The sequence below is a fragment of the Pseudomonas akapageensis genome (assembly GCF_011355085.1).
GTDB classification, from domain to species: domain Bacteria; phylum Pseudomonadota; class Gammaproteobacteria; order Pseudomonadales; family Pseudomonadaceae; genus Aquipseudomonas; species Aquipseudomonas akapageensis.
Genome location: NZ_VXCP01000001.1, coordinates 76,285 through 306,970 on the forward strand (window position 1 = coordinate 76,285; position 230,686 = coordinate 306,970).

Genomic DNA, 230,686 nt, shown 5'->3' on the forward strand with positions numbered 1-230,686 from the left:
TTCTTCTGGGCACCAATTCAAGATCCACAGCCTGCAATGGTTATGGAGCTCTCAGAAACCCGCGAAAGCGGGTTTTTGCGTATTGGACTGATGGCTTTCCTAAGCCGGCTCATTCAAGAGGAGGTTGACCTCGACAAGGTCCGCTTCACTCAGCGCACCAACTGCTGACTTCAGACGCAATTTGGCCAACAATGTGTCATACCGCGCATTGGACAAGCGCTGGAGCGTATCGCTGTATTGGCTTTGCATCTCCAGAACATCCCTTCCTGTCCGCATACCAATCATGTAGCCGAGCCGGTTGGCGGCAAGCGCCGACTCAGCGGACATTTTCGCAGCCTCCAATGCCCTCACCTGCCCGATTCCGTCGATAACCCCCGCCCAAGCCTCACGCGCCAGTAATGCCGCAGCCCTCCTCGCATCATCAAGCTCGTATTCGGCCTTGGCTGCCAGCGCCTTGGCTTTGCGGACAGCAGCGCTTGTCCCACCGCCCGCATAGAGCGGCATGCTCATGCGCAAACCGATGGTTGCAGAGGTGCCTCGTTCGTTACCTGCACTGGGGTTTTCCTGCAAGCTTTTGCTTGCAACAAGATCAAGGGAGGGCAGATGCTCGGCTTTGCTACCTTGAACTTCATTTCTAGCTATATCCAACAGTACTTCCTGTGCCTGTACCACAAGGCTGTTACGTTCTGCTGACGCTACCCACGCATTGGAATCAGCAGGCAACGGCAGGACCATACCCACCCCGCCAGTCAATCCGCGCAGCTCACCAACCGGAGACCCGGTGATGCGGCTCAATTCATGGCGAGCCAGGTCAAGCTTGCTTCGAGCGCCGATAATGCGCGCAGACACAAGATCGAAACTGGCCTGAGCCTCATACACATCAGTAATGCTGACGTTGCCCAACTCAAAATGTTTTTTCGCTCCAGCCAACTGCTCGGCATCAACTTCACGCAGACGACTGAGCACATCAAGCACCTCTTTCGCGATCAGGACATCGAAATAAGCCTTCGCCACGCGCAATATCAGCGCCTGAGCAGCAATGCCCAGCTGTAACCTTGAAAACGCCTTTTGTTGTTGCCCCTGTTGATACCGGACCCAGCTCTGCCAACGAAAAATGGGTTGTCTGAGCTGGACGCTATAGCTGCGACTCTGTCGTCGATGCTCAAGACTACCGGCTACTGTCTCGTACTGGGCTTGGCTCCAATTGCTTTGGGCATCCAGGGAAAGATTCGGCAACAGCCCTGCGAGCCCCAATCTCGACTCCTCTTCTCCCGCCTGGCTTAGCGCCTGAGCAGCTAAAAATTGAGCATCGTGCTCCAGCGCATCACGATAATGGCTCAAGAGACCATCTGCTTGCGCAGGCTCCAGCAGACCAATGATGGCCACAGCCACAACTGAAGACTTGAACCACTTCATAGCGGCGGATTCAGGCGAACATCTTCAACAATCGCTCCCTTCTCCAAGCAGATCAGTCGCTTGGCCAGTGCCACCGTTTCTCGGCGATGGGCAATTGCGATACGAGTGACCGCCATCTGGTGCAAGGCTTGCACAACATGTTGCTCACTATGGATATCAAGGTGACTGGTGGCTTCATCCAGTGCCAGAATTTTCGGCTGTCGGTACAACGCTCGCGCCAATAGCACACGCTGTTTCTGTCCCCCTGAAAGACCACTGCCCATTTCAGCTACAAGCGTCTGATAGCCCATGGGCATGCGAACAATGGCCTTGTGGATATTGGCCTGCCGCGCTGCCTCCTCTACACGATCCTGGTTCGCCTCAGGATCGAAGCACGCAATGTTTTCTGACAAAGAGCCTGCCAGCAGTTGATCCTCCTGCATGACCGCCCCCACCAGGCTGCGTAACGCTTGCAGCCCTAATTGGCGAAGGGGTATGCCGCCAATGAGAATGTCCCCCTCTGTTGGACTAAGCAGCCCAAGCATGAGCTTGAACAGAGTCGTTTTCCCACAACCCGAACGCCCCACGATAGCAACGGAGTCTCCCGCCTCGATGACAAACGACAGGTTGCGTAGAACCCAATGTTCACCCTCGGCATAGCGGAACGACACCCCCCTGAATTCGACTCGCGACTCGATACGGCTCAGATCTGTTTCAACAAGGCTTTGCGGCTCAACCTGCTCCAGAGCAATGTCCGCCAGGCGCTCGGCATGCAATGAGAGCATGCGGATCTCGACTCCAAGATCGATCAGCTTGCTCGCACGGCCAGTGAACTGACTCTTATAGGCAATGAAAGCCAGCAACATGCCAAGCGACATTGCACTTTCCAGAACAGCCTTCCCTCCGGCGTAAAGTAAAAGCATCCCCTCCAGACCGAAGATCAAGGTGTTGAAGCTAGCGAAGAGCAACAACATTTTCTGAGTGGTCACATCCCGGTTCTGCACATCCACAACCAGGTTTTGCCATGTCGCCAGACGCAATGGAGTGACATTGAAAAGCTTGAGCGGTAGAACGGCGCGGATCGTCTCCAGAAAGTAAGAATTTTCCCTGGCGGCCAGGACAATCCGCTCCTCCGAAGCACTGCGCAACGGTTGGTAAAAGGCCGCCCGCAACGTGGCATACAACGCCAAAGCAACGAGAACGATCCCCGCCAATGTAGCGCTGTAGAGCAGCATCATGGCCAAGGTAATCAGCACGACCGGCCCATCCAGTACCGCTGTGATCGCGCCATTGGTCAACACATTACGAATGGCACCCAGCGATTGAAAGCGAGCAGTAATATCCCCTAGCTGACGCTTCTCGAAAAAGGGCCAGGGCAGGCGCAACAAATGATTGAACAGATTCCCCGACCACTGCAGCATAAATTGCTGATTCAAGCGCAGTGCCATCCAGCCTTGCGCCATGCGCAGGATGAAGTCGATCACCATCAACAGGCAGCCACCCAGCACCGCTAACAAAAGCAAATCGTAATCAGCCGATAGCAAGGCGACATCGACAACCCATTGGGTGACCTGGGGCACCAGCAGAGCGACAAGCTCAAGCGCAAGAGCCAGCACGAATATATTGCCCAATGCCCGCTTGAAGCCAGTCATCCGCCCGGTAAGTTCACTTAATCGCAATCGAGCTTTTTGCTGTGCCGGTCGGAAAGCAGCATTGGGGCTCAACTCTAGCGCTACACCAGTGAAATGTCCGGAAGCCTCTGTAAGTGGCAACTTCCGACGCCCCACGGCGGGGTCGAGGATATAAACGAAAAGACCTCGCACCCGTTCCAAAACAACAAAATGATTCATGTCCCAATGCAAGATGCACGGCATACGGAGCTTGGACATCTCGTCCAATTCAACACGCAATGGCCGACAGGAAAACTCCAGACTTTGTGCATATCGCATCAACTGTGACAGATTGCTGCCCTTGATTGAAACCGAGAAGCGCCTGCGTATGCTCATCAAATCAAGGTGCAGACCGTGGAATCCCGCTACCATGACCAAACAAGCGAGGCCACACTCCGAGCTTTCCGCTTGTAGTGTTACTCTCATGAATTGATACATCCTGAGACTGCGTGCACAGTCAGTAGTGTGTCAGCTCCAGGACGTCCTGCCGGCACAGCTGAGTAATTAGCTGACGCAGCTTAGCGACATCCATTTCGGGAAACTTTGTAAACAAGGTCGCTAGACTGACGCCGGGTTGGTGCGCAATGCAATTCATCAACCGAAGCCCTTGCTCATCCAGATTCAGCTTGGTGCCGTTAGCAATAATGTAGCTGTCGGCAAGACCATGCGGTTTGTTGGCGCACAAACGGATCCCAGCGTTATCAGGGACAGTACTGCAATTCGGATCACCCAATATTTCCATTGCAAGCGTTGACTCCACACGAGTCGCGCCGACAAATTCATCCATGAAACGGTGGTAGTTTTCAGGTGCCGTAACAAAGTCACTAATGTACTGCGCCACGCTGGCCAAGTTATTCCGGTCGCCTTCCCACTCAACAAGCGATTGTCGCGCACCGATGAACTCCGGAATTTGTTTGAGCATCCAACTCAAATAATCCATCGTGTAGGCCGGAAAAGTCCCCAGCGCCAAGTGAAATGTTGGCTCTCCCAACGGCAGCGGGTTATGCCACCAACCACGCGGCAAATAGAACACATCCCCAGCCTCCAGAATGAAATCCATGTACGGTGTTGAAGGGCAAGGATACTGTTGCTCATAGTCCTTGCTCTGTTGAGTATAAAGTGGAGATGCAAGCGATGGCTCGTAAACAACCCAACGCTTCCGCCCGATCAACTGAATGGCGAATACATCGCGGGTATCCCAATGGCAACGAAACGAGTCTTTGCTTCCAAAAGCCGCGTAAGCGCTGCTGACCACTTGCCGGCCGGTGAAATCCGCTATCTGCCTCGCGTATCGATCGACTAAAGGCTCATTTTTTATCTTGTTGGCAATCAGTGTAGCTCCCTTTCTCAAGTACTCGTAGACAACAGGCTTGATGAGTTTGTGGCGAAGGGTGCCTATATCAATATAGCTTTCGACATATTCGTGCTTGGGCACAACTCGACCAAAGGACAATTTGAAATCATTGGATTTCACATCACTACGAAACATAATTTCATTTGCGTCCCGCCAACAGAAATCACCCACCGAAGCCGTTCTCTTCATCAGCAGTGGTTTTTTCTCTTGGTAACAGTCGACGAATTCATTTGCCGTAATATTAAACAACGGACCCATTAGCGACCCCACACGATATGGCACCTTATCGAAAACGCCTTCAACCAACCAGGAAGCTCTATTTTTGATTTTCAGAAAATTAATTGTAATTGGTGCCTCCTGCACCATAATTTGTTCCTGCCGCGTTGACTCCGTTTTCTACGAATCCTCCTACCATCCCGGAATAGAAGCCAACTTCAGCACCAACCATTGCCGAAGCAGCGGTTTGCGCCGCTCCCATACCAGCCGGCCCCAACAAGAAACCTGAAACCGCACCAATTGCGACTCCACTGGCAAAGCCTCCAGGCGTACCTGACCCTGTGGCAATTGCACTGCCAACGTAAGCCGCCCCTCCTGAAATACCGCCTATCACTGCACCCGCAGGGCCAACAGCACCACAGACCAACTCACCTTCTTCAATTGATAGCTCACGCATAACTTTCTCCATCCTAATAAAACTAAAAAAATCCAGCCAACCAAATTTTTTTCAAAACCCTACCAAAAACCACAGAAAATATTGATATCAGTATAACCAGTCCATATCCATAACCTCCTCTTCGCCCGACATAGAGACGCCACAGCATCAAGACCCCGTACAAAACCGAAAACGCAAGCACATTACAAACCAACGTGAGAGAAAAATCTGACATACTTTCTATCACCTACATTGTTAGATCTACCCCACTGCATTTAGCATGCCTAACTTTTAGCCACGCAAAAAACATAAGCAAAACCACCTCGCAAGAAAACCTGCCTTGGGCCATCACCTCCGAGAACCAACTAAAAATCGCAAAACGGTAACCCACGCATTTCTAACCCACATAAAATACAAAAGAACCACTCAAGAATTACAAATCGCACCTTTCAACATACTCCCTAAAGCAGCTGACATTGCCATCAGTGGAATAAACACTGCAGCATTCCTCATGCCAAACTCCCAATTAAAAATAAAACGCAACACCCGCAAAACACTATACATACACAAAAACACAGCCCAATGACACAAGACTGTAAGAAAAAAATCTGCACCCCGCACATTAGACTCATCCCAAAACATCCGCACCTGCACCTCCGACATTACTCACAGCACCAAATGAATTAACTCACGACAAAACTCACAAATAATCACCAGAAAGAAATTACTAAAAAATTGCCTTCAAACACCCAAAGCCACTGCCTCCTAAAAGCCACGCCAACATCCAACTCCACACTCACACCTCAAAAATCATTACATTCTCGCCAGAGCAATCCAATTTTCTACATTTCGAATACTCACACCAAACCAAAAAAAAAAGGCAAAAACAATTAAACTTCCGAGCATTTCAAACGCTTCCAAGCACTCCCTTCGCAGACTCATACAACTAATTCAGCATCAGCTGTCGTTGCCAAAATCTCATTGCAAGACCTCAATCGCACCAAAAATAAAACCGGATCAAAATATCAATGCACTGCGCCTTGCTATTGCTTTGTATGACGCTCTTGCATTTCTGGCAGAGCGAGAGAAAAACACCTTCTACCTCAGCGCTTTCCGACGACCGAATAAATCGGCTCAAGTGCCCATTCATAAAGACGTCTTGTGTCCTGCTCGACATCAGCCTCAAGTAACACACCTGCCTGCAAAGGTTGGTACTGTCCGTAAACCTTCACATCCTGAGTATCAAGTGCGACCGTAACTCGATAATAGAGCTCAGCTGGGGACCCGGTAACCCCGATAGCACTGACAACATGGTGAGGCAGTTCTGAAGCAGCGTAAGGACTTTTCGTAAGACCGATTACTCTGCCGCGCCCCATACCAAATTTCTGGTACGGATACGCTGCATAGCGCATCAGCACGGGTTGACCGACTTCAATGAACCCAGCCCGGCGTGACTCGACATACAGATGAGCGGACAAGATCGTTCCCTTGGGAATCAGGCTTGCCAGTAAATTGCCCGCGACAATGTGCTGGCCAGCCTGGGCGCTCAATCCAGTCACGGTACCGTCAAAGGGCGCGACGACGATCTGCTCGCTGCGTACATCGCTTTCGACCTGTTCCTGTCTGACAAGCGCAATGCCTCTGTCGACATCAGATATTTCCGATTGATGTCTTATCAGCATGTCCTGTCGTTGCGCCTGCAACTCGGTACGTTCACGATCGAGGCCATTTCGGGCACGTTGAATACTTTGTTGCTGCCCCTTGATCGTAAGCTGCTCCGCTTCGGCCTGCTGGAGTTGGGCAATGGAGATGAAACCCGACTTCACCAACTCCTGTTGCCGCACCAGGTGAGCTTGCGCCAATGCTGTACGGCGCTGTAGAAGGCGAATTTCTTCCTGGAACTGGCGCAACTCTTCGCCAATTACTGCCAGGCGACTGTCGGCCATGCGCAACTGACCGGCGAGCCGGTCATCTGCAAGAACACGATTACGTTCCAGCAGCAGCAAACGCTCGTTGAGCTGTTTGGAAATGAGCTTCTGTGCCTCACCTGAATTGGAAAGGCGTTCACCGGAAATAAGGAAAAGTACTTCTCCGGCTTTCACCTGCTGCCCTTCGACAACTTTTACGTCTGTGAGCAACCCAGTGCTGTTCGCTGTTAGGCGCAGAAGGCCGTTCTCGGGCATCAGCAAGCCATTGACGGTAGCCTTGCGCGTGTAAGTGCCAAAATAACCAAACGCTAAAATCAGCAGAATCAATATTCCCGCCAGAGCAGCAGCCGTTCGGTACCCCCAGGGCTGATGAATCAAGACCCGACCCATATTTTGCTGGCGACTGGAGGAGACTGCTTCCGAGCGAAACAGCGGAGCGCTTTTGTCTGAAAGATCAACCAACGCTCAAGCCCTCTCTGGGAAGGCAAAAAGATGGCCTGTACATAATTCCCCCTCACAAACGCATTTGAGAAACAATATCGTTTATTATTGTTTCCAGATTTATTGCGCGTCTGTAAGGGAAATAGCGGATGGCTATCCGAAAAGTCCTGGTTTTGACCACTCGGCTTTGCGCCTGGCCATTGCCATCCTGGAGCCTGCACTTGCGGCGCCATCGAATAGGGGGAAAGCTCCCCAGCTAAAGTAATCTACACCGAGAGTCGCCAGCAATGAACGATCCTGGCAGGTCGGTCAGGGATTTCCCCCAGCCGAATGGCAAGGCAACGTCGGCTCAATGCCCCCTGGCAACGGAAGCCTAGGCGCACCGCCAACATCATGCTTGCCGCGGCAGCGCCTTATGCGGCGCTGCTGATTCTGGTCTCTGGCCTGCCGGTATACCTGCTGACCACGCGGATGTACCTGAACCGCGCCTGATCAGGCGCGGAACTGGCCCAGACTGGCCTTGAGCTGGGCCGCCAGACCATCGAGCACCTTGCTGCTGGCAGTGGTCTCCAGCACCGCCTGGGCCGCCTGCTCAGCCTGGGCGTGAATCGTCTCGACGCGCCCCCTGACCGCCTGGGCACCCCGGGCCTGCTGCTCGGCGGCACGCGTGGCCAGGCCAATGGCTGCATGCACTTGCTCGACCGATGACTGCACTGTCTGCTGCAAGCGTGCGCTGTCGCGCAACACCAGCAAGCCTTCATTGGCCTGGCGCCCGGCCTGGCTGATCGCCGCTACCGCCTCGCGCGCACCCTGCTGCAACGCGCCGATATGGGCCTGGATATCGCCTGTGGAGCTCTGGGTCTTGCTGGCCAGGGCACGCACCTCGTCGGCCACGACGGCGAAACCGCGCCCGGTCTCCCCGGCTCGTGCCGCTTCGATGGCGGCGTTGAGCGCCAACAGATTGGTCTGTTCGGCGATGCCGTGAATCACGGTCAGCACCACTTCGATCTGCTCGCTCTGGTCAGCCAGGCGCTCGATCACTTTTGAACCGGTCTGCACCTGCTCGGCCAACGCTTCGATGAGATTGCCGACCTGGGCCGAGGTCCGAGAGTTCTCGTCCGTGGCCTGGCGGATATCCACCACCTGCTTGAGGGCGGCTTGCATGGCCTGGCTTTCGGCCTGGGCTTCATCGGCCATGGTCGACAGCGCCTTGAGGCTGGCCGCGACTTCATCGCGCTGCATTTCGGCCGCTGCATCGGCGCCGGCATTGCGTTGTGCCATCGCCCCGATCTCGACCCCTGTACGCTGCGCCACATCGCCCGCCTCGCGAACGATCGGCTGCAACTTGTCGACGAAGCGATTGACGGCCGAAGCCATCTCGCCGATCTCATCCTTACTGTTGAGCGCAACACGCTTGGTCAGATCACCTTCGCCGGCAGCCAGGTCATTCAGCGCTGCGATCAGCAGGTGCAGTCTGTTGACCACACGCCGGCCCAGTACCACGGCCAGCACCAGCAGTACCCCCATGCCAACCAGAACCAGGCCCATGCCAATTTTCCAACGCAGGGTTGCCGCCGCTTCCTGGACGGTATGAGTAGTATTGGCCTGCATGGCCTGAGCACTGTCCCTGGCCGTACCCAGGCGGGCCTGCAGCGCCTTGGAGCTATCGGCCGCCGCAGCACCAAGGCTATCGGCCACCAGTTGGTCGCCGCTGGCAATCAGCGCAGTGAAGCGCTGGTCGAGCGCTTTGAGCTCCTGCTCGACAGAGGCAGTCGACACCCCCATCAGAACCTTGCCGATTTCGACACCGTTGGGGTTGATCGAGGCTTCGACGTAATACACCGATGCATCGTTACGGGCGGCGTTGAGGACCTTGTCCAGCGCGCGCTCACCTTCACCTTTGGCCAAAAGGGCCCGATTGATCGGGTTTTCCCGGTTCAGGTAACGGGTCAGGTGCTGGCCCTGGGCGTCGTCATAGATCACGAACAGCACATTGGGATTGCGCTGGGCCCGGCGGGCGAACTCCGACAGAGTCGGCACGTCATTGTCCCACATGGCGCGCGGTGCGACCGAGGCGAGCAACTGCGCCATATCATTGGCGGATTCCTTCAGGTCCTTTTCCAGGGTCGCGCGCAATTGCGCCTGCTCGCCCTGCAGCCGAGTGGAGAGACCGCTGGTCAAGCGTTGCCGGGTACTGCTCGACAGGTTGTCGAGACTCGAGGTTACCTCGCGCCCCGCCTGCTCGAGCTCAGCGGACAGCTTCTGGCTATCGGCACCCAAACGCTTGCCCAGGTCGGCCTCCAGCGCAGTGACCGTGCTGCGGGTCAGGGCGACCGCTACCAGCACTTGCACCAAAAGAGCGATACCAAGGGCAACAAACACAGGCCGCAACAGGCGGCTTCGTAACAATGAGAGAACGGCAGACACTAGAGAATCCTCTACTTCTGGCGCCATTATTTTGATGGCTCACCGGGAGCGAGTTTTGCAGCAAAGGTCGTGCCGCACAGCAGACAAATATGACAAACAATCCCTCGGGAACACTTCGCCACGTCGAAATCATTCCATCGCCACAGCAAAGACCCAGCAGCTTAGGCTTCAGGCGCAGGGCGGACTCGCCCTGATCAACCCTCAACTGCAAGGACCGCAGCATGACTACTCACAGACAAAACTCATTTATCGCCCAGATCGGTACCACCTCCACTCCCGTCAATTTCCTTGATGCCCTGTTGGGCCGTCCCGCCAAGTACACCTATAAAATCGGCGGAGGTGGCGTGAGTACTCTGCTATCGCGACAAGTGGACGACTCTCATTTGCTTGGGAGTCAACCGATTACCGCCAGCCCCGCACCACCCGCCCTGACTCTCTACTTCCGATTGACCAATGCTGGATACGTGCTTTACGTCAGAACGCCAGGTCCTCACTTCGGCAAGGGCATTTTTCTGGACAACAGCGGGGCAGCGGGCGCATTTGCGGTGGACCGGCAAGACCCTACGCCCTTCAACCTGGTCACGTCCGACGGACAACGCGTGACGCTGGAAAATCTGACGTCGAACACGGTTGGCATCCAGCTCGAACATAAAGGAACGCAGATCAAGCTGCATCGCTTTCGAAAAGGCAACTCCCCTTACCATTACCTGGCCGCCTCGAGCAGCAGTAGCGTGCCATTCACATTTCCGCTGGAGATCCTGGAGCGTAATGCGCCCTACCTGAGCCACCCGGACGAAGTGTGAAAACAGCCAAAAACGACAAAGGGCCCCATAAGGGGCCCTTTGTTTGTACACCAATCGCTTATCAGGCGAACGGATGACGCAGCACGATGGTTTCGTTACGGTCCGGACCGGTGGAAATGATGTCGATCGGCGCGCCGACCAACTCTTCCACGCGCTTGATGTAGTTGCGTGCGGCAACCGGCAGCTCGTCCAGGGTCTTGGCACCCAGGGTCGACTCGGTCCAGCCCGGCATTTCTTCGTACACCGGCTCCAGGCCGATGTAGCTGTCGGCGTCGGTCGGCGCGTCGATGACAGCGCCGTTCTCGTTCTTGTAACCCACACAGATGCGGATGGTTTCCAGGCCGTCGAGCACGTCCAGCTTGGTCAGGCACAGGCCCGAGATGCTGTTGACGTCGATGGCACGGCGCAGGATGACGGCATCGAACCAGCCGCAACGACGGGCACGGCCGGTGGTAGCACCAAACTCGTGGCCACGCTTGGCCAGGAAGGCACCGACGTCATCGAACAGTTCAGTCGGGAACGGGCCCGAGCCTACGCGAGTGGTGTAAGCCTTGGTGATACCCAGGATGTAATCCAGGTACATCGGGCCGACACCGGAACCGGTTGCGATACCGCCAGCGGTAGTGTTGGAGCTGGTGACGTACGGGTAGGTACCGTGGTCGATGTCCAGCAGCGAACCCTGGGCACCTTCGAACATGATGTCCTTGCCGGCACGACGCAGGTTGTGCAACTCGGCAGTGACGTCGAGCATCATCGGCTTGAGCAGCTCGGCGTATTCCATGCACTCGTCGAGCGTCTTCTGGAAATCGATGGCCGGCTCTTTGTAGTAATTGACCAGCACGAAGTTGTGGTAGTCGAGCAGCTCGCCCAGCTTGGCGGCAAAGCGTTCACGGTGGAACAGGTCACCGATGCGCAGGCCACGACGTGCAACCTTGTCTTCGTAAGCTGGGCCGATGCCACGACCGGTGGTGCCGATCTTGTGTTCGCCACGGGCCTTTTCACGGGCCTGGTCCAGCGCTACGTGGTAGGACAGGATCAGCGGGCAGGACGGGCTGATACGCAGGCGCTCGCGCACCGGTACGCCTTTCTCTTCCAGCTTGTTGATTTCACGCAGCAGGGCGTCGGGTGCAACCACCACGCCGTTGCCGATCAGGCACTGCACGCCTTCGCGCAGCACGCCCGATGGAATCAGGTGCAAGACGGTTTTTTCGCCGTCGATCACCAGGGTGTGGCCAGCGTTGTGGCCACCTTGGTAGCGCACTACGGCGGCAGCATGTTCGGTCAGCAGATCAACGATCTTGCCTTTGCCCTCATCACCCCATTGGGTGCCCAGGACTACGACATTCTTACCCATAACACTTGTCCTCATTCGCGCAAACTTGGCGCCGGCCGCAAGCCGGCGGGAAAACTCAGGAAGCCAGCGGCAGTACCTGCCAAAGCCCGTTCTGCTGAATCAATTGCCGGTCGCAATCCGCCTCGACGGCGGCAGTCAATGGCTGCCCAGGCAGAGCCTGAACCACCCGCTGACCTTCACTGCGCAACTGGCAGACCAACTGCCAAAGAGCCGTATCCGTGCTGTCGGGCATCCAGATCCCGCCAGTCGGCAATACAATCTCGGCACGCCCCAGTGTGACCAGGGTCTTCAAATCCGTAGAGAAGCCTGTGGCCGGCCGCGCACGACCGAAATCGGCGCCGATGTCGTCATAGCGACCGCCCTGGGCGATCGACTGGCCGACACCCGGCACGAATACCGCAAAGACTACGCCGGTGTGGTAGTGATAACCACGCAACTCGCCCAGGTCGAAATACAGCGGCAGCTCCGGGAACCGCGCGGACAGCCGTTCGGCGATAGCCAGCAGGTCGTCCAGGGCCGCCAGGACCGGTGCCGGTGCATTGGCCAGGGTCACGCGCGCGACCTCCAGCACTTCGCGACCACCACAGAGCTCGACCAATGCCCGCAACATGCGCGCCAGATCATCCGGCAGGCCTGTGGTCAGTTCGATGACTTCATCGATTGCCTTGCGTTGCAGGGCATCGAACAACTGTTGCTCGACCTCGCCGGACAGGCCGGCAGCGCGGGCCAGGCCGCGATAGATGCCGACATGCCCCAGGTCCATGTGCACATCCGGCACATCGGCCAATTGCAGCATAGCCAACATCAGGCTGATGACCTCGACATCGCTGACCGGGCTGGCGTCGCCGTACAACTCGGCGCCCAACTGGATCGGGCTGCGCGAGGACGACAATGCCCGCGGCTGCGCATGCAGCACGCTTCCGGCATAGCACAACCGGCTCGGGCCTTCACGGCGCAGGGTATGCGCATCGATACGGGCAACTTGCGGCGTGATGTCGGCACGGAACCCCATTTGCCGACCCGACTGCGGATCGATCACCTTGAAGGTGCGCAGATCCAGGTCCTGGCCGGCTCCGGTCAACAGCGACTCGAGGTATTCGATATGTGGGGTGACGACGAACTCATAGCCCCAGCTCTGGAACAGATCCAACACCTGACGGCGCGCTACTTCGATGCGCGCCGCTTCCGGTGGCAGTACTTCTTCGATGCCATCTGGCAGCAGCCAGCGGTCTACCGTTGCCATTACGCCATTCCCCTATGATCCGGGCGGCCAGCCTTCGGGCGAGCCTTGAGTGAAGCAGATGTCGGCAGCCAATGGCTGGCAGTCGCTGTTCGACTGACGCGCCCGTGCGGCCCACATCCTCGCAATTCTGATGAGATCTCTACACACGCATGGTCGCTAATCGACCAATCGATCTTGCAGACGCAAAAAAGCCGGGAATTTCCCGGCTGCCGCATCATACACTCGTTTTCTGCAAGGATCACCCCGCCAGGCGGTTAAACCGCCCGGCGGAATGCATCTTCAAGGCTTGAATTTGTCCATGAAACGGAAAAATTCGCTGCTTGGGTCCAGCACCAACACATCACTCTTGTTGGCAAAGCTTTCACGGTAGGCGCGCAGGCTGCGGTAGAACGCGTAGAACTCCTGGTCCTGACCATAGGCCTTGGCATAGATGGCGGCCGCTTGTGCATCGCCATCACCGCGGGCCTCTTCAGACTCACGATAGGCTTCAGCCAGCAGTACGCGGCGCTGACGGTCGGCATCGGCACGGATACCTTCAGCCAGCTCGTTACCCTTGGCCCGATGCTCGCGTGCTTCACGCTCACGCTCGGTGCTCATGCGCTCGAACACGCTGCGGTTCACTTCCTTGGGCAGGTCGATGGCCTTGACCCGGACATCGACAACTTCGATACCCAGTTCATTGTTGGCCATACGATTGAGCGAAGCGGTGATGTCAGCCATCAACGCGTCACGCTCGCCCGACACCACTTCGTGCAGGGTGCGTTTACCGAACTGGTCACGCAGGCCCGATTCCAGACGGCGCGACAAACGCTCGTCGGCGATCTGCTTGAGACCCGAGGTCGCGGTGTAGAAACGCTCGGCGTCCTTGACCCGCCACTTGGCGTAGGCATCGACCATCACGGCTTTCTTTTCCAGGGTCAGGAAACGCTGGGTCGGTGCATCCAGGGTCATCAGGCGTGCATCGAACTTGCGCACCTGGTTCACGTAGGGCACTTTCACATGCAGGCCTGGCTGGACATCGGCCTGGACCACACGACCGAACTGCAGCAATACCGCGCGCTCGGTCTGAGCAACGATGTAGAAGCTGTTCCAGGCCACGACCGCCAGCACCACGCCGACGATCAAGGCGATCAGCGATTTATTGCTCATCAGCGACTCTCCCTTGAACGCAACTCACGCTGCTGCTGTTGCAGATCCGCGGCTGCACGAGCCCCCGAATCACTGGCCGGCACGGATGCCGAAGTTACCGGCGCACTGCTGCTGCGAGCGCTGTCGACCATCTTGTCCAGCGGGAGGTACAGCAGGTTGTTCTGCCCGTCCTTGCCCGAGACCAGCACCTTGCTGGTATTGCTGAAGACTTCCTGCATGGTGTCCAGGTACAGACGCTGACGCGTCACTTCAGGAGCCTTGCGGTACTCGGCGACCAGCTTGGTAAAGCGGTCGGCTTCACCCTTGGCGCGCGAGATCGTTTCGTCGCGATAACCGTTGGCGTCTTCGAGAATACGCTGGGCCTGACCACGGGCTTCGGGCACGACGCCGTTGGCATAGGTTTCGGCCTGGTTGCGGGCGCGCTGCTCATCTTCACGCGCACGAATCACATCGTCGAAGGCTTCCTGGACTTCACGCGGGGCGGCCGCGCTCTGTACGTTCACCTGGGTGACCGTGATACCGGTGCGATAGGTATCGAGGAAGCGTTGCAGCCGCTCCTTGATTTCGCTGGCCATCAATTCACGGCCTTCGGTCAGCACCTGATCCATGGCGGTGGAACCCACCACATGGCGCAAGGCGCTGTCGGTCGCGTGTTGCAGGCTCACTTCCGGCTGGTCGACGTTGAGCACGAAGTCCTGCAGGTTGGAAATCTTGTACTGCACGGTCAGCGGCACTTCGACGATGTTCTCGTCTTCGGTCAGCATCTGGCCCTGCTTGGAGTAGGCACGCTCACGCGTGACGTTTTCCATGTATTTGCGATCGATCGGCGGGAAGTAGATGTTCAGGCCCGGCCCCACGGTTTCGTAGTACTTGCCGAAACGCAGCACGACGGCCTGTTCCTGCTCGTCCACGACATACACGGCGCTGTACAGCCAGATAGCCGCAAGCACGGCCAGCCCGATTCCGAGCAAGCCTAGACCGCCGCCCTTGCCAGGGCTTGCGTCACCACGTTTCTTGCCACTACCGAACAACCCGTTCAGGCTCTCCTGCAGCTTACGGAAGGCCTCGTCGAGATCCGGTGGTCCCTTCTTGTCGCCGCCTCGGCGGTTTCCACCCCAAGGGTCCTGATTGTTCGAGTTGCCACCCGGCTCATTCCAAGCCATAGCGCTCTCCATCTGATAAAGCAAAGACGCACCCACGGCGCGCCAACCAATGCTACAGAATGCCTGCCGCGGCAGCACAACCGCTTTGTCAGGCTTTTATTGCAAAGTGTGTTGCTCGATGAATTCCAGCGGCTTCATCCCTTCGCGACTCACCAGGCGATTCAATTCCACGCGCGGCAAGCGCACTGCCAACAGGCTGTGGCCGTCGTCGTCATGCTCTTCGCTCTGAACAGCCCCCAATGCAAAGAACTGCGCTCGTAGCCTGGACAAGCGTTGCGGCAAGCGCAGGGTGCCTACGAACAGATCATCCCCAAGAAGCTCGGCCACGGCCTGAGACAGCAAGTTCAGGCCCCGACCATCCTGCGCCGACACCCAGACCCGCTGCGGCTTGCCGTCGGCATTACGCTGAATCTGCGGCTCGACGCCTTCAAGCAGATCGAGTTTGTTATACACCTCAAGTATCGGCAAGTCCTGCGCCCCGATTTCGCCAAGCACTGCCATGACTTGCTCGATCTGGGCCATGCGCTCGGGTTCGTGGGCATCGATGACATGCAACAGCAGGTCGGAATTGCTCGACTCTTCGAGCGTAGCTCGAAACGCCTCAACCAGCTTGTGCGGCAGATGCCGGATAAAACCTACGGTGTCGGCCAGGACGATGGGCCCCAGGTCATCGAGCTCGAGCCGACGCAATGTCGGGTCGAGGGTCGCGAACAGCTGGTTGGCCGCATAAACATCGGACTGGGTCAGGTTATTGAACAGGGTCGACTTGCCGGCGTTGGTGTAGCCCACGAGCGAAACCGAAGGAATATCGGCGCGTTTGCGCCCACGCCTGGCGTTCTCACGCTGGCTGCGCACCTTCTCCAACCGGCCCTTGATCTGGCGCAGGCGAACCCGCAGCAGGCGCCGGTCGGTTTCGAGCTGGGTTTCACCCGGGCCGCGCAGACCGATACCGCCCTTCTGCCGCTCAAGGTGAGTCCAGCCGCGAACCAGTCGCGTACTCATGTACTCGAGCTGGGCCAGTTCGACCTGCAGCTTACCTTCATGGGTACGAGCGCGTTGGGCGAAGATGTCCAGGATCAGACCGGTGCGATCGATCACGCGACACTCGAATGCACGTTCGAGGTTACGCTCCTGGCTGGGGGTGAGGGTGTAGTTGAAAATCACCAGGTCTACCTGCTCGGCTTTGACCAGGTCGCGCAATTCCTCGACCTTGCCGCTGCCAATCAGGTATTTGGCGGTAGGCTGCTGCCGCGCGATGCTCACGAACGCGACAGTATCGGCGCCGGCCGATTCTGCCAGCTCCTGAAACTCCTGCGGGTCTTCGCGCGCCTCAGGGTCCTGACCATCCAAGTGAACGAGAACGGTTCGTTCACCACCACCGTGGCGCTCAAAGAACAAAGCAGACTCCTATCAGGCGTTACCTGGCTCAGCGTCGCCCTGCTCGGACTCGGTTGCACTCGGCAGACGGATCGGACGCACAGGAACAACAGTCGAGATGGCGTGTTTGTAAACCATCTGGCTGACGGTGTTTTTCAGCAGGATCACGAACTGGTCGAAAGATTCGATCGTGCCTTGCAGCTTGATGCCGTTGACCAGATAGATCGATACCCCAACTTTCTCTTTCCGCAATGTATTCAAGTAAGGGTCTTGTAGCGAATGCCCTTTTGACATATGCCGCACTCCTGTAAGGATCAATAAAAAATAAAATGTGAAAAACTGATGGCTGAAAGCCGCCCCACCCCAAGGATAGACGGCAATTACAAGGACTCAGCTCAATATGGAGACCGATCCGAGGTATTTCAAGGTGCGCGGCAGATTGTCGCAAGCCAGGCTGTCCAGCCATTGCAGATCAGCCCAACTACGCAACCAGGTAAATTGCCGCTTCGCCAACTGGCGAGTGGCAATGATGCCGCGTTCCTGCATTTCAGATGACGTCAACTTGCCATCAAGATAATCCCAGACCTGGCGATATCCTACTGCTCGTATAGACGGCAACCCCGCATGCAAGTCACTTCTGGCACGCAGCGATCGGACCTCGTCAACGAAGCCCTGTTCCAACATTTGTTCAAATCGCAGAGCAATTCGATCATGTAACACCCGGCGATCCGTTGGTGCAATCGCGAGGTTTGCCACAGTATAGGGCAATTGACCGTGTCCCGATGCGCCTGCGACAGCACTTTGCGCAGATTGTCGCTCACGATGTGAGGTCATGCTCATTCCGCTGACCCGATAAACCTCAAGTGCACGAATCAGGCGCTGCGGATCATTGGGGTGGATTCGGGCGGCGGAAACCGGATCCACGGCGGCCAATTGCTCATGCAGCGCCAACCAACCGAGGCGCTGGGCCTCGGCTTCCAGTTCGGCGCGCACCTGCGGATCGGCAGGCGGCATATCGGCCAGGCCTTCGAGTAACGCCTTGAAATACAACATCGTGCCACCGACCAGCAGGGGAATATTCCCCCGGGCAGTGATTTCAGCCATGGCCGCCAGGGCATCGGTGCGAAAATCAGCCGCCGAATAGCTCTGGGCCGGATCGAGGATGTCGATCAGATAGTGCGGATGCCTGGCCAGAATGTCCTTCGACGGCTTGGCAGTGCCGATGTCCATGCCGCGATAGACCAGGGCCGAATCGACGCTGATCAATTCGCAGGGCAGGACCTTGCTCAGTTCGATGGCGAGGTCGGTCTTGCCGGAGGCCGTCGGCCCCATCAGGAATATTGCCGGGGGAAGTGCACTCATGTTCAACGACCGCGCAAAAAGAGTTTGTCGAGGTCGTCCAGGCCCATTTGGGTCCAGGTCGGGCGGCCATGGTTGCACTGGCCGCTGCGCTCGGTATTTTCCATGTCACGCAGCAGGGCATTCATTTCCGGCACGGCCAGGCGTCGGTTGGCACGGATCGCACCGTGGCAGGCCATGGTGCCGAGCAGCTCGTTCAAATGCGCCTGGATGCGATCGCTGGTGCCATATTCCATCAGATCCGCCAGCACGTCATGCACCAGACGGTTGGCCTCGGCCTGCTTGAGCAATGCAGGGATCTGCCGGATCGCGAGGCTTTCCGGACCCAGCCGCTGCAGCTCGAAGCCCAGGCGCTGGAACCACCCGGCATGCTCTTCGGCGCAATCGGCCTCGCGCTGGCTCACTGCAATCGATTCGGGCACCAGCAGCGGCTGGCCGCTCAGGCCTTCACTGGCCATGGCGACCTTCAGGCGCTCGTACATGATCCGTTCGTGGGCCGCGTGCATATCCACCAACACCAGGCCCTGGGCGTTTTCGGCAAGGATGTAGATACCCTTGAGCTGGGCCAGGGCATAGCCCAGCGGCGGAATATCACCCTGGCTATCGGGCAAGGCACTGGCGCTGGCGGCCGCACCGGGCAGCGGCGCGAAGAACTCGCGGTAGACGCTTTGCGCTTCTGCTGTCGGCAACGGCTGGGCCGGGCGCGGTGAATACTGGTACTGATAGCCGGCCCCGGCACCACCGCCCGCAGCACGCGCTGCCGGCTCGGACTGGGGCTGTTCGAGCAGGTTTGCAGCCAGACGCATTTCCCCCTGGGGGCCGAACTCGCCAGCCTGCAGACCCGTCGGGCGAACCATCTCGGGCGTCTCCGCAGCCGCAGGCAGTTGGTCTTCGGGGCGCACATCGGCCAGTGCCCGATGCAGGGTGCCATAAAGGAAGTCGTGAACCATGCGCCCGTCGCGAAAGCGCACTTCATGCTTGGTCGGGTGCACGTTGACGTCGACGCCGGTCGGGTCGACCTCGAAAAACAGCACGAATGTCGGATGTCGGCCGTTGAACAGCACGTCGCGGTAGGCCTGGCGTACGGCGTGGGCCACCAGCTTGTCTCGCACCGCACGGCCGTTGACGAAGAAATACTGAAGGTCGGCCTGGCTGCGCGAAAAGGTCGGCAAACCAACCCAGCCCCACAGGTGCAGACCATTGCGCTCCACTTCGATCGGCAAGGCCTGCTCGAGGAAACCCGGACCGCAGATCGACGCCACGCGCCGTGCCCGGGCAGTATCGTCATGGGCTTCATGCAGGCTGAGGACGCTCTTGCCATTGTGCCGCAGATGGAAGCCTACATCGAAACGCGCCAGCGCCAGGCGCCGGATCACCTCCTGGAGGTGGTCGAATTCGGTTTTCTCGGTCTTGAGAAACTTGCGCCGGGCCGGAGTATTGAAGAACAGGTCGCGTACTTCGACCGAGGTGCCGACCGGATGCGCCGCCGGCTGCACGCGTGGGGCCATGTCGCGCCCTTCGGTCTCGACCTGCCAGGCCTGGTCGGCATCGCGGGTACGCGAAGTCAGGGTCAGGCGGGCCACGGAGCTGATGGAGGCCAGTGCCTCGCCGCGAAAACCCAGGCTCATGACCCGCTCGAGGTCTTCGAGATCGCGAATCTTGCTGGTTGCGTGACGGGCCAGCGCCAGTGGCAGGTCGTCAGCGGAAATACCGCCGCCGTCGTCGCGCACGCGCAGCAGCTTCACGCCACCCTGTTCGACTTCGACATCGATGCGTTTGGCGCCGGAGTCCAGACTGTTCTCCAGCAGCTCCTTGATCACCGAAGCCGGGCGCTCGACCACTTCGCCAGCGGCAATCTGGTTGGCCAGCCGCGGGCTGAGCAGCTCGATACGTGCAGGACCGGTCATTGTTGTGCCGCCAGCGCCGTGGTCGGTATGGTCAAGGTCTGGCCAACTTTCAGTTCGTCAGTCTTCAGGTTATTGACTGTGCGCAGTGTCGTGATGCCCACCTGGTAGCGCACGGCGATCATTGCCAGGGTCTCGCCCGAGCGCACCACATGGTCGCGGGGGCCCTGGGCGATCTTGCCGCTGTCGCGCAGGAAGGCAATATAAGTGCCCGGCGGCGGATTCTGCTGGAAGAACTGGCGCACACCGCTGTGGATCGAGCGGGCCAGAGCCTGCTGATGGCTGGTGGCGGCGAGCTTGGAAGCCTCGTCGGAATTGGAAATGAACCCGGTTTCCACGAGAATCGACGGAATATCCGGCGATTTCAATACCATGAACCCTGCCTGTTCCACACGGCGCTTGTGCAACGGCGTGACCCTGCCGATATTGCTCAGCACCTTTTGACCGACGTTCAGGCTTGAAGTCAGCGACGCTGTCATCGACAAGTCCAACAGGACGCCCGCAAGCATCTTGTCCTTGTCATCAAGGCTGACGTTGCCGGCACCGCCGATCAAGTCGGAGCGGTTCTCGCTATCGGCCAGCCAACGGGCGGTTTCGGACGTTGCCCCACGATCGGAGAGGGCGAATACAGAAGCACCGAAGGCGGCTGTGGACGGTGCGGCGTCGGCGTGGATCGAAATGAACAGGTCGGCGCCTTTCTTGCGAGCGATTTCGGTGCGCTTGCGCAACGGAATGAAGTAGTCGCCGGTACGGGTCAGCTCGGCACGGAAGCCTTTTTCCGTGTTGATCTGGCGCTGCAATTCCTTGGCGATCGCCAGTACCACGTCTTTTTCATGCTGCCCACGCGAGCCGGATGCGCCCGGGTCTTCGCCGCCGTGGCCGGCGTCGATGGCGATCACGATATCTCGCTTGCCGTTGGGCACAGGAGTCAGCTTGATCGCCGGTTGCGCCGGCGTTACTGGCACTTCAGGGGCGCTCGCCACATTCGAGGGCGGTGTCGGGGGCGTCGGCGTGGCGTCGGCTTCCTGGTCATAGAGGTCGACGACCAGGCGGTTGCCGTACTGCTGGTTTGGCGCCAGGGTGAAACTCTTGGGCGTGACCGATTTGCTCAGGTCGACCACCACACGCAGATCGGTTGGCGTGCGCTGGGCTGAGCGCACGCTGGTGATCGGGGTATTGGAGGTGGAAACCTGCAGTGGGGCTGCCAGGGTCGCGCCATTGATGTCGATGACCAGTCGATCCGGCGAGGTCAGGGTAAACACACTGTGCTGCACGGGGCCGGACAGGTCGAACACCAGGCGAGTGTTATCCGGTGCTCGCCACAAACGCACACTCTTGACTTGCGTGACGGCCAAAGCGTCAACAGCCACTGCCGTAAGCAGCAATCCTACGACAGCAACCAGTGCGCGAACGCGCATACCTATCCCCATAATTTATTTGAATTCCAACGCCAGAGCGGTGCACCAGGATTCGCCACGCGAGCCTCGCGGCGCCAAGTGCAGAGAACGGCCGCCCCCATGGGGGCTTATGGTAATGGTCAGGTCAGGCTTTGGCAAAAAGCCCTTGCCCCGCCCAGGCCACTCGACAAGGCATAAAGCGTCGCCTTCGAAGTAATCGCGGATGCCCAGATATTCCAGTTCTTCAGGGTCTACAAGGCGATATAGATCAAAGTGATAGGCCCGAAAGCTCGCATTCTCGTAAGGTTCCACCAAGGTAAAGGTCGGACTCTTGACCGCCCCCACATGCCCCAAACCCCTGATGAGACCGCGTGACAGCGTGGTTTTGCCCGCCCCCAGGTCCCCTTCAAGAAAGATCACACCCACTCCCTGAGTGATCTGGGCCAGTCGCCCACCGAAGCCGATCATGGCCGCTTCATCGGCCAGGTACAGGGTTACTTCAGACACGGTGTTTGCTCCTCAAGCAACTGACGAATGGCTGGAATCAAATCACTGGCCGCCAGCCCACGACCCTTTTGACCTTCGATTTGCCCGGCACTGGCGTGCAACCAGACGCCGAGGCAGGCAGCCTCGAATGGCGGCAGCCCCTGGGCCAGCAATGCGCCGATCAAGCCCGCCAGCACGTCTCCCAGCCCTGCGGTCGCCATGGCCGGATGACCGCGATCGCAGAGGGCCAGACTGCCAGTGGGGTCGGCAACCAGGCTGCCAGCCCCCTTCAAGACACAAACTGCATCATATTTTTGCGCCAGGGATTGCACCGCCGCGGCCCGATCGACCTGAACCTGCTGTGGAGTTATCCCCAGAAGCCGCGCGGCCTCGCCTGGATGGGGGGTGATCACGCTGCCGCCAGGCAACCTGGCGGCGCCATCGGCCAGGAGATTCAACGCATCGGCATCCCAGACTTGAGGCCTTCCGGTATTGGCGGCCACCGACAACAGGCTGCGCCCCCAGGACGCCTGCCCCAAACCTGGCCCGACCACCAGCACCGAGGCCTGCTCGACCAGCCCCATCAACTGGTTGGCCGAAGAAATACCCATTGCCATGACTTCGGGCAGGCGGGAAAGCGCGGCAGCCACATGCTCACTGCGCGTGGCCAGCGACACCATGCCGGCACCGCTGCGCAAGGCGCTTTCGGCACTCAGCACTGCCGCGCCACCCATGCCGCGCTCACCGCCGATGACCAGCACCCGACCGAATTGCCCCTTGTGCGATGCCGGAGGGCGCGCGACCAAACGTGGCAGGCTATCGACACTCAGACGCCGGGCAATGCCGGGGACTTGCGCGACGATTGCAGGATCGGCCTGCAAATCATCAAAAACCAGCTCTCCGACCCAATCCGGAGCCTGGCCGGTGAACAATCCGAACTTCAGGCCGATAAAAGTGACCGTCAACTGCGCCCGCACCGCGCAGCCAAGGACTTGCCCGCTATCGGCACACAATCCCGAGGGAATATCGACCGCCACGACCGGCAAACCGCTGGCATTGATGGCTTCGATCGCTTCGGTGTAAGGCGAGCGCACCGCCCCTGTCAGCCCAGTGCCGAGCAAGGCGTCGAGAACGATGCCCTCCATGACAGTCCCGGCAACCCACGGCCAGATCGAAACCCCACAGCCACGCGCCTCGGCACAGGCCAATGCGGCATCGCCGGTGAGTGCATCGGGATCGCCCAGGGTCAGCACGTCCACCTGCCAGCCAGCACGCTCGGCCAATGCCGCCACCAGATAGCCATCGCCGGCATTGTTGCCACGTCCGGTCAGTACGGTCAGCACGCGAGCGTCCGGCCAGCGACGACGCAAGGCCCGCCAGGTGGCGTGGGCGGCACGCTGCATCAGCTCGAACCCCGGCGTACCGGCGGCGATCAGCCGCGTATCAAGGTCGCGAACCTGTGCGGCGCTGTACAGCGCGTCGGGTAATTCAGTGGATATCGGTAGCATACTGGGGCTATCCATGGCGATGTCTGGCAGAATTATACGCACCTCAGCCCCGGTTTCGTTCTTCCCATGTCCGCTCTTACCGCCGATCTTCCCGCCCTGGCCCAGTCGATCAAGGACTGGGGCCGCGAACTGGGCTTTCAGCAAGTCGGCATTGCCGGCCTGGATCTGGGCGAGCACGAAAAACACCTGGAACGCTGGCTCGAGGCCGGGTACCACGGCGAAATGGAATACATGGGCGCCCATGGCAGCAAACGCTCCCACCCCGACGAACTGGTGCCTGGCACTCTGCGGGTGGTGTCGCTGCGCATGGACTACCTGCCGGGCGACACCTACATGGCCCAGCGCCTGGCTCAACCTGAAAAGGCCTACGTCTCGCGCTATGCCCTGGGGCGGGACTATCACAAGCTGATTCGCAAGCGCGTGCAACAGCTGGCCGAGCGCATCCAGCAGGCGATCGGTCCCTTTGGCTATCGCGCCTTCGTCGACAGCGCCCCGGTGCTGGAAAAGGCCATTGCCGAACAAGCGGGCCTGGGCTGGATCGGCAAGAACACCCTCGTGCTCAACCGCAAGGCAGGGAGCTATTTCTTTCTCGCCGAATTATTCGTCGACCTGCCCCTGCCGGTTGATCCACCGCACACCACCGAGCATTGCGGTCGTTGCAGTGCCTGCATGGACATCTGCCCCACAGCGGCCTTCGTCGGGCCTTACGTACTGGATGCACGCCGCTGCATTTCCTACCTGACCATCGAGTTGAAAAGCGCCATACCCGAAGAGTTACGCCCGCTGATCGGCAACCGGGTGTTCGGTTGCGACGATTGCCAGATCGTCTGTCCATGGAATCGCTTCGCCCGGCCGTCGGGTGAAACAGACTTCAAGCCGCGGCACAATCTGGACAATGCCGAGCTGGCCGAGCTGTTTTTGTGGGATGAAGATAAATTTCTCAGCAGCACCGAAGGCTCACCGCTGCGCCGTGCCGGTTATGAGCGCTGGCTACGCAACCTGGCAGTGGGACTGGGCAATGCCCCATCGACCATCCCGGTGCTCGAGGCCTTGCGAGCGCGCCGCGATCACCCTTCGGAGCTGGTTCGTGAACATGTCGAGTGGGCCCTCAAACAGCACGACAAACACTGACTCCTCGCTCCCACGCTCTGCGTGGGAATGCAGTGGCAGACGCTAAGCGTCGAGACGCAGAGCGTCAGGAAAGGCATTCCCACGCGGAGCGTGGGAACGAGAAAACAACATCAATGTTCGTCGTTATAGACGAACTTGGGCATTTCCCAGTGAAAGCGGATCGCCAACAGCCGCACCAGGAAGCCACCGAACAAGGTGAGCAGAATGGCTTGATCGCCGGGCAATTCCAGATGCAGGCAGAGCAGATAAAACCAGGCAGTCGCGAATGACACGCTGGCATACAACTCACGGCGAAACACCAACGGAATGTCGTTGCAGAGAATGTCGCGCAGGATGCCGCCAAATACTCCGGTGATCACACCGCTGATGGATGCCACCAGCAGGTCATGCCCCAATTCCAGGGCCGTCATGCATCCGATCAGCGTGAACGCCACCAGGCCTACGGCATCGAGCACCAGGAACAACGAACGCAGGTGCCGCATCAATGGCGCAATGAAGATCGTCACCAGCGCCGCGATGCTGGTCAGTACCAGGTATTCCGGGTGCTTGACCCAGGTCAGCGGGTAATGCCCGAGCAACACGTCACGCACCGAACCGCCGCCCAGCGCGGTAACGCATGCAATCAACACCACGCCAAACCAGTCCATGCCACGGCGCCCCGCCGAAAGGGCGCCGGTCATGGCTTCGGCGGTGATTGCAATCAGGTAGAGCATCAACAACATGGCAGCGGTCCGTGCGAAAAGGGCGCGCAGTCTAACCAATTGCAAGCACCAAAAAAGGGCACGATCAGAACTTTATGAAGTGCTCACGATAGTGGCGCAGCTCGGCGATGGACTCACGGATGTCGTCCAGCGCCAGATGGGTACTGCCCTTTTTGAAACTGTCGCGAACCGTCGGCGCCCAGCGCGCGGCCAGCTCCTTGAGCGTCGAGACATCGAGGTTGCGGTAATGGAAGTAGTTTTCCAGTTCGCGCATGTGTCGATAGAGGAAACGGCGATCCTGGCAGATGCTGTTGCCACAGATCGGCGACTTGCCCTTGGGCACCCATTGTTCCAGGAAGGCAATGGTCTGTGCTTCGGCTTCGGCCATGCTGATGCGGCTCTCGCGCACGCGCTGGGTCAGTCCGGAACCGCCGTGCTGACGGGTATTCCACTCGTCCATGCCGGCCAGAATCTCGTCACTCTGGTGGATCGCGATGACCGGGCCTTCGGCGAGCGTATTGAGGTCGCTGTCGGTGACGATCGTGGCCATTTCGATGATGACGTCATGGTCAGGATCCAGACCGGTCATTTCCAGGTCGATCCAAATAAGGTTCTGTGGGTTTTGCATGGTTCTGCTCCTCGACGTAGCTGCGCAGTTTAGCCTAGTGGGCCGTGCTAAACTCGTTGCCGTTTTATCCATACCCTTGCTTTATCGACACGGAACATTCATGGCCAAACGCCAGCTCAACCGTCGCCAGAACTGGCGCATCGAAAAAATCCAGGGCGAGCGCGCTGCCCGCGCCGCCAAACGCGAGTCCCATGCCCTGGAAGTGCTCGAAGGCGGTGACCTCGGCCCCGAACAGACGGGCCTGGTGATCGCGCACTTCGGTGTGCAAGTGGAAGTCGAAGCGCAGCAAGGCGAGCAAGCCGGCCAGGTGTTCCGCTGCCACCTGCGCGCCAACCTCCCCGCGCTGGTCACCGGCGACCGGGTGGTCTGGCGTGCCGGCAACCAGGGTATCGGCGTGATCGTCGCGCAATTGCCGCGCGACACCGAGTTGTGCCGGCCCGATAGTCGTGGCCAGCTCAAGCCGGTGGCCGCCAACGTCGATTTGATCGTCATTGTCTTCGCGCCCATGCCCGAGCCCCACGCCAACCTGATCGATCGTTATCTGGTCGCCGCCGAGCACGCGGGCATTCACCCGCTGTTGTTGCTCAACAAGGCCGACCTGATCGATGAGCAGAACGCCCCGGCGCTCAATGCATTGCTCGCCGTCTACCGTCAGCTGGGCTATCCCCTGCTGGAGGTTTCGGCCCACCATGGCGATGGCATGCAGCAGCTGCAGGCTCGCCTGGACGGGCACATCAGCGTATTCGTCGGCCAGTCCGGCGTCGGCAAGTCGTCCCTGGTCAACAGCTTGCTGCCGGACGTCGAGACACGCGTCGGGCCACTGTCCGAGTGGTCCGGGCAAGGCACCCATACCACTACCACCGCGCGGCTGTTTCACTTCCCTGGCGGCGGCGAGCTGATCGACTCCCCGGGCATCCGCGAATTCGGCCTGGGCCACGTCAGCCGCGCCGATGTCGAGGCCGGGTTCATCGAGTTCAACGATTTGCTCGGCACTTGCCGCTTTCGCGACTGCAAGCATGACCGCGAACCGGGCTGCGCCTTGCTCAAGGCCCTTGAAGAGGGGCGCGTGCAGCAACAGCGCATGAACAGTTACCGCTCGATCATTGCCAGCCTGCCCCAAGACTCCTACTAAGAGCCCGGCGCTTTTCCTACAGCGGATAAGCGCCGCCCCTTATTGATGGCAACCTTTCCGTAGGAAGTTTTAACCCATAGCTGTAGGACAGCTCTCGTTTTTCAGCAGTACCTTGTTGCTCCCGTTTATTTGCACAAAGGTCATCTCTTCATGACGCTGTCTATCCACTGGATAGCGACGTCAACTCGCACTCTGTGAATGAAGAGAACAAATATGCGCAAAGCACTCTTTGTCGGCATCAACAACTACCGCCATATCCTGCCGCTCGACGGTTGCCACAATGACGCCATGGCCCTGGCCTCGGTACTGAGCCGTCATGCCACGGGCAGCCCGAACTTCGACAGCCGGGTACTGACCACCGCAAACAGCGAACTCTCTCACCACGCACTGGAGGGCCACATCAAGGAGCTGTTTTGCAGACCTTGCGATACCGCGCTGCTCTACTTTGCCGGGCACGGTCAGTTCGACACCAGTATCGATGACGGCATGCTGCTGCCCCAGGATGCTCGCAATGCGACCGACGGTATTCGCCTGAGCGATATCCTGGCCTGGGCCTCGAAGTCTGGTGAGATCAAGAACAAGATCATCATCCTTGATTGCTTCCAGACCGGAGCCGTGGGCGGTAACCGCACGCTGAGGGTCGGCACCAGCATAATCGGCGAAGGGGTCACCCTCCTGGCCGCCTGCAAGAAAACCGAACAGGCGGGCGGGCGCCCTGGCCACGGGGTATTCACGCGCTTGCTGCTGCAAGCCCTGCAAGGTGCGGCGGCCAATGTTCTAGGCGCGATAACGCCGGGCAGTCTCTATGCGTTCATCGATAACGCACTGGGCGCCCGTGAACAGCGACCGGTATTCAAGACCAACGTCGCACACTTCAATTCATTGCGCGACGTGCCACCGCTGATTCCCGAAGCAACGCTACGCAAGTTGCCCGAATGGTTTCCCGAAGCCGACTCTGTGTTCGAACTCGACCCCAGCTTCGAACCGACCGAGACGGCTTATTTCGTCCCCGAGCACGGTGAAATTTTCGCGCAATTGCAGCGCTGCCATCGCCACAGCCTGGTGGAGCCAGTAGACGCAGAGCAACTGTATTTTGCAGCCATCAACCATACTGGCTGCCGTCTCACGGCACTGGGTGCCCACTACCGTGAGCTCGCCATGATCGGGCACCTCTGAAGCAAACCGCCCGCTTCGATCACTCGAGGCGGGCGGGAGGCGTCATTGCTTGCCGGTCTCGTCCATCTTCAGGACGCCGTCCTCGAAGATGTTGAGTTTCTGTCGCAGCTCACGGGGCTGCATTGGCTCGCCCGGATCGATTGGAGCCGGCGTCACCGCCGGATCAATCGCCGCCCCGGGCTGCGCGGCAGGTTCCGCCGTGTCGGGCTTGGCAGCTTCAGGAGTACCCTGCTCGCCTTCGATTGCGCGCTGGGCCTTCTTGGTCAGCACGATGATGTCGATGCGTCGATTGACCGGATTGAATGGGTTGGCCCGGTCGAACAGGGACGAGGATGCATAGCCCACCACCCGCGCAACCTGAGTGTCGGGGTAACCACCGGCAACCAGGGCGCGGCGTGCGGCGTTGGCGCGATTGGCCGACAGTTCCCAGTTACCGTACTCGCCGGCACCGGCGTAGGCCTTGGCATCGGTATGACCGCTCACGCTGATCTTGTTCGGCACCGCCTTGATGGTGTCGGCCATGGCCAGCAGGATATCTTCGAAATAGGGCTTGAGCCGAGCACTGCCCAGATCGAACATCGGCCGGTTTTCGGCGTCCATGATCTGAATGCGTAAGCCATCCGGGGTAATCTCGAACAGGATCTGATCCTTGAACTTCTGCAGCTGCGGATTCTCGTTGACCTTGGTCTGCAGCTCTTGCAGCAACAGTTCCAGACGATCGCGCTCGACCTGCTCGGCCACGGTCTCGGCCTGCTCCGTGTTGACCGGTGCCTCGGATTGCGGCTGGGGTTCGGCTCGCATCTCCGGGTTGATGGTCTTGTCCGGGGCCATCTGGGGCGAGCCGCCCAGATCGATAACGTAGGGCGTGCCCGCCTCGGTGAAACCGATCGGGTCCTTGAAGTAGCCGGCGATGGCGCGTTTCTGCTCGGGAGTTGTCGAGGACAGCAACCACAGGACCAGGAAGAACGCCATCATTGCCGTCGCAAAGTCGGCGAACGCGATTTTCCAGGCGCCACCGTGATGACCGGCCTCGTAGCGCTTGACGCGCTTGATAATGATCGGCTGATTATTCTCCATGACTCAGCGACCGCGAACCGCTTGTTCCAGCTCCATGAAGCTAGGGCGGTGCGCCGGGTACAGAACCTTGCGTCCGAACTCTACGGCCAGTGATGGCGGCATGCCCGATGCCGACGCTACCAGTGCCGCCTTGATGGCTTCGTACACATTCAGTTCTTCCTTGGCGTCATGACGCAAGGCAGTCGACAACGGCCCGAAGAAACCATAGGCAGCCAGAATACCGAAAAAGGTACCGACCAACGCCGCACCGACGTGGACGCCAATGGTTTTCTGGTCGCCTTCACCGAGCGAAGCCATGGTCACCACGATACCCAATACCGCCGCAACGATACCGAAACCCGGCATGCCGTCGGCAATGCCGTTGACGGCGTGGGAAGGATGCTCGAGCTCTTCCTTCAGGCTCACCAGCTCCATGTCGAACAGACCTTCAAGCTCGTGGGGAGCCATGTTGCCTGAGGACATGATGCGCAGGTAATCGCAAATATAGGCCGTCATGCGCTCATCTTTGAGCACGGCAGGGTATTTGGCGAAAATCGGGCTGGCCGCGGCATCTTCGATGTCGCCTTCGATGGCCATCATGCCTTCGCGGCGGCTCTTGTTGAGGATCTCATAGACCAGGCCCAATACTTCTACATAGAAAGTATGGGAGAAGCGTGAGCTGAACATGCTCAGCGACTTCTTGATGACGTGCTTGGTCATGCGGCCGGGGTTGGCTTGCAGGAACGCACCAAGGGCCGCACCACCGATGATCATGACCTCGAAAGGCTGAATCAGTGCCGCAATCTTGCCGTGAGAGAGGACATATCCGCCGAGCACACTCGCGAATACGACGATGATGCCGATAATTTTAGCCATGGGTTAGAAGCACTTACAAAGTCGTGGTAAGGGTCGGGCCGGGAGTTTCTAAAACTCTTCTTCTATTTATCGGCAGTTCTGCGCCAGACTATAGCCAGTTAAGGCGAAAAGCCAGTTTGGCCCCTTCCAGAGCAACTATTGAAACTATCGTGCCAACAAAAAATCCAAGAAGCCTAGACGCCTGGCTCAAGCTCCTCGATAGCGTCCGACTCCCCGTGCCTTTGGCCAGCCTTGAGCGTGTTCGCGCGGCAATTGCCGACAATCGCCGCTCGATGCGCGATATTGCCGTGCTGATGCAAGACAGCCCCGCGCTGGTGCTCAGCGTGCTCCGCGAAGCCAACCATCACACCAACAGCAGCATGGCCGAGCCTGCCGAAAGCCTGGAAATCGCCCTGAACCGCCTGGGCCTCAAGCGTACCGAAGAACTGCTTGAGCGCTTGCCAGCCGTGGAACTGCAAGAGATACCCGCCGCCTTGCGCCAGCTGCAGCTGATCAGCCAGCATGCCTCGCAACAAGCCAATGGCCTGTTTGCCAGCCGTCTGGCTCGACTCTGGCAGGAAATTCACTGGGGCAGTCTGCTGTTCCTTTCGCCGTTGTGGCCACTGGCGCTGACCTGCCCGCAGCTTCTGGAAGAATGGGAGCTGCGGGTAATTCACAAAGGCGAACCGGCGCGCGAGGTCGAAACGGAGCTCTTTGGGGTTCGCCTGCTGGTACTGTGTCAGGCATTGGCTGAAAACTGGCGTTTGCCGGCCTGGATCGTCCACGGTTATCGCGTCTTGCTGGAAGATCGCCGAGTATTGGTGCAAGCACTGCACATCGCCCGTGACACCGCCCACCCGCTCCGCCAACAGCAACAGCTGGATGATGATCCGGCACTACGGCGCTGGTTGAACCAGCCTGCCAATACCGTGCTGCTGGCCAACGGCCTGGCATTGTCGGCGCAGCAAGCCTGGGATAGTCCGCACAATACCCGCTGGCAGCATCTGACCGGTCTTTTCCTGCAGATGCCTTTGGCCGATCTGCAGCAACAGATCCACCAGCAAGCGGTACAAAGTGCGCGCATCCATGCAGCCCCCGGGATCTGGCATCCCGCCGAGGCGCTGATCTGGCCCTGGACAACCCGGCGCATTCACCGCGCCTTGCTGCCCGCGCCACCACCGTCGGCACAGTCACTGGAGGTATGGCGGAAACATTGCACTGAACTGCTGGTGGAGCCGAGCCGTTTCACCACGGCCCTGCACCTGACCACCTACGCTCGCGATGCCCTGCTAGCCTGCGGGATGCAGCGCGTGCTGATGCTGATGACCGACAAGACCCTCAGCAACCTGCGCGTACACCAGGTCGCGGGCTTGCCCGGCGAGGCCGCCGGCCTGAACCTGCCCATCAACCAAAGCACTGTCTTGCAACGCCTGTTGGCTCAAGCGGCGCAAATTCGCCTGACGCCGGCCAATAACGCGCAGTTTTCAGCGCTGCTGCCGGCCAGCCTGCGGGGGTTGTTCAAGGGTGATCATCTGCTGTTGCGTTCTTTGAGCAGCAACGGTCGGGTGATCATGCTGCTGGTTGCCGACCAGGGCGGCGGCCCGCTTTCTGAAGTCAGCGTGCAAGCCTTTGGCAAGACAGCTCAATGCATCGAGCGCGCCTTGACCAGCTTTAGCAACCGCAGTAACTGACGCTTGCGCTACAATCCGGCCCCTCTCTCTTGATCTGGAGACCCTCTATGCCCGAATTCTCTGGTTTGCCATTGGTGATCGAACCCGGTGACCTGCAGGCACGCCTCGCTGCTCCAGAACTGATTCTGGTCGATCTCACCAGCACGGACCGCTATAAGGTCGGCCACATCCCAGGCGCCCGTTTCGTTGACCCCAAGCGCACCCAGCTGGGCCAGTTGCCAGCGCCAGGCCTGCTGCCTGCGCAAGCCGATCTGGAAAAACTGTTCGGTGAACTGGGGCACAACCCCGATGCTGTCTATGTAGTTTATGACGACGAAGGGGGTGGCTGGGCCGGGCGCTTTATCTGGATCCTCGATGTCATCGGACACAAGCGCTATCACTATCTGAACGGTGGCTTGCAGGCTTGGTACGGTGAAAATCTAGCCGTATCGACCGAAGTACCACCGGTTGCTGGCGGGCCTGTTCCACTGACACTGTGTGATGAACCAACCGCCACTCGCGAATACCTGCAAAGCCGACTCGGTGCTACCGACCTGGCGATTTGGGACGCGCGCGGCCCCTTGGAGTTCTCCGGCGAAAAAATTCTCGCAGCCAAGGGCGGACATATCCCCGGCGCGGTCAACTTCGAGTGGACCAAAGGCATGGATGCAGGTCGCTACCTGCGCATTCGCACAGACATGCAGCAAATCCTTGAAAACCTGGGCATCACCAAGGACAAGGAACTGATCACCCATTGCCAGACCCACCACCGTTCTGGCTTTACCTATCTGGTGGCCAAGGCGCTCGGTTACCCGCGCGTCAAAGGCTATGCCGGATCCTGGGGCGAGTGGGGCAACCACCCGGACACGCCTGTAGAAGTTTAAGGAAAATCGATGAAATCCCGTTTGTTCATCTTCAGCCAGTACCTGCTGCCTCACAACCTGCTGTCGCGCATGGCCGGCTGCATTGCCGAATGCCGCGTGCGCTGGTTCAAGAACGCCTTCACCGCCTGGTTTGCCAAGCGCTATGAAGTCAACATGTCCGAGGCCCTGGTCGAAGACCTGACCGCCTACGAACACTTCAACGCCTTCTTCACCCGTGCCCTGAAACCCGGCGCCCGCCCACTGGACGAGACGCCCGGCGCGATCCTGTGCCCGGCCGACGGTGCCGTCAGCCAGCTCGGCCCTATCGAACACGGCCGGATTTTCCAGGCCAAGGGTCATAGCTTCAGCGTGCTTGAACTGCTCGGTGGCGATGCCGCCCTTGCCGCGCCGTTCATGGGTGGCGACTTTGCGACCATCTACCTCTCGCCCAAGGACTACCACCGTGTGCACATGCCACTGGCCGGCACCCTGCGCGAAATGGTCTATGTGCCTGGCAAACTGTTTTCGGTGAATCAGACCACCGCTGAAAACGTGCCTGAGCTGTTCGCCCGTAACGAGCGCGTTGTCTGCCTGTTCGACACCGAACGCGGCCCGATGGCCGTGGTATTGGTGGGAGCGATGATTGTCGCTTCGATCGAAACCGTCTGGGCCGGCCTGGTGACGCCACCCAAGCGCGAGCTGAAAACCGTTCGATACGACGAGGCTGCACGCGCAGCGATTCATCTGGAAAAAGGCGCAGAAATGGGCCGATTCAAGCTGGGTTCGACTGCTGTCGTGCTGTTCGGCCCTGATCAGATCAAATGGGCGCAGGAATTGGGTGCAGGTTCCCCTGTGCGCATGGGGCAAGGCATGGGCTCGCCTGCCCAGGCCTGACAAGCGTCGGGACAGGCGCATGGCACCTGTCCCCTGTTCGAACTTCTAGAGTTCAGGCATCACGCCTGACTGTCGCGATCGCGAAAACCCAGCAAGTACAGAATCCCATCCAGCCCCAGGGTCGAAATAGCCTGCTTGGCAGACTGCTTGACCAGTGGCTTGGCCCGGAACGCCACCCCCAGACCGGCAATAGCCAGCATTGGCAGGTCATTGGCGCCATCGCCCACGGCGATGGTCTGCTCCAGACGCAACCCTTCCTTGGCCGCCAGCTCGGTCAGCAGGTCCGCCTTGCGCTGCGCGTCGACGATAGGCTCGATCGCAACGCCCGTGACTTTGCCATCAACCACTTCCAGCTCATTGGCGAAGACGTAGTCAATGCCCAGCTTGGCCTGCAATTGCTTGGCAAAGTAGGTAAAGCCGCCCGACAGGATCGCGGTCTTGTAGCCCAGGCGCTTGAGTTCGGCGAACAACGTCTCGGCACCTTCGGTCAGGCGCAGCGATGCCCCGATTTCGTCCAGCACGTTGACGTCCAGACCCTTGAGCAACGCCAGTCGCTCCTTGAAGCTGGCACGGAAGTCCAGTTCACCGCGCATGGCACGCTCGGTGATCTCGGAAACCTGCTCGCCAACACCCGCAGCCTTGGCCAGCTCGTCGATGACCTCGGCCTCGATCAGGGTCGAGTCCATGTCAAACACCGCCAGACGGCGGTTGCGGCGATACAGGGAATCCTGCTGGAAGGCGATATCGACGTTCAGCTCCTGCGCGACACTGAGAAACTCGGCGCGCAACGCTTGCGGATCAGCGGGCTCACCCCGTACCGAAAACTCGATGCAACCCTTGCCCTGGTCGACCGGCGTATCCAGCGCGATGCGCCCGGACAATCGATCGATATGGTCGATATTCAGGTCATATTTGGCGGTGATCGAGCTGACTCGCTGTAATTGCTCGGCTGTCACCTTGCGCGTCAACAGGGTCACTATATGCCGCGCCTTGCCCTGGCCATCGACCCATTGCTGGTAATCGGCTTCGGATACCGGGGTGAAGCGAACCTGCTGGTCCAGCTTGTAAGCAGTGAACAGAATGTCCTTGAGCACCGAGGAGGCCTGATCGGTGCTGGGGATTTCAACCAGGATGCCGAACGACAGGGTGTCGTGGATAACCGCCTGACCGATGTCGAGAATGTTCACGCCACCCTGGGCCAGGACCCCGGTGATGGCTGCGGTGAGACCCGGACGATCTTCACCTGTGATGTTAATCAGGACGATTTCGCGCAAGGCGCACCCCACTCGTGGAAAAAAACCGCATTCTACCCACATTCAGTGACCATCGGGCACAGCCAACGCTTTGCCGGTCCGGGGTCGCTCGCTATACTGCGCAGCAACTTCACCGACAAAAGAGCCGTGCTCTGTGAACCGGCCCACGCCTGTTAAAAACGATAACTTCTTCCTGCTGATCTTTCGGGCATTGCGCCATCGCCGTGTACCGCTTGCTTTGCGAATAGCCAGCCATAACGTGATTCTTGTCGCGTTGGCGCTGGTGATCTACGCCTGCGTGATGGGCCTGCAGTTCAAGCAGGCCATGCACGAGCAGGCCGACGCACTGGGCCAGAGCCTGACCACGCAGACCGCCACCTCGGCGACCGAGTTGCTGGTGTCCAATGACATCCTCAGCCTCAATGTACTGCTGGGCAATCTGGTCAAGAACCCGTTGGTCGCCCATGCGGCAATCTACAGCGTCGACAATCGCATTCTCGCCGAAGCCGGTCAGCGCCCGAAAAACGGCCTGCTGGGCGAGGCCGAAGGCCTGTATCAGACCAGGATCACCTTCCAGGATGTCACCGCAGGGCATCTGCGCATCAGCCTGGACATGAGCCAATTCCTGCAACCGATGACCATCAGCCTGCAAAGCATGGGCATCCTCAGCGCCATTCTGCTGGCCCTGGCCCTGGCCTTGAGCCTGCGCCTGGGGCGGCACATCTCGACGCCACTGATGCAATTGCGCGTCTGGCTGCGCGATCTCGATGAACACACTCCGGCCGTCCAGCGCCAGGATGAAATCGGTGACCTCGCGCGACAACTGCACGCCCGCCTGGCGCCCGAGATCCCCCAGCCCGAGCCTGAGCCGGAACCCGAAGAAGTACTCGAAGAAGAGGACGAACCGGCATTCCAGGTCCGCAACCTGCGCGATCCACGCTTCGACGAGGCCCCTGCAGCCCCGGCAAAAGCGACGCCGCGGCGCGTGGTTGCCGAATCGGACCAGGACGAAGATGGCGAAGATCCATTCGCCGATCTGCGCGACGAAGCAGACACCGTGCCGGCCATGCGCCCTGCCCCGGCGTCCGCAGTTGCCCGCCAGCCCCGCAACAGCGCGGTGTTGGCCGTCCAACTGGGCGCCCAGGAACATCTGCGCCGCCTGCCCCGCGCCCGCCTGACCGAACTGTTGCAACGCTACCGCGATTGCCTCGACCAGGCCGCGTCCCTTTACGAGAGTGAACTGCACACCCTCAACGATGGCAGCACGCTGATGCTGTTCCACAGCGAGGACAGCGGTGACGATTACCTGACCAACGCCATTTGCTGCGGCGAACTGCTCAGGGCATTGGGTCATGCCTTGCAGATCGAAGTCGCCGACAGCGGCATTACCCTGCAATTGCAGCTGGGCCTGACCCTGGGTGACGACGTCTTCGGCCTGAGCCAGATCGACCTGCTGCTGACCGAGAGCGCCCAAAGCGCCCTGGCCCTGTCGCAGCACAGCCGCAACCTGCTGCTGGTCGAGCGGCAGATCAGCGATGACAGCGTGATTCGTCAGCGCGCGCGCATCCGGCCGATTGCCAGTCCAGAGGGGGCTTGCTGTGTGGAGCGGTTGCTGGAGCCGTATCCGTCGTTGCTGGAACGGCAGCTGGCGCGGATGCACGAGACTCGGGTCAAGGGTTAAGGCCTGTACCGTCGGCGAGCGCTGCCGCGCTCGAACGCTGGCAAGCCCGCTCCCACAGTAGATTTTCGTGTGACACAACTGACCCTGTTTCTCGTTCCCACGCTCTGCGTGGGAATGCATCCGGCGACGCTCTGCGTCGCGCTCTGATGCGTCGTCACTGGAGCGTCTTACGCGGCGTCCCCACGCAGAGCGTGGGAACGAGATAGCCAAGAATCCAAACAAAAAAAAGCCCGCATCTCGATGCGGGCTTTTCTATTTAGAAGCGAAACACTTCCATATCCGTCCGGATCGGCGCAGCCAGAGGAATCTTGGGCTTTTCCTGCTCCTTACGCACCTGGACCGGGGCAGCCTTGCGAGGCTCCTCTACGTTCGCCGGCTGATTGGCCAGCGGCTTGACCGCTGCGCTGAGCTGCTCGGCCAGGCGCTGCAACAGCACGCCCTGGGCCTGAACCTGGGCCGAAGAGCTGCCCTGGTGTGGTTCTTCGAGGTGCACGATACGGTTGTCGCGTACCTGACCACGACGGTCGACCAGGCGCCACTGGGCATCCAGGATTGCCGGCTGGTTGACGCCCGAGTCCAGGCGAGTGATCGACAGCAGGACTTGAACATCCGGGGTGAAGCCCGTAGTAGCCGGGGCGAGCACTACGCGCTGGCTGTCCAGACGCCAGGCCAACTGGCGTACCAGCAGCTGGTCAATGTCCGCCGACAGGCTGCCAGCCCAGCGCCCATCGGTCGCTGCGGTCAGGCTGCCATCAGGCTGGCGTTGCAGCAAGGTTTCACGCTGCAGGTAATCGGCAACCGAAACGGGCCCCAGCAATACGGCCATGCCGGCGCTCTGTTTTGGCTGCTCTGGCTTGCCACTGTCGAGCTGATACAGTGCAACAGGTTCGTGCACGCTGCAGCCGGCCAGACCCAGCAGGCCAGTCAGCAGAAAAACAAAAGGAAGGCGTGAAACAGTCATCATCCCATCCAGGCGGCATCCAAAAGGCGAGCCGCAGTGATACTCAATGAATTCGTCCGGGTACTCGGCCACGCCGGTACCGCAAGATGGCATATCATCCGTGAATATGCGTCGTGACTCCAGCGCTTAACGACCGATCGACGCTTAAAAACACCGATCGGAGGCTCTAAATCGAATTAGTTAGCGTTTTCGACGAGTAATGCGTCTACTCTCTGGAAGCCACGTGGCAGTTTATTGCCCCGACGGCCACGCTCTCCCTTGTAGTGTTCGAGGTCATCGGCCTTAAGCGATAGCGTACGCTTGCCGGCCTGCAATACAAGGGTTGCACCCTCGGGAATGACCGCCAAATCCGTGACGTATTCCTCACGGCTGGCAACTCGCTCACCCGGAATGCCAATGATTTTGTTGCCCTTCCCTTTACCCAGCTGGGGCAGATCGGCGACTTTGAAAATCAACAGGCGACCTTCGGTCGTCACTGCTGCCAGCCAGTTCTGCTCGCGATCGGCCACTGGGCGCGGGCTGATCACCTTGGCGCCATTGGGCAAGCTGAGCAATGCCTTGCCCGCCTTGTTCTTGGCCTGCAGGTCTTCGCCCTTGACCACGAAGCCGTAACCCGCGTCGGAAGCAATGACATACAAGGCATCATCGTCCGGCAGCAGGACGCACTCGAAACCTGCTCCCGGTGGCGGCGTCAGACGGCCGGTCAACGGCTCGCCCTGACCGCGGGCAGACGGCAGGGTGTGTGCGGCAACCGAGTAACTGCGTCCGGTCGAGTCGATGAATACGGCAAACTGGTTGGAACGCCCTGCGGCGGCTGTCTTGAAGCCGTCCCCCGCCTTGTAGGACAAGCCCGTGGCATCGATATCATGGCCCTTGGCGCAACGCACCCAGCCTTTCTCGGAAAGTACCACGGTGACCGGCTCGGTCGGCATCAGCTCGTTTTCGGACAGCGCCTTGGCTTCGGCACGCTCGACGATCGGCGAGCGACGGTCGTCACCGTAGGTTTCGGCGTCCTTGATCAGCTCGGTGCGCACCAGCTTGCGCAACTTGGTTTCGCTGCCGAGCAAGGCGATCAACTTCGCCTGCTCCTTGGCCAGCTCTTCCTGCTCATTGCGGATTTTCATCTCTTCGAGGCGCGCCAGCTGACGCAGGCGGGTGTCGAGGATGTAATCGGCCTGGATCTCGGTGAGGGCAAAGCGCTCGATCAGTACGGCCTTGGGTTGGTCCTCGGTACGAATGATGTGGATCACTTCATCCAGGTTGAGGAAGGCCACCAGCAAGCCGTCCAACAGGTGCAGGCGACGCTCGACCTTGTCCAGGCGGAACTGCAGGCGACGACGCACGGTGTTGACGCGAAACTCCAGCCATTCGACCAGCAGCGCACGCAGGTTCTTGAGCTGCGGACGACCGTCCAGGCCAATGATATTGATGTTGACCCGATAGCTGGACTCAAGATCGGTAGTGGCGAACAAATGCTGCATCAATTCGTCGAGATCGACCCGGTTGGAGCGCGCAATGATCACGATCCGGCACGGGTTCTCATGGTCCGACTCATCGCGCAGGTCGGCGACCATCGGCAGCTTCTTGGCTTGCATCTGGGCAGCGATCTGCTCCAGCACCTTGGCCCCGGAGACCTGGTGCGGCAAGGCGGTAACCACGATATCGCCGTCTTCGATGCGATACACCGCACGCATGCGCACGGAACCACGACCGCTCTCGTAGATTTTCAGCAGTTCGGCGCGCGGCGTGATGATTTCCGCTTCGGTCGGATAGTCCGGGCCCTGTATATGTTCACAAAGCTGCTCGACGGTCGCCTTGGGCTCATCGAGCAGGCGCACGCAGGCCGAGGCGACTTCGCGCAGGTTGTGCGGCGGCACGTCGGTGGCCATGCCCACGGCAATACCTGTGGTGCCGTTGAGCAGGATGTTGGGCAGGCGTGCCGGCAGAACCGACGGTTCGTTGAGCGTGCCGTCGAAATTCGGCACCCAATCGGCCGTGCCCTGCCCGAGCTCACTGAGCAGTACTTCCGAATAGCGCGACAGCCGCGCCTCGGTATAACGCATGGCAGCGAAGGACTTCGGATCATCCGGCGCCCCCCAGTTGCCCTGACCGTCGACTAGCGTGTAGCGATAGCTGAACGGCTGCGCCATCAGCACCATGGCTTCGTAACAGGCAGAATCGCCGTGCGGGTGGAATTTACCGAGCACATCGCCCACGGTACGTGCGGACTTCTTGTGCTTGGAGTCGGCATCGAGCCCCAACTCGCTCATGGCGTAGACGATACGCCGCTGTACCGGTTTCAGGCCGTCGCCGATATGCGGCAGGGCACGGTCCATGATCACGTACATGGAGTAGTTGAGGTAGGCCTGTTCGGTGAAGTCAGCCAGTGACCGGCGTTCTACGCCTTCGAGGCTGAGATCAAGGGAGTCGCTCATGCGGGCCTCATCATTTCGTGGTCAGGTGCGATAGCAAGGCGCCACCACACTGGGTAAACTCAAGTAGTTTCAATGCGTTCACAACTTGGCACTCCAGCCACCCTTGGGTGCAGCGAAGCGCCAGACAATGGGGCGTTTATCGCCATCTTCGCGTGGACGCTCATTGTTATCCAGACCGATCCAGGCGCCTTGCGCATCGATCACCAATGCCTCGGCCAGCCCAAATGGCTGGGTGTAGCGACGCCCGTCGGCCAGCCCTTCGGCGGCGAACGACCAGCAGCGCTCGACCCGGGCGCTGGCCAGATCTCGACGACAGATCCGGAAGGCATTGCGCTCAAGGGTAAACAGCTTGTTATTGAAAATGGACAGGTCGGCAAAGTCTCGCGCTACCGGCTTCGGATTGGGCATTTGCTCGGATTGCTGTTCCAGCCCGGCTTCGCTCAACAGCACACAGCCACCATTGCAATCCCAGATCGTTTGCCGGCGCTGGATCATCAGCAGCCCACGGCGCTCGCGCTCGGCTGCCAGCCAGATGCGGTCACCCGCCGGGTTCACTGCAATCCCTTCGAACAAGCCATTGAAGTGCAGCAGCATACCGCTGCCACGTGCCTGACGGACCATGGTTGGCGATATGCTCAGCCAATTGGGTGCGCCTTGGACCGGCACCTGCAGGACCGCCGCATGCGCCTCGCTGACAATGTAGCGATTGCCCGCCGCGTCGCAGCTTATCCCTTCGAAGTCCAGATCGCCGCCACGGATAAAGGACGCCGCCCAGGTACGCGAACGCAACCCCCAGGGCAGACCACTATCAGGCACAGGTGGCACCTCGATCCGGATCGGCTCGGCCTTCCAGGTGCTCTCGGAGGTATCGAGACGATAGAGCAACTCATCGTCACGGTCCGAGATGGTCCACAAGGCATTGCTGCACCAGGCCAGGCCCGAGAGATTGCCGCCGCGCATGCCTTCAACGGGATGCTCGGAAACCAGCTTCAACTCAGGCCAGGGCTCGGCCAGCACCGGCAATGCAATCAGCAGCAACATTGCTGCCAATGCATGCCGCATCAGGTCAGGACCTCGGCCAGGTTGCCTTTGGACTCTAGCCAGTTCTTGCGATCGCCTGCACGTTTCTTGGCCAGCAGCATATCCATGATTTCCGAGGCCTGGGCGAAATCGTCCAGGGTCAACTGGACCAGGCGCCGGGTATTGGGATCCATGGTGGTTTCGCGCAACTGCGGCGGGTTCATTTCACCCAGGCCCTTGAATCGGGTGACCTGCGGCTTGCCACGTTTTTTCTCGGCCACCAAGCGATCGAGAATACCGTCGCGCTCGGCTTCATCCAGGGCGTAGTAAATCTCCTTGCCCAGGTCGATCCGGTACAACGGCGGCATTGCCACGTAGACATGCCCGGCATCCACCAGCGGGCGGAAATGCTGGACGAACAGCGCGCAGAGCAGCGTGGCAATGTGCAAGCCGTCCGAGTCGGCGTCGGCGAGAATGCAGATCTTGCCGTAGCGCAACTGGCTCAAATCGTTGGAACCCGGATCGATACCCACCGCCACGGCGATGTTATGCACTTCCTGGCTGGCGAGCACTTCGCTGCCGTCGACTTCCCAGGTGTTGAGGATCTTGCCACGCAGCGGCAGGATGGCCTGGAACTCCTTGTCCCGCGCCTGTTTGGCCGAACCACCGGCCGAATCACCCTCGACCAGGAACAGCTCGGCGCGCATCGGATCCTGCCCGGCGCAATCGGCCAGCTTGCCCGGCAAGGCCGGCCCTTGGGTAATGCGCTTGCGCTCGACCTTCTTGCTGGCCTTGAGTCGACGACCGGCGTTGCTGATGGCCAGCTCTGCCAGCTGCATGCCCAGCTCGGGGTGCGCGTTGAGCCAGAGGCTGAAGGCGTCCTTGACGACACCGGAGACAAACGCCGCGGCTTCACGCGATGACAGTCGCTCCTTGGTCTGACCGGAGAACTGCGGCTCCTGCATTTTCATCGACAATACGAAAGCGATGCGCTCCCAGACATCCTCCGGCGCGAGCTTGACCCCGCGCGGCAGCAAGTTGCGGAACTCGCAGAATTCGCGCATGGCGTCGAGCAAGCCCTGGCGCAGGCCATTGACGTGGGTACCACCCTGGGCCGTGGGGATCAGGTTGACGTAGCTTTCCTGGACGCTGTCGCCACCTTCGGGCAACCACAGCAAGGCCCAGTCGGCCGCTTCCTTGTTTCCGGCCAGGCTGCCGCAGAACGGCTCATCCGGCAGGCGGGCAAAATCGCTGACGGCATCGACCAGATAAGAGCGCAGGCCATCTTCGTAGTGCCATTCGACACGCTCACCGGTGGACTTGTCCTCGAAGCTGACCAGCAGCCCCGGACACAGCACGGCCTTGGCCTTGAGCACGTGCTTGAGGCGGCTGATGGAGAATTTCGGTGAATCGAAATACTTGGGATCCGGAGCAAAATACACGCTGGTCCCGGTGTTGCGCTTGCCGACCGTGCCGATCACTTCGAGCTCGGAAGCCTTGTAGCCATCGGCGAAGGTCATCTGATATTCATTGCCGTCGCGCTTGACGCGGACCCGAACCTGGGTCGACAGCGCGTTGACCACGGAAATACCCACCCCGTGCAGACCACCGGAAAACTGGTAGTTCTTGTTCGAGAACTTGCCGCCGGCATGCAACTTGGTCAGGATCAGCTCAACGCCGGACACCCCTTCTTCGGGGTGAATATCGACCGGCATGCCCCGGCCATCGTCGGATACCTCAAGAGAATGATCGGCGTGCAGGATGACCTGCACCGACTTCGCATGCCCGGCCAGCGCTTCGTCGACACTGTTGTCGATGACTTCCTGGGCGAGGTGGTTCGGCCGGCTGGTGTCGGTGTACATGCCCGGTCGCTTGCGCACCGGGTCGAGGCCCGAGAGGACTTCGATGGCGTCTGCGTTATAAGAGCTAGCGCTGGGATTGGCCATGGGTTCTCGTCGTCAGTCGTTCGTGAAAATAGAAAAAATCAAAATACAGAAAAATCGAGATCCTGGTACTGCTGTGCAGAAATACCGGCAAAGCTCAACAACGCCGGCAGCCGCTCGGCAAAACCGATGAAACCATGATCGCCTCCGGCCTGGATACGTAAGGCGCACGCCCGGTAGAACTGCTCGGCGCGGCGATAATCCAGGGTTTCATCGGCCGTTTGCAACCACACCTGGAACCGCTGGGCGTCTTGCGGCGCCGCCACCTCGAGTTCAGCCAGGGCCCGGACATGATCGTGGGTCAATTCCCAGGTTTCCCCGGTGTAGAGATTCTGTTGAGGGCCAAGGTAGCCATCGAACAACTGATGCGGATTGACCGCCGGGTTGATCAGTAGGGCCTTGAGGCCATGGCGCTCGGCCAAGTGAGTCGCATAGTAGCCGCCAAGCGAGCTGCCGACCAGCAGCGGACGGCCGAGCGCTTCGATAGCGCTTTCCAGTTGTGCTATCGCCTGCCGCGGGTGGTGGTGCAACGCCGGCACCTGCAGCCGATCGGCCAGGCCCAGGCGTTGCATTACGGCGATCAGCTGACAGGCTTTGTGCGAGGCTGGCGCACTGTTGAAACCATGAATATAGAGAATCGAAGCCGACATACCGCCCCCGCCCACAAAAAAAGAAAACGCCACTAATGCGCCCGGCACCTGTGAAGTGCACGCAAAGACGCGCAGTTTAGCCTGCCGGGAACCGGATAAGTCACCTTCAGACGTTTCGCAATGATAAAAGCGAAAGCCCCCTCAATAGCCGCTGCTTTCATAGTCCGGGACAAAGGTGAAATCGGTCAGGCGAGAAACCCCGGTTTCCAGGCGACCGTCGGCATGCAGCCGCAGCCAGCGGTAACCTGGCGCCTTGTCATCCAGCTTGAACTCTTCACTGCGCGGCTCGAACTGAATGCAGGTGGAAGGCGAAGCGAGCAACCGGACGCCATTGCGCTCGCGATCCAGCTCTTGATGAATATGCCCCCACAGCAATGCCCGGACCTGAGGGAAGCGATCCAGCACGTCGAACAGCGCATGTGGATTGCGTAAACCAATAGGGTCCATCCAGGCACAATCGATGGGGACCGGCTGATGATGGAAGCAAATCAGGTGATGGCGTTCTGGCGTTTCACTCAAGGACTGAGCCAGCAGCTGCAATTGATCGTCGTCCAGGTATCCCGGGACCGAACCCGGTACCGCTGAATCGAGCAGGGTAATACGCCAGTTGCCGATGTCCACGACCGGTTGGAGCAGATCGCTGCCCGCGGCCACTTCTGCCATCTGCGCGCGCTCATCGTGGTTGCCGCAAAGCCAGCGGGCGGGCGCCGGGATCTGCGCCGTCAGTTGACGAAATCGCCGATAGGATTCCTGGGTTCCGTCCTGCGACAGGTCGCCGGTCGCCAACAGCAGATCGACCTGCGGTTGTTCTTGCAAAACGCGCTCTACCACACGCTGCAGGCTTACAGCAGTTTTCATGCCCAGCAGCGAACCATCCGCCTCGGCGAACAAATGGCTATCGGACAGTTGCACCAGCAGCACCGGTGAGTCGGCAGTTAAAGACAAGGCTGTCTCCCTGAACGGATTCAGCGCGATTATGGTGGGGATGACTCGTCAGGGCAAACCCGAGAAACCGACCGCCCTAGGATTTGTACGAAAAGTAGCCGAGCGGCGATCAGGCAAGGCAAAAACAGGCGAGGAAGCGGAGTTTACTGGTTGTAAATGAGCATTCCGAGCCTGTTTTTAACGCAGCATGATCGACGCGCAGGCACTTTTCGTACAAAGCCTAGCGGACGTACTCGTATTCGTGCCCGCATGCCAGGCAATGGCTCAACCACTCACCCAGGAACAGATTCAGCTGAGCTTTCTCATCAGGCTGATGCATGGCGGCATTGGGATAGGGATAGATGCTGCGAAAGCGCCGGGCATGTTCGGCACTGATCACCTCGGCCATGCGTGCATCGTGGTACACCTGGACCTCCAGTTGCGGGACCGGCAACCAGGGCAGGCTATGCTCCTGGCGGATCCGCAGGGTGGTGGTATAAGGGCAGGCCTGCACCACTTCGAGTGCCAGCACCCCTAGCATCTGGTCCCCCTGGGTCATGGCGATCCGGCGCGAGCGTTGCTGGTTGCGCATATCCGGCAACAAGCGCATCAGACGCGCATAGTTAGCCTCGCAGGCAGCCTGCAACCCAACCAGATCGACCCGGTAGCGATCGCGCAAAAGATTCACGACCATAGCCCCCTGACTTCATCGCGGTTCAAGGCCAGCCATTGCAAGGCAATGATGCTTGCCGCATTGATGATTAGCCCATCGCGTACGGCCTGCAAGGCATCCTCGAATGCCCAGACCTTCACGCGAATATCTTCGCCCTCTTCCTCCAGACCGTGCAGACCGCCCGCCCCAGCACTGTCGCAACGCCCCAGATACAGATGCACGTATTCGTCGCTGCCGCCCGGTGACGGGAAATATTTGGTCATCGGCCACAGCGCACTGAACACAAGCCCAGCTTCCTCCTGCGCTTCGCGGTGCGCAACTTCTTCCGGTTGTTCATCCTTGTCGATCAGACCAGCGACCAGTTCCACCAGCCAGGGGTTCTCGGTTTTACCCATCGCGCCGACCCTGAACTGCTCGATCAGCACCACTTCATCGCGCTGCGGGTCGTACGGCAGGACGCAGACCGCATCATGGCGCACGAACAGCTCGCGGCTGATTTCCCTGCCCATGCCGCCGGTAAAGAGTTCGTGACGCAAATGCACCCGATCAAGCCGGTAAAATCCCTGGAAACAATGTTCGCGCCGGGTAATCTCGACGGCTGTCGGAACAGCGTTATTGGTGTCAGTCATGAAATCCCTCGTTACCCGACCTTACAACTTCGGGTCATCCTAACGCGCACATCGCTGTGGCGCAGCCCCCATAGATGAAATCCCCCCGGGCGGCAACGATAGGCGGCCAGCGGTGGAATCGATAGTATTTAGCTTAGTGGCGAACTGAAGGCGTCGCCGACAGTCGAAGCACGATAACTTTCGTCTTACCCTCAAGGATCTCCATGTCGCTACTGAAACTTGCCTCCGTGGCTTTCCTCGCTCTGACGATGGGCGCCTGTCAAAGCCTGTTCCAGCCCAGCATGCAAGCGCCGCTCGAGGTCAAGCGCGATGCCTGGGAACATACCAAGCCCGGTTGTTCGACGGCTGACTGCCCCTTGGTGAACATCGACACCGTGCACTTTCCCGACGAGCCCGCGCTGGATGCAATCGTCGAACGCCGCCTGCTGCAGCTGACCGTCAATTCGCCAGGCGACCAGCCGCCCGCCTCACTCAAGGCCTACGAAGATCAATTCATGGCGCAAGCCGACAGCCGTCACAGCAGCTACCTGCAAGCCAAGGTACGCGAGCAGCATGACGGGCTGGTGATCATCGAATTGTCCAGCTACCTGGACACCGGTGGTGCCCATGGCAATCCGGGGCGCGGCTTCATCAACTATTCGCGTCAGCAGCACAAGGTGTTGACCCTGAACGACATGCTGGTGCCTGGCCAGGAAGCGGCGTTCTGGCAGACCGCGCAACTGGCTCACAAAGCCTGGCTGGCCAGCGTCAAGATGGACCAGGACGCAGAGTTCGTTAAAACCTGGCCCTTCCAGCAAACCCCGAATATCGCCCTGACCTATGGCGCGGTGATCCTCAAGTACAACGTTTACACCATCGCGCCCTACTCCATGGGCCACGTTGAACTGAAGATTCCTTACCCGCGCCTGAACGGCATTCTCAAGCCGGAACTCTTTCCTGGCCGCGGTTGAAGGCCCGCCCTAACAGGTATTGCAGCAACCCTGCCAGAATCAGCGATGGCAGGGTTGCCCCCACATCAGGATAGAGGTTGGCCAGCAAATGGTAGGTGCTGACGCCGCCCAGCCAGGCCAATAGCGCCGTCCCGTGCAAGGCCCGGACCACACCCTCGGCGCTGCGGCGACGCAGGATGAAGTGATCGACCAGCACGACGCCGAACAGCGGCGCGAACACCGAACCAATCAGCAGCAGGAAGTTCTGGTATTGCGCCAGCGGTGCCAGGCAGGCGATCAGCGTGCAGATGACGCCAATGGCCAGGGCCAGGTGTTCGACCTTCAAGCGCGAAAGCAGACTGCTGGAGACCGCCGCCGAGTGAATATCGGCGAAAGCGTTTTCCGACTCATCGAGCAGAATCAGCAGCAGCGGGAGTCCCAGGCCGGCACCGGCCAGCGCCAGCAGCAGGGCATTGACTTCACCACTCGGCGCGAAGGCCAGGGTGTAGGCCACGCCCAGGCTCATCAACCAGAAGTTACCGATGAAAAAGCCCACGGCCGTCCCACCGAAGACACTTTTGGCGCGGCGGCCGAAGCGCGAATAGTCGGCGATCAGCGGCAACCAGGACAATGGCATGGCGATAGCGATGTCGAAACCGACGGCGAACGACATCGAGCCATCGCCCGCTTGCGCCCACAATGCAGCCAGGTCGGCCTTGGCGAACAGGTTCCAGGTCAGCCACAGGCAGGCCGCGAGCAACAGCCAGATACCCCATTTGCGCAGGATCCGGCGCACGAAGGTCAGTGGCCCGCTGACCGCCAGCAGGGTCGCCAGGGCGCCGAAAAACAGCGTCCAGAGCAATGGATTGGCCCACAGGCTACCCTCGGTGAACGCACGGGCACCCAACAGGCTGGCGGCGTCGCGCATCACGATTATTTCGAACGAACCCCAGCCGATCAGCTGCAGCAGGTTCAGCACGGCCGGCAATGCCGCACCATGCTTGCCCAGGCTGAGCTTGAGCGCGGCCATGGACGACAGGCCGGTATCGCTGCCGATCACGCCGACCGAGGCCAGTAATAGCACGCCTACCGCCGTGCCAAGAAAAATGGCCAGCAAGGACCCCGACAGGCCCAGGCCGGGCGCCAGCAAGGCACCGGTCTGCAGCACCATCAGGCCGATGCCGAGGGAGAACCACAGGGAAAACAGATCGCGCGCGCCGAAGACACGTTGGGTCAAAGGCACGGCGAGGTCGGGGGAGTAAGTGCCGGGTGTGCTCACGGGGTGTATCTCTAGAGAGTGGCATTTTTGTTGCCTTTCGGACGTCATCGCGGGCAAGCCCGCTCCCACAGAGGAAATATTCACCCCTGTGGGAGCGGGCTTGCCCGCGATAGCGTCCGTACAGACAACCCAGGTATCAGCTCAAAACATCAAACCTTCTTGTACAACTGGCTGCCTTCCTGGCGGAACCGCTCGGCCTGCTCGCGCATGCCATCCTCGACGTCCACATCCACTGCGTCGATACGCTGGTTGGCCGCGTACTCACGCACTTCCTGGGTGATTTTCATCGAGCAGAACTTCGGCCCGCACATGGAGCAGAAGTGCGCGACCTTGGCCGAGTCCTTCGGCAGGGTTTCATCGTGGTAAGAGCGCGCGGTATCCGGATCCAGGCCGAGGTTGAACTGGTCTTCCCAGCGGAACTCGAAGCGCGCCTTGCTCAAGGCATTGTCGCGAATCTGCGCGCCGGGGTGGCCTTTGGCCAGGTCGGCGGCATGGGCAGCGATCTTGTAGGTGATGATACCCGTCTTGACGTCATCCTTGCTCGGCAAGCCCAAGTGTTCCTTGGGCGTCACATAGCAGAGCATGGCGCAACCGAACCAGCCGATCATCGCCGCACCGATGCCCGAGGTGATGTGGTCATAGCCTGGCGCGATGTCGGTGGTCAGTGGGCCGAGGGTGTAGAACGGCGCCTCGTCGCAGCACTCGAGCTGCTTGTCCATGTTCTCCTTGATCAGCTGCATCGGCACATGGCCCGGGCCTTCGATCATGCACTGCACGTCGTGTTTCCAGGCGATCTTGGTCAGCTCGCCAAGGGTTTCCAGCTCACCGAACTGCGCTTCGTCGTTGGCATCGGCAATCGAGCCCGGACGCAGGCCGTCGCCGAGCGAGAAGCTGACGTCGTAGGCCTTCATGATTTCGCAGATATCTTCGAAATGGGTGTAGAGGAAGTTTTCCTTGTGGTGTGCCAGGCACCACTTGGCCATGATCGAACCGCCACGACTGACGATCCCGGTCACGCGTTTGGCGGTCATCGGCACGTAGCGCAGCAACACGCCGGCATGAATGGTGAAGTAGTCCACGCCCTGCTCGGCCTGCTCGATCAGGGTGTCGCGGAACAGCTCCCAGGTCAGGTCTTCGGCCACGCCATTGACCTTTTCCAGCGCCTGGTAGATCGGCACGGTACCGATCGGCACCGGCGAGTTGCGGATGATCCACTCGCGGGTTTCGTGAATGTGCTTGCCGGTGGACAGGTCCATGACCGTGTCCGAACCCCAGCGAATGCCCCAGGTCAGCTTGGCCACTTCTTCTTCGATCGAAGAGCCCAGCGCGCTGTTGCCGATGTTGCCGTTGATCTTCACCAGGAAGTTACGGCCGATGATCATCGGCTCGAGTTCGGTGTGGTTGATGTTGGCTGGAATGATCGCGCGGCCGCGGGCGATTTCCTCGCGAACGAACTCGGCAGTGATCTCCTTGGGGATGCTCGCACCGAAGCTGTGACCGGCGTGCTGCTGCTTGAGCAGGCCCGCCGCACGCGCTTCCTGCAGCTTCATGTTTTCACGGATGGCAACGTATTCCATCTCGGCGGTGATGATGCCCTTGCGCGCATAGTGCATCTGGCTGACGTTGGCGCCGGCCTTGGCCCGCCGCGGGTTGTTCACATGAGCGAAGCGCAGTGCGGTGAGCTCGGCATCGTTCAGGCGCTGCTGGCCGAAGTTGGAGCTCAGGCCGCTCAGGCGCTCGGTGTCGCCACGGTCATCGATCCAGGCCGAGCGCACATCGCCCAGGCCCTTGCGGACGTCGATCTGCACGTTAGGATCGGTGTAGGGGCCCGAGGTGTCATAGACCAGTACCGGTGCGTTGATTTCGCCGCCGAAGTCGGTGGGGGTCACGTCCAGGCTGATTTCGCGCATGGGTACGCGAATGTCGGGGCGCGAGCCCTGCACGTAGATTTTTTGCGAACGGGTAAAAGGCTGCACAGACTGTTGGTCGACTTTGGCCGACTCACTCAGGTTGGCAATATTTTTTTCTTGTTTACTCATCACAGGCTCTCCAGACGGCATCCAGGCGGTGGAATGTCGGAGCGAACCTGAAAGGCACGGACGCACCATATATGGTGCTGTGCTGAGTCTCGGCGATGCCTGTTCAACCTGTGTGAATGGCTGAAACGACAATCCCGGACCAAGCACAAGAGGACTCGCCGGGAGGACGAGAAATCTTGTTCCCTACGCAGGCGCTAACCTGATCAGGTTCAACGGGATCCGGAATTATCCGATCTCAGCCTCAACGCAAGGCACCCCGACAAGAACGCGCCCAGTCTAGACAGAACTTGCGCATAACGCCAACCCCCTGTCATCAGGTTCGATAAATGGCGTAAATGGTGGATTGTTGCCGGATGCCGCGACAACTACACTCGCAGGGCTGGCGGAGCCAAGTGGCTCTGAAAATGGCAGACGAATTTTCGCCATTGGTATTTTCCACACTCCAAGGATCGCCTTATGCTGCGCAAACTTTCACTGGCCCTCGCCGTGTCTTGTGCTTCCAACGGATTGGTCTGGGCAGTAGAAGCGCCCTTATCCAATAAGACCGACCTGGTCAGCGTCTACCAGGAGGCCGTCAACAATAACTCCGACCTGGCCGCAGCCCAATCCGGCTATGCCGCCCAGAAAGAAATCGTGCCCCAGGCCCGTGCTGGCCTGCTGCCGAACCTGTCGGGTGGTGCCAATGCACTCAATACCCGCACTGAATTCGACGATCCCTCGATAACCGCCAAACGCAGTGGCATGTCCTGGCAGGCGACGTTGGCCCAGCCAGTTTTCCATGCCGAACGCTGGTTCCAGTTGCAGGCTGCAGAAGCGGTCAATGAACAGGCGGCCCTGCAACTTTCGGCGACCGAGCAGAACGTGATTCTGCAGAGCGCGGAAAACTACTTTTCCGTATTGCGCGCCCAGGATGGCCTGGCTGCGAGCAAGGCCGAAGAAGCCGCGTTCAAGCGCCAACTGGATCAATCCAACGAACGTTTCGACGTAGGCCTGTCGGACAAGACCGACGTGCTGCAATCACAGGCCAGCTATGACACCGCCCGGGCCAACCGGATCACGTCCCAGCGTCAGGTCGACGATGCCTTCGAGGCCCTGATCACCTTCACCAACCGTCAGTACATCTCGATCCAGGGCATGTCCCATACATTGCCCGTAGTGACCCCGACTCCGAATGACGCCAAGGCCTGGGTCGACACCGCCACCCAGCAGAACCTGAACCTGTTGGCGACCAATTACGCGGTCAGCGCTGCCGAAGAGACCCTGCGTCAACGCAAGGCTGGCCATGCGCCTACTGTCGATGCAGTGGCCCAGTACCAGAAAGGTGACAATGACAATCTCGGGTTCAGCAACCCGGCCGCGAATGTGCATGGTGACATCGCGCAAACCAGTATCGGCCTGCAGTTGAACATTCCGATCTACAGCGGCGGATTGACCAGCTCACAGGTGCGCCAGGCGTACCAGCAACTCAACCAGACCGAGCAACAGCGCGAAAGCCTGCGTCGCCAGGTGGTGGAAAACACCCGCGATCTGCACCGCGCGGTCAACACCGACGTCGAACAGGTGAAAGCGCGCAAACAGTCGATCATTTCCAACCAGAGCGCTCTGGAAGCCACCGAGATCGGCTACCAGGTGGGTACCCGCAACATCGTCGACGTACTCGATGCCCAGCGCTCGCTCTATACCTCGGTACGCGACTACAACAACGCTCGCTACGACTACATCCTCGACAACCTGCGACTCAAGCAAGCGGCCGGGACCCTGAACCCTTCGGACCTGCAGGCCCTGCTCCCCTACCTGAAGCCGGACTACAACCCGGACAAGGACTTCCTGCCGCCGGACCTGGCCAAGGCGGCAGCGGCGCAGTTGAATTCCAGACCCAACAATGCCAAGCCTGACAATGCCAGACCCAATGGCTCCAATCCCGATACCTATCCCGACTATTGAGCCCGGCCGAGCAATCGCCCCAGGCCATCCAGCAGGCGCCGCAAGGCGCCTTGATTGGCACGCATCACCGCCACCCCCGCCGCGCCCATCTTGCGGGCATCTTGCGGCAACTCGAACAGCCGCTGTACCGCCACGGCCAGACCGGCCGCATCCTCGACTTCCTGCAGCGCCCCCGCCTCACGCAACATCGCGGCGATTTCAAGGAAGTTGAACAGGTGTGGTCCGCTCAGGACAGGCTTCGACAAGGCAGCGGGCTCCAGAAGGTTATGCCCGCCATTGGCGACCAGGCTGCCGCCGACGAAGGCGCTATCTGCCAGCGCATATAGAAACAGCAACTCGCCCATGGTGTCGCCAAGCAGGACTTGAGTCTGTGCAGCGACCGCCTGGCCGCTGGAGCGGCGCACGGTCGCGAAACCTTGTTGCTGGCACAGATCGAAAACCCCATTGAAGCGCTCGGGATGACGCGGCACCAGGATCAACAGGGTATCCGGGTGGCTGGCCAATAATTGCCGATGCGCCGCCAATATCACCTCATCCTCGCCTTCGTGGGTACTGGCAGCGATCCATACCGGACGCTTGCTGGCCTGCCACTGCTCGCGCAGGTCCGCGGCGCGCTCGAGCAACTGTGTATCGATGGTCAGGTCGAACTTGATCGAACCGGTCACTTCAACACATTCAGGACGCGCCCCGAGCTGGCGAAACCGCTCGGCTTCGGCTTCGGTCTGGACGGCGATGAAACTCATTTCCTCAAGCATCGGCCGGGTCAGACCGGCAAAACGCGCATAGCCGCGCGCCGAGCGCTCGGACAGGCGCGCATTGGCCAGGGCCACCGGTATGCCGCGCAGGGCGCATTGATGGATATGGTTGGGCCACAATTCGGTTTCCATGATCACCGCCAGTTTCGGCTGGATCCGCTCAAGAAAACGCGAAGCCGCCCACGGCAAGTCATAGGGCAGATAGCAGTGTTGAATGCGGCTTTCACCGGCGAACAACGCCTTGATGCGCTCTGAACCGGTCGGTGTCATGCAGGTGACGGTAATCGGCAAATCAGGGTAGCGCTCGAGCAAGGCCCGGATCATCGGTGCGGCTGCGATGCTTTCGCCGACCGATACGGCATGCACCCAGATGCCGCCGGTACGCAGGGCTGGCAAGCCAAAGGCGAAGCGTTCGCCAATGCGCCGGGCATAGGCCGGTGCCTTGCGTGAGCGCAGGTACAGACGTAGCGCCACCAGAGGCAAGCCGAGATGAAACAAGAAGGTATAAAGGGATCTATTCATGGCGCCGAAGTGTACTAGCCAATGGCTCGCAAGTGCAGTGCAAAGCGCTCGGCAAGCCAGAGCGCGGCGGGGCCCAGCGGTTCGTCTCGGCGACAGACCAGCTCCACTACCAGCGCCGGGGGCGTCCATTCACTGGCAAGCTCCACCATTTGGCCCTGGTAGGCGGGGTATTGCACCACATGCCGAGGCAGCCAGGCCCAGCCAAGGCCTCGCATCAACAGCTCAGCCATGACGTAGAAGCTGTCGGCGCGCCAGATTTGCGGACTGATCGGTTCACCACCGGGGTAACCACTCTGCTGTGGAGCAATCAGCAACTGGCGGTGGCGCGCCAATTGCTGGCGGCTGACATAGGCTTGCGTCGCCAGGGGGTGGTTGACCGCACATACAGTGACCATCTCGACACTGCCCAGGGCCTGGCGCTCCAGCGCCGACGGCATCTGCTCGTGGTGAAACAGCAGGCCAAGGTCTGCACGGCGTTCGACCAACTTGCGCGCCACATCACCCTGTGCACCGCTGGACAGCTGGACTTCGACCAACGGGTAACGCTCGGCCAGCTCATCCAGGCTGTCGAGCACCGGCTGATAGGGCATGGCTTCATCCTGGGCGACCCGCAACTGCGCCTCCTGCCCGCGCATCAGCGCCAAGGCACGGCCGTCCAGGCGCTCGCATTGACGCATCAGCTCCCTCGCCTCTTCGAGCAACACGCTGCCCGCTTCGGTCAGGCGCGGCTGACGCCCGCTGCTGCGCTCGAACAGTGTCACGCCCAGATCAGCCTCCAGCATAGCGATTGCGTTGCTGATAGCCGACTGCGCCTTGTGCTGCTTGCGCGCCACAGCCGAAAACGAGCGCTGTTCCGCCACGTCGACGAATAAACGGATCTGCTCGAGATTCCATTGTTCGCTCATCTCAACCTATCTCCATATCAGATAGGTAATGACTTTACCCCATCTGAGCAACCTCTAGAATGCCAGTCACATCAGAGGAGATTACGACATGACTGCCTACTACTACCTGGCCATTGCCATCTGCGCGGAAGTGATCGCCACCGTTTCCATGAAAGCCGTCAAAGGCGTCAGTACGCCGCTGCCGCTGATTCTGGTGATCGCGGGCTATGCCCTGGCATTCTGGATGCTGACACTGGTGGTGCGCAGCATTCCGGTTGGGGTGGCGTATGCGGTCTGGGCCGGCATGGGCATTGTCATGGTCAGCGTGGCCGCCTTGTTCATCTACGGGCAGAAGCTCGATGTACCAGCCATGGCAGGCATGGCCCTGATCGTCCTCGGCGTGGTGGTCATCCAGTTGTTCTCGAAAACCGCCGGACATTGATCTGACGCATCAGGCTGTATACTGCGCTCCTGTCCCAGCCTGTGAGGTCGATTCATGCCATCCGTTATTTCCACCGACATATTGATTGTCGGCGCAGGGGTTGCCGGCCTCTGGCTCAATGCCCGTCTGCGCCGGCTGGGTTATTCGACGGTCCTGGTGGAAAGCGCAAGCCTTGGCGGGGGGCAGAGCCTCAAGTCTCAGGGCATCATTCACGGCGGCGCCAAGTATGCGCTGCATGGCGCCCTCACCGGCGCCTCCGAGGCGATTGCCGACATGCCCCGTCGCTGGCGTGAAGCGCTGGCGGGCAATGGAGAGCTGGACTTGTCGGGGGTACGCTTGCTTTCCGAAGCCCATTACTTGTGGTCACCGGGCACGTTGGCCGGCAACCTGACCAGCTTTTTCGCCAGCAAAGCCGTGCGCGGCCGTGTCGATCAGGTCAAGGGGCAGGACCTGCCACCGGCGCTGCAGGACCGGGCATTCAAGGGCAAGGTCTACCGCTTGGCCGAACTGGTGATCGATGTCCCCAGCCTGGTCGAACGCCTGGCGGAACTCGCCGGCGACAGCCTGCTGGCAGGCCAACGAATCCAACCCCTGAAAGAAGGCGAAACGCTGGTCGGGCTGCGCGTGGACGATCGCGAAATCCGCGCCCAGCGCATTGTGCTGAGTGCCGGCGCTGGCAACGCCGAACTGCTGGAAGCCTTGGGCCTGAACCAGCCGGCCATGCAAAGACGCCCTCTGCACATGGTGCTGGCCAAGGGGCCGAGCCTCAAACCCCTCTATGCTCACTGCCTGGGCGGCGGGCCGAAGCCGCGCGTAACCGTTACCACTCACCCGGCCGCCGATGGCCAGTGGGTCTGGTACCTGGGTGGGGACCTGGCCGAGGCCGAAGGGGTCGCGCGCGAACCTGAAGCGCAAATCGCGGCGGCGCGGAAAGAAATCTCCAATCTGTTGCCCTGGATCGATCTCAGTCAGGTGCGCTGGGCGACCCTGCGCGTCGATCGCGCCGAACCTGCACAATCCGGGCTCGTGCGGCCTGACAACGCCTTCCTGGCCGAACAACAGTCATTGATGGTCGGCTGGCCAACCAAACTGGCCCTGGCCCCGGACTTCGCCGACCGCGTGCTGGGCGCCCTGGAACGTGACGGGATCAAGCCCGGCAACCTGCCGGCCCTGCCAGAGCTGCCTAAACCACCGCTCGCCCAACCTGTCTGGGAGCAACTGCTGCCATGACCCTGCCGACCCTGCACGATCTGCACCGCCCCTTGGGCAGCACCGGCCTGAGCGTTTCTCCGCTCGGGCTGGGCACGGTCAAACTGGGCCGCGACCAAGGCGTCAAATACCCCAATGGTTTCACCATCCCCGATGACCAGCAGGCACGCCTGCTGCTCGATCAGGCGCGCGGACTGGGCATCAACCTGATCGATACCGCCCCGGCCTACGGACGCAGCGAAGAGCGTCTCGGCCCGCTGCTGCGCGGCCAACGCACAGACTGGGTGATTGTCAGCAAGGTGGGCGAGGAGTTCGAGAATGGCCTTTCGCATTTCGATTTCAGCACGCAGCACACCCGTCTCTCCGTGGAACGCAGCCTGAAGCGACTGGAAACCGACTTCATCGACCTGGTGCTCGTCCACTCCGACGGCAATGACCTGAGTATTCTGAACGACTGCGGTGTCTACGAAACGCTTGCCGAACTCAAGCGCGAAGGCAAGATCCGCGGCTACGGCTTTTCCGGAAAAACCGTCGAAGGTGGTCTCAAGGCACTTGAGCAAGGCGATTGCGCCATGGTCACCTACAATCTGAACGAGCAAAGCGAAAAACCCGTCATCGATTACGCCGCCACCCATGGCAAAGCCATTCTGGTCAAGAAAGCCCTGGCCAGTGGGCATGTGTGCCTGAGTCCCGGCGTCGATCCTGTGCGGGCAAGCTTTGAATTGCTGTTTGGCCATCCGGGCATTGCCAGTGCGATCATCGGGACCATCAATCCCGTGCACCTGGCCCATAACGTGGCCACTGCCGCTGCCGTACTACGCCAGCGTTAGTGCCGCTTCACGCGGCCGACCCCAACACAAAGGAGCCGACATGCCGCGAACCCTGATCAGAAAGAATCCCGGCAATTTCAAGACCCTGCCGTTGCATGTCGAAGCGACTCCCGATGGATTGAGCTACCACAGTATCGGGATGCCGCTGAACTTCGCCCAGACCCTGCAACGGCGCAAACAGATTCAGATCGGCGACAGCGAGCGCTTCAGCGTGGAGCTGGCCAACCTCGGCGTGTCCGTGCGCCTGACCCTGAACTGGCAGAACCGGGACTACTGGGTATTGGTCCGCCAGCGCCGCCAGGACCGGGGCGATGTGGTGCTCAAGCTGATATCGGGGTATGTGCCGGCCCATGAACTGACACTGCCTCTGCATACAGCCATTCAGGAAGTCGCCGAAGAATGCCTGCTGGAAACTCCCGAAGGCTGGCTGGGTGGGCGCTTCAACGAAACCTGGCTACCGGCGCCCTATGCCGGCGCCCTGCACTACCGCGATGCCATGCCGTTCAGCCTTACGCCGCTTTCCGGCGCCGCGAGACCCGTACGCTGCGGCAGCATGCACTTGATCGAGCGGCCACGGGCTTATGTTCATTTGCCAACCGCCTCCTTGCAGTTGATCTACGACTTGCGCCTGCATGTCCCCAGGGAAGCCAAGTCCCTGAGCCTGTTCCATGTCGATGAACGCCTGGAAAAAGACCAGTTGGTCGCGCGCCTGAACCGCAACAGCCCTGACTTGTACCTGATGCCGCTCAATGAAGGCCATCCCCGTCCCGAGCTGTACACCTTGACCCGTGATCAACTGCAGCCGGCCAGCACCCGCGGCCTCTACCTCGCCGAGAGTTTCGCAAGGCAGGAAGGCTGGCTGGTGAAGGAAGAAAGAATTCGCTGGAAGGATTGGCTCAGGCAACAAGGCCTGAGCGAACCGCAAAGGCCGCGCTCAGGCTTGCAACACTTGACTGGAAAGGCTCGACAGCTGATGCAGATAGCGCGCGGCAGCCTGAACAAATAACCCGCACTTCAGTTCTTGCGGATCTTCTCGACAATGGCGGTGGTGGAGCTGTTTTCCACCAGCCCCAGCACCTTCACCACCCCGCCATAAGCCTTGACGATATCGGCGCCGACCACCTGCTCGACGCCATAGTCGCCGCCCTTGACCAACACATCGGGCTTGACCTGGCTGAGCAGATTCGAAGGGGTGTCCTCAGGGAAGCTGATGACCCAATCCACCGCGCCCAGTCCGGCCAGGACCGCCATGCGCCGATCAACGCTGTTGATCGGCCGCCCCGGACCTTTCAAGCGGCTGACCGAGGCATCGTCATTGACGGCAACGATCAATCGATCCCCCTGGGCACGGGCCTGCTCCAGGTAAGTCACATGACCGGCATGCAAAATATCGAAGCAGCCATTGGTGAAGACGATTTTTTCTTTGTGCGCACGCGCATCGTCGATGGCCAGTAACAGTTGATCCAGGCTCAGCACACCACGCTCGGAGCCCTCTGCGCGCTGAATGGCGCGACGCAGCTCCGGTGCGCTGATGGCTGCGGTACCGAGCTTGCCGACCACGATACCGGCGGCCAGGTTGGCCAGCCCCACGGCATGGGGCAATTCCTCGCCTGCCGCGATTGCCGCCGCCAGGGTAGAAATAACCGTATCGCCCGCACCGGTCACATCGAAAACTTCACGGGCCCGGGCCGGCAGGTGCAATGCCGGATGATCCGGCCGCAGCAGGGTCATGCCGTGCTCACCCCGCGTCACCAGCAAGGCGCCAAGCTCCAGCTCGTGCATCAGCTGTGCGCCCTTGGCAACCAGATCCGCCTCATCGGCACAGCGGCCCACGATGGTTTCGAACTCACTGAGGTTTGGCGTAATCAGGCTGGCGCCACGGTAAATCGAGAAATCCTTACCCTTGGGATCCGCCAACACCGGGATGCCCCTGGCCCGCGCAGCCTGGATCAGGCTTTGGTGGTTTCTCAATGCACCTTTGCCATAGTCCGACAACACCAGGACCTTGACGCCGTCGAGCAAGGTGTCAACCTCAGCCCCCAGCGACAATGCATCCGTGGCGAAGGGCTCTTCAAAATCGATACGCAGCAATTGCTGGTGACGGCTCATCACCCGCAGTTTGACGATGGTCGGTTGATGGGCGATACGCTGGAAAACAGCACGCACGCCGGCAGCCTTCAGGCTGTTGGCCAGACTTTCGGCAGCCTCGTCCTGGCCTGTGACACCCACCAGGGAAGCGGGCGCACCTAGCGCGGCAATGTTCAAGGCAACGTTAGCCGCACCGCCCGGACGGTCCTCGATCTGCTCGACCCTGACCACCGGCACCGGGGCTTCAGGCGAGATTCGTGAGGTACCGCCATGCCAATAGCGGTCGAGCATGACATCGCCGACCACCAACACTGGGGCTTGATCGAATCGCGGCATGGACAACTTCATGGAGCAACCCACATACAAAATGAAAAGGGGGCGATATTAGCACAGGCTTGGTGCTGCCTTGAGCGATTGCCGTGCCATCATCGCAGGCGATTGGATTAAAGCAGCGATTTGGCATCGAGGCGAGCCAGTCGCCCCGATGCCCTGTTTCAGGTGATGTCCGCTTTGGCAGGCTCGTCCAGCCCCATGGCGTGCAACCTGGCGTAAAAACCATTTTGCGCCAGCAGTTGGGCATGGGTGCCACGCTCGACGATACGGCCCTGATCCATTACCAGAATCAGGTCGGCTTTTTCGATGGTCGACAGGCGGTGAGCAATAACCAGGGTGGTCCGGCCTTTCATGACCTGGTCGAGTGCTGCCTGGATATGCCGCTCGGACTCGGTATCAAGTGCCGAAGTGGCTTCGTCGAGAATCAGCAGCGGTGCGTTTTTTAGCAGGGCTCGCGCGATTGCCAGGCGCTGGCGCTGGCCGCCGGAAAGCAGCACGCCGTTTTCTCCGACCTGGGTATCGAACCCCTCGGGCAGCTGATCGACGAAGTCCTTGGCATAGGCATCTGCCGCGGCGGCTTCGATCTGCTCACGAGGAGCACCTGCCAGGTCACCATAGGCGATGTTGTTGGCCACGGTGTCGTTGAACAGCGTGACATGCTGAGTCACCTGGGCGATATGCCGACGCAGGTTACGCAGGCGATATTCTTCGGTATCGACGCCATCGAGCAGGATCTGCCCCTGCTCATGGTGGTAGAAGCGCGGTATGAGGCTGGCCAGGGTTGACTTGCCACTGCCCGAACGCCCAACCAGGGCAATCATCTGGCCAGGCATCGCGGTAAAGCTGATATCGCTGAGCACCTCACGGTCCGTGCCCGGGTAGGTAAAGCTGAGATTACGTACATCCAGCTGCCCGCTGACGCGATCACGCTCGACCGTGCCCAGATCCACTTCAGGCTCGACGTCCAGTTGTTCGAAAATGCTTTCAGCACCGGCAACGCCTTTCTGGATGGTCGAGCTGACTTCCGATAGCTGACGAATCGGCTTGGGCAAAAGACCGGCGGCGGTAATGTACGCAACCAGGTCACCGGCGCTCGCATCGCCGCGCAGAAAGAGCACCAGGAACATCAATGCAGCCATGGCGGTGTAGATCACCAGCTGCAGCATGGGTGTATAAATCGCACCGGTCTTGGTCATGCGCAATTGCTTGTCGGTGTTGCTCTGGCTGGCGTTGGCGAAACGCTCCTGCTCGTAACGTTCACCGCCGAAGCTGCGCACCACTCGGTAACCCTGAATGGTTTCCGACGCCACGTGGGTCACATCACCCATCGCGACCTGAATCTTCTTGCTCTGTTTGCGAAACTTCTTGCTGGATTTACCGACCATCATGGCAATCAACGGCAGAATCGCCAGCATGACCAGCGTCAGCTTCCAGTTCATCCAGATGAGATAGCCGAACAGGAACACCACGGTCAGCCCTTCTCGGATCACCACTTTGATCGCATCCGTGGCAGCACCGGTGACCATGGTCACATTGAAGGTGATACGTGATATCAAGTGGCCAGAATTGTGGGTATCGAAGTAGCGATTGGGCAAGACCAGGAGTTTGTTGAATAACTCGAGGCGCAAGTCATGCACCAGCCCCAGCGATACTTTGGCCAGAAAATAGTTACCCAAGTATGAACCCAGCCCCTGCCATGCAGCGATCAGCACGATCAACATCGGCACGGCTTGCAGCAATTGCAGATCACGCAGATAGGGCACATTGGGGAACAGAGCCGCCTCGGGGTTGCTCAAGCCGTCAACGAAGTACTTGAGGATGCCAGCCAGCATTGGCTGTGTAGATGCGAAGATCACGAAACCAACGATACTGAGCAGGAAGATGCCCACATAAGGCTTCACGTAGTTCAGCAGTCGGAAATAGATTTTCAGGCTGGAGGATTCGCGGTTCGCTGGCGTGTTCATGGGCATCGATACGATAAAAAGAGCCGAAATACTAGCACAACCCAGGAGCATTGGGCCTTAGGTCACCAGCTGAGGTATCATGGCCGCCATTTTCGAAGGAGGCCGCATGCGCGCACTCGCTTACTCTGACTACCAAGCCTTACGCAGAGATGCCGAGGTCATAGAAGCTGACTTCTTCGGAGACAAGGTTTTACGCCTTGCAGACGGCAATTTCATGAAGCTGTTTCGGCGCAAGAGACTGATTTCGTCGGCAGCGTTTTTTCCCTATGCCAAACGCTTCGCCCGCAATGCACTGGCGCTCAAGAAGAGCGGAATTCCTTGTCCTGAGGTTCTGGCAACCTATCGAATTGCCGATATTGCTCGCGACGTTGTGCACTACCAACCGCTGCCCGGCCAGACACTCCGCCAGCTCATTGCCGACCCCGCACAATTCAATGATGCAGCCTTGACCGGGAAGTTCGGACGGTTTGTCGCGCAGCTGCACAATCTGGGCATTTATTTCCGTTCATTGCACTTAGGCAACGTGATCATGACCCCAGACAATGAGCTGGGGCTGATCGATATCGCGGACATGCGTATCCTCCGCCGGCCATTGCGCAAGAACCTGTGCCTGCGTAACTTTCAACACATGCGTCGTTACAAAAATGACCAGGCGTGGTTATTTCAAGACCAAGGAAAGCTGTTCTTCGATAGCTACATTGAATACAGCAACCGCGACTGGAAACTCCAGGCCCTCACAGAAGGCCTGATGCTGGTCAGCTAACTACTTGGAGTAATACCGGGCGTTTGCGACTTGTCCGTGCACAGTGCCAACACGAATGGAATCCAGACTACCATCCACATCGCGCGTGCACCTCCAAACAGGATAAACACGTCGAATTGAATCGAGACTGTAGCAAATACCCAGACCATCAAGATGGACATGCCCAGAGTTTCCACCCGACACCGCCAGAGGTGGAAGCCGAGCCAGAACCACAAGAACAGCCAGACTGCAGTGAATACCACGCCATACTGTACCGCTGTATCCAGAACGAAGTTGTGACAATGGCCAAACGCCTGCTCCCCTGCAGTAACTTCGTAGTCACTACCGAACCCGATACCCCGCCATGGATGTTGCTGCACAAGATCCCATGCGCCACGAATCAACGACAGTCGCTCGGAATCGCCACGCTGTAACAATGATGGATTGATCATCAATAGCGCCACAACAGACATGAGGATGCTCAGGGCGATCGCCCTGTAAAACCGCCCACCCCCCACAAGAACGATCGACCCGGCCACGACAGCCAAGGCCAACATCGCACCACGACTACCGGTCAGCACAACAAAGGCAATGGAGCAAGCCTGGAGCAAAGCCCAAACGACACGCGCACCGTTATGCCTTGGCCACCAGGAACAACTCAGCACGACAAGAAAGGCAATGGTGTATCCAGAAGGGTTCGGGTTATCCATGAACCCGCCGAATCCATACATTCGATCAATTTCGCGGAATGGATAAGCAATCAATGCAGCCAGTGAATAGAGGCCCGCGAGCGCACCAAACATAATCAACATGGTCTGGAGTTGACGCCTGAACACTCGTCCCCAGACGATCCATCCCAGCAGCACCAGCAAGAAGAACAACTCGCGCTTGATGAGCGTCAGATATCGATCAACGCCAATACTCCATGCAAGCGACCCTAGCGACCATGCAAAAATAAGAAAAAACAGCCACAACTCCTTACGCGCCAGCACGGCTTCGCGGAAGCTCTGAAATTGCCGAATCACAAGGTAAAGGCAAGGCAGGTAAACAAACACGATCAACAGACGATCGTAAAATTTCAACGTCGGGGTAAGCATCACTCCAGCGACGCTCCAGAACAAGCCAAACCCCAACAACAATCCAGCAATACCAAAACGATCACGGATTGATCGCAATTGCGCTTGCCCTTCGGCAATGCCCCACATCCAAAAGCGATGCTGCTGGAACAACTGATTCACTTGACACCTTTGGGCTTGCTAAATTTTAAAATGAAACGCCTGAACCGCTTCCACATCAATCGATTCCAGCGATGGACTGGAACACTTGCAAATAGAGTGCAAGCGAACTTTTTGTCCATGACAACCGATTCTTTCAGCGCTTTATTGATAATCGCCAGTCTTGCAGCCTCATAGGCTGGATTTCTTCTATATTCTTCGATGACCTGCATATCGTAAGTCAGCTGACTTTTATATGCTGTTTTGGAAATATTGGTATCGTGGCGACGATAGAGGGTCACCCAGTCCGGCAGGATGTCCACCTTGTAATCGAGTTCAGCGATTTTCAGCGTCATCTGAAAATCCTGGACCTTGATCGACGGGTCGTACCCCCCCACCCTGTCGATGGCCTCACGCCGGTACATGGCTACCGGCGCACCCACGGCGTAAGCTTCTGCAAGCAACCGATCGAAGCTCCAACGCTTGACCACTCCGCCATCCGGATCCTCGTGTTTGATCGGCTTGCCATTGGAATCGATGTAGATAACCCTGGCCCCGAGCAACCCGACCTCCGGATGCTCTTGCATATAGCTGACCTGACGACGCAACCGACCAGCGAGCATCACATCGTCTGAGTCGTGAGTGATCACGAACTCGCCGGATGCATGGCTGAGGGCGTTGTTAAGAGCAGCGCTGACGCCCTGATTTTCCTGCTGATAGAACTGGAAATTGTAAATCTGACGCAGCGCCTCGATTTTTTCAGCGCTGGAGTCGCTTGACCCATCATTCACTACAATCAGTTCAAAATTGTCATAGTCCTGCTGAAGGATGCTCAGCAGGCACTCCTCGATGTAGAGTTCATGATTGAAGCAAGGCACCAGAATCGAGACTAGCGGCCATTTTATGTTATTCACACTTGATCCTTAGCGACTCGCTGCGATACCCACCACCCTCCCCTCTGACCAATTTTCCAGAACAGGTATCAAGCCAACCCGACAATGGACACAGGGGAACACGGATGTTACGAAATATCAAATTGACATCATCATTTGCGGTGAATATCTGTTTCAAATCAAATCCCCAGCGTAACGCGCAACCTCTCCAACCAACTGAGTGGTGCTTGTACTCGCAAATCAGGCTCAAGCTCACGTACGATCCGCGCGCCTATCTGTTCGAATCTGAATTGCGACTCTGCCAGATCACGACCATTGACGGCAATACGCGCAGCCAGCTCCGGGACTTCGCGTAACAACGCCAGTTTTTTCTGCAGTTGCGGGACATCGCTGTAGAGCACCACGTTATGCATGTCTTGCAGCCCCAGCGCACGACTCTCCGCTTCACCCTGATCGAATGCCAGCAGGACGCAGCCACAGGCCATGGCCTCGAAATTCTTGATCATGTACTCGCCCATGCCGACATCCGCGCTTACGAAATACCGGATCCGGTTCAAGGTAGCGCAGTAGTCTTCACCGGAATTGGTCCGGGTGACGACCAGGTTCTCGACCCGCCCCAATTCATCGAGCAGGGCCTTGCGGCCACTGTAGGCAACACTGCCGGTACTGCCAACGAAAGCCAGTTCGATATCCCGCTCGCGCCCCTGATCGTTCAGCAATGTCTGATCGTACCCCTTGGGTACGAAGACCGCGTCGAAGCCCTCCTGGCGCAGGCGTTCGCTGACCATGAAGCCGGAACTGATTACCCGCGCCCACGGCAGCTTGCGGTAATGCGCACTGAACTTGCCCGTGTATTTGCACGGGATGTAGTTCTGGTAGGCATCATGCTCGAGGATGACGAGGTTGGGGACAGTCCTGATAAAGCCGACCTGGCGTATTTCCTGCTTGAAGCGAAGGAAGAAGATGATCCGATCATATTTCGTGACATCGATTTCACGGCGAAAATAGCCACGAAGATTTCTCTGCTCCGCACTGCTCAGCCACCGCAAGTCACACTCGCAATGCGCCGCGATGCCCTCATACAGGCGATCGAGAATGGCACGCTGCTCTTTCTGCACCAGAAACAAAACTCTCATCATCTTCCTTGCCGCAATTCTCGGCCACGCACGTTCCGGTTATACATCGATGCGCCAGAACATTTCATGTCTACGCACGGCCTTGCGAAAAAACTCGTTCTCGCCATAAACCGAACCCTGTCGACCGGCCAGCACACGCTGCAACACTCGCCGCACCCGCCGTTTCAAAGGTGGTCGCGGTTGCAGGTCATGCATCATACCGAGCGCCATCGCCTTGTCGCGCTGTTGCGCAAGATCAAGCGATAAGCAATAAGGCAGCCAAGTCTGTTCGGTCTCAAGCACCGGTGGCAGGGCGACACCTGCTCCTGAGTCTCCCATGGGCCAACGGTCATTATCATGAAGATGATTGGCATAGCTCAGCAACGTCTCGGGCTGACATGGCAAACCCTGCAAGGCTTGCAGCACTGCTTGCTGTGCACAGATATGGTCTGGATGCGGGTCCAGCGACGGCTGCGGCATGACCACGACTTGTGGCCTGGCCAATGACAGCAAGGCTCGCAGGTCGGCCAGCAGATTGTTCCAGGTCGGCGCACCATCGGCGTCACCGGGCAAGGTCAAGGTGTTGAACTGCCTGAATAGCCGGGTATCGCCCAAGTCCGCCTCACGCGATGGGATCGGCTGATCGGGCATCGCCTGCATGGCTGGCAGTTGCAAACAGAAATATCCCAGTTGAACACAATGCGCCTCTGGCACCCCGGCCCAACGCGGCACTGTCTGGCTGTCCCAGGCTCGCAACCGCCCCTTCATGCGCGCGGCTTCGGCCGGGGGCAGCCCCATTTGCTGGTAATGCTCGGCTTCGATCTCGCCTGCCGTCAGGGTCACGATCCAGGTTTCGGCGGCCTGGCTGTACAGCCCGTAGGCTGCAAGCTCGGCATCGTCGGCGTGGGGAGCAATGACCATGACCCGTTGTTGACGATAGTCCGGGTGACGAAATACCCACAAGGTGGGCTCCCCGAACAGACGACAGAAGCGCCCGCGAAGGCGCAAACTACCTTCCAGCAGCGGACCAGCCAGCCCCGTCAGGTTCAGGTAACGCTTGCCCTTGACCCCGCGCTCGAAAGCTTGCCGGTCGGATTGCCCGCCCCCCGACAGCTCCACTGCCGGATCCAGGAAACGCCCCAGCCAACTGCTCCTGAGCTGCACACTCAGCACCAGGGTTTCATCTCCCTGCAGGCTCAACGGCTGCTCGAGTACCAGGCGATCGTCATCAAGACGAACTTTCACTTGCTCGCTGTCTTCGGGAAAGCGGTACTGATAGTCCTCGCTCGGCGAATAGAACAGGTGATCGGCAAACCAGGCTTCGTGAGCCATCCAGCCCAATACCGCCAACAGCAAAGGCAACCACCAGGCCACCAGCATGCCAATGGCAAGCAGCAGCACCAGCCCCAGCAACAGGCCCAGACGCTTGTTGCGTCGATGACGCTTGAGGAGCTGCTGCTTGCGGCTCAAACCTGGAATACCGGCACGGGGTTGCACCAACGATCCTTGTAGTCGCGATCAGCGCGCCCAAAGGAAAATCGCAGCGGCTTTTCCCTGGCGCGGGCATCTTCCCAGGCACTTTGAGTATTGAGGAAACTCAATACGCTGCCCGGACTGAACGCCCGCGTCTGCGGGTCGACACCACCATTGATGTACTCGACACTGATCCACTCGGGCGCTTCGACTCGATAGACCAACTGAATGGCGATCGGCGCGTCGTCCAGGAACACGACCGAACCGATCAACAGCGGACGCAAGCGTTCGATCACTTCGGCCATGCGTTCGGCACCGGTCGCCGGAAACCCCCAGCGGCGCTGGAACAGATCGCAGTAGATGCTGGCAAGTTCGGCACTGCTGAAATCAGTGACCGGCCGTATCACCCCTCCAGCCTCTTCGAGCAAGCGCAGTTCGCGGCGCTGGTTGTAACGGAATTTTTTCGAAAGGTCTTCCGGCTCGCGGGCCATGGCGAGACTTTCAGGCTGCGGCTTCAAATCACTGAAGCGGCCCTCGTTGAGCGCCGAGAGATATCGTCCGGCGTGACGCAACGGCGCCTTGGCATCGGCGGCGGCCGGCAGGATCAATTCGGCGTTGCCCAAGTCGAACAAGCCCTTCTTGCCGCGGCGCTTGAGCACTTCCTTGGACAAGGCCAAATGCCGACCCCAGGTCGGGATCGCCGCCCTGATGTCGCCGTGCTGCTCCCAGGCCAGGTAGCGCACCGGGATTTGCGCCAGATCGGCAAGTTGCTCGATGACCAGCGGGTGGGTTGCCACGCTGCCGCCGAAACGCTGCCAGGTTTGTGCATAAGTCGTGGCATCCACCACCGTCCATCCGCGCTCGCGCCAGCCTTGAATTCGGTTGAGCATCAAGCCTCCGCGATCAGATCGGTGACTTGCGGCAGTCGCCAGAAAGCCTCACGCACTGCGTGATCGGAAAAGCGTTCATGCAGACGTTGCTGCATGAGTTCGGCGCAAGCCCCACGCTGCTCGGCATCAAGGGATGCCAGATGGATAAGGCCCTGCGCCAGATGCGTGGCATCGCCAAGCGGAAACAGGATGCCGACACCCTCGACCACTTCCTTGGCACCGCCACAGGCAGTGGCCAGCAGAGGTACGCCGGCAGCCATCGCTTCAAGCAGGACCATGCCGAAAGGCTCGTGATCCGAGCTCAAGGCAAAGACATCGAAAGCACGGAAGTAAAGCCGCGCGTCAGGGACCTGGCCGGCAAAGATCACCTGGGCACTGATACCCAGTTCATGCGCCAGTTCCTTCAGGTCCTGCTCAAGCCGGCCCTTGCCCATGATTACCAACTGAGCCGGCTTGGGCAGGCTCGGCAATGCCTGGGCGAAACCGCGCAACAGGGTAGCCTGATCCTTGTCTGGATGCAGGCGACCAACATTACCGACAATCCACGCATCACTGGCCAGGCCCAGCGACTCTCGCGCCTGGCTGGCCGGCAATTGCGAAGCCTGCAGGGCCTCGGTATCGATGCGGTTGTAGAGGGTGCGGATCCGCCCGGTCGGCCAATTGGGCAGACACTTACGCATATCATCGCGCACTGCGTCGGATACGCCAAGCAGGCTCAGGCGTTTGCGAAACAGGTGAGCAAAAAGCTTGCGCGTACGCCGTTGGTAATCGCCAAAGGCGTGGTGCACACCGATGACCGGCAGGTTGGTGCCGAGCAAGGCAATGTAAATCGGCTTGAACCGATGAGCGATGCAGAAGCTGAAATTGCGCGAGGCGGCGATCTTGCGCAGATCCCGGATGGCGCCCAGCTTCAGGCCGCGCACGGCACTGGAGCTGTATTCGAGAAACAGGACTTCGTCGGATGCGCAGCCCGCGGTGACTTCCGGGTCGGCGACCCCGGTGAGAAACACCGTGGTCACCCGATAGCCGCTGCCGGCGAACAGGCTGGCGTATTGCCGCGCGCAGTCCAGGAACGGCCCGTCATAGCCGTGACAGAACTGCAGGACGCGCCGTTCAGCCGAGCGTGTCATAGGCATCCGCGCCGTCTTTGACCACCAGGATGTCTTCCATGATCAGGTATTGCAGGTCGGAGCCGAAGAACATGTTCAACGCGTCGGTCGGCGAGCAGATCATCGGCTCACCCCGGCGGTTCAGCGAAGTGTTCAAGGACACACCGTTGCCGGTCAGGTCTTCGAGTGCCTTCATCATGTCGTAGTAGCGCGGGTTGTATTCGCGCTTGAGCACCTGGGCACGGGAAGTACCGTCTTCGTGCACCACTTCGGGCACACGGGTCTTCCACTCTTCAGCCACTTCGAAGGTGAAGGTCATGAAAGGCGCAGGGTGATCGACCTTGATCATCTGCGGGCCGACGGTGTCGAGCATCGACGGGCAGAAGGGCCTCCAGCGCTCACGGAACTTGATCTGTTCGTTGATGCGGTTGGCTACGCCAGGCACGCTTGGGCAACCGATGATCGAGCGCCCCCCGAGCGCGCGCGGACCGAACTCCATGCGGCCCTGGAACCAGGCCACCGGGTTGCCGTCGACCATGATCTTGGCAATGCGCTGCGGCATGTTGTCGATCTTGCGCCAGACCGGCTTGCTGGCATGACGGGCACAGGCTGCGATCACATCTTCATTGGAGTAAGCCGGGCCGAGATAGACGTGTTCCATCTTCTCTACCGGTACGCCACGGGCATGGGACACGTAAGCCGCCGCACCGACTGCAGTACCGGCATCGCCGGATGCCGGCTGTACGAACAGCTCCTTCAAGTCGGGACGGGCGATGATCTTCTGGTTCAGCTTGACGTTCAGCGCACAGCCGCCAGCGAATGCCAGCTTGCCGGTTTCCTTGAGGATGTCGCCCAGGTAGTGGTCGATCATCTGCAGCGCGAGCTTCTCGAACAGCGCCTGCATGCTGGCCGCGTAGTGAATGTACGGCTCGTCGGCGATGTCGCCTTCGCGCTTCGGCCCCAGCCACTCGATCAGTTTCGGCGAGAAGTAGAAGCCCTTGCCCTTCTCTTTGTAGCGACGCAGGCCGATGACGTTGGCGTATTCGGTGTTGATCACCAGCTCGCCGTTTTCAAAGCTGGCCAGGCGCGAGAAATCGTATTTGCTGGCGTCGCCGTACGGGGCCATGCCCATGACCTTGAACTCGCCGTCGAGCATCTCGAAACCGAGGAATTCGGTGATCGCGCCGTACAGGCCACCCAGGGAGTCCGGATCGAAGAACTCCTTGATCTTGTGAATCTTGCCGTTTTCACCGTAGCCGAAGAACGTCGTGGCGTATTCGCCCTTGCCGTCGATGCCGAGGATCGCAGTCTTTTCCTTGAAGCCGGAGCAATGGTAGGCACTGGAAGCGTGCGCCAGGTGGTGCTCGACCGGCTCGATCTTGATCTTCTTCGGATCGAAGCCCAGCTGCTGCAGGCAGAAAACGATGTGTTTGCGGTAGCGCTTGTAGCGGCGGTTGCCCATCAGCAGCGCGTCGAGGGCGCGATCCGGTGCATACCAGTAACGCTTGGCGTAGTGCCAGCGCGCCTTGCCGAACAGGCTGATGGGGGCGAACGGAATCGCCACCACATCGACATCCGAAGGCTTGATACCGGCTTGCTCCAGGCAGAACTTCGCCGACTCATAGGGCATGCGGTTCTTTGCATGTTTATCGCGCACGAAGCGCTCTTCTTCAGCGGCGGCGATCAGCTTGCCGTCGATGTACAGGGCCGCGGAAGGATCATGGCTAAGGGCGCCGGACAGGCCAAGAATCGTCAATGCCAAGGGTCGAGCCTCTTTAAACTTGAAATATGTGCCCCGCCAAATGGGCGAGCGGCAGCTAAAGGGCGGGATTATAGCGTAAATGGGGCGTCAGGAGAGGGCGTTCCCACGCGGAGCATGGGAACGAGGATAACCAGCGTATCAGTCCAGTTTGGGCAAGCGACTATCCAGCATCTGGTACAGGGCACTGTCCACCGGCCAGTTGCGCAACAAGCGCGCCCGGTCCCGGGCGAACGCCTGGGCGAAGCTGTGCAGGCTGTGGTGCTGGCACATGGCGTCGAGGTCGATCAAAGCCCAGCGCTGCCCATCCCAGAACAGGTTGTGGCCCTTGAAGTCGCCATGGCTGATCCGTGCCCCGATCAAGTCGGCAAACAACTGGTCCAGCGCCAGCAACTCGTTCTCCGGCACGTCCCCGGTTGCCACGTACGGCGCGAAATGCTCCAGCATGTCCGGGCCTGACAAGTATTCAGTCACCAGGTAGGCCTGGCGACGCAACCAGAAAAAACGCCGCTCCAGCAGGGCCAGCGGCTTTGGCGTGGCGATGCCGAGGAAATCCAGGCGGTTGCCTTCGACCCAGGAATGCCAGGCGCGGCTCGGGCGCCAGAAGCGCTTGAACCAATGCAGCATGTTCTTGATGTTGTAGCGTTTGACCACCAGCGTCCTGCCACCCACCTGGACACGACCGACACTGGCCGCGCCACCGGTCTTGTACAAGTGCCCCTTGTCGAGCAGTGCATCGGCCTGAGCCAGTACCGGCAACATGGCGGGTTCTTCTTCGCGGCGAATGGCGCGCAAGGCGAAGGCACCACGGCTGACACTGAACAGCGTGCAGTCACGGCCGACCTTGTCGAGAATGTCCTTGAGACGCCAGCTGCGCACTTTATCGACCTGCTTTTGCAGGGCCTCGAGCGGCAAGGCATGTTCACCGTTGGTCAGCAGGTAGTGCACCAGCAACTCTTCGATGTGAGGCTCGAAGTGCTTGGGTAGTTGCGCGAACAACACGCCAAGGTTCTGCAGTACGCGCTGACGTGACAACGGCTTGCCAGCCTCCTCGGCACACACTCCGGCGCCGTCGATCAGGTACAAACGCCCTTGATGACGCAGCAGGTTATCCAGATGCAAGTCTTCCTGCCACAAGCCTTTGGCATGCATCGCGGCCACGGCAGCCAGGGCCTCACCGAGGACCGTTTGCTGCTCATCGGCCAGGGCCGGCAGATGCTCGACCGCGGCCCAGGCATCGCCCAGGCTCTGGGCACCTTCGAGGAACTCAAAGAGCAACCACCCCCCCTCACCTTCCTTCAGCCCGTCGGCCAGCAGCGCAGGTGTGGTCAAGCCTTGTCCGGCGAGCAGCCGAACTCCGGCCAATTCACGCTGAAAGTGCCGTGCCGCCTTCGGCCCGACGAGCAGCTTGGCCAGCACCGCACGCCCGCGCCAGACGGCCGCACCGACATAACGCTGCCCCGGCAATACCCGCAACAGGCTCAACAATTGCAATTGAGCCGGGCCCGCGGCATCGGCCAATTCCAGGCTCAAGGGCAACGCCGGACTGCGCCCGGCGCTTTTCAGTTCGGACAAACGCATCAACTTACCCCTCCATGATCGCGGCGCGCACCCAGGCGCTGCATCCAGCTATCAACCAGCGAACTGTCCCGGGCCTGATCCAGATAGACCGACAACAGCAACCGCACCTCGTCTTCACTCCAGACCGGCGCCCTGCGCAGCAATGGCTCGAGGTCCTTGATCCGGTCGCGCCAGCCAAACAGCAATGGCCGGGTTTTCTCCAGATCGTTCAGTTGCGCTTGATAACCCTCGGCACGTGCGCGCAGGAAAATGTGCCTGGGATAAAAACAGCCATGCACTTGCCCCGCACCGTGCAGCACCCGCGCAAGCGCGCCGCAGGCCTTGAGAATCGCTTCGCGTCGCCCGAGCTCGAACGTCGGCCAGTCAGCCAGCAGCGTATCCAGGTCGGACCATCCATCCGGAGCACGGGTTATCAGGATTGCACGGCGCTCGCCCTTGACCCGGCGCTCGCCAAAGAAGATCGCTTGCAAGGCCGGGATTGCAACTTCCTGATAATGGCTGATGTTGCGAAACTCGCGAGCGAAGGTCGGCTCGCCAAAGGGGTGACGCCAGGAACGCACCAGGAAGTTGCTCTGGCGCTTGAGGTGGAAACCCTTGCCCTCCAGCTCAAGGCGATGGACGCTGCTCCAGCCGCCACGGCCGATATCGGGCGGGTCCACGGCATCGAGTTCCAGCTCCCAGAGCTGCTCGAACTCATTCAAACCATGGCGCTGAAGCAGCCCCTGATCGGCGGCGGCAATGAAATCACTCATTCACGCCCCTCGAAGAACGTCACGATGTGGCGGATGCGTCGCTTGTCCGACGCATTGAGCCGCGCACGCTTGCGGTACTGCAGATAAAAGCGCAGCCGCTGGGTCGCCGACAGGTGATATTTGGCAACCTTGTCCAGGCAGGCAAGGTCCTTGGTGATCCGGTAACGCAGCATGAACCCCCACCAGAAGTCGCCATTGGGGCAGTCGATGAAATACAGCTTGCCTTCGTCATCAACCAGCAGGTTGCGCCACTTCAGGTCGTTATGGGTGAAGTGGTGGTCATGCATGATGCGCGTGTGGCGCGCCAGCTGACGGCTGATGCCATCGACCCAGCCGGCGTCGGACAACAGCGGATCCGAGCGCTGTGCCAACACCGCAAGATCCACGGTGCGCGGCAGTTCGCGCGTAATCATCGCGCCGCGGTCGTAGGTCGCTCCGCGCCGCTCCAATCCCCAGGCCACCACCTCGGCGGTAGGGATTCCCCACTTTGCGAAACGCTTGAGATTCTGCCACTCGGATTTGACCCGCGGCTTGCCCAGATAACGACGCAAGCCCTTGCCCGCACCGCGATAACGCTTGACGTAATAGCTGACCCCCTCACGCTCGACGCGGATGACCTCGGACAACAGGTCGTGGGTCAACTGCTCGCCCTGCAAGGCGAACACGGCATCGAGGGTTCCGAAGTCTGCCGCCAGGTGCGCGTAGGGAGGCTCCAGTCTCCAACCCGCCATCAGAGCGCATCCCCATAACGTTGTTTGCGCTCATAGAGCTTGTTGGCCTTGGCCTGGAGCCAGGCGAGCAACGACGCCTCGTCACGCAATATCTGGCGCAACGGCTGCTGGAAATAACCACGCAGGAAGCGCAGTTTGTCTCGCTGGGTCAAGCCGATATCCAGCGCCGAGAAATACAGGGCTGCCAGGTCCTTGTTGCGCCAGCGCCGAGTGATCTGCGAACGGGTCTGGGCCCGATGCAGGTCGATGACCGAGAGCTTGAAGTCATCGGCAGTCACTGGCTTGTCGATGTGCAGCAAGAAGTGGCAGATGTAGCAGTCACGATGGTTGACACCTGCCCGGTGCATCATGCCGGTCATGCGCGCCACTTCAGCGATCAGCGCATGCTTGAGGCGCGGCTGTGGCGGTTGCTGACGCCAGTTGATGCTGAAGTCTTCGAGGCTGACAGTCGGCGCCAGCTCTTCGGTCACGATGAACGAATGCTGGGCAGCCGGATTGTTGCCGCGCTCGCCATAGGCCACTGCGGTCATGGTCGGTACACCGACCTCATGCAGGCGCTCGATGGCCCGCCATTCCTGGCCCGCTCCCAGCACCGGCAATTTTGCCGTCAGCAGATTCTTTGCCACCTCGCCCCAACCGATGCCCCGGTGGATCTTGACGAAATAACCGCGCCCTTCGACTTCGGTACGCAAGGTTCGACGGCCTTCCAGCTCGCGGTATACCTGCCCTTGCAAGCCCTCGACTTCGGCGAACGCGTCGCGCTCGGCCCAAAGCCGCTTGAAGGGTTCAGCCAGTATCAGTTTCATTCGTGCCCCTGCGCCAGAATCACATCAGCCGCGTGTTGCGGCATGCTGTAAAGGTCGGCCGTCTCGGCAAAGGCCAGGCCATTGCGCGCCCACTGTGCGCGGGCGGTGTCGTCTTCGAGCATTTGTTCAAGATATCGATTGAGCTGGTCCTGCTCGAACGGCTCATCCAGTACCTTGCCGCTGTCGGCCTCGGCAATGTAATGGGCATAACCGCATACTGCCGATACCAGCACCGGCAAACCGGCCACCAACGCCTCGAGCAACACCGTACCGGTGTTTTCGTTGTAGGCCGGATGGATCAGCAGGTCGGCTCCCAGCAGAAAACGCGGAATATCACTGCGCCCCTTGAGGAATTGCACCTGCTCACCCAGCCCCAACGCAGCACTCTGCAACTGGAAGACCTTGGGATCGTCCTGGCCAATGACCTTCAGCCGGGTACGTTTGCGCAAGGCCGACGGCAGTGCCGCCAATGCCTTCAGGCTGCGGTCCACACCCTTGGTCTTGAAGCCTGAACCGATTTGCACCAGCAGCAATTCATCATCCTTGAGCGCGAATTCGCGACGGAAAGCCTCACGAATCTGCGCTGCATTGGCCGGAGCCCGACGATCCTGGGCGATACCCGGCGGTAGCAGGTGAAAACGCTCTACCGGTGTGTCGTAGTGCTTGATGAACAGCGGCTGCTGCACTTCGGAAATCATCAGGATTTCGGTTTTCGCGTCCCGCGCGAACACTGCCCGCTCGTACTCGGCAAAGTGACGGTAGCGCCCCCAGCGCCGATACAGCGAGTTGCGCAAGGTCTGGGCCTTGTCCTCGAAACAGCCATCGGCTGCGTAGTAGACGTCCAGACCCGGCATCTTGTTGAAACCGATCAAACGGTCTACCGGGCGCCTGGCAAGGTCGGCTTCCATCCAGGCACTGAGCTTTTCATTGCGCCGATGGTTGAACAGCGCCTTGACCGGCGCTACCAGCACTTCGAAGCCGGGCGGCACGTCGCCTTCCCAGATCAGGGTATAAACCCTGATCTGATGACCGCGCTGCTGGCATTCCAGCGCAATGCGCATGAAGTCGCGCTGCAGGCCACCGAACGGGAAATACTTGTAAAGCACAAAAGCCAGTTGCATCAACGAAGATCCTCGGCAAGCAGCATCGCAGCCAGTCGGCTTGCCACGCGCTCGGGGTTCAGACGAGTAAAGCACAGGGGCCACTCGCGTTTCAGATCGAACCGACGCTGATCTTCAGCCGTCGGTTGATAGGTACATTTCTTCTGCAGGCACGGGGCACAGGGGAAATCGCTGCCCAGATGCACCTGGCCCTTGCCGTAGGCACCGGTCAGGCCCGGATTGGTCGGCCCGAACAACGACAGTGTCGGCACGTCCAGTGCGGCGGCCAGGTGACCGAGGCCGGTGTCTACCGCGACACAGGCCTTGGCACCCGCCAGTACACGGGCGACACCGGCCAGGTTCAATTTGGGCAGCACCACGGCATTCTTCAAGCCCGAAGCAATACGGTCGGCACGCTGATGTTCGGCCAGGTTGCCCCAGGGCAGGCGCACTTCGATGCCCGCCTGGCCCAGGCGTTCGGCCAGTTCACGCCAATAGGCTTCGGGCCAATGCTTGGTGTCCCAGGTAGTGCCGTGCAAAAACAGTACATAGGGTACAGACGCCGGCTTTTCCAGCAGGCGCGAGCGATTCAATCCGTAGTCGCCAATACCTGAAGGCAGGTCGTAGCCCAGGGCCAGGGCAAAGAGCTGGCGCACGCGCTCAACAGCATGTTGGCCACGTGCCACGGCCAGGCGCCGCTGATAAAAACGGCTGGCCAGGGGTTCACGCGCCGAATTGCGATCAAGGCCAGCGACCGGCGCCTTTACATAGCGGGTCAGCCAGGCACTCTTGAACAGCCCCTGGGCATCGATGACCAGGTCATAACGGGTTTCCCGCACGCGCTGCTTGAAACGTCGCCATTCGCCACTCTTGATGGTCTGCCAGAGATTCTTGCGCCAACGGCGGATGGCCACCGGAATCACCTTGTCGACCGCCGGGTGCCAGGCCGGGATTTCGGCAAAGCCCTCTTCCACGACCCAGTCGAAACGGATGCCCGGAATGGCCCGAGCCGCGTCGGTCAGGGCCGGCAGCGTATGGATGACATCGCCCAGGGAAGAAGTCTTGATCAGCAATACCCGCAACTTACTGGACCTCTACCGTGACATCGATCAGCGTCGGACCATCCAGGCGCTGCAAGGCAGCAGCCACGGCCTGGGGTTCGAGTTGACGCAGGCAGTTATAGTGGCCGAAACGGCAAGTTCGATCGAAGCACGGACTGCACTCCAGGCCAAGGCGCACGATCTCGACCTGTTCGGCCAGCGGCGGCGTGAATCCAGGCGAAGTGGAACCGTATACGGCCACCAGCGGACGATTCAACGCAGCGGCCACATGCATCAGGCCGGAGTCATTGGACACCACGGCGTCGGCGCACGACATCAGGTCAATGGCTTCGGCCAGCGAAGTCTCGCCGCTGAGGTTGACCGACTCTTCACGCAGGCCCGGAATCAGCCGCCCACGGATCGACTCGCCGACCGCATGGTCGTTCTTCGAGCCAAACAGCCAGACCTGCCAGCCTTCGCGGATCTTGATTTCGGCAACCTTGGCGTAGTGCTCGGAAGGCCAGCGCTTGGCCTCACCGAATTCGGCACCAGGGCACAGCGCCAGCACCGGCCGATCCAGGCTCAAACCGAACTTGGCCAGGGCGGCATCGCGACTGGCCGCGCCGATCTGCAGGCGCGGTCGCGGGTAAGGCTTGGGCAGATCGGCGCCCGCTTCATAGGCCAGGGCCATGAAACGCTCGATCATCAGTGGATAGCGCTCTTTATCCAGCGTACGCACATCGTTGAGCAGGCCATAGCGCAACTCGCCACGCCAGCCGGTGCGCTTGGGAATGCCGGCGAAGAACGGTACCAGCGCCGACTTCATCGAGTTCGGCAGCAGAATCGCCTGGTCGTATTGGCCCCGCAGGGACTTGCCGATCCTGCGCCGGGTCGCCAGTTCCAGCACGCCATGGCCGAGCGGAAAGCTCAAGGCCTGGCGCACTTCGGGCATGCGCTCCAGGATCGGCCGGCTCCACTCGGGTGCCAGCACATCGATCACACTGTCAGGATGACGCTGTTTCAGGCACTGGAACAGGGTTTGCGCCATCACCATGTCGCCGACCCAGCTGGGCCCAATGATCAGAATTCTCATGCTCTATCCAGAAACGATCAGGGAGGCTTCAGCCTGTATGAGAACAGCCTGGCCTCCCCGTCTTTTTTAAATCAGGCGTTATTCGACCAGTGTACGCCACTCAGCGTGCACAGTGCGCTTGCCACCTGACCACCCCATTGCCGACAGCTTGAATGCGCCGCTCGATCCCGATTCGCCCCTAACTCAAGCCCAACTGCGCCCAAATACGCAGCACTTCGCGCCGTTCAGCGACGAACTGGTCACCACCGATCACCCCGGCCTGCTTCTGCAGGGCCTGGCGGTGGGCGGCCGAACGATAGGCCTTGTAGACCTCGCGCAACAAGCTGGCATCGTCAGCGGGGATCAATCCGGCCTGCTCCAGCCCCTCGAGAATACGGATATTGTCGGTGTAGCGCGTCAATGCCGGATGCTCGTGGGACCACGCCAAGGCCGCGTATTGCACCATAAATTCAATATCGACGATACCACCGGCGTCCTGCTTGATATCGAAGGGCGCCGTGGCCTCGAAGGCATTGGCACCCATACCGGCGGCTGTGGCCTTGCTGCCCAGGTTGTCACGCATCTTGGCACGCATTTCACTGACTTCTGCCCGCAGTTTCGGCAGGTCGCGCTCGCGCCCCAGGATCCTGGCGCGGACTTTCTCGAACGCGGCCCCCACGTCCTTGCACCCGACCAGCACCCGTGCACGCACCAGCGCCTGATGTTCCCAGGTCCAGGCCTCGCTCTCCTGATAACGCTCGAACGCGCCGAGGGAACTGACCAGCAATCCCGAAGCACCAGACGGACGCAGGCGCATGTCGACCTCGTAGAGCTGACCGGAGTTGGTCTGGGTCGCCAGCAAGTGGATGATCCGCTGCCCGAGGCGGGTGAAGAACTGTGCACCATCGATCGGCTTGGGCCCGTCGGTTTCACCCTGGGGGTCGCCATCGTGGACAAACACCAGGTCGAGGTCCGAGCCATGGCCCAATTCGATACCACCGACCTTGCCATAACCGACGATCACAAAGCCCGGATCGCACAGGCTGCCATCGACGCGTCGCGGCTGGCCGTACTTGGCCACGGTCTGGCGCCAGGCCAGGGCCAGCACCTGTTCCAGGATCGCCTCGGCCAGCCAGGTCAAATAGTCACTGACCTTCATCAACGGCAAGCTCCCGGCAATTTCCGAAGCGGCTACACGCAGGCTGTGGGCCAGCTTGAAGTGGCGCAAGGCCTCCATCTGCTGTTCGAGATCGTCTTCGGGGATCCGGGTCAGGCGCTCGCGCAACTCGGCGGCCAATTCGGGCGCCAGTGGCGGGCTGAACAGGCGCCCTTCGTTGAGCAGTTCGTCGAGCAGCAACGGGAACCGGGTGATCTGTTCGGCGATCCATGGGCTGGCGGCGCACAGCGTCAGCAAGCGGCGCAAGGCCCCCGGGTTTTCCGTCAACAGCACCAGATACGCCGAGCGCCGGGCCACCGCCTCGACCAGTGGCAACACGCGCTCCAGCACCAGGTCAGGGTGGGCATGCTCCACTGCCTGCGCCAGCAAGCGAGGAATAAAGGCATCCAGACGTTCGCGCCCCAGACGCTGCATGGCGCGCAATTGCGGGCTGACCCGCAGCCCCGCCAGCTGCTTCAGAGCCTTGGGCGCATCGACGAAACCGGCCCCCTCCAGCTGTCGGCAGGCGGCGTCGTCATCCTGTTCTTCTTCCCAGAGTGGCAACCATTCGCCACCCACCACGACTTCGCCTTCGTCGCCCTCTTCTTCATCCGGGTCGGCGATGACCTGACGGAAATGCCAGTCGACACGCCCGCGCCAGTGCATCAGCTGGGCATGGAACGCCGCCCAGTCATCAAACCCGAGCATCAGGGCGATACGCGCGCGATCCAGCTCACCGTCCGGAAGCATCTGGGTCTGGCGGTCGGCGATGGCCTGAATCGCGTGCTCGGTGTAACGCAGGAATTCATACCCCTCGCGCAGCTCCGTAACCACGGCCGGCGGCAGGTACCCCTGCCCCTCCAGCGTGGCGAGCACCTTCAGCAGCGGTCGCTGTTGCAGGCTCAAGTCGCGCCCACCGTGGATCAGCTGGAATGCCTGGGCGATAAACTCCACTTCGCGTATGCCGCCCGAGCCCAGCTTGATGTTCTCGGACATGCCCTTGCGCCGGACTTCCTGCTGAATCAACTGCTTCATGGTGCGCAGCGCTTCGATGGCCGAGAAATCCAGGTAACGGCGATAGACGAAGGGCCGCAGCATATCCAGCAATTGCCCACCGGCCACCTGGTCACCGGCCACCACCCGCGCCTTGATCATGGCGTAGCGCTCCCAGTCGCGGCCCTGGTCCTGGTAGTACTGCTCCAACGCATTGAAGCTGAGCACCAGGGCACCGGACGAGCCGTACGGGCGCAAGCGCATGTCGACCCGGAAGACGAAACCATCGACCGTGATCGGGTCCAGCGCCTTGATCAAACGCTGGCCCAGGCGAATAAAGAACTCCTGATTGTCCAGCGGGCGCTTGACCCCCTGAGTTTCGCCACCTTCGGGGTAAGCGAAGATCAGGTCGATATCCGAAGACAGGTTCAGCTCCACCGCGCCGAGTTTGCCCATCCCGAGGATGACCATCTGCTGCGGCTCGCCGCTGCGCCTGCCGATCGGCGTGCCGAACTGCTGGCAATGGCGCAGATACAGCCATTGATACGCCTGGTCGATCGAGGCATCGGCCATGTCCGACAGATCGCGGCAGGTCTGGACCAGGTCGGCCTGGCGCGTCAGGTCTCGCCAGATGATGCGCACTTGATGCCGCGCGCGCTGGCGGCGCAATTGACGGCCAAGCTGGTCGTCGGTCTCGGCAGTCAGGACGGCTTCGGCAATCTGCCCGCAGAGCTCGCCCGGCTTGTAGTTGCGGTCCAGCTCACCGCTGGCGACCAGCGCCAGAAACATCGCCGGATCGCGTACCGCCTGCTCCAGCACATACTCGCTGGCCGCACAGACCCGTGCAAAGTCCGTCCAGCGCTGGGCCGTCCAATCGTCCACTTGCGCATCGGGCGTGGCGGCGACCGCAGCCCGGAAAGATTGCTCATTACGACTTGTTAAAGGCAGAAGTACGGCCGGCAGATCGGCCAGTGCTGGCAGGCTCATGGTCTATCCTTGATCGGCGAGTGAAAGGATGTGATGGGTTTCGCGAGAAAAAACGCGTTCCGCCGGACTGTCGTACAAAAGTTAGAAATAGCTGAAAATCTGAATTTCTTGGAAAAAAACATCACACCCAACCTTTTCAAGACTTATTTTTAACCAACAGTATCGTTTTTTCTCACAACCCAGCAGGAGGCCACAAGCCATTCATCTGTAGTTTTACTACTGCGCACCCACTTCAAAAGCATGAAATGGCTGGTGATTTGTAGTAAAACTACACAGCGCCGGGACAACCTCCGGTAATCCAAGAATTTTATGTCGTCTGCCCACAAGGCCGTCGCAAAACTCAGGCAACCGATTCTGGAAGCCTTTCCGCCCTGGAGCAAGCCATGCAAGACCTCGATCCCGTCGAAACCCAGGAATGGCTGGACGCCCTGGAGTCGGTTCTCGACAAAGAAGGCGAAGACCGCGCTCACTATCTGATGACCCGCATGGGTGAGTTGGCCACCCGCAGTGGCTCCCAACTGCCATACGCCATCACCACGCCATACCGCAATACGATTCCCGTTACCCACGAAGCACGCATGCCTGGCGACCTGTTCATGGAACGCCGCATTCGCTCGCTGGTTCGCTGGAACGCGCTGGCCATGGTAATGCGCACCAACCTGAAAGACTCGGATCTGGGCGGCCACATCTCCAGCTTCGCCTCCAGCGCCACCTTGTATGACATCGGTTTCAACTACTTCTTCCAGGCCCCGACCGACGAACACGGCGGCGACCTGATCTACTTCCAGGGCCACGCTTCGCCAGGCGTCTACGCCCGTGCGTTCATGGAAGGCCGCATCACCGAAGACCAGATGAACAACTTCCGTCAGGAAGTCGATGGCAATGGCCTGTCGTCCTACCCGCACCCATGGCTGATGCCTGATTTCTGGCAGTTCCCGACTGTGTCGATGGGCCTTGGCCCGATCCAGGCGATCTACCAGGCACGTTTCATGAAGTACCTGGAAAGCCGCGGCTACATTCCTGCCGGCAAGCAGAAGATCTGGTGCTTCATGGGCGACGGCGAGTGCGACGAGCCGGAATCCCTGGGTGCGATCTCCCTGGCTGGCCGCGAGAAGCTGGACAACCTGATCTTCGTCATCAACTGCAACCTGCAGCGCCTCGACGGCCCGGTTCGCGGCAACGGCAAGATCATCCAGGAACTCGAAGGCGTGTTCCGCGGTGCCCAGTGGAACGTCAACAAGGTCGTCTGGGGTCGCTTCTGGGACCCACTGTTTGCCAAGGACACCGACGGTATCCTGCAGCGTCGCATGGACGAAGTCATCGACGGCGAATACCAGAACTACAAGGCCAAAGACGGCGCCTTCGTGCGTGAGCACTTCTTCAACACGCCGGAACTCAAGGCGATGGTCGAAGACCTCTCCGACGACGAGATCTGGAAGCTCAACCGTGGCGGCCACGACCCGTACAAGGTCTATGCAGCCTACCACCAGGCGGTCAACCACAAAGAGCAGCCTACCGTCATCCTGGCCAAGACCATCAAGGGTTATGGTACCGGCGCCGGCGAAGCGAAGAACACCGCGCACAACACCAAGAAGGTCGATGTCGACAGCCTGAAGTCGTTCCGCGACCGCTTCGACATTCCGGTCAAAGACGACGAAATCGAAAACCTGCCGTTCTTCAAGCCTGAAGAAGGCAGCGCCGAAGCCCGCTACCTGAGCGAGCGCCGTACTGCACTGGGCGGCTTCGTGCCTCAGCGTCGCGCCAAGAGCTTCAGCATCCCGACCCCGCCACTGGAAACCCTCAAGGCGATCCTGGACGGTTCGGGCGACCGCGAAATCTCCACCACCATGGCTTTCGTGCGGATCCTCGCGCAACTGGTCAAGGACAAGGAAATCGGCCAGCGCATCGTGCCGATCATCCCGGACGAAGCCCGTACCTTCGGTATGGAAGGCATGTTCCGCCAGCTGGGCATCTACTCCTCGGTCGGCCAGCTCTACGAGCCAGTCGATAAAGACCAGGTGATGTTCTACCGCGAAGACAAGAAGGGCCAGATCCTCGAAGAAGGCATCAACGAAGCGGGCGCCATGAGCTCCTTCATTGCCGCCGGTACTTCGTACTCCAACCACAACCAGCCAATGCTGCCGTTCTACATCTTCTACTCGATGTTCGGCTTCCAGCGTATCGGCGACCTGGCCTGGGCCGCTGGCGACAGCCGCACCCGTGGTTTCCTGATCGGCGGTACCGCCGGCCGTACCACGCTCAACGGCGAAGGCTTGCAGCACGAAGATGGTCACAGCCACATGCTGGCCGGCACCATCCCGAACTGCCGCACCTATGATCCGACCTACGGCTATGAGCTGGCGGTGATCATCCAGGACGGCATGAAGAAGATGACCGAAGAGCAACAGGACATCTTCTACTACATCACCGTGATGAACGAAGCCTACACCCAGCCAGCCATGCCGGCCGGCGTCGAGGAAGGCATCGTCAAGGGTATGTACCTGCTCGAGGAAGACAACCGTGAAGCTGCACACCACGTGCAACTGATGGGTTCGGGCACCATCCTGCGTGAAGTGCGCGAAGCGGCGAAGATCCTGCGCGAGCAGTACAACGTCGGCGCCGATGTCTGGAGCGTTACCAGCTTCAACGAACTGCGTCGCAATGGCCTGGCCGTGGAACGCAGCAACCGCCTGCACCCGGAGCAGAAGCCTGCACTGAGCTACATCGAAGAGTGCCTGAACGGCCGCAAAGGTCCGGTGATCGCCTCTACCGACTACATGAAGCTGTTCGCCGAACAGATCCGTCAGTGGGTTCCAAGCAAGGAATTCAAAGTCCTGGGTACCGATGGCTTCGGTCGCAGCGACAGCCGCAAGAAGCTGCGTCACTTCTTCGAAGTCGACCGCCACTTCGTTGTGCTGGCCGCTCTGGAAGCCTTGGCCGATCGTGGTGACATCGAACCTAAAGTGGTGGCCGAAGCCATCGTCAAGTTCGGTATCGACCCCGAAAAACGCAACCCACTGGACTGCTGAGGAGAATTTCTGTGAGCGAGCTCATTCGCGTACCTGACATCGGCAGCGGTGAAGGTGAAGTCATTGAATTGCTGGTCAAGGTCGGTGATCGCATCGAAGCCGACCAGAGCCTGCTGACACTGGAGTCGGACAAGGCCAGCATGGAAATCCCGGCTCCAAAGGCCGGGGTCATCAAGAGCCTGAAGGTCAAGCTGGGTGATCGCCTGAAAGAAGGCGACGAGCTGATGGAGCTGGAAGTCGAGGGCGCCACTGCGGCGCCAGCGGCACCCGCGCCTGCCGCTGCCCCGGCCCAGGAGAAACCTGCCGCCGCACCCGCCGCGCCAGCGCCAGCCGCTGCGCCGGCTGCTGCCACCGTCCAGGACATTCATGTTCCGGACATCGGCTCTGCCGGCAAGGCCAAGATCATCGAAGTACTGGTCAAGGCTGGCGACACCGTCGAAGCCGACCAGTCGCTGATCACCCTTGAATCGGACAAGGCCAGCATGGAGATCCCGTCTCCTGCCGCAGGCGTGGTCGAAAGCGTCAGCATCAAACTGGACGACGAAGTCGGTACCGGCGACCTGATCCTGAAGCTGAAAGTCGCGGGCGCCGCCCCGGCTGCTGCCCCTGCTCCGGCCGCTCCAGCAGCCGCTGCGGCTCCAGCTCCAGCTCCTGCCGCTGCTCCCGCTCCGGCCGCCAAGGTCGAAGCCGCTCCAGCGCCAGCCGCTGCACCTGCCCCAAGCGGCGCCAAGGTTCACGCAGGCCCGGCAGTGCGTCAGCTGGCCCGTGAATTCGGCGTCGAGCTGAGCGCCGTCGGCCCAAGCGGCCCGCACGGTCGCGTACTCAAGGAAGACGTACAGGCTTACGTCAAGGCCATGATGCAGAAGGCCAAGGAAGCACCGGCTGCCGGCGCTACCGGTGGTGCTGGCATTCCTCCGATCCCGGAAGTCGATTTCAGCCGTTTCGGCGAAATCGAAGAAGTGGCCATGACTCGCCTGATGCAAGTCGGCGCCGCCAACCTGCACCGCAGCTGGCTGAACGTGCCGCACGTGACCCAGTTCGATTCGGCCGACATCACCGAGCTGGAAGCTTTCCGTGTTGCGCAAAAGGCCGTGGCCGAGAAGGCCGGCGTCAAGCTGACCGTCCTGCCGCTGCTGCTCAAGGCCTGCGCACACCTGCTCAAGGAGCTGCCGGACTTCAACAGTTCGCTGGCCCCAAGCGGCAAGGCGATCATCCGCAAGAAATACGTCAACATCGGCTTTGCCGTGGACACTCCGGATGGCCTGCTGGTGCCGGTCATCAAGGACGTCGACAAGAAGAGCCTGCTGCAGTTGGCTGGCGAAGCCGCGGCCCTGGCTGAAAAAGCCCGGACCAAGAAGCTCTCGGCCGACGACATGCAAGGCGCCTGCTTCACCATTTCCAGCCTCGGGCACATTGGCGGCACCGGCTTCACGCCGATCGTCAACGCACCGGAAGTGGCGATCCTGGGTGTTTCCAAGGCAACCATCCAGCCGGTCTGGGACGGCAAGGCCTTCCAGCCCAAGCTGATGCTGCCGCTGTCGTTGTCCTACGATCACCGTGTGATCAACGGCGCCGCTGCTGCACGCTTCACCAAGCGTCTGAGCGATCTGCTGGCGGATATCCGCACGATGCTGCTGTAACGTTGCAACTGGCTCCCTGCCCTGCCGGGAGCCAGGCCACACCTTTTTTCGAGCAGCCACGCTCGTACCTCAACCCCGCCACTTGGCGGGGCTTTTTTTGCCTGCCTGCCAGTAAAAGTCCTTAAAAAGAAGTTCTCTTTTCCCACATTCAAACCGGCACGGTCATGACTACTTTTGGGGGCAACGAAAAGTAGAATCGGTGCAGTCACTTTCCAGACCAAACCTTTCGAAAGGACTCGAAGCATGATTATCAAGATGCCTACTGTCGGCCCCATCGTCGGTCATACAACCCCCGAGCAATCTCGAATAATGATTCGCGGGCAACATTCGGAGAACTCAAACCCACTGGCCAGTTTTTCGATTGCCCGATACCGAGAGAGAGGAACAGCAAACTGGTCCGCTCCGGTATTCAATCAAATGATGGAATACAACGACATGACGGCCGTCATGATCTTCAATAACCTTGAAGAAGACACCGTCTATGAGTACCAATGCGGATGGTTCAACGCCCTCGCAGCGCTCGACGACATTGCCCGGCAGAGCAAGGACAAGTTGGTCTGGCCAACATCCACCTACGTACTCAAGACGGCTACAGCCAATAAACATATCAGCCGCAGCTTTATTGTCGGCTCATGCCGATACATCCACACCGACCGCCTGACCGGCCACCCCTTGTTTCATGACCTGGGCGACCAGGTATTCAAGGTCATGAACGACAAGATCACCCGAAGGCAATTCCCGATTGACGGGATGTTCCTGGTCGGCGACCAGATCTACGCCGACGACCTCAACCTGGTGAACCCGGCCGCCACCCTGGAAAGTTTCCTCTCTCGCTACAGGACAGCCTTCACCCAGGAAGGTATTGCCAAGGTATTGGCGCATGTGCCGACCTACATGATCCTCGACGACCATGAGATCGAGAACAACTGGCCGGCCGAGGCAACCGCCAGGGACTTCGAGTCCATTTACCCCAGTGCGATCAAGGCCTATGGCATCTACCAGTGCAGCCACAGCCCGCTGCATGAAACGTCCATCAGCAGCCAGGTATCGGCTGCCAGCCCGCCCAATAAATTCTGGTACACCGTCAGCAATGGTCGTACCGACTGGTTTGTCCTGGATACACGCACGAAACGAAATATGAACGCCGCGCCCCGAAAAATACTGGACGACGAACAAATGAACGCATTGCTGAAGTGGCTGATAGAAAGCAAGGCGCCTTCAAAGTTTGTCGTAACTTCCGTCATGTTTTTTCCAGACCTGAAAAATGACGAAGGCGACAGCTGGAAGTCCTTCCCGGAACAACGCAATCAAATCCTGGAACATATCAGAATCAACAAAATAAAGAACATCACCTTTATTTCAGGCGACGTTCACTGCTCACTGGCCAGCCGCATGACTCACTCCGCGGACCCGGACTTCTGCGTCCATACTATTGTTTCCTCCCCACTATTCAAAATAGTGCCATTGGCAACTTATGCATACACCTACAAGGAAGACTTCATACTGGACAAACCCGAAGCCAGCATTAACGGTGAACACTACCAAAGCACCCTGATCAGCAGAGTCCATAGCGAGGACAACTTCGCCTATTTCCAGGTTGACGAAAATGGTGTCGAGCTCAATTACTATGGAAAAAATGGCCAGGCACTTGAGAAAAACGCGCTGGTCATCCCGCTGCGCTGACGAGCGGGAAGCTTCACGCCCTTCAGGAAATCGCCCTGCAGCCGATACCATGACATCACAGAGCCACCGTACTGCTTGTCAGCCCGAGCCGCATGATGCATCTTTGCCGCACGCGCCGAAAAACCCGTATACACCAGTGCGTGACCAGTTCTCTTGAAGCGAGCCCTCAATGAAAACCCAACCCGATGCCGCCAGCCGTATGGTGGCCGAGGTAGTGACGCAGTTGCCCGTGCCCTCGCGGCTCGGCATGCTGCGTTTCGAGCGGCTGAATGAAGCCAGCTGGGCATTGCTGTTTCTCGATCCGAATTGCGAGCGGCAGTTCGGCCTGCCGGCTGCCGATCTCTGCGCGCTGGTCGGCTCGCCCTATGCCAGCCTCATGGAACCCCAGGCGCGCTATCAGCTGCACGACGCCATTCAGCTGCAGCTGGCGAGCAAACCTTATTACCTGATCCGCTATACCCTGCATACCACGCAAGGCCCGTTGAACCTGCTGGAGCTGGGAGAACCGTTCAAACAGCATAACCGCCAGTTGCTGCGCGGCTACCTGCTGGTCATGGAAGTGCCCGGCGATGCACAAGGCGTGTCGGACGACCTGGAAAGCCAGAACAACCGCCTGCAGATCGCCCTGCAACTCAATCAGCAAGCCCAGCAGGAGCAGTTGCAGCATCTGGACCGGGTTCGCGCCCAGCAGGATTTGATCCTGCGCCTGGCCAGGCATCGATACAACGCGAACAACTCCCTGCTCGAAGCCGCGCAATTGATCACCCGTAGCGCCTGCGAAATCTACGAAATCGACTGTGCGAGCATCTGGTACCTGGAAGGCCAGCGCCTGGAGCCGATCTCGGCGTTCTACCGCGCCAGCCAGGAATACCACCTGCCCGAACCGATCGACGCAAGCCTCTATCCAAACTACCTGGACGCCTTGCACACCAGCCGGGCGATTGACGCAAACAATGCCATGCGCGACCCGCGCACCCGGGAAATGGCCGAGAGCCTGAGACCGCGTGACATCAATGCCGTACTCGATGCCAGCATCCGCATCGATGGGCAGGTGGTCGGTGTCTTGTGCCTGGAGCAGACTGGCAGCACCCGCACCTGGCAAACGGATGAAATCGCCTTCGCCGGTGAGCTGGCCGATCAATTCGCCCAGGTCATCAACAACCATAATCGGCGCACGGCCACTAGTGCACTGCACCTGTTCCAGCGCGCTGTCGAACAGAGCGCCAACGCCTTTTTGCTGGTCAATTGCGATGGCGTGGTCGAATACGTCAACCCCAGTTTCACCGCCATCACCCAATACAGCCCCGAAGAAGTCCATGGCCAGCGCCTGTCCGAGCTACCTGCCCTGGAAAACCTCAGCGAGCTGCTGTTCGATGCGCCCTCGGCCCTGGCCAAGAGCAACAGCTGGCAAGGCGAATTCAAGAGCCGGCGCAAGAACCTGGAACCCTACTGGGGCCAGCTTTCGATTTCCAAGGTGTACGGTGACAATCGCGAACTGACGCACTACATCGGCATCTACGAGGACATCACCCAGACCAAGCTCGCACAGCAACGCATCGAGCGCCTGGCCTACACCGATAACCTCACGACCCTGGGCAACCGTCCGTCATTCATTCGCAACCTCGACGAACGCTTCGCCCGCGACAGCGACACCCCGATCAGCCTGCTGCTGGTCGACATCGACAATTTCAAGCGCATCAACGACAGTCTCGGCCATCAGACTGGCGACAAGCTGCTGATCAGCCTTGCCCGCCGCCTGCGCAACAGCCTGAGCCCGAGCGGCAGCCTGGCGCGCTTTGCCAGTAACGAGTTCGCCGTGCTGCTCGATAACACCGACCTAAACACCGGGCAACAGATCGCCATTCAGGTACTCAAGACCCTCGACAAGCCGATGTTCGTCGACAACCAGCTGATCAACGTCACCGGCTCCGTCGGCCTGGCCTGTGCGCCGCTGCACGGCCGCGACCCGCAAACCCTGATGAAGAACGCAGGCCTGGCCCTGCACAAGGCCAAGGCCAATGGCAAACACCAGGTCCAGGTCTTCACCGAAGCCCTGAACGCCGAGGCCAGCTACAAGCTGTTCGTCGAAAACAACCTGCGTCGCGCACTGACTCAGAACGAACTGGAAGTCTTCTACCAGCCCAAGCTGTGCCTGCGCAGCGGGCGCCTGCTGGGCATGGAAGCGCTGCTGCGCTGGAACCACCCGGAGAAGGGCATGATCCGCCCGGACCAATTCATCAGCGTGGCCGAGGAAACCGGCCTGATCATCCCCATCGGCAAATGGATCGCACGCCAGGCCTGCCACATGAGCAAACAGCTGACCGCCGCGGGGCTGGGCAACCTGCAAGTGGCGATCAACCTGTCGCCCAAGCAGTTCTCCGACCCGGATCTGGTTGCCTCGATCGCCAATATCCTCAAGGAAGAAGCCCTGCCACCGTTCTTGCTGGAGCTGGAACTGACCGAAGGCCTGCTGCTAGAGGCCACCGAGGACACCCGCCAGCAACTCGACCAACTCAAGGGCCTGGGCCTGACGCTGGCCATGGACGACTTCGGCACCGGCTACTCATCGCTGAGCTACCTGAAGAAATTTCCGATCGACATCATCAAGATCGATCGCAGTTTCATCCACGAGATCCCGGACAACCAGGACGACATGGAAATCACCTCGGCCGTGATTGCCATGGCCCACAACCTCAAGCTCAAGGTGGTCGCCGAAGGCGTCGAAACCGCCGCCCAGCTGGCCTTCCTACGCCGTCATCGTTGCGATGTCGGGCAAGGCTACCTGTTCGACCGGCCCATCCCCGGCAAGGAACTGATCGACAAGCTCAAACGCTATCCGCGCGGACCAACGGCCTGACAGCTGCGTAACACTCGTGCACACTGTAGGTCTATCACATAACGACAACGCTCAGCGGTTGTCCCTACCTGAAGAGAGGAATGGGTTGATGGTCCTGCGCTCGGAAATCCTGGTGAACAAAAACGAAATGCCTACCCAGCAACAGGCGCTGCCTGGACGCGAAACGCCGATGCCGGTGCCGGACAAGCACTTCGTCAACGGCAATCCCCTGCTCGGACCGTTCCCGGGCAGTGTCGATTTCGCGATTTTCGGCCTGGGTTGCTTCTGGGGCGCGGAACGTCGTTTCTGGCAACGCGAAGGCGTGTACAGCACATCGGTGGGATACGCCGGTGGCTTCACGCCAAACCCGACCTACGAAGAAGTCTGCTCGGGCCTGACCGGTCACAGTGAAGTCGTGCTGGTCGTCTACGAGCCGGAACAAGTCAGCTACCAGGAACTGCTGGCGTTGTTCTGGGAACTGCACGACCCGACCCAGGGCATGCGTCAGGGCAACGATATCGGCACCCAATACCGCTCGGTCATTTATGCCACCAACCCAACTCAACTGGAAGCGGCCAAGGCCAGCGCAGAAGTGTTCCAGGCGGAACTGAGCAAGGCTGGCCTGGGGACCATCACCACTGAAATCGAAGAAGCCCCGACCTTCTACTACGCCGAGGCCTATCACCAGCAATACCTGGCGAAGAACCCTGAAGGGTATTGCGGGATCAGGGGGACCGGGGTGACCTGCCCGATTTAACATACCCCTGTAGCCGCTGCCGCAGGCTGCGCTGGAGTCCCGCAGGGGCTCCCTGGCAATCTTGAGATCCTGCGCCCGCTTCGCGCGCGAGCGCAGCCTGCGGCAGCGGCTACACCAACCGTGGCGTTCCCGGGATTATTCGCTAATCAACCAATCCATCCGCCACCCACCCTGGGTCTGCCCCAACTTCTGGGCCAGCCACGGCAGCAGCTCACGCAACTCCTCCTCCAGCCCCCAAGGCGGATTGGCAATCGCCAGCCCCGAGCCGTTCAGGCTTTGTGGCGTTTCCAGCGGATGCACCAACAGCTCCACGCGCAGCAGCTTCGGCGCCCCGGTGCTGGTCAGATCCTGGTAGAAACGGGTCATGCGCTGGTCCTTGATCGGATACCAGATAGCCGCCACCGTCTGACGCATGCGCCCGATCGCCTCCTTGAGCGCCAGGGAGCAACGCTTGAGCTCATCGAGCTGCTCGAAGGGCGGGTCGATCAACATCACGGCGCGTTTTTCCGGTACGGGCAGCAAGGCACGAGGCACATGCCAGCCTTCGCCCAGGTGCACGGCAACGCGACGATCCCCCTTCATATTGTCCTTGAGCAGGCGCCCATCCTCAGGGTGTTTCTCATTGAGCAACACGCGGTCCTGAGCGCGGGTCAAGCGCCGTGCCAGCTCCGGCGAGCCCGGGTAGTAGCGCAATTCGCCATCAGGGTTCATCTCATGCAGCGCCTGCATGTAATCGGCCGTCAGCAACGGCAGATCCGGCGCGTTCCACAGCCGCGCGATGCCTTCCAGGTATTCACCGGTGCGGCTGGCCTGATCCCCCTTGAGGTCATACAGGCCGATCCCGGCATGGGTATCGAGGTAGGCGAACGGCTGCTCCTTGCGCGACATCAAGGCAATCAGACGAGTCAGGACAAGGTGTTTGAACACATCGGCGTGGTTGCCGGCGTGGAAGGCGTGACGATAATTCATGGCAACTCCTGCAAGGACGCAGAGTTTACCTTGTGTCGCGGCGCGAGTCAGGTGCGCCCGAAACGACACCGGCCCGACTCCCAAAGGAGGCCGGGCCGGCATAAGCACTAACTGACGACTGGTATCAGTGCGCTTGCTTGAAGGCAGCGTCTGCCGCTTCGAAACGGGCAACCATCGAGGCCGATGGCGAGCTCATTTTCGAGACCAACAGGATGGCCAGGCTGGCGAAGATGAAACCAGGAATGATTTCATACAGGCCGAACAGGGCCAGCTGCTTCCAGACGATAACGGTGATCGCACCGACCAGGATACCGGCCAGGGCGCCGTTGCGCGTCATGCCCTTCCACAGTACCGAGATCAGAACCACAGGGCCGAAGGCCGCACCGAAACCAGCCCAGGCGTAACTCACCAGACCCAGTACGCGGTTTTCCGGGTTGGATGCCAGGAGGATGGCAACCAGCGCGACCAACAGCACCATCGCACGGCCGACCCATACCAGCTCAACCTGGGAAGCGCTCTTGCGCAGGAACGTCTTGTAGAAGTCTTCGGTCAGGGCGCTCGAGCACACCAGCAGCTGGCAGCTCAGGGTACTCATTACAGCAGCCAGAATGGCCGACAGCAGCACACCGGCGATCCATGGGTTGAACAGGATCTTGGCCAGTTCGATGAACACGCGCTCGTGGTTCTCGGTCACGGGGCCGGCAACATCGGCATGCGCAGAGAAATAGGCAATACCGAAGAAACCAACAGCCACGGTGCCGGCCAGGCACAGGATCATCCAGGTCATGGAGATGCGACGAGCCTTGGCGATCGACTTGACCGAGTCAGCCGCCATGAAGCGCGCCAGGATGTGCGGTTGACCGAAATAGCCCAGACCCCAGCCCATCAGCGAGATGATGCCGATGAAGGTAGTGCCCTTGAGCATGTCGAAGTTGCCAGCATCTTGCGCTTCGATGGCCAGGAAGGTGGTATCGATGCCACCGGTGGCCAGCATGACCACGATCGGGGTCAGGATCAGCGCGAAGATCATCAGCGTAGCCTGCACGGTATCGGTCCAGCTCACCGCCAGGAAACCACCGACGAAGGTGTAGGCGATGGTCGCGGCAGCACCGGCCCACAGAGCCGTTTCATAGGACATGCCGAAAGTGCTTTCGAACAGACGAGCACCGGCAACGATGCCGGAGGCACAGTAGATGGTGAAGAACACCAGGATCACGATGGCCGAGATGATCCGCAGCAGGCCGCTCTTGTCGTCGAAACGACTGGAGAAGTAGTCCGGCAGGGTCAGGGCATCGCCGTTGTGTTCGGTCTGGATGCGCAGGCGACCGGCAACGAACAGCCAGTTCAGGTAGGCACCGACGATCAGGCCAATGGCAATCCAGCTTTCCGACAGGCCCGACATATAGATGGCACCTGGAAGGCCCATCAACAGCCAGCCGCTCATGTCCGAGGCACCTGCCGACAATGCGGTCACGACGCTACCCAGGCTACGACCGCCCAGTATGTAATCGGAAAGGTTGTTGGTGGAGCGATAGGCCATGAAGCCGATCAGCACCATTGCCGCGATGTAGATCACGAATGTGATCAGGGTTGGGTTACTTGCACTCATAGAAGTTGCGCCCTGGCATTTGTTTTTATGGTGTCCGCGGTAATCCGCACCGACAGCAGCCGCTCGTTCCTTGAACGCCTATCTGGGACGGCTCTTTGAAAGAGCCCGCGCATGATTTTGGTACAAGGTTGCACCTAGGCCGCGAATGCTATGCAACAACGCAAAGGAGGTGCAACCAATTTCTCCCCTCAAGTTGCACCTTGTTGAGATTTTTCCGTAAAAACGGGTTTTTGCTCCCTTTCGAAGTAAAAACGGCTGTACTCAGAACTGAAACCATCGAAAACAGCCGAAACTGTCGTCACGTTTCCAAGCACCGGACGAGCAGCACATTTTTCCTACAAAAACTGGGTTGCACTAGGTTGCACCTAAACTGTTGCAAGGATAATCTTGGCAGCAGCTTAAGCCACATTAAGGTGGCGATAATGAGGATAAAAAATGGCGACGACCACCCTTGGGGTCAAACTTGACGACCCAACCCGTGAGCGACTGAAGTCGGCAGCGCAGTCCATCGACCGCACTCCGCACTGGTTGATCAAACAGGCAATCTTCAATTACCTGGAAAAACTCGAGGGTGGTGCAACCCTGACCGAGCTCAACGGTCTGGTTGGCAAAGACGCCGAAGAAGCCGGCGAAGTCCAGGCTGATCACAGCCACCAGTGCTTCCTCGAGTTCGCCGAAAGCATCCTGCCGCAATCGGTCCTGCGTTCGGCCATTACCGCCGCCTACCGCCGTCCCGAGCAGGAAGTGGTTCCCATGCTGCTCGAACAGGCGCGTCTGCCTGTCGCCATGGCCGAAGCCACCAACAAGCTGGCGGCCTCGATTGCCGAGAAGCTGCGCAACCAGAAGAGCGCTGGCGGCCGTGCCGGCATCGTTCAGGGATTGCTGCAGGAATTCTCCCTGTCGTCCCAGGAAGGCGTAGCCCTGATGTGCCTGGCAGAAGCGCTGCTGCGCATCCCCGACAAAGGCACCCGCGACGCCCTGATCCGCGACAAGATCAGCACCGGTAACTGGCAGCCGCACCTGGGCAACAGCCCGTCGCTGTTCGTCAACGCCGCCACCTGGGGCCTGCTGCTGACCGGCAAGCTGGTCTCGACCCACAACGAATCCGGCCTGACCTCCTCGCTCAGCCGCATCATCGGCAAAAGCGGCGAGCCGATGATCCGCAAGGGCGTCGACATGGCCATGCGCCTGATGGGCGAGCAGTTCGTTACCGGCGAAACCATCGCCGAAGCCCTGGCCAACGCCAGCAAGTTCGAAGCCAAGGGTTTCCGCTACTCCTACGACATGCTCGGTGAAGCGGCGCTGACCGAACACGATGCTCAGAAGTACCTGGCCTCCTACGAGCAAGCCATTCACTCGATCGGCAAGGCTTCCCACGGCCGCGGCATTTACGAAGGCCCGGGCATTTCGATCAAGCTGTCGGCCCTGCACCCACGCTACAGCCGTGCCCAGTACGAGCGCGTCATGGACGAGTTGTACCCGCGTCTGCTGTCGCTGACCCTGCTGGCCAAGAAATACGACATCGGCCTGAACATCGACGCCGAAGAAGCCGACCGCCTCGAGCTGTCGCTGGACCTGCTCGAGCGCCTGTGCTTCGAGCCTCAGCTGACCGGCTGGAACGGCATCGGCTTCGTCATCCAGGCTTATCAGAAGCGCTGCCCGTACGTGATCGACTACGTCATCGACCTGGCTCGCCGCAGCCGTCATCGCCTGATGATCCGTCTGGTAAAAGGCGCCTACTGGGACAGCGAAATCAAGCGCGCCCAGGTCGAAGGCCTGGAAGGCTACCCGGTCTACACCCGCAAGGTGTACACCGACGTTTCCTACATTGCCTGCGCACGCAAACTGTTGTCGGTGCCGGAAGTCATCTATCCGCAGTTCGCCACCCACAACGCCCACACTCTGTCGGCCATCTACCATATCGCCGGTCAGAACTATTACCCGGGCCAGTACGAGTTCCAGTGCCTGCACGGCATGGGCGAGCCGCTGTACGAACAAGTGGTCGGCAAGGTTGCCGATGGCAAGCTGAACCGTCCGTGCCGCGTCTACGCGCCGGTCGGCACCCACGAAACCCTGCTGGCTTACCTGGTGCGTCGCCTGCTGGAAAACGGCGCGAACACCTCGTTCGTCAACCGCATCGCCGACCAGTCGATTTCTATCCAGGAACTGGTGGCGGACCCGGTCAGCAGCATCGAGCGCATGGCCACTCAGGAAGGCGGTTTCGGCCTGCCGCACCCGCGCATTCCGCTGCCGCGTGACCTCTATGGTTCCGAGCGCGCCAACTCCAGCGGCATCGACATGGCCAACGAACATCGCCTGGCCTCGCTGTCCTGCGCCTTGCTCAGCAGTGCCCACAACAACTGGAGCGCCGCACCGGTACTCGGCTGCCCGACCAGCAACGGCACGGCCCAGCCCGTGTTGAACCCGGCTGACCTGCGTGACGTCGTCGGTCATGTGCAGGAAGCCAATGTCGAAGACGTCGACAATGCTATCCAGTGCGCCCTGAAAGCCGCTCCGATCTGGCAGGCCACGCCGCCGGCAGAACGCGCCGCGATCCTCGAACGCGCTGCCGACCTCATGGAAGCCGAGATCCAGCCGCTGATGGGCCTGCTGGCCCGCGAAGCCGGCAAGACCTTTGCTAACGCCATCGCCGAAGTTCGTGAAGCAGTGGACTTCCTGCGCTACTACGCTGTGCAGGCCCGCAACGATTTCAGCAACGACGCGCACCGCCCACTGGGCCCGGTGGTCTGCATCAGCCCCTGGAACTTCCCGCTGGCCATCTTCAGCGGTCAGGTTGCCGCTGCCCTGGCTGCCGGCAACCCGGTCCTGGCCAAACCCGCCGAGCAAACTCCGCTGGTCGCCGCGCAAGCCGTGCGCCTGCTGCTCGAAGCCGGCATCCCGCAAGGCGTGTTGCAACTGCTGCCGGGCCGCGGCGAAACCGTCGGTGCTCGTCTGGTCGGCGACGATCGCGTCAAGGGCGTGATGTTCACCGGCTCCACCGAAGTGGCTCGCCTGCTGCAACGCAACATCGCTGGTCGCCTTGACTCCCAGGGCCGCCCGATCCCGCTGATCGCCGAAACCGGTGGCCAGAACGCGATGATCGTCGACTCGTCGGCATTGACCGAACAAGTGGTCATCGATGTGGTTTCCTCGGCCTTCGACAGTGCCGGTCAGCGTTGTTCTGCCCTGCGCGTCCTGTGCCTGCAGGAAGACTCGGCCGACCGCGTCATCGAAATGCTCAAGGGCGCCATGGCCGAAAGCCGCCTGGGCAACCCCGAGCGCCTGTCGGTAGACATCGGCCCGGTCATCGACGCCGAAGCCAAGGCCGGCATCGAGAAGCATATCCAGGGTATGCGCGAGAAAGGTCGCTCGGTCTATCAGGTGGCGATTGCCAACACCGAAGAATGCCAGCGCGGCACCTTCGTCATGCCGACCCTGATCGAACTGGAAAGCTTCGACGAACTGCAACGCGAAATCTTCGGCCCGGTCCTGCACGTGGTGCGCTACAAGCGCAAGGAGCTGGACCAGCTGATCGAGCAAATCAACGCGTCGGGCTATGGCCTGACCCTGGGCGTGCATACCCGTATCGACGAGACCATCTCCAAGGTCATCGACAGCGTCAATGCCGGTAACGTCTACGTCAACCGCAACATCGTCGGTGCCGTGGTCGGCGTACAGCCATTCGGCGGCGAAGGCCTGTCGGGCACCGGCCCGAAAGCCGGTGGCCCGCTGTACCTGTACCGCTTGCTGTCGACTCGCCCGGCCGATGCCATCGTGCGCTCCTTCGAACGCACCGATGGCGCCACCGCCCCGGACGTTCGCCTGCGCGACGCCATGAGTGCACCTCTGCAAGCACTGCAGGCCTGGGCCGACAGCAACAAGCTGGCCGACCTGAACGCCCTGTGCACGCAGTACGCCCAGCAGTCGCAGAGTGGCATCACCCGCCTGCTCGACGGCCCGACCGGCGAGCGCAACAGCTACGCCATCCTGCCGCGCGAGCATGTACTGTGCCTGGCCGACACCGAAGCCGACCTGCTCACCCAACTGGCTGCCGTACTGGCCGTTGGCAGCTCTGCGGTCTGGCCGGACAACGCGCTGAGCAAAACCCTGCGCGCCCGCCTGCCGAAAGAAGTGCAAGCGCGCATTCAGCTGGTGGCCGAGTGGAACAAGGACGAAGTCGTGTTCGACGCCGTCCTGCACCACGGCCATTCCGACCAGCTGCGCGATGTCTGCCAGCAGGTCGCCAAGCGCGCCGGTGCCATCGTTGGGGTTCAGGGCCTGTCGCAAGGCGAGACCAACATTGCGCTGGAGCGCCTGGTGATCGAGCGGGCGTTGAGTGTTAACACGGCGGCTGCCGGTGGTAATGCGAGCTTGATGACTATTGGTTGATGGTTAGTGGGTGACGCGGTCTTTCATTGAGACCGCGTCGCTGCAATCGCTGGCAAGCCAGCTCCCACAGGGATCTCATGCACTCCGCGATCCCTGTGGGAGCTGGCTTGCCAGCGATGAAGCTGAACACAACTTCACTGAACAGCCTCGATTCTGCCCCTTCATCACCCTCATCTATGGTGCTAGGCACCCACTTCTCCGCAAGCCTAGACTCGGCGCATTCCAAAAAAGGTATGCCACCATGTCCGAGACCCTGCTCAGCTCCCGCAACCTTGCCTTCGAACTCTACGAAGTCCTCGACGCCGAAAGCCTGACCCGGCGCGAACGCTTCGCCGAGCACACTCGCGAGACCTTCGATGCGGCCATTGGCACGGCCCGGACCATTGCTGAGAAATACTTCGCCCCGCACAACCGCAAGGGCGATGAGAACGAGCCGCGCTATGAGGACGGCCAGGCCATTCTGATTCCGGAAGTGAAACCGGCAGTCGATGCCTTTCTCGAGGCCGGCTTTCTCAATGCCGCACGCAGCTTCGAGGACGGTGGCATGCAGTTGCCAACCCTGCTCGCGCAAGCCTGCTTCGCTCATTTCCAATCGGCCAACGCGGCATCGACTTCGTACCCCTTCCTGACCATGGGCGCGGCCAACCTGATCGAAAGCTTTGGCAGCGATGAGCAGAAGCAGCGCTTCCTGCAGCCGATGATCGATGGGCGCTTCTTCGGCACCATGGCATTGACCGAACCCCATGCCGGCTCGTCACTGTCGGATATCCGCACCCGCGCCGAACCCGCAGCCGATGGCACTTATCGCCTGCGCGGCAACAAGATCTTCATCTCCGGTGGCGACCACCCGCTATCGGAAAACATCGTGCACATGGTCCTGGCCAAGCTGCCGGACGCCCCACCCGGCGTGAAGGGCATTTCCCTGTTTATCGTGCCCAAGTTCCTGGTCAACGACGATGGCAGCCTGGGTAAACGCAACGATGTCTTGCTGGCGGGCCTGTTCCACAAGATGGGCTGGCGCGGCACCACCTCGACTGCGCTGAATTTCGGCGATAACGGCGAGTGCATCGGCTATCTGGTGGGCAAGCCTCACCATGGCCTGAGCTATATGTTCCAGATGATGAACGAAGCGCGGATCGGCGTCGGCATGGGTGCGGTCATGCTGGGTTACGCAGGCTACCTGTATTCACTGGAGTACGCCCGCGAACGTCCGCAAGGGCGCCTGCCCGACAGCAAGGACCCGACCAGCATGCCGGTATCGATCATCCAGCACGCCGACGTCAAGCGCATGCTGCTGACCCAGAAAGCCTACGTGGAAGGCGCGTTCGATCTCGGTCTGTATGCCGCCCGCCTGGTCGACGAAACCCAGACCGGCGATACCGAAGACGCGCGCAAGCAGGCTCACGAACTGCTCGACCTGCTGACTCCCATCGTCAAATCCTGGCCTTCCGAGTTCTGCCTCAAAGCCAACGAACTGGCGATCCAGATTCTCGGCGGTCATGGTTATACCCGTGAATACCCGGTAGAACAGTACTACCGCGATAACCGCCTGAACCCGATCCATGAAGGCACGCACGGCATCCAGTCGCTCGACCTGCTGGGCCGCAAGCTGGCGCAAAACGGGGGTGCCGGACTCAAGCAACTGATCCGGCTGATCGCCGACACCTGCAAGCGTGCCCATGCGCATGCCGGCCTCGATGCGCTGCGCGAGCCGTTGGAGCAGTTGCTTGATCGCCTGCAAGGGGTCACGCTCGGGCTGCTGTCCGATCTCGCCCACGGCCAGGTCAATACAGCGCTGGCCAACTCGGCGCTGTACCTCAAGGCGTTCGGGCATACCGTGATTGGTTGGCGCTGGCTGGAGCAGGCGGTGCGTGCAGAAGAGGGACTGGCGAAAGGCAATCCAGCGGATGAGGGCTTCTATAAAGGCAAGCTTCAGGCGGCGCGTTATTTCCTGACATGGGAAGTGCCAGGTTGTCATCATGAACTGGCATTACTGGAAACGCGGGATGACACCTGCCTGGCCATGAACGAAGACTGGTTCTAACATCACCCTTCTCGTTCCCACGCTCTGCGTGGGAATGCAGGGTCAGACGCTCCAGCGTCGCCGTACCCGAGCGCGACGCAGAGCGTCACAGGAGGCATTCCCACGCAGAGCGTGGGAACGAGGGTGCGCTGCAAAGCTTTTTGACAGCAGGACATTTCCGCAGGTTAGAATCCCTTGGCACGCAGACTGCATATTCCCTCGCAATCTGCGCCCGCCTGACCAACCTCCCGGAGTACTGCCATTGAATGCGACAACCATCAACAGCCTGTTCTTGATCGGCGCGTTGCTGGTGGGTGCGAGCATTCTTGTGAGTTCGTTGTCCTCACGGCTCGGCATCCCGATTCTGGTCATCATCCTCGCGGTGGGCATGGCTGCGGGCGTCGATGGCGGCGGTATCATTTTCGACAATTACCCCACGGCCTATCTGGTCGGTAACCTGGCGTTGGCGGTCATCCTGCTCGACGGCGGTCTGCGAACGCGGGTGGCGAGTTTCCGTGTGGCACTGTGGCCGGCGTTATCGCTGGCGACTCTCGGCGTACTGATCACTACCGGCCTGACCGGCATGATGGCGGCCTGGCTGTTCAACCTGAACATGATCCAGGGATTGTTGATCGGCGCCATCGTCGGCTCGACCGACGCCGCGGCGGTGTTCTCCCTGCTCGGTGGCAAGGGCCTGAACGAACGAGTGACCGCGACCCTGGAGATCGAATCGGGCAGTAACGACCCGATGGCGGTGTTCCTCACCGTTACCCTGATCGACATGCTCGCCAGCCACGAGACGGGCCTGCACTGGGGCCTGCTGACCCACCTGATTCGCGAGTTTGGTATCGGCAGCATTCTCGGCCTGGGTGGTGGCTGGCTGATGCTGCAACTGGTCAACCGCATCAACCTGGCCAACGGCCTTTACCCCATCCTGGTCATCAGCGGCGGCCTGCTGGTGTTCGCCCTGACCAACGCCCTGCATGGCAGCGGTTTTCTGGCTGTGTACCTGTGCGGTCTGGTTATCGGCAACCGTCCAGTGCGCAGCCGTCACGGCATCCTGCACATGCTCGATGGCATGGCCTGGCTGGCACAGATCGGCATGTTCCTGGTGCTGGGCCTGCTGGTCACGCCCCATGACCTGCTGCCCATCGCCCTGCCGGCGCTGGGCCTGGCGCTGTGGATGATTCTGATTGCCCGGCCCCTGTCGGTCGTCGCCGGCCTGCTGCCGTTCAAGGCCTTCCATGGTCGCGAAAAAGCTTTCATCTCCTGGGTCGGCCTACGCGGCGCGGTACCGATCATTCTGGCGGTGTTCCCGCTCATGGCCGGGCTGCCCAACGCGCAGCTGTACTTCAACCTGGCGTTCTTCATCGTGCTGGTTTCGCTGCTGGTGCAGGGCACCAGCCTGCCATGGGTCGCCAAACTGCTGAAGGTCACCGTACCACCGGACCCGGCACCGATTTCCCGTTCCGCACTCGAGGTGCACGTCACCAGCGAATGGGAGTTGTTCGTCTATCGCCTCGGTGCTGAAAAATGGTGCATCGGTGCCGCCCTGCGCGAGCTGAAAATGCCTGAAGGGACCCGCATCGCTGCCCTGTTTCGTGGCCAGCAACTGCTCCATCCGTCGGGAAGTACCACACTTGAAGTGGATGATTTACTCTGTGTGATCGGCCACGAACACAATCTGCCGGCGCTCGGAAAGCTGTTCAGCCAGGCGCCACAGCGTGGCCTCGATTTGCGTTTCTTCGGCGACTTCGTCCTCGAAGGGGACGCAGAACTGGGGGCTGTGTCGGCGTTGTACGGTTTGAAACTCGACGGCCTGGACGCGAACATGCCCCTCAGCCGGTTCATTACCCAGAAGGTTGGTGGCGCACCGATCGTCGGCGACCAGATCGAATGGAACAACACAATTTGGACCGTCGCCGTCATGGAAGGGAACAAGATCCTCAAAGTGGGCGTCAAATTCCCCGAAGGAAGTCGCCCCGGCCCCGGGCTGTTCCTCTAAATTTCCATTTTTTGCGAGTTTTTCTACCTCTGCCTATGTCCAATTTGCGCACTTTTCTAACAGCAGCCCTGCTGGGGTTGTGTTTGTCTGTCACCACCGTGCAGGCAGCCGAACCACCCACCACCGCCGCCGTTCAGCAAAGTCTGGACAAGATCGCCGAACGCAAACTCCCGGAGGCCGACCAAAAGGCCTTGCAGCAGGTACTGGAACAGACCCTGACATTCCTGGCGAGCAGGGACGACAGCGTCAAGCGCCTGGCCGCCGTCAAGCAGCAACTCAATGATGCACCACGCCAGACCAGCGAAAACCAGCGTGAACTGGCCAAGCTCAAGCTGACCAAAGTCATCCCCGCCGAGCAACGTTATGCCAACCTGCAGGTGCCCCAGCTCGAACAGCTGCTCACCGAACGCGGAACACAGCAAAGCGAACTGCAAAAGGCCCTGAACGACGCGACCACCCTGAGCATCACCGCCCAGACCCGCCCCGAGCGCGCCCAGGCCGAGATCAGCAGCAACCAGACCCGCATCCAGCAGATTAACAATGCCATCAAGCTGGGCAAGGACGGCGGCAAAGTGCTGACGCCTGACCTGCGCAACCAGCTCAATGCCGAGCTTGCCGCACTCAATGCCCTGACCACCCTGCGTCGCCAGGAACTGGCCGGCAACGGCGTGCTGCAAGACCTGGGCAACAGCCAGAAAGACCTGCTGGGCGAACGCAGCGCTCGCCTGGACCAGGAAATCCAGGACCTGCAGACGCTGATCAACCAGAAGCGCCTGGCCCAGTCGCAACAGACCGTCACCGAGCAGTCGATCGAGGCGCAAAAGGCCGGCGGCAGTAGCGTGCTGGCCACCGAGAGCGCGGCCAACGTCAAGCTCTCCGACTACCTGCTGCGCAGCACCGACCGCCTCAACGAACTGACCCAGCAGAACCTCCAGACCAAGCAACAGCTCGACAACCTGACCCAGAGCGATCAGGCCCTGGACGAACAGATCAGCGTGCTCAAGGGCAGCCTGCTGCTTTCCAAGATCCTCTACCAACAGAAGCAATCCCTGCCGCATCTCAAACTTGACCGTAACCTGGCCGACCAGATCGCCGACACTCGCCTTTACCAATTCGAGGTCAACCAGCAACGCGAACAGCTCGGCAACCCTGCCGCTTATGTCGACAAACTGCTGGCCAGCCAGCCGCCCGAGCAGGTCACACCGCAACTGCGCAAGACCCTGCTGGACATCGCCGTCACTCGAAGCGATCTGCTCGAACGCCTGAACCGCGAATTGAGTGCCCTGCTCAATGAGTCGATCACTCTGCAACTCAACCAGAAGCAGCTGTCGAGCACAGCGCAGAGCCTGCGTGCGACCCTCGACGAGCAGATGTTCTGGATCCCCAGCAACAAGCCGCTGGACCTGGAATGGCTGACAACCGTGCCCAAGCGTCTGCAGCAGCAAGTCACGACCCTCCCCTGGATCTCCAGCCTGAAAGAGCTGGCCGACGGACTGACCCAACGGCCACTGCTGTTCCTGCCGCTGGCGCTGCTCATTGGCGCCCTGGTGTGGTACCGCAGCGATCTGTACACGCGCCTGAACAAAGTCCACAAGGATGTCGGCCACTTCAAGCGCGACAGCCAATGGCACACGCCCCAGGCGATCCTGATCAATATCCTGCTGGCGTTGCCCGGCACCCTGGCGTTAGCCCTGTGTGGCCTGGCGTTGCAAATCGACGCCCGTGGTCAGAACGCCAACCTCGGTGCCGCCCTGTTGCAGATTTCCCAGGCCTGGCTGGTGTTCTATACCGCTTACCGGATCCTCGCGCCGGGTGGCGTGGCCGAACTGCACTTCCGTTGGGAGAAGCCACAGGTCGAGTTCCTGCGTGGCTGGATCCGGCGCCTGGGCACCGTTGTCCTGGCACTGGTCGGCGTTGTGTCCATTGCCGAGCACCAACCCTCGGCGCTAGCTGATGACGTACTGGGTATAGGCGTCGTCCTGACCTGCTACGCCCTGATGACCTGGCTCTTGAGCCGCCTGTTGATGCGCAGCCCGACGCATCGCAATGCCCCGCTGTTTCGCAAGGCTGTGGGCGTGGCCTTCACCATCCTGCCGGTCGCCCTGTTCCTCGCGGTGTGCTTCGGTTACTACTACACCGCACTGAAACTCAGCGACCGTCTGATCGACACCCTGTACCTGCTGATGTTCTGGATCATCATCGAGGCAGGCTTCGTCCGCGGCCTGGCCGTGGCGGCCCGCCGCCTGGCTTACCAGCGCGCACTGAGCAAACGCCAGGCCGCGAAGGAAACCGGCGACCCGGAAACCGTCATCGAAGAACCGACCCTGGACATCGAACAGGTCAACCAGCAGTCCCTGCGCCTGATCCGCCTGGCGCTGCTCGGTGGCTTCATCGCTGCTCTGTACTGGGTCTGGGCCGACCTGATCAGCGTGTTCTCCTACCTCGACAACGTCACCCTGTACGAGTACACCAGCGGTACCGGCGCGAGCATGAGCATGGTACCGATCAGCCTGGGCGACATGATCGCGGCACTGGTCATCATCGGTATCACCTTCGCGCTGGCGAGCAACTTGCCCGGCCTGCTCGAAGTACTGGTGCTATCGCGCCTGAACCTGGCCCAGGGCAGCGCCTACGCCACCACCACGCTGCTGTCCTATGCCATTGCCGGCATCGGTTTCGTCTCGACCCTGTCGACCCTCGGCGTGAGCTGGGACAAGTTGCAATGGCTGGTCGCCGCGCTCTCGGTAGGCCTGGGCTTCGGCATGCAGGAGATCTTCGCGAACTTCATCTCCGGCATCATGATCCTGTTCGAACGCCCGGTGCGGATCGGCGACACCATCACCATCGGCAACCTGTCGGGCACGGTGAGCAAGATCCGCATCCGCGCCACGACCATCACCGATTTCGACCGCAAGGACATCATCGTCCCGAACAAGACGTTCATTACCGGGCAACTGATCAACTGGTCGCTGACCGACACCGTCACCCGCGTCACCCTGAAACTGGGCGTGGACTACGGCTCGGACCTGGACATGGTGCGCACCCTGCTGCTCAAGGCCGCCAAGGAGAACCCACGGGTGCTCAAGGAGCCGGAGCCGATCGTGTACTTCCTCAACTTCGGCGAAAGCACCCTGGACCATGAACTGCGCATGCATGTGCGTGATCTTGGCGACCGCAACCCGGCGGTCGACGAGATCAACCGCTACATCAACCGCGAGTTCAAGAAGAACCACATCAACATCTCCTTCCGGCAGATGGAGGTGTACCTCAAGAACATGCAGGGCCAGGAGTACAAGATGGTGCCGGTCGAAAGCCTGGACAAGTCCCTGGTGCCACTGCAGCCGGTGCCCAACAGCGGCAAGCCGGCCAACGAGCCGCCGATGCAGAAACTCGACTGAGAGTGATCCTAGGCCGTATCCTACGCGGTCTGTCGATCTGCGCTTCTGTTCCCCGGGAAGTGCTGCCACTAAGCTGTGCCGGTCGCTGAGGGTTCAGCGATCGGGTGTGGAAACCCGGGTTAACGAGTAAACAGACGCCTTTATGGCGGCTGTGCGCGGGAGACCTTCGGGTCTGCCGGGATAACTCGCCCCGGTTTTCCACCCCGCGTACGGCTGCCACCCCATTCGTGTGGAAACGAATGGAAGCAGCATCACTCTGATGCGAGTTATGCCCATGAAAAAACTAGTCCCCGATCCACCCCTCGGATCCATATCCCAAACCGCTACTACCGCCTTCGGCACCTGCGATGCAGGCCACGCGCCCTTGTTCTCGGTACGCGCCGGCATCAATGCCGAGGATGCGCTGGTGCATGCCTCGCTGTACCTGCAATGCACCTGCGACGCGGCGCATCGCCTCAGCGAAAAAGTCGATCAGGAAACCCGCAGCCTCGTCTGGACCCTCCTCCATTCGGCAGAATCGGCCAAAGCCCTGATCGATGCCTTGCTTGATGGCATTGAGGACAGCGCCGGGCGCTGAGGGATCACCCTCGTTCCCACGCTCCCGCGTGGGAACGAGGAACAACATCAAACCCTGCCCCCCATTTCCATTTCCCCCATCCAACCGCCACAATGCCCCTATCCCTGCCCGGAGATAGCCCTTGAAACACCTGGATGAACTCACCTTCGACAACCGCTACGCCCGCTTGGGCGATGCATTCTCCACCTCGGTCCTGCCAGAGCCCATCCTCAACCCGCGACTGGTAGTGGCCAGCGAGGCGGCGATGCAGTTGCTCGATCTCGACCCGGGCGAAGCGCAGTCCGAGGTGTTCGCCGAACTGTTCAGCGGCCACAAACTCTGGGCCGAGGCCGAACCGCGGGCGATGGTGTATTCCGGGCACCAGTTCGGCTCCTACAACCCGCGCCTGGGTGATGGCCGCGGACTGCTGCTGGGTGAGGTCTGCAACGACGCCGGCGAGTACTGGGACCTGCACCTCAAGGGCGCCGGGCAAACGCCCTATTCGCGCATGGGCGATGGCCGCGCCGTGCTGCGCTCCTCGATCCGCGAATTCCTCGCCTCCGAAGCCCTGCAGGCACTGGGTATCCCCAGCAGCCGGGCCTTGTGCGTGATCGGTTCGGACACGCCCGTCTGGCGTGAAAAACAGGAACGCGGCGCCATGCTCCTGCGCCTGGCCCAGAGCCACGTGCGCTTCGGTCACTTCGAGTACTTCTATTACACCAAGCAGCCGGAACAGCAGCAGATCCTCGCCGAGCACGTGCTGGCCACGCATTTCCCGCAATGCCAGGAACAACCCGAGCCCTACCTTGCGATGTACCGCGAAATCGTCGAGCGCAATGCCGAACTGATCGCCCTGTGGCAGGCCTACGGCTTCTGCCATGGCGTGATGAACACCGACAACATGTCGATCCTGGGCATCACCTTCGACTTCGGCCCCTTCGCCTTCCTCGACGACTTCGACGCCAACTTCATCTGCAACCACTCTGACGACCAGGGTCGCTATTCCTTCAGCAACCAGGTGCCCATCGCCCACTGGAACCTCGCCGCCCTGGCCCAGGCGCTGACACCCTTCATCAGCGTCGAAGCCCTGCGCGAAGTCCTCGGCATGTTCCTGCCCCTGTACCAGGCCCACTACCTGGACCTGATGCGCCGCCGCCTCGGCCTGACCACTGCCGAAGACGACGACATCAAGCTCGTCGAGCGCTTGCTGCAACTGATGCAGAACAGCGGCGTGGATTACAGCCTGTTCTTCCGCCGCTTGGGCGATGAACCCGCTGAATCGGCACTCAAGCGCCTGCGTGATGACTTCATCGACCTGAACGGCTTCGATGCCTGGGCAACTGACTACCTGGCGCGCCTCCAGCGCGAAGGCACGGCAGACGACCCGCAGCGCACCGCGCGTATGCACGCGGTGAACCCGCTGTATGTGCTGCGCAATTACCTGGCACAAAAGGCCATCGACGCAGCGGAAAAAGGCGATTATGAAGAAGTGCGCCGGTTGCACGCCGTGCTGACGAAGCCCTTCGAAACGCAATCGGGCATGGAGGCCTACGCCGAGCGACCTCCGGAGTGGGGCAAGCATCTGGAAATCAGTTGTTCGTCGTGAAGCCGCTCTGCGGCCATGACGTAGTTGCTGGCACACTAAAAACCTATCTGATCTGATAGTAGACAGAGGCACTAATTCGGCAAACTATTGCTCCGGTGGTATTTGAAAATACTTAACGTATCGATAAACCCAGCATGTTTGCCGGAGAAGAAAAATGCCCACCTATCACATACAAGTTAGTTTCATGGGTACAGACAAGAGCAGAAAAATCCTCGCAATAGCGGACAATGAAAGCCGTGCAATAGAAAAAGCACGGGACATGTACCCCGGCGCATGCAGCATCACAGCCATGACGTTCAACCAGATACAACCAGTAGAGGATGACGAAGACGATCGTTGCATTCAAAAATCTGTCAATTGAAAACGCGTCCTATTGAGCAGTTCATTCGCAACTCATGGGGACACACATCTGCAGTATAAATTGCGATAGTCAGTTTATTCGCCTCGCCTCAAGGGGCCACGCTCAACACCCTGAGACGATCGAGCGCACGATCCAGATAGCCATCCCGGATGATGGAGCTCAGATGCCCTGGGCAAAATCGGTCCGCTCGCACGTGTGCAATGAGCAGCCTGCGCACCTGTTCGATGTCTGCGGTGTCGAGCAGTGACGCATCTTCCATCTCTGCACGCTTGCTGCCTGAAAACGCTTTCATCCAATCGAAGGGTGCCATGAATCGGGTGGCGTACAGCACTCGCTGAAACACCATCATCGCTTCCTCCCATTGAGGACTGTCTTCACCCAATTGTTTCAAGAGGGCTGCCGAGGGAGCGAACTGCAGCACATAACCCAGGGCCTGATCGGACAGCGGTGGTAATTTTTCCACAATGACGGCCCTCAAAGATGGGAGAAAGTAATGTTGGCAGTATTGGCCAACGTTTCATCAGAATGACACAGCCGCACGGGGTGATTGTTTTCGATGATGTCCTCTATCCGTGTCACCAAATGCAGCATATCGCTATCGAACAGAACTTCCGCCTCTTCGGGATAACTGGAAAAAGCAGAAACACCCTTGCCAATTCCACTCTTTATTTGCAATTTGCAATCCGTGCGCCAACTAAAATCGGGATTACTCGAAGTGCTGGTAAAAGCCAGTTCCCGAGCGACTTTCCCTTCTTGATACAAGTCTTCTATACCCTCGAAGGCATTGAGGTAACGATTGACGGGTATTGGGTTCGTGTAGTTTCTCAGCTGCGATAGTGCCGTGCCGATTGCCTCGATAAGGGCATGGGCTTCGGCATAGTCGGGCGAGGCAACATCTCCGCGTCGCAGCGGACCGTTCACGAAGTTGTGCGCATAGTCGGTGTATACATTGAGCGCCATGCGCTGGCGTTTGGTCAATGCGCAGGCATGTGGTGTAACCGGACACCGCGGGGCAAGCGGTGGAAATGCTTTGTTGAACGATACGAGCCTGCTTTCGACGCGCAGATACGAAAAAGGCGGGTTGGCATAACGGTGTTTCAATATGGCGAATTCAGTCGCCGCCTCTTCCCGTCGGTCATCATCGACAACAATGTTGATAGCACTCCAGGGAGCACGCGCACACAAACTGGCCGCCGAGAAAAACAGCATTCTGAGCATCACTCGGAAATTCGCCTCTCCGTCAGCACTGCTCAATACCGGTAGAGCTGCGCTTGCCGTCGAGGCCGCGCCGTTGAACAAGCGCAAGGCTTGAAAGGCTTTCCATGCCTGTACCGGTGCATTGATGTCTGGCGCGTTCGGCTCAAATACAGCGAGCCTGTTAAAACCGAGGCTTTGCGAGCCGGCAACCGGTTGTGAGACCCAGCACGGCAACATCGGGCGAAAATCCAGCGCCGGATAACGCTCCAATTCCTCGACAGAAACACCCCTGGCAGCCAATGCTTTAACCAGCCCCCCCTGGACGGGGTCATAGTTGCCCGCTCGGGTAGATATCAACAGATAGTCCACCGACTCACTCGCGAGGACCTCAAATATATCCCCGCTAATTAAATTGATTTTTCTATCATCTGACTCAATATGATCCACATCCAAACTATCTATATAAGCCATGCACTGTCCTCCGTGACATTTCAATTGCAAAGCGCATTTGAAACTTACACACAGAGAAACCGGCTGAGTACTCACAAAAATGTCAGGCAGCCAATGGCCAGCACCCGATCCGAGCCCTTGATAACTGCCCACGCGGACTCCAGATAAGCGTTATTCGCCCCCTGATCTGGAGCCCCCTATGAGCGATCGACTCGTCATCCCCTGCCCTCAATGCAACGGGCTCAACCGCATACCTGCCGAACGCCTGGGCGATCAGCCCAAGTGCGGTCGTTGCAAAAGCCCGGTGTTGCTCGATCAGCCGTTCGAATTGAAGCAGGGTGATTACGCCAGCCAGATCAAGGGAGACCTGCCGTTATTGATCGATGTCTGGGCCGACTGGTGCGGCCCGTGCAAATCCTTCGCACCGATTTTCGAACAGGCCGCCCGCCAATTGAAGGGACGCTGCCGCTTGGCGAAGCTGGACAGCGAGGCCAATCAACAGTTGGCCGGGCAATTGGGGATTCGCTCGATTCCCAGCCTGATTCTGTTCAAGAACGGCCGGGAGGTTTCTCGCCAGAGCGGTGCTTTCCCCCTGCCGCAGTTGCTTGAATGGTTACGCAGCCAAGGGGTTTGATGGGGCTTAGCGGTTGCCTTCCAGCAGGCCGTGCAACTCGACGAACTGCTGGGTCAACTTGTGCCGGGCGTCGAGATGGATCAACGGCATGCTGGCCTGGTGCGATTCACGCATCTTCACCGAGCTGTTGAGGTACACCGGCAGCACCGGCATCCCTTCGGCAATCAGTTCGTCGAGCATCTGCTGTGGCAGGCTGGCACGCGCCTGGAACTGGTTCACCACAATGCCTTCGACCTGCAGGTCTTCATTGTGGTCCTCTTTCAACTCTTCGATTTCGGCCAGTAGCCCATATAGCGCCTGGCGCGAAAAGCTGTCGCAATCGAAGGGTATCAGCACACGATCGGCCGCGATCAACGCCGAAACAGCGTAAAAATTCAGAGCTGGCGGTGTATCCAGATAGATTCGATCATAGTCCTCGGCCAGATCATCGAGCAGTTTGCGCAGCTTGTTGATCTTGTGCTTGGCCTCGAGCTTGGGTTGCAGGTCGGCCAGCTCAGCAGTGGCAGTGACCACATGCAGGTTGTCGAAAGGCGTCTCGTAGATGTCGACCTTGTTCTTTTTCGCAAAAGGCCCGGACGAGAGTGTTTGCTTGAAGAAATCGGCGATGCCCATGGGGATATCGTCGCCCGTCAGCCCTGTCAGGTACTGGGTCGAGTTGGCCTGAGCGTCCAGATCGATCAACAGCGTGCGATAGCCTTCGCTGGCGCTGACCGCCGCCAGGTTACAGGCAATGCTCGACTTGCCCACGCCACCTTTCTGATTGAATACCACGCGCCGCATGCAGACCTCCGTGCTTCAGTGAATGCCCGAGTGTAGTGGGCCCGGGGCTGACATGACCAGCACCATTGATGCGATGCGCCGCAGCGATCGGATGTATGGAGAATGCAGCTTCCCACAATAAAAAAGTGCGCACGGAGACAACAGCCGATGAAATTGGCTGTCTTATTGGCAGATTTAACCATTTGCTCCGCACAAGGTGCACCGCGATAATGCACACCATGCTGCCATTACGCCACGCCATTGCGAGTCATCGCCCCGATTCGACTCCCAGAGCATGCAAGTCCTCAAGGGCAGGAATTCAGTCGTGATCAGATTCAACATCGCACAATGGCGCGCCTGGGCACCCGGGCTTGTGTCGGCTGACGACTGGCTGCGCTGGAGCCGGGAGCCGCGGCCGCTCACCGATGACGATGCCGCCCCTGATGTGTCGTTCCTGCCCGCCATGCAACGTCGTCGGCTGGGCCGCCTGGCCCGGATGGCGTTCAGCGTCGGCTGGCCGCTTGCCGAAGGCCACGACTCGTTACCACTGGTTTTTGTCTGCCGCCATGGCGAAACTCCACGCACCTTCGACATCCTCAGTGAGTTGGCGGCCGGACAACCCTTGTCACCGACGCAATTCAGCCTGTCGGTGCATAACTCGGTCATCGGCCTGTGGTCGATCCTGCGAGGCTCCACCGCTGAAATGACCGCATTGGCCGCCGCCGGCGATGGCCTGGAACAAGGCATGCTCGAGGCCGCTGCACTGCTCGCAGAGGGTGCGCCGGCGGTGCTGTTGATCGTCTGCGAAGAACAGCCTGCCCCGGCGTATGCCGACTGGATCGACGATGTGCCCTTTCCCTATGCTGTCGGCCTGCTGTTGACGCCGGGAGACGATTGGCAATTGTCACCGGGCCAGACGAAAGCCGAGGCCGAGCCATGCCACTGGCCCCATGCCGTGGATCTGCTGCGCTGCCTGCTGACCCGACAACCCCACTGCCACCATGCCTGGAAAAACCGTGTATGGACCTGGCAACGCATACACTGATGAAAGGTCGTGACGCCTACTATTGGCGGCTCCTGGCCACGGCCCTGAGCTTTGCCCTGTTCGGGGTGGGCGGCCTGTGCCTGCGCCTGCTGGTTTTCCCGCTGCTGAGCTGCTTGCCGGGCGACGCACGGGTTCACCGCCAAAGGGCGAGGCATATCGTGAGCCGGCTGTTCTGGCTGTTCATTCGCATCATGTACCGCACCGGTGTGCTCACCTACGAGGTCCGGGGCGCGGAAAAACTCGGTCGCCCGGGCCAGATGATCATCGCCAACCACCCCTCGCTGATAGACGTCGTATTTCTGATCGGGCTGGTGCGCGATGCCAACTGCGTGGTCAAGCAAAGCCTCTGGGTAAACCCTTTCACTCGTGGCCCCTTGCATGAGGCCGAGTACATCAGCAATGACGGCAGCATGGGCATGCTCGACGCGGCAGCCCAGGCGCTGCAAAGCGGGCAAACGCTGATCATCTTCCCCGAAGGCACGCGCACCCAGCCGGGCTGCGCGCCCGCCTTTCATCGCGGCGCTGCCGCAATTGCCTTGCGAGGTGCGAAAATCATCACGCCTGTTACCATCAAGGTCAGCCCGACCACGCTGACCAAAGCAGAGCCCTGGTATCGCATCCCGCAACGCCGTGTGCACTTCAGCCTCCAGGTAGGTGCCGATATCGACCCCCATACTTTCGCAGCGCTTGGCCCGGCGCCCAAGGCTTCGCGCAAGCTCAATGACTATCTGCATGACTATTTTTTAAAGGAGCTCGCCATTGATGAGCGATCAGCACCCGGACCTTAACCTTGAAATCAAGCGGCTGATCATCGATGCCCTGGGCCTCGAAGACATCACGCCGGAGGATATCGGCAACGACCAGACGCTGTTCGGCGAAGGCCTGGGCCTGGATTCGGTGGACGCGCTCGAGCTCGGCCTGGCCATCCAGAAGCGCTACGGCATCAAGATAGACGCTGACGCCAAGGACACCCGTACCCATTTTTCCAACGTGACCAGCCTCGCCGCTTTCGTCACTGCTAAACAGGCCGCGTGAGACAGCCCCATGCAAACCCGTGATGACATTTTCAATACCCTGCGTGATGCCCTGGTAGAACTGTTCGAACTTGAGCCCGAGCGCGTGAGCCTCGATTCCAACCTGTATCAGGACCTGGAAATCGACAGCATCGACGCCGTGGACCTGCTCGATCACATCAAGCGCAAGACCGGCAAGAAAATCACCGCCGAAGACTTCAAGGCTGTACGTACGGTCAATGATGTGGTCGAAGCCGTCTACCGCCTGGCCAGCCCGGCGGCATGAAGCGTCTTTTTGGTCTCGGCCTGCTGTTGGCCGGCCTGCTGTACCCCTTTGCGGTACATTATGGCATCGCGCATTTTGCTCCCTGGCAATTTGGCCTGGTCCTCGGCGGACTTTGGCTGGCACGCGCGATAATGGGCGAGCGGCGGCCGGGAAACCTGTGGGTGGCGGGTGTTGCCATTGCATTCTGCGTACTGCTGGCAGCATTCGACAACGCGCAGTTGCTGCGCTGGTATCCGGTACTGATCAATGCCTGCCTGCTCGGCTTTTTCGGCCTGAGCCTGATCCAGGGCCCACCGGTTGTCGAACGCCTTGCACGACTCACGGAGCCGCAATTGCCACCTGCAGCTGTTCCCTATACCCGCCAGGTGACGAAGGTGTGGTGCCTGTTCTTTCTGGGCAATGGCCTGATCGCTGCGGCGCTGACGCTGTGGGCACCACTGAGCTGGTGGACGCTTTACAACGGGCTGATCGCCTATGGCTTGATGGGTACCCTGTTTGCGGGTGAATGGCTGGTCCGTCAACGGGTACGCGCGCGCTCATGAATCCGCATCTGGAATGGACAGGCCTTGAGCATCTGCTGCTCAAGCCGCACCCCGCCCGCGAAGTGACCTTTGCCCCGTCGCTCGACCATGCGCAGTTCTGCGATCAGGCCCTGCGTGTGGCGGCTGGTTTGCAAGCCCGAGGCGTGCAGCGCCTGGCGGTGCACCTGGAAGACGCCGGCGAGCTTGCCATTGCCCTGTTCGGCGCCTGGCGCGCCGGGATCAGCGTGCTGCTGCCGGCCGACCTGCAGACCCAGACCCGTCAACGCTGGTCCGCTGACGTCGATCTCTGGCTGAGCGACCAGCCGGGCGATTGCAGTCTGGCCACGCTGGCCCTCGCCCCCTTGCCCGCGGCAGCGCTGGATCTGGACCAGTGTCGGCTGAGCCTGTGCACTTCCGGCTCGAGTGGCGAACCCAAGCGCATCGAAAAGTGCCTGCGCCAGCTTGCCAATGAGGTCATGGCGCTGGAGCAGCTGTGGGGCGCCGATCTGGGGGCTGCCTGCATGATCGGCAGCGTGTCGGCACAACATATCTACGGCCTGTTGTTCCGCGTGTTGTGGCCATTGTGCGCCGGGCGCGGTTTCGTACGTCAGCAGTTGCCCTTCCCTGAGGACCTGCAGCAGGCCAGCCGTGAACACAAGGAATTTGCCTGGGTCGCAAGCCCTGCGCTGCTCAAACGCATGGGCGACAACCTCGATTGGCCGGCACTGAGCCAGGTACGCCGAGTGTTTTCCTCGGGCGGCGCCTTGCCACCCGAGGCTGCCGACAGCCTGCAAACCCGCTTGCTGCAGCGGCCCACCGAGATCCTCGGCAGTTCGGAAACCGGCGGCATCGCCTGGCGCCAGGACGATGTTCTTTGGCAACCCTTTGCCGACGTGCACCTGAGCCAGAACAACGAAGGCGCCTTGCGCATCGAATCGCCCTACCTGCCGGCCGGCCATATCGAGCAGACTGCCGATGCCGCCGAATTCGCCGCCGATGGGCGTTTTCGGCTACTCGGCAGGTTGGACCGGATCGTCAAGCTGGAAGAAAAACGCATTTCACTGCCGCTGCTTGAGCAAGCCCTGGCTGAACATGCCTGGGTCGAAGAAGCACGCCTGGGCGTGGTGCAGGAAAGCCGCGCCAGTCTTGGCGCGCTGCTGGTCCTCAGCGAGCAAGGCTTGCAAGTCTTGCGTAGTCAGGGGCGGCGCGCCCTGACCGAAACCCTGCGCCAGCACCTGAGCGCGCATTGCGAGGCCCTGGCGTTGCCAAGACGCTGGCGATTGCTGCGGCAACTGCCGTTCAATGCCCAGGGCAAGCTGCCCCAGGCGGATATCGAAGCCGTGTTGCTGGCCGGACGGCCGCAGTCGCCGGAAGTCCTTGGGCAGGCCGATGTCGACGGTGAAGTTCGCCTGCAACTGGCTGTGCCACCGGATCTGGCTTATTTCAGCGGTCACTTTCCTCAGGCGCCGGTATTGCCCGGTGTTGTGCAAGTGGACTGGGCGCTGGACCTGGCTCGGCAGCGACTGGGCCTTCCTGGCCGGTTTGCCGGGATGGAAGTGTTGAAGTTCCAGCAGTTGATTCGGCCGGGAGATGTGGTCGAGTTGGGGCTGCGTTGGGATGCTGGACGGGGGAAGCTTTATTTCGCTTACCGTCTTGAGGGTGTGGCGTGTTCCAGTGGGCGGATTTTGTTGGGGGTGGTGGGTGATTGAGATCGCAGGCGACCGCTTCGCGGTCGATCGCGGCGGTGCGACGACTAGACTTGCCCGCGATAAGACCGGCACGGCCATCAAAGGAGCCCCTCTGCAATGGTTCAATTTCTACCCTTTCTGGAAAACCGATGACAACGCATCCGCTTGAGCCGGTTATTTTCGGCCAATCCGCACTTTGCATCGAAGACGTGCTGGCCCTGGCCAACCGCCGGGCTTGCGCACGACTGCAAAGCGACTCCGACTACCGTGAGGCGATTGCCCGCGGTGCACGCTTCCTCGACTCGCTGCTGGACAAGGAAGGCGTGATCTACGGTGTCACCACCGGTTATGGCGATTCGTGCGTGGTGGCGGTCCCCCTCGAACATGTCGAGGCCCTGCCCCGGCATCTGTACACCTTCCACGGCTGCGGGCTGGGCAAACTGCTCGATGCCCAGGCAACCCGCGCCGTGCTTGCAGCACGTCTGCAGTCGCTTTGCCAGGGCGTATCGGGGGTTCGAATCGAACTGCTGGACCGTCTGCAGGCGTTTCTTGACCATGACATCCTGCCGCTGATCCCTGAAGAGGGTTCGGTTGGCGCCAGTGGCGACCTGACCCCCCTGTCCTATGTGGCCGCAACCCTGTCAGGCGAGCGCGAGGTCATGTACGGCGGCGAGCGACGTGCAGCGCTGGACGTACACCGCGAGCTGGGTTGGCAACCCCTGGTGCTGCGGCCCAAGGAAGCCCTGGCGCTGATGAACGGCACGGCGGTGATGACCGGGCTCGCCTGCCTGGCCTTCGCCCGCGCCGACTACCTGCTCAAGCTGGCAACACGCATAACCGCCCTGAACGTGGTGGCCCTGCAAGGCAACCCCGAACACTTCGACGAACGCCTGTTCGCCACCAAGCCCCATCCGGGGCAGATGCAGGTTGCCGCCTGGCTGCGCCAGGACCTGGCCATCGATGCACCGACCGCACCACTGCATCGCCTGCAGGACCGCTACTCCCTGCGCTGCGCCCCCCATGTACTGGGGGTACTGGCCGACAGCCTGGGTTGGTTGCGCAGTTTCATCGAAACCGAACTCAACAGTGCCAACGACAACCCGATCATCGACGCTGAAGCCGAACGTGTGCTCCATGGCGGGCATTTCTATGGTGGGCATATCGCCTTTGCCATGGACAGCCTCAAGACCCTGGTGGCCAACGTCGCCGACCTGCTCGACCGCCAGCTCGCCCTGCTGGTGGATGAGCGTTACAACCACGGGCTGCCGAGCAACCTGTCTGGCGCCAGCCTGGATCGGGCGATGATCAATCATGGTTTCAAGGCGGTGCAGATCGGCGCCAGCGCCTGGACGGCCGAAGCCCTGAAGAACACGATGCCAGCCAGCGTGTTCTCGCGTTCCACCGAATGTCACAACCAGGACAAGGTCAGCATGGGCACCATTGCCGCACGGGATGCCCTGCGCGTGCTGGAACTGACCGAACAGGTCGCCGCCGCCACCTTGCTCGCCGCCCAGCAGGGCGTGTGGTTGCGTGGCCAGGCCGCAGATGCCCGGCCGTTGCCGCCCGCATTGGCCGACATGCATCGGCAGCTGGCCGAAGACTTTGCCCCGGTCATCGAAGACCGCGCGCTGGAAGGTGAACTACGCCTGTGCCTGCAGCGCATTTCCGAGCAACACTGGAGGTTGCATGCGCAGTAAAGGCGTCATTCACGTCGAAAGTGAAATCCTCGTGCCGTTCTTCGATATCGACCCCATGAACGTGGTCTGGCACGGTCACTACGTCAAATACCTGGAGATCGGGCGCTGCGCCCTGCTCGACAAGCTCGACCACAACTACTTGCAGATGCAGGCAAGCGGTTACGCATGGCCGGTGATCGATCTGCAACTGCGCTACATACGCGGTGCCACCTTCGGTCAGCGCCTGGTGGTCCAAAGCAGCCTGGTTGAATGGGAAAACCGACTGAAGATCAACTACCTGATCAGCGACGCCGCCAGCGGTGAACGCATGACCCGCGCCAGCACCGTGCAAGTGGCCGTGGAGCTGGCCAGCCGCGAGATGCAACTGGTTTCACCTCAGGTATTTGTCGACGCCGTGCAGAAGGCCCTGGCATGAGCTGGCTGATGCGTTGTGTCTGCCTGATGACGCTGCTGGGCTTGAGCACGCTGGCCTCGGCATTCGATCTGCAGGCGCTGAGCGTGCAATTGGCCCTGCCTGCCGTGGTCCAGGGCGATTTCATCCAGGAAAAGCACCTGCGCGCCTTGCCACAACCCCTGGTCAGTAAAGGGCAGTTTGTCCTGGCCCGGGATCATGGTCTGCTCTGGCTGCTGAAAACACCGTTGCAACAGGACTACCGGATCAACGCCAACGGCATTGCCCGCCGCGATGCCGATGGCTGGCACATGCTGCCGAGCAAAAGCGCCGGGGCCGAACAGAACCGGCTGTTCTTTGCCGTTCTGCAGGGCGACAGCAGTGGCCTGCAACGCGATTTCGATCTCAGCCTGCAAGGCGACGCACAGCACTGGCAACTGCGTCTGACCCCCCGCTCACTGCTGCTCAAGCAGGTCTTCGACCGAATCGAAATCACCGGCGGCGAACTCGTCGAACGCATCGAGCTGCTCGAGACCCAGGGCGACAGCACCGTGCTGCGCATGCCGGCGAGCAGCAGCACAGCTAGCCTGAGTGAAGAGCAACAACATGACTTCGCCCAGTAAGCGCCGGCTCCCCCATCTGTTCCTGGCCTTGCTGCTGGCGGTCCTGGCCCTGGCCGGCTGGCAGTGGCATGCCGGCGCGCCACTGTCGGCCAACCTGATGGAACTGGTCCCCGGTGCCGCCCCCGATGCCTTGGTGGAACGCGCCGAGCAGCGTATGCAGGAGCCCCTGAACCGAGAAATGCTGATGCTGGTCGGCCATGCCGACCGTAATCAGGCCATTGCCCTGGCACAGCGGTTGGGGGAGCAGTGGCAAGCCAGCGGCCTGTTCGAAAAGGTCCAGTGGAACCTGCAGACGGATTTGCCCGCCTTGCGCCAGCAACTGCTGCAAGGGCGCCTGGCGATGCTATCGGCGGCGGACCGCAAGACCCTTATCGAGCAACCGCAAGTTTTTATCGGGCAACGTGTCCAGACACTGTTCGACCCCTTCACCGGTTTCAGCCTGGTCGCCAGCCAGGACGACTGGCTGGGCCTGACCACCCGCATTCAGGAAAGCCAGCCCAAGCAGGGTTCCGTGCAGCTGGACATTGGCAGTGGCGCGCTGATCGCCCGGGCCGATGGCAAGCATTGGGTAGTGGTACGGGCACGCACCGAGGGCAACGCCTTCGATATGAAGCTGCCATTGCAGGTTGCCGATCTGCTCGACCAGGCCCGCACCCAGGCGCGGGCAACCGATGCGCAAATCCTCGCTGCCAGCGGCCTGCTGTATGCCGCCAGCGGCCAGCACCAGGCCTCGCGGGAAATCGCCTGGGTCGGCGGCGGGGCCACAGTCGGCATCCTGCTGTTGTTGCTGCTGGCGTTTCGTCGCCTGCGCGTACTGCTCGCGTTCTTGCCGGTGCTGGTGGGCATGCTGTTCGGCGCCGTCGCCTGCGTTGCAGTGTTCGGCCACATGCATGTGATGACCCTGGTACTGGGCTCCAGCCTGATCGGCGTCGCCATCGACTACCCACTGCATTACCTGTCGAAAAGCTGGAGCCTGCGTCCGTGGCACAGCTGGCCCGCACTTCGACTGACCTTGCCCGGCCTGAGCCTGAGCCTGGCGACCAGTTGCATCGGCTACCTCGCCCTGGCCTTCACGCCATTCCCGGCGCTGACTCAGATTGCCGTGTTCTCCGCAGCGGGCCTGACCGGCGCCTACCTGACTGCAGTCTGCCTGCTGCCCGCGCTGCTCAATGGCATGCAACTGACACCTCCGGCATGGCCGCTGCAGGTTGCCGAAGCCTTGTGGCACACGCGCCAGGCCTTATTGCAGCGGATACCAAGCCCTTGGCTGCTCGGCCTGACACTCCTGTTCTGCGGCGTCGGCCTGTGGCAATTGCACGCCCACAATGACTTGCGCCAATGGGTCGGCAGCCCGCCGCAGCTGCTTGACGAGGCCAAGACCATTGCCCGGATCACCGGTTATCAACCCACCAGCCAGTTCTTCCTGGTTCGTGGCAGCGATCAACAGCAATTGCTCGAGCGCCAGGCAGCCTTGAGCCAACGCCTGGATCAGCTGGTCACCCTCGACGAACTGCGCGGCTATCTGACCCTCAGCCAATTGGTCGCCAGCCCTTCCGAGCAGCAACAGCTGCGTACGGCTCTGGCCGCTCTCGCGCAGCACTGGCAACCGTTACTCGCGCTGGGCATCCCGGAAAGTGCCTTGCAGACCGAGCTTGCACAGTTGCAGGCACTGCCCACCCAAGGTATCGAAGATGTCCTGGCAGGGCCTCTGGGTGAACCCTGGCGCACGCTCTGGCTGGGTGATACGCGCGAAGGCGTCGCGGCGATAGTGAGTTTGCAGGGCTTGAACGACGCCAGCCTGCTGCAACTGCAGGCGCATGACCTGGCAGGCGTACAGCTGGTCGATCGACTTGGCGAACTCAACGGCGTCTTCGCCGACACGCAAATCAGCGCCGCCGAACTCAAGCTGTTGTCTTGCGTGCTGATTGTGCTGTTGCTGATCCTGCCTTTCGGTCTTGGCGGTGCCCTGCGACTCGTCGCCCTGCCCTTGCTTGCTGCGCTGTGCAGCCTGGCCAGCCTGGGTTGGCTGGGGCAGCCGCTGACCCTGTTCAGCCTGTTCGGCCTGCTGTTGGTGACGGCCATCAGCGTCGATTACGCCATCCTGATGCGCGAGCGGGTCGGTGGTGCTGCCGTCAGCCTGCTCGGCACCCTGCTGGCGGCAGCGACCACCTGGTTGTCGTTCGGCCTGCTGGCCGTTTCCAGTACCCCGGCGGTGAGCAATTTCGGTCTGGCGGTCAGTCTTGGCCTGGTGTTCAGTTTCCTGCTCGCGCCCTGGGCCGGCAGTCATGAGCAACCCGTAACATGAAGCAGATCTGGATAGTTGCGTTCCTGCTGTTGCTCAGTGCGTGCGCGAGCAAACCGCCACTGCCCGAGCAAATGCCGACACTGACGCTGCCGATGCAACTGCATATCGAAAAGCAGCAGGCCGGTCAGCAACAGGACTGGCTGCTGGTAATCCAGCGCGAAGGCGACAGCCTGCGATGGTCAATGCTCGATCCGTTGGGCATTCCCCAGGCGCGGCAATTGCTCCGGCAAAGGCAGTGGAGCGCCGACGGGCTGTTGCCGCCGAACCCGCAGGCGCGCGAGCTGTTTGCCGCGGTATTATTCGCGCTGACACCCGCTGACGAGCTGCAGCACAATTACCCCGGTGCCCGTCAGCAAGGCAACCAGCGTCAATTGAACGAGCGCTGGCGTGTCACGTATCTCCAACCTCTGGCATTCACCCTGAAGCTGCAACAAGGCCTGCGCTATCAGGTCAGCCCTTTGCCAAGCGAGACCACACCATGACGGCTTACCTCAATGCCCTGGGCCTCAATTGCGCCCTGGGCCGCACCAAGGCCGAGGTCTCGACCCGGCTGTTCGCCGCCGATACCCATGGCATGCGTGAAGCTGCCGGCTGGGTGCCCGATCGGGTCCTGCCCGTGGCCGCCGTTTGCGGTGATTTGCCGCCAATGCCTGCGCACTTGCAGCAACACCACAGCCGTAACAATCAGTTGCTGCTCGATGCCGCCTTGCAGATCGAGGATGACATTCGCCAGGCAATCGAACGCTACGGCAGTTCGCGCATCGGCATCGTTCTGGGCACCAGCACCTCGGGCATCGAGGAAGCCAGTCGCGACATCACGGTCTATCTGCGCGATCGACACTTCCCGGCGAGCTACGACTACCGCCAGCAGGAACTCAGCGCGCCAGCCAATTTCCTCGCCGACTGGCTGCAAGTAAGTGGACCGGCGTACGTGATTTCCACAGCCTGCACCTCCAGTGCCCGAGCCCTGATGAGCGCCCAGCGTTTGCTCGATCTGGATCTTTGCGACGCGGTGATCTGTGGGGGTGTCGACAGCTTGTGCAAACTGACCCTCAACGGTTTCCTCGCCCTGGAAGCCATCAGCAACCAGCGCTGCAATCCGTTTTCGCGCAATCGCGACGGCATCAACATCGGTGAAGCGGCTGCATTGTTTCTGATGAGCAAGACGCATGACGTCGGGGCCCCGGCCATTGCCCTGCTCGGCGCCGGGGCCAGCAGCGATGCCCACCATATTTCCGCGCCGGACCCGACCGGCCAGGGCGCCCTGCAGGCCATGCGCAAGGCGCTGACACGCGCGCAGCTGCAGCCCTGGAACATCGACTACCTGAACCTGCACGGCACCGCCACAGCACACAACGATGCGATGGAAAGCCTGGCCGTCCACACGCTGTTTCCCGAAGGCGTGGCGTGCTCATCGACCAAACCCATGAGCGGCCATACCCTGGGCGCCGCCGGTGCACTGGAAGCGGCATTCTGCTGGCTGACCCTGGCAGCGGACAATTCCCGCCAGCAACTACCGCCCCACGTCTGGGACGGCCAGCAGGATGCGGATCTACCGGCCTTGAAACTGGTCAAAGCCGGAGAGTGCCTGCCTGCTCAAGCGCCGCGGCACCTGATGAGCAATTCCTTCGCTTTCGGTGGCAACAATGTCTGCCTGATTCTCGGAGACGCCCCATGATGACCTGGCCCGTGGCCGAACTCATTCCTCATGCCGGCGACATGATCCTGATCGATCGGGTCGCGTCGTTCGACGAAGAGCAGATTGTCACCCAGCTGACAGTGCGCCCGGGTGGGTTGTTCAGTCGCGCCGATGGCAGCCTTCCGGCCTGGGTCGGCGTCGAGTTGATGGCCCAGAGCGTCGCGGCCTTCGCCGGTTGCCAGGCACGGCTGCGCGGCGATCCCGTGGCCTTGGGTTTCTTGCTCGGTACGCGCAAATTCGAGTGCAATGTGGAACAATTCCCGGTTGGCGCCGAACTTTCGATTCAGGCGATACGTTCGCTGGAAGACGAAAGCGGCATGGGCATCTTCGAATGCCATCTGACCGGACCGGGCATTCACGCCCAGGCGCGCCTGAATGTGTACAGCCCGCCCCAGGCCGCCAGCTACCTGGCCGAAGACAACGCACAGGATGCAACACATGACTGACACCATTCTGGTCACCGGCTCCAGCCGTGGCATTGGCCGCGCCATCGCCTTGCGTCTGGCCAGGGCCGGCTTCGACCTGGTGCTGCACTGCCGCAGCGGCCGTGCCGAAGCGGACGCGGTGCAGGGCGAAATCCAGTCCCTGGGCCGACAGGCGCGCGTCCTGCAATTCGATGTCGCCGACCGCGCCGCCTGCGCAGCCATCCTGAGCGACGACGTGGAAAAGCACGGCGCCTATTACGGCGTGGTTTGCAATGCCGGCCTGACCCGGGACGGCGCCTTCCCGGCCTTGACCGAAGAGGATTGGGATCTGGTGATGCGCACCAACCTGGACGGTTTCTACAACGTCCTGCACCCGCTGATGATGCCCATGATCCGCCGCCGCGCGGCCGGGCGAATCGTCTGCATTACTTCGGTTTCCGGAATGATCGGCAACCGTGGCCAGGTCAATTACAGCGCCTCCAAGGCCGGCGTGATCGGCGCGGCCAAGGCCTTGGCGATCGAGTTGGGCAAGCGCAAGATAACGGTTAACTGTGTGGCCCCGGGCCTGATCGACACGGCCATGCTCGACGAAAACGTCCCGGTCGAAGAGATCATGAAGATGATCCCTGCGCAGCGTCTGGGCACCCCCGAGGAAGTTGCGGGGGCGGTTAATTTCCTGATGTCGGCGGAAGCCGCCTACATCACACGCCAGGTCCTGGCCGTCAACGGAGGCCTGTGTTGATGAAACGCGTCGTCGTCACCGGTATGGCCGGCATCACTGCTCTGGGCAACGACTGGGACAGCATTTCCGGGCAATTTCGCGCCAATCGCAGCGGTATCCGGCGCATGGACGAATGGGACCGTTTCATCGAGCTGAACACCCGCCTGGCCGGCCCCATCGATGACTTCAAAGTGCCATCCCACTGGACGCGCAAGCAACTGCGCAGCATGGGCCGGGTCTCGCGCCTGGCGGTTGCCGCATCGGAGATCGCCTTGCGCGATGCCGGCCTGCTGGATGATCCCTCCATCAAGGACGGCCGCATGGGCGTGGCCTGCGGTTCATCCATCGGCAGCACCGACGAGCTCAAAACCTTCGGCACCATGCTGTTGAACTCGCTGGCCGAGGGGCTCAATGCCAACACCTATGTACGGATGATGCCGCACACGACGGCTGCCAATATCAGCATCTTCTTCGGCCTGACCGGGCGCCTGATCCCCACCTCCAGCGCCTGCACCAGCGGCAGCCAGGGCATCGGTTATGCCTACGAAGCCATCAAGTTCGGGCGCCTGCCGCTGATGCTCGCCGGCGGCGCCGAAGAGCTCTGCCCGACCGAAGCCATGGTCTTCGACGCGCTCTACGCCACCAGCCTCAAGAACGATGCACCACACACCAGCCCGCGGCCATACGACCTCGATCGCGATGGCCTGGTAATCGGTGAGGGCGGTGGCATGCTGGTCCTCGAAGAGCTCGAACACGCACTGGCTCGCGGCGCACATATCTACGCTGAAGTGGTGGGCTTTGGCAGCAATGCCGACGGCCAGCACATCACCCGCCCGGAACAGGCAACCATGCGCCGTGCCATGGAGCTGGCACTGGAAGATGCCGCCTTGCCGCCGGAGGCCATCGGCTACGTGAATGGCCATGGCACCGCCACCGAACAAGGCGACATCGCCGAAACCCAGGCCACCAGCAGCCTGTTCGGCCCACGCATGGCGATCAGTTCGCAGAAGAGTTTCCTTGGCCACACACTCGGGGCCTGTGGCGCGCTGGAGTCCTGGTTCAGCATCGAGATGATGAACCGCGACAGCTATGTCCACACACTCAACCTCGACCATATCGACCCACGCTGTGGCGAATTGGATTACCTGTGTGGCGAGTTCCGGCAGATGCAGCATGAGTATGTGATGAACAACAACTTCGCCTTTGGTGGGGTGAATACGTCGCTGATTTTCCGCCGCTGGTCGTGAGGCCGCATCATCCGAGCATTCCCCATGTAATCCCATATTCAGCCTGCACGATCTTGTCGGACAGCGGCCATGAACGCTCGCGGCGGAATGAGAGCAAGGCCTTGGGCATGATCTCGCCTTGCTTGAAAAAGCGGGCGTCGTTTCTATCGACCAATAGATAAATGCCGCTTTGGGGCGGGACAATCTTCCAGTAGCCATTTTCCGGGCAGGCGTCACCGCTACGGCAAATGCGTAGCGGGAAGTAGGTCTCGGTGAAGGAAGGTGAGCCCGGCTTGGGCTTGCCGGTGGCAGGGTCCAGTACCATGGCCTTGGCTAGTTCGTTGATCAGTGCTGGGGTGGGCTTTTCTGGCGGGACATTGGCCAGCCGGGCTTCCAGCCATTGCAGCTTGCCGTCCCAGGCTGGCAGCTTGGCCGGCGGTAGTGGGAGGATCTCGTTGATTTCGGGGACTTTGGGGGAGGCGTAGGAGTAGTTCGCCAGCACCCTCCAGATTTTCTTGTAGCGCTCGGCACGTTCGACGTCTTCATCTTGGCCTAGGTAATGCAATTCCTCTGAAGGTGGTGGGTTACGAAAGCCCTCCTCCAGAAATGAGGCAGAGCTCTCATCACCAGCAGCCACTCCGAATTGGAATGCAATGAGTGCCTCCTGGTATCGTCCCTTTCCTTTAAGATTGACCCCCAGAGAAGAGGCCGCCTCACCATTGCCTTGCTCGGCCGCACAGCGGCGCATTTGCAGGGCAACGTCCGGAGCAATATCGCTCGGCGCCAATTTTTTGCCAACATAAGTCTGGGCTTGGGCATTGCCCTGATCGGCGGCCTTGCGGAAGTAACGCAGGGACATTTCCGGGTCCTGCTCCAGACCGGCCGAACCCTGCTGCAGAAAGATCCCGACGAAGTAATATCCGGTCGCTACGCCCGCTTCGATCAGGGTCTGGCTCAGACGCAGATGCTCATCGCCACGTAGTTTGAACTTACCGCGCATGGCACCATTCTGCAGGTTGATGTTGGCCTTGTAATGGCCGTTCTCGGCGGCGATGCGGTAGAGGCGCTCGATCTCGACATCGACGCCTTTGTCCTGCTTGAGCTGGTTGTTCTTCTGCAGCCAGCGTGCGTACTGGAACAGCAAATCGGTCTGGGCAGACGGCGCGGGGATGGTTTCGTGCACACAGGTAAAGGCCAGCTTGGCGTTAATATTTGTTAACCGGTCCATGGGAGACTCCTTCTTGACGGGGGTAAAAGCGCCGCTTCCACAGGCGGTCAACAGCAGGCATGAAAGCAGCAGGATTCGGCGCATCAATCGAGATCCTTCAGGGTGGCTTCGCCGTAGTAGAATTCGACCAGCGGTGCATAGGGCACCCCCATCACCTTCTCATCCTGTCGATCTTCGTTTTCCTTGATAATTTTCTGCCAAGCCTTGAACGCCTCCGCCGGATCATCCTGCGCCCCCATCTCCTTCGTATGCAGGTTCCACAACCGCCGCCGCATCGCCTGGGTCACACTCGCCCACTCATGGGCAATATTCAGCTCACTGTCGACCTGCATGCTGCGGGTGTTGATATTGGCCGAGCCGTGGGTGGTGAAGACGTCGTTGACGATCATCAGCTTGGAATGGACATACACCGGCATCCACTCCTTGCCCGCCGGCGAGTCGGGGGCGACCAGTGAGCAAATATGAACCTTGAGGCCCGGGATATTCCTGTTTGGCTGGATCGTGCTGTCGTTGATCTCCTTGATTTGTCGATCAAGCTCGGCCTGCCATTGCTTGAGTTCTTTTTGCCCGACGTGGTCGCGCAGGTCGGGTCGAGGCTTCGGAGGTGCCGCTCTGGTCACCAGTGCGATGCGCTGCAACTTGGTCACTTCAGGAATGGTCTCGGCGCGGCCGAGGCTTTCAAGCATGCGTTGGGTGTTCCGGGTACCGGCGCCGACACCGTCCTTGGTCGCATTGGTAATCACGAAAAGGTGCAGGGCGCCATGCACGCCGGGGTCGCGCCCAGCCTTGGTCTGGCCCGCTGCGACCGCCTTGATGAGATCTGCCAGGGGCGGCCAGCGAAAGTACTGGTTTTCGATGTAGATGAACTGGGTCGCGTTGTTGACGGCCTTCAGGTAAAGCTGCTCGATATCGCGCTTGCCTTCCTGCACCTGGGTGCGCACGAGCTGGGCCAACTGGCGGGTCGCGTCGGGGGTGCATTGAAGCTGCGGCCCCACTTGCATGGCCTGGCGCGATTTGAGTAGGTTTTCGCCCGTTTCCTTGCGCCAGGCGGTGGCGAAATTGTGGTGCAGGTGCTCCAGAATCGGTCCGCTGATCTGGCTGGAGATATCCTGGCGTGGGGTTTTGCCACGCGGACCGCCATTAGGATCAGGCTTTCTGTCCTCAGAACGGTTAAGCGCCGAATGGCCGTCGGTGTCCCAATACTCGTCGAGCATGTTGTGGCCCATGACGAAGCCAATAGCGCGGTCCGGTAGTTCATAGTCGACCAGGACGCTCTTTTGATGGTGGGTCGCTGACGCACCCAGTGTGTAGCGCATCTCTGTACTGATTTGCGGGTCGAGGCTTTTGTACTTCACCTGATGGGCAAGTTCGGCCCTTTCATGCAAGCTGAAGCCGCGACTGACGAATACCGGCAAGCCATTGACGCCTCGCTCGGCGGCCTTGCTCCCCGCAACCGCGCAGTCGGCGAACCACCGGCGGTCTTCGGCGTATTGATCCTGAGTGGAGCTTTGCAGCGCGCGGTCCTCGATACGGACCGTGCCTTTGCCGGAAAGGTTGGCTTCTCCCACCGCGCCTGCGGCATTGAACGGGAACTCCCAACCCAGCACGCGAACCTCGACGCCTTCCCGGGCTTTGATCCTGAGCAGTTCACCGATGCTCGGAGCCTTGCCGTCGCGGATGAAGTACATCGATGGCTGGAAACCCCAGCAGATGATGTCGATTGATTTCTTCGCTTGGGCGATGGCCTGGTGCACGGCCCGAAAAGCTTCCTCACCATTGATCAACGGCTGATAGGTGGCCTCTACGGGGTGGTATTCGGTATTGCAGACGTACCATGGCGTGGTGCAACTCGCCTCCTGGGTGTGCTGCAGGGCGACCGGCACCACGATGTCGGATTGAGTCATTGGGTTTTCCCTTCCGTGTCACTGATTCCTTCCATCACCGCTGTGTATCGGTTGCGGTGATCCGTGTGCGACGTGGGCTGGCTCACCTCGGCATCGGTTTGCGAGGGGTGGTTATGCACACCACGATTGGCCAGGATCGCCTGCTCGGGGTTGCGGTAGTCGGTGGGAACCGGGATCTGGAACCTCACACCGTTGGCCATATCCAGCCGGTAGAGCCGGGTCACGACCTGGTGCTCGATCAGCACTTGCCCGGTGTCGTCCAGCACGCCTTGCTGCAGCAACCCTCCGTCGGCATAGAGTTGGTAAGGCATGCCGGCCCAGCCTTTGTCGGATGCATTGGGGGCTTGCGGAATGCTGAGACGCAGCTGTTGTTTGGATAGACTTTGCGGAAAATCCGGATGCGTGGCCGTCATGCTGGCCGGGCCGCGATAATCGAAATGCGCGGACTTGATGTAGTAGTCGCCCACCGTGCCCGATTCGATTCTGTTGGGATCGAGGGTGATGTAGCTGCCCCCGGCATTGAGGGTGATCTTCTTTTTGGCGGTGATACGGATTTCTTCTTCGGTGCTGGTGATGTCCAGGCCATGCCGGGCCAGCAGTTCCAGCTTGTCGTTCTGCGCCTGGACAATCACCGGGCCGTGGTTGGCGATCAGCTTGAGGCCCAGCTTGCGCACGAACAGGCTCAGCCCCCGCCCCACGCCGATGAACAGACGCTTGACCACGCTGATGTCGGCTTCAGCGCCTGCGTTGAGCATCAGGTTGTGTTGCGCCGCCAATTGCAGGTGCTTGCCGCTGGTCAGGGCGATGCCCTGGGGTGCGCTGAGCAGCAGGACGGAGGATTTGAGTTGTTCCAGGTCTTGCCGGAGCAGGCTAATTTGCGCTTGTACGTCTGCCGGTTCGGCGTGGCTGGCCTGGGCATCGACCGAGAGTTTTTGCAGTTGTTCGCCGGCCTGTTGCAATCGATCCACGGCGGCGCTCATGTCGAGCACCGGGCCCTGGGCTTTGGCTTGTTCCTCGGCGCTGATGAACAGGCCTTTGCCACTTCGGATCGCTCCCCAGCCATCGGTGCGCAGTTCAAAACCTTCGCCGCGTTTTTTCTTCTGGCTGTCGACCAGATGCCCGAGGTTGAGCTGGCTCTTGCCACTGTGCTCGGTACTGAGCTTGATGTGCTCTTCGCCGCCATTGTCCTCCATCCGCAGCTTGTTATTGGCTGGCGTGCGCAACACGTTGCGCTTGCGGTTGTACAGGGTGACGGGGTCGGGATGTTCGCTGTCGTGCAGGGCGTGGGCAATATAGGGTCGGTCCACATCACCCCGCTCGAACGCGATAGCCACTTCGGTGCCGGCGAGCAGCGGCAGGTGCAGGCCGTAGGTATCGCCGGCGTACGGCCGGGCCAGGCGCAGCCACATGCTTTCCTCGCCGCGCGGCCAGGTGTCGCGATCAAAGAGGAAGTTGACCCGGTAGCGGCCTTCCGGGTCGATCTCGGCGTAAAGATCATTTTTCTGCGGGTTGGTGACGCGGGCCGGCACGGTGCCGGCGATTTGTGGCTTGGCCCGCAGCGGTGGGCGGAAGCACACCCGGTCGGCATAGGGCATGGCCTCGAAGATGACCAGGAGGCTGCTATCGCGCGCGGCGGTTGTCGTCATTTTGATGATCACCGCGCCCGGGGCGAAGGCCTGCGGCGCGCCGTCGGTGATCTTCAGCACCTGGCCAGGGGCCAGGGTGGCGCTGCTGCTGACGCCGCTCAGGCGCGTCTGGTCGTTGAGGTAGCGCTCGTGGCGCAGGCGCGCGTAGAAGATGCCGCTTTCGCATTGCAGGTCTCGTTCGTCCAGGGCGTAGCGGTCACCCAGGACGGTATAGGGCTCGGCGTAGTGGTAGGCCTCGCCGTAGGTGGTCTTGGCGCCACGGGTCTGGTCGATTTCGCCGTCGAGCCAGGCGGTGGCCTCGCGGTGGTTATAGGCGCGGATATTGATGTTGCGTTCCACCACCTGGTGGCGGGTCTGCAAGTCCCAGGCGGCGTCCTCGTCGCTACTCATGCCGCCGGGTGGGCGGTACGGCAACTGGACGTCGAACTGGTAGTGGCGCTGGTGGTCGTGGAACTCGACCACGTCGATCTTCAGGCGATCGTCGCTGGCGAAGCGGTACCAGATGCCGACCTCCGCCAGCAGGCGGGCGATAAAGGCCAGGTCGCTTTCGCCGTATTGCATGACCTGTTCGCGTTTCTCGTATTCGTTCGCGAGCTTTATCAGAAAATCCTGGCCGCGAAATTCGTGGCGGCTGCGCAGGATGTGCTCAACGATATCCGGTACGGACTTGTGCTGGTAGATGCGGTACTGCTTGCCGCGATCGAGCAGCGCCAGACGCGGCTGCAGGGTGACTTCGTAGCGAGCCTCATCGCGGGAGGCGGACAGGCGCTGGAAGCCGGTGATCACGCCGTAGAAGGTGCGCAGCGGCTTGATCTCGGGGTCCGGCCGGCCGAAGTAGAACGGCTGCTTTGGCGGCGGAGCGTGCAGGCTGAAGCGGGCGTCGCGGCCGAGCAGTTGTTCGGCGGCGAGGTCTTGTTCGGTGCAGGTGAATTCGACGCTGTATTTGAACGGCTGGCTCAGTCGCTCTTCACCCTCAAACGCCAGGACGTCGAGCGTTGCCTTGATATCCCCCACCTGGAGTTTGTGGCGGCTGTGGTCGAAGAAGATGCGCGGTTCGTTGGCCATGTTCAGGCCTCCATGGCAGTAGGCGGCACCTTCCCTCATACTTGGGTCGGTGCATCCAGCACATATATTTTTTAGAAAAGTACTTACAAGGAAAGTACTGAGCACTTACCTATAACAATGAATTATTCCCAATAGACATTCCACCCCCTGAAACATTTTTCAGAAATTTCCGCAACATCTTCAGAAATTTCCCGAGACTTATTTCCGAGAGTTTCCAAACCAGCTCCAAAAAAGAGAATTCATCCCTGCTTCGTCACTCCAGCATCGACATGGAATATTGGGAAAACGGGGCAATAAACTTCGGAAGCGTCCCACAGTCGGCGTTCAAGCTTCCCGGTAGGGTTGGTGTTGTCCCCGCTTCATGCGGATACCCAGCGTTGCGCTATCCATAAATGCCGGAGCATAAACATGACTAAAAAAGCAGTGATCGTATTTAGCGGCGGGCAAGACTCTACAACCTGTTTGATCCATGCATTACCGTTCTACGATGAAATACACTGCGTTACGTTTGACTATGGCCAGCGTCATCGCGCGGAAATCAAGGCTGCACAACAACTTTCAAAAAAAGTTGGCGTGACAGCGCACAAAATACTGGACGCATCTGTGCTGAATGAGCTGGCCGTCAGCAGCTTGACCCGCGACAATATTCCAGTTCCAAGCGCAAACAGCTCCACGAATGACGTGCCGAATACTTTTGTACCCGGAAGAAACATCCTGTTTTTAACCTTGGCCTCGATTTATGCACATCAAGTTCGCGCAAAAACTGTAATCACTGGGGTTTGTGAAGCAGGTTTTACGGGCTACCCTGACTGCCGAGACGACTTTGTCAGAACCTTGAATGACGCCATTGAATTGGGAATGGACTATAACGTACGTATTGAAACGCCACTTATGGGACTGAACAAAGCGGAAATCTGGGCATTGGCCGAACACTACGACAAGCTAACCTTTATCCACCGTCATACACTGTCTTGCTACAACGGCATCAAAGGTAGCGGGTGCGCTGACTGCGATGCTTGCAATCTTCGCGCACAAGGACTGAACAAATTTCTGGAAAACAAAGCAGAGATTACGAGTAGACTAAAAGAAAAACTGAACTTGAAATGAACCCCTTTTTGCAGGGGGGGAGAGACTGGATCATTAACAGCCGCCCCCCTGACTTATGTAGCCTGGGCCCCGACCACATATCTTTTAAACAGGGATCTAGCTCCATACGCAGGCAAAACATTAAACAAGGCGAAGCACATTTTTATAGCTATCTGAAGGTAAACCATACTAAGAATATCGCCATTTTGCATGAGACCATAAAAAGCGATATAGCAAAAAAGAAAACTATCGATTATCACCGCAAAACACGTACTAAAAAATACGCGCAAAAATAGAAACCTGGAATTTGTTAGCTCTTTTATTTTGCACAGCAGATATGAGTTGACATATTCAGAAAAAACAAACGAAACAGACGATGCTACCAATACGGACGAGACATGGCCAACAACCTCATTGTAAGGCTCATCAAGCTTCCAGCCGGGCAACCCCGGCAGATAGCTAGCAGCACTCAACAAAACAATAATAAGCGCATTACTTGAAAAGGCAAATAATATGGCTTTCCTCGCAAGCCTAAGCCCATAAGACTCGTTCAGTAGATCCACGATTAAAAACGTCAGCGGATACAGAAACACCCCCGGCGTCACAACAACGTCAAATCGCTCCACATGAACAAGCTTTGTCGCGGCAACATTTGTAAAAATGTAAAGCGCAAAAAGCAAAAGATTAAGAGCGACGTAAATCATCCATGAGCGCTCATGGCGGTCATTAATTTCGTAGGTGGTTAACGCAACCCCAGCGGAGTAGTACTTCCTGTATACATCCTTTATCTCCGCCTTACTCAAACTGTCTATTATTTCGCTTTTCAAAACCTCTGCCATCTTTACCTTAATAATTTTCCCTGTAGAAACCACCATAAACACCGCAAGGCTTTTGTTGCTTTCAAAGCCTAACAATTTGTACTTACCACATACTTCCTCACTTTTGCCGCTCATAAAACCTTTCCTCTATCACATCACCAACAACACAAGTAATATCAAAATCAAAGCAAGACAAACTGGCTATAGACAGTTTTTTTGTTGTTCTGTCGTACACGAGCTTTTCTGTATCGGTACCGGACACCCCCTTCTTCACTATCAATAGGTCTCCCGGCTCATTCGCCCCGCTGATTTCATTCTCCAGAAGCACGCCTATCAAATTGCAAGCCGTGCCAAAGTAATAAGTCAGAGGATGGGTTACAGCCAACTCACCAATTCGTTTATCCAGGCTTTGAACCAGCAAACTCTCCTTAATCACAGGCACCGCAGCCGGATTCATATTTCCACGCAAGGAAATAGTGCTCTCTATTATTTCCCTTTCTTCAAAATCGACCGTCTCTATTTCCTTGTACGACACACCAAAAAAATCAGATATCTTGCGGATGGTGGATTGCTGTACGTTGACGACCCTCCCCTCCAGAATGTTATAGATCGTTGTCCTGGTCAATCCACTGGCGTTACACAAGGACAGCTGCGTCTCCCCTCGACTTTTTATCAGATATTTTATATTGCTTTTTAACCTTTCTGTTTTTTCTTTCCTGTGCATCATCCATTACCACCCACTCATAACTACAACAAATCGCACGTCCTGACCGAACACACCGACAGCGACTCTTATGAGGCCAACATCCTACCCCTACAGAATCTGAACAAAAAGTAAAATCACAAACAATTAATACTTCAGATAATTCCCACCATTTTTAAAGCCTCCTCTTACGACAACTTCAAATCCATACTAGCTCATTAACCCCACACATTTGATAACCGGTAACGCAGGAATCATTTAATTACACAGATGATCAATTATTCGATTAATAAAATTGAATTTTCTGGTAATAAATCTACCCACCCGTCCCGCATGTGACTGGCACCCTCTTAACCTTGCAAGGAGTTTCATCATGAAAAAACGCACTCCCAATCCTTCGGAATCACAATATGGCCACGGTATTTCACCGAATGGAGGTTTTGTCATGGATCGGTACATGCCTATGACCGGAGTCGACTGCACCATCGCCTCATTGCTGATCGACACTGAAGCCCCCTTGGACGTGCTACACGAAACCGCAGCGTACCGGATACGTACCGCAACTCAGCTGCTGGAGAATCTCGCCTCGAACGACGGCGTTTACAGTGAGCTGGCGCGGGTATTGGTGACTTCGTTGCGCGATGGCTGCGATTTGCTGGATGTCGTCGGACGTCGATTGCACGCACAGGTTTCGGCGGGGTGAATACATTGCTGATCTGCGCCGCTGGTCTTGAGCCCGGCGGCGGGCAGCGAAACGATTGGAAATAATCGTTAGCTAGCTATATTCTTTTTTCGGTGCCCTTCTCTGCCGCCGAGGCCTCTCGTGAAAACCGCTGTTGTTTCCCGCCCTGTTTCACTCGGCGCAGCTTCCACCGAACCACCTCGCGAAGTATTCATTGAAAAAGGCACGCCGCTGTTCCTGCGCACGGTGCTAGCGCTGTTCTGCGGCGGTTTCGCCACCTTCGCGCTGCTCTATTGCGTGCAGCCGATGATGCCGATGCTGTCGCAGGAGTACGCCATCAACGCGGCCCAAAGCAGCCTTATCCTGTCCATATCCACTGCGACACTGGCGATCGGCTTGCTGATCACTGGCCCCATCTCCGACCGTTTCGGGCGCAAGCCGGTGATGGTTGCGGCGTTGTTCTGCGCGGCGCTCAGTACTCTGGCAAGTGCCGTGATGCCCAGTTGGGAAGGCGTGCTGGTGACGCGTGCACTGATCGGCCTGTCGTTGAGCGGGGTGGCGGCAGTGGCCATGACCTACCTGAGCGAAGAGATCCACCCGCAGCACATCGGCCTGGCCATGGGGCTGTATATCGGCGGCAACGCCATTGGCGGCATGAGCGGACGGCTGATCACGGGAGTGCTGATCGACTTCGTCAGCTGGCATACGGCGCTGCAGGTCATCGGCTTGCTGGCATTGGCAGCCGCACTGCTGTTCTGGAAGGTCTTGCCCGAGTCGCGCAACTTCCGCAGCCGTTCGCTCAACCCGCGCAGCCTGCTCGATGGCTTCACCTTGCACTTCAAGGATGCAGGCCTGCCGTGGCTGTTCCTGGAAGCCTTCTTGCTGATGGGCGGGTTTGTCACCCTGTTCAACTACATCGGCTATCGCCTGCTGGCCGAGCCGTACCACATGAGCCAGGCACTGGTCGGGCTGCTGTCGATTGTGTACCTGGCCGGCATCTACAGCTCGGCGCAAATCGGCGCCCTGGCCGACAGGCTGGGGCGGCGACAGGTGTTCTGGGCGTCGATCCTGGTCATGGCCGCAGGCCTGGGCATGACCCTGCTGAGCCCGTTGGTGCTGATCATTGCCGGCATGCTGGTGTTCACCTTCGGTTTCTTCGGCGCACACTCGGTGGCCAGCAGCTGGATCGGCCGGCGTGCGCTGGTGGCCAAGGGGCAGGCCTCTTCGCTCTATCTGTTCAGCTACTACGCCGGCTCCAGCGTCGCCGGTACCCTGGGTGGGGTGTTCTGGCATTACGCCGGCTGGAATGGAATCGGGCTGTTCATTGGCGCTTTGTTGGCCATTGCGTTGTTGGTGGCATTGCGCTTGAGCAAGCTGCCCCCGCTGACAGGCAATGTCACCGTCTGAAAGCATCCAGTTCTATCTCACGCTGGATTCGCCTGGAGCGTGCAATGTCACCCGCGCCTGCAAGGAAGGTCCGTCAGGCTGCAGGCTCAGTGAAGAGAACCGGCCGCCCCGAAACTCGACCTGATGCAGCCACTGCAACAAGGCCGTGGGTTGACCTTGCACACTGAGGTTCAACTGCTCCTGCCTGAAGTCGAGGCCTGTCAGTTCGAGACCGGCGGCCTGCGCACTGTCGCTGAGTTCGGCGGGCGTGAGCACCAGGGCTTCACCATGAACCGGGGCCGCGCTCGGCGCTGCGCGAAAAATTTCCTCGGCAAGTGCCACTTCGCGACCGTACCGCAGTTCGGCCGCCAGCAGACGCTCCCTGCCCGGTTGCCAGGCCGATTGCCAGAAAACCAGAACGGCCAGCGCCAGCAGCGCCGCGAGCACTGGAGTACGGCGTTGCTCGGGCCACTGTTGCCAGTGTCGAATCAGTACGGCGTAGAAAGGTCTTGTCATCCGGGTTGCTCCCACGACAATGTGGCCCGTACGCCTTCACCGGTTTTGCTCGCACTGCTCACATTCAATGACGGCAATCGCTCGCGCAGCCGCTCAAGGTCGCTGAAGTCCTGGGCGATAATGTGCATCTGCCAACCTTCACCCGATTGCATCTCGATCCGCCCGATACGGACATTGCCCGATTCGACCAGCTTTTCACTGACCTCGGCCAATTGTTGCAAGCGGGTCTTTTCTGGCGCCCGCTCCTGCCGTTGGCGAGCCTGGAATTGCGCAGCCAGATCGACAATGCGCGTCTGGTCCGGATACAGACTCTGAAATCGTTGAACGCTTTGCTCATGCAATTGCATTGAGCGCGTCTGCAAATACGCGGTACGCAAGTGATCGAAAACACTGCTCAGCAGTCCGAACGCCGCCAAACTCAACAGCAGGCCGGACCATGGCAGGGCTCGACGGCGGCGACGGAATTCGCCTTGGCGCAAGTCAATTGCACTCTTCCTGCCCTCGATCAACAAGGCATGCGCGCTGGTGATCGTTGAGCCCTGGGGCAAACCTTCGGGTGCGTTCGCATCAATCCACCAAGACATGGACGGCAGGCTTGGTGCGAGCGTGGCCGCATCAACCGAACTCAACGCCAGCCGCCCCGCCATGTCGCCGCCGACCAGCCAACGCCCACAGAACCACAGCGCACAGGGTTGCTCACGGGGCAACAAGTCGGCATCGGCATATACCGCAACGGGATAAATGCCTTGCGCTTGCACCTGGGTCAACACCGACTTGAAGCGTTGACGATCGATACTCATCGCTGGGTAGCAGCGGTCGGCACGCGCAGCACCAAACACCAGATGCAGCGACTCGAGCGGCTCACCCAACTGCTCCTCGACCGCAAATGCAAGCGCCTGTGCACCGGGACGGCGACGCCCGGCCAGGGGGCTGCTCAGGCACCAGCCCACTAGCTCCATGGGCAGTACCAGCACCACCGGCGCGCCTTGCAGCGCCTGCGCTATGCCTTCGAGACGGCTGTGCCTGACATCCACATCCCCGGCTTGCCAGTGCAGCACTGGCCAATCGGTATCGGCATCGTCCAGACCTTCAGGCGACAGGTACAACCATCGTTCATTCATCCGTTTCATTCTCGCCAATTGCCGACAGCGAACGACGCAGCACACGCACGTTGTGGGTTTGCGGATCGAGTTCAAGGTCGCTGTACAGGTACAGCCTTTGCCGTTCCACGTTGACTTCGACTTCCACGCGAAACCATCGGCTGGTCACGGCCAATCCATGACTGCGGACGCCAAGCCCGTCCACCAGCGGGTCCGCGATAAATCGTTGGACACTCTCGTAACCTTGCTCGGGCCGCTGTTGGTGCAGGCGTCGGGCGCTACCGGCGTCCAGCCCCTCAAGCACTGCCAGCACGCGCTCGGACGCGGTGTTGATGTTGAGTCCGGCTTCACTCGGCAGCACGGCTACCAATGGCCTCAACTGCTGCAATGCCTGCCCCTGGACACCGGGTATCAGACGCAACTGACTGGGATCGAGCAGCATTTGATTGCTCAACGCCTGCACATCCAATAGCGGGAGGCCGAGGGATTGGCACAGGCGCTGCCAACGTTGAAGGGTGATCTGGTCAACCTGTCCTTGCTGGGCCAGCGCCGCGAGATTGAAACGCCCGGCAAGGTCCTCGATATGCACGCGCAAGGTGCCAGGGGCCAACTCGATGTCGCGAGCGCCAGCCCAGGGCTGGGCCAGGTTGACCGTTGCCAGAATGGCCTCGGCGTCGCGACGCAAACGCTGCCGGGCCAGATTCTCCCCGGCCAAGGCAAGGTGCCAAAACTGCAGGGAGCGGATCTGCTGCCCTGTGCTGCTGATCGACAATTGGTGGCTGCGCAGCATGCCTGCCACCAACAGCAGCACCAGGGCCATGACCAGCAACACCGAAATCAGCGCCAGGCCGGTTTGGCGATCAGGGTTCATAGGCCTCCTGGGCAAACACGACGACGCGCCGCATCTGCTCGAAGCGCCCGACCGACAAGACCAACTCGACCGCAGTCGGTGCATGCTCTTGCGGTTCGGCCAATGGCCATTGTGCATGCCAACCCGATGACCCGGCATGAAGGCGCCAGCGCAGGTGCCTGACGCCTTCCAATATTCGTTGCGGCTGCCCGACACCCTCTTCGAATGTACGGTTGTGGCGCCAGAGCGTGCCCTCTTCCAGCCAATACTCAACCACCCTGAGCTCACTGCGGGGCAAATCCAGCGGATTGCGTTCGCCGCCACGCAACCACTGCAGGCGCGGCCCCTTCAAACTGACGCCGAAACCTGCGCCTGCAGTGCCTGGCGCCAACAATCCGTGGCGAACATCGCGTTCGATCAGCCCCATGGCTCGTTGCAGTGACCTCAGTTCTCGTCCGTGGCTTTGACTCGCGCTGTCGGCGCGGACCACGCCATCGAACAAGCGCCAGGTGGCCACGCCGAGCAAGGTGAAGATCGCCAGCGCCAACAACAGTTCGAGCAGGGTAAAGCCCCGCTGGGACATTGGGACACGCCGTTTAACGCGCGACATCAGCAGCCTCCAGCCAGGTGGTCGTCAGATGCACGATGTCGTCATCGGTATTGCGTCCGACCCGAATTTCAACCTGCAACAGGCCGGGTTCGCTGGCAGATTCGATCGTCTCGAGCAGCGTCCAATCGCGGCCATCCATGACCAGCGCCAGCTGCCGCTGACCAGGCGCCGATGGCGGCTGCAACGACAGTTCAGCGATATGGTTATCGGCCAGCCATGCACCGAACAGACGATCCTGCAAACCGCCGCTCTGCCCCAACACATGACCGCTGGCCGTGGCCGCAGCCGACGCCAGCAACGCAAACACTGCCAGCGCCACCAGCACTTCCAGCAAGGTGAATCCTCGCTCGTTACTCATCGATCAGCGCCTCGTTCAGCCCGTCGGAGCTGACACTGACCATGCGCAACCCGGCCTGCTCGAAATGCAGCCTGAAAGCGCTCGTCTCATCGCTGCTCAGAACCAGCAGTTGCGGTTGCCTGTCGCCCTCGCCGGCCCCCACGACATGACCATCGACTTCCAGGCGCAAATCCATACCGGTCGATTGGACCTTTCCAGCAGTCTCCCAGCTCCCGCCCCGCCACTTCATCAATTGAAAGTCTTGTGTGTCGAAGCGAATGGCGTATTCGCGCCCCTCGAGTACGGCCTGCTGCCGGGCATGCTGCAGCAACTGGATAAATAGCCGGCCTTGCTGCTGGGCCTGTCGCTGCGGGGTCGAATTGCCAACGATACCGACCATGCCGATCAGCACCCCTACCAACAAGAGCACCCCAAGCAGTTCGAGCAAGGTGAAGCCGTCCATTCGAGGCCGCACGCCTCAATCGGCCCAATTGCCGATTTCAGCGTCGAGTCCCTCACCCCCGGCCTGCCCATCGGCACCATAGGAGTACAGATCGTAGGACTCAGGCGATTTCAGTCCCGGGTTGAGGTATTGATAAGGCGTTCCCCAAGGGTCGACCGGCACGCTCTTGAGGTAGCCCTGGGGGCTCCAGTTTCTTGGCAATGGCGCCAATGTCGGTTGCTTGGCCAGCGCTTCGAGCCCCTGTCCCGTACTGGGATAACGAGCGTTATCCAGTCGGTAGATCTCGAGCGCCGTGGCGATGGACTGGATGTCGGCGCGCGCAGCAGTCGCCTTGGCCTGATCCGGCCGGTTCATGACGTTGGGCAGCACCAGGGCGCCAAGAACGCCAAGGATCACGACCACGACCATGATCTCGATCAGGGTGAAACCACGTTGCGCATTGAGGGGCGCCAGGCGACGTATAGGCATGTCAGTTGACCAGTTGGTTGAGGTTGAGAATGGGCATGAGGATGGCCAGCACGATGAACAACACCACGGCGCCCATCAGTACCAACATCAGGGGTTCGAAAAGACTGACGGCCAACGTGATACGACCCGCCAGCAGTTTTTCCTGAAGGTCGGCGGCGCGCTCGAGCATCCCGTCCAGTTCGCCGGCACGCTCGGCGCTGGCAATCATGTGCAGCATCAATGGCGGCAGGGTTTGGCTGTGCTCCAGGCTGCTTGCCAGGGTTGTGCCTTCGCTTACCGCCCGAGCGGCTTCTGCCAAGCGCTGGCGCACCGCCAGATTGCCAACCACGGCTGCAGCAATGTGCATCGCATCAGCCAGCGGTACTCCGCTCTTGCCAAGAATTGCCAGAGTGCCGATAAAGCGCGCAGCTTCAATGCTGCGCACCAGTGCGCCACAGAGCGGCATGTTCAGCAGCAGACTGTGCCAGCGCGCTCGCCGGGAGGGTTCGCGCAGGGCCCAGCGCGCCAGAACCAGACTGCCAGCCACCAGGGCGACAACCGACAAACCGTAACGCCGCGTTCCCTCGCTGAGTGCCATCAGCACTCGGGTCATCGCCGGCAACTCCTGCTGGCCGTGCACAAAAACCTGCACCACATCGGGCACCACATAGCCCAGCAGAAAGGCCACGATCAGCAGCGAAGCGAAGAGCAGGATCAAGGGATAGACCAATGCCAGCTGGACACGCTGGCGGACCACTTGCTGGTTTTCGGTATGGTCGGCCAGGCGCTCGAATACCTGGGCCAGGTGCCCGGAACGTTCAGCGGCAGCGACCGTGGCGCAGTACACCGGGGGAAATGCCTGTGGATACGACAGCAGGGCCTGGGCCAATCCATAGCCTTCGCTGACACGCTCGCCCACCGCCAGGATCAAATGCTGTACCCGACGCTTTTCACTTTGCGCAGCCACTGCCCGCAGCGCTTCGGCCAGCGGCATGGCCGCCTGCAGCAGCGTTGCCAACTGACGGGTCACCAGCGCGCGTTCTGCCGCATTCAGGCCATCGTTTTTTAAAAGGCGACCGATTCCCACTCCACTGGCGACTCGCATCGACTGAATCGACAAGCCGCGCTCACGCAACAATTGTCGGGCATGCCTGGCGCTCTGGGCTTCCTGCACGCCTCGACAAGGTTTGCCTGCGGCATCTTCGGCTCGGTACCTGAACATGGGCATGGCTAATCCTGCACCGTGACCCGCAGCAGCTCCTCGACGCTAGTGCGTCCCTGGTGCAGCAGCTGCAGTCCATGGTGAAACAGGCTTGGGCAATCCTGGCGTATCACCTGCAGCATGTCTGCTTCCGAGGCCCGGGCATAGATTGACTGTGCCAGCGCCGGGTTGACCACGATCATCTCGTAGAGGGCCGTTCGGCCGCTGTACCCTTGTTGGCAGTCGGTACAACCCTGCGCCTTGAAAATTCGTGCCGGAGCAAGCGCTGCTCCCCCAAGGCGCGCGAGGCTTGCACTATCGGTCGGATGCTCGCGCTTGCAGTTTGGGCAAAGCGTACGCACCAGCCGCTGGGCCAGCACGCCAACCAGCGAGGACGCGAGCAGGCAGGTATCGACACCCATGTCCGCCAGACGGGTAATAGCACCCACGGCACTGTTGGTGTGCAGCGTCGACAGCACAAGATGCCCCGTCAGCGATGCCTGCACGGCGATATCCGCCGTTTCGCGGTCACGAATTTCTCCGACCATGACCACGTCCGGGTCCTGCCGCAGAATGGCCCGCAGGCCGCGGGCAAAGGTCATCTCGACTTTTGGGTTGACCTGCGTCTGGCCGATGCCGGGCAGGTGATACTCGACCGGATCTTCGACCGTCAGGATGTTGCGTGAAATGTCATTGAGCAGGGAAAGTGCCGTGTATAACGTTGTGGTTTTGCCGGAGCCAGTGGGCCCGGTGACCAGGAAGATTCCATGGGGCTTGCCCAGCACCTGCATGAAGCGCTCCTGGATGTCACCCGGCATTCCCAGTTGATCGACCTCCAGGCGCACGGCCTGTTTGTCGAGCAGGCGCAGGACCACCCGTTCGCCATGGGCCGAAGGCAAGGTCGACACCCTGACATCCACTTCATGTCCGGCCAGACGCAGGCTCAGCCGACCATCCTGGGGGATGCGCTTTTCGGCGATGTCCAACCGCGCCATGACCTTGATTCGCGACACCAGCAGTGCCGCCAGCTCACGGCGTGGGCGCAGGATCTCGCGCAATACGCCGTCGATGCGCAAACGCACCCGTAGCTCCTGCTCGAAGGTTTCCAGATGAATATCGGAGGCCTTGGCGCGCACCGCTTCACTGAGCAGCGCATTGAGCAGGCGGATGATGGGAGCGTCGTCCTGCTGCTCGAGCAGGTCCGAAGTTTGCGGCAGCTGCTCGGCCAGGCGCCTGAGGTCCATCTGCTGGTCCAGGCCCAGGGCCACATCCTCGGCTGCATCCTGACCTGCGCTATAACCGGCCGCCAGATGCCTGGCGAACGTCGGCTCATCGACCCTGCGCAATGGCCAATGCGAACCAAGCAGACGGCGTGCTTCGCTCAGTGCGGTCAGTGACGCATCCTCGCGTAACAACAGGCATGGACCCGTTGCGCTTTCATCCAGGACTATGCCGTGGCGCCGGGCGAAGCTGAACGGCAAAGAATGCTTCAAGGCCGGCCTTCCAGTGTTTTTGGAGCGGTCTGGCGCCGACCGTCGAAAATATCCCGAGCATCCTGCGGCAGCCCCTGGTCTTCGCCGCTTTGACGCAGATTGTCATAGGTCTGACGACTGGACTGGATCAGTGCCTCATGGCTACGCACGATGGTTGGCCGCAGAAACACCATCAGGTTGGTCTTTTCCTGAGTATCGCGATTCCAGCGGAACAGCCCTCCAATCAATGGCAAACGGCCAAGCAGTGGCACCGAACGATGTTCCGTGCGCACGGTGTCCTTGATCAGGCCACCGATGACGATGATCTCCCCGTCCGCAGCGAGAATGGTGCTTTTGAGCGCGCGTTTGTTGGTGATGATGTCGGTGTTTACTCGACTCGGGGCGACTTCCGAGCTTTCCTGCTCAACTTCCAGGCGAAGGCTGGTACCGTCATTGATATGCGGTTTGATCTTCAGGCTGATGCCGATGTCCTTGCGCTCTACCGTGGTAAAGGGGTTATCCGCACCGTTGCCGGAAGTGGTGTAAGACCCCGTCTGGAAGGGCACGTTCTGGCCGACCAGGATTTCGGCCTCCTGGTTGTCCAGGGTCAGCAGGCTTGGCGTCGACAACAGATTGCTGCGGGTATTGCTCGCCAGGGCCGAGATCAGCACGGCAAAGCGATCCGAACCGATCGCCAGGGCGGCGCCGCTGGGCAGCACCGAATCGGCTCCGCCGAGAAGGCCAGGCAGTGAAATACCGCTGTCAGGAAAATTCACCCCGCCCGTGAAGTCTCCACGATTGATGCCCCACTGCAAGCCGAGTGCTTCAGAGATGTCGCCGCTGACCTCAACGATAGCGGCGTGTATCAGTACCTGTGCGCGCGGCTGATCGAGCTGTTCGACGATTTGCTCGATGGAGCGTATCTGCTGTGGGTCCGCGATCAGGATCAGGGCGTTCTGACTTTCATCGGCCCTGACCATTGCTTGCCCGGCCGTGTCGTTTCGCCTGGAATCATCGGGCTTGTCCTTGCCATCCAGCCGCTTGCCAACTTCGCCAAGGATCTCTGCCAATTGCCCGGCGTCGGCGTGACGCAGCCGAATCACCCGCCAGTTGTGCGCCGTTGTGTGGGAAGGTGTATCCAGTGAGCGCGCGAGACGCGCCAGCCGCTGCCGGACCTTGGCAGGCCCCAGGATCAACAGCCGGTTGCCGCGCGTATCGGCCAGTACTCGAATAGTGGAATCGCCCTTGCCAAGCGAAGTTTCAATGATCTTGACCAGATCGGCCGCCACGGCATGGCGCAACTGCACCAGCTCATGCTCATGTTGTTGACCACCATCTAGCTCGCTGATCAATCGGGCCACGCGTTGCAGGTTGGCTTGCGAATCGGTAACCACCAGGGCATTGGCCGACGACGACGGGCCGATATAGCCATTGGTCGAAACCAGGGGGCGAAGCAGCCCGGCCAGATCCGCGGCCACACTGTTGCTCAGCTCAAATACTTGAGTGGTGAACGCCGTCGATATCCCGGAAGCCTGCTGGTTCGCCCATGCCTTGGCTTCGGCAGCCGGAATGATCAACAAACGGTCGCCATCATTCACGGCGGCGAAGCCCTGGGCATTGAGCACCGAATAGAACAGGCGCCGCACGCCTTCGCGCTCCAGACGCTCGCTGGAGAACACGGTGATGCGACCTTGAACCCTGGGGTCGAGAATAATGGTCTGGTCGAGGATGGAGCCCACCTCACGGACGACGTCGCGGATTTCCACGTCATTCATCGCCAGTTGCCAGGCTGCCTCCTCGGCCGCGGCAGCGGAGGTCATCAGGCATAACCCCAGCCCCAGTGGCAGCAATGGGCGAAGCAGCCCGGATTTACTCGAATTCATCGGCTTTCCGCGTCAAGTTGATAGGACTGGAAAAACAGGGTCGGCGCTGGGGCTGCCTGCTGAGTGTCATCGCTGCGCACAGCGCGAAACAGTCGCTCGCCAGATGGAACCAGCGGCAATACTTCTTCGCGCCCGCTGCGCCACAGCACCACCGATTGATACTCGATGCGCCGTAACACACTGCCACCCGGCAGGCGATCTCCGACCCGGTAGATGCGTTCGGTCGTGCTGTCGGCAAGCAAGGCACGCGAGTCACCCAGGCTTGAAACGAAACAGGCTTTAAGCTTCAGGTTTTCGGCGCTCTGCGTGGCTTGGCCTGGCGGCGATAGACCAAACGCGAGCGTAATCGCCGTTCCGGCCAGTGGCTGTTGGATCGACGCCGGCCGGTCTGTCGTCAACGCTGTGTGGACTGGGGTCACAAGTGCGTCGCGAAAAGCCTTTTCGCGCCAGGCCAACAATGAACCAGCAATCAACACCGGCGTGATCCAGGGCAAGCCTTTCCACATTTTCATGCCGGCTAAAAGAACATGCGCTTGAGCAAACGCCTGCCACTGAGCTCGTGCATGATTACCGCGCAGATATGCAACGACACCAGCCCCGCCAGCACGGCACACGCAGCGATGTGCACCCATTTGAACCAAGCCAGCCACAGAGCGTCCGTCAGCACCTGCGACAGTTGAACCCAACCAAAGATATCCATCGGCCTGTCCATCATCAAAACACCGGTGACCAGGACAATTGCCGTGACCCAATAAATGCTTTCATGAACGCAATGTGCTAAACGCCCGTTGTTGTTACCCATTGCGTCGACAGACTGTGCAGTCGTGTGCCGGTAATACCAGCGCACACAAAATACGGGAATAAATAAAGCGGTCACCGAAACATTAACGAAGGAAACAATGTTTTTAACTTCGAACGAGACCGGAACCAATGCAACATAAAAACCTGAAATCAGCGCCCATAAAATTACCACCGCCGAAATCCAATGCAACACTACCTGTTGCCAAGTGTATTTGAAGTTATTCATTACCCGACCCGGAATATACAGGACGACCCTGAGCAGGGCCGTCCCTCTGCGGCGTGCGTTAGAACTTGATTAACGCGCGATCCAGGCGTCCTGCCAGTTAGAGCCGGTACCTGGCTCGTAGTGATTGGCCGACGGCGAATAGATTCGGCACCAGCCTTCAGCAGGAAATGGTTTGCACTCGAAAACTTCACCCGACTTCGGTTGCAATACCCGGTCCCCGGCTTTGTATGTGCTCATGCCTTCAGGGTAGATATGATCATACTCACCGCCCGCATCACCGCTTTTGAGTTCGACATAGCGCTCTTCCTGCAGCGCGATGCGTCCCTGCTTGCTGATACCCACCAGCTTGAGCAAGTGGCGGCCGGGAGCCGCACTGGCTTCAAGGCTCAAAGGCGCAGTGGTCGCATTGACCTCCTGGCGTGCGAAACCAACCTGCTGGTTGGCGGCGTCGAACAATGTCGCGGTGACCTGCAGCTTCTTGTTGGTCATGACCGAGAAATCAACCGTGGTTTTCCCGTCCGCCAGCGCATATTCCGGCTTGAGGCCATGAATATGCAGATACGCTTCGTCGCCTGGCAGTACATCGTAAGCCAGTTCATAGCTGCTGATACCGCTGGCAGGCTGGGCGAAGATGGTGTTGGCGCCTTGGATCGGCGAGATATTGCCATTGGCATCACGCACACCGGCACGTACCAGCGTTTGTGTGTCGTTGATCCGCTGTGCGAGCTTCAACGACCAATTCTGCGGCAGGCCCTCGTCGGCAGAATCGATGCTGATCTGGGCACTGTATTGTGCACTTTCGACGCCCCCGACAAAGGCACGCGCCTTGACCTTGTCGCCCACCTGCAGCTCGCGATGGGGCTGAATGTTACCGACCTCGTTCCAGCCCGGAGCAGGTTCACCGGGACCACCTTCGGTCACGATATTGACGTCCATGACGTTGTAAAAGGCCGCCGCAGTATCGTCGATGGTCCACACGCCGAGGATGACGTGCTGGCCGTTACGGTCGGCTGGCAAGGTGCAACGATGCTTTTCCTTGCCCGGCCCATTGCCTGACGAACTCTCGACCGGCGACACGCCGCCACCGTCCACAGCACAGAACGGAGTCAATTCGAACGCCTCACGACTCAGTGGCTGGTTCGGATTCCAGCCGGTCTTGGTGATGAAGTATTCCCAGCCGGTCGTTCTGTGGCCCAATGTATACTGCCAGGCGAACTCAACATTTCGATCCCTGATCTCGGTCAGGTACCAGCGATTGGCCGTTTGCACGTCAAGCGCGGCGAAATTCGCGTGCCCGCCACTGGCTATCTTGCCATCAACCGGCCCTCGGGCCGGAAATCCCTTGTCGGTCTCCCCAACGCTTTGAGGCTCATACTGAGCGCCACCGCAGTCATTATTCAGGCCCTGACGACACGCAAAGGCACGCGATGGCGGCTCACTGGCGTAACCATGAGCCTGTGCCTGTTGCGGCAAAAGCATCACGCCAATGACAGCTGCAGAAGACAAGCCCCCGAGTAACTTCCTGTTAACGCCAACTTTTATATCCATCTAATTCACCATTCCCAATCATTAAAATTTACAGACTGCCAACAAACAGTAAAAACAACGAACCACGTGGAGAAAGAGGCAAATATTTCACATTGGCGCAACGATTGACTGGAACCATGAATTACTTGAAAGGTTCAGCAACAACTCAGATGCCGACATAGTGCGCTGGAAGCATTTGCTCAGGCCAAAGAGAATAGGGAATAGGCCTAAGAAAGGATGTAGGAAAAATCTTCAGGTAATTGGAGAATCTACAACTTGGAATAAAGTATCACTGTTATCTGCCGCCAGCCCGTTGCAGGCTGACGGCAGTTCCGGTAACCGGATCAGCGATGGTACTGCGCCGAAAACTCGTGCACCGCACTGATGAACGCACCGGCATGCGCCGGATCGACTTCCGGGGTAATACCGTGCCCCAGGTTGAAGACATGACCCGAACCCTCGCCATAACTGGCCAGGATACGTGCCACTTCAGCCCGAATGGCTTCTGGCTTGGCATAGAGCACGGTCGGGTCCATGTTGCCTTGCAGGGCGACTTTGCTGCCGACGCGCTGACGGGCCTGGCCGATATCGCAGGTCCAGTCCAGGCCGAGGGCATCGGCCCCGGCATCGGCGATGCTTTCCAGCCACAGGCCGCCATTCTTGGTGAACAGGATGACCGGGACTTTGCGGCCATCGTGTTCGCGGATCAGACCGCTGACGATCTTGCGCATGTAGGCCAGGGAGAATTCCTGGTACGCCGCCGCCGAGAGGCTGCCGCCCCAGGTGTCGAAAATCTGCACGGCCTGGGCACCGGCGAGGATCTGGCCGTTGAGGTACGAGGTGACCGACTGGGCCAGCTTGTCCAGCAGCAGGTGCATGGCTTGCGGGTTGTCGTAGAGCATGGCCTTGGTCTTGCGGAAGTCTTTCGACGAACCGCCTTCGACCATGTAGGTGGCCAGGGTCCAGGGGCTGCCGGAGAAACCGATCAGCGGGACACGGCCATTGAGTTCGCGGCGGATGGTGCTGACCGCATCCATCACGTAACCCAGATCTTTCTGCGGATCAGGGATCGGCAAGGCTTCGATGTCAGCGAGGGTGCTGACGACTTTCTTGAAGCGCGGGCCTTCGCCGGTCTCGAAGTACAGTCCCTGGCCCATGGCATCGGGGATGGTCAGGATGTCCGAGAACAGGATCGCCGCATCCAGTTGTGGATAGCGGTCCAGCGGCTGCAGCGTGACTTCGCAGGCGAACGCCGGGTTCATGCACAGGCTCATGAAGTCACCGGCCTTGGCACGGCTGGCGCGGTACTCCGGCAGGTAACGACCCGCCTGGCGCATCATCCACACCGGGGTGACGTCTACGGGTTGCTTGAGCAGGGCACGAAGGAAACGGTCGTTCTTCAGGGCAGTCATGTCGGCATCCGGGGAAAAAGTGGGGGCATTTTCTCAGAGAGCAACGCAAAAGGCACGGCTATAGCCGTGCCTTTTGTCCATCGGGTCAATTTGTCGCGGATTCCAGCCTTCTGGTTCCCACGCTCCGCGTGGGAATCCATCCACCGACGCTCTGCGTCGAAACGCGGAGCGTCAGACCAGGCATTCCCACGCAGAGCGTGGGAACGAGGGCTGTTGCTTAGACGCCCAGGTAATCCAGAATCCCTTCGGCGGCGTTACGGCCTTCGAAGATCGCGGTTACCACCAGGTCCGAACCGCGCACCATGTCGCCACCGGCAAAGATTTTCGGGTTGCTGGTCTGGTGCTTGAACTGACCTTGCTCAGGCGCGACAACGCGGCCCTGGCTGTCGGTCTGGATGCTGAACTGCTCGAACCACGGCGCTGGGCTCGGGCGGAAACCGAAAGCGATAACCACGGCGTCGGCCGGGATGACTTCTTCGGAACCCGGGATCGGCTCGGGGCTGCGACGGCCACGGGCGTCCGGCTCGCCGAGACGGGTCTCGACCACCTTGACGCCTTCGACCTTGTCTTCACCAACAATGGCAATCGGCTGGCGGTTGTAGAGGAACTTGACCCCTTCTTCCTTGGCGTTCTTCACTTCCTTGCGCGAGCCCGGCATGTTCGCCTCGTCACGACGATAGGCACAGGTCACCGCCTTGGCGCCCTGGCGAATCGAGGTGCGGTTGCAGTCCATCGCGGTGTCGCCACCGCCCAGCACCACGACCCGCTTGCCTTTCATGTCGACGAAATCTTCCGGCGACTTTTCAAAGCCCAGGTTGCGGTTGACGTTGGCGATCAGGAAGTCCAGTGCGTCATGCACGCCCGGCAAGTCTTCACCGGCGAAGCCGCCCTTCATGTAGGTGTAGGTGCCCATGCCCATGAACACGGCATCGAACTCTTCCAACAACTGCTCGACGCTGATGTCCTTGCCCACTTCGGTGTTCAGGCGGAACTCGATGCCCATGCCAGTGAAGACTTCGCGACGATTGCTCAGCACGGTCTTTTCCAGCTTGAACTCGGGGATGCCGAAGGTCAGCAGGCCACCGATTTCCGGATTCTTGTCGAACACCACCGGGGTCACACCACCGCGCACCAGCACGTCGGCACAGCCCAGACCCGCAGGGCCCGCGCCGATCACCGCGACACGCTTGCCGGTCGGCTTGACCTTGGACATGTCCGGACGCCAGCCCATGGCAAAGGCGGTGTCGGTGATGTATTTCTCCACCGAACCGATGGTGACTGCGCCAAAACCGTCGTTGAGGGTGCAGGCACCCTCGCACAGACGATCCTGCGGACAAACCCGGCCGCAGACTTCCGGCAGGGTGTTGGTCTGGTGCGACAGCTCGGCAGCCGCCAGGATGTTGCCTTCCGACACCAGCTTGAGCCAGTTCGGAATGAAGTTGTGCACCGGGCACTTCCATTCGCAGTACGGGTTGCCGCAACCCAGGCAACGGTGCGCCTGGTCGCAGGCCTGCGCCGGTTTGAAGGGTTCGTAGATTTCTACGAATTCTTTCTTGCGTTGACGCAACAGTTTCTTCTTCGGATCCTTGCGCCCGACCTCGATGAACTGGAAGTCATTACTCAGACGTTCAGCCATGTTAAAACCTCATCAAACTCTTCAGGCGCATATCACTGCGGGTTGGCACGGGTGCTGGACAGCAGGTTCTTCAGGTTGGCAGCCTTGGGCTTGACCAACCAGAAGCGGCGCGCGTAGTCATCCAGGTTTTCCCAGATGTCGCGGCCCCATTCGCTGCCGGTTTCCTCGACGTATTCGGCGAGTACGCGTTGCAGATGGCTGCGGTACGCTTCCATCGCTTCGCCGGTGATCCGCTGGATTTCCACCAGTTCGTGGTTGACCCGGTCAACGAAGCTGTTGTCCATGTCCAGCACGTAGGCGAAACCACCGGTCATGCCGGAGCCGAAGTTGTAACCGGTCTTGCCCAGCACGCAGACGAAACCGCCTGTCATGTATTCGCAGCAGTGATCGCCAGTGCCTTCCACGACGGTGTGGGCGCCGGAGTTACGCACGGCGAAACGCTCGCCTGCGGTACCTGCGGCAAACAGCTTGCCGCCGGTTGCACCGTACAGGCAGGTGTTGCCGATGATGGCACTTTCCTGGGTCTTGAACGGGCTGCCGGCAGGCGGCACGATCACCAGTTTGCCGCCGGTCATGCCCTTGCCCACGTAATCGTTGGCATCGCCTTCCAGGTACATGTTCAAGCCACCGGCGTTCCACACCCCGAAGCTCTGCCCTGCAGTGCCCTTGAAGCGGAAGGTGATCGGCGCCTTGGCCATGCCCTGGTTGCCGTGTGCACGTGCAATTTCACCGGAAATACGCGCACCGATGGAGCGGTCGCAGTTGCAGATTTCCAGCGCGAACTCGGCACCGCTGAGGTCGTTGATTGCCGGCTTGGCCATCGCCACCATCTTCTCGGCCAGCAGGCCTTTGTCGAATGGCGGGTTACGGTCGACTTCGCAGAACTGCGGCTTGTCGGCCGGAACATGCTCGCTGCCCAACAACGGGGTCAGGTCCAGGTGCTGTTGCTTGGCGGTCTCGCCCGGCAGGATTTCCAGCAGGTCGGTGCGACCGATCAGCTCGCCCAGGCTGCGCACGCCCAGCTTGGCCAGCCACTCGCGGGTCTCTTCGGCAACGTAGGTGAAGAAGTTCACCACCATGTCGACGGTACCGATGTAGTGGTCCTTGCGCAGCTTGTCGTTCTGGGTCGCAACGCCCGTGGCGCAGTTGTTCAGGTGGCAGATACGCAGGTATTTGCAGCCCAGCGCGATCATCGGTGCGGTGCCGAAGCCGAAGCTCTCGGCGCCGAGAATGGCTGCCTTGATCACGTCCAGGCCGGTTTTCAGGCCGCCGTCGGTCTGTACCCGGACCTTGCCGCGCAGGTCGTTGCCGCGCAAGGTCTGGTGGGTTTCAGCCAGGCCCAGCTCCCATGGCGCGCCGGCGTACTTGATCGAGGTCAGCGGCGAAGCGCCGGTACCGCCATCGTAGCCGGAGATGGTGATCAGGTCGGCATAGGCCTTGGCAACACCGGCGGCGATGGTGCCCACGCCCGCTTCCGCTACCAGCTTCACCGACACCAGGGCCGATGGGTTGACCTGCTTGAGGTCGAAAATCAGCTGCGACAAGTCTTCGATCGAATAGATGTCGTGGTGCGGCGGTGGCGAGATCAGGGTCACGCCGGGCACTGCATAGCGCAGCTTGGCGATCAGGCCGTTGACCTTGCCGCCAGGCAGTTGCCCGCCTTCACCCGGCTTGGCGCCCTGGGCAACCTTGATCTGCAGCACTTCGGCGTTGACCAGGTATTCCGGGGTGACACCGAAGCGGCCGGTGGCGACCTGCTTGATTTTCGAGCTTTTGATGGTGCCGTAGCGAGCAGGGTCTTCACCGCCCTCACCGGAGTTCGAGCGCGCGCCGAGGCGGTTCATGGCCTCGGCCAGGGCTTCGTGAGCCTCTGGCGACAGGGCGCCGAGCGAGATGCCTGCCGAGTCGAAACGCTTGAGGATCGCATCCAGCGGCTCGACCTCGTCGATCGCCAGTGGCTGCTCCAGGGTTTTCACCTTGAGCAGGTCGCGGATCATCGAGACCGGACGATTGTCGACCAGTGCGGTGTATTCCTTGAACTTGCTGTAGTCGCCCTGCTGCACGGCAGCTTGCAAGGTGTTGACCACGTCCGGGTTGTACGCGTGGTACTCGCCGCCGTAGACGAACTTGAGCAGACCGCCCTGCTGGATCGGCTTGCGGTTGTTCCAGGCTTGATCCGCGAGCAGTTTCTGCTCGCTCTCGATGTCGACGAAGCGGGCGCCTTTCAAGCGGCTGGCCACGCCACGGAAGCTCAGGTCGACCACTTCCTCGGACAGACCAACGGCTTCGAACAGCTGCGCGCCACGGTAGGAACCGATGGTGGAGATACCCATCTTCGACAGGATCTTCAGCAGGCCCTTGGAGATGCCTTTGCGGTAGTACTTGAACACTTCATCCAGGTCACCGAGCACTTCGCCGGTGCGGATCAGGTCAGCCAGCACTTCGTACGCCAGGTACGGGTAGACCGCCGAGGCACCGAAGCCGATCAGCACGGCAAAGTGATGCGGGTCACGGGCGGTAGCGGTTTCGACCAGGATGTTGCTGTCGCAGCGCAGGCCTTTTTCGGTCAGACGGTGGTGGACGGCACCAACGGCCAGCGAGGCGTGGGCCGGCAGCTTGCCCGGGCCGATGTGACGGTCGGTCAGCACCAGCTGGCTCTTGCCCGAACGCACGGCCTCTTCGGCCTGGTCGGCGATGTTGCGAACAGCCGCTTCAAGACCGACGCTCTCGTCGTAGTTGAGGTCGATGACATGACGCTCGAAGCCCGGTAGGTCGAGGTTCATCAGCGAGCGCCACTTGGCCGGCGAAATGACCGGCGAGCTGAGGATCACGCGAGTCGCGTGCTCTGGCGATTCCTGGAAGATATTGCGCTCGGCACCGAGGCAGATTTCCAGCGACATGACGATGGCTTCGCGCAGCGGGTCGATCGGCGGGTTGGTGACCTGCGCGAACTGCTGACGGAAATAGTCGAAGGTCGAACGCACACGCTGGGACAGGACCGCCATCGGGGTGTCATCACCCATGGAGCCGACCGCTTCCTGGCCCTGCTCGGCCAACGGCCGCAGCACCTGGTCACGCTCCTCGAAGGTGACCTGGAACATTTTCATGTATTGCTTGAGCTGGTCGGCATCGTAGCTCGCCTCGCCCTGGTCATCGACCAGGGTCGCCTGGATGCGCAAGGCATTCTGGCGCAGCCACTGCTTGTACGGGTGGCGCGACTTCAGGCGATTGTCGATGGCGTCAGTGTCGAGGATCTGACCGGTCTCGGTATCCACGGCAAAGATCTGCCCAGGCCCGACACGGCCCTTGGCGATCACGTCTTCCGGCTTGTAGTTCCAGACACCGATTTCCGATGCCAGGGTGATGTAGCCATTCTTGGTGGTGACCCAGCGCGCCGGACGCAGGCCGTTACGGTCGAGCAGGCAGACCGCATGGCGACCTTCGGTCAAGACCACGCCGGCCGGGCCATCCCACGCTTCCATGTGCATGGAGTTGTATTCGTAGAAGGCACGCAGATCGGAGTCCATGGTCTCGACGTTCTGCCACGCCGGCGGAATGATCATCCGCACGCCACGGAACAGGTCGATGCCACCGGTAACCATCAGTTCGAGCATGTTGTCCATGCTCGAGGAGTCGGAGCCCACGCGGTTGACCAGCGGGCCAAGCTCTTCCAGATCGGGGATCAACTCGTTGGCGAACTTGGTGCGACGGGCCTGGGCCCAGTTGCGGTTGCCGGTGATGGTGTTGATCTCGCCGTTGTGGGCGAGGAAGCGGAACGGCTGCGCCAGCGGCCACTTCGGCAGGGTGTTGGTGGAGAAGCGCTGGTGGAAAACGGCAATCGCGGTTTTCAGGCGCTCGTCACCCAGGTCCGGATAGAAGGCGACCAGGTCGGCCGGCATCATCAGACCTTTATAGATGATGGTCTTGTGCGAAAAGCTGCAGATGTAATGGTCGGCATCGGCCGCGTTGGCAACCGACGAACGGCGACGGGCACTGAACAGCTTGATCGCGAATTCCTGATCGCTGAGGCCTTCGCCACCGATGAACACCTGTTCGATCTGCGGCAGGCGCTCGAGCGCCAGGCGACCCAGCACGCTGGTGTCGATCGGCACTTTGCGCCAGCCGACCAGCTGCAGGCCTGCGGCCAGGATCTCACGGTCCATGTTCTCGCGAGCAGCCTGGGCCTTGGCGTTGTCCTGATTGAAGAACACCATGCCGACGGCATATTGCTTGGGCAAGTCGCTGCCGAAGTGGTCTTTGGCCACTGCGCGCAGGAACTGATCCGGCTTCTGCATCAGCAGGCCGCAACCGTCACCGGTCTTGCCGTCAGCGTTGATCCCACCGCGGTGGGTCATGCAGGTCAGGGCCTCGATGGCCGTTTGCAACAAGTGGTGACTGGGCTCGCCCGTCATATGGGCGATCAGGCCAAAACCACAGTTATCCTTGAATTCTTCTGGATGGTACAGACCTGTTTTCATAGACACTTTCTCACCAGGCTTGCCTCTCACCGAGGCAAATTTCTTTTTAATTCAACCACTTACCATCCACGCCGAACGAACGCCAGCTTTGCGGGGGCAAAAGGGAGCTCATTGTACACAGCGACAGGGGAGCCCACAAATTTGGCGACGAAATCGCACAAACCCATGTCGCATATTTGAACTTTTTTTGCAGCTTGTTGTGATAGCAACTTCTGCTTGAGTCTGAAGCTTATCAGCCTGGACTGCAATGGCTTGTGACCAACAGTCTGGGACACCGAAGCCTGCCGCGTTCAACGCAGCAGGCTTGGGTTTCGATTCAGGAGACGCTCAGCAGGTGACGGGGGTGGTGTCACCGGGCCTTTAGCGGGTTGCCGACAGTTCCTGTTGGATACTGGCGACAGTACGAGGCCAAGGTTTACCAGCCTGGACCTTGGCTGGCAAGGCCTTGATGGCCGCAAGTGCAGCGGCGCGGTTGGCGAAGTTGCCGTAGGTCACGACATACAGCGGCTTGCCCTGCAGGTTTTTCTTGAAGTAGCGATAGTCGCCACCCTGCTCGCGCACGATGGACTGGGCAGTGGTTTCGGAGCTGGTACCGAGTATCTGCACGACATAGTTGCCCGGTGCCTGGCCAGCGTACCAGCTACCGCCGGCAGCCGGTTTGGCCGCTGCAGCGGGCTTCTCGGCGGGCTTGACCGCAGGCTTGGCGGTTGCAACTTGTACCGGTGCAGGCTTGGCCGCAGGTGCAACCGGCTTTGCCGCAGCAACGGGCGCCGGAGCTGGAGCAGGCTTGGCAGCAGGAGTCGGGACTGGCGTCGGCGCAGGGCCGGCCGCAACGCCCGCCGGTGGTGCAACAGTGGTCACGGTCGGTGGCTGCAGTGCAGTTTGACCCGCTGGCCCCGCCTCATCGCCATCGCCCATGCCGGCCGCCTCGGCCAATGGGCCGCGCATGACGGGTTGCGATTGCCCAACCAGCGGCAACGGCATCGGCTGGGAAGAGCCGGCGAATTCGATGGCCGGGTTACCCTCATTGTTCGATTTTGCAGCAGATGGCTGCCCCTGCCCGAGCGGCAACCCGGCCTGCTCGGCCGGTGCAGCACCATTGCCCGCCTTGTCGGCATTGCGCCCTGGAAGCACCCAGGCTGCAGCGACAGCAACGACAACTACCGCAGACAACGCCAGCACGTGTTTTTTCGGCATTTTGAACCCCATAGTCGGACGCTTCACCGCCGAGCGGCTAGCGATCATGGCTTCGATCATTGCATCCCGGGCGACCTGGTTGATCGCACCGGGCCAGCCTTCGGAGTTTTCGTGGATATCGGCAATCTGCTGACTATTGAACACTTCGATGCCGCGTCCCGCCCCTTCAAGACGCTGGGACAGGTATTCACGGGTCTCATCGGCGCTATACGGCTGCAGCTCGATGACATGGAAATGCTCTTGCTCGGCACTGATCTGCTCCAGCCCGTCGATCAGTGACGACTCGCCAAACAGGAACACATGGGGACGACCTTCCGGCGTACCCGCGGCCAAGGCCAGCAACGCTTGGAGTGCGGACTCGTCGAGTTGTTCCGCGTCATCGACCAGCAGATAGACTTCCTGGCCGGTCAGCGCCAACTGCACGACCTGCTCGAGAATGTCCTGCACGTCTGCCTTGGCCACGTTCAGGGACTGGGCGACTTGCGTCAACACGCTGGCAGCGTCGGACGCTCCACGCGCCGAAACCACCACACTCTGCACCGACTGCTTGTTGGTACTGGCCACCAACGCCTGACGCAGCAGGGTCTTGCCACTGCCATTGGGCCCGGTCACCACCAGCAACAGCTGGCTGTAACGCGCCAGATGGTGCAATTGTCCAAGTACCGGCTTGCGCTGGGCCGGGAAAAACTTGAAGCCCGGCACCCGCGCTGCAAAGGGGTCATGATTCAACTGGTAATGGCCGAGAAAGGCCTCGTCGGCGTGCAGACTAGTCATTGAACTCTCATTAACCTCAAAGCTGAGCCACGATGGCGCGGTAATCCGCAGCCAGGGTGGCCTGAAGAACGTCTTTCGGATAGTCGTCGGTCACTACGGCTTCGCCGATGTGACGCAACAACACCAGGCGCATACGGCCATCGATCACTTTCTTGTCGACTGCCATATGCTCCAGAAAATGCTCAGGCGTCATTTCTTGTGGCGGCACCACCGGCAGGTCGGCCCGCTGGAACAGACGGATACTGCGATCACGTTCCTGCCGGGTGATCCAGCCCAGGCGCATGGACATTTCCAGCGCCATCACGGTACCGGCCGCCACAGCCTCACCATGAAGCCAGACACCATACCCCATATGGGTCTCGATGGCGTGACCGAAGGTGTGCCCCAGGTTGAGGGTAGCGCGCACGCCCGACTCGCGCTCATCGGCGCCGACCACGGCCGCCTTGGCCGCACAGGAGCGCTGGATGGCCACGGTCAGGGCGCTCTGGTCGAGCGCGCGCAGGGCGTCGACGTTCTCTTCCAGCCAGGTCAGGAACGGCTCGTCGCAGATCAGACCGTACTTGATCACCTCAGCCAGGCCTGCCGACAACTCGCGGGCCGGCAAGGAGTTCAGGGTCGAGGTATCGATCAGCACGGCATTGGGCTGATAGAAGGCACCGACCATGTTCTTGCCCAGTGGGTGGTTGATCCCGGTCTTGCCGCCGACGGACGAGTCCACCTGCGAGAGCAAGGTCGTCGGCACCTGGATGAAGTCCACGCCGCGCTGGTAGCAGGCGGCCGCGAAACCGGCCATGTCGCCGATGACTCCGCCACCCAGCGCGATGACCGTGGTACGGCGGTCATGGCGCGCCGTCAGGAGAGCATCGAAAATCAGCTGCAGGGTTTCCCAGTTCTTGAACGACTCGCCATCGGGCAGAATCACCGGCAAGACCGAATATGCATTGAGCGAACGGGCCAGTCGTTCCAGGTACAAGGGTGCGACAGTCTCGTTGGAAACGATGGCTACCTGGCGCCCGGCAATGTGCGGCGCCAGCAGCTCGGGTTGATCCAGCAGGCCTTCGCCAATGTGGATCGGGTAGCTACGTTCGCCAAGTTCGACCTTAAGTGTCTGCATGTTTCCCCACAGTAATGGTAGAGCGCAGGGTCGAAGCACCTGACCCCGCGGCACGACCGGTCACCCCATGACCGATCGACGAGAATAGCGTAATCGCACCGGCGCTCAAGGGCTACCGGGGCGGCAACTGTTGCAGCCGCTCCAGGATATCCAGAACGACCATGCGTGGCGGCCGCTCGTCGGTCTCCACCACCAGATCGGCAATTTCCCGATAGAGCGGATCACGAACCTCGAGCAAGGCACGCAGCGTCGCGGCAGGGTCTGCCGTGCGCAACAGCGGGCGATTGCGATCGCGCGCGGTGCGCCCGACCTGCTGCTCGACGGACGCATGCAGATAAACCACACGCCCGCCGGCATGCAATGCCGCTCGGTTGGCATCGCGCATGACGGCACCGCCACCCGTTGCCAGCACCACGCCATCACACGCGCACAGCTCGGCGATCATCGCCTGCTCGCGATCACGAAAACCCGGTTCGCCTTCTTTGTCGAAGATCCACGGAATATTGGCGCCGGTGCGCAGCTCAATTTCCTTATCGGAATCCTTGAACGGCAGCCGAAGCTCTTTGGCCAGCAAGCGACCAATGGTGCTTTTGCCAGCACCCATTGGCCCAACAAGTATCAAATTTCGCACAGAATCAACGACTCACAGCAATCGCCTGGTTATTCATGATACGCGGAGTCAAGAATACCAGCAGCTCGGATTTTTTCTCTTGCACGACATCGCGACGAAAGAGGCGGCCAACATACGGCACATCGCCAAGAAATGGCACCTTATCTACGGTTTTACTTTGAGTATTTGAGAAAACACCCCCAATGACGATGGTTTCGCCATCGTTGACCAACACCTTGGCATTGACCTCGTTTTTCTTGATCGGTGGCACGCCATTCAACGCATTGACGTAGTCCGGCTCATCCTTGGTCACTTTCACCTCCATGATGATGCGGCTGTCCGGGGTGATCTGCGGGGTGACCTCCAGCGACAGCGAGGCCTCCTTGAACGAGACCGAGGTTGCGCCACTGGAGCTGGCTTCCTGGTACGGCACTTCGGTGCCCTTGAGGATTTTCGCTGTTTCCTTGTCAGAGGTGACCACTTTGGGTTGCGAGACAATTTCACCGTTGCCGGTTTTTTCCATCGCACTCAATTCCAGGTCCAGCAACACGTTATCGGAGACGAAGCCCAGGCCAACGCCGGAGGTGGCGTTGGCGACGCCCAGGTCCACAAAAGGTGCGTTAGGGCCGCCGCCCAACCCGCTCGCCGTCCAGTTTCCACCGCCCGGGTTGACCGACCCACCCCAGCGCACCCCCAGGCTCTTGTCGTAGTCGACGTTGGCCTCGACGATACGCGCCTCGATCATCACCTGACGGACGGGAATATCCAGTTGCGCAACGATCCTGCGCAGTTCGTTGAGCCGATCCTGAGTCTGAAAGGCAATGATGTTGTTGGTCCGCTCATCGACCGTAATCGAGCCCCGCTCCTGACCTGGTGCTTCGCTGTTGGTCACCGATTGGAACAGCTTGGCAATGTCTGCTGCCTTGGCATAGTTGACCTGCAACAATTCCCGGTGCAGCGGCGCCAGTTCGGCGAGCTGCTGCTGCGACTCCAGCTCCTGGCGCTCGCGGGCTGCAATTTCGTCGGCAGGGGCCACCAGCAGCACATTGCCCACCTTGCGCTTGTCCAGGCCCTTGGTCTTGAGCACCAGGTCCAGCGCCTGATCCCATGGCACATTCTGCAGGCGCAGGGTGATGCCACCCTCGATGGTGTCGCTGGCAACCAGGTTGAGGTTGGTGAAATCGGCGATCAACTGCAGCACCGAACGCACCTGGATGTCCTGGAAGTTCAACGACAGCTTTTCACCGGTATAGGCGAAATGATCAGCCTTGCGCTGCCGCGGCCCCTGGTCGCCCAGCGGCCTGACGCTGATGGTCAGCTTGCTGTCGGCCTGATAGGCCGAGTACTCGAAGGTACCGCCTGGCTCGATACTGATGCTGGCAGAATCGGCCACAGCGCTGGCACGAATGAACTGGACCGGGGTCGCGAAATCCTTGACATCCAGTCGCACGCGAAGCGGCTCTGGCAAGCGAGTCCTGGCGAAATCCACACGGATTTTTCCGCCCTGCTCCTTGATATCGGGGCTAATGGACGGATCACTCAATTCGATGATCACATTGCCCTCACCGTGGTCACCGCGCTGAAAGTCGACATTGCTGATAGCCCTGTCAACCGGGGCATTGAGGTCGGTTGCAGGCACCGCTGGCGAAATCAGCACTATCCATAGCGCAACGCCAACGGCAGATAGAATCCTGTTCATGTTCGAGTTCACCACGCAAGTTCAAGGCCTTTAAGAGCGCTCCTTGAGGGAAATGGTTCGCGGTCGCTCGCGCCACGCTCCTCTACCATCTGAAACGATTTCAACGACTTCGACCGTCGAATCGCCGATAGACACGATCCGTCCGTCGTTACGCCCCAGGTAATCCCCGACCTTCACCCTGTGGACGCCCCCGGCGCCGCGCAACAGGGCGAAGACACTCGTGCTGTTGGACAGCGTGCCGACCATCTCGAACTGCTCGATATCGAACCCTTCGAGAAACTGCCTGGCCCGGCCCGGGTCTGGGGCAACCTCACCGGAAAAGTTGCGATCCCGGGTCGGATCACTGTCCAGCGAGGGCAGGAAAGGGCTGCGCAATGCCGTCGCGCTGTAGATAAAGGCCTGATAGGGAGCAAAGACCGGCAAGGGTTCGGCAACACCCTCTGGCCTGACCCTGACCTCGTCCAGCCAGGCTTTCAGATCGCTGAAGTCTTCTGCGCGCTCGCAGCCTGCCAACACCGCAACCAGGGCCAGCAACAGACCACGGACGAACCTCATTGCCCCGCTCCCTGATCGCTGTAGCGGTAGGTCCGGGCCAGAATACTCATGCGCAAGAAATCCGGGCCGCCCTGCTCATCGGCCTTTATCCGAAAATCGTGCAGGGTGACGATGCGCGACAAGCCCGCTACGGCACTGACAAAGGTCGCCAGGTCATGGTAACTGCCGACCACGGTGATCTGGATCGGCAGTTCGGTATAGAACGCCCGGGCCTCTTCGGGCAGCAATTTGATCTCTTCAAACGCCAGGCCACTGCCCAGGCCCACCCTGCTGATGTCCTCCAGCAGTCCGGGCACTTCAGTGTCGCCTGGCAACTGTTTGAGCATGGCACTGAAGGACGTTTCCATTTCGTTCAATTGCGCGGCATAAGCCTTGAGATTGGCAGCTTCGATAGCCTTGCTGGCGAACTGCTCCTTCAATGCGACTTCCTCTGACCGCTTGTGCTCAAGCAGCTCCACCTGCGCCTTGATTTGAAAGCTGTACCCCAGCAGCAACACCAGAACCATGAGCAAGCCGCCCATCGCAGCCTTGGCGGCAACAGGCCAGGCGCCAATGGTGTGCATATCCAGATCCCGGACATCGATCCGGCGCAGGCTGGCGAATCTTTGCGACCAACTCATTGGGCTTGCCCCGCTGCGCTCGACGGACTCTGGCGCACCGTCAACTTGAAAGTGCTGGCCTGGGCCACTTCACGGGTGCCGGCAGACTTGACCTCGATCAGGTTGGGTACCGCGAACCACGGCGACGCCTCCAGCCCTCGCATCAGTTCCGAGATCCGATTGTTGGATTCGGCCGTACCGGAAATCGACAGGGTCTTGCCGACCTTGCTCACACTCGAGAAGTACACCCCCTCGGGCAAGGTACGCACCAGTTGGTCGAAGAGATGGCCGTTCACCGATCGATTGACCTGCAAGCCCTGGATCACCTGCATGCGCTCAAGCAGTTGCTGACGCTGACTCCTGAGCTCGCCGAGCTGACTGATCTGTGCATCGAGCTGGTCGATTTCACGCTGAATATAGGCGTTGCGGCCAATTTGCCGATCCATGGCAGCGCCGATGTACTCATTGATCAGCAGGGTTATTGCAACAGCCGCTAGGACGACGCCAGCCATTGCGCCCCAAAAACGCTTGCGGCGCTCTTCGCGACGCTGCTCGCGCCACGGCAGCAGATTGATCCTGACCATCAGTCGAAGCTCCGCAGCGCCAGCCCGCAAGCGATCATCAGTGCCGGGGCATCGCTGACGAGCGCAGCGGCATCGACCTTGCTGCTCACGGCCATATCGGCAAAGGGGTTGGCCACTACAGTGGCCGTCGCCAACCGTTCCTGGACCAGATCGACCAGCCCGTTCAGCGAAGCAATGCCGCCGGCCAGCAGGATGCAGTCGACCTTGTGGAACTGCCCGCCGGCAAAGAAAAACTGCAAGGCGCGCGCGACCTGCTCGACGACCGCCTCCTTGAACGGCCCCAGGACGTCGCCCGAGTCACCACCCGGCAGACTGCCCTGCTTGATCGCAAGCCCGGCCTCGGCAGCCGAAAGCCCATAGCGACGCTGAACCTCGTCGGTCAACTGCCTGGCGCCGAACAGCAGCTCGCGGGCATGGATGATGCTGCCGCTACTCAGAATGTTCACCGTGGTCATGGTCACGCCGATATCGATCAAGGCACATATCGCTGATCCCGGATCATCGGCCAACTGCGGAGCAATCAGCGCGAAACAGCGCTCCACCGCATAGGCCTCGACATCAACCACCCGCGCGGCCAGGCCCGCCAAGGCCAGCGCAGCCTCACGCACTTCGACAGCCTCCTTGCGGCAAGCAGCCAGCAGCACGTCGACTCGCCCCTGATGGCGCAGGGATTGCCCCTGGACGGCAAAGTCGATGGCGACTTCCTCAAGCGGGTAGGGAATGTATTGATCGGCTTCGACCCTGATCCGGGCTTCCATCTCGTCATCGCAGAGGCCACCTGGCAGCTCGATGATCTTGATGATCACGGCCGAACCCGCAACAGCCACGGCAGCCGACCTTGAAGTGGCGCCTGCCTTGGCCAATGCCCTGACCAGGGTCTGTCCCACCACCTCGGGATCGGCTATGTTTCTTTCGACGACGGCATTGGCCGGCAACGGTTCGATGGCATAAGCCTCGACCCTGTAGCGGCTGGCGACCCGGCGCAGCTCAATGAGCTTGACGGAGGTTGCGCTGATATCGATACCCAAAAGTGAACCGGCTTTCTTGCCGAAGAGTCCAAGCACTACCCAATCCCTACTGTTTTTTCCGCAAGCTACCGTTCGTTTGTAACCCGAAACCCATAAAAGCAGCCTTGACAGCTGCGCAAATAACGCTCAACGCCGAAAAATGCTTATAATGCCCAGCGCTTTTTTTCGACTTCCCGGCCCTTGCGCTTAAACCAATCTTTTATCTGGAAATCCAAAAGCCTTGATACGCCTGCTGAAGTTTTTCTGGTGGTCTTTCGTCGCTGTCTTCTGCGGGCTGTTGCTCGGTTTGAGCGGTGCATTTCTGTATCTTAGCCCTGGCCTACCCTCTGTAGAGTCGCTGAGAAGCATTCAGTTGCAGATCCCCCTCAGGGTTTACAGCAGCGACGGCAAGCTCATCGCCGAGTTTGGCGAGATGCGCCGCTCTCCAATCCGCTTCGCAGACATACCGCCGCACTTCATCCAGGCCCTGCTTTCCGCAGAGGACGACAACTTTGCCAATCATTACGGCGTCGACCCCAGCAGCCTGATGCGGGCCGCCACCCAGCTGCTCAAGAGCGGGCATATTCAGACCGGCGGCAGCACCATCACCATGCAGGTGGCGAAAAACTTCTTCCTGAGCAGCGAGCGCAGCTTTTCGCGCAAGACCAGCGAGATCCTGCTGGCCCTGCAGATCGAGCGTGAGCTGACCAAGGACGAAATCCTCGAGCTGTACGTCAACAAGATCTACCTGGGCAACCGCGCCTACGGGATCGAGGCTGCCGCGCAGGTGTACTACGGCAAATCGATTCGCGATGTCAGCCTGGCGCAAATGGCCATGATCGCCGGCCTGCCCAAGGCACCGTCGCGCTTCAACCCGTTGGCCAACCCGGTACGCGCCAAAGAGCGACGCGACTGGATCCTTGGCCGCATGTACAAGCTCGGTAAAATCGACGAGGCCAGCTATCAGGCGGCCCTGGCCGAACCGATCAATGCCAGTTATCACGTCCCGACCCCGGAAGTGAATGCACCCTACATCGCCGAAATGGCCCGCGCCGAAATGGTCGGCCGCTATGGCAGCGATGCGTACACCGAAGGGTTCCGCGTCACCACCACCGTACCGAGCAATCTCCAGGAAATCGCCAACAAGGCGGTTCTCGACGGCTTGCTCACCTACGATCAGCGTCACGGCTATCGCGGCCCTGAATCGCGCCTGCCAGGCAAGACCCGTGAAGCCTGGATGACGGAACTGGCCAAGCAACGACCGCTGAATACGCTCGAACCTGTCATCGTTACCCAGGTCGACAAGAGCGGCCTGCGCGTGCTGACCCGCAATGGCACCGATGAGCATGTCGCCTGGGAAACCATGAAGTGGGCTCGCCCCTTCCTGAACACCAATAGTCAGGGCCGCGCCCCGCAACAGCCTGGCGATGTCGCCCAGGTTGGCGACCTGATCCGTGTCCAGCGCCTGCCCGATAACAGCCTGAAGTTCAGCCAGGTCCCGGCCGCACAGAGTGCACTGGTCTCGCTGGACCCTACCAATGGTGCCATTCGCGCCCTGGTCGGCGGCTTCGCTTTCGAACAAAGCAACTACAACCGCGCGATGCAGGCCAAGCGCCAGCCGGGTTCGAGTTTCAAGCCGTTCATCTACAGCGCCGCGCTGGACAACGGCTTCACCGCCTCCAGCCTGGTCAACGACGCGCCCATCGTGTTCGTCGATGAATACCTGGACAAGGTCTGGCGCCCGAAGAACGACACCAACACCTTCCTCGGCCCGATCCGCATGCGCGAAGCGCTGTACAAGTCGCGCAACATGGTCTCGATTCGCCTGTTGCAGGCCCTCGGCATCGACACGGCCATCGATTACATCAGCAAGTTCGGCTTCAACAAGGACGACTTGCCGCGCAACCTGTCGCTGGCGCTGGGCACGGCCACGCTGACACCGATGGAAATCGCCACCGGCTGGAGCACCTTCGCCAACGGCGGCTACAAGGTCAGTCCGTACCTGATCGACCGCATCGAAAGCCGCAGCGGCGAGACCCTGTTCGTCGCCAACCCGGCCAGCGTGCCACTGGGTGAAGACCAGGCTGGCTTGCCTGCCCCTGAGTCCCCCATCATCACCGAGAACACCCCGGTCGCCCAGACTGTTGCCCAGAACCAGGCTCCGGCCGTGGCGGAGCGTATTATCGACGGGCGCACGACCTACATCCTCAACAGCATGCTTGAAGATGTGATCAAACTCGGTACCGGCCGCCGCGCACTGTCTCTGGGCCGCAGCGACCTGGCCGGCAAGACCGGGACCACCAACGAATCCAAGGACGCCTGGTTCTCCGGCTACAACGCCGATTACATGACCACCGTCTGGACGGGCTTCGACCAGCCGGAAACCCTGGGCCGCCGCGAGTTCGGCGGTACCGTCGCGCTGCCGATCTGGATGAATTTCATGGGTGCAGCCCTGAAGGACAAGCCGGCACACACCCAGGCAGAGCCTGAAGGCATCCTCAGCCTGCGTGTAGACCCGATCAGCGGCCGTGCGGCGACACCGAGTACTGCAGGTGCCTATTTCGAGCTGTTCAAGGCTGAAGAGACGCCTCCATCGGTCAATGAACTGGGCAATGGCACGGCGCCGGGTACACCGCTGCCGGCGGATGAGGCGCCGATAGACCTGTTCTGATTTGATAGGGTCTATACGGGCCTCATCGCGGGCAAGTCGAATCGTCGCACCGCCGCTCCTACAGGGTGCGCACTGACTCTGTAGGAAGGGCCGGGCGGCGTTCCGCTTGCCCGCGATGAGGTCCTCAAGCCAAACCACAAACAACAAAAAAGCCCCGACTCTCTCGAGCCGGGGCTTTTTTGTTTGAAGCGTTACAACGGCTTAGCCGTTGAACACGTCATCCACGCTTTTGAGCGGGTAGTTCTTCGGGTACGGCAGGGTTGCCACACCGGTCTCGATCGCAGCCTTGGCAACCGCGTCGGAAATCACGGTGATCAGGCGGGCGTCCATTGGCTTCGGAATGATGTACTCACGACCGAATTCCAGGGAGATACCGCCGTAGGCATCGCAGACTTCCTTGGGCACCGGCAACTTGGCCAGTTCGCGCAGGGCGTTGGCCGCGGCAATTTTCATTTCTTCGTTGATGCGCTTGGCGCGAACGTCCAGGGCACCACGGAAGATGAACGGGAAGCCCAGAACGTTGTTTACCTGGTTCGGGTAGTCCGAACGACCGGTGGCCATGATCACGTCGCTGCGCGTGGCGTGGGCCAGCTCAGGGGAGATTTCCGGATCCGGGTTGGAGCAGGCGAACACGATCGGGTTCGGCGCCATGCGCAGCAGGTTCTCTGCGCTCAGCAGGTTCGGACCCGACAGACCGACGAATACGTCAGCGCCATCCAGGGCTTCAGCCAGGGTGCGCTTGTCGGTCGCGTGGGCGAACACGGCCTTGTACTGGTTCAGGTCGTCACGGCCAGCGTGGATCACGCCAGTACGGTCGACCATGAAGATGTTCTCGATCTTCGCGCCCATGCTCACCAGCAGCTTCATGCAGGAGATCGCGGCAGCACCGGCGCCCAGGCAGACGATTTTCGCGTCTTCGAGGGTTTTACCGGCGATTTCCAGGGCGTTGATCATACCGGCCGCTGTCACGATAGCGGTGCCGTGCTGGTCATCGTGGAATACTGGAATATCGCACTGCTCGATCAGGGCACGTTCGATCTCGAAGCACTCAGGTGCCTTGATGTCTTCCAGGTTGATGCCGCCGAAGGTGATGGAGATACGCTTGACGGTGTCGATGAATGCCTGCGGGCTTTCCGAGTCGACTTCGATATCGAATACATCGATGCCAGCGAAACGCTTGAACAGAACGCCCTTGCCTTCCATGACCGGCTTGGAGGCCAGTGGGCCCAGGTTACCCAGGCCAAGAATCGCGGTGCCATCCGAAATCACTGCTACCAGGTTGCCCTTGCCGGTGTATTTGTAGGCCAGTTCCGCGTCGCGAGCGATTTCGCGAACAGGTTCTGCTACGCCCGGGCTGTAAGCCAGCGACAGGTCGCGTGCAGTGGCGGTAGGTTTGGTGAGCTCGACGCTCAGTTTCCCCGGACGAGGCTGAGCATGGTATTCGAGAGCGGCGGTTTTCAAATCTGACATGGTGGGCATTCCGCTTTTACTGTTCTGACGGACCGCCGAGGATACGCAAGATGCAAAGGCCCGACAAGACTGCCCGGTCACTTGTGTCAAGCGCTTTAGCCTACGACTTTCTGCCAAGAGCCACAGCCCGCAAGGCCTCCACTGTTCACAATTAAAATAAAAATTGTCTACAATTTTTGTTCAGTCAGCGCGCTCGAGCATGGCCGGCGCAGTCAGCGGCAGCATCCAGCGCGCCTGGCCAGCTTTCAAGCCGCCGCGCCGCGAGCGGTCGATGACCCAGCCCCGCGCCACAACCTGCCGACCCTCAAGCCCGTCGAGGAAGGAGGACGCAAAGGCGCCCTGAAGTTTCGGCGGGACATGAAGCACCGCATCAGGACCCAATTCGATCCAGATTCCCCCACGATTGCGCTCAATCGCACTGACTCGACCGCTGATCAGGGCGAACCCCGATTGACTCAGCCGATCGACGGTAATGACGGGTGACTGTCGCCAAACGCCCAGGTGACTTTGACGCGCCACGCGCTCGGCCTGCTGCTGGCAGTCGGCCAATTCCACATTCGGCGCCACCACCACCAGATAACCGAGCCCTTCGGCGAGCAGTTGAGCCTCGAAACTGTTGCCGTTGGCGCCAAAGACATGGGCCAGCGTTCGACCGTAGTGATCCCGGCCCTGCTGGCCGACCATTAATCCGACGCGCCCGTCACTCGCGTCCACCAATGCTTGCAGGCGCTTGCGCGCGGCATCGGCAAAAGGCTCGGTCGGGCGACCCTTGCGGCCGATTTCAGGGGTATTGATACCCAGCATGCGCACGCTGCGCCCATCCTGCAGGCGCAGCGTATCGCCGTCGACCACCTCGCGCACCTGCGCTGTGGGCAGGCCGCCGGGGGACGGGCAGAACGCCTGGGCGGGCGCCAGCCAAATCGCGGACATAAAAAAGGCGCCCGCAAGGGACGCCTTTTTCATCAACGAGGAGAAGCCGCAGCGGCTTTCCAACGTTATTGGCCTCAGGCCTTTTTGGCACCGAAAGCACCGAAACGATCGGCAAAGCGCTGAACGCGGCCGCCGGTGTCCAGAGTCTTCTGCTTACCGGTGTAGAACGGGTGGCACTCGTTGCAAACGTCGATCGCCAGGGCTTTGCCGAAGGTCGAACGAGTTTCGAACTTGTTGCCGCAGCTGCAGGTTACGGCAACTTCTGGGTATTCTGGATGGATATCGGCTTTCATGGTGTCTTCCTCAGGCTAGCGTGCCGCCACCCAACACTATTGTTGAATACCGCACGAAATTAAGGCGCGAATTCTACCAGACCGTGTCAATCACGCAAGCTGTCCCTTGAACCGACCGTCTGCTAGGCTCCGGACCTTCTTTTCCGTCCGCCCAAGAGATCCTCCCGCGTGCCCGACGCCATCCTGCGCCTCGCCCTACCCTCGCCCCTGCGACGCCTGTTCGACTACCGGGCACCGGCCGGCATGGCACGCAGCGCACTGACGCCGGGCATGCGCTTGCGCGTCCCGTTCGGACGCCGCGAGATGATCGGCATCCTGATCGAAGTCACCGATCGCAGCGAAGTGCCGGCGGAAAAGCTCAAGCCGGCCATCGCCCTGCTCGACCCGGTCTCGCCACTGCCCCCGGCACTGTTCAAGCTATGCCTGTGGACAGCCCAGTACTACCAGCACAGCCTGGGCGACACCTTGAGCTGGGCGCTGCCGGTCCTGTTGCGCCAGGGCGATCCCGCCGAAGCCCGGCAGGAACGATTCTGGCAGATCGCCCCCGGCGCGCGGCTCGACGACCCTCGCATCAGCCGTGCCCCGAGGCAGCGCGAAGCCCTGGCAACACTGGCGCAGCACCCTCACGGGGTTGCTCATCAGTTGCTCGGCAAGCTGATGTTGAGCAAGGACAGCCTCGATCTGCTGCTGGCCAAGGAACTGGTTCAGGTTGAAGTCCGTCGTCACACCCCGAGCGAGCGCCATGAGCACTGGCTAGCCCAGCCGGAATTGCCGTTGAACGACGAGCAAAAAGCCGCCTTCAACGCCGTGCGGGCTGGATTCGGCAGTTTCCACGCCTTCCTGCTGGCCGGGGTGACCGGCAGCGGCAAGACCGAAGTCTATCTGCAACTGATACGCGAAACCCTCGAAGCCGGGAAACAGGCGCTGATCCTGATCCCGGAGATCAACCTGGGGCCACAAACCCTGGCGCGTTTCGAACAACGCTTCAATGCACGGATTGCCCTGCTGCACTCGGCGGTCAATGACCGCGAGCGCCTCGAGGCCTGGCTGGCGGCTCGCGACGGCGAAGCCGATATCATCATCGGCACGCGCTCGGCTCTGTTCACACCAATGAAGCACCCGGGCCTGATCATCATCGACGAAGAACACGACGGTTCGTATAAACAGCAGGAAGGCCTGCGCTATCACGCGCGGGACCTGGCCCTGGTCCGCGCCCGCCAGGAAAACATCCCGATCCTGCTCGGCTCGGCCACACCGTCGCTGGAAAGCCTGCACAATGCCCACAGCGGCCGCTATGGCCTGCTTCGCCTCAACCACCGGGCCGGCGGCGCCCAACAGCCGCGCTTCCTGCGCCTGGATGTAAAAAGCCGCCCCCTGGACAGCGGCATCAGCGGGCCGATGCAGCAAGCCATCGGCCAGACCCTCGCCGCCGGCCAGCAAGTCCTGGTCTTCCTCAACCGCCGCGGCTTCGCCCCGACCCTGCTCTGCCACGATTGCGGCTGGCTTTCGGAGTGCTCGCGCTGCGACGCACGCATGACCGTGCACCAGCGCTCGGGCGAATTGCGCTGCCACCATTGCGGCTATGTCGAGCGCGTACCCCGTCGGTGCCCCCAATGTGCCAAGGTCGATCTGCGCCCGGTCGGCGCCGGTACCGAACGCGCCGAAGAGCGCCTGAGCATTCTGTTCCCGGACTATCCGGTGTTGCGTGTCGACCGCGACAGCACCTCGCGCAAGGACGCGATGAACCAGCTGTTCGCGACCATCCAGCGCGGCCAGCCGTGCATCCTCGTCGGCACCCAGATGCTAGCTAAGGGCCATCACTTCCCGCGAGTGACCCTGGTTTCGATCCTGGATGCCGATGGCGGGCTGTTTTCCGGCGACTTCCGCGCCAGCGAGCGCATGGCGCAATTGATTGTTCAGGTTGCAGGGCGCGCAGGTCGCGCCGAAGAACCGGGCAAGGTGATCATCCAGACACACCTGGCCGACCATCCACTGCTGGTGCAATTGACCGAACAAGGCTATTTCGCCTTTGCCGAACAGGCCCTGAGCGAACGCCGTGCCGCGGGGCTGCCGCCTTTCGCGCATCTGGCGCTGTTGCGCGCCGAAGCGCACAAGCCCGGGCAAGCCGAAGGCTTTCTGGACGAGGCCTGCAGCGAAGCCGAGCATTTGCTGGCAGAGCTCGGCCTGGGCGGAATCGAACTGCTTGGCCCGGTCCCCGCGCCCATGGAGCGCCGTGCCGGGCGATATCGGGCGCAATTGCTGCTGCAGGCCAACGCCCGCGCGCCTCTGCACCGATTGCTCAGCGCCTGGCTGCTGCGTCTGGAGCAGATGCCCAGTGGGCGGCAGGTACGTTGGTCGCTGGATGTGGATCCCGTCGACCTTTATTGATGTATGTTGACTGTACGGGCCTCATCGCGGGCAAGCCCGCTCCCACAGGGTTTTGTGGCCACCAAAGACCTACTGTGGGAGCTGGCTTGCCAGCGATGAGGCCGGTACTGCCAACACAGAAGGTTGGCAAGCCAGCCCCCGCAACGGATAATGCCCAGTTTTTCCACCTGCGCATCGAAGCGCTGCCGCGCTTGCGGTCGAAGAGAAGACCATGAAAGACACCATTCGCCAGCTGATCCAACAAGCCCTCACCCAACTCGTCAATGAAGGTGTGTTGCCTGAAGGGCTGACGCCGGCGATCCAGGTGGAAAACGCCCGGGACAAGACCCACGGCGATTTCGCCAGCAATATCGCGATGATGCTGGCCAAGCCCGCCGGCATGAAGCCCCGTGACCTGGCGGAAAAGATCATCGCCGCGCTGCCCGCCGACGAGCAGATCAGCAAAGCCGAGATCGCCGGCCCCGGTTTTCTCAACTTCTTCCAGAACACCCAGGCCCTGGCTTCGCGCCTGGATGCGGCATTGGCTGATGCCCACGTCGGTGTGCGCAAGGCCGGCCCGGCCCAGCGTACCGTGGTCGACCTGTCGGCACCGAACCTGGCCAAGGAGATGCACGTCGGCCACCTGCGCTCGACCATCATCGGCGACGGCGTGGCTCGCGTTCTGGAGTTTCTCGGTGACACCGTGATCCGGCAGAACCACGTGGGCGACTGGGGCACCCAGTTCGGCATGCTGATGGCCTACCTGCAGGAAAACCCGATCACCAGCGACGAACTGTCGGACCTCGAAATCTTCTATCGCGCCGCCAAAAAGCGCTTCGACGAATCCGAAGAGTTCGCCGACCGCGCCCGTGGTCTGGTGGTCAAGCTGCAAGCTGGCGACCCGGAGTGCCTGGGCCTGTGGGAACGCTTCAAGGACATCTCCCTGTCCCACTGCCAGAAAATCTACGAACTGCTCAACGTCAAGCTCACTCCGGCCGACGTCATGGGTGAGAGCGCCTATAACGACGACCTGATCAACGTGATCAACGACCTCAAGGCCAAGGGCCTGCTGGTCGAGAGCAACGGCGCCCAGTGCGTCTTCCTCGAAGAATTCAAGAACGCCGACGGCGACCCGCTGCCGGTGATCGTGCAGAAGGCCGACGGCGGCTACCTCTATGCCACCACCGACCTTGCAGCCGTGCGCTATCGCAGCGGCGTGCTCAAGGCCGACCGCGCCCTGTATTTCGTCGACCAGCGCCAGGCCCTGCACTTCCAGCAAGTCTTCGAAGTGGCCCGCCGCGCCGGTTTCGTCACCAACGACATGCAAATGGAGCACATGGGCTTCGGCACCATGAACGGTGCCGATGGCCGCCCGTTCAAGACCCGTGACGGCGGCACCGTAAAGCTGATCGACCTGCTCACCGAAGCCCAGGAACGCGCCTATGCCCTGGTCAAGGAAAAGAACCCGGAGCTGGCCGAAGCCGATCTGCGCAACATCGCCAAGGTTGTCGGGATCGGTGCGGTGAAATACGCCGACCTGTCCAAGCACCGCACCAGCGACTACAGCTTCAACTTCGACCAGATGCTCAACTTCGAAGGCAATACCGCACCCTACCTGCTCTACGCCTACACCCGGGTAGCCGGCGTGTTCCGCAAGCTGGGCAAGGACTTCAGCGAAGTCGATGGCCAGATTTCGCTGCAGGCACCCCAGGAGCAGGATCTGGCCGCGCGCCTGGCGCAGTTCGGCGAGGTGTTGAACAACGTTGCCGAAAAAGGCACGCCACACACACTCTGCACCTACCTGTACGACGTTGCCGGCCTGTTCTCCAGCTTCTACGAGAACTGCCCGATCCTCAGCGCCGACAGCCCCGAGCAGCAACAGAGCCGCCTGCGCCTGGCAGCCCTAACGGGTCGCACGCTCAAGCAAGGCCTGGAGCTGCTGGGCCTGGAAACCCTGGAGCGCATGTAAGTTGGCTGCCAAGAAAAAACCTGCTCCCAAGCGTGGCGCCAGCCGAAACCAAGCCCCAACCAAGAAACCGATCCCGGGATTTCTGTGGATGGTGGTCGGTCTGACGGTCGGCGCCTTTATCGTGTTTCTGATGAAGCTCGATCCGGGCAACGAGGACATCAAGCGGGTCAAGATCGAGCAGCAGAAGGCGGCGAAGATTGCCGAGGCCAACAAGACCGAGCCAAGCCCGCAGAAACCGGTGAAGCCGAAGTACGACTTCTACACGCTGCTGCCTGAGTCGGAAGTCATCGTGCCGCCAGAAGCCGTGCCGGAGAAGACTCCGCCAGTACCGGCACAAGCGCCGGTAACCCCGGCCGAAGCGGCCAAGATCGACACCGCACGAGCCCAGGCGGCCTTGAGCGGATTGACACCGCCACCGGCCCCACCGGTGGTGAAGCCGGCGGCTACCACGCAGTTCTTCCTGCAGGCAGGCTCGTTCCGCAAACAGACCGATGCCGACAAGGTTCGCGCGCAGATCATTCTGCTGGGACAGGCGGTACAGGTTGAGTCCGGCACTGTTAAAGACGAGACCTGGTTCCGGGTGCTGGTCGGGCCGTTCAGCAACCGGGAGCAGCTGACCACGGCGCAGAAGCAGTTGTCGGGGAGCGGATTTGGTAATTTGTTGCTGCAGCAGCGGCAGATTCGCCAGTAGTACTGGCCTCATCGCGGGCAAGTCGGGTCGTCGCACCGCCGCTCCCACAGGGAATCAATGCGTCCCCGCACCCTCTGTGGGAGCTGGCTTGCCCGCGATCGACCGCAAAGCGGTCGCATATAACCCACCACTCGTCCCCCACAGTTGAAATACCGCCCACCACCCCCATATGAGTCTCCATCAGGCATTTTCGCCCAGCTGCGTGGAGACTCTCCCTTGACCACCATCGTTTCAGTTCGTCGCCACGGCAAAGTCGTCATGGGCGGCGACGGCCAGGTTTCCCTCGGTAATACCGTGATGAAAGGCAACGCCAAGAAAGTGCGCCGCCTGTACCACGGCCAGGTCATCGCCGGCTTTGCCGGTGCCACCGCCGACGCCTTCACCCTTTTCGAGCGTTTCGAAGGCCAGCTGGAAAAACACCAGGGTCACCTGGTGCGAGCGGCCGTCGAACTGGCCAAGGAGTGGCGCACCGACCGCTCCCTGAGCCGTCTGGAAGCCATGCTGGCCGTGGCCAACAAGGACGCTTCGCTGATCATTACCGGTAACGGCGATGTGGTTGAACCCGAAGACGGCCTGATCGCCATGGGTTCCGGTGGCGCCTTTGCCCAGGCCGCTGCCCGCGCCCTGCTGATGAAAACCGATCTCTCGGCCCGCGAAATCACCGAAACCGCACTCGGCATCGCCGGTGACATCTGCGTATTCACCAACCACAACATCACCATCGAGGAGCAGGACCTCGCGGAATAACAGGCTGTTCTGGCGCCCGGTGCCAACGCCGGGCCTTCCCACGCTTTTATTCTTGCTAGAGGACTTCCATACATCATGCCAATGACCCCCCGCGAAATCGTCCACGAACTCAACCGCCATATCATTGGCCAGGACGACGCCAAGCGCGCCGTAGCCATTGCCCTGCGCAACCGCTGGCGGCGCATGCAGTTGCCCGAAGAACTGCGCGTTGAAGTCACGCCCAAGAACATCCTGATGATCGGCCCGACCGGCGTCGGCAAGACCGAAATCGCCCGGCGCCTGGCCAAGCTGGCCAATGCCCCGTTCATCAAGGTTGAAGCGACCAAATTCACCGAAGTCGGTTATGTCGGCCGTGATGTGGACTCGATCATTCGTGACCTGGCCGATGCAGCGATCAAGATGCTGCGCGAACAGGAAATCATCCGGGTTCGCCACCGCGCCGAAGATGCCGCCGAAGACCGCATCCTCGACGCCCTGCTGCCACCTGCACGCACCGGCTTCAACGAAGACCAGGTGCAGAGCCAGGACTCCAATACCCGTCAGCTGTTCCGCAAGCGTCTGCGCGAAGGCCAGCTGGACGACAAGGAAATCGAGATCGAAGTCGCCGAGTCGGTGGGCGTCGACATCTCCGCGCCACCTGGCATGGAAGAAATGACCAACCAGCTGCAGAGCCTTTTCGCCAACATGGGCAAGGGCAAGCGCAAGAACCGCAAGCTCAAGGTCAAGGAAGCCCTCAAGCTGGTGCGTGACGAAGAAGCCAGCCGCCTGGTCAATGAAGAAGAGCTCAAGGCCAAGGCGCTCGAAGCGGTCGAGCAGCACGGCATCGTGTTCATCGACGAGATCGACAAGGTTGCCAAGCGTGGCAACGCCGGCGGCGTCGACGTGTCCCGCGAAGGCGTCCAGCGCGACTTGCTACCGCTGATCGAGGGCTGCACGGTCAACACCAAACTGGGCATGGTCAAGACTGACCACATCCTGTTCATCGCCTCCGGTGCATTCCACCTGAGCAAGCCAAGCGATCTGGTGCCCGAGTTGCAAGGTCGCCTGCCGATCCGTGTCGAACTCAAGGCCCTGAGCCCGGAAGATTTCGAACGCATCCTCAGCGAACCGCACGCATCGTTGACCGAGCAATACCGCGAACTGTTGAAGACTGAAGGCCTGGCCATCGAATTCCTGCCCGACGGCATCAAGCGTCTGGCCGAAATCGCCTGGCAGGTCAACGAGAAGACCGAGAACATCGGTGCCCGCCGCCTGCACACACTGCTCGAGCGCCTGCTCGAAGAGGTCTCGTTCAGTGCCGGGGATCTGGCCAGCGCCCATAACGATGAGCCGATCCGCATCGACGCCAACTACGTCAACAGCCACCTGGGCGAATTGGCGCAGAACGAAGACCTGTCTCGTTATATTCTGTAAGTCTCACTCTCAACCGGCAGGGCCGTGCGCGGCCCTGAACCTCATGACCACATCTTCCAACAACCGATTGCCCACCGCGATCGAACTGCACAAGGCCTCGAAAACCCTGACCCTGAAATACGGGCCGGACGAGGTTTACCACCTGCCCGCCGAATTCCTGCGGGTGCACTCGCCTTCGGCCGAGGTCCAGGGCCACGGCAAACCCATCCTGCAATTCGGCAAGCTCGGCGTCGGCCTGAGCAAGATTGAGCCGGCTGGCCAGTACGCACTGAAACTGACTTTCGACGACGGCCATGACAGCGGCCTGTTCACCTGGGATTACCTGTACCAGCTTTCGATCCGCCAGGAACAACTCTGGGCGGACTATCTCGAAGAGTTGAAAAGTGCCGGAAAGTCCCGCGATCCTGCCGTATCCATCGTCAAGCTGATGCTCTGACCCCCTCACCGCGCCATTTAGAGCGCATTTTCTAATTCTATCTGCTTGAATGCTCTCGCAGCTGCCATTCAATGGCTCGCTTGCGCATTTCCACAAACTCGGGTAACCAATGAATCTGGCAAGTTACCTGCATCAAACCGATGCAGGTCCTGGTCCGGATGTGGACGTCGCGAGCGAAAGCAGGTTGTCTTCACACGCATAGCTTCCCGCAAGGCTCGCAGTCGTTTTCAATCGGCCAGAGAACGCATGGTTCGTTTTCACTGGTTACCCGAGCGATCGTACCGGGCATCGGACAGCCTTTGCCGGTACTCGTCTCAGGACAACGGAGCGTCGTAGATGAGTTTCAAGAATAACGAAGAGCTACAGCGTCAAGCCTCTGAATATACCCTGGGCATGAACCCGGTCGTTGGCTTGCGTGGTAAGGATTTGCTGACTTCTGCTCGAATGGTGCTACGACAGGCCATCAAACAACCACTGCACAGTGCCAAGCATGTCGCCCATTTCGGCGTCGAGTTGAAGAACGTTTTCTTTGGTAAATCGGGCCTGCAACCGGCCGGTGACGATCGCCGCTTCGCCGATCCGGCCTGGAGCCAGAACCCGCTGTATCGCCGCTATATGCAGACATACCTGGCCTGGCGCAAGGAACTGCATGACTGGGTCGAAAACAGCAACCTGTCGGCCAAGGACGTCAATCGCGGTCATTTCGTGATCAACCTGATGACCGAGGCCATGTCGCCTACCAACTCCGCGGCCAACCCGGCAGCGGTCAAGCGCTTCTTCGAGACCGGTGGCAAAAGCCTGCTCGATGGCCTTTCCCACCTGGCCAAGGACCTGGTCCACAACGGCGGCATGCCCAGCCAGGTGAACATGGAAGCCTTCGAGGTCGGCAAGAGCCTGGGCACCACCGAAGGCGCGGTGGTGTTTCGCAATGACCTGCTGGAGCTGATTCAGTATGGCCCGACCACCGAACAGGTGTTCGAACGCCCGTTGCTGGTCGTGCCACCGCAGATCAACAAATTCTATGTGTTCGACCTGAGCCCGGAAAAGAGCCTGGCGCGCTTTTGCCTGCGCAGCAATGTGCAGACCTTCATCGTCAGCTGGCGCAACCCGACCAAGGCCCATCGCGAGTGGGGCCTGTCGACCTATATCGACGCGCTGAAAGAGGCGGTTGACGTCGTCTCGGCCATCACCGGCAGTAAAGACATCAACATGCTCGGCGCGTGCTCGGGCGGCATCACCTGCACCGCCCTGCTTGGCCATTACGCGGCGCTGGGCGAGAAGAAGGTCAATGCCCTGACGCTGCTGGTCAGCGTACTCGACACCACGCTGGACTCCGATGTCGCCCTGTTCGTCGACGAGCAGACCCTGGAATCGGCCAAGCGCCAATCCTACCAGGCCGGCGTGCTCGAAGGCCGCGACATGGCCAAGGTGTTCGCCTGGATGCGCCCCAACGACCTGATCTGGAATTACTGGGTCAACAACTACCTGCTGGGCAACGAACCACCGGTCTTCGACATCCTGTTCTGGAACAACGACACCACCCGATTGCCGGCTGCGTTCCACGGCGACCTGATCGAATTGTTCAAAAGTAATCCACTGACCCGGTCCGGTGCACTGGAAGTGTGCGGAACGCCGATCGACCTGAAGCAGGTCACCACCGATATTTACAGCCTGGCCGGTACCAACGACCACATCACCCCGTGGAAGTCGTGCTACAAGTCCGCGCAGCTGTTTGGCGGCAAAGTCGAGTTCGTGCTCTCCAACAGCGGCCACATCCAGAGCATTCTCAACCCGCCTGGCAACCCCAAGGCTCGCTACATGACCAACAGCGAGATGTCGGAGGGGGCGGAGGAATGGCAAGACAACTCCAACAAGCACACCGACTCCTGGTGGCTACATTGGCAGGCATGGCTCGGGGAGCGCTCCGGCAAGCTCAAGAAGACGCCTGCAAACCTGGGCAACAAGAACTTCCCTGCTGGTGAGGCAGCTCCGGGCACTTATGTGCACGAGCGTTGAGCGATAACGTACAGCCGCGGCCCGAATATGGGCCGCGGTCGTTTCAAACCAAAGGGTTCAGCGCATGCCGCAACCATACATCTTTCGCACCGTCGACCTGGATGGCCAGACCATCCGCACCGCGGTGCGCCCAGGCAAGCCACACCTGACGCCCTTGCTGATCTTCAATGGCATTGGCGCCAACCTGGAGCTGGTGTTCCCGTTCATCCAGGCCCTGGACCCGGACCTTGAAGTCATTGCCTTCGACGTCCCCGGCGTCGGCGGCTCCTCCACACCCAACCGCCCTTATCGCTTCCCCAGCCTGGCGAAACTCACCGCACGCATGCTCGACTACCTGGACTATGGCCAGATCAATGCCATCGGCGTGTCCTGGGGCGGCGCGCTGGCGCAACAATTCGCCCACGACTACCCGGAGCGTTGCAAGAAGCTGGTGCTGGCAGCCACGGCCGCCGGCATGGTCATGGTGCCAGGCAAGCCGCGGGTGCTGTGGCTGATGGCCAGCCCACGGCGCTATGTACAACCCTCGCACGTGATCAAGATCGCGCCGGAAATCTACGGCGGTGCTTTTCGTCGCGACCCGGACCTGGCGATGGCCCATGCCTCCAAGGTGCGCTCATCCGGCAAGCTCGGCTACTACTGGCAACTGTTCGCCGGCATGGGATGGACCAGCGTTCATTGGCTACACAAGATTCTTCAGCCGACCCTGGTGCTGGCCGGCGATGACGATCCGCTGATTCCCCTGGTGAATATGCGCCTGCTGGCCTGGCGGATTCCCAATGCCCAGCTACACATAATCGACGACGGCCACCTGTTCCTGATAACCCGGGCAGAAGCCGTGGCCCCCATCATCATGGAATTCCTTCAGCAAGAGCGCCAACGGGCGGTCATGCATCCGCGACCGGTTCCCAGCAGCGGCACCTGAGCAATGTCCGAGATGGTGTCTCTTTTGCATTGAATAGTTTGTTGATGGCCTGACGACGGAGTGTTGCCCCATGAAAGACAAACCAGCGAAGGGGTCTGTCCCGACGCCCGCCGCATTCATCAATGCGCAAAACGCAATCACCGGCTTGCGCGGCCGCGACCTGATCTCGACTCTGCGCAACGTAACGCGCCACAGCCTGCGCCATCCCCTGAACACGGCCAGGCACGCACTGGCCCTGGGAGGTCAACTGGGCCGCGTGCTGCTCGGTGACACCCTGCACCAACCCAATGCGCACGACATGCGCTTCAACGATCCGACCTGGAGCCTGAACCCTTTCTACCGCCGTGGCCTGCAGGCCTACCTGAGCTGGCAGAAACAGATCAGGCACTGGATCGACGAAAGCCATCTGGACGAGGACGACCGGGCTCGTGCGCATTTTGTCTTTTCCTTGCTCAATGACGCGTTGTCGCCGACCAACTCGCTGCTCAACCCGCTGGCGATAAAGGAGCTCTACAACTCCGGAGGGAAGAGCCTGATCAAGGGCTTCAACCATCTGCTCGATGACCTGCGCAATAACAATGGCTTGCCCAGCCAGGTCAACAAGCACGCCTTCGAGGTCGGCAAGTCGCTGGCAACCACCCCCGGCGCGGTGGTGTTTCGCAACGATGTACTGGAGCTGATCCAGTACAAGCCCATGAGCGAAAAGCAATACGCCCGCCCCCTGCTGGTGGTACCGCCGCAGATCAACAAGTACTACATCTTCGACCTGAGCCCCTCGAACAGCTTCGTCCAGTACGCACTCAAGAACGGCCTGCAGACCTTCATGATCAGCTGGCGCAACCCGGATGCCCGTCATCGGGAATGGGGAATGTCGAGCTACGTCGAGGCGCTGGAAGAGGCCGTGAATGTCTGCCGCGCCATCACCGGCAGCCGCGAGGTCAACCTGATGGGAGCCTGCGCCGGCGGGCTGACCATGGCAGCCCTGCAAGGCCACCTCCAGGCCAAGCGGCAACTGCGCCGTATCAGCAGCGCAACGTACCTGGTCAGCCTGCTTGACAGCCAGATAGAAAGCCCCGCGGCACTGTTCGTCGACGAGGAAACGCTCGAATCGGCCAAGCGGCGCTCCTACCAAAGGGGCGTGCTCGAAGGTCGCGACATGGCCAGGGTGTTTGCCTGGATGCGACCCAATGATTTGATCTGGAACTATTTCGTCAACAATTACCTGTTGGGCAAGGCGCCACCGGCCTTCGACATTCTCTACTGGAACAACGACAACACGCGCCTGCCTGCCGCGCTGCATGGCGACTTGCTGGACTTCTTCAAGCACAATCCGCTGACCCGTGCGGGCGGCCTGGAAGTCTGCGGCACGCCCATCGACCTGCAGAAGGTCAACGTCGACAGTTTCAGCGTGGCCGGTATCAATGACCACATCACCCCGTGGGACGCAGTGTACCGCTCCACACTGCTGCTCGGAGGTGATAAACGCTTCGTACTGTCCAACAGTGGCCATATCCAGAGCATTCTCAACCCGCCGAGCAACCCCAAGGCCAACTACATCGAAAACCCGAAACTGAGCGGCGATCCACGTGCCTGGTATTACGACGCCACGCATGTCGACGGCAGCTGGTGGCCACAGTGGCTGAGCTGGATTCAAGAGCGCTCGGGGGCCCAGCGTGAAACCCTGATGACCCTTGGCAACCAGAACTACCCGCCCATGGAAGCGGCGCCCGGCATCTACGTACGCGTGCGCTGAGCAACTCGCAACCCCGCCAGCGATCGCTGGCGCAGGTCCTGACAACGCTTACGGCCAGACAGGCCAACCAAGAAGACTGGATGAAAACCCGCGACCGAATTCTCGAATGTGCCCTGCAGCTGTTCAACGAGCAGGGCGAACCGAACGTCTCGACCATGGAAATTGCCAACGAGATGGGCATCAGCCCGGGCAATCTCTATTACCACTTCCATGGCAAGGAACCCTTGATCCTGGGCCTGTTCGAGCGCTTCGAAGAAGAGCTGACCCCGTTGCTCGACCCACCTTCGGATGTGCGCCTGGAGGCCGAAGACTATTGGCTGTTCCTGCACCTGATCGTCGAACGCATGGCGCACTACCGGTTCCTGTTCCAGGACCTGTCCAACCTGGCCGGGCGCCTGCCGAAACTGGCCCGGGGCATCCGTGGCCTGCTCAATGCGCTCAAGCGCACCCTGGCGGCATTGCTCGCCAGTCTGAAGGCACAAGGTGAAATCGTCAGTGAAACCCGGGCCCTCGGGCAACTGGTGGAGCAAATCACCATGACCCTGCTGTTCTCGCTGGACTACCAGCGCATCCTGGCCAAGAACGGCGAAGTCGGCGTGGTGGTGTATCAGATCATGATGCTGGTCGCCCCACACCTGCACCCCGCTTCACGGCGCGCCGCCGAGCAACTGGCATTGCGTTATCTGGAAAGCTGACACCGGCACCAATAAAAACGCCCGGCCTTTTCAGGACCGGGCGCTTGTTCAATCCCGCTTGAATCAGGACTGAGTCACTGGCGACGGCGACGGGGCCGCTACTGGTGCTGGGGTTACAGCCGCAGTCGATACCGGAATCGCAGTCGGGGCAGGTGCCGCCGATGCTGTCGGTGCCGAAGCCGGTTTGGCCTCTACAGCAGGCTTGGCCGCTGCGGGCTTCTTCACGGCAGGTTTTTTCGCCGCTGCAGGCTTGGCCGCAGGTTTCGCTGCCGCAGGCTTGGCCGCTGCCGGTTTGGCTGCTGCCTTGGCCGCAGGTTTGGCCGCCGCAGTTTTTGCAGCTGGCTTGGCCAGTGGCTTGGCTGCAGGTTTGGCCGCTGCTGCCTTGGCCGAGACCGGCTTGACCGAGGCACCGGTCAGTTTTTCGATCTGCTTGGTCAGGGTATCGACCTGCTGGTGCAGCGCCTTGACTTCATTGCGACTAGGTACGCCCAGACGCGATATGGCGCTGTTCAGCCGCTTGTCGAAAGCCTCTTCGAGCTCGTCCCATTTGCCCAGGACGCGATCTTTCACATCACCGACGCGCGACTTGGCCGACTTGGCAGAGGTTTTCACTGCATCGACTTGCTCATCGACATTGGTCTTGGCGGCCTTCTCGGCTTTCTCGCCATCCTTGACCAGGGTTTCGAAAAGCTTACTGCCGTCATTGCTGATCTTCGAGTAAGCGCCCAAACCGGCCAACCAGATCTGACGGGAGTATTTCTCTACTTCGCCGACCCAGGAGCTGCCTTCTTCTTTCTCAACTTTCTTCTTGCCAGCCATCCCGCTCTCCTTAATTTTTACCCGCGACACGTTCGAGCAATGCCGTCAGCTCATCGAGCTTAGCAGAGAGTGTCTCGACGTCATGTTTAGACGGAATGCCAATGCGATTCAAGGCACTGGCAACGCGCGAATCAAAAGCCTTCTCGATTTTATCCAGCTGTACTTCGACCTTGCCCTTCACGGTAGAGACATTGCTCTTGACCGATTCGTTGGCCGCGTCGAGTTCGTGGTCGATGCGCTGCTTGCCTTGCTTCTCGATCGACTCGCCGGTCTTGATCAATTCTTTGACGTATTCGGCGCCTTCCTGGCCGACACGGGCGTAGGCCCCGAGGCCTGCCAGCCAGATCTTGCGGGCATAGTGACGCACGTCACCCAGGGTGTTGGTCTGGGCGTCTTCTTTTTTCTTCAGGGTAACTTTGGCCATTGTGCACCTCACGCTCTAAAGGAATGGAGGAACTGCCCCCGGAGTGGGGCCTGAGCACAAAGTAATGACAAAAATTAGAATCCTCACCCTAAGGCGGAAATTTCCTTCGTCTGAAACGGCCTCATCGCGGGCAAGCCCGCGATGAGGCCATCAGCAATCACGCAAGTTCCTTGTCCAACGCCCGCTCGATTTCCGATTTAATCGATGCCCCCATGATCGACAACATCATGCCCAGCTTCAAATCGATACGAATCGTGTCGTCGCCGATCCTCACGGTGCCATTGGCGCCACTGCGCTTGACCTCCACGGTATCGCCGACCCAGGTAGCCTGCAGGCCATATTCCCTGGCGAGCTTTTCCACCAGCACCCCGGCCTTCTGTTTGGCGGCTTCGCGGCCAAGACTGTGTTTGCGTTCGACGCTGATCTGGGTCATTCGAGGGTTCCCGGGTGAATGTTCATGGGCCATATAGTATCTCGGATGCCCCATCAATCCACGTGCGACAAGCCTTGCCAAGACAAAGACGGCCATGGGGATTAGAATGGCCGGTAATTTTTTCCGGTGACAGCGATATGAATGATCAGCGCAAAGGCAGCGATGCCGAACCCACCACCCATTTCGGCTTCAAAAACGTGCCGGAAAGTCAGAAGGCAGACAAGGTCGCTGAAGTATTCCACTCGGTAGCGGCCAAGTACGACCTGATGAACGACGTGTTGTCCGGCGGCATGCACCGCCTGTGGAAACGCTTCGCCATCGAGCTGTCGGGCGTACGTGCGGGCAACCGCGTACTGGACATCGCCGGCGGCACAGGCGACCTGACCCGCAAGTTCTCGCACCTGGTCGGCCCGACCGGCCAGGTTGTCCTGGCTGACATCAACGCCTCGATGCTCAAGGTCGGCCGCGATCGCCTGCTGGACCTGGGCGTGGCTGGCAATGTCGAGTTCGTCCAGGCCGACGCTGAAAAGCTGCCGTTCCCGGACAACCACTTCGACTGCGTGACCATCGCCTTCGGCCTGCGCAACGTGACCCACAAGGAAGACGCCCTGCGCTCGATGCTGCGGGTGCTCAAGCCCGGTGGCCGCCTGCTGGTGCTGGAGTTCTCCAAGCCGACCAACACGCTGATGTCCAAGGCCTACGATGCCTACTCGTTCGCCTTCATGCCGTTGATGGGCAAGCTGATCACCAATGACGCGGAAAGCTACCGTTACCTGGCCGAGTCGATCCGCATGCACCCCGACCAGGAAACCCTCAAGGCCATGATGGTGGACGCCGGCTTCGACCGCGTGACCTACCACAACATGACCAGCGGCATCGTCGCCCTGCACCGCGGCATCAAGCCCTGATGTTGCTCAGCGCTCTACTTGCCAGTGTCGAACACGGCTTGAACCGTGTTCTGCGCCTGGACAGCACCGCCTTGCCGCGCCTGGCTGCGCTGGATGGCAAGGTGATCGCTGTCGACTGCCGCAACCCGGCGCTGCAGCTGTTCATCCTGCCCAGCGATGACGGCCTGATGCTGGCCAGCCATTGGCTGAACGAAGCCGACTGCACCCTGCGCGCACCGGCTTCCAGCCTGCTGCAACTGGCCTTGAGCCAGGACAAGACCGCCGTGCTGCACAGCCCGCAAGTCGAGCTCGAAGGCGACAGCGGCGTGTTGCTGGACCTGGTCAAGGTGCTGCAGGACCTGGAGCTGGACTGGGAATACGAACTCTCGCGCTGGCTCGGTCCGGTCGCCACGCAACTGATCGCCGGCCACCTGCGCAGCCGCGCCAGCTGGACGCGCCAGGGCGTTGCCAGTTTCAACCAGAACCTGTCCGAATACCTCGCCGAAGAGGCCCGGACACTGGTCGGCAAGCGCGAAGCCGAAGCCCGCTTCAGTGAGCTCGACGAGCTCAAAATCGACATAGAACGCCTTGAGGCGCGCATAGAGCGTCTGGCCCGATCCCTCAATTCCAGCGATAACGCATGAAGCTGCTTGCCGTCCGCCGTTTGTTGCGCATCCAGCGCGTCGTGATCCGCTACCGCCTCGATGACCTGCTGTTCGCCTTGCCACTGCCCTGGTGGCTGATGGCAACGCGCTTTGCCATGCCCTGGCGCTGGTTCCCGCGCAAACCGCTGGATCTGAGTCGTGGCGCGCGTCTGCGCCTGGCCCTGCAGGACCTGGGGCCGATTTTCATCAAGTTCGGCCAGTTGCTCTCGACCCGCCGCGACCTGTTGCCCGAAGACATCGCCGATGAACTGATGCTGCTGCAGGACCGGGTTCCACCCTTCGACCCGCAGTTGGCGATCAACCTCATCGAGCAGCAACTGGGTGCGAAAATCAGCGCCGTGTTCAGCCGCTTCGATGTCGAGCCACTGGCGTCGGCATCCGTGGCCCAGGTGCATGCAGCCCAGCTCAAAAGCGGCGAAGAGGTCGTGGTCAAAGTCGTACGCCCGGGCCTCAAACCGATCATCGCCCAGGATCTGGCCTGGCTGTTCATCATCGCCAAGGTGGCCGAAGCGCTGTCGGCCGACGCCCGCCTGCTGCACCCGGTCGAGGTGGTCAGCGACTACGAAAAGACCATCTACGACGAGCTCGATCTGCTGCGCGAAGCCGCCAATGCCAGCCAGCTCAAACGCAACTTCGACGACTCGCCACTGCTCTACGTACCGCAAGTCCACTGGGACTGGTGCCGCCCGAAGGTGCTGGTGATGGAACGCATCTACGGCATCCAGGTCACTGACCTTGCTACCCTCGCCGACCAGCGCACAGACATGAAAATGCTGGCTGAACGGGGCGTGGAGATCTTCTTCACCCAGGTATTCCGCGACAGTTTCTTCCATGCCGACATGCACCCGGGCAATATCTTCGTCAGCACCGTGCAGCCCTGGAGCCCGAAATACATTGCTATTGACTGCGGCATCGTCGGCAGCTTGACGCCCGAAGACCAGGACTACCTGGCGCGCAACCTGTTCGCCTTCTTCAAGCGCGATTACCGCCGCGTCGCCCAGTTGCACATCGACTCGGGATGGGTCCCGGCCGAAACCAAGCTCAATGAGTTCGAAGCGGCTATTCGTACCGTTTGCGAACCTATCTTCGAGAAACCGCTCAAGGACATCTCCTTCGGTCAGGTATTGATGCGCCTGTTCCAGACTGCCCGGCGCTTCAACATGGAAGTCCAGCCGCAGCTGGTACTGCTGCAGAAGACCCTGCTCAATATCGAGGGCCTGGGCCGCCAGCTGTACCCCGACCTGGACCTGTGGAGCACTGCCCAGCCGTTCCTGGAGCGCTGGATGCGCGAGCGGGTCAGCCCCAGATCCCTGCTCGGCAACCTGCACAGCCAGGTCGAACAGCTGCCGCACCTAGCCAACATGACCCGCGACCTGCTCGAGCGCATGTCGCAATCGCACACTGTCGAGCCAACCCCACCCCGGGCAGGGGATAGTCGCGCCCTGCGTCTGCTCGGCGGAGTACTGCTGGCCGGTGGGGCTACCCTGGCGGCAGAGGCTGGAGCGTTCTCCACCCTGACCGCCTGGCCGGCATGGCTCATGCTGGCCGCTGGCTTGTATCTGGTCGTGCGTCGATAGCCAGTTGCCTTGGCGACTGGCACACTAGTGATGGAGTTCGGCGCAGGATCGAACTCGGTTGTGGAGTCAAAGATGAAAGATTGGCTGGACGAGATCAACTGGAACAGCGACGGCCTTGTCCCGGCCATCGCGCAAGACCACAAGACCGGGCGCGTGTTGATGATGGCCTGGATGAACCGCGAAGCATTGAGCCTGACCGCCACCGAGAACCGCGCCATTTACTGGTCGCGTTCGCGTGGCAAGCTGTGGCGCAAGGGCGAAGAGTCCGGTCACGTGCAAAAACTGCACGAAATGCGCCTGGACTGCGATGCCGACGTGATCATCCTGATGGTCGAGCAGATCGGCCATATCGCTTGCCACACCGGTCGCGAGAGCTGCTTCTATCGCATCTATGAGAACGGCGACTGGAAAACCGTCGACCCGGTGCTCAAGGATCCGCACGCCATTTATCAGGCAGGACATTGAAATGACTGACACTCTGACCCGCCTGGCCGAAGTGCTTGAATCGCGCAAAGGCGCGGCCGCTGACAGTTCCTATGTCGCAAGCCTCTACCACAAGGGCCTGAACAAGATTCTGGAGAAGGTCGGCGAAGAGTCTGTCGAGACCATCATTGCCGCCAAGGATGCCGCTGTCAGCGGCGACTGCAGCGATGTAATCTACGAAACCGCCGATTTATGGTTCCATAGCCTGGTCATGCTCGCTGCCCTCGGTCAGCACCCGCAAGCCGTGCTCGACGAACTGGACCGTCGCTTCGGTCTCTCCGGCCATGCCGAAAAGGCTGCACGCCAACCATCCGCCTAACTCACAATTATAAGGAGCAGCATCATGGGTATTTTTGACTGGAAACACTGGATCGTCATCCTCATTGTCGTGGTACTGGTATTCGGTACCAAGAAACTGAAAGGTCTGGGCACCGATGTCGGTGAGTCGATCAAGGGCTTCCGCAAAGCCATGAACGATGAAGAAAAACCCGCAGAGCCGCCGGTTCAGCCGGTCAACCCTCAGGCCAACTCCCCTCTGAACCAGCCGCAGACCATCGACGGCCAGGCTCAGAAAGTCGAAGAGCCGATCAGGAAAGACTGATAAATGTTCGGGATCAGCTTCAGTGAACTGCTGCTCGTCGGCCTCGTCGCCCTGCTCGTGCTCGGCCCCGAGCGCCTGCCTGGTGCTGCGCGCACGGCTGGCCTTTGGGTCGGGCGCCTGAAGCGCAGCTTCAACGCCATCAAGCAGGAAGTGGAACGCGAAATCGGTGCCGACGAAATCCGTCGGCAACTGCACAATGAGCACATCCTTTCGCTGGAAAAGGAAGCCCAGAGGATCGCCAACCCACAGCCGGTAGCACCGCAAGAGCCGGTTAAACCGCTGGCAACACCTGAAGCCGCCCAACCGGTCGTTGCCGGCCAAGCGGCCCTGCCAGAACAACCGGCACCCGCGCCTGTCACCAGCACCGCGCCTTCCTCCCACGACACGCCAACGCCACCGCGAGCCTCATGAGCGATATCCCGGAAAACGACCAGCAAATGCCGCTGGTCTCGCACCTGACTGAACTGCGTACTCGCCTGCTGCGTTGCGTAGCGGCTATCTTCCTGATCTTCCTGGGGTTGTTCTCCTTCGCTCAGCAGATCTACACCTTGGTCTCGGCTCCATTGCGCCAATACCTGCCGGTCGGCGCAACGATGATCGCCACGGATGTGGCGTCACCATTCCTGACGCCGTTCAAGCTGACCATGATGGTCTCGCTGTTCCTGGCGATTCCGCTGATCCTGCACCAGATCTGGGGTTTCATCGCACCGGGCCTGTACAAGCATGAAAAGCGCATCGCCGTGCCGTTGCTGATCTCCAGCATCTTCCTGTTCTACGCCGGGATGGCATTTGCCTACTTCCTGGTGTTCCCGCTGATCTTCAAGTTCTTCGCCCATGCGACGCCCGAAGGTGTGTCGATGATGACGGATATCGCCAGTTACCTGGACTTCGTCATGACATTGTTCTTTGCCTTCGGCGTGGCGTTCGAGATACCGGTTGCCGTGGTCCTGCTGGTATGGATCGGCGTGGTCGACGTCAAATACCTGAAGAAGATCCGCCCGTACGTGGTCATTGGCTGCTTCGTCGTGGGCATGATCCTGACTCCGCCGGACATCTTCTCCCAGACCTTGCTGGCCGTGCCCATGTGGCTGCTGTTCGAGATCGGCGTGCTGTTTGGCGGCCTGATCAGAAAGCGCAGCGAGCACGATGAAGATTCGTCGACCGACAACGACAGTAACGATCAGCCGCCAGCGACCCTGCCGTGAACCTGCTGTTACTGGAACAGGCTGACTTCACGGCCGCTGATCGGGTAGTCCTGCGCGACCGACGCTTGACCCACATGCAAGAAGTCCACCGCTGTGCGGTGGGCGACAGCCTGCGTGTCGGCCAGCTTGGTGGCTTGATGGGGCGCGCCCAGGTGTTGCGCCTGGAAGACCATGAAGCCGAGCTGCAAGTCAGTCTCGACCAACCACCACCGGCCAAGCTTCCATTGACCCTGGTACTGGCCCTGCCCCGGCCCAAAATGCTCCGCAGGGTGCTGCAGACCGTCGCGGCCATGGGCGTACCCAGGCTGGTGCTCGTCAACAGCTATCGCGTGGAAAAAAGCTTCTGGCAAACGCCATTCCTCGAGCCCGAGGCACTTCGCGAACAACTGGTGCTGGGCCTGGAACAGGCGCGTGACAGCATCCTGCCCGAAGTGATCATCGAAAAGCGCTTCAAGCCCTTCGTCGAAGACCGTCTGCCGGCTATCGCCGCCGATACCCTCGGCCTGATCGGCCACCCCGGCGACTACCCGACCTGCCCCCGCGGGCTGGATGAGCCCGTGACCCTGGCAATCGGCCCGGAAGGCGGCTGGATCCCCTACGAAGTCGACCTGCTGACCAAGGCCGGGCTGCAACCGGTGCAACTGGGCGAACGCATCCTGCGGGTCGAGACAGCCGTACCCGCCCTTCTTGCCCGATTATTCTGATTTAACGCTGCAGGACTTCAGTTTCCTTGACGCGCGCCGATGCAATGGCGCCAGTCAACTAAACGTTCGGCCTAGTCGCCATGGAGTCTGTCATGTACCGTTGGTTAGCCCAGAGTCTGGGAAACATAAGCGTCAATCGGAAACTCGGCATCGGCTTCGGCCTGGTGCTTCTACTGACGCTGTTCATCACTTTGACGGGCTGGCAAGGCCTGAACAAGATGCTGGAGCGCAGTAACAAACTCAGCGCGATTGCAAACGTCAGCGACCTGACCCGAGACTTGCGCATCAGCCGCATGGGTTATCTGCTCGAACCAATGCCGCAAAATTCGACAGCGGTAGTGAAGACGCTCGATACTCTCGAACAGCACTTGCAAAGCGTCCGCACGCAGCTTGAGACCCCGGAAAGTATCGACATGGCCGACCGTCAACTGGGCGCAGTTGGCGAATATCGACGCATTTTCAATGAAGTGAGCCATAGTCCGCCCCGGGCCGATAACTCTCAAGCGCTGGCACGCATGGAGCATCAGGGCCAAGTGTTGCTGGACATGAGCTCGCAAATGACCGCTTCAATGATCGCGCAACGCGGTAGCGAGATACACCAGGCCAAAACCCTGTTGGCCCTGGTCACGGCACTCGCACTGCTGTTCGGCGCCATTTGTGCCTGGGCCATCACCCGACAGATCGTCACCCCATTGCATCAGACCTTGAACGTGGTCGACCAGATCGCTGGCGGCGATTTGAGCCACGACCTGAAATCCGAGCGCCGCGATGAGTTGGGCCAACTGCAGCGCAGCCTGCAACGCATGACCCTGAACCTGCGCGAACTGATCGGCGGCATCAGCGACGGCGTCACCCAGATCGCCAGCGCCGCCGAGCAGCTCTCGGCCGTTACCGAACAGACCAGCGCCGGGGTCAACAATCAGAAAGTGGAGACCGATCAGGTCGCCACGGCCATGAACGAGATGGCCGCGACGGTGCAGGAAGTCGCGCGCAATGCCGAGCAGGCTTCGGAGGCCGCCGTCGCCGCCGACCAGCAAGCCCGTGAAGGTGACAAGGTCGTGGGTGAAGCGATCAAGCAGATCGAGCGACTGGCAGCTGAAGTTGGCCAATCGACCCAGGCCATGAGCCAGCTCAAGCAGGAAAGCGACAAGATCGGTAGCGTGCTCGATGTGATCAAGTCCGTCGCCCAGCAGACCAACCTGCTGGCACTCAACGCGGCTATCGAAGCGGCCCGGGCCGGTGAAGCCGGGCGTGGCTTCGCCGTGGTGGCCGATGAAGTGCGCAGCCTGGCCCAGCGCACCCACAAATCCACCGAAGAAATTGAAGAACTGATTGCTGGCCTGCAGAGTGGCACCCAGCAGGTCGCCGGCGTCATGGATAACAGCCGCAGCCTGACCGACAGCAGCGTCGAGCTGACCCGTCGCGCCGGCAGCGCCCTGGCGACCATTACCCAGACCGTATCGGCCATTCAGGGGATGAACCAGCAGATTGCCGCGGCGGCGCAGCAGCAGAGCTCGGTGGCTGAAGAGATCAACCGTAGCGTGTTGAATGTGCGGGATGTATCGGATCAGACGTCGGCGGCGAGTGAGGAGACGGCGGCATCCAGCGTTGAGCTGGCGCGGTTGGGGACGCATTTGCAGATGCTGGTTGGGAAGTTCAGGATCTGAGGTTTTGGGTCGGCCCGGCCGGCCTCATCGCGGGCAAGCCCGCTCCCACAGGGTTCTGTGATCGCAACGACACCTCTGTGGGAGCTGGCTTGCCAGCGATAGCAATTACAGCACTTGCCGCAAAAACGCCTGCGCCCGCAAATCCTTCGGCGCCGTAAAGAACTGCTCCGGCGGCGAGTCTTCCAGCAACTTGCCGTGATCGAAAAACAGCACCCGATCCGCCACCTCACGGGCAAAGCCCATTTCATGGGTCACGCAGACCATGGTCATGCCTTCGACGGCCAGGGTTTTCATCACATCCAGCACTTCGCCGACCATTTCCGGGTCCAGCGCCGAGGTAGGTTCGTCGAACAACATGACCTTGGGGTCCATCGCCAACGCCCGGGCAATGGCCACGCGCTGCTGCTGACCGCCGGAAAGGCGTGACGGGAACTCGTTGGCCTTCTGGCCGATGCCGACCTTCTCCAGCAGCATCCGCGCCTTGGCCTCACGCTCCTGCTTGCCGCGCTTGCGCACCACTTTCTGCGCCAGACACAGGTTCTCCAGCACGGTCATGTGCGGGAACAGATTGAAATGCTGGAAGACCATGCCGACTTCACGGCGGTAGGCGTTGACGTCGGTCTTCGGGTCGACCAGTTGCAGGCCATCGATGCTGACCGTGCCCTCGTCGAAAGACTCCAGGCCATTGAGGCAACGCAGGAAGGTCGACTTGCCCGAGCCCGAGGGGCCCAGCACGACCAGCACTTCGCCCTTGGCCACATTGGTGCTGACATGATCGACCGCACGGACGACCTGACCCCGGGTATCGAAGACTTTTACCAGATCGCGGACTTCAATCACTTTGCGCGAGCCTCCGTTCTAGCCGGCTGGCGAAGTGCGACAGCGGCAGGTTGATAAGCAGATACAGGCCCGCGACGCAGAACCAGATCTCAAAGGTCGAGAAAGACGTGGTAATGGCTTCCCGACCGCTCTTGGTCAGCTCGGTGATGGCAATGACCGAGACCAGCGAGGTGTCCTTGACCAGACTGATGAACTGCCCCGCCAGCGGTGGCAGGACACGCTTGAACGCCTGCGGCAGAACCACATGGCGCATCGACTGGCCCGCGCTCAGGCCCAGCGAGCGTGCCGCCTCGCCCTGGCCACGGGCAATCGACTGGACGCCTGCACGCACGATTTCGGCGACATAGGCGCCGGTGAACAAGGCCAGAGCCGCCACGCCGGCAAACTCGCGGGACAGGTTCAATACCGTACCGATAAAGAAGTAAAAGATGAAGATCTGCACCAGCAGCGGCGTACCGCGCACCAGTTCGACATAGACCGTGGACAGGTCACGCAGGGTCGGGTTGTTGGATAGCCGGCACAGACCGGCCACCAGCCCGATCAGCAGCCCCAGAACACCCGAAGCCAGAGAGATCCACACCGTGGTCCAAAGCCCCCAGGCCAGCGGCCCGGCAGCCCAATGGCGGGTGACGCCGATCAGGTCGCCTTCGGCAACATCGTCGCCCTTGGCCAGTTGCAGGCTGTCGTGGTCGACTTCGAGTACTTGCTCGCCGCCGTCTTCGTCACGCAGCGTCACCGAGGCCAGATCGCCCTGCCGGGTGATGGCCTCGACCTTGCCATAGCCGGCTGCGCGGTGCGCTTCTTCGGCATGGTAGGCGAAATACTGAGGGACGCGATTCCAGCGCCACTCGTATGAAATCATCGAGGTCGCAAAATACAGGCTGCAGGCCAGGCCAATCAGGACCAGCGCCGTCAGCCCGTGCCAGGGCCACTGGGCTTTCTTGTGTTTGATCACAGGTGTGTTCCGTAAAAGCGAACGCGCAGGACCGGCCTGCGCGTTGGGTTTCAAGCCAGGATGAACGCCGGGGCGTTATTCCATGTCCTTGAGCCAGGCGGTGTCTTTAAACCACTTGTCATGGATACGGTCGTAGGTGCCGTCTTCACGAATCTGGTGCAGGAAATTGTTGATGAAGTTGATGCTGTCGTAGTCACCTTTCTTCAGGCCGAATGCCAGTGGCTCGTAGGTGAACGGCTGGTCGAGGAACAGCAGCTTGCCGTTACCGGCCTTGTTCACGGCCACGACGTTGTACGGGGCATCGTAGATGAAGGCGTCAGCCTTGCCGTTGACCACATCCATGACCGCTTCCTGCTCATTGTCATAGCCATGGTACTGGGCTTTGGAAATCAGCTTCTTGGCGACCATCTCGCCGGTAGTGCCGACCTTCGAGGTGATACGGTAGTCGGCCGTGTTCAAGTCTTTGTAGGACTTGATCTTGTCAGCCAGTTCCTTGCGAATCAGCAGGGTTTGCCCGACGACGATGAAGGGTTCACTGAAGTTCAGGCGCAGGTTGCGCTCCTGGGTCAGGGTCATGCCGCTGCCGATCATGTCGAACTTGCCGGTCAGCAGGGCCGGGATAATGCCGTCGTAACTGGTGGACACCAGCTCCAGCTTGACGCCCATGGCCTTGGCCATGGCTTTGAGCAGGTCCACTTCGAAGCCGATGATTTCACCACGCTTGTTGGTCATCTCGAACGGCATGTAGGTCGGGTCCATGCCCACCCGCAGGGTGCCGTTCTTGACCGCATCATCAATCGCGCCAGCCTGGGCGGCGCTAACCCCGATCCACGCCGAGACGCCCAACAGCAGCATCGACAGATACTTCTTCATCATCACCCAGTCCCCTGGCAAAAAATCTCGTGAAATGGGGTGCGCATTCCCCGGCAGACCCGGGCGAAAATGTCCGGCGCACCAACAAGGGGTGCGATCCTAACGTACTCGCGGAGCAGTACAAGGCTGGGATGAGAATTTGTTACACCTTGAAAGCAGAAAAGCGGTCACTTCCATGTAGGAAATGACCGCTTTTCGCAAACCACGCCCCTGAACAATCTGCTCAAGGGCGCTACTTTCAGGCGTTCGCCAGGGTAGGCTGCAGCGAAGCCTGCTCAGGCCGCAGGGGCAGCAATGGCGAGTGCGGATCGGCTTCGATCGAACGACGCCAGGCGCTCAACCAAGGCTCGTTCTGCTCGCTCCAGACCAGCGCATGCAGCCGTGCCAGCGCGACCGGGTCGCTCAGCAGGGCCAGACGCGTAGCCCCGTCGAGTTGCTCCGGTCCGACTTTCAACGCTTGCCTTACACGTTCGGCGCGCAGCCACTCCACAGGCTCGGCCTGGGTATGGCGGGCTGTGGCCAGGGCACAGGCCAGGGCGTTCTGCTGAGGGTCGACCACGGCGCGAACGAAACCGTCATGCAGGGCATGCCAGCGGTTCTCGTGGGTGTACTGGTCGGTTGCCAGCAGCTCATGGGGCGTGGCGTATTCCTCGGGAATCAGGAACAGGCTCTCGTCCTTGGCGCGCAGGCCCAGCTTGACCCGGCTGGAAATCACCGAGACCGGAATCGACAGCATCAAGGAGCCGACGATCGGCACCAGCCACCACAGGAAGCTCGGGTTCAGAGAAGCAACCAGCAATGCCCAGGCCGCACCCAGCAGGGTTTGCGGACCATGGCGACGGACGGCTTCGCTCCATGGAGTCGAATCGTCGTCACGCTGCGGCGAGTTCCAGGTCGCGGCCCAGCCCAGGAACGCAGCCAGTACGAAACGGGTGTGGAACAGCATGCGCACCGGCGCCAGCAACATCGAGAAGAGCATCTCGAGCAGCATCGACAAGGTCACCTTGAAGCGCCCGCCGAACTCTTTCGCGCCCTTGGCCCAGATCAGGATCACACTGAGCAGCTTGGGCAGGAACAGCAGCACGATCGTCGTCGAAAACAGCGCGATGGCCTTGTCCGGGTGCCATTGCGGCCACAGCGGATAAAGCTGGCGTGGCTCGAGGAAGTACTGCGGCTCCATCAAGGTATTGACCGCCAGCAGCGCCGTCGACAACACCAGGAAGAAGAACCACAACGGCGCCGACAGGTAGGACATCACGCCGGTCAGGAACACCGCGCGGTGTACCGGGTGCATGCCCTTGACCAGGAACAGGCGGAAGTTCATCAGGTTGCCGTGACACCAGCGGCGATCGCGCTTGAGCTCGTCGAGCAGGTTGGGCGGCAGCTCTTCGTAACTGCCTGGCAGATCGTACGCGATCCACACGCCCCAGCCGGCGCGACGCATCAGAGCAGCCTCGACGAAGTCGTGAGACAGGATCGCACCGGCGAACGCGCCCTTGCCGGGCAGCGGCGCCAGGGCGCAGTGCTCGATGAAGGGTTTCATCCGGATGATCGCGTTGTGGCCCCAATAGTGGGACTCACCCAGCTGCCAGAAGTGCAGGCCAGCAGTGAACAGCGGCCCATAGACACGGGTCGCGAACTGCTGCATGCGCGCATAGAGGGTATCCATGCCCGACGCCTTCGGCGCGGTCTGGATGATCCCCGCATCCGGGGTCGCTTCCATCAGGCGAACCAGGCTGGTCAAGCATTCGCCACTCATCACGCTGTCGGCGTCGAGCACCACCATATAGCGGTAATCGCTGCCCCAGCGACGGCAGAAGTCATCGAGGTTGCCACTCTTGCGTTTGACCCGGCGGCGACGGCGACGGTAGAAGATCCGCCCAAAGCCCTTGGCTTCGCGGCAGACTTCCAGCCAGGCCTGTTGCTCGGCCACGGCGATATCGGTGTCGTTGGTATCGCTGAGCACGAAGAAGTCGAAGCGGTCAAGGTCACCGGTAGCCGCCACCGACTCGAAGGTCGCCCGCAGTCCCGCAAATACCCGGGGCACGTCTTCGTTGCAGATCGGCATGACAATGGCGGTGCGCGCATCGGCACTGATCGGCTCGTTGCCGGCACTGGCACCGGAGATGCGATATTTATCGCGCCCGGTGAGCAGCTCGAGAAAGCCCATCAGGGCCGTCCAGAAGCCCGCCGAAACCCAGCAGAACAGGATTCCGAACAGAATCAGGATGCTGGTCTGCAGCGCATAGGGCAGTACCTGCTGAGCGGTCTGCAGCAACGGCTGTTGGGTGATTTCCTCCAGATCGACGAAGGACCAGCCCTGGTACGGCATGATGCCTTTCATGTACCAGCCGGCGACGACGGTCTGGCCAAGCATCAATGCCAGCAGAATATAGCGGCGCATCGAACCGACCCAGCGCCAGCGTGCCGACGGCAGCTCGCGCTTGGCCGGTGCGGGCGCATTCTTGCGCCCGGTCAGCCTGCGCCAGCCACGGACCAGGATATTGGTCCGCCACGGCTCGGGGATTACTCGGGTGCGGCGGATCGGCGGGGTCGCCTTCAACCGGACCCGGCCGCTGGCATCGAGGCCGAGCATCTCGGCCTCTTCCAACTCGGCCGCACTGTTGAGTGTCAGGCGACGGCCGACCGAGGCTTGCACCGCTTCGGCCTCCTCGCTGACAGGCTGTGCAGACAAATGCGCATGCAGCTCGCTAAAGGACTTGCAGCGTGCGAGTTCCGCGCGCTGCTCTTCACTCAAGGGCAGATGTGCCAGGTACTCGCTCAGAGACTCTGGCCGTGCTGGAGAATTACTCATCGGCAGACAACTGATAGCTCCAGGTTTCGGTCAGGACTTGTTCGGTCTTGGCCGGCACCTCAGGGGTTGGCGTCGCCTGGTCGGCAGCTGGCTGCTCGGCAGGCTTGTCAGTCTTCTCGTCCTTGGCCACGACTTTTTTGGCTGCGACTTTGTCCTGTTTGGCCAGGGCCACTGTCTTGGCAGATTCTGCCGGCGGCGGCAGGTCCTTGACCAATGCGGCACGCATCTCGACCGCCTTGCTCGGATCCTTGACCTTCAGGCGCAGCGTCAGACGCCAGCCCTTGGTTTCAGGGTTGTAGCGCAAGTTGTTCTCGACCAGTTCGGCGTTGTCATCGACGCTGACCTGGCTGCGTACGGCGGCGTCTTCAGGCAGAGCCTTGAGGACCGGACCTTCGAAGTCGACCAGGAAGGCAACGCTGCCGTCGGGCTGGCGAATCAGGTTGGACTGCTTCACGTCACCGGTCGAGCGCAGGGTCTGCTTGACCCAGCCGAGGTCCTGCGGATGCAATTCCTCTTCGTCAATAGTCCAGTGTAGACGGTAGTCGTAATCGAATGGTTGACCCGGTTCAGGCAGCTTCTCCGGGCTCCAGAAGGCAACGATGTTGTCGTTGGTTTCATCGGCAGTCGGAATTTCGACCAGATCGACGGTGCCCTTGCCCCAATCGCCCTTCGGCTCGATCCAGGCGCTTGGGCGCAGGTCGTAGCGGTCGTCGAGGTCTTCGAAGCGGCCGAAATCACGATTGCGCTGCAACAGGCCGAAACCACGCGGGTTTTCCACGCTGAAGTTGCTGACGGCCAGGTGTTTCGGGTTGTTCAGCGGACGCCAGATCCATTCGCCATTGCCGGCGTGGATGGACAGGCCTTCGGAGTCATGCAGCTCGTGACGGTAGTTGAGAACCTTCGACGGCTGGTTGGTGCCGAACAGGAACATGCTGGTCAACGGAGCAATACCCAGGCGGCCGACGTGGTCACGCAGGTAGACGCGGGATTTGACGTCGACGATGGTATCGCTGCCGGGACGCAGGATCAGCTTGTAGGCACCGGTGGAGCGCGGCGAATCGAGCAGCGCATAGATCACCAGTTGCTTGTCTTCAGGCTTCGGACGCTCGACCCAGAACTCGGTGAAGCGCGGGAACTCTTCGCCCGACGGCAGCGCGGTGTCGATGGCCAGGCCACGGGCCGACAGACCATAGACGTGGCCCTTGCCGACGACGCGGAAGTAGCTCGCGCCCAGCAGGGTCATGACTTCGTCCTGCTTGTCGGCCTTGTTGATCGGGTACAACACCCGGAAACCAGCCCAGCCCAGCTTTTCGGTGGCCTTGGGGTCGAATTTCACGTCAGCGAAATCGAACCGGCTCGGGTCGTACTTGATCTCTTCGACCGTGTTGGCAGTGATTTCGTTGATTTTGACCGGCGTGTCGAAATGCATGCCCTGATGGTAGAAGGACAGCTTGAACGGGGTCTTTTCGTCAGCCCACTGGGCCTTGCCTTCGAGGAAGCGAATCTTCTGGTAGTCCGCGAACTTCATGTCGCGGAACTCATTCGGCAGATTGCTTTTCGGTGCCTCGTACTTCTGCCCGGCAAGGTCTTTGGCCTTGGCCGCCACATCGTCAAGGTTGAACGCCCAGAGCTGGCCGGCGCCGAACATACAGATCAGCGCGGACCCCGCCAACAGGGCGCTACGCAACCGCTTGCCGGGTGTTCTTGGTGCATTACAGGGACTAACAATCACGAGCAACCCTCGCCGAAAACAGATCAATAAACCAACGGCCAGCTATCGTTTGCCGGGTTGGCGAGCATTATTCCGACTCCGAAAGGGCGCAATGATTCCCCAATCGGTAACGGACAAGTCTCAAGTCAGGACAAAACGGACCGACGAACGTCGCTCCACATAGCGCGCGATTATCTAGTAGGCCGCGTTACAACGCATCAGGGGAACAGAAGTATTTATGCTACAAAACGCCTGTTTTGCCTGCAAATCGGCCATTTCGGCACTTATATTTGTAACAGGAATGTTACCGGGCCATCATTGACCAGGTGCACCTGCATGTCTGCCCCAAATTCCCCACTGGCAACGGTGTGATGCAAGGACCGCGCCCGGGTCAAAAGGTAGTCGAACAATTCGATGCCCAGGGCCGGCGGCGCTGCCGTCGAAAAACTCGGGCGCAGACCGCTGTTGGTATCGGCGGCCAGGGTGAACTGGGAAACCAGCAGCAAGCCGCCGCCGACATCCTTGAGCGAACGGTTCATCTTGCCCTGCTCATCACTGAACACCCGGTAGTTGAGCAGCTTGTGCAGCAATTTGTCGGCGTGGGCCCGGGTGTCCCCGGGCTCGACCGCCACCAGTACCAGCAGCCCCTGGTCGACGGCCCCGACTATGTCACCCGCCACTTCCACTCGCGCGCCCCGCACGCGCTGCAGCAGGCCCTTCATGCTTCTTCGAGCGGCAGGTCGAGCAGGCGCCGGGCCATCTGGTCGGCAGCGCGTACCAGCGCATCGGTGATCCCGGGTTCGGACGCCGCATGACCGGCATCGCGGATGACCTTCAGCTCGCTGTTGGGCCAGGCTTGGTGCAATTCCCAGGCATTGTCCAACGGGCAGATCACGTCATAGCGACCGTGCACGATGACCGCCGGCAGGTGGGCAATCTTCGGCATGTCACGAATCAGCTGATCGGGCTGCAGGAAAGCATTGTTGGTGAAGTAGTGGCATTCGATCCGTGCGATCGACAGCGCCCGCTGCGGTTCGGAGAAGCGGTCGACCACCAGCGGATTGGGCCGCAGGGTGGCGGTGCGACCTTCCCAGGTCGACCAGGCCTTGGCCGCGTGCATCTGGGCGATCTGATCGTTGCCGGTCAGGCGCTTGTGGAAGGCCTTGACCAGGTCACCGCGTTCGTCCGCCGGGATCGGCGCGATGTAATCCTGCCAATAGTCAGGGAACATCCGGCTGGCGCCAGCCTGGTAGAACCACTCGATCTCTTGCGGGCGGCACAGGAAGATCCCGCGCAGGATCAGGCCGTGCACACGCTCAGGGTGGGTCTGGGCATAAGCCAGTGACAGCGTCGAGCCCCATGACCCGCCGAACAGCACCCATTTCTCGATGCCCAGGTGCTTGCGAATCCGCTCCAGGTCTTCGACCAGGTGCCAGGTGGTGTTGTTCTCGAGACTGGCGTGTGGGGTCGAACGACCGCAACCACGCTGATCGAACGTAATGATGCGGTACAGGTTCGGGTCGAAGTAGCAACGACTCTGTGCATCACAGCCAGCTCCCGGGCCGCCATGAATGAACACCACCGGCAAACCTTCCGGCGAGCCACTCTCATCGACATACAGCACATGCGGCTCTTCCACGGCCAGATCGTGCCGGGCGTAAGGTTTGATCTGCGGGTACAAAGTCTGCATTGCGCACTCCGTCGGGGTTCGGGTCATCCCTGTGGGGACTTCATTATGTATAGCCGACCGGCATCATAAACCCGAATTGCGGTTTGAGCATTCCCCTTGTGGGCGCGCGCCTCTCGTTCCCACGCTCTGCGTGGGAATGCAGAAGCAGACGCTCTGCGTCGGTTTGCTGCGCGTCAGGAGAGGCATTCCCACGCAGAGCGTGGGAACGAGGGGCAGGGGTGCAGGTTAGCCCGGATAACGCTGCCGCCCCCAGGCCAGCAGCCCTTGGAGCAGTGCCTTGAGCACTTCCTGCGTCGGCGCTGCCAGGTCTTCGCGGTAGAGGAACGGCTCGAACTCCTCCATATAGGTGCTTTGAGCCAGTTCCAGCTGAACGGCGTGGATGTTACGGGCCGGGTCGCCATAATGGCGGGTGATATGACCACCCTTGAATCGACCGTTGAGCACATGGCTGTAGCCACTGAACCCGGCGCAGATACTTTCAAGCTTACTGGCCAGTGACGGATCGCAGCTCGCGCCGTTGAAGGTGCCAAGGTTGAAATCCGGCAATTTGCCTTCGAACAAGTGCGGAACGTGGGAGCGGATCGAGTGCGCATCCCACAGCAACGCATAGCCGAACTCGTCGCGCAGGCGCTTCAGTTCTTCTTCGATGGTGCGGTGATAAGGGGTCCATATCGTTTCCAGATACGTCGCACGCTCGTCAGCCGAGGGTTCCAGCCCTTCCTTGAACAATGGCACGCCATCGAACAGCGTGGCCGGGTAGAGGCCGGTGGTGGCGCCGGCGTACAACGGCTTGTCATCTGACGGGCGATTGAGGTCGACGACGAAGCGCGAGTACTCGGCCGACACGACGCTCGCGCCCATCTCCTTGACAGCGAATTCGTACAGCAACGGGATGTGCCAATCGGTATCCGGCAGGCTTTGTGCCGCGTCGATCAGGCCAGCCTTGACCCCCGGGGTCAGGCGCACCCCGGCATGGGGCATGCTGATCAACAGTGGCACTCGGCCCTTTTCAAAATTCAGAACCTTATCCACGTGTCACCTCCTGATTCGATACTTCAACGCCATGGCGAATGATGCGTTTGTTGAGGTCACCGCCCAGCCAGTAAGCGAGGTCCGCCGGCCGCTCGATGTCCCAGGCGACGAAGTCGGCGAATTTGCCGATTTCCAGCGAACCATGGGTCTGCCCCATGCCCAGCGCGGTGGCGGCATGAATGGTCGCACCGGCAAGGGCTTCTTCCGGAGTCATACGGAAGCACGTGCAGGCCATGTTCAACATCAGCCGTAGCGACAATGCCGGCGAGGTGCCGGGGTTGAGGTCGCTGGCAACGGCGATTTTCACGCCGTGCTTGCGCAAGGCCTCCATGGGCGGCAATTGGGTTTCGCGCAGGAAATAGAACGCCCCCGGCAACAACACCGCGACCGTACCGGACTCGGCCATGGCGACGGCGTCGTCTTCGGTCATGAATTCCAGATGGTCCGCCGACAATGCGTGATAACGCGCTGCCAGGCTCGAACCGTGCAGGGACGAAAGCTGTTCGGCATGCAATTTGACCGGCAAACCGAGGTTTTGTGCGGCGATGAATACCCGCTCCACCTGTGCCGGGGTAAATGCCAGGTATTCGCAGAAAGCGTCTACGGCATCCACCAGCCCTTCCGCCGCCAGGGCCGGAAGCATTTCAGTGCAGATATGATCGATGTAATCGTCAGCGCGATCGGCATATTCCGGTGGCAGGGCGTGGGCAGCCAGGCAAGTGCTGCGCACGCTGACCGGCAACTCGGCGCCGAGACGGCGGATTACCCGCAGGATCTTGCGCTCGCTGGCAAGGTCCAGACCATAACCGGATTTGATCTCGACGCTGGTAACGCCATCGTTCAGCAAGCTCTGCAAACGCTTTTGCGCGCTGGCGAACAACTCGTCCTCGCTCGCTGCGCGCGTTGCACGCACGGTGCTGGCAATACCGCCACCGGCGGCTGCGATCTCGGCATAACTGACGCCCTGCAGGCGCTGCTCGAACTCGCCGCTGCGATTGCCACCGAACACCGTATGGGTGTGGCAATCGATCAGGCCCGGCGTAACCCAGGCGCCCGCGAGATCCTTGACCTCAGGGTACTCGCCGGCCGGCAGCTCACTGCGAGGGCCGATCCACTCAATGTGCGCTCCTGCCGTCACGATGGCGGCATCCTCGATGATCGAGTAGTTACCCTGCGCCATGGTTGCGATGTGGCAGTGTTGCCAGAGAGTTTTCATCCGTGGCCTCCGTTAGTTATCGATGAGAAAAAGAAGGGTCGTGCGTGACCAGCGCCGCCTGCCCTGCCGCCGGCTTGACCCAGAGCAGGTAGGCCAGCACCAGCAGGACAATCCACACCACGCCGACGATCAAGGCAGCCTGGGTGTCCGGGAAGTAGCCCAGCACACCGAAGATGAACGCCATGAAAGCAATCGCCGCCATGGGTGCATAGGGCCAGAACGGCACCGGAAACTTCAGTTGCGCGACTTGCTCGGCGCTCATGGAGCGACGCATGGCCACCTGAGTGACCAGGATCATCAGCCAGACCCAGACAGTCGCAAAGGTCGCGATCGAAGCGATCAGCACAAACACATTTTCCGGTATCAGGTAGTTGAGCAGTACACCGCCGAGCAACGCTGCACTCATGACCATCACGGTCATCCACGGCACGCCATGCCGGGACAACTGGCCGAAGGCCTTGGGCGCCTGACCTTGCTGGGACAGACCGAACAGCATGCGCCCCGCACCGAAGATGTCGCTGTTGATCGCCGAGATCGCCGAGGAGATCACCACGATATTAAGGATGGTCGCTGCCGAGCTGATGCCCAGGTTGTCGAAAATCTGTACGAACGGACTGCCCTGGCTGCCGATTTGCTGCCACGGGAAGATCGCCATCAACACGAACAGGGTCAGTACGTAGAACAGCAGAATACGCAGAGGAACGGCGTTGATCGCCTTTGGCAGCACATGCTGCGGATCCTTTGCCTCCCCGGCGGTAACGCCGATGATCTCGATGCCGCCGAATGCAAACATCACCACCGCGAACGAGGCGATCAGGCCGCCGACACCGTTGGGCATGAAGCCGCCCTGGGTCCAGAGATTGCTGATACCCGTGACCTGCGCCGTTGGCGAGCTGCTGATACCGAACGCCATGATTCCGAGGCCGCCGAGGATCATCGCGATAATGGCGCTGACCTTGAGCAGCGACATCCAGAACTCCATTTCACCGAAGACTTTCACGGTGCACAGATTCAGGCCGCCAATCAGGAAAACAATGCCGAGCACCCAGATCCAGCGCGCGACTTCGGGGAACCAGAATCCCATATAGATGCCGAAGGCCGTCACGTCCGCAAGGCCGACGATGACCATTTCAAATGCGTAGGTCCAACCGAGGATAAAGCCGGCCATCGGGCCCAGGTAGGTACTGGCGTACTGACCGAAGGAGCCTGCGACCGGGTTGTGCACGGCCATTTCACCCAGGGCGCGCATGACCATGTAAACCGCCGCGCCACCAATCAGGTAGGCGAGCAGCACTGCTGGCCCGGCCATTTGAATGGCCGAGGCAGAACCGTAAAACAGCCCGGTGCCGATAGCCGACCCCAGCGCCATGAAGCGAATATGTCGGGCCGATAGCCCGCGTTTCAAGCCTGCTGCTTGCTGTTGCATTGCACGTCTCTGATTATTTTTATTGGCGGAAACCGTTATCGCGGGCAAGCCCGCTCCTACAGGGTAGGAGCGGGCTTGCCCGCGAAAAGGGGCCAAAGGCCCCTCCCCGATTACAAGCTAGGCAGCAACTTCGCCGGCACCAGCTCATTCAGGCAACGGGAAGCCAGCAGCTCGCTCGCGGCGTTGATGTCCGGTGCGAAGAAACGGTCTTTCTCGTAGTACGCCACTTTGCTGCGCAGGGTGTTGCGAGCCAGCTCCAGCTTGGCCGAAGTCTTCAGGCCTTCACGCAGGTCCAGGCCCTGGCAGGCAGCGAGCCATTCCACGGCGAGGATGCCACGGGTGTTTTCGGCCATTTCCCACAGACGCTTGCCGGCAGCTGGCGCCATGGAAACGTGGTCTTCCTGGTTCGCGGAAGTCGGCAGGCTGTCGACCGAATGCGGGTGCGACAGTGCCTTGTTCTCGCTGGCCAGAGCAGCAGCAGTCACCTGGGCAATCATGAAGCCAGAGTTGACCCCACCATTGGCCACCAGGAACGGCGGCAGTTGCGACATGTGCTTGTCCATCATCAGCGAGATGCGACGCTCGCTCAGCGAACCGATTTCAGCGATGGCCAGCGCCATGTTGTCGGCGGCCATGGCCACAGGTTCGGCGTGGAAGTTACCGCCGGAAATCACGTCACCTTCGGCAGCGAACACCAATGGGTTGTCCGATACGGCGTTGGCTTCGATCACCAGCACCTCAGCGGCCTGGCGGAACTGGGTCAGGCAAGCGCCCATGACTTGCGGCTGGCAACGCAGGGAGTACGGATCCTGGACCTTCTCGCAATTCTCGTGGGAGTCGGAGATCTCGCTGCGCTCACCCAGCAGATGGCGATAAGCGGCAGCGGCGTCGATCTGGCCTTTCTGGCCGCGAGCGGCGTGAATCCGTGCATCGAACGGCGAACGCGAGCCCAATACCGCCTCGACGGTCAGGCTGCCGCAGGCCAGTGCGCCGGCGAACAGGTCTTCACCTTCGAACAGACCGCGCAGGGCGAATGCGGTGGAAACCTGAGTACCGTTGAGCAGTGCCAGACCTTCCTTGGCCGCCAGGGTCAAAGGTTCCAGCCCGGCCACAGCCAGTGCTTCGGTGGCCGGCAGCCACTGGCCCTTGTAACGTGCCTTGCCTTCGCCCAGCAGCACCAGCGACATGTGCGCCAGAGGTGCCAGGTCGCCGGATGCACCGACCGAGCCCTTGAGCGGGATGTGTGGATAAACTTCGGCGTTGATCAGGGTGATCAGCGCATCGATGACCTTGCGGCGGATACCGGAGAAACCACGGCTCAGGCTGTTGACCTTGAGCACCATGATCAGGCGGCACAGCGCATCGCTGATTGGCTCGCCGACACCGGCGGCATGGGACAGCACCAGGGAGCGCTGGAGGTTTTCCAGGTCTGCGCTGGCAATACGGGTCGAGGCCAGCAGGCCGAAACCGGTGTTGATGCCGTAAGCGGTACGGTTCTCGGCGAGGATTTGCTCCACGCAGGCGACGCTGGCTTCAATTTGCGCCGAGGCGCTGTCATCGAGGCTGACTTTTACCGGTTGCTGGTAGACATCACGCAGTTGGGCAAGGCTCAGTTGGCCAGGGATAAGGTTTAGTGCAGTCACATTCATGCTCCTTTTGAGAGTTTTGTAATAACTACCAATCGCTCCGGAGTTCTCCGTTATCCGCCGCTTTCTCCGGTTGGATGACTTGCGGCTTGGCACGCTGGTGTAGGTTGAACACAAGTTTCAGTACAGATTCGGTAAAACGCTTTCCAACAAATGCGGGTCTTTCACACTTTTTCCTTAAAGAGCAGCAACGCGGCGCTGCACGAAACGATCGACGTATTCGTCGGCAGGCTGGTAAAGAATTTCCTTCGGCGTACCGACCTGAATCAGGCGGCCGTCCTTGAGAATCGCAATACGATTGCCGATGCGCACCGCTTCATCGAGGTCATGAGTAATGAACACGATGGTCTTGTGCAGCGCCTTTTGCAGCTCGAGTAACTGGTCTTGCATCTCGGCACGGATCAGCGGGTCAAGCGCACTGAAGGCTTCATCCATCAGGATGATGTCGGTGTCGGCGGCCAGGGCCCGGGCCAGACCGACGCGCTGACGCATGCCACCAGACAGTTGGTGCGGGTAGGAATTTTCGTAGCCTTTCAAACCCACGGTATTGATCCAGTGCAGAGCGCGTTCGGCACACTTTTCCTTGCTCTCGCCACGGATTTTCAGGCCGTAGGCAACGTTATCCCGCACAGTGCGGTGCGGCAGCAGACCGAAACTCTGGAACACCATGCTGATCTTGTGGCGGCGGAATTCGCGCAGGGCATCCCTGTCATAGCGCAGAATGTCCTCACCATCGACCAGAATCTCGCCGCTGGTCGGCTCGATCAATCGGTTGAAGTGACGCACCAGAGTCGACTTGCCCGAGCCGGACAAGCCCATGATCACAAATATCTCGCCACTGCCAATGGACAGAGAAAGATCATTGACGCCGATCACGCAGCCGGTTTCGGCCAGCACCTCATCCTTGGTTTTTTTCTGGCGAATCAGGTTCAGCGCATCTTCTGCACGGGCGCCAAATATCTTGAAGACGTTTTTGACTTCGATTTTGCTCATCTGCGCCGCGCTCATTTGCTCACCTCATGCCGCGGCCGACCATAGGATTGGGTAATCCGGTCGACCTGAATTCAGCGTGCTCCTTGAGAAGCAACTTGGCCAGTCTCAGACAGCTTTTGCTCGATCTTCGCGCCCTGCTCGACCGGCAGAATCAGATGATCGGGTACAGCCCCATGCCACTTCCTGGCTGCCAGGTAATACATCACGGCAGGCACCACCAGACCGATGATCCAGGAAATATCGGTATCACCGAGGCTCGCGACCAAAGGCCCGGTGTAGAAGTGGGTGGAAATGAACGGCATTTGAATCAACACGCCAAACACATAGATGCTGATCCCCATGATGTTCCAACGTCCGTAGCGACCGTCTGGATTGGACAGTGCCGGAATGTCGTAACGCTCTTTGGTGATGCAGTAGAAATCGACCAGGTTGATTGCGCTCCAGGGCGTGAAGAACGCCAGCAGGAACAGGATGAACGCGGAGAATTCCTTGAGGAACGAGTCCTTGCCAAGCAATGCCAGGGCCGCCGCAATCGACACCATCAGGAAGATGTAAAGCAGACGCACGGCACTGGAGATGTGTCGGCTGCCGCGAAAGCCACTGATGATTGTCGCAATGGACATGAAGCTGCCATAGGCATTGAGCGTGGTCACGGTGACCTTGCCGAAAGCCACGGCAAAGTACAGCAACGCCGCGACAATTCCGGTTCCGCCCAGACTGACGATGAACGAAACTTCGTGGTGGGCAAACTGCGATCCGGCCAACGCCGCGGCAAAGACGCCGAAGACCATCGAGGCTTGCGCACCGACCACCGACCCCAACCCTACCGCCCAGAAGGTTTTCGCCGCCGAAGTGCTGCGCGGCAAATACCGCGAATAGTCCGCCACATACGGGCCGAACGCGATTTGCCAGGAAGCCGACAACGACACGGCCAGCAGGAAGCTCGCCAGTGAGAAATGCTTGTTGCCCAGCAGCGCGCCGATATCGTTACCGGCCAGCAACTTGTAGAACAGATAGATAAAGGCCACCACACCCAGCACACTCGCCACCCGGCCGATGCCGTGAATGACGCGATAGCCGAAGATGGTGAAGACCATGATCGAGCCGGCGAACAGCACGATGCCGACCCAGTCTTCGACGTGCAGCAGCTGCGCTACCGCCTGCCCCGCCAGCAAGGATCCACTGGCCGAAAAGCCGATATACATCAGGCACACCAGCACCAGCGGAATCACCGCCCCATACACGCCGAACTGCACCCGACTGGAAATCATCTGTGGCAGGCCCAGTTGCGGACCTTGCGCCGCGTGCAGTGCCATCACGCCACCGCCGAGCAGTTGCCCGATCAACAGACCAATCAATGACCAGAACACATCCCCACCCAGCACCACTGCCAGCGCACCGGTCACAATCGCAGTGATTTGCAGGTTGGCACCCAGCCACAGGGTGAACTGGCTAAGCAGACGACCGTGTCTTTCCGCTTCCGGGATGTAGTCAATCGAACGTTTCTCGATCAACGGCTTACTGCTTGCACGATCGTTAACAGCCATGGTCCAACCTCTGAGGATTGTTCTTGTAATTCAACCAGTCCTATAGGGATTGCGGTGGGCCGCCCATCATGGACGGCCCCCTTTGTTTCAGCCCGTAATCATCGGCAGATTCAGTCCCTGCTCCTTGGCACAGTCGATCGCGATCTGGTAACCGGCATCGGCGTGACGCATGACACCGGTCGCCGGGTCGTTGTGCAGCACGCGGGCAATGCGCTCGGCCGCTTCATCGGTACCGTCACAGACGATGACCATGCCCGAGTGCTGGGAGAAGCCCATGCCGACGCCGCCGCCGTGGTGCAGGGAAACCCAGGTCGCGCCGCTCGCGGTGTTGAGCAGGGCGTTGAGCAGTGGCCAGTCGGACACGGCGTCGGAGCCATCCTGCATCGATTCGGTTTCGCGGTTCGGGCTGGATACGGAGCCTGAGTCGAGGTGGTCGCGGCCGATCACGATCGGAGCCGACAGCTCGCCGCTGCGGACCATTTCGTTGAAGGCCAGGCCCAGCTTGGCGCGCAGGCCCAGGCCAACCCAGCAGATACGCGCCGGCAGGCCCTGGAAGCTGATGCGCTCACGGGCCATGTCCAGCCAGTTGTGCAGGTGGGCGTCGTCCGGGATCAGTTCCTTGACCTTGGCGTCGGTCTTGTAGATGTCTTCGGCGTTGCCCGACAGTGCGGCCCAGCGGAACGGACCGATACCGCGGCAGAACAGCGGACGGATGTAGGCCGGTACGAAGCCCGGGAAGTCAAATGCGTTTTCCACGCCTTCTTCCTTGGCCATCTGACGGATGTTGTTGCCGTAGTCGAAGGTCGGGATGCCTTGCTTCTGGAAGTCGAGCATGGCCTTGACGTGAACAGCCATCGATTGCTTGGCGGCTTTCACCACGGCAGCCGGTTCGGTCACGGCGCGGTCACGGTACTGTTCCCAGGTCCAGCCAGCCGGCAGGTAGCCGTTGAGTGGGTCGTGGGCGCTGGTCTGGTCGGTAACCATGTCCGGGCGAACGCCACGACGCACCAGTTCCGGCAGGATTTCGGCGGCGTTACCCAACAGGGCAATGGAGATCGCCTTGCCTTCGGCGGTGTATTTGGCGATGCGGGCCAGCGCGTCGTCGAGGTCTTTGGCTTGCTCGTCGACATAACGGCTGCTCAGACGGAAGTCGATACGGCTCTGCTGGCATTCGATGTTCAGCGAGCAGGCGCCGGCCAGGGTGGCAGCCAGTGGCTGGGCGCCGCCCATGCCACCGAGGCCTGCGGTCAGGACCCACTTGCCCTTGAGGTTGCTGTTGTAGTGCTGGCGACCGGCTTCGACGAAGGTTTCGTAGGTGCCCTGGACGATGCCCTGGCTGCCGATGTAGATCCAGCTGCCGGCGGTCATCTGACCGTACATGGCCAGGCCCTTGGCATCCAGTTCGTTGAAGTGTTCCCAGGTCGCCCAGTGCGGAACCAGGTTGGAGTTGGCGATCAGTACGCGCGGGGCGTTGCTGTGGGTCTTGAACACGCCGACCGGCTTGCCCGACTGCACCAGCAGGGTTTCGTCGTCATTGAGGTTGGTCAGGCTCTCGACGATCTTGTCGTAGCACGCCCAGTTACGCGCCGCGCGGCCAATGCCACCGTAAACCACCAGCTCTTTCGGGTTCTCGGCCACTTCCGGGTCGAGGTTGTTCATCAGCATGCGCAGCGGCGCTTCGGTCAGCCAGCTTTTGGCGGTCAGCTTGTTACCGCGAGCGGCACGGATTTCAACATCACGGAATTTGTTTTGAGCATTGTCGGTCACGGAAAAGACTCCTCTAGCGATCAGTTCAAACCAGCCCGGGTCATGGGCAAGTGAGCCTGCGACGAGACAGGCGGAATTCGGTAAACAAGGAGAGTGAGCGGAGGATTTCCTGTTCACTCATACGCACACATCTTTACTTGTACATACAAGCATATGCAATCAAGCGGCCAACTTGTAATGCGAGGCCGATGAAAAACTGGAAATTGGCGGAAAAGCCTTATGGGACAAGGCGTTGGAGAGGATGGAAAACTTGTAGGAAATCGGATTGGTATGCCAGAGAATTGTTACCGGGTGGCGACTTTGTGTCACCTTGGGGTGTTCGGTAACAAATTGCGCGAGGATGGTGCGGTGTTGAGTAGCAGACGATGCCATCGAGGCCATCTCGTTCCCACGCTCCGCATGGGAATGCAGTCGGCTGACGCTCCAGCGTCATGACGCGGAGCGTCAGAGGAGGCATTCCCACGCGGAGCGTGGGAACGAGAGGTGAAAGTGATCAGTCAGGCAGCGATCAGCTCGATCAGGCAGCATTTACCTGTCAGGACGATTTCCAGCACATCGTTGTTACCGCTCAGTTGCAGGCAATCGTACTCGCCCAGCACTTCTGCTTCGTGCTTGCCCAGTTCGACCTGAAGCTGTTCGGCAGCACTGAATACCAGCACAGTGCTGGCCGAGCTGAACAAGCGCACCGGTTCGCGCACATCAAACCACTGCAGGCGCGCACGGTAACGCTCAGGCATATAGATCAGATTGAAATCACGTATCGCGCCACCCAGCAGGCTGCACGACACCGCGCTTTCGCCACGGAAGGCAAAGGCGTCGAAAGGCAACAATTTACGCGTGTGATGACCATCAACCCGCAAGATCATGCCATCGCCTTGCAAGACGGTGATGATGCGCTCGTAACCGGCGAAGCTGGAGAAACCACCGGATTCGGCGATATCGGCAATCGACAGCCGCCAGCCAAAGCCATCCAGGCCAGTGCCTGTGTCGCGGGTGATTTCTTCGGTGCTGCCACCGCCATTTTTCCAGGGCATGCGCGGGTAATCGGCCGCGCGCAGAACTTTCAACAGGCTCATTTACTGAATCGTCCTTCCAAACGATGACGGGAACCGGGGTGGATCAAGCGCGCAGCGGTCACCGGCGTGCGGCCGGACCAGGTGCGCCGCCGTATCAGCAGGCAGGGCTCGCCCGGCTCGATCTGCAGCAGGCGGCACTCTTCGGGCTCGGCCAGAATCGCTTCGACCACGTGCTCGCCTTCGGTCAGTGGCGCCACCTGGGACAGGTACGCGTACGGCGTCTGCAGGGTAAAGTCCTGCTTGAGGTATTCCGGGGCGACCACCGCATTGACGAAGCGATCTTCGATCTGCACCGGAATATCGTTTTCGTAATGCACGATCAGCGAGTGGAACACCCGTTGACCTTCGCGCATGTCCAGGGCCAGGGCGCGCTCGGAACCGGCAGCCTCTTCACCCAGGGTAATGACCTTGCAGGTGTGGCGATGGCCGCGCGAGGCAATTTCATCGGCAATGTTGTGCACTTCGAACAGGGCGGACTGGGTCTTGGGTTCGGCAACGAAAGTGCCGACGCCTTGCATGCGCACCAGCAGGCCTTCTGCCGTCAACTCGCGCAAGGCGCGGTTGATGGTCATGCGGCTGAAGCCCAGCTGATTGACCAGCTCGCTTTCCGACGGCACACGATAGTGCGGCGGCCAGCTACCATTCTGGATCTGCAGGGTGATCATCTGCTTGACGCGGGCATACAAGGGCGCCGGACTATCACCCATCTGGGCAACCAGCGCAGCAACGGCAGGCGGAGTCGGCACGGGAATTCCTTGATCAAAAATTAAGATGACTAGCTTGCCGGAGTTTACCCAGCAGGCAAACGTCTGTATATGTATATACAAATAAACACACGTTGAGGTGCCGATCGATGCCCGCCTTCTTTGCCGAACGCGCTTTGTTGCCTAGTGGATGGGCTAATAATGTCAGACTCGAGGTCGGCCCCGATGGCCGTTTGACTCAAGTCCAGGCCAACGCCGGCGCCGAGGGCGCCGAGCATATCCGCGGCCCTTTGCTGCCGGGCATGCCCAATCTTCACTCACATGCCTTCCAGCGTGCGATGGCTGGCCTTGCCGAAGTCGCCGGCAACCCGAACGACAGTTTCTGGACCTGGCGCGACCTGATGTACCGCCTGGTCGGCAAGATCAGCCCGGATCAGCTCGGCGTCATCGCCCGCCAGTTGTACATCGAAATGCTCAAGGCCGGATATACCTCGGTCGCCGAATTCCATTACGTTCATCACGACACCGCCGGCAAGGCCTATGCGGACCCAGCCGAGCTGTCCCTGCGCATCAGCCAGGCTGCCACCGCCGCCGGTATCGGCCTGACCCTCTGCCCCGTGCTGTACAGCCATTCCGGTTTCGGCGGCCAGGCGCCCAACGATGGGCAGCGCCGCTTCATCAACAGCACCGAGCAATACCTGGACCTGCAGGCCCGCCTGGCCCCGCAGATCGCACAACAGCCCGCCCAGCAGCTTGGCCTGTGCTTCCACTCGCTGCGCGCGGTAACGCCCGAGCAGATCGAACAGGTGCTGGCCGCCAGCGACAAGACCTGCCCGGTGCATATCCATATCGCCGAGCAACAGAAGGAAGTCGACGACTGCCTGGCCTGGAGCGGTCGTCGCCCGCTGCAGTGGCTGTATGAAAACACCGAGGTGGATCAGCGCTGGTGCCTGGTGCATGCAACTCACGCCAACAGTGAGGAAGTCAGCCTGATGGCCAACAGTGGTGCGGTCGCCGGCCTGTGCCTGACGACAGAAGCCAACCTTGGCGATGGCATCTTCCCGGCCGTTGAATTCCTGGCTCAGGGCGGTCGCCTGGGCATCGGCTCCGACAGCCATGTTTCCCTGAGCGTGGTGGAAGAGCTGCGCTGGCTGGAATACGGTCAACGCCTGCGCGACCAGCGCCGCAATCGCCTCTATCGCCAGGACCAGCCCATGGTCGGGCGCACGCTCTTCGATGCGTCGCTGGTCGGTGGCGCACAGGCGCTTGGACAACCGATCGGCAGCCTGGCCATTGGCGAGCGCGCCGACTGGCTGGTGCTCGACGGCAACGATCCGTACCTGGCCACGGCCAGCGGCGATGCCATCCTCAATCGGTGGCTGTTCGCAGGCTCCGACAGGCAAGTGCGCGATGTACTGGTCAACGGCCGCTGGGTGGTGCGCGACGGACATCACGCCGGCGAAGAAGAAAGCGCCCGCGCCTTCACCCAGGTGTTGCGCGAGCTGCTGGACTGACTCGGTCTACTTGGTAGTGGCGATGTTGGAGTCTGACACTCGCCAGATCAGCCGCTTGGTGTCGTACCCCTGCTGGCGCGCCTTGGCCAGCAGTTCCTCACGCACCAGCGGCGTCACCTGGGGCTTGCGCGAGAGCAACCACAGGTAGGTGCGGTTCGGGTTGCCGACCAACGCGGTCTGGTAGTCATCACCGATGTACAGCACCCAGTAGTCGCCCTTGACCACGCCCGGGGCCAGCTTCGAGAACCAGCTGTCGAACACTACCCAGAGCTTGTCGGCCTTGCCTGGTACCTGTGGTGTTGCAGTACCGGTCGCTTCTTCCAGCTTGCCCTCCATTGTCACGCAGCGGTTCAGGACGCCGACCGTGCCATCGTCTTTGAGCGTGTAATGGGCTTCGGACTGGGCACAGTCGCGCTGGAAGTACATGGGCATGCGCGCCAGCTCATACCATGTGCCCTGATAACGCTTCAGGTCGACCTTCGAAGCCGTCTTCGGCGGCACGGGACCGGTGCCCGAATTCGCGCACCCGGTCAGCAGCAAGGCTGCGAACACGCCACCGAGCAACAGGGACAGTGATCTGCCTACACTCATTTCAAGCCCCCGCCGGAATAGATCAGGACCTCGTCACCGGCGTACTGGACACTAATGAATTGCTCTTCGTCACCCCAGGTGCAGCTGGAAAAACCCAGGGCGCCCTTGCATTCCGTCGGGGTGCCCAGCAGCTTTTCGACTTCAGGCTTGGTCATGCCCGCCTTGAGCTTGGAATAGTTTTCCTGATTGATGTTGTTGCAGGCAGCCAGCAAAACGCACAGCGATACCAGGGCAAGGGAACGCAAAGACATGAAGGTCACTCCAGGACATGAGGGGGTAGGCACGGCCGTCTACCAGAAGCTTAGAAGGGAAAAACCCGCTGTGGTTCCACCCTTCAAATCCTTTTCGTCACTGCAAGGCCCATAAAACGGCGCCTTTGGTCGGGTAACCCGTTGAGCCATTAATCTTTGACGTCAAACGGACGACATAGGTTGGCTACGTGCGCCCACAAGGCCGCAAGCGCTCCACTTCCTGTTGACCCGCCTCGTGCAGACAGAACCCGCAATGATCAAAAGTCTGAAATTCAGCCACAAGATTCTGCTCGCCGCCGCCCTTGTGGTGGCTGTCGCCTTTACCTGCTTCATCCTGTTCAACGACTACCGTCAACGCCAGACACTGCACAGCAATACCGAGTCTTCAATGCAGGAGCTCGGCAGCCTGACCACCAGCAACATCCAGACCTGGCTGGACAGCCGCATCCAGCTGCTGCAGTCGCTCGCCCAGCAAATCGCCATCGATGGCAACGCCCCGGCGAGCCTTTCCCGCAGTGTTGGCCTGCCCGCCTACACCAGCAACTTCCAGCTCAGCTATTTCGGCAGCCAGGATGGCGTGATGTTCTCCGTACCAGCCGGCAACCGACCGTCCGATTACGACCCACGGGCACGCGGCTGGTTCAAAGCGGCCAACGGCGCGCAACAGACGATCGTTACCGAACCCTACATCGCCACCTCATCCGGCAAGCTGGTCATCACCATTGCCACGCCCGTACGCCACGATAATCAATTCATCGGCGTCGCCGGGGCGGATATCGACCTGTCCAGCGTCAGTGCGATCATCAATTCGCTCAGCTTCGGTGGCCATGGCCACGCCTTCATCGTCAGCGCCGATGGCAAGATCCTGGTTCACCCGGACAACAAGCTGGTGCTGAAAAGTCTGACCGAGGCCTTCCCGACCAGCACTCCGCAAATCAGTGCCGGCATGAAGGAAGTCGAAGTCGACGGCCGCAAGCAGTTCATCTCCTTCACTCACGTCAACGGCATACCTTCGGCAGACTGGTATGTCGCCCTGGTGCTGGACCAGGACGCAGCCTTCGCGATGCTCAGCGAACTGCGCACCTCGGCCATCGTCGCCACAGTGATTGCCGTATTGATCATCATCGCTCTGCTTGGCGTGCTGATCCGCGTTCTGATGGAGCCCCTGCACATCATGGGCCGCGCCATGCATGACATCGCCGAAGGCGAAGGTGATCCGACCAAACGCCTGAGCATCCATGCTCACGATGAATTCGGCACCCTGGGCCACTCGTTCAACCGCTTCGTCGAGCGCATACACGAGTCCATCCGCGAAGTGTCTTCGGCGACCGGCCAGGTCAATGAGGTAGCCTTGCGCGTGATCAGCGCCTCGAACTCCTCGATGCACAACTCGGACCAGCAGGCCAGCCGCACCAGCAGCGTCGCTGCAGCAATCAACGAGCTGGGTGCTGCCGCCCAGGAGATCGCCCAGAACGCCGCCCTCGCCTCCCAGCACTCCAGCGCCGCGCGCGGCCTCGCCGAGGATGGACAGCAGGTGGTCAACCAGACGATCGAGGTAATGAATCAGCTGTCCGAGAAGATCAGCGATTCTTGCGGCAACATCGAAACGCTGAACACCAATACGGTCAACATCGGGCAGATTCTCGAGGTGATCAGCGGCATTTCCCAGCAGACCAATCTACTGGCGCTCAACGCAGCCATCGAAGCCGCACGAGCCGGTGAGGCCGGGCGCGGTTTTGCCGTGGTAGCCGATGAAGTGCGTAACCTGGCCCACCGCACCCAGGAGTCGGCGCAACAGGTGCAAAAGATCATCGAGGAACTTCAGGCTGGCGCACGTCAGGCGGTCGGCACCATGACCGAAAGCCAGAGCCAGAGTCAGCACAGTGTCGGCATCGCCAACCAGGCCGGAGAGCGCCTGGGGAGCGTGACCCAGCGAATCGGCGAAATCGACGGCATGAACCAGTCGGTTGCCACCGCGACCGAGGAGCAGACGGCCGTGGTTGAGTCGATCAATGTGGATATCACCGAGATCAACACGCTGAATCAGGAAGGTGTGGAGAATCTGCAGGCGACCTTGCGGGCGTGCAATGACCTGGAGAATCAGGTGAATCGGTTGCAGCACCTGGTGGGTAGTTTCAGGATCTGATTTTTGAAGGCCCTTTGGGCCTTATCGCGGGCAAGCCCGCTCCCACAGAGATCGACGGTATTCATAAATGGCCTGCCGGAACTCATCCCTGTGGGAGCTGGCTTGCCAGCGATCGGCCCGGAGGGCCGCAAAGATTCAGAACCGAGACCCAGGCTGACGTAAAAAAGCCACTTCCTCATCCGTAGACTCACGCCCCAGCACTGCATTGCGATGAGGAAACCGCCCAAACCGCTCGATGATCTTCTGATGCTTCTCGGCATAATCGAGATAATCGGCAAACAGCGCGTGCTCAAGCCCGAACTCATCGGGTAGCAGCTTCTGGTGGAGAGTTACCGAGAGGTTCTGCAGAGCCAGATCTTCGGCATGCTCGAGCACCAACAGGATAAAGGCCTGCTGCAAGGGCAAAAGCTGCTGCTCGCGCCCCTCGCCCAGTCCGAGGGTCACCAACGCCTGGGCACGACGATCACCGGCATAGGCCCTGGGCGTATCCCGGTAGATCATTCGGGGCAGTTGATCGAGCAATAGAATCAAGGCCAGCCAGCCATGCGGGTCTTGCACCCATTCGGCCAATCCGCCAGCCAAAGCCTGATCGACCAGATCGCCAAAGCGCTCACGCGCCTCGGCATCCTGGCTATCACGCTTGCCGAACCACAACCTGCCCTGTTGCGCGGCCACTTCCTCTGGGCGTTCGGCTGAACCAAACCACCAGTGCAGAAGCGGCTGCCAGGGCGCGGGCATGGTTTACTCCTTGTGGTAACCGGTCACGCGCTCGACTTCCTGTTTGGAACCGAGGAATACCGCCACGCGCTGGTGCAGGCCTTCAGGGTTGATATCGAGAATGCGCTGGTGGCCGTCGGTGGAAGCACCACCGGCCTGCTCGACCAGGAACGACATCGGGTTGGCTTCGTACATCAGGCGCAGTTTGCCAGGCTTGGATGGCTCGCGGGCATCGCGCGGGTACATGAACAGACCGCCACGGGTCAGAATGCGATGCACGTCGGCCACCATCGAGGCGATCCAGCGCATGTTGTAGTTCTTTTTCAGCGGGCCGGTCTCGCCTGCCAGCAGCTCGCCAACATAGCGCTGCACCGGAGCTTCCCAGTGACGCTGGTTGGACATGTTGATGGCGAACTCGGCGGTGGTTTCCGGGATGGTGATGTTCTCGTGGGTCAGCACGAAGCTGCCCATTTCACGGTCCAGGGTGAAACCTTTGACGCCGTCGCCCAGGGTCAGGATCAGCATGGTCTGCGGGCCGTAGATGGCGTAGCCGGCAGCGACCTGCTGGGTGCCCGGTTGCAGGAATGCTTTCTCGTTCAGGGTTTCGTTCTGGCTCAGGTGCTCGTTGGGGCAACGCAGAACCGAGAAGATGGTGCCGACCGAGACGTTGACGTCGATGTTCGACGAACCGTCCAGCGGGTCGAATACCAGTAGATAGGCGCCTTTGGGGTATTTACCCGGGATCTGGTAGGCATTGTCCATTTCTTCGGACGCCATGCCGGCCAGGTGGCCGCCCCATTCGTTGGCTTCGAGCAGGATCTCGTTGGAGATCACGTCGAGCTTCTTCTGCACTTCACCTTGTACGTTTTCGGTGCCCATGCTGCCCAGCACACCACCCAACGCACCTTTGGATACGGCGTGGCTGATCTCCTTGCATGCACGCGCCACCACTTCGATCAGGAAGCGCAGATCGGCAGGAGTATTGTTGCTACGGGTCTGCTCAATCAAATAGCGACTCAGGGTAACGCGGGACATGGACGGCTCCGGACAATGGGGTCAAAAAACCCACGCAGTTTACAGGGAGAGTGAAAACCTAGCGAGTAATAGGGCGCAGATACCGAAATCAGACCCTATTCCGGGGGCGAGAGTTCACCCGCCCCTTTGAGCGTAGCGCGAATAAGACACAAATCCGTCGTTTCGCTTCAGAACTGCGTCCGTGCGACTGCCAACGATGCCAGAAGCTGCGGACTGGCCTCGGGAAGCAACGCCAGCAAAGGCAGGCTCCCGGGGCCGACCGTCGGGTTGCCGACGGCCAACAGAAACGGCGCTGCTCCATGGGCCAGGAAAATCAGCGCATGGCCCCCCGATCCTTGCTCGCCTTCGCTCTCAAGCATGGCATAGGGTTGGATCTCGCCTTCCGCATTGAACACGCGCAAATCAACCAGATTCGGCTGGACGGCGCTCAGTTGCAGCGCCGCCGGCAATTCGATGCGATACCACGGCCCCTCACCGCTCAGGCTCAACGGGACCTGCCGGGCGAAATCACCCGGATGATCCTGAGCTACTACTGTCAGCACCGTGCTAAACCCCAGCAACACCCCCCAGACAAACAATGGCTTCAGTATCAAGGCATGGCTCCTCGTGACGTTGGTCTGCGATCCCACTGCAGCTCAGTCTAGTCACTCCAGAGCTTTCCATATGTCGGTAGCGTATTCACGGATCGTCCGGTCAGAGGAGAACCACCCCATTCGCGCACTGTTGAGCACTGCCACCCGCCACCATTGCTTGGGATCGTGCCAAAGCTCTTCGACCCGACGCTGGGCATCCCAGTAGGCATCGAAATCGTCACACACCAGGAAGCGGTCGTAAGCCACCAGTGAGTCGACCAACCCCATGTAGCGGGCCGGGTCGTCAGGCGAGAACACCCCGCTGCGTATCGCCTGCAGCACATCGTTGAGGCGATGGGAGGCCGCGATCGCCCCATGGGCTGCAAATTCGCCGCTGCGCTTGCGCGCCTCGACCTGCTGAGCGGTCAGCCCGAAGATGAACATGTTCTCGGCGCCGACGCGGTCGCACATTTCCACGTTGGCGCCATCGAGCGTACCGATGGTCAGCGCACCGTTGAGGCCGAACTTCATGTTACTGGTGCCGGAGGCTTCATAGCCGGCGGTGGAGATCTGCTCGGACAGGTCGGCTGCCGGAATGATGCTTTCGGCCAGGCTGACGTTGTAATTGGGCAGGAACACCACCTTGAGCAGGCCACGCACGGTCGGATCATTATTCACGGTACGGGCGATGTCATTGGCCAGCTTGATGATCAGCTTTGCCTGTGAATAGCTGGCTGCTGCCTTGCCGGCGAAGATTTTCACCCGGGGCACCCAGTCAGTGCCGGGTTCGGCGCGAATGGCCTGGTACAGCGCTACGGTATGCAAGAGATTGAGCAGCTGACGTTTGTACTCATGGATGCGTTTGACTTGAACGTCGAACATCGCCTCCGGGTTGACCACGATACCCAGGCGCTCGTGAATCAGGTGAGCCAGTGCCTTCTTGCTGTGCAAACGCTGCTCGGCGAAGCGTTTGCGAAAGGCAGCTTTTTCGGCAAGGGGCTCCAGACCGATCAGGCGCCCTTCCGGGTCGTCCAGCACCTCCGCGCCCAACTCCTCGACGAGCATGGCAGTCAACTGCGGGTTGGCCTGGTAGAGCCAGCGGCGAAAAGTGATGCCGTTGGTCTTGTTATTGATACGCTCGGGGTAAAGCTTGTGCAGTTCGGCAAACACTGTGCTGCGCATCAACTTGGTGTGCAGGCCGGACACGCCGTTGACGCTGTGCGAGCCGAGGAAGGCCAGGTTCCCCATGCGTACCCGGCGACCGTTGTCTTCCTCGATCAACGAAACGGCGCGCAGCACGTCGAAGTCGTGGATGCCCTTGGCCCGCAAGGCGTCGATATGAAAGGCATTGATCAGATAGATGATCTGCATGTGCCGCGGCAGCATCCGCTCCATCAAGCCCACCGGCCAGGTTTCCAGCGCCTCGGGAAGCAGGGTGTGGTTGGTGTAGGCCAGGGTATTGACGGTGATTTGCCAAGCCGTGTCCCACGCCACCTCATGCTCGTCGACCAACAGGCGCATCAACTCGGCCACGGCGATCGACGGGTGGGTGTCATTGAGCTGAATGGCCGCCTGATCGGCCAGGTTGAGCACGGTGTCGTGCATGTTCAGGTGACGACGCAACATATCCTGCAGCGACGCCGAGACAAAGAAATACTCCTGGCGCAGGCGCAACTCCTGCCCCGCCTCGGTACTGTCAGCCGGGTACAGCACCCGCGAAATACTTTCGGCCCGGGCAACTTCGGCCACGGCCCCCAAGTGATCGCCGGCATTGAAGCGCTCAAGGTGCAGCTCCTCCAGCGCCCGCGCACGCCACAAGCGCAGCGTATTCACACTGGCACCACGCCAACCCACCACCGGGGTGTCATAGGCCACCGCCCGCACGGTTTCGCCAGGCCACCAGACCTGCTTGGGCTGCCCGTCTCCGTTGTGCACCGTCTCGACGCTGCCGCCGAAACTGATCGGGCAGATCACCTCGGGCCGCTCGAATTCCCAGGGGTTGCCGAAATCCAGCCAGTTCTCGGTCTGCTCCTGTTGCCAGCCGTCGACGACCGCCTGCCGGAACAAGCCGTGCTCATAACGAATGCCATAGCCGTGAGCGGCGATGCCCAGGGTCGACATGCTTTCCATGAAGCAGGCCGCCAACCGACCCAAGCCGCCATTGCCCAGGGCCGCATCGGGTTCGAGCAGGCGAATCCGCTCCAGGTCCACGCCCAGATCGGTCAGCGCCTCGCGTGCTACATCGAGCAGGCCCAGGTTGCTCAAGCTGTCGTAGAGCAAGCGACCGATCAAAAATTCCAGGGACAGGTAATACACCCGTTTCTGATTCTTGCGGTAAATCTGCCGGGTGTGATCCATCCAGTGGTCGACCATATGATCACGCGCCGCCAGGGCGATAGCTTCGAACCAGTCGTGGTCGAAGGCGTGATCAGGGTCCTTGCCTACCGCATAGGTAAGTTTGGCCAGTACAGCGGCACGGAAGGCTGCCACCTCAGCGTCACGGACAAGCGGTTCCTGAGACATGGAAAGTCCTCGGGGAAGTTGACGGTTTAGGGATGGAGTTGTCTGAGCCTAGTCGCTTCGACACACGGTGATAACCCAGGTTCGTGACTATCTGTGCATTAAAGTGAAATCTTTGCGAACAAAACCGGTAAATGGTTGTTCAAAAATTCACCAGCTCCGGTATCATCGCGCGCCCGATTACCCCTGAATACCTGAATCTGATGAAGCCTACACTGATTGCCGCCGCCGAAATCGACCGCCTGGAAACGTGGCAGAAATATTCCAGCTACATGTGCGGAGGCTGCATGTCTTCCTGCTGCACGATGCCGGTGGAGGTGAAAATCAAGGACCTGATCCGTATCGGTGTAGTCGATGAGTTCGAAAAAGACGAGCCACCCAAGAATGTGGCAAAACGCCTGCAAAAAGAAGGGATTGTTGAACGCTTCAATCAAAAGTCGGGAATTTTTACCCTGACGCGCATGAGCAACAACGATTGCATGTACCTGGATCGCAAGAGCCGCTTGTGCACGATCTACGACAAGCGACCGGATACCTGCCGCAATCACCCGAAGGTCGGGCCGCGGCCGGGGTATTGTGCTTATAAGCCCAAGCCTAATAGTTACTGATTCCTCGTTCCCACGCTCTGCGTGGGAATGCATCCAGCAATGCGCCGCAAAGCGCTCGTGCAGGTCGACGCGGAGCGTCTGACGCGGCATTCCCACGCGGAGCGTGGGAACGAGACAGAACACCACAAGCCCACAAACAAAAACGCCCCCGGCCTTTCGACCGGGGGCGTTTTCATTCAGCCTGAGCTAACAATCAGTTCTTGGCTTTCTTGGCAGCGCGGGTACGCTCGCCTTCGTCAAGAATCTTTTTACGCAGGCGGATCGACTTCGGAGTCACTTCGCACAATTCATCGTCCTGGATGAATTCCAGAGCCTGTTCCAGGGTGAAGCGAACCGGCGGAACCAGAGCGATGGTTTCGTCTTTGCCCGAAGCACGCATGTTGTCGAGCTTCTTGCCTTTGGTTGGGTTGACGCCCATGTCGTTGTCACGGCTGTTCAGACCAACGATCTGACCGTTGTAGATCTCTTGACCGTGTTCAACGAACAGCTTGCCACGCGCCTGCAGGGTTTCCAGGGAGTAGGTCAGCGCCTTGCCGGTTTCTACCGATACCAGAACACCGTTCTGACGGCCGGACATGTCGCCGGACTTCATGGTGTCGTAGCGATCGAAGATCGAGGTCAGGATGCCAGCACCGTTGGTCAGGGTCAGGAACTGGTTACGGAAACCGATAAGACCGCGAGCAGGGATGTTGTATTCCAGACGAACACGGCCTTTGCCATCCGGCACCATGTTGGTCAGGTCGCCTTTACGCAGGCCCATCTCTTCCATGACCTTGCCCTGGGATTCTTCAGGGGTGTCGATGGTGACGTTTTCGAACGGTTCCTGCTTCACGCCGTCAACTACACGGATGATCACTTCCGGACGACCAACGCCCATTTCGAAGCCTTCGCGACGCATGGTTTCGATCAATACCGAGAGGTGCAGCTCACCACGGCCGGAAACCTTGAACTTGTCAGCCGAGTCGCCTTCTTCAACGCGCAGTGCAACGTTGTACAGCAGCTCTTTGTCCAGACGTTCCTTGATGTTACGGGAAGTCACGAACTTGCCTTCTTTACCGCAGAAAGGCGAGTCGTTTACCTGGAAGGTCATGGAAACGGTCGGCTCGTCAACGGTCAGAGGCTTCATCGCCTCCGGGGTATCCAGCTGGCACAGGGTGTCGGAGATGAACAGCTCGTCCATACCGCTGATGCACACGATGTCGCCTGCGGCGGCTTCTTCAACGTCGATACGGTGCAGACCGTGGTGACCCATCAGCTTCAGGATACGACCGTTACGCTTCTTGCCGTCGGCGCTGATAGCGACAACCGGGGTGTTCGGCTTGACGCGACCACGGGCAATACGGCCAACGCCGATAACACCCAGGAAGCTGTTGTAGTCCAGTGCGGAGATCTGCATCTGGAACGGACCGTCACGGTCAACAGCCGGTGCTGGTACGTTGTCGACGATCGACTGGTACAGCGGGGTCATGTCTTCAGCCATGTCGGTGTGGTCCAGACCGGCAATACCGTTCAGGGCCGAGGCGTAGACGACTTTGAAGTCCAGTTGTTCTTCGGTGGCACCCAGGTTGTCGAACAGGTCGAAGATCTGGTCCAGAACCCAGTCCGGACGCGCGCCTGGACGGTCAACCTTGTTGATGCACACGATCGGACGCAGGCCGGCTTCGAAGGCCTTCTTGGTCACGAAACGGGTTTGCGGCATAGGGCCGTCCTGGGCGTCAACCAGCAGCAGAACGGAGTCGACCATCGACATCACGCGTTCTACTTCGCCGCCGAAGTCGGCGTGGCCCGGGGTGTCCACGATGTTGATGTGGTAGCCGTTCCAGTTGATGGCGGTGTTTTTCGCCAGAATGGTAATACCGCGCTCTTTCTCCTGGTCGTTGGAGTCCATCACGCGCTCGTCGTTGAGCTCGTTGCGCTCCAGGGTGCCGGATTGACGCAGCAGTTTGTCGACCAGAGTGGTTTTACCATGGTCAACGTGGGCGATGATGGCGATGTTGCGTAGATTTTCGATCACTTGTGTATCTCGATCAGAGGATTCGGTGTGCTGACAGGTCGTGGCAGCGATTAACAGTAGCGTCCGTGAAAGCCATTACAGCTTGACGGTGGCGTCGGGGGGCCGGTGACGCAGGCCACAGGCAAACAGCCCCGGGCACTTAGCTCGGTCGATAAACGCGCACATTGGCATGTCCCTCACTGAGCAAATGGTGGGCATGCAGGCGACTCATCACGCCTTTGTCGCAATACAGCAGGTACTGACGAGTGGCGTCCAGTTCCTTGAAACGGCTGTTCAGTGCATAGAACGGCAGAGCCTTGACCTCGATGCCTTCGAGTTCAAGGGGCTGGTCTTCCTGGGCATCAGGGTGACGGATGTCGATGATCACCTGGCCGGGCAGCGCTTCGCTGACCTCCTCGATCTCGATATCCTGGCCCAGCTCATCGATCACATTGTCGATGGAAACCAGCTTGGCGCGTTCCAGGGCCCGCTCCAGCACGGCCATGTCGAACTGTTGTTCTTCATAGGCAACGCGATGTGGCTTGGCCTTGGTGGTGGGGTTGACCGAAATCACCCCGCAATATTCAGGCATGTGTTTGGCGAAATCGGCGGTGCCGATCTCGTTCGCCTGGTCAATGATGTCCTGCTTGTGGCTGGCAAGCAATGGACGCAGTACCAGCTTCTCGGTTGCCGAACTGATCACCGAGAGGTTCGGAAGCGTCTGGCTGGACACTTGCGAGATAGCCTCGCCCGTGACCAGGGCATCAATTTGCAGACGATCGGCCATGCGCGTGGCCGCGCGCAGCATCATGCGCTTGAGGATCACGCCCATGTGGCTGTTGTCGACCTTGCTCAGCAACTCGCCCACCACTTCTTCGAAGGGAACGCTGATAAACAGCACGCGCTGGGAGCTGCCGTACTTCTTCCAGAGGAAATGCGCGACTTCCATTACGCCCAGTTCGTGGGCGCGGCCGCCAAGGTTGAAGAAGCAGAAATGAGTCATCAGGCCGCGGCGCATCATCTGATAGGCCGCAACGGTGGAGTCGAAACCGCCGGACATCAGAACCAGGGTCTGCTCCAGCGAGCCAAGCGGATAGCCGCCGATGCCCTGGTGCTGGCTGTGAATGATGAAGACGCGCTTGTCGCGGATCTCCAGGCGCACTTCCACATCCGGCGTGCGCAGTTCGATGCCGGCGGCGCCGCACTGCTGGCGCAACTGGCTGCCAACATAACGGTCCACGTCCATCGAGCTGAAAGTGTGCTTGCCGGCTCGCTTGCAGCGCACGGCAAACATTTTACCTGGCAGCAAGTGGCCGAAGTGCTGCTTGCACTGGGCGACCAGGTCGTCCATGTCGCCCAGCGGGTATTCGTCGACTTGCAGGAAGTGGGTGATACCCGGCACGCAGGTCAGACGCTCGACCATCTCGCGCAGCACTTTCTGATCCTCGATGCGGGTTACAACCGTGAGGTTGTCCCACACGCCATCGACCACCAGCTTCGGATCCAGATCACGGAGCACGACGCGGATGTTCTTGGCGAGCTGGCGGATGAAATGCTTGCGCACCGGCCGGCTCTTGATGGTGATCTCTGGAAAGACTTTTACGATAAGTTTCATGAAAAAGTGCGCGCGAGGTGCCGGCCAAAAAAGGGGGGCGCGGATTATAGCGGAAATTGCTCAAGGTTTGACCAATTTTCGTACAGGAGGTTTTAGGCGCACCAAAATGGCACGCGGCGTGGAAATAACGCCCCATAGCGGTGCGATAAATTCCTCAAAAAAGCCATTTAATGGCTGGAACGCTTGAGTTTGGGGCGAAAAACCCAAATCGGAGCACTGGCATGCAATTTGCTCCCTTGTGAGGCAGGTTGCCTTGGCAGCATATTCGCGCCCGGCATCACCAAATTTACAGGGCTATCCATTACCAGCCCGAAGCCACCCGGAGGACAATATGTCGAAGTCGGTTCAACTCATCAAAGATCATGACGTTAAATGGATTGATCTGCGCTTCACTGACACCAAAGGCACCCAGCACCACGTGACCATGCCGGCCCGTGACGCGCTGGATGACGACTTCTTCGAAGTCGGCAAAATGTTCGACGGCTCCTCCATCGCTGGCTGGAAAGGCATCGAAGCTTCCGACATGATCCTGATGCCGGTTGACGATACCGCCGTTCTCGATCCGTTCACCGAAGAGCCGACCCTGATCCTGGTCTGCGACATCATCGAACCTTCGAGCATGCAAGGCTACGACCGCGACCCACGTGCGATCGCCAAGCGTGCCGAGGAACACCTCAAGAGCACCGGCATCGGCGACACCGTATTCGCAGGTCCAGAGCCAGAATTCTTCATCTTCGACGAAGTGAAGTTCAAGTCCGACATTTCCGGTTCCATGTTCAAGATCTTCTCCGAGCAAGGCTCGTGGATGTCCGACCAGGACGTGGAAGGCGGCAACAAAGGCCACCGTCCAGGCGTCAAAGGCGGCTACTTCCCGGTTCCTCCGTTCGACCACGACCACGAAATCCGTACTGCCATGTGCAACGCACTGGAAGAAATGGGTCAGACCGTCGAAGTTCACCACCACGAAGTGGCAACTGCCGGCCAGAACGAAATCGGCGTCAAATTCAACACCCTGGTGAAGAAAGCCGACGAAGTTCAAACCCTGAAGTATGTCGTGCACAACGTTGCCGATGCCTACGGCCGTACCGCTACCTTCATGCCTAAGCCTCTGTACGGCGACAACGGCTCGGGCATGCATGTTCACATGTCCATCTGGAAAGATGGCAAGAACACCTTCGCTGGCGAAGGCTATGCCGGCCTGTCCGACACCGCTCTGTACTTCATCGGCGGTATCATCAAGCACGGTAAGGCCCTGAACGGCTTCACCAACCCTGCGACCAACTCCTACAAGCGTCTGGTACCAGGTTTCGAAGCTCCGGTAATGCTGGCCTACTCGGCTCGTAACCGTTCCGCCTCGATCCGTATTCCTTACGTTTCCAGCCCTAAAGCTCGCCGCATCGAAGCACGCTTCCCGGATCCGGCTGCCAACCCGTACCTGGCTTTCGCAGCACTGCTGATGGCCGGTCTGGACGGTATCCAGAACAAGATCCACCCTGGCGATGCAGCTGACAAGAACCTGTACGATCTGCCGCCTGAAGAGGCCAAAGAGATCCCACAAGTTTGCGGCAGCCTGAAAGAAGCCCTGGAAGAGCTGGACAAAGGTCGTGCGTTCCTGACCAAAGGCGGCGTATTCAGCGACGACTTCATCGACGCTTACATCGCACTGAAAAGCGAAGAAGAAATCAAGGTACGTACCTTCGTACACCCACTGGAATACGAGCTGTACTACAGCTGCTGATCCCGTGACGCTCGCGCAAGCGGCGTAAAAAAGAGAGGCCTCCTTCGGGAGGCCTTTTTTTTTCCGTCTGTAGGAGCCCGTTATGCGAAAGCGGCCAATAGCCAGCACAGCCGACATGCCTGCATTTGCTTTATGCTGGCCCGCTCTCGTTCTCAGGGAATCGCCAATGCGCTCAGTTTTGATTGTCGTGCTCGGATTGCTGGCCCTGCCGGCTGCAGCGCAGGTCTACAAATACACCGATGCCAATGGCAACACGACTTACAGCGATCAACCTGCCGCCGGCGCCTCCAACGAGCCAATTGAGCTGCCGCCACTCAATAGCGTAGCGCCGCCACCTTTGGTTTCAGCGCAGCAGCCCACCAGCAAGCCAATACCGCCCAAGGCCAAGACTTTCTACACCGTCCTGCGCGTCGGCAACATGGTCGATCAGCAGGCGATTCGCGCCAACGATGGCAATCTGATCGTCGAGGTGCTGGTCCGACCACGTCTGCAACCGGAACATCGCCTGCAACTGCTACTCGACGGGCAAGCCTATGGACAGCCGAGCAACGTACCTAGCTTGCAGCTGGTCAATCTCGACCGCGGTGAGCACAACCTCGCCATCCAGGTGCTCAGCGATCAGACAGTGGTGCAACAGAGCCAACCCATCGCATTCACTGTCCTGCGGACACATCTCAGGCCGACACAATGAATGCCTGCCCAGCAGAAAAGTCTCTATCGCTCTATATTGGTGCATAGGATTGCCCCATCCCTCTAGGCACACCCCATTTTGGTTCAAAACCAGAGTTGATTGGCGTGATTGAGTCACTAACAGGGCAGTAAAAGCGCTATTTACACGGCATAACGCTTCTTTTCGGAGCCTTGGTTTGGTTTTTGCATTTTCTTTGCATCAGGGGCTCACCAGCGCGCGCGACCCCGGACATGGATGAGGTCCCAATGTGCCAAAAGAGGTCAACGACAACTAATGACCATCAGTGATGCACTGCACCGACTATTACTCGACAACCTGACCACTGCCACGATTCTGCTCAATGCCGAACTACGCCTTGAGTACATGAACCCGGCAGCAGAAATGCTGCTGGCTATCAGCGGCCAACGTAGCCATGGTCAGTTCATCAGCGAGCTGTTCACCGAATCGGCCGAGGCACTGAACTCCCTGCGTCAGGCGGTCGAGCAAGCGCATCCCTTTACCAAGCGCGAAGCCATGCTCACGGCCCTGACCGGTCAGACCCTGACCGTCGACTACGCCGTCACCCCGATCCTGAGCCAGGGGGAAACCCTGCTCTTGCTGGAAGTGCACCCGCGCGATCGCTTGCTGCGCATCACCAAGGAAGAGGCCCAGCTCTCCAAGCAGGAAACCACCAAAATGCTGGTGCGTGGCCTGGCACACGAGATCAAGAACCCGCTGGGCGGTATTCGCGGTGCCGCGCAACTGCTGTCGCGCGAGCTGCCGGAAGAACACCTCAAGGACTACACCAACGTCATCATCGAAGAGGCCGACCGCCTGCGTAATCTGGTCGACCGCATGCTCGGCTCGAACAAGCTGCCATCACTGGCCATGACCAACATCCATGAGGTGCTTGAGCGTGTTTGCAGCCTGGTCGAGGCCGAAAGCCAGGGCGGCATCACCCTGGTGCGCGATTACGACCCGAGCCTGCCCGACGTGCTGATCGATCGCGAGCAAATGATTCAGGCAGTGCTCAATATCGTGCGCAACGCGATGCAGGCCATCAGCGGCCAGAACGAGCTTCGGCTGGGCCGCATCAGCCTGCGTACCCGGGCCATGCGCCAGTTCACCATCGGCCATACCCGGCACCGGCTGGTCAGCAAGATCGAAATCATCGACAACGGCCCGGGCATACCGGCCGAACTGCAGGAAACCATTTTCTATCCAATGGTCAGCGGTCGTCCGGATGGCACCGGGCTGGGCCTGGCCATTACCCAGAACATCATCAGTCAGCACCAGGGCCTGATCGAGTGTGACAGCCATCCCGGCCACACGACGTTCTCGATTTTCCTGCCGCTGGAACAAGGAGCCACCTCGTCATGAGCCGTAGTGAAACTGTCTGGATCGTCGATGACGACCGTTCCATCCGCTGGGTCCTGGAAAAAGCCTTGCAACAGGAAGGCATGACCACCCAAAGCTTCGACAGTGCCGATGGCGTGATGAGCCGCCTGGCCCGGCAGCAGCCGGATGTAATCATTTCCGATATCCGCATGCCCGGCACCAGCGGCCTGGACCTGCTGGCACAGATCCGTGAACAGCATCCGCGCTTGCCGGTCATTATCATGACCGCGCATTCGGACCTGGACAGCGCCGTGGCCTCCTACCAGGGCGGTGCATTCGAATACCTGCCCAAGCCCTTCGACGTCGATGAAGCCGTTTCCCTGGTCAAGCGCGCCAATCAGCACGCCCAGGAACAACAGGGCCTGGAAGTGGCACCCAGCCTGACCCGCACACCGGAGATCATCGGCGAAGCCCCTGCCATGCAGGAAGTGTTTCGCGCCATCGGGCGCTTGAGCCACTCCAACATCACAGTGCTGATCAACGGCGAGTCGGGCACCGGTAAAGAGCTGGTCGCCCATGCCCTGCATCGCCACAGCCCCCGCGCGGCATCACCGTTCATCGCATTGAACATGGCGGCAATCCCCAAGGACCTGATGGAGTCCGAGCTGTTCGGCCACGAAAAAGGCGCGTTCACCGGTGCTGCCAACCTGCGTCGCGGGCGCTTCGAACAAGCCGATGGCGGTACGTTGTTTCTCGATGAAATCGGCGACATGCCTGCCGACACGCAAACCCGCTTGCTGCGCGTCCTGGCCGATGGCGAGTTCTATCGGGTCGGCGGTCACGTCCCGGTCAAGGTCGACGTCCGCATCATCGCCGCCACCCACCAGAACCTGGAAACCCTGGTGCACGCCGGCAAGTTCCGCGAAGACTTGTTCCATCGCTTGAACGTGATTCGCATCCATATTCCACGGCTGTCGGATCGTCGTGAAGACATCCCGACCCTGGCCAGGCACTTCCTCAGCCGCGCTGCGCAAGAGCTGGCGGTCGAGCCCAAGCTGCTCAAGCCCGAAACCGAAGAGTACCTGAAGAACCTGCCATGGCCTGGCAACGTGCGCCAACTGGAGAACACCTGCCGCTGGATTACCGTCATGGCTTCGGGTCGCGAGGTGCATATCGGTGACCTGCCACCGGAACTGCTCAGCCTGCCGCAGGACTCGGCCCCGGTTACCAATTGGGAACAGGCCTTGCGCCAGTGGGCCGACCAGGCGCTGTCTCGCGGCCAATCCAGCCTGCTTGACAGTGCCGTGCCGACCTTCGAACGGATCATGATCGAAACCGCCCTCAAGCACACCGCCGGCCGCCGCCGGGATGCCGCGGTGTTGCTGGGGTGGGGGCGCAATACCCTGACTCGCAAGATCAAGGAATTGGGGATGAAGGTTGCGGGTGGGGATGACGATGAGGGGGATGAGGCATAGCTTTTAGCGACCGCTCTGCGGTCGATCGCGGCGGTCCGGCGATCCGGCAAGCCCGCTCCCACAGAGAGCTGCGTGCGCGGACTCTGTGGGAGCGGGCTTGCCCGCGAGAGGCCCGACCAGACAACCAAAATCCCTAATTCAACAGACGCTCAGCCTTTGCCCTGAGCATCTGTAAATCAATGATCGGCACCGCCATCTCCTTGGCCATCTCATCCCACTGCCGCATGCGCAAACTGACCTCGCACAACGGGTCCCGCTCAAACGCGTCCGCCTCCTCAGGCGTCATGACTCCACCCTGGTAGCCCAACGTACGCCGACTGGCCTCACTGAGCCGCGCGCAATAGCCCGGATCCTTCAGCGTCAGGTAACGCTTGGCCTGAACGTGATACTCCACCAGCCGCGCCATGCGCTCGCCGAAGCCGCAGCGACGGAGATAATCGGCACCGACCCGTTCATGACTGACTACGCCATAGCCGCCCATGTCACCCTCATCACTTTCACAGATATGTCCGATATCGTGAAAGAACGCGGCAAGCACAACTTCATCGTCGTAGCCTTCGGCCAATGCCAGTTGCGCGGCCTGGGACATATGCTCGATTTGCGACACCGGTTCGCCGATGTAGTCGGCATCACCGTGCTGTTGGTAAAGGGCGAAGACTTCATCGACGATCTGCGAGGGGGTTCTGCTCATCGGGCTCTCTCTTATTGTTGGTCTGTTTCACCGAGCAATCGGGCGATATGCCGTTCGGCCAATGCCGGGCCGACACTCATGCCTACGCCAGTATGCATCAGCGCCGCGCTCAAGCCAGGGGCGACCTGCAGCAACGAGAACGGCCCCGGCCCTCTTGCACCGTAGACGCCTTGCCAGCGTTCTACCACTTTGATGCGACCACCCAGGGTTTGCTCGGCCAGGGCGATCATCCACTCATCGACCTGCTCGGCATTGAACGGCGATGCATCCTGGCCATAGTCGTGAGAGTCGCCGATGATCAGGTCGCCATGGGGTGTCGGGCTGATCAGCAGGTGGATGCCGTGCGTCTGCAAGTGCGGGCTTTGCGCCTGGATTTGCGCCTGCAGGGCCTTGGCCTCAGGCAGATCGGCGAAGGCACCGTAGTGCACGCAGCTGAGCCCGGTCAGCAGCGCGTGCTGCAGGTCCAGCGCGAACTCGGGGCGAGCACGGAGCATCTGCAAACGACAGATTTGCGGCGCCAGTTGCGCCAGAGACTCGGCCAACAGTGTCAGGTAATCATGGCCGGAACAGACCACGACCTGCTTGCCGGTAAAGCTCCCGGCGGTGCTGACCACACGGCCCGGCTCTACTTCGCGCACCAGTGTGGAAAAGTGAAACTCAACCGCCAACTCCTTTTGCAAATATCGAATCAGCGCCGGGATCGCTTCGCGTGAGTACAGTTGTTGATCGTCCAGCCCGCACAGGGCTGCGCGATGGTGCCGGAACTGACCACCGTAGAGATCGTTGAGCGCGGCGCCTTGCAGCAGCTCCACGTGGTAGTCATATTCGACGGCTCGGCCTGCGCAGAAGGCCTTCAACAGTGCTTCTTCTTCCTCTGTGCGCGCGAACAGAATCGAGCCGTTGCGCTTGAGCTGAAAGTTTGCCTGTTGCGCCCATTGTGCCCATATCGGGCGGCTGGCCTTGGCCAGTTCGAGCATTTGCCCAGGAGGCTGGCCGGTGACCAGGGCCTGCCCGAAGTTGCGCACCGAGGCGCCCAGGGGTGTTGCGCTACGCTCGAAAACCTTCACGCGCAGGCCACGACGGGCGGCGGCGTAGGCGTGGGACAGGCCGAGTATGCCTGCGCCGACGATGAGGATGTCGCTTTGGTTGGTCATTGTAATGTCCTGGAATTGTGCAACGCCCGATCGCTGGCAAGCCAGCTCCCACAGGTACGGTATAAATAGAACTTCTGTGGGAGCGGGCTTGTCCGCGATGGGCATTGCAGGGTCTTACTGCTGAGCCACCTTCTCGGACTTGCCGTCATAACGCTTGCGCCACTCGGCCAGAATGGTGTCGCGGTTCTTCGACGCCCAGCCGAAGTCGTTCTTGATCAAGCGTTGCTCGTAGTCAGCCGGCAACTCGGTCTGCGGC

190 protein-coding genes, 4 pseudogenes and 1 riboswitch (1 of these 195 cut by a window edge) are annotated in these 230,686 nt (G+C 60.2%); of the genes and pseudogenes, 76 read left to right on the forward strand and 118 right to left on the reverse strand.

Annotated features, from left to right (window positions below):
* Window positions 1–99: 99 nt before the first annotated feature.
* From F2S13_RS00340 to F2S13_RS00360, 5 genes are all read right to left on the reverse strand, one after another.
* Window positions 100–1,416 carry a TolC family outer membrane protein gene (locus F2S13_RS00340; RefSeq protein ID WP_166357862.1) on the reverse strand — a complete coding sequence of 439 codons (1,317 nt, stop codon included), beginning with the start codon at window positions 1,414–1,416 and terminating at the stop codon, window positions 100–102.
* Window positions 1,413–3,491 (reverse strand): peptidase domain-containing ABC transporter, encoded by a 2,079-nt coding sequence (locus F2S13_RS00345; protein WP_218583754.1) that lies wholly within the window; start codon window positions 3,489–3,491, stop codon window positions 1,413–1,415. Before F2S13_RS00345 ends, F2S13_RS00340 begins: the two co-directional genes overlap by 4 nt.
* Window positions 3,492–3,522: 31 nt before the next feature.
* Window positions 3,523–4,785, reverse strand: a complete 1,263-nt coding sequence (locus F2S13_RS00350) for a JmjC domain-containing protein (protein ID WP_218583755.1) — start codon at window positions 4,783–4,785, stop codon at window positions 3,523–3,525.
* Window positions 4,757–5,092 (reverse strand): hypothetical protein, encoded by a 336-nt coding sequence (locus F2S13_RS00355; RefSeq protein ID WP_166357866.1) that lies wholly within the window; start codon window positions 5,090–5,092, stop codon window positions 4,757–4,759. Before F2S13_RS00355 ends, F2S13_RS00350 begins: the two co-directional genes overlap by 29 nt.
* 1,082 nt (window positions 5,093–6,174) lie before the next feature.
* Window positions 6,175–7,461: an HlyD family secretion protein gene (locus F2S13_RS00360; RefSeq protein ID WP_166357868.1), complete on the reverse strand. Its 1,287-nt coding sequence runs from the start codon at window positions 7,459–7,461 to the stop codon at window positions 6,175–6,177.
* A 360-nt stretch (window positions 7,462–7,821) separates the two neighbouring features.
* Here F2S13_RS00360 and F2S13_RS00365 point away from each other — a divergent pair.
* A pseudogene (locus F2S13_RS00365) lies at window positions 7,822–7,932 on the forward strand (hypothetical protein); the annotation flags it as partial.
* Here F2S13_RS00365 and F2S13_RS00370 read toward each other — a convergent pair.
* The gene (locus F2S13_RS00370) at window positions 7,933–9,867 is read right to left on the reverse strand and encodes a methyl-accepting chemotaxis protein (RefSeq protein ID WP_166357870.1); all 1,935 of its coding nucleotides are present in this window, start codon (window positions 9,865–9,867) and stop codon (window positions 7,933–7,935) included. It abuts the pseudogene before it with no gap.
* 221 nt (window positions 9,868–10,088) lie between these two features.
* On the opposite strand from F2S13_RS00370, the gene F2S13_RS00375 reads away from it, so the two are divergent.
* Entirely contained in the window at window positions 10,089–10,670 is a 582-nt protein-coding gene (locus tag F2S13_RS00375; RefSeq protein ID WP_166357872.1) for a hypothetical protein, read from the forward strand.
* Between the two features lie 61 nt (window positions 10,671–10,731).
* On the opposite strand, the gene F2S13_RS00380 is transcribed toward F2S13_RS00375, so the two are convergent.
* From F2S13_RS00380 to F2S13_RS00430, 11 genes are all read right to left on the reverse strand, one after another.
* A complete protein-coding gene (locus F2S13_RS00380) occupies window positions 10,732–12,024 on the reverse strand; it encodes an adenylosuccinate synthase (RefSeq protein ID WP_166357874.1) in 1,293 nt (430 codons plus the stop codon).
* A gap of 55 nt (window positions 12,025–12,079) precedes the next feature.
* Window positions 12,080–13,267, reverse strand: a complete 1,188-nt coding sequence (locus F2S13_RS00385) for an ATP phosphoribosyltransferase regulatory subunit (protein WP_166357876.1) — start codon at window positions 13,265–13,267, stop codon at window positions 12,080–12,082.
* 279 nt (window positions 13,268–13,546) lie between these two features.
* Window positions 13,547–14,416, reverse strand: a complete 870-nt coding sequence (gene hflC, locus F2S13_RS00390) for a protease modulator HflC (protein ID WP_166357878.1) — start codon at window positions 14,414–14,416, stop codon at window positions 13,547–13,549.
* On the reverse strand, window positions 14,416–15,579 hold the full coding sequence (gene hflK / locus F2S13_RS00395; RefSeq protein WP_166357880.1) for an FtsH protease activity modulator HflK: 1,164 nt from the start codon (window positions 15,577–15,579) through the stop codon (window positions 14,416–14,418). Before hflK ends, hflC begins: the two co-directional genes overlap by 1 nt.
* 96 nt (window positions 15,580–15,675) lie before the next feature.
* Window positions 15,676–16,977: a ribosome rescue GTPase HflX gene (gene hflX / locus F2S13_RS00400; protein WP_166357882.1), complete on the reverse strand. Its 1,302-nt coding sequence runs from the start codon at window positions 16,975–16,977 to the stop codon at window positions 15,676–15,678.
* A 12-nt stretch (window positions 16,978–16,989) separates the two neighbouring features.
* Window positions 16,990–17,250 (reverse strand): RNA chaperone Hfq, encoded by a 261-nt coding sequence (gene hfq, locus F2S13_RS00405; RefSeq protein WP_010221594.1) that lies wholly within the window; start codon window positions 17,248–17,250, stop codon window positions 16,990–16,992.
* A 96-nt stretch (window positions 17,251–17,346) separates the two neighbouring features.
* Entirely contained in the window at window positions 17,347–18,318 is a 972-nt protein-coding gene (gene miaA, locus F2S13_RS00410; protein WP_166357884.1) for a tRNA (adenosine(37)-N6)-dimethylallyltransferase MiaA, read from the reverse strand.
* Window positions 18,319–18,320: 2 nt separating this feature from the next.
* Window positions 18,321–20,222, reverse strand: a complete 1,902-nt coding sequence (gene mutL, locus F2S13_RS00415; protein WP_166357886.1) for a DNA mismatch repair endonuclease MutL — start codon at window positions 20,220–20,222, stop codon at window positions 18,321–18,323.
* Window positions 20,219–21,649 carry an N-acetylmuramoyl-L-alanine amidase gene (locus F2S13_RS00420; protein ID WP_218583757.1) on the reverse strand — a complete coding sequence of 477 codons (1,431 nt, stop codon included), beginning with the start codon at window positions 21,647–21,649 and terminating at the stop codon, window positions 20,219–20,221. The genes mutL and F2S13_RS00420 overlap by 4 nt, the downstream gene beginning before the upstream one ends.
* Window positions 21,650–21,652: 3 nt before the next feature.
* A complete protein-coding gene (tsaE, locus tag F2S13_RS00425) occupies window positions 21,653–22,123 on the reverse strand; it encodes a tRNA (adenosine(37)-N6)-threonylcarbamoyltransferase complex ATPase subunit type 1 TsaE (RefSeq protein WP_166357890.1) in 471 nt (156 codons plus the stop codon).
* A complete protein-coding gene (locus tag F2S13_RS00430) occupies window positions 22,111–23,610 on the reverse strand; it encodes an NAD(P)H-hydrate dehydratase (protein ID WP_166358448.1) in 1,500 nt (499 codons plus the stop codon). Before F2S13_RS00430 ends, tsaE begins: the two co-directional genes overlap by 13 nt.
* 66 nt (window positions 23,611–23,676) lie before the next feature.
* On the opposite strand from F2S13_RS00430, the gene queG reads away from it, so the two are divergent.
* Entirely contained in the window at window positions 23,677–24,741 is a 1,065-nt protein-coding gene (gene queG / locus F2S13_RS00435) for a tRNA epoxyqueuosine(34) reductase QueG (RefSeq protein WP_166357892.1), read from the forward strand.
* Between the two features lie 110 nt (window positions 24,742–24,851).
* On the opposite strand, the gene F2S13_RS00440 is transcribed toward queG, so the two are convergent.
* A complete protein-coding gene (locus tag F2S13_RS00440) occupies window positions 24,852–25,463 on the reverse strand; it encodes a trimeric intracellular cation channel family protein (protein WP_166357894.1) in 612 nt (203 codons plus the stop codon).
* A gap of 64 nt (window positions 25,464–25,527) precedes the next feature.
* Entirely contained in the window at window positions 25,528–26,070 is a 543-nt protein-coding gene (orn, locus tag F2S13_RS00445) for an oligoribonuclease (RefSeq protein WP_166357895.1), read from the reverse strand.
* Between the two features lie 100 nt (window positions 26,071–26,170).
* Here orn and rsgA point away from each other — a divergent pair, with 100 nt between their 5' ends.
* Both rsgA and F2S13_RS00455 read left to right on the forward strand, forming a co-directional pair.
* Entirely contained in the window at window positions 26,171–27,202 is a 1,032-nt protein-coding gene (rsgA, locus tag F2S13_RS00450) for a small ribosomal subunit biogenesis GTPase RsgA (RefSeq protein ID WP_166357897.1), read from the forward strand.
* Between the two features lie 213 nt (window positions 27,203–27,415).
* Complete coding sequence (locus F2S13_RS00455; protein ID WP_166357899.1) at window positions 27,416–28,378, forward strand: caspase family protein; 963 nt, start codon at window positions 27,416–27,418, stop codon at window positions 28,376–28,378.
* A 42-nt stretch (window positions 28,379–28,420) separates the two neighbouring features.
* On the opposite strand, the gene motB is transcribed toward F2S13_RS00455, so the two are convergent.
* Complete coding sequence (motB, locus tag F2S13_RS00460) at window positions 28,421–29,455, reverse strand: flagellar motor protein MotB (protein ID WP_166357901.1); 1,035 nt, start codon at window positions 29,453–29,455, stop codon at window positions 28,421–28,423.
* 3 nt (window positions 29,456–29,458) lie between these two features.
* Window positions 29,459–30,310 (reverse strand): flagellar motor stator protein MotA, encoded by an 852-nt coding sequence (gene motA, locus F2S13_RS00465; RefSeq protein ID WP_166357903.1) that lies wholly within the window; start codon window positions 30,308–30,310, stop codon window positions 29,459–29,461.
* A gap of 137 nt (window positions 30,311–30,447) precedes the next feature.
* On the opposite strand from motA, the gene F2S13_RS00470 reads away from it, so the two are divergent.
* Genes F2S13_RS00470 through asd form a run of 3 tightly spaced genes read left to right on the forward strand, consistent with a single transcriptional unit; the run spans window position 30,448 to window position 33,716 of the window.
* On the forward strand, window positions 30,448–31,980 hold the full coding sequence (locus tag F2S13_RS00470; RefSeq protein ID WP_166358450.1) for an HDOD domain-containing protein: 1,533 nt from the start codon (window positions 30,448–30,450) through the stop codon (window positions 31,978–31,980).
* Between the two features lie 47 nt (window positions 31,981–32,027).
* Complete coding sequence (locus F2S13_RS00475; RefSeq protein WP_166357905.1) at window positions 32,028–32,843, forward strand: rhodanese-like domain-containing protein; 816 nt, start codon at window positions 32,028–32,030, stop codon at window positions 32,841–32,843.
* Between the two features lie 9 nt (window positions 32,844–32,852).
* Window positions 32,853–33,716 carry an archaetidylserine decarboxylase gene (gene asd / locus F2S13_RS00480; protein WP_166357907.1) on the forward strand — a complete coding sequence of 288 codons (864 nt, stop codon included), beginning with the start codon at window positions 32,853–32,855 and terminating at the stop codon, window positions 33,714–33,716.
* Between the two features lie 59 nt (window positions 33,717–33,775).
* Here the strand turns inward: asd and serB are convergent, their stop codons facing one another.
* Window positions 33,776–34,990, reverse strand: coding sequence for a phosphoserine phosphatase SerB (gene serB, locus F2S13_RS00485; protein ID WP_166357909.1), 1,215 nt, complete (start codon window positions 34,988–34,990; stop codon window positions 33,776–33,778).
* A gap of 133 nt (window positions 34,991–35,123) precedes the next feature.
* On the opposite strand from serB, the gene F2S13_RS00490 reads away from it, so the two are divergent.
* Entirely contained in the window at window positions 35,124–36,650 is a 1,527-nt protein-coding gene (locus F2S13_RS00490) for a histidine kinase (protein ID WP_166357911.1), read from the forward strand.
* Window positions 36,651–36,906: 256 nt separating this feature from the next.
* On the opposite strand, the gene F2S13_RS00495 is transcribed toward F2S13_RS00490, so the two are convergent.
* The 8 genes from F2S13_RS00495 to F2S13_RS00530 form a co-directional block, all read right to left on the reverse strand.
* Window positions 36,907–37,611, reverse strand: a complete 705-nt coding sequence (locus F2S13_RS00495) for a PqiC family protein (protein WP_166357913.1) — start codon at window positions 37,609–37,611, stop codon at window positions 36,907–36,909.
* A gap of 176 nt (window positions 37,612–37,787) precedes the next feature.
* Complete coding sequence (gene parC, locus F2S13_RS00500) at window positions 37,788–40,046, reverse strand: DNA topoisomerase IV subunit A (RefSeq protein ID WP_166357915.1); 2,259 nt, start codon at window positions 40,044–40,046, stop codon at window positions 37,788–37,790.
* 78 nt (window positions 40,047–40,124) lie between these two features.
* Window positions 40,125–41,108 (reverse strand): esterase-like activity of phytase family protein, encoded by a 984-nt coding sequence (locus tag F2S13_RS00505; protein WP_166357917.1) that lies wholly within the window; start codon window positions 41,106–41,108, stop codon window positions 40,125–40,127.
* A complete protein-coding gene (gene parE / locus F2S13_RS00510) occupies window positions 41,108–43,012 on the reverse strand; it encodes a DNA topoisomerase IV subunit B (protein WP_166357919.1) in 1,905 nt (634 codons plus the stop codon). Before parE ends, F2S13_RS00505 begins: the two co-directional genes overlap by 1 nt.
* Window positions 43,013–43,050: 38 nt before the next feature.
* Complete coding sequence (locus F2S13_RS00515) at window positions 43,051–43,659, reverse strand: YqiA/YcfP family alpha/beta fold hydrolase (RefSeq protein WP_166357921.1); 609 nt, start codon at window positions 43,657–43,659, stop codon at window positions 43,051–43,053.
* Between the two features lie 141 nt (window positions 43,660–43,800).
* Complete coding sequence (cpdA, locus tag F2S13_RS00520) at window positions 43,801–44,604, reverse strand: 3',5'-cyclic-AMP phosphodiesterase (RefSeq protein ID WP_166357923.1); 804 nt, start codon at window positions 44,602–44,604, stop codon at window positions 43,801–43,803.
* Window positions 44,605–44,824: 220 nt separating this feature from the next.
* The gene (locus F2S13_RS00525) at window positions 44,825–45,277 is read right to left on the reverse strand and encodes a DUF1249 domain-containing protein (RefSeq protein ID WP_166357925.1); all 453 of its coding nucleotides are present in this window, start codon (window positions 45,275–45,277) and stop codon (window positions 44,825–44,827) included.
* On the reverse strand, window positions 45,268–45,885 hold the full coding sequence (locus F2S13_RS00530; RefSeq protein ID WP_166357927.1) for an NUDIX domain-containing protein: 618 nt from the start codon (window positions 45,883–45,885) through the stop codon (window positions 45,268–45,270). The genes F2S13_RS00525 and F2S13_RS00530 overlap by 10 nt, the downstream gene beginning before the upstream one ends.
* 203 nt (window positions 45,886–46,088) lie before the next feature.
* On the opposite strand from F2S13_RS00530, the gene F2S13_RS00535 reads away from it, so the two are divergent.
* Window positions 46,089–46,835, forward strand: a complete 747-nt coding sequence (locus F2S13_RS00535; RefSeq protein ID WP_166357929.1) for an RsiV family protein — start codon at window positions 46,089–46,091, stop codon at window positions 46,833–46,835.
* On the opposite strand, the gene cytX is transcribed toward F2S13_RS00535, so the two are convergent.
* Together cytX and thiC are read right to left on the reverse strand one after the other, a co-directional pair.
* Window positions 46,804–48,141 (reverse strand): putative hydroxymethylpyrimidine transporter CytX, encoded by a 1,338-nt coding sequence (cytX, locus tag F2S13_RS00540; protein ID WP_246237665.1) that lies wholly within the window; start codon window positions 48,139–48,141, stop codon window positions 46,804–46,806. The genes F2S13_RS00535 and cytX overlap by 32 nt on opposite strands.
* Window positions 48,142–48,242: 101 nt before the next feature.
* Window positions 48,243–50,132: a phosphomethylpyrimidine synthase ThiC gene (gene thiC, locus F2S13_RS00545; protein ID WP_166357933.1), complete on the reverse strand. Its 1,890-nt coding sequence runs from the start codon at window positions 50,130–50,132 to the stop codon at window positions 48,243–48,245.
* Window positions 50,133–50,295: 163 nt separating this feature from the next.
* Window positions 50,296–50,401: riboswitch (TPP riboswitch) on the reverse strand.
* Window positions 50,402–50,588: 187 nt separating this feature from the next.
* Between thiC and F2S13_RS00550 the strand changes: the two genes are divergently transcribed.
* Window positions 50,589–52,076, forward strand: a complete 1,488-nt coding sequence (locus F2S13_RS00550; RefSeq protein ID WP_166357935.1) for a TolC family outer membrane protein — start codon at window positions 50,589–50,591, stop codon at window positions 52,074–52,076.
* On the opposite strand, the gene waaA is transcribed toward F2S13_RS00550, so the two are convergent.
* Both waaA and F2S13_RS00560 read right to left on the reverse strand, forming a co-directional pair.
* Window positions 52,070–53,353, reverse strand: coding sequence for a lipid IV(A) 3-deoxy-D-manno-octulosonic acid transferase (waaA, locus tag F2S13_RS00555; RefSeq protein ID WP_166357937.1), 1,284 nt, complete (start codon window positions 53,351–53,353; stop codon window positions 52,070–52,072). The two genes, F2S13_RS00550 and waaA, sit on opposite strands and share 7 nt — an antisense overlap.
* Window positions 53,354–53,367: 14 nt before the next feature.
* Window positions 53,368–54,258 carry a LysR family transcriptional regulator gene (locus F2S13_RS00560; protein ID WP_166357939.1) on the reverse strand — a complete coding sequence of 297 codons (891 nt, stop codon included), beginning with the start codon at window positions 54,256–54,258 and terminating at the stop codon, window positions 53,368–53,370.
* Window positions 54,259–54,346: 88 nt separating this feature from the next.
* Here F2S13_RS00560 and F2S13_RS00565 point away from each other — a divergent pair, with 88 nt between their 5' ends.
* From F2S13_RS00565 to F2S13_RS00580, 4 genes are read left to right on the forward strand one after another with little or no spacing between them, the layout of a single operon-like run.
* A complete protein-coding gene (locus F2S13_RS00565) occupies window positions 54,347–54,679 on the forward strand; it encodes a DMT family transporter (RefSeq protein WP_166357941.1) in 333 nt (110 codons plus the stop codon).
* Between the two features lie 54 nt (window positions 54,680–54,733).
* Complete coding sequence (locus tag F2S13_RS00570; RefSeq protein ID WP_166357943.1) at window positions 54,734–55,909, forward strand: NAD(P)/FAD-dependent oxidoreductase; 1,176 nt, start codon at window positions 54,734–54,736, stop codon at window positions 55,907–55,909.
* A complete protein-coding gene (locus F2S13_RS00575) occupies window positions 55,906–56,718 on the forward strand; it encodes an aldo/keto reductase (protein ID WP_166357945.1) in 813 nt (270 codons plus the stop codon). The genes F2S13_RS00570 and F2S13_RS00575 overlap by 4 nt, the downstream gene beginning before the upstream one ends.
* 40 nt (window positions 56,719–56,758) lie before the next feature.
* Window positions 56,759–57,724: a metal ABC transporter ATPase gene (locus F2S13_RS00580; RefSeq protein ID WP_166357947.1), complete on the forward strand. Its 966-nt coding sequence runs from the start codon at window positions 56,759–56,761 to the stop codon at window positions 57,722–57,724.
* A gap of 8 nt (window positions 57,725–57,732) precedes the next feature.
* Here the strand turns inward: F2S13_RS00580 and hldE are convergent, their stop codons facing one another.
* Complete coding sequence (gene hldE / locus F2S13_RS00585) at window positions 57,733–59,154, reverse strand: bifunctional D-glycero-beta-D-manno-heptose-7-phosphate kinase/D-glycero-beta-D-manno-heptose 1-phosphate adenylyltransferase HldE (protein WP_166357949.1); 1,422 nt, start codon at window positions 59,152–59,154, stop codon at window positions 57,733–57,735.
* A gap of 146 nt (window positions 59,155–59,300) precedes the next feature.
* On the reverse strand, window positions 59,301–61,103 hold the full coding sequence (msbA, locus tag F2S13_RS00590) for a lipid A export permease/ATP-binding protein MsbA (RefSeq protein WP_166357951.1): 1,803 nt from the start codon (window positions 61,101–61,103) through the stop codon (window positions 59,301–59,303).
* A gap of 106 nt (window positions 61,104–61,209) precedes the next feature.
* On the opposite strand from msbA, the gene F2S13_RS00595 reads away from it, so the two are divergent.
* Window positions 61,210–61,866 (forward strand): protein kinase family protein, encoded by a 657-nt coding sequence (locus tag F2S13_RS00595; protein WP_246237667.1) that lies wholly within the window; start codon window positions 61,210–61,212, stop codon window positions 61,864–61,866.
* Here F2S13_RS00595 and F2S13_RS00600 read toward each other — a convergent pair.
* The 15 genes from F2S13_RS00600 to glnE all read right to left on the reverse strand — a co-directional run bounded on the left by F2S13_RS00600 (window position 61,863) and on the right by glnE (window position 80,516).
* Entirely contained in the window at window positions 61,863–63,083 is a 1,221-nt protein-coding gene (locus tag F2S13_RS00600; protein ID WP_166357953.1) for an O-antigen ligase family protein, read from the reverse strand. The two genes, F2S13_RS00595 and F2S13_RS00600, sit on opposite strands and share 4 nt — an antisense overlap.
* A complete protein-coding gene (locus F2S13_RS00605) occupies window positions 63,080–63,973 on the reverse strand; it encodes a glycosyltransferase family 2 protein (RefSeq protein WP_343046961.1) in 894 nt (297 codons plus the stop codon). The genes F2S13_RS00600 and F2S13_RS00605 overlap by 4 nt, the downstream gene beginning before the upstream one ends.
* Before the next feature lie 158 nt (window positions 63,974–64,131).
* Entirely contained in the window at window positions 64,132–65,088 is a 957-nt protein-coding gene (locus F2S13_RS00610; protein WP_166357955.1) for a glycosyltransferase family protein, read from the reverse strand.
* Window positions 65,089–65,127: 39 nt separating this feature from the next.
* Window positions 65,128–66,564, reverse strand: a complete 1,437-nt coding sequence (locus tag F2S13_RS00615; RefSeq protein WP_343046962.1) for a PIG-L deacetylase family protein — start codon at window positions 66,562–66,564, stop codon at window positions 65,128–65,130.
* Complete coding sequence (locus tag F2S13_RS00620) at window positions 66,534–67,430, reverse strand: antimicrobial resistance protein Mig-14 (RefSeq protein WP_166357957.1); 897 nt, start codon at window positions 67,428–67,430, stop codon at window positions 66,534–66,536. Before F2S13_RS00620 ends, F2S13_RS00615 begins: the two co-directional genes overlap by 31 nt.
* On the reverse strand, window positions 67,430–68,560 hold the full coding sequence (locus tag F2S13_RS00625) for a glycosyltransferase (protein ID WP_166358456.1): 1,131 nt from the start codon (window positions 68,558–68,560) through the stop codon (window positions 67,430–67,432). Before F2S13_RS00625 ends, F2S13_RS00620 begins: the two co-directional genes overlap by 1 nt.
* Window positions 68,544–70,301: a carbamoyltransferase family protein gene (locus F2S13_RS00630; protein ID WP_166357959.1), complete on the reverse strand. Its 1,758-nt coding sequence runs from the start codon at window positions 70,299–70,301 to the stop codon at window positions 68,544–68,546. Before F2S13_RS00630 ends, F2S13_RS00625 begins: the two co-directional genes overlap by 17 nt.
* A 138-nt stretch (window positions 70,302–70,439) precedes the next feature.
* Window positions 70,440–71,879, reverse strand: a complete 1,440-nt coding sequence (locus tag F2S13_RS00635) for a lipopolysaccharide kinase InaA family protein (protein WP_166357961.1) — start codon at window positions 71,877–71,879, stop codon at window positions 70,440–70,442.
* Entirely contained in the window at window positions 71,879–72,631 is a 753-nt protein-coding gene (locus F2S13_RS00640; protein WP_166357963.1) for a lipopolysaccharide kinase InaA family protein, read from the reverse strand. Before F2S13_RS00640 ends, F2S13_RS00635 begins: the two co-directional genes overlap by 1 nt.
* On the reverse strand, window positions 72,628–73,362 hold the full coding sequence (locus F2S13_RS00645; RefSeq protein WP_166357965.1) for a lipopolysaccharide kinase InaA family protein: 735 nt from the start codon (window positions 73,360–73,362) through the stop codon (window positions 72,628–72,630). Before F2S13_RS00645 ends, F2S13_RS00640 begins: the two co-directional genes overlap by 4 nt.
* Entirely contained in the window at window positions 73,362–74,168 is an 807-nt protein-coding gene (gene rfaP, locus F2S13_RS00650) for a lipopolysaccharide core heptose(I) kinase RfaP (protein ID WP_166357967.1), read from the reverse strand. Before rfaP ends, F2S13_RS00645 begins: the two co-directional genes overlap by 1 nt.
* Window positions 74,165–75,289: a glycosyltransferase family 4 protein gene (locus F2S13_RS00655; protein WP_166357969.1), complete on the reverse strand. Its 1,125-nt coding sequence runs from the start codon at window positions 75,287–75,289 to the stop codon at window positions 74,165–74,167. The genes rfaP and F2S13_RS00655 overlap by 4 nt, the downstream gene beginning before the upstream one ends.
* Window positions 75,289–76,350 (reverse strand): lipopolysaccharide heptosyltransferase I, encoded by a 1,062-nt coding sequence (gene waaC / locus F2S13_RS00660; RefSeq protein ID WP_166357971.1) that lies wholly within the window; start codon window positions 76,348–76,350, stop codon window positions 75,289–75,291. The genes F2S13_RS00655 and waaC overlap by 1 nt, the downstream gene beginning before the upstream one ends.
* Window position 76,351: 1 nt before the next feature.
* A complete protein-coding gene (waaF, locus tag F2S13_RS00665) occupies window positions 76,352–77,401 on the reverse strand; it encodes a lipopolysaccharide heptosyltransferase II (protein WP_166357973.1) in 1,050 nt (349 codons plus the stop codon).
* Window positions 77,402–77,579: 178 nt separating this feature from the next.
* Window positions 77,580–80,516 (reverse strand): bifunctional [glutamate--ammonia ligase]-adenylyl-L-tyrosine phosphorylase/[glutamate--ammonia-ligase] adenylyltransferase, encoded by a 2,937-nt coding sequence (gene glnE, locus F2S13_RS00670; protein WP_166357975.1) that lies wholly within the window; start codon window positions 80,514–80,516, stop codon window positions 77,580–77,582.
* Window positions 80,517–80,899: 383 nt separating this feature from the next.
* Here glnE and aceE point away from each other — a divergent pair, with 383 nt between their 5' ends.
* From aceE to msrA, 5 genes are all read left to right on the forward strand, one after another.
* Window positions 80,900–83,545 (forward strand): pyruvate dehydrogenase (acetyl-transferring), homodimeric type, encoded by a 2,646-nt coding sequence (gene aceE, locus F2S13_RS00675; RefSeq protein ID WP_166357977.1) that lies wholly within the window; start codon window positions 80,900–80,902, stop codon window positions 83,543–83,545.
* 11 nt (window positions 83,546–83,556) lie between these two features.
* Window positions 83,557–85,185 carry a dihydrolipoyllysine-residue acetyltransferase gene (gene aceF, locus F2S13_RS00680; RefSeq protein WP_166357979.1) on the forward strand — a complete coding sequence of 543 codons (1,629 nt, stop codon included), beginning with the start codon at window positions 83,557–83,559 and terminating at the stop codon, window positions 85,183–85,185.
* A gap of 243 nt (window positions 85,186–85,428) precedes the next feature.
* Window positions 85,429–86,868 (forward strand): alkaline phosphatase D family protein, encoded by a 1,440-nt coding sequence (locus F2S13_RS00685; protein WP_166357981.1) that lies wholly within the window; start codon window positions 85,429–85,431, stop codon window positions 86,866–86,868.
* 169 nt (window positions 86,869–87,037) lie between these two features.
* Window positions 87,038–89,725, forward strand: coding sequence for a putative bifunctional diguanylate cyclase/phosphodiesterase (locus tag F2S13_RS00690; protein ID WP_166357983.1), 2,688 nt, complete (start codon window positions 87,038–87,040; stop codon window positions 89,723–89,725).
* An 88-nt stretch (window positions 89,726–89,813) separates the two neighbouring features.
* A complete protein-coding gene (msrA, locus tag F2S13_RS00695; protein WP_166357985.1) occupies window positions 89,814–90,461 on the forward strand; it encodes a peptide-methionine (S)-S-oxide reductase MsrA in 648 nt (215 codons plus the stop codon).
* 135 nt (window positions 90,462–90,596) lie between these two features.
* Here msrA and F2S13_RS00700 read toward each other — a convergent pair whose 3' ends face one another.
* Both F2S13_RS00700 and putP read right to left on the reverse strand, forming a co-directional pair.
* A complete protein-coding gene (locus F2S13_RS00700; protein ID WP_166357987.1) occupies window positions 90,597–91,430 on the reverse strand; it encodes a 23S rRNA (adenine(2030)-N(6))-methyltransferase RlmJ in 834 nt (277 codons plus the stop codon).
* Window positions 91,431–91,554: 124 nt separating this feature from the next.
* Window positions 91,555–93,039, reverse strand: coding sequence for a sodium/proline symporter PutP (putP, locus tag F2S13_RS00705; protein WP_166357989.1), 1,485 nt, complete (start codon window positions 93,037–93,039; stop codon window positions 91,555–91,557).
* A gap of 435 nt (window positions 93,040–93,474) precedes the next feature.
* Here putP and putA point away from each other — a divergent pair, with 435 nt between their 5' ends.
* From putA to F2S13_RS00740, 7 genes are all read left to right on the forward strand, one after another.
* A complete protein-coding gene (gene putA, locus F2S13_RS00710; protein ID WP_166357990.1) occupies window positions 93,475–97,428 on the forward strand; it encodes a trifunctional transcriptional regulator/proline dehydrogenase/L-glutamate gamma-semialdehyde dehydrogenase in 3,954 nt (1,317 codons plus the stop codon).
* Between the two features lie 241 nt (window positions 97,429–97,669).
* The gene (locus F2S13_RS00715) at window positions 97,670–99,472 is read left to right on the forward strand and encodes an acyl-CoA dehydrogenase (RefSeq protein ID WP_166357992.1); all 1,803 of its coding nucleotides are present in this window, start codon (window positions 97,670–97,672) and stop codon (window positions 99,470–99,472) included.
* A gap of 241 nt (window positions 99,473–99,713) precedes the next feature.
* Window positions 99,714–101,456, forward strand: a complete 1,743-nt coding sequence (locus tag F2S13_RS00720) for a potassium/proton antiporter (RefSeq protein WP_166357994.1) — start codon at window positions 99,714–99,716, stop codon at window positions 101,454–101,456.
* 35 nt (window positions 101,457–101,491) lie between these two features.
* Window positions 101,492–104,854, forward strand: a complete 3,363-nt coding sequence (mscK, locus tag F2S13_RS00725) for a mechanosensitive channel MscK (protein ID WP_166357996.1) — start codon at window positions 101,492–101,494, stop codon at window positions 104,852–104,854.
* A 274-nt stretch (window positions 104,855–105,128) separates the two neighbouring features.
* Entirely contained in the window at window positions 105,129–105,431 is a 303-nt protein-coding gene (locus F2S13_RS00730; protein WP_166357998.1) for a DUF6124 family protein, read from the forward strand.
* 121 nt (window positions 105,432–105,552) lie between these two features.
* Window positions 105,553–107,016, forward strand: coding sequence for a protein adenylyltransferase SelO (selO, locus tag F2S13_RS00735; protein ID WP_166358000.1), 1,464 nt, complete (start codon window positions 105,553–105,555; stop codon window positions 107,014–107,016).
* A gap of 154 nt (window positions 107,017–107,170) precedes the next feature.
* Window positions 107,171–107,377, forward strand: coding sequence for a hypothetical protein (locus tag F2S13_RS00740; protein WP_166358002.1), 207 nt, complete (start codon window positions 107,171–107,173; stop codon window positions 107,375–107,377).
* An 88-nt stretch (window positions 107,378–107,465) separates the two neighbouring features.
* Here F2S13_RS00740 and F2S13_RS29295 read toward each other — a convergent pair whose 3' ends face one another.
* Together F2S13_RS29295 and F2S13_RS00750 are read right to left on the reverse strand one after the other, a co-directional pair.
* Entirely contained in the window at window positions 107,466–107,840 is a 375-nt protein-coding gene (locus F2S13_RS29295; RefSeq protein WP_166358004.1) for a DUF6508 domain-containing protein, read from the reverse strand.
* An 11-nt stretch (window positions 107,841–107,851) separates the two neighbouring features.
* Window positions 107,852–109,045, reverse strand: a complete 1,194-nt coding sequence (locus F2S13_RS00750; protein ID WP_166358006.1) for an ADP-ribosyltransferase — start codon at window positions 109,043–109,045, stop codon at window positions 107,852–107,854.
* Window positions 109,046–109,223: 178 nt separating this feature from the next.
* On the opposite strand from F2S13_RS00750, the gene trxC reads away from it, so the two are divergent.
* Complete coding sequence (trxC, locus tag F2S13_RS00755; RefSeq protein ID WP_166358008.1) at window positions 109,224–109,658, forward strand: thioredoxin TrxC; 435 nt, start codon at window positions 109,224–109,226, stop codon at window positions 109,656–109,658.
* Between the two features lie 6 nt (window positions 109,659–109,664).
* Here trxC and F2S13_RS00760 read toward each other — a convergent pair whose 3' ends face one another.
* Window positions 109,665–110,438, reverse strand: coding sequence for a ParA family protein (locus F2S13_RS00760; RefSeq protein WP_166358010.1), 774 nt, complete (start codon window positions 110,436–110,438; stop codon window positions 109,665–109,667).
* 274 nt (window positions 110,439–110,712) lie between these two features.
* Between F2S13_RS00760 and F2S13_RS00765 the strand changes: the two genes are divergently transcribed.
* From F2S13_RS00765 to F2S13_RS00835, 15 genes are all read left to right on the forward strand, one after another.
* Complete coding sequence (locus tag F2S13_RS00765; RefSeq protein WP_166358012.1) at window positions 110,713–111,462, forward strand: beta-ketoacyl synthase chain length factor; 750 nt, start codon at window positions 110,713–110,715, stop codon at window positions 111,460–111,462.
* Window positions 111,438–112,250, forward strand: a complete 813-nt coding sequence (locus F2S13_RS00770; RefSeq protein WP_166358014.1) for a lysophospholipid acyltransferase family protein — start codon at window positions 111,438–111,440, stop codon at window positions 112,248–112,250. Before F2S13_RS00765 ends, F2S13_RS00770 begins: the two co-directional genes overlap by 25 nt.
* Window positions 112,225–112,497, forward strand: coding sequence for a phosphopantetheine-binding protein (locus F2S13_RS00775; RefSeq protein ID WP_166358016.1), 273 nt, complete (start codon window positions 112,225–112,227; stop codon window positions 112,495–112,497). The genes F2S13_RS00770 and F2S13_RS00775 overlap by 26 nt, the downstream gene beginning before the upstream one ends.
* 9 nt (window positions 112,498–112,506) lie before the next feature.
* A complete protein-coding gene (locus F2S13_RS00780; protein WP_166358018.1) occupies window positions 112,507–112,761 on the forward strand; it encodes an acyl carrier protein in 255 nt (84 codons plus the stop codon).
* Complete coding sequence (locus F2S13_RS00785; RefSeq protein ID WP_166358020.1) at window positions 112,758–113,303, forward strand: COG4648 family protein; 546 nt, start codon at window positions 112,758–112,760, stop codon at window positions 113,301–113,303. The genes F2S13_RS00780 and F2S13_RS00785 overlap by 4 nt, the downstream gene beginning before the upstream one ends.
* Before the next feature lie 8 nt (window positions 113,304–113,311).
* Window positions 113,312–114,991 carry an acyl-CoA synthetase family protein gene (locus F2S13_RS00790; RefSeq protein ID WP_166358458.1) on the forward strand — a complete coding sequence of 560 codons (1,680 nt, stop codon included), beginning with the start codon at window positions 113,312–113,314 and terminating at the stop codon, window positions 114,989–114,991.
* 128 nt (window positions 114,992–115,119) lie between these two features.
* The gene (locus F2S13_RS00795) at window positions 115,120–116,667 is read left to right on the forward strand and encodes an HAL/PAL/TAL family ammonia-lyase (protein ID WP_166358022.1); all 1,548 of its coding nucleotides are present in this window, start codon (window positions 115,120–115,122) and stop codon (window positions 116,665–116,667) included.
* A complete protein-coding gene (locus F2S13_RS00800) occupies window positions 116,657–117,082 on the forward strand; it encodes an acyl-CoA thioesterase (protein WP_166358024.1) in 426 nt (141 codons plus the stop codon). Before F2S13_RS00795 ends, F2S13_RS00800 begins: the two co-directional genes overlap by 11 nt.
* Window positions 117,079–117,681, forward strand: a complete 603-nt coding sequence (locus F2S13_RS00805; RefSeq protein WP_166358026.1) for an outer membrane lipoprotein carrier protein LolA — start codon at window positions 117,079–117,081, stop codon at window positions 117,679–117,681. Before F2S13_RS00800 ends, F2S13_RS00805 begins: the two co-directional genes overlap by 4 nt.
* The gene (locus F2S13_RS00810; protein ID WP_166358028.1) at window positions 117,665–119,986 is read left to right on the forward strand and encodes an MMPL family transporter; all 2,322 of its coding nucleotides are present in this window, start codon (window positions 117,665–117,667) and stop codon (window positions 119,984–119,986) included. Before F2S13_RS00805 ends, F2S13_RS00810 begins: the two co-directional genes overlap by 17 nt.
* Window positions 119,983–120,468 (forward strand): DUF3261 domain-containing protein, encoded by a 486-nt coding sequence (locus F2S13_RS00815; RefSeq protein ID WP_166358030.1) that lies wholly within the window; start codon window positions 119,983–119,985, stop codon window positions 120,466–120,468. Before F2S13_RS00810 ends, F2S13_RS00815 begins: the two co-directional genes overlap by 4 nt.
* Window positions 120,465–121,664 carry a beta-ketoacyl-[acyl-carrier-protein] synthase family protein gene (locus tag F2S13_RS00820; RefSeq protein ID WP_166358032.1) on the forward strand — a complete coding sequence of 400 codons (1,200 nt, stop codon included), beginning with the start codon at window positions 120,465–120,467 and terminating at the stop codon, window positions 121,662–121,664. The genes F2S13_RS00815 and F2S13_RS00820 overlap by 4 nt, the downstream gene beginning before the upstream one ends.
* Entirely contained in the window at window positions 121,661–122,131 is a 471-nt protein-coding gene (locus F2S13_RS00825) for a hotdog family protein (RefSeq protein ID WP_166358034.1), read from the forward strand. The genes F2S13_RS00820 and F2S13_RS00825 overlap by 4 nt, the downstream gene beginning before the upstream one ends.
* The gene (fabG, locus tag F2S13_RS00830) at window positions 122,124–122,852 is read left to right on the forward strand and encodes a 3-oxoacyl-ACP reductase FabG (RefSeq protein WP_166358036.1); all 729 of its coding nucleotides are present in this window, start codon (window positions 122,124–122,126) and stop codon (window positions 122,850–122,852) included. Before F2S13_RS00825 ends, fabG begins: the two co-directional genes overlap by 8 nt.
* Window positions 122,852–124,078 carry a beta-ketoacyl-ACP synthase gene (locus F2S13_RS00835; protein ID WP_166358038.1) on the forward strand — a complete coding sequence of 409 codons (1,227 nt, stop codon included), beginning with the start codon at window positions 122,852–122,854 and terminating at the stop codon, window positions 124,076–124,078. The genes fabG and F2S13_RS00835 overlap by 1 nt, the downstream gene beginning before the upstream one ends.
* A 7-nt stretch (window positions 124,079–124,085) precedes the next feature.
* Here F2S13_RS00835 and F2S13_RS00840 read toward each other — a convergent pair whose 3' ends face one another.
* From F2S13_RS00840 to F2S13_RS00850, 3 genes are read right to left on the reverse strand one after another with little or no spacing between them, the layout of a single operon-like run.
* Complete coding sequence (locus F2S13_RS00840; RefSeq protein ID WP_166358040.1) at window positions 124,086–125,369, reverse strand: SEL1-like repeat protein; 1,284 nt, start codon at window positions 125,367–125,369, stop codon at window positions 124,086–124,088.
* Window positions 125,369–127,189, reverse strand: a complete 1,821-nt coding sequence (locus tag F2S13_RS00845) for a phospholipase D-like domain-containing protein (protein ID WP_166358042.1) — start codon at window positions 127,187–127,189, stop codon at window positions 125,369–125,371. Before F2S13_RS00845 ends, F2S13_RS00840 begins: the two co-directional genes overlap by 1 nt.
* The gene (locus tag F2S13_RS00850; RefSeq protein ID WP_166358044.1) at window positions 127,186–129,900 is read right to left on the reverse strand and encodes a type VI secretion system Vgr family protein; all 2,715 of its coding nucleotides are present in this window, start codon (window positions 129,898–129,900) and stop codon (window positions 127,186–127,188) included. The genes F2S13_RS00845 and F2S13_RS00850 overlap by 4 nt, the downstream gene beginning before the upstream one ends.
* Window positions 129,901–130,308: 408 nt before the next feature.
* Between F2S13_RS00850 and queC the strand changes: the two genes are divergently transcribed.
* Window positions 130,309–131,007 (forward strand): 7-cyano-7-deazaguanine synthase QueC, encoded by a 699-nt coding sequence (gene queC, locus F2S13_RS00855; protein WP_166358046.1) that lies wholly within the window; start codon window positions 130,309–130,311, stop codon window positions 131,005–131,007.
* A 53-nt stretch (window positions 131,008–131,060) separates the two neighbouring features.
* On the opposite strand, the gene F2S13_RS00860 is transcribed toward queC, so the two are convergent.
* Together F2S13_RS00860 and F2S13_RS00865 are read right to left on the reverse strand one after the other, a co-directional pair.
* Window positions 131,061–131,939, reverse strand: a complete 879-nt coding sequence (locus F2S13_RS00860; protein WP_166358048.1) for a queuosine precursor transporter — start codon at window positions 131,937–131,939, stop codon at window positions 131,061–131,063.
* A complete protein-coding gene (locus F2S13_RS00865; RefSeq protein ID WP_166358050.1) occupies window positions 131,923–132,528 on the reverse strand; it encodes a helix-turn-helix transcriptional regulator in 606 nt (201 codons plus the stop codon). The genes F2S13_RS00860 and F2S13_RS00865 overlap by 17 nt, the downstream gene beginning before the upstream one ends.
* A gap of 424 nt (window positions 132,529–132,952) precedes the next feature.
* Between F2S13_RS00865 and F2S13_RS00870 the strand changes: the two genes are divergently transcribed.
* Both F2S13_RS00870 and F2S13_RS00875 read left to right on the forward strand, forming a co-directional pair.
* Window positions 132,953–133,210 carry a hypothetical protein gene (locus F2S13_RS00870; RefSeq protein ID WP_166358460.1) on the forward strand — a complete coding sequence of 86 codons (258 nt, stop codon included), beginning with the start codon at window positions 132,953–132,955 and terminating at the stop codon, window positions 133,208–133,210.
* Window positions 133,211–133,312: 102 nt separating this feature from the next.
* Complete coding sequence (locus F2S13_RS00875) at window positions 133,313–134,596, forward strand: MFS transporter (protein WP_218583769.1); 1,284 nt, start codon at window positions 133,313–133,315, stop codon at window positions 134,594–134,596.
* A 12-nt stretch (window positions 134,597–134,608) separates the two neighbouring features.
* Here F2S13_RS00875 and gspM read toward each other — a convergent pair whose 3' ends face one another.
* From gspM to pilM, 24 genes and pseudogenes are all read right to left on the reverse strand, one after another.
* Window positions 134,609–135,091 carry a type II secretion system protein GspM gene (gene gspM, locus F2S13_RS00880; RefSeq protein ID WP_166358054.1) on the reverse strand — a complete coding sequence of 161 codons (483 nt, stop codon included), beginning with the start codon at window positions 135,089–135,091 and terminating at the stop codon, window positions 134,609–134,611.
* Complete coding sequence (gspL, locus tag F2S13_RS00885; RefSeq protein WP_166358056.1) at window positions 135,088–136,212, reverse strand: type II secretion system protein GspL; 1,125 nt, start codon at window positions 136,210–136,212, stop codon at window positions 135,088–135,090. The genes gspM and gspL overlap by 4 nt, the downstream gene beginning before the upstream one ends.
* Window positions 136,205–137,062 carry a type II secretion system protein GspK gene (locus tag F2S13_RS00890; RefSeq protein WP_166358058.1) on the reverse strand — a complete coding sequence of 286 codons (858 nt, stop codon included), beginning with the start codon at window positions 137,060–137,062 and terminating at the stop codon, window positions 136,205–136,207. The genes gspL and F2S13_RS00890 overlap by 8 nt, the downstream gene beginning before the upstream one ends.
* Entirely contained in the window at window positions 137,052–137,651 is a 600-nt protein-coding gene (gene gspJ, locus F2S13_RS00895; RefSeq protein WP_246237669.1) for a type II secretion system minor pseudopilin GspJ, read from the reverse strand. Before gspJ ends, F2S13_RS00890 begins: the two co-directional genes overlap by 11 nt.
* Complete coding sequence (gspI, locus tag F2S13_RS00900; RefSeq protein ID WP_166358060.1) at window positions 137,638–138,009, reverse strand: type II secretion system minor pseudopilin GspI; 372 nt, start codon at window positions 138,007–138,009, stop codon at window positions 137,638–137,640. The genes gspJ and gspI overlap by 14 nt, the downstream gene beginning before the upstream one ends.
* Window positions 138,002–138,451, reverse strand: coding sequence for a GspH/FimT family protein (locus tag F2S13_RS00905; protein WP_166358062.1), 450 nt, complete (start codon window positions 138,449–138,451; stop codon window positions 138,002–138,004). The genes gspI and F2S13_RS00905 overlap by 8 nt, the downstream gene beginning before the upstream one ends.
* A gap of 15 nt (window positions 138,452–138,466) precedes the next feature.
* Entirely contained in the window at window positions 138,467–138,919 is a 453-nt protein-coding gene (gspG, locus tag F2S13_RS00910; RefSeq protein ID WP_166358064.1) for a type II secretion system major pseudopilin GspG, read from the reverse strand.
* A gap of 1 nt (window position 138,920) precedes the next feature.
* Window positions 138,921–140,126 (reverse strand): type II secretion system inner membrane protein GspF, encoded by a 1,206-nt coding sequence (gene gspF / locus F2S13_RS00915; protein ID WP_166358066.1) that lies wholly within the window; start codon window positions 140,124–140,126, stop codon window positions 138,921–138,923.
* A gap of 2 nt (window positions 140,127–140,128) precedes the next feature.
* A complete protein-coding gene (gene gspE / locus F2S13_RS00920; protein WP_166358068.1) occupies window positions 140,129–141,592 on the reverse strand; it encodes a type II secretion system ATPase GspE in 1,464 nt (487 codons plus the stop codon).
* Window positions 141,589–143,454 (reverse strand): type II secretion system secretin GspD, encoded by a 1,866-nt coding sequence (gspD, locus tag F2S13_RS00925; protein WP_166358070.1) that lies wholly within the window; start codon window positions 143,452–143,454, stop codon window positions 141,589–141,591. The genes gspE and gspD overlap by 4 nt, the downstream gene beginning before the upstream one ends.
* Entirely contained in the window at window positions 143,451–143,966 is a 516-nt protein-coding gene (locus F2S13_RS00930) for a type II secretion system protein N (RefSeq protein ID WP_246237671.1), read from the reverse strand. Before F2S13_RS00930 ends, gspD begins: the two co-directional genes overlap by 4 nt.
* Before the next feature lie 5 nt (window positions 143,967–143,971).
* On the reverse strand, window positions 143,972–144,481 hold the full coding sequence (locus F2S13_RS00935) for a cytochrome b/b6 domain-containing protein (RefSeq protein ID WP_166358072.1): 510 nt from the start codon (window positions 144,479–144,481) through the stop codon (window positions 143,972–143,974).
* A gap of 69 nt (window positions 144,482–144,550) precedes the next feature.
* The gene (gene gbpA / locus F2S13_RS00940) at window positions 144,551–146,029 is read right to left on the reverse strand and encodes an N-acetylglucosamine-binding protein GbpA (protein ID WP_166358074.1); all 1,479 of its coding nucleotides are present in this window, start codon (window positions 146,027–146,029) and stop codon (window positions 144,551–144,553) included.
* 323 nt (window positions 146,030–146,352) lie between these two features.
* On the reverse strand, window positions 146,353–147,420 hold the full coding sequence (gene hemE / locus F2S13_RS00945; RefSeq protein ID WP_166358076.1) for a uroporphyrinogen decarboxylase: 1,068 nt from the start codon (window positions 147,418–147,420) through the stop codon (window positions 146,353–146,355).
* Between the two features lie 217 nt (window positions 147,421–147,637).
* Window positions 147,638–149,056 (reverse strand): FAD-dependent oxidoreductase, encoded by a 1,419-nt coding sequence (locus F2S13_RS00950; protein ID WP_166358077.1) that lies wholly within the window; start codon window positions 149,054–149,056, stop codon window positions 147,638–147,640.
* A gap of 32 nt (window positions 149,057–149,088) precedes the next feature.
* Window positions 149,089–153,534 carry a glutamate synthase large subunit gene (gene gltB, locus F2S13_RS00955; protein ID WP_166358079.1) on the reverse strand — a complete coding sequence of 1,482 codons (4,446 nt, stop codon included), beginning with the start codon at window positions 153,532–153,534 and terminating at the stop codon, window positions 149,089–149,091.
* A gap of 360 nt (window positions 153,535–153,894) precedes the next feature.
* Entirely contained in the window at window positions 153,895–155,505 is a 1,611-nt protein-coding gene (locus tag F2S13_RS00960; protein WP_166358081.1) for an AAA family ATPase, read from the reverse strand.
* A gap of 16 nt (window positions 155,506–155,521) precedes the next feature.
* Complete coding sequence (gene aroB / locus F2S13_RS00965) at window positions 155,522–156,619, reverse strand: 3-dehydroquinate synthase (RefSeq protein ID WP_166358083.1); 1,098 nt, start codon at window positions 156,617–156,619, stop codon at window positions 155,522–155,524.
* Between the two features lie 112 nt (window positions 156,620–156,731).
* Complete coding sequence (gene aroK, locus F2S13_RS00970) at window positions 156,732–157,250, reverse strand: shikimate kinase AroK (RefSeq protein WP_166358085.1); 519 nt, start codon at window positions 157,248–157,250, stop codon at window positions 156,732–156,734.
* 4 nt (window positions 157,251–157,254) lie between these two features.
* A pseudogene (locus F2S13_RS00975) lies at window positions 157,255–158,844 on the reverse strand (type IV pilus secretin PilQ); the annotation flags it as partial.
* Between the two features lie 114 nt (window positions 158,845–158,958).
* Entirely contained in the window at window positions 158,959–159,483 is a 525-nt protein-coding gene (locus F2S13_RS00980; RefSeq protein ID WP_166358087.1) for a pilus assembly protein PilP, read from the reverse strand.
* On the reverse strand, window positions 159,480–160,103 hold the full coding sequence (locus F2S13_RS00985) for a type IV pilus inner membrane component PilO (RefSeq protein ID WP_166358089.1): 624 nt from the start codon (window positions 160,101–160,103) through the stop codon (window positions 159,480–159,482). The genes F2S13_RS00980 and F2S13_RS00985 overlap by 4 nt, the downstream gene beginning before the upstream one ends.
* Window positions 160,100–160,666: a PilN domain-containing protein gene (locus F2S13_RS00990; protein ID WP_166358091.1), complete on the reverse strand. Its 567-nt coding sequence runs from the start codon at window positions 160,664–160,666 to the stop codon at window positions 160,100–160,102. The genes F2S13_RS00985 and F2S13_RS00990 overlap by 4 nt, the downstream gene beginning before the upstream one ends.
* Window positions 160,666–161,730: a type IV pilus assembly protein PilM gene (gene pilM, locus F2S13_RS00995; RefSeq protein WP_166358093.1), complete on the reverse strand. Its 1,065-nt coding sequence runs from the start codon at window positions 161,728–161,730 to the stop codon at window positions 160,666–160,668. Before pilM ends, F2S13_RS00990 begins: the two co-directional genes overlap by 1 nt.
* Before the next feature lie 187 nt (window positions 161,731–161,917).
* Here pilM and F2S13_RS01000 point away from each other — a divergent pair, with 187 nt between their 5' ends.
* Window positions 161,918–164,344, forward strand: coding sequence for a penicillin-binding protein 1A (locus tag F2S13_RS01000; RefSeq protein WP_425500203.1), 2,427 nt, complete (start codon window positions 161,918–161,920; stop codon window positions 164,342–164,344).
* Between the two features lie 201 nt (window positions 164,345–164,545).
* Here F2S13_RS01000 and F2S13_RS01005 read toward each other — a convergent pair whose 3' ends face one another.
* The 3 genes from F2S13_RS01005 to rpmE form a co-directional block, all read right to left on the reverse strand.
* Window positions 164,546–165,814, reverse strand: a complete 1,269-nt coding sequence (locus F2S13_RS01005) for a malic enzyme-like NAD(P)-binding protein (RefSeq protein WP_166358097.1) — start codon at window positions 165,812–165,814, stop codon at window positions 164,546–164,548.
* A gap of 180 nt (window positions 165,815–165,994) precedes the next feature.
* Window positions 165,995–166,777, reverse strand: coding sequence for a thermonuclease family protein (locus F2S13_RS01010; protein ID WP_166358099.1), 783 nt, complete (start codon window positions 166,775–166,777; stop codon window positions 165,995–165,997).
* A 41-nt stretch (window positions 166,778–166,818) separates the two neighbouring features.
* Window positions 166,819–167,037, reverse strand: a complete 219-nt coding sequence (gene rpmE / locus F2S13_RS01015) for a 50S ribosomal protein L31 (protein WP_150703410.1) — start codon at window positions 167,035–167,037, stop codon at window positions 166,819–166,821.
* Between the two features lie 168 nt (window positions 167,038–167,205).
* Between rpmE and F2S13_RS01020 the strand changes: the two genes are divergently transcribed.
* The 10 genes from F2S13_RS01020 (at window position 167,206) to F2S13_RS01065 (ending at window position 180,046) form a co-directional block, all read left to right on the forward strand.
* A complete protein-coding gene (locus F2S13_RS01020) occupies window positions 167,206–169,425 on the forward strand; it encodes a primosomal protein N' (RefSeq protein ID WP_166358101.1) in 2,220 nt (739 codons plus the stop codon).
* Window positions 169,426–169,636: 211 nt separating this feature from the next.
* Entirely contained in the window at window positions 169,637–171,373 is a 1,737-nt protein-coding gene (gene argS / locus F2S13_RS01025) for an arginine--tRNA ligase (protein WP_166358103.1), read from the forward strand.
* A 1-nt stretch (window position 171,374) separates the two neighbouring features.
* Complete coding sequence (locus tag F2S13_RS01030; RefSeq protein ID WP_166358105.1) at window positions 171,375–172,064, forward strand: SPOR domain-containing protein; 690 nt, start codon at window positions 171,375–171,377, stop codon at window positions 172,062–172,064.
* A 216-nt stretch (window positions 172,065–172,280) separates the two neighbouring features.
* Window positions 172,281–172,811, forward strand: coding sequence for an ATP-dependent protease subunit HslV (gene hslV / locus F2S13_RS01035; protein ID WP_166358107.1), 531 nt, complete (start codon window positions 172,281–172,283; stop codon window positions 172,809–172,811).
* A 75-nt stretch (window positions 172,812–172,886) separates the two neighbouring features.
* Window positions 172,887–174,224: an ATP-dependent protease ATPase subunit HslU gene (gene hslU / locus F2S13_RS01040; RefSeq protein ID WP_166358109.1), complete on the forward strand. Its 1,338-nt coding sequence runs from the start codon at window positions 172,887–172,889 to the stop codon at window positions 174,222–174,224.
* A 43-nt stretch (window positions 174,225–174,267) separates the two neighbouring features.
* Entirely contained in the window at window positions 174,268–174,660 is a 393-nt protein-coding gene (locus tag F2S13_RS01045) for a gamma-butyrobetaine hydroxylase family protein (protein ID WP_166358111.1), read from the forward strand.
* A 336-nt stretch (window positions 174,661–174,996) separates the two neighbouring features.
* Entirely contained in the window at window positions 174,997–176,676 is a 1,680-nt protein-coding gene (gene phaC / locus F2S13_RS01050) for a class II poly(R)-hydroxyalkanoic acid synthase (RefSeq protein ID WP_166358113.1), read from the forward strand.
* A 64-nt stretch (window positions 176,677–176,740) separates the two neighbouring features.
* Window positions 176,741–177,598: a poly(3-hydroxyalkanoate) depolymerase gene (gene phaZ, locus F2S13_RS01055; RefSeq protein WP_166358115.1), complete on the forward strand. Its 858-nt coding sequence runs from the start codon at window positions 176,741–176,743 to the stop codon at window positions 177,596–177,598.
* Between the two features lie 70 nt (window positions 177,599–177,668).
* Window positions 177,669–179,351 (forward strand): class II poly(R)-hydroxyalkanoic acid synthase, encoded by a 1,683-nt coding sequence (gene phaC / locus F2S13_RS01060; RefSeq protein ID WP_166358117.1) that lies wholly within the window; start codon window positions 177,669–177,671, stop codon window positions 179,349–179,351.
* An 80-nt stretch (window positions 179,352–179,431) separates the two neighbouring features.
* The gene (locus tag F2S13_RS01065; RefSeq protein ID WP_166358119.1) at window positions 179,432–180,046 is read left to right on the forward strand and encodes a TetR/AcrR family transcriptional regulator; all 615 of its coding nucleotides are present in this window, start codon (window positions 179,432–179,434) and stop codon (window positions 180,044–180,046) included.
* Between the two features lie 105 nt (window positions 180,047–180,151).
* Here F2S13_RS01065 and F2S13_RS01070 read toward each other — a convergent pair.
* From F2S13_RS01070 to F2S13_RS01080, 3 genes and pseudogenes are all read right to left on the reverse strand, one after another.
* Window positions 180,152–180,865: pseudogene (locus F2S13_RS01070) on the reverse strand (phasin family protein); the annotation flags it as partial.
* Window positions 180,866–180,875: 10 nt separating this feature from the next.
* Window positions 180,876–181,289 (reverse strand): phasin family protein, encoded by a 414-nt coding sequence (locus tag F2S13_RS01075; protein ID WP_166358123.1) that lies wholly within the window; start codon window positions 181,287–181,289, stop codon window positions 180,876–180,878.
* Between the two features lie 157 nt (window positions 181,290–181,446).
* Complete coding sequence (locus tag F2S13_RS01080; RefSeq protein WP_166358125.1) at window positions 181,447–181,722, reverse strand: polyhydroxyalkanoic acid system family protein; 276 nt, start codon at window positions 181,720–181,722, stop codon at window positions 181,447–181,449.
* 137 nt (window positions 181,723–181,859) lie between these two features.
* Here F2S13_RS01080 and ubiE point away from each other — a divergent pair, with 137 nt between their 5' ends.
* The 10 genes from ubiE to F2S13_RS01130 all read left to right on the forward strand — a co-directional run bounded on the left by ubiE (window position 181,860) and on the right by F2S13_RS01130 (window position 189,511).
* Complete coding sequence (ubiE, locus tag F2S13_RS01085) at window positions 181,860–182,630, forward strand: bifunctional demethylmenaquinone methyltransferase/2-methoxy-6-polyprenyl-1,4-benzoquinol methylase UbiE (RefSeq protein WP_166358127.1); 771 nt, start codon at window positions 181,860–181,862, stop codon at window positions 182,628–182,630.
* The gene (locus F2S13_RS01090; RefSeq protein ID WP_166358129.1) at window positions 182,630–183,253 is read left to right on the forward strand and encodes a ubiquinone biosynthesis accessory factor UbiJ; all 624 of its coding nucleotides are present in this window, start codon (window positions 182,630–182,632) and stop codon (window positions 183,251–183,253) included. Before ubiE ends, F2S13_RS01090 begins: the two co-directional genes overlap by 1 nt.
* On the forward strand, window positions 183,250–184,851 hold the full coding sequence (gene ubiB, locus F2S13_RS01095; protein ID WP_166358131.1) for a ubiquinone biosynthesis regulatory protein kinase UbiB: 1,602 nt from the start codon (window positions 183,250–183,252) through the stop codon (window positions 184,849–184,851). The genes F2S13_RS01090 and ubiB overlap by 4 nt, the downstream gene beginning before the upstream one ends.
* A 72-nt stretch (window positions 184,852–184,923) precedes the next feature.
* Window positions 184,924–185,316 carry a phosphoribosyl-AMP cyclohydrolase gene (gene hisI, locus F2S13_RS01100; protein ID WP_166358133.1) on the forward strand — a complete coding sequence of 131 codons (393 nt, stop codon included), beginning with the start codon at window positions 184,924–184,926 and terminating at the stop codon, window positions 185,314–185,316.
* Window position 185,317: 1 nt separating this feature from the next.
* Entirely contained in the window at window positions 185,318–185,653 is a 336-nt protein-coding gene (locus F2S13_RS01105) for a phosphoribosyl-ATP diphosphatase (RefSeq protein ID WP_166358135.1), read from the forward strand.
* 24 nt (window positions 185,654–185,677) lie between these two features.
* Complete coding sequence (locus F2S13_RS01110; protein WP_166358137.1) at window positions 185,678–185,935, forward strand: twin-arginine translocase TatA/TatE family subunit; 258 nt, start codon at window positions 185,678–185,680, stop codon at window positions 185,933–185,935.
* A 3-nt stretch (window positions 185,936–185,938) separates the two neighbouring features.
* Window positions 185,939–186,346: a Sec-independent protein translocase protein TatB gene (tatB, locus tag F2S13_RS01115; RefSeq protein ID WP_166358139.1), complete on the forward strand. Its 408-nt coding sequence runs from the start codon at window positions 185,939–185,941 to the stop codon at window positions 186,344–186,346.
* Window positions 186,343–187,140 carry a twin-arginine translocase subunit TatC gene (tatC, locus tag F2S13_RS01120; RefSeq protein WP_166358141.1) on the forward strand — a complete coding sequence of 266 codons (798 nt, stop codon included), beginning with the start codon at window positions 186,343–186,345 and terminating at the stop codon, window positions 187,138–187,140. The genes tatB and tatC overlap by 4 nt, the downstream gene beginning before the upstream one ends.
* Window positions 187,137–187,844, forward strand: a complete 708-nt coding sequence (locus tag F2S13_RS01125; protein WP_166358143.1) for a 16S rRNA (uracil(1498)-N(3))-methyltransferase — start codon at window positions 187,137–187,139, stop codon at window positions 187,842–187,844. Before tatC ends, F2S13_RS01125 begins: the two co-directional genes overlap by 4 nt.
* A gap of 92 nt (window positions 187,845–187,936) precedes the next feature.
* The gene (locus F2S13_RS01130) at window positions 187,937–189,511 is read left to right on the forward strand and encodes a methyl-accepting chemotaxis protein (protein ID WP_166358168.1); all 1,575 of its coding nucleotides are present in this window, start codon (window positions 187,937–187,939) and stop codon (window positions 189,509–189,511) included.
* Window positions 189,512–189,616: 105 nt separating this feature from the next.
* Here F2S13_RS01130 and F2S13_RS01135 read toward each other — a convergent pair whose 3' ends face one another.
* The 16 genes from F2S13_RS01135 to hutC form a co-directional block, all read right to left on the reverse strand.
* The gene (locus tag F2S13_RS01135) at window positions 189,617–190,351 is read right to left on the reverse strand and encodes an ATP-binding cassette domain-containing protein (protein WP_166358170.1); all 735 of its coding nucleotides are present in this window, start codon (window positions 190,349–190,351) and stop codon (window positions 189,617–189,619) included.
* Window positions 190,344–191,306, reverse strand: coding sequence for an ABC transporter permease subunit (locus tag F2S13_RS01140; RefSeq protein WP_166358172.1), 963 nt, complete (start codon window positions 191,304–191,306; stop codon window positions 190,344–190,346). Before F2S13_RS01140 ends, F2S13_RS01135 begins: the two co-directional genes overlap by 8 nt.
* A 75-nt stretch (window positions 191,307–191,381) precedes the next feature.
* Complete coding sequence (locus F2S13_RS01145; RefSeq protein ID WP_166358466.1) at window positions 191,382–192,179, reverse strand: transporter substrate-binding domain-containing protein; 798 nt, start codon at window positions 192,177–192,179, stop codon at window positions 191,382–191,384.
* A 238-nt stretch (window positions 192,180–192,417) separates the two neighbouring features.
* On the reverse strand, window positions 192,418–194,994 hold the full coding sequence (mdoH, locus tag F2S13_RS01150; RefSeq protein ID WP_166358174.1) for a glucans biosynthesis glucosyltransferase MdoH: 2,577 nt from the start codon (window positions 194,992–194,994) through the stop codon (window positions 192,418–192,420).
* A complete protein-coding gene (locus tag F2S13_RS01155) occupies window positions 194,987–196,726 on the reverse strand; it encodes a glucan biosynthesis protein (protein ID WP_166358175.1) in 1,740 nt (579 codons plus the stop codon). Before F2S13_RS01155 ends, mdoH begins: the two co-directional genes overlap by 8 nt.
* A gap of 263 nt (window positions 196,727–196,989) precedes the next feature.
* Window positions 196,990–197,427 carry a D-aminoacyl-tRNA deacylase gene (gene dtd, locus F2S13_RS01160; RefSeq protein WP_166358177.1) on the reverse strand — a complete coding sequence of 146 codons (438 nt, stop codon included), beginning with the start codon at window positions 197,425–197,427 and terminating at the stop codon, window positions 196,990–196,992.
* Window positions 197,424–198,395 carry a prolyl aminopeptidase gene (gene pip / locus F2S13_RS01165; protein ID WP_166358179.1) on the reverse strand — a complete coding sequence of 324 codons (972 nt, stop codon included), beginning with the start codon at window positions 198,393–198,395 and terminating at the stop codon, window positions 197,424–197,426. Before pip ends, dtd begins: the two co-directional genes overlap by 4 nt.
* 225 nt (window positions 198,396–198,620) lie before the next feature.
* Window positions 198,621–199,427, reverse strand: coding sequence for an N-formylglutamate deformylase (hutG, locus tag F2S13_RS01170; RefSeq protein WP_166358181.1), 807 nt, complete (start codon window positions 199,425–199,427; stop codon window positions 198,621–198,623).
* On the reverse strand, window positions 199,420–200,643 hold the full coding sequence (gene hutI / locus F2S13_RS01175; protein WP_166358183.1) for an imidazolonepropionase: 1,224 nt from the start codon (window positions 200,641–200,643) through the stop codon (window positions 199,420–199,422). The genes hutG and hutI overlap by 8 nt, the downstream gene beginning before the upstream one ends.
* A 16-nt stretch (window positions 200,644–200,659) precedes the next feature.
* Window positions 200,660–202,069 (reverse strand): amino acid permease, encoded by a 1,410-nt coding sequence (locus tag F2S13_RS01180; RefSeq protein WP_166358185.1) that lies wholly within the window; start codon window positions 202,067–202,069, stop codon window positions 200,660–200,662.
* Between the two features lie 110 nt (window positions 202,070–202,179).
* The gene (gene hutH, locus F2S13_RS01185; protein WP_166358187.1) at window positions 202,180–203,718 is read right to left on the reverse strand and encodes a histidine ammonia-lyase; all 1,539 of its coding nucleotides are present in this window, start codon (window positions 203,716–203,718) and stop codon (window positions 202,180–202,182) included.
* Between the two features lie 174 nt (window positions 203,719–203,892).
* Window positions 203,893–204,723: a quaternary amine ABC transporter ATP-binding protein gene (locus F2S13_RS01190; RefSeq protein ID WP_166358189.1), complete on the reverse strand. Its 831-nt coding sequence runs from the start codon at window positions 204,721–204,723 to the stop codon at window positions 203,893–203,895.
* 56 nt (window positions 204,724–204,779) lie between these two features.
* Window positions 204,780–206,255 (reverse strand): purine-cytosine permease family protein, encoded by a 1,476-nt coding sequence (locus F2S13_RS01195; protein WP_166358191.1) that lies wholly within the window; start codon window positions 206,253–206,255, stop codon window positions 204,780–204,782.
* An 87-nt stretch (window positions 206,256–206,342) separates the two neighbouring features.
* Window positions 206,343–208,022, reverse strand: coding sequence for a urocanate hydratase (gene hutU, locus F2S13_RS01200; RefSeq protein ID WP_166358193.1), 1,680 nt, complete (start codon window positions 208,020–208,022; stop codon window positions 206,343–206,345).
* A 497-nt stretch (window positions 208,023–208,519) separates the two neighbouring features.
* Window positions 208,520–209,098 carry a HutD/Ves family protein gene (locus F2S13_RS01205; RefSeq protein WP_166358195.1) on the reverse strand — a complete coding sequence of 193 codons (579 nt, stop codon included), beginning with the start codon at window positions 209,096–209,098 and terminating at the stop codon, window positions 208,520–208,522.
* Entirely contained in the window at window positions 209,095–209,805 is a 711-nt protein-coding gene (gene hutC, locus F2S13_RS01210; RefSeq protein ID WP_166358468.1) for a histidine utilization transcriptional repressor HutC, read from the reverse strand. The genes F2S13_RS01205 and hutC overlap by 4 nt, the downstream gene beginning before the upstream one ends.
* A gap of 146 nt (window positions 209,806–209,951) precedes the next feature.
* Between hutC and F2S13_RS01215 the strand changes: the two genes are divergently transcribed.
* The gene (locus F2S13_RS01215) at window positions 209,952–211,316 is read left to right on the forward strand and encodes a formimidoylglutamate deiminase (protein WP_166358197.1); all 1,365 of its coding nucleotides are present in this window, start codon (window positions 209,952–209,954) and stop codon (window positions 211,314–211,316) included.
* Between the two features lie 6 nt (window positions 211,317–211,322).
* Here the strand turns inward: F2S13_RS01215 and F2S13_RS01220 are convergent, their stop codons facing one another.
* Together F2S13_RS01220 and bamE are read right to left on the reverse strand one after the other, a co-directional pair.
* Window positions 211,323–211,907 (reverse strand): lipocalin family protein, encoded by a 585-nt coding sequence (locus tag F2S13_RS01220; RefSeq protein WP_425500200.1) that lies wholly within the window; start codon window positions 211,905–211,907, stop codon window positions 211,323–211,325.
* On the reverse strand, window positions 211,904–212,158 hold the full coding sequence (gene bamE, locus F2S13_RS01225; protein WP_166358199.1) for an outer membrane protein assembly factor BamE domain-containing protein: 255 nt from the start codon (window positions 212,156–212,158) through the stop codon (window positions 211,904–211,906). The genes F2S13_RS01220 and bamE overlap by 4 nt, the downstream gene beginning before the upstream one ends.
* A 253-nt stretch (window positions 212,159–212,411) precedes the next feature.
* On the opposite strand from bamE, the pseudogene F2S13_RS29740 reads away from it, so the two are divergent.
* Both F2S13_RS29740 and F2S13_RS29745 read left to right on the forward strand, forming a co-directional pair.
* Window positions 212,412–213,449, forward strand: a pseudogene (locus F2S13_RS29740) (HAMP domain-containing protein); the annotation flags it as partial.
* Window positions 213,450–213,539: 90 nt separating this feature from the next.
* Window positions 213,540–214,304 (forward strand): methyl-accepting chemotaxis protein, encoded by a 765-nt coding sequence (locus F2S13_RS29745; protein WP_425500204.1) that lies wholly within the window; start codon window positions 213,540–213,542, stop codon window positions 214,302–214,304.
* Window positions 214,305–214,439: 135 nt separating this feature from the next.
* On the opposite strand, the gene F2S13_RS01235 is transcribed toward F2S13_RS29745, so the two are convergent.
* The 4 genes from F2S13_RS01235 to F2S13_RS01250 form a co-directional block, all read right to left on the reverse strand.
* Window positions 214,440–215,042 carry a DUF924 family protein gene (locus tag F2S13_RS01235; RefSeq protein ID WP_166358203.1) on the reverse strand — a complete coding sequence of 201 codons (603 nt, stop codon included), beginning with the start codon at window positions 215,040–215,042 and terminating at the stop codon, window positions 214,440–214,442.
* Window positions 215,043–215,045: 3 nt separating this feature from the next.
* A complete protein-coding gene (locus F2S13_RS01240) occupies window positions 215,046–216,056 on the reverse strand; it encodes a class 1 fructose-bisphosphatase (protein WP_166358205.1) in 1,011 nt (336 codons plus the stop codon).
* A gap of 167 nt (window positions 216,057–216,223) precedes the next feature.
* On the reverse strand, window positions 216,224–216,634 hold the full coding sequence (locus F2S13_RS29580) for a DUF3999 family protein (protein ID WP_425500205.1): 411 nt from the start codon (window positions 216,632–216,634) through the stop codon (window positions 216,224–216,226).
* A 66-nt stretch (window positions 216,635–216,700) separates the two neighbouring features.
* Window positions 216,701–219,151, reverse strand: a complete 2,451-nt coding sequence (locus tag F2S13_RS01250) for a glycogen/starch/alpha-glucan phosphorylase (protein WP_166358209.1) — start codon at window positions 219,149–219,151, stop codon at window positions 216,701–216,703.
* Window positions 219,152–219,351: 200 nt separating this feature from the next.
* Here F2S13_RS01250 and F2S13_RS01255 point away from each other — a divergent pair, with 200 nt between their 5' ends.
* On the forward strand, window positions 219,352–219,756 hold the full coding sequence (locus F2S13_RS01255) for a YkgJ family cysteine cluster protein (protein WP_166358472.1): 405 nt from the start codon (window positions 219,352–219,354) through the stop codon (window positions 219,754–219,756).
* A gap of 193 nt (window positions 219,757–219,949) precedes the next feature.
* On the opposite strand, the gene typA is transcribed toward F2S13_RS01255, so the two are convergent.
* Window positions 219,950–221,770 (reverse strand): translational GTPase TypA, encoded by a 1,821-nt coding sequence (typA, locus tag F2S13_RS01260; protein ID WP_166358211.1) that lies wholly within the window; start codon window positions 221,768–221,770, stop codon window positions 219,950–219,952.
* A gap of 139 nt (window positions 221,771–221,909) precedes the next feature.
* Complete coding sequence (thiI, locus tag F2S13_RS01265; RefSeq protein ID WP_166358213.1) at window positions 221,910–223,364, reverse strand: tRNA uracil 4-sulfurtransferase ThiI; 1,455 nt, start codon at window positions 223,362–223,364, stop codon at window positions 221,910–221,912.
* 331 nt (window positions 223,365–223,695) lie between these two features.
* On the opposite strand from thiI, the gene glnA reads away from it, so the two are divergent.
* The 4 genes from glnA to ntrC all read left to right on the forward strand — a co-directional run bounded on the left by glnA (window position 223,696) and on the right by ntrC (window position 228,585).
* Window positions 223,696–225,102: a type I glutamate--ammonia ligase gene (gene glnA, locus F2S13_RS01270; RefSeq protein WP_166358215.1), complete on the forward strand. Its 1,407-nt coding sequence runs from the start codon at window positions 223,696–223,698 to the stop codon at window positions 225,100–225,102.
* 166 nt (window positions 225,103–225,268) lie between these two features.
* Window positions 225,269–225,793: a DUF4124 domain-containing protein gene (locus F2S13_RS01275; RefSeq protein WP_166358217.1), complete on the forward strand. Its 525-nt coding sequence runs from the start codon at window positions 225,269–225,271 to the stop codon at window positions 225,791–225,793.
* Between the two features lie 273 nt (window positions 225,794–226,066).
* A complete protein-coding gene (glnL, locus tag F2S13_RS01280) occupies window positions 226,067–227,152 on the forward strand; it encodes a nitrogen regulation protein NR(II) (RefSeq protein WP_166358219.1) in 1,086 nt (361 codons plus the stop codon).
* A complete protein-coding gene (ntrC, locus tag F2S13_RS01285) occupies window positions 227,149–228,585 on the forward strand; it encodes a nitrogen regulation protein NR(I) (protein WP_166358221.1) in 1,437 nt (478 codons plus the stop codon). The genes glnL and ntrC overlap by 4 nt, the downstream gene beginning before the upstream one ends.
* A 133-nt stretch (window positions 228,586–228,718) precedes the next feature.
* Here the strand turns inward: ntrC and F2S13_RS01290 are convergent, their stop codons facing one another.
* The 3 genes in view from F2S13_RS01290 to F2S13_RS01300 are tightly spaced (at most 11 nt apart) and all read right to left on the reverse strand, a layout consistent with a single transcriptional unit that may run on beyond the window.
* Window positions 228,719–229,276, reverse strand: a complete 558-nt coding sequence (locus F2S13_RS01290; protein WP_166358223.1) for a phosphonate degradation HD-domain oxygenase — start codon at window positions 229,274–229,276, stop codon at window positions 228,719–228,721.
* An 11-nt stretch (window positions 229,277–229,287) separates the two neighbouring features.
* A complete protein-coding gene (locus F2S13_RS01295; RefSeq protein WP_166358225.1) occupies window positions 229,288–230,535 on the reverse strand; it encodes a TIGR03364 family FAD-dependent oxidoreductase in 1,248 nt (415 codons plus the stop codon).
* 9 nt (window positions 230,536–230,544) lie between these two features.
* Window positions 230,545–230,686, reverse strand: partial view of a putative 2-aminoethylphosphonate ABC transporter substrate-binding protein gene (locus F2S13_RS01300; RefSeq protein WP_166358226.1) — the final stretch only. It continues 884 nt past the right edge of the window; the window shows 142 of its 1,026 coding nt (coding positions 885–1,026); the start codon falls outside the window, past its right edge — the gene reads right to left on this strand; the stop codon is at window positions 230,545–230,547.

What these genes read in the sequence shown, in the direction of transcription:
- mutL (WP_166357886.1), bottom strand. Translation starts at nt 20,222, where the DNA reads ATGACCGGTCCTGCACGTATCGAGCTGCTCAGCCCGCGGCTGGCCAAC.
- F2S13_RS00825 (WP_166358034.1), top strand. Translation starts at nt 121,661, where the DNA reads ATGATGACCTGGCCCGTGGCCGAACTCATTCCTCATGCCGGCGACATG.
- gspF (WP_166358066.1), bottom strand. Translation starts at nt 140,126, where the DNA reads ATGCCCATGTTCAGGTACCGAGCCGAAGATGCCGCAGGCAAACCTTGT.
- hldE (WP_166357949.1), bottom strand. Translation starts at nt 59,154, where the DNA reads ATGAAGTTGTCCATGCCGCGATTCGATCAAGCCCCAGTGTTGGTGGTC.
- msbA (WP_166357951.1), bottom strand. Translation starts at nt 61,103, where the DNA reads ATGAACACGCCAGCGAACCGCGAATCCTCCAGCCTGAAAATCTATTTC.
- F2S13_RS00785 (WP_166358020.1), top strand. Translation starts at nt 112,758, where the DNA reads ATGAAGCGTCTTTTTGGTCTCGGCCTGCTGTTGGCCGGCCTGCTGTAC.
- orn (WP_166357895.1), bottom strand. Translation starts at nt 26,070, where the DNA reads ATGCAAAACCCACAGAACCTTATTTGGATCGACCTGGAAATGACCGGT.
- F2S13_RS00355 (WP_166357866.1), bottom strand. Translation starts at nt 5,092, where the DNA reads ATGCGTGAGCTATCAATTGAAGAAGGTGAGTTGGTCTGTGGTGCTGTT.
- F2S13_RS01080 (WP_166358125.1), bottom strand. Translation starts at nt 181,722, where the DNA reads ATGACCCAGATCAGCGTCGAACGCAAACACAGTCTTGGCCGCGAAGCC.
- motA (WP_166357903.1), bottom strand. Translation starts at nt 30,310, where the DNA reads ATGGCTAAAATTATCGGCATCATCGTCGTATTCGCGAGTGTGCTCGGC.
- F2S13_RS00770 (WP_166358014.1), top strand. Translation starts at nt 111,438, where the DNA reads ATGGACCTGGCAACGCATACACTGATGAAAGGTCGTGACGCCTACTAT.
- F2S13_RS00535 (WP_166357929.1), top strand. Translation starts at nt 46,089, where the DNA reads ATGTCGCTACTGAAACTTGCCTCCGTGGCTTTCCTCGCTCTGACGATG.
- F2S13_RS00690 (WP_166357983.1), top strand. Translation starts at nt 87,038, where the DNA reads ATGAAAACCCAACCCGATGCCGCCAGCCGTATGGTGGCCGAGGTAGTG.
- F2S13_RS01215 (WP_166358197.1), top strand. Translation starts at nt 209,952, where the DNA reads ATGCCCGCCTTCTTTGCCGAACGCGCTTTGTTGCCTAGTGGATGGGCT.
- F2S13_RS01105 (WP_166358135.1), top strand. Translation starts at nt 185,318, where the DNA reads ATGACTGACACTCTGACCCGCCTGGCCGAAGTGCTTGAATCGCGCAAA.
- F2S13_RS00840 (WP_166358040.1), bottom strand. Translation starts at nt 125,369, where the DNA reads ATGCGCCGAATCCTGCTGCTTTCATGCCTGCTGTTGACCGCCTGTGGA.
- aroB (WP_166358083.1), bottom strand. Translation starts at nt 156,619, where the DNA reads ATGCAGACACTTAAGGTCGAACTTGGCGAACGTAGCTACCCGATCCAC.
- F2S13_RS00800 (WP_166358024.1), top strand. Translation starts at nt 116,657, where the DNA reads ATGCGCAGTAAAGGCGTCATTCACGTCGAAAGTGAAATCCTCGTGCCG.
- F2S13_RS01145 (WP_166358466.1), bottom strand. Translation starts at nt 192,179, where the DNA reads ATGAAGAAGTATCTGTCGATGCTGCTGTTGGGCGTCTCGGCGTGGATC.
- phaC (WP_166358113.1), top strand. Translation starts at nt 174,997, where the DNA reads ATGAGTTTCAAGAATAACGAAGAGCTACAGCGTCAAGCCTCTGAATAT.
- F2S13_RS00495 (WP_166357913.1), bottom strand. Translation starts at nt 37,611, where the DNA reads ATGACTGTTTCACGCCTTCCTTTTGTTTTTCTGCTGACTGGCCTGCTG.
- F2S13_RS00845 (WP_166358042.1), bottom strand. Translation starts at nt 127,189, where the DNA reads ATGACTCAATCCGACATCGTGGTGCCGGTCGCCCTGCAGCACACCCAG.
- F2S13_RS00430 (WP_166358448.1), bottom strand. Translation starts at nt 23,610, where the DNA reads ATGCTACCGATATCCACTGAATTACCCGACGCGCTGTACAGCGCCGCA.
- F2S13_RS00805 (WP_166358026.1), top strand. Translation starts at nt 117,079, where the DNA reads ATGAGCTGGCTGATGCGTTGTGTCTGCCTGATGACGCTGCTGGGCTTG.
- F2S13_RS01220 (WP_425500200.1), bottom strand. Translation starts at nt 211,907, where the DNA reads ATGAGTGTAGGCAGATCACTGTCCCTGTTGCTCGGTGGCGTGTTCGCA.
- phaZ (WP_166358115.1), top strand. Translation starts at nt 176,741, where the DNA reads ATGCCGCAACCATACATCTTTCGCACCGTCGACCTGGATGGCCAGACC.
- tatC (WP_166358141.1), top strand. Translation starts at nt 186,343, where the DNA reads ATGAGCGATATCCCGGAAAACGACCAGCAAATGCCGCTGGTCTCGCAC.
- F2S13_RS00980 (WP_166358087.1), bottom strand. Translation starts at nt 159,483, where the DNA reads ATGAGGTTCGTCCGTGGTCTGTTGCTGGCCCTGGTTGCGGTGTTGGCA.
- F2S13_RS00740 (WP_166358002.1), top strand. Translation starts at nt 107,171, where the DNA reads ATGCCCACCTATCACATACAAGTTAGTTTCATGGGTACAGACAAGAGC.
- F2S13_RS01240 (WP_166358205.1), bottom strand. Translation starts at nt 216,056, where the DNA reads ATGTCCCGCGTTACCCTGAGTCGCTATTTGATTGAGCAGACCCGTAGC.
- hutI (WP_166358183.1), bottom strand. Translation starts at nt 200,643, where the DNA reads ATGAAAACTCTCTGGCAACACTGCCACATCGCAACCATGGCGCAGGGT.
- F2S13_RS01190 (WP_166358189.1), bottom strand. Translation starts at nt 204,723, where the DNA reads ATGAGCGCGGCGCAGATGAGCAAAATCGAAGTCAAAAACGTCTTCAAG.
- F2S13_RS01005 (WP_166358097.1), bottom strand. Translation starts at nt 165,814, where the DNA reads ATGTCAGATTTGAAAACCGCCGCTCTCGAATACCATGCTCAGCCTCGT.
- F2S13_RS00700 (WP_166357987.1), bottom strand. Translation starts at nt 91,430, where the DNA reads ATGAATTATCGTCACGCCTTCCACGCCGGCAACCACGCCGATGTGTTC.
- F2S13_RS00340 (WP_166357862.1), bottom strand. Translation starts at nt 1,416, where the DNA reads ATGAAGTGGTTCAAGTCTTCAGTTGTGGCTGTGGCCATCATTGGTCTG.
- F2S13_RS01010 (WP_166358099.1), bottom strand. Translation starts at nt 166,777, where the DNA reads ATGAAAAAGGCGTCCCTTGCGGGCGCCTTTTTTATGTCCGCGATTTGG.
- F2S13_RS00890 (WP_166358058.1), bottom strand. Translation starts at nt 137,062, where the DNA reads ATGAACCCTGATCGCCAAACCGGCCTGGCGCTGATTTCGGTGTTGCTG.
- rpmE (WP_150703410.1), bottom strand. Translation starts at nt 167,037, where the DNA reads ATGAAAGCCGATATCCATCCAGAATACCCAGAAGTTGCCGTAACCTGC.
- F2S13_RS01090 (WP_166358129.1), top strand. Translation starts at nt 182,630, where the DNA reads ATGTTGCTCAGCGCTCTACTTGCCAGTGTCGAACACGGCTTGAACCGT.
- ntrC (WP_166358221.1), top strand. Translation starts at nt 227,149, where the DNA reads ATGAGCCGTAGTGAAACTGTCTGGATCGTCGATGACGACCGTTCCATC.
- tatB (WP_166358139.1), top strand. Translation starts at nt 185,939, where the DNA reads ATGTTCGGGATCAGCTTCAGTGAACTGCTGCTCGTCGGCCTCGTCGCC.
- cytX (WP_246237665.1), bottom strand. Translation starts at nt 48,141, where the DNA reads ATGACGTCCGAAAGGCAACAAAAATGCCACTCTCTAGAGATACACCCC.
- F2S13_RS00860 (WP_166358048.1), bottom strand. Translation starts at nt 131,939, where the DNA reads ATGAGCGGCAAAAGTGAGGAAGTATGTGGTAAGTACAAATTGTTAGGC.
- hisI (WP_166358133.1), top strand. Translation starts at nt 184,924, where the DNA reads ATGAAAGATTGGCTGGACGAGATCAACTGGAACAGCGACGGCCTTGTC.
- aceE (WP_166357977.1), top strand. Translation starts at nt 80,900, where the DNA reads ATGCAAGACCTCGATCCCGTCGAAACCCAGGAATGGCTGGACGCCCTG.
- thiC (WP_166357933.1), bottom strand. Translation starts at nt 50,132, where the DNA reads ATGAGTAAACAAGAAAAAAATATTGCCAACCTGAGTGAGTCGGCCAAA.
- F2S13_RS00420 (WP_218583757.1), bottom strand. Translation starts at nt 21,649, where the DNA reads ATGGGGATAGGTATGCGCGTTCGCGCACTGGTTGCTGTCGTAGGATTG.
- F2S13_RS01195 (WP_166358191.1), bottom strand. Translation starts at nt 206,255, where the DNA reads ATGGCTGTTAACGATCGTGCAAGCAGTAAGCCGTTGATCGAGAAACGT.
- gltB (WP_166358079.1), bottom strand. Translation starts at nt 153,534, where the DNA reads ATGAAAACAGGTCTGTACCATCCAGAAGAATTCAAGGATAACTGTGGT.
- F2S13_RS00645 (WP_166357965.1), bottom strand. Translation starts at nt 73,362, where the DNA reads ATGGCGGGTTGGAGACTGGAGCCTCCCTACGCGCACCTGGCGGCAGAC.
- glnA (WP_166358215.1), top strand. Translation starts at nt 223,696, where the DNA reads ATGTCGAAGTCGGTTCAACTCATCAAAGATCATGACGTTAAATGGATT.
- glnE (WP_166357975.1), bottom strand. Translation starts at nt 80,516, where the DNA reads ATGAGCCTGCCAGCACTGGCCGATCTGCCGGCCGTACTTCTGCCTTTA.
- F2S13_RS01110 (WP_166358137.1), top strand. Translation starts at nt 185,678, where the DNA reads ATGGGTATTTTTGACTGGAAACACTGGATCGTCATCCTCATTGTCGTG.
- argS (WP_166358103.1), top strand. Translation starts at nt 169,637, where the DNA reads ATGAAAGACACCATTCGCCAGCTGATCCAACAAGCCCTCACCCAACTC.
- trxC (WP_166358008.1), top strand. Translation starts at nt 109,224, where the DNA reads ATGAGCGATCGACTCGTCATCCCCTGCCCTCAATGCAACGGGCTCAAC.
- F2S13_RS01075 (WP_166358123.1), bottom strand. Translation starts at nt 181,289, where the DNA reads ATGGCCAAAGTTACCCTGAAGAAAAAAGAAGACGCCCAGACCAACACC.
- F2S13_RS01130 (WP_166358168.1), top strand. Translation starts at nt 187,937, where the DNA reads ATGTACCGTTGGTTAGCCCAGAGTCTGGGAAACATAAGCGTCAATCGG.
- waaF (WP_166357973.1), bottom strand. Translation starts at nt 77,401, where the DNA reads ATGAGAATTCTGATCATTGGGCCCAGCTGGGTCGGCGACATGGTGATG.
- F2S13_RS00760 (WP_166358010.1), bottom strand. Translation starts at nt 110,438, where the DNA reads ATGCGGCGCGTGGTATTCAATCAGAAAGGTGGCGTGGGCAAGTCGAGC.
- F2S13_RS00595 (WP_246237667.1), top strand. Translation starts at nt 61,210, where the DNA reads ATGCGCGCACTCGCTTACTCTGACTACCAAGCCTTACGCAGAGATGCC.
- F2S13_RS00455 (WP_166357899.1), top strand. Translation starts at nt 27,416, where the DNA reads ATGCGCAAAGCACTCTTTGTCGGCATCAACAACTACCGCCATATCCTG.
- F2S13_RS00475 (WP_166357905.1), top strand. Translation starts at nt 32,028, where the DNA reads ATGCCCGAATTCTCTGGTTTGCCATTGGTGATCGAACCCGGTGACCTG.
- mdoH (WP_166358174.1), bottom strand. Translation starts at nt 194,994, where the DNA reads ATGAGTAATTCTCCAGCACGGCCAGAGTCTCTGAGCGAGTACCTGGCA.
- gspJ (WP_246237669.1), bottom strand. Translation starts at nt 137,651, where the DNA reads ATGTCGCGCGTTAAACGGCGTGTCCCAATGTCCCAGCGGGGCTTTACC.
- F2S13_RS00560 (WP_166357939.1), bottom strand. Translation starts at nt 54,258, where the DNA reads ATGAGCGAACAATGGAATCTCGAGCAGATCCGTTTATTCGTCGACGTG.
- F2S13_RS00850 (WP_166358044.1), bottom strand. Translation starts at nt 129,900, where the DNA reads ATGGCCAACGAACCGCGCATCTTCTTCGACCACAGCCGCCACAAACTC.
- F2S13_RS00655 (WP_166357969.1), bottom strand. Translation starts at nt 75,289, where the DNA reads ATGCAACTGGCTTTTGTGCTTTACAAGTATTTCCCGTTCGGTGGCCTG.
- F2S13_RS00835 (WP_166358038.1), top strand. Translation starts at nt 122,852, where the DNA reads ATGAAACGCGTCGTCGTCACCGGTATGGCCGGCATCACTGCTCTGGGC.
- F2S13_RS00620 (WP_166357957.1), bottom strand. Translation starts at nt 67,430, where the DNA reads ATGCTCAACCGAATTCAAGGCTGGCGCGAGCGCGGATGGACGGTGGTG.
- hemE (WP_166358076.1), bottom strand. Translation starts at nt 147,420, where the DNA reads ATGACTGCCCTGAAGAACGACCGTTTCCTTCGTGCCCTGCTCAAGCAA.
- F2S13_RS00440 (WP_166357894.1), bottom strand. Translation starts at nt 25,463, where the DNA reads ATGTTGTTGATGCTCTACCTGATTGCAATCACCGCCGAAGCCATGACC.
- queC (WP_166358046.1), top strand. Translation starts at nt 130,309, where the DNA reads ATGACTAAAAAAGCAGTGATCGTATTTAGCGGCGGGCAAGACTCTACA.
- gspL (WP_166358056.1), bottom strand. Translation starts at nt 136,212, where the DNA reads ATGAATGAACGATGGTTGTACCTGTCGCCTGAAGGTCTGGACGATGCC.
- rsgA (WP_166357897.1), top strand. Translation starts at nt 26,171, where the DNA reads ATGGCCAAACGCCAGCTCAACCGTCGCCAGAACTGGCGCATCGAAAAA.
- gspD (WP_166358070.1), bottom strand. Translation starts at nt 143,454, where the DNA reads ATGAATTCGAGTAAATCCGGGCTGCTTCGCCCATTGCTGCCACTGGGG.
- F2S13_RS00685 (WP_166357981.1), top strand. Translation starts at nt 85,429, where the DNA reads ATGATTATCAAGATGCCTACTGTCGGCCCCATCGTCGGTCATACAACC.
- thiI (WP_166358213.1), bottom strand. Translation starts at nt 223,364, where the DNA reads ATGAAACTTATCGTAAAAGTCTTTCCAGAGATCACCATCAAGAGCCGG.
- F2S13_RS01045 (WP_166358111.1), top strand. Translation starts at nt 174,268, where the DNA reads ATGACCACATCTTCCAACAACCGATTGCCCACCGCGATCGAACTGCAC.
- F2S13_RS00810 (WP_166358028.1), top strand. Translation starts at nt 117,665, where the DNA reads ATGACTTCGCCCAGTAAGCGCCGGCTCCCCCATCTGTTCCTGGCCTTG.
- ubiB (WP_166358131.1), top strand. Translation starts at nt 183,250, where the DNA reads ATGAAGCTGCTTGCCGTCCGCCGTTTGTTGCGCATCCAGCGCGTCGTG.
- F2S13_RS00930 (WP_246237671.1), bottom strand. Translation starts at nt 143,966, where the DNA reads ATGAAAATGTGGAAAGGCTTGCCCTGGATCACGCCGGTGTTGATTGCT.
- waaA (WP_166357937.1), bottom strand. Translation starts at nt 53,353, where the DNA reads ATGAATAGATCCCTTTATACCTTCTTGTTTCATCTCGGCTTGCCTCTG.
- mscK (WP_166357996.1), top strand. Translation starts at nt 101,492, where the DNA reads ATGTCCAATTTGCGCACTTTTCTAACAGCAGCCCTGCTGGGGTTGTGT.
- F2S13_RS00795 (WP_166358022.1), top strand. Translation starts at nt 115,120, where the DNA reads ATGACAACGCATCCGCTTGAGCCGGTTATTTTCGGCCAATCCGCACTT.
- F2S13_RS00990 (WP_166358091.1), bottom strand. Translation starts at nt 160,666, where the DNA reads ATGGTCAGGATCAATCTGCTGCCGTGGCGCGAGCAGCGTCGCGAAGAG.
- gspI (WP_166358060.1), bottom strand. Translation starts at nt 138,009, where the DNA reads ATGAGTAACGAGCGAGGATTCACCTTGCTGGAAGTGCTGGTGGCGCTG.
- F2S13_RS01250 (WP_166358209.1), bottom strand. Translation starts at nt 219,151, where the DNA reads ATGTCTCAGGAACCGCTTGTCCGTGACGCTGAGGTGGCAGCCTTCCGT.
- dtd (WP_166358177.1), bottom strand. Translation starts at nt 197,427, where the DNA reads ATGAAGGGCCTGCTGCAGCGCGTGCGGGGCGCGCGAGTGGAAGTGGCG.
- F2S13_RS00715 (WP_166357992.1), top strand. Translation starts at nt 97,670, where the DNA reads ATGTCCGAGACCCTGCTCAGCTCCCGCAACCTTGCCTTCGAACTCTAC.
- gspM (WP_166358054.1), bottom strand. Translation starts at nt 135,091, where the DNA reads ATGACAAGACCTTTCTACGCCGTACTGATTCGACACTGGCAACAGTGG.
- F2S13_RS01065 (WP_166358119.1), top strand. Translation starts at nt 179,432, where the DNA reads ATGAAAACCCGCGACCGAATTCTCGAATGTGCCCTGCAGCTGTTCAAC.
- F2S13_RS01235 (WP_166358203.1), bottom strand. Translation starts at nt 215,042, where the DNA reads ATGCCCGCGCCCTGGCAGCCGCTTCTGCACTGGTGGTTTGGTTCAGCC.
- parE (WP_166357919.1), bottom strand. Translation starts at nt 43,012, where the DNA reads ATGGCCAATCCCAGCGCTAGCTCTTATAACGCAGACGCCATCGAAGTC.
- F2S13_RS00935 (WP_166358072.1), bottom strand. Translation starts at nt 144,481, where the DNA reads ATGAATAACTTCAAATACACTTGGCAACAGGTAGTGTTGCATTGGATT.
- F2S13_RS00380 (WP_166357874.1), bottom strand. Translation starts at nt 12,024, where the DNA reads ATGGGTAAGAATGTCGTAGTCCTGGGCACCCAATGGGGTGATGAGGGC.
- F2S13_RS00345 (WP_218583754.1), bottom strand. Translation starts at nt 3,491, where the DNA reads ATGAGAGTAACACTACAAGCGGAAAGCTCGGAGTGTGGCCTCGCTTGT.
- F2S13_RS00730 (WP_166357998.1), top strand. Translation starts at nt 105,129, where the DNA reads ATGAAAAAACTAGTCCCCGATCCACCCCTCGGATCCATATCCCAAACC.
- hflK (WP_166357880.1), bottom strand. Translation starts at nt 15,579, where the DNA reads ATGGCTTGGAATGAGCCGGGTGGCAACTCGAACAATCAGGACCCTTGG.
- F2S13_RS00570 (WP_166357943.1), top strand. Translation starts at nt 54,734, where the DNA reads ATGCCATCCGTTATTTCCACCGACATATTGATTGTCGGCGCAGGGGTT.
- F2S13_RS00635 (WP_166357961.1), bottom strand. Translation starts at nt 71,879, where the DNA reads ATGCGTTTGTCCGAACTGAAAAGCGCCGGGCGCAGTCCGGCGTTGCCC.
- ubiE (WP_166358127.1), top strand. Translation starts at nt 181,860, where the DNA reads ATGAATGATCAGCGCAAAGGCAGCGATGCCGAACCCACCACCCATTTC.
- F2S13_RS00625 (WP_166358456.1), bottom strand. Translation starts at nt 68,560, where the DNA reads ATGACACGCTCGGCTGAACGGCGCGTCCTGCAGTTCTGTCACGGCTAT.
- F2S13_RS00905 (WP_166358062.1), bottom strand. Translation starts at nt 138,451, where the DNA reads ATGGACGGCTTCACCTTGCTCGAACTGCTTGGGGTGCTCTTGTTGGTA.
- F2S13_RS00530 (WP_166357927.1), bottom strand. Translation starts at nt 45,885, where the DNA reads ATGACTGACACCAATAACGCTGTTCCGACAGCCGTCGAGATTACCCGG.
- F2S13_RS00385 (WP_166357876.1), bottom strand. Translation starts at nt 13,267, where the DNA reads ATGGCAACGGTAGACCGCTGGCTGCTGCCAGATGGCATCGAAGAAGTA.
- hfq (WP_010221594.1), bottom strand. Translation starts at nt 17,250, where the DNA reads ATGTCAAAAGGGCATTCGCTACAAGACCCTTACTTGAATACATTGCGG.
- F2S13_RS00775 (WP_166358016.1), top strand. Translation starts at nt 112,225, where the DNA reads ATGAGCGATCAGCACCCGGACCTTAACCTTGAAATCAAGCGGCTGATC.
- F2S13_RS00985 (WP_166358089.1), bottom strand. Translation starts at nt 160,103, where the DNA reads ATGAGTTGGTCGCAAAGATTCGCCAGCCTGCGCCGGATCGATGTCCGG.
- F2S13_RS29745 (WP_425500204.1), top strand. Translation starts at nt 213,540, where the DNA reads ATGCACAACTCGGACCAGCAGGCCAGCCGCACCAGCAGCGTCGCTGCA.
- motB (WP_166357901.1), bottom strand. Translation starts at nt 29,455, where the DNA reads ATGGAGAATAATCAGCCGATCATTATCAAGCGCGTCAAGCGCTACGAG.
- putP (WP_166357989.1), bottom strand. Translation starts at nt 93,039, where the DNA reads ATGAGTGCAAGTAACCCAACCCTGATCACATTCGTGATCTACATCGCG.
- F2S13_RS00820 (WP_166358032.1), top strand. Translation starts at nt 120,465, where the DNA reads ATGACGGCTTACCTCAATGCCCTGGGCCTCAATTGCGCCCTGGGCCGC.
- msrA (WP_166357985.1), top strand. Translation starts at nt 89,814, where the DNA reads ATGGTCCTGCGCTCGGAAATCCTGGTGAACAAAAACGAAATGCCTACC.
- bamE (WP_166358199.1), bottom strand. Translation starts at nt 212,158, where the DNA reads ATGTCTTTGCGTTCCCTTGCCCTGGTATCGCTGTGCGTTTTGCTGGCT.
- F2S13_RS01180 (WP_166358185.1), bottom strand. Translation starts at nt 202,069, where the DNA reads ATGCAACAGCAAGCAGCAGGCTTGAAACGCGGGCTATCGGCCCGACAT.
- F2S13_RS00950 (WP_166358077.1), bottom strand. Translation starts at nt 149,056, where the DNA reads ATGGCTGAACGTCTGAGTAATGACTTCCAGTTCATCGAGGTCGGGCGC.
- gspG (WP_166358064.1), bottom strand. Translation starts at nt 138,919, where the DNA reads ATGCCTATACGTCGCCTGGCGCCCCTCAATGCGCAACGTGGTTTCACC.
- F2S13_RS00780 (WP_166358018.1), top strand. Translation starts at nt 112,507, where the DNA reads ATGCAAACCCGTGATGACATTTTCAATACCCTGCGTGATGCCCTGGTA.
- phaC (WP_166358117.1), top strand. Translation starts at nt 177,669, where the DNA reads ATGAAAGACAAACCAGCGAAGGGGTCTGTCCCGACGCCCGCCGCATTC.
- miaA (WP_166357884.1), bottom strand. Translation starts at nt 18,318, where the DNA reads ATGAGTGCACTTCCCCCGGCAATATTCCTGATGGGGCCGACGGCCTCC.
- gbpA (WP_166358074.1), bottom strand. Translation starts at nt 146,029, where the DNA reads ATGGATATAAAAGTTGGCGTTAACAGGAAGTTACTCGGGGGCTTGTCT.
- glnL (WP_166358219.1), top strand. Translation starts at nt 226,067, where the DNA reads ATGACCATCAGTGATGCACTGCACCGACTATTACTCGACAACCTGACC.
- fabG (WP_166358036.1), top strand. Translation starts at nt 122,124, where the DNA reads ATGACTGACACCATTCTGGTCACCGGCTCCAGCCGTGGCATTGGCCGC.
- F2S13_RS00350 (WP_218583755.1), bottom strand. Translation starts at nt 4,785, where the DNA reads ATGGTGCAGGAGGCACCAATTACAATTAATTTTCTGAAAATCAAAAAT.
- F2S13_RS00610 (WP_166357955.1), bottom strand. Translation starts at nt 65,088, where the DNA reads ATGAGAGTTTTGTTTCTGGTGCAGAAAGAGCAGCGTGCCATTCTCGAT.
- F2S13_RS00865 (WP_166358050.1), bottom strand. Translation starts at nt 132,528, where the DNA reads ATGCACAGGAAAGAAAAAACAGAAAGGTTAAAAAGCAATATAAAATAT.
- F2S13_RS00515 (WP_166357921.1), bottom strand. Translation starts at nt 43,659, where the DNA reads ATGTCGGCTTCGATTCTCTATATTCATGGTTTCAACAGTGCGCCAGCC.
- putA (WP_166357990.1), top strand. Translation starts at nt 93,475, where the DNA reads ATGGCGACGACCACCCTTGGGGTCAAACTTGACGACCCAACCCGTGAG.
- F2S13_RS00550 (WP_166357935.1), top strand. Translation starts at nt 50,589, where the DNA reads ATGCTGCGCAAACTTTCACTGGCCCTCGCCGTGTCTTGTGCTTCCAAC.
- hutH (WP_166358187.1), bottom strand. Translation starts at nt 203,718, where the DNA reads ATGAATGTGACTGCACTAAACCTTATCCCTGGCCAACTGAGCCTTGCC.
- F2S13_RS00960 (WP_166358081.1), bottom strand. Translation starts at nt 155,505, where the DNA reads ATGACTAGTCTGCACGCCGACGAGGCCTTTCTCGGCCATTACCAGTTG.
- parC (WP_166357915.1), bottom strand. Translation starts at nt 40,046, where the DNA reads ATGAGCGACTCCCTTGATCTCAGCCTCGAAGGCGTAGAACGCCGGTCA.
- F2S13_RS00575 (WP_166357945.1), top strand. Translation starts at nt 55,906, where the DNA reads ATGACCCTGCCGACCCTGCACGATCTGCACCGCCCCTTGGGCAGCACC.
- hflC (WP_166357878.1), bottom strand. Translation starts at nt 14,416, where the DNA reads ATGAGCAATAAATCGCTGATCGCCTTGATCGTCGGCGTGGTGCTGGCG.
- F2S13_RS00815 (WP_166358030.1), top strand. Translation starts at nt 119,983, where the DNA reads ATGAAGCAGATCTGGATAGTTGCGTTCCTGCTGTTGCTCAGTGCGTGC.
- F2S13_RS00640 (WP_166357963.1), bottom strand. Translation starts at nt 72,631, where the DNA reads ATGAGTGATTTCATTGCCGCCGCCGATCAGGGGCTGCTTCAGCGCCAT.
- F2S13_RS01295 (WP_166358225.1), bottom strand. Translation starts at nt 230,535, where the DNA reads ATGCCCATCGCGGACAAGCCCGCTCCCACAGAAGTTCTATTTATACCG.
- F2S13_RS00580 (WP_166357947.1), top strand. Translation starts at nt 56,759, where the DNA reads ATGCCGCGAACCCTGATCAGAAAGAATCCCGGCAATTTCAAGACCCTG.
- F2S13_RS01290 (WP_166358223.1), bottom strand. Translation starts at nt 229,276, where the DNA reads ATGAGCAGAACCCCCTCGCAGATCGTCGATGAAGTCTTCGCCCTTTAC.
- F2S13_RS01275 (WP_166358217.1), top strand. Translation starts at nt 225,269, where the DNA reads ATGCGCTCAGTTTTGATTGTCGTGCTCGGATTGCTGGCCCTGCCGGCT.
- F2S13_RS00505 (WP_166357917.1), bottom strand. Translation starts at nt 41,108, where the DNA reads ATGCGGCATGCATTGGCAGCAATGTTGCTGCTGATTGCATTGCCGGTG.
- F2S13_RS00750 (WP_166358006.1), bottom strand. Translation starts at nt 109,045, where the DNA reads ATGGCTTATATAGATAGTTTGGATGTGGATCATATTGAGTCAGATGAT.
- F2S13_RS00870 (WP_166358460.1), top strand. Translation starts at nt 132,953, where the DNA reads ATGGATCGGTACATGCCTATGACCGGAGTCGACTGCACCATCGCCTCA.
- hslU (WP_166358109.1), top strand. Translation starts at nt 172,887, where the DNA reads ATGCCAATGACCCCCCGCGAAATCGTCCACGAACTCAACCGCCATATC.
- F2S13_RS00765 (WP_166358012.1), top strand. Translation starts at nt 110,713, where the DNA reads ATGCAAGTCCTCAAGGGCAGGAATTCAGTCGTGATCAGATTCAACATC.
- hutC (WP_166358468.1), bottom strand. Translation starts at nt 209,805, where the DNA reads ATGGGTGATAGTCCGGCGCCCTTGTATGCCCGCGTCAAGCAGATGATC.
- F2S13_RS00565 (WP_166357941.1), top strand. Translation starts at nt 54,347, where the DNA reads ATGACTGCCTACTACTACCTGGCCATTGCCATCTGCGCGGAAGTGATC.
- F2S13_RS01205 (WP_166358195.1), bottom strand. Translation starts at nt 209,098, where the DNA reads ATGAGCCTGTTGAAAGTTCTGCGCGCGGCCGATTACCCGCGCATGCCC.
- rfaP (WP_166357967.1), bottom strand. Translation starts at nt 74,168, where the DNA reads ATGAAACTGATACTGGCTGAACCCTTCAAGCGGCTTTGGGCCGAGCGC.
- F2S13_RS00375 (WP_166357872.1), top strand. Translation starts at nt 10,089, where the DNA reads ATGACTACTCACAGACAAAACTCATTTATCGCCCAGATCGGTACCACC.
- pip (WP_166358179.1), bottom strand. Translation starts at nt 198,395, where the DNA reads ATGCAGACTTTGTACCCGCAGATCAAACCTTACGCCCGGCACGATCTG.
- asd (WP_166357907.1), top strand. Translation starts at nt 32,853, where the DNA reads ATGAAATCCCGTTTGTTCATCTTCAGCCAGTACCTGCTGCCTCACAAC.
- F2S13_RS01255 (WP_166358472.1), top strand. Translation starts at nt 219,352, where the DNA reads ATGAAGCCTACACTGATTGCCGCCGCCGAAATCGACCGCCTGGAAACG.
- queG (WP_166357892.1), top strand. Translation starts at nt 23,677, where the DNA reads ATGTCCGCTCTTACCGCCGATCTTCCCGCCCTGGCCCAGTCGATCAAG.
- F2S13_RS00525 (WP_166357925.1), bottom strand. Translation starts at nt 45,277, where the DNA reads ATGGTCGTGAATCTTTTGCGCGATCGCTACCGGGTCGATCTGGTTGGG.